This is a genomic window from Williamsia soli (assembly GCF_017377795.1).
Classification (GTDB): domain Bacteria; phylum Actinomycetota; class Actinomycetes; order Mycobacteriales; family Mycobacteriaceae; genus Williamsia; species Williamsia soli.
Window position 1 is genome coordinate 1 of sequence record NZ_JAFRDR010000010.1, and the last position, 230686, is coordinate 230686.

Annotated in this window: 210 protein-coding genes, 3 tRNA genes and 1 pseudogene (1 of these 214 cut by a window edge); 121 read left to right on the plus strand and 93 right to left on the minus strand. The window is 64.7% G+C overall.

Going from position 1 to position 230686, the window contains the following annotated elements:
* On the minus strand, nucleotides 1-189 hold a 189-nt coding region (locus J3S28_RS22470), incomplete at its 3' end, for a hypothetical protein (RefSeq protein ID WP_207843122.1).
* 172 nt (nucleotides 190-361) lie between these two features.
* On the opposite strand from J3S28_RS22470, the gene J3S28_RS22475 reads away from it, so the two are divergent.
* From J3S28_RS22475 to J3S28_RS22500, 6 genes are all read left to right on the plus strand, one after another.
* Complete coding sequence (locus J3S28_RS22475) at nucleotides 362-1231, plus strand: MetQ/NlpA family ABC transporter substrate-binding protein (RefSeq protein WP_207843123.1); 870 nt, start codon at nucleotides 362-364, stop codon at nucleotides 1229-1231.
* The gene (locus tag J3S28_RS22480) at nucleotides 1224-2315 is read left to right on the plus strand and encodes a methionine ABC transporter ATP-binding protein (protein WP_207843124.1); all 1092 of its coding nucleotides are present in this window, start codon (nucleotides 1224-1226) and stop codon (nucleotides 2313-2315) included. The genes J3S28_RS22475 and J3S28_RS22480 overlap by 8 nt, the downstream gene beginning before the upstream one ends.
* Before the next feature lie 2 nt (nucleotides 2316-2317).
* A complete protein-coding gene (locus J3S28_RS22485) occupies nucleotides 2318-2989 on the plus strand; it encodes a methionine ABC transporter permease (RefSeq protein ID WP_207843126.1) in 672 nt (223 codons plus the stop codon).
* 79 nt (nucleotides 2990-3068) lie between these two features.
* A complete protein-coding gene (locus J3S28_RS22490; RefSeq protein ID WP_207843128.1) occupies nucleotides 3069-3686 on the plus strand; it encodes a TetR/AcrR family transcriptional regulator in 618 nt (205 codons plus the stop codon).
* Between the two features lie 90 nt (nucleotides 3687-3776).
* Nucleotides 3777-4898, plus strand: coding sequence for an LLM class flavin-dependent oxidoreductase (locus J3S28_RS22495; RefSeq protein WP_207843130.1), 1122 nt, complete (start codon nucleotides 3777-3779; stop codon nucleotides 4896-4898).
* A gap of 3 nt (nucleotides 4899-4901) precedes the next feature.
* Nucleotides 4902-6284: an NtaA/DmoA family FMN-dependent monooxygenase gene (locus J3S28_RS22500; protein ID WP_207843133.1), complete on the plus strand. Its 1383-nt coding sequence runs from the start codon at nucleotides 4902-4904 to the stop codon at nucleotides 6282-6284.
* 15 nt (nucleotides 6285-6299) lie between these two features.
* On the opposite strand, the gene J3S28_RS22505 is transcribed toward J3S28_RS22500, so the two are convergent.
* On the minus strand, nucleotides 6300-9851 hold the full coding sequence (locus tag J3S28_RS22505) for an indolepyruvate ferredoxin oxidoreductase family protein (RefSeq protein ID WP_207843134.1): 3552 nt from the start codon (nucleotides 9849-9851) through the stop codon (nucleotides 6300-6302).
* Between the two features lie 455 nt (nucleotides 9852-10306).
* Here J3S28_RS22505 and J3S28_RS22510 point away from each other — a divergent pair, with 455 nt between their 5' ends.
* From J3S28_RS22510 to purH, 11 genes are all read left to right on the plus strand, one after another.
* On the plus strand, nucleotides 10307-11890 hold the full coding sequence (locus J3S28_RS22510) for a carboxyl transferase domain-containing protein (protein WP_372436063.1): 1584 nt from the start codon (nucleotides 10307-10309) through the stop codon (nucleotides 11888-11890).
* Between the two features lie 5 nt (nucleotides 11891-11895).
* The gene (locus tag J3S28_RS22515) at nucleotides 11896-13908 is read left to right on the plus strand and encodes an acetyl/propionyl/methylcrotonyl-CoA carboxylase subunit alpha (protein ID WP_207843136.1); all 2013 of its coding nucleotides are present in this window, start codon (nucleotides 11896-11898) and stop codon (nucleotides 13906-13908) included.
* Nucleotides 13905-15077, plus strand: coding sequence for an acyl-CoA dehydrogenase family protein (locus J3S28_RS22520; RefSeq protein WP_207843138.1), 1173 nt, complete (start codon nucleotides 13905-13907; stop codon nucleotides 15075-15077). The genes J3S28_RS22515 and J3S28_RS22520 overlap by 4 nt, the downstream gene beginning before the upstream one ends.
* Nucleotides 15074-15574 carry a MaoC family dehydratase gene (locus J3S28_RS22525; RefSeq protein WP_207843139.1) on the plus strand — a complete coding sequence of 167 codons (501 nt, stop codon included), beginning with the start codon at nucleotides 15074-15076 and terminating at the stop codon, nucleotides 15572-15574. The genes J3S28_RS22520 and J3S28_RS22525 overlap by 4 nt, the downstream gene beginning before the upstream one ends.
* Before the next feature lie 24 nt (nucleotides 15575-15598).
* Nucleotides 15599-16435 (plus strand): HpcH/HpaI aldolase/citrate lyase family protein, encoded by an 837-nt coding sequence (locus J3S28_RS22530; RefSeq protein ID WP_207843140.1) that lies wholly within the window; start codon nucleotides 15599-15601, stop codon nucleotides 16433-16435.
* A gap of 20 nt (nucleotides 16436-16455) precedes the next feature.
* Nucleotides 16456-18075, plus strand: a complete 1620-nt coding sequence (locus J3S28_RS22535; protein WP_207843141.1) for an AMP-binding protein — start codon at nucleotides 16456-16458, stop codon at nucleotides 18073-18075.
* Nucleotides 18072-20057, plus strand: a complete 1986-nt coding sequence (locus tag J3S28_RS22540) for an acetoacetate--CoA ligase (protein ID WP_207843142.1) — start codon at nucleotides 18072-18074, stop codon at nucleotides 20055-20057. Before J3S28_RS22535 ends, J3S28_RS22540 begins: the two co-directional genes overlap by 4 nt.
* A 271-nt stretch (nucleotides 20058-20328) precedes the next feature.
* Nucleotides 20329-21591: a DUF5336 domain-containing protein gene (locus J3S28_RS22545; RefSeq protein WP_207843143.1), complete on the plus strand. Its 1263-nt coding sequence runs from the start codon at nucleotides 20329-20331 to the stop codon at nucleotides 21589-21591.
* Nucleotides 21592-21758: 167 nt separating this feature from the next.
* Nucleotides 21759-23315: a cell division protein PerM gene (locus J3S28_RS22550; RefSeq protein ID WP_207843145.1), complete on the plus strand. Its 1557-nt coding sequence runs from the start codon at nucleotides 21759-21761 to the stop codon at nucleotides 23313-23315.
* A gap of 80 nt (nucleotides 23316-23395) precedes the next feature.
* Nucleotides 23396-24004 carry a phosphoribosylglycinamide formyltransferase gene (purN, locus tag J3S28_RS22555; RefSeq protein WP_207843390.1) on the plus strand — a complete coding sequence of 203 codons (609 nt, stop codon included), beginning with the start codon at nucleotides 23396-23398 and terminating at the stop codon, nucleotides 24002-24004.
* Nucleotides 24001-25578 carry a bifunctional phosphoribosylaminoimidazolecarboxamide formyltransferase/IMP cyclohydrolase gene (gene purH / locus J3S28_RS22560; protein WP_207843147.1) on the plus strand — a complete coding sequence of 526 codons (1578 nt, stop codon included), beginning with the start codon at nucleotides 24001-24003 and terminating at the stop codon, nucleotides 25576-25578. The genes purN and purH overlap by 4 nt, the downstream gene beginning before the upstream one ends.
* A gap of 74 nt (nucleotides 25579-25652) precedes the next feature.
* Here purH and J3S28_RS22565 read toward each other — a convergent pair whose 3' ends face one another.
* From J3S28_RS22565 to J3S28_RS22575, 3 genes are all read right to left on the minus strand, one after another.
* The gene (locus tag J3S28_RS22565) at nucleotides 25653-26558 is read right to left on the minus strand and encodes a MetQ/NlpA family ABC transporter substrate-binding protein (protein ID WP_207843149.1); all 906 of its coding nucleotides are present in this window, start codon (nucleotides 26556-26558) and stop codon (nucleotides 25653-25655) included.
* A 62-nt stretch (nucleotides 26559-26620) separates the two neighbouring features.
* Nucleotides 26621-27337 carry a methionine ABC transporter permease gene (locus J3S28_RS22570; RefSeq protein ID WP_207843151.1) on the minus strand — a complete coding sequence of 239 codons (717 nt, stop codon included), beginning with the start codon at nucleotides 27335-27337 and terminating at the stop codon, nucleotides 26621-26623.
* Complete coding sequence (locus tag J3S28_RS22575) at nucleotides 27334-28338, minus strand: methionine ABC transporter ATP-binding protein (RefSeq protein ID WP_207843155.1); 1005 nt, start codon at nucleotides 28336-28338, stop codon at nucleotides 27334-27336. Before J3S28_RS22575 ends, J3S28_RS22570 begins: the two co-directional genes overlap by 4 nt.
* A 209-nt stretch (nucleotides 28339-28547) precedes the next feature.
* Between J3S28_RS22575 and J3S28_RS22580 the strand changes: the two genes are divergently transcribed.
* The 3 genes from J3S28_RS22580 (at nucleotide 28548) to J3S28_RS22590 (ending at nucleotide 32003) form a co-directional block, all read left to right on the plus strand.
* Complete coding sequence (locus J3S28_RS22580; protein ID WP_207843157.1) at nucleotides 28548-29258, plus strand: GNAT family N-acetyltransferase; 711 nt, start codon at nucleotides 28548-28550, stop codon at nucleotides 29256-29258.
* A 153-nt stretch (nucleotides 29259-29411) separates the two neighbouring features.
* Nucleotides 29412-31178, plus strand: coding sequence for a long-chain-acyl-CoA synthetase (locus J3S28_RS22585; RefSeq protein ID WP_207843391.1), 1767 nt, complete (start codon nucleotides 29412-29414; stop codon nucleotides 31176-31178).
* 96 nt (nucleotides 31179-31274) lie between these two features.
* The gene (locus J3S28_RS22590) at nucleotides 31275-32003 is read left to right on the plus strand and encodes a sulfite exporter TauE/SafE family protein (RefSeq protein WP_207843158.1); all 729 of its coding nucleotides are present in this window, start codon (nucleotides 31275-31277) and stop codon (nucleotides 32001-32003) included.
* Between the two features lie 95 nt (nucleotides 32004-32098).
* Here J3S28_RS22590 and J3S28_RS22595 read toward each other — a convergent pair whose 3' ends face one another.
* A complete protein-coding gene (locus J3S28_RS22595; protein ID WP_207843159.1) occupies nucleotides 32099-33331 on the minus strand; it encodes a CaiB/BaiF CoA transferase family protein in 1233 nt (410 codons plus the stop codon).
* A 118-nt stretch (nucleotides 33332-33449) separates the two neighbouring features.
* Between J3S28_RS22595 and J3S28_RS22600 the strand changes: the two genes are divergently transcribed.
* The 3 genes from J3S28_RS22600 to J3S28_RS22610 all read left to right on the plus strand — a co-directional run bounded on the left by J3S28_RS22600 (nucleotide 33450) and on the right by J3S28_RS22610 (nucleotide 38109).
* A complete protein-coding gene (locus J3S28_RS22600) occupies nucleotides 33450-34865 on the plus strand; it encodes a sigma 54-interacting transcriptional regulator (RefSeq protein WP_372436064.1) in 1416 nt (471 codons plus the stop codon).
* Between the two features lie 30 nt (nucleotides 34866-34895).
* Nucleotides 34896-36899, plus strand: a complete 2004-nt coding sequence (locus tag J3S28_RS22605) for a VWA domain-containing protein (protein WP_207843161.1) — start codon at nucleotides 34896-34898, stop codon at nucleotides 36897-36899.
* 163 nt (nucleotides 36900-37062) lie between these two features.
* Entirely contained in the window at nucleotides 37063-38109 is a 1047-nt protein-coding gene (locus tag J3S28_RS22610; protein ID WP_207843162.1) for a fatty acid desaturase family protein, read from the plus strand.
* Nucleotides 38110-38145: 36 nt separating this feature from the next.
* On the opposite strand, the gene J3S28_RS22615 is transcribed toward J3S28_RS22610, so the two are convergent.
* Nucleotides 38146-38787, minus strand: a complete 642-nt coding sequence (locus J3S28_RS22615) for a DUF1707 SHOCT-like domain-containing protein (protein WP_207843392.1) — start codon at nucleotides 38785-38787, stop codon at nucleotides 38146-38148.
* A gap of 185 nt (nucleotides 38788-38972) precedes the next feature.
* On the opposite strand from J3S28_RS22615, the gene J3S28_RS22620 reads away from it, so the two are divergent.
* On the plus strand, nucleotides 38973-40112 hold the full coding sequence (locus J3S28_RS22620) for a serine hydrolase domain-containing protein (protein ID WP_207843163.1): 1140 nt from the start codon (nucleotides 38973-38975) through the stop codon (nucleotides 40110-40112).
* A gap of 4 nt (nucleotides 40113-40116) precedes the next feature.
* Here J3S28_RS22620 and J3S28_RS22625 read toward each other — a convergent pair whose 3' ends face one another.
* The 7 genes from J3S28_RS22625 to rpmB all read right to left on the minus strand — a co-directional run bounded on the left by J3S28_RS22625 (nucleotide 40117) and on the right by rpmB (nucleotide 42943).
* On the minus strand, nucleotides 40117-41067 hold the full coding sequence (locus tag J3S28_RS22625) for an AEC family transporter (protein ID WP_207843164.1): 951 nt from the start codon (nucleotides 41065-41067) through the stop codon (nucleotides 40117-40119).
* A gap of 77 nt (nucleotides 41068-41144) precedes the next feature.
* Nucleotides 41145-41393: a transcriptional regulator gene (locus tag J3S28_RS22630; RefSeq protein ID WP_237341969.1), complete on the minus strand. Its 249-nt coding sequence runs from the start codon at nucleotides 41391-41393 to the stop codon at nucleotides 41145-41147.
* Between the two features lie 47 nt (nucleotides 41394-41440).
* The gene (locus J3S28_RS22635; protein ID WP_207843167.1) at nucleotides 41441-41905 is read right to left on the minus strand and encodes a hypothetical protein; all 465 of its coding nucleotides are present in this window, start codon (nucleotides 41903-41905) and stop codon (nucleotides 41441-41443) included.
* Nucleotides 41906-41956: 51 nt separating this feature from the next.
* Nucleotides 41957-42202 (minus strand): 30S ribosomal protein S18, encoded by a 246-nt coding sequence (rpsR, locus tag J3S28_RS22640; RefSeq protein ID WP_207843168.1) that lies wholly within the window; start codon nucleotides 42200-42202, stop codon nucleotides 41957-41959.
* A 34-nt stretch (nucleotides 42203-42236) separates the two neighbouring features.
* Nucleotides 42237-42542 (minus strand): 30S ribosomal protein S14, encoded by a 306-nt coding sequence (rpsN, locus tag J3S28_RS22645; protein ID WP_207843171.1) that lies wholly within the window; start codon nucleotides 42540-42542, stop codon nucleotides 42237-42239.
* Nucleotides 42542-42706: a 50S ribosomal protein L33 gene (gene rpmG, locus J3S28_RS22650; protein ID WP_110468515.1), complete on the minus strand. Its 165-nt coding sequence runs from the start codon at nucleotides 42704-42706 to the stop codon at nucleotides 42542-42544. Before rpmG ends, rpsN begins: the two co-directional genes overlap by 1 nt.
* Nucleotides 42707-42943, minus strand: coding sequence for a 50S ribosomal protein L28 (gene rpmB, locus J3S28_RS22655; protein ID WP_084894120.1), 237 nt, complete (start codon nucleotides 42941-42943; stop codon nucleotides 42707-42709).
* A gap of 106 nt (nucleotides 42944-43049) precedes the next feature.
* On the opposite strand from rpmB, the gene mrf reads away from it, so the two are divergent.
* The 5 genes from mrf to bluB all read left to right on the plus strand — a co-directional run bounded on the left by mrf (nucleotide 43050) and on the right by bluB (nucleotide 46328).
* The gene (gene mrf, locus J3S28_RS22660) at nucleotides 43050-44414 is read left to right on the plus strand and encodes a ribosome hibernation factor-recruiting GTPase MRF (protein ID WP_307797344.1); all 1365 of its coding nucleotides are present in this window, start codon (nucleotides 43050-43052) and stop codon (nucleotides 44412-44414) included.
* On the plus strand, nucleotides 44411-44677 hold the full coding sequence (locus J3S28_RS22665; RefSeq protein ID WP_207843181.1) for a type B 50S ribosomal protein L31: 267 nt from the start codon (nucleotides 44411-44413) through the stop codon (nucleotides 44675-44677). The genes mrf and J3S28_RS22665 overlap by 4 nt, the downstream gene beginning before the upstream one ends.
* A gap of 24 nt (nucleotides 44678-44701) precedes the next feature.
* The gene (rpmF, locus tag J3S28_RS22670; protein WP_023962752.1) at nucleotides 44702-44875 is read left to right on the plus strand and encodes a 50S ribosomal protein L32; all 174 of its coding nucleotides are present in this window, start codon (nucleotides 44702-44704) and stop codon (nucleotides 44873-44875) included.
* Between the two features lie 185 nt (nucleotides 44876-45060).
* Entirely contained in the window at nucleotides 45061-45684 is a 624-nt protein-coding gene (locus J3S28_RS22675) for a trimeric intracellular cation channel family protein (protein WP_207843393.1), read from the plus strand.
* 20 nt (nucleotides 45685-45704) lie between these two features.
* Nucleotides 45705-46328 (plus strand): 5,6-dimethylbenzimidazole synthase, encoded by a 624-nt coding sequence (gene bluB, locus J3S28_RS22680; protein WP_207843394.1) that lies wholly within the window; start codon nucleotides 45705-45707, stop codon nucleotides 46326-46328.
* Between the two features lie 9 nt (nucleotides 46329-46337).
* Here bluB and J3S28_RS22685 read toward each other — a convergent pair whose 3' ends face one another.
* Entirely contained in the window at nucleotides 46338-47156 is an 819-nt protein-coding gene (locus J3S28_RS22685; RefSeq protein ID WP_207843182.1) for a mycofactocin-coupled SDR family oxidoreductase, read from the minus strand.
* Between the two features lie 151 nt (nucleotides 47157-47307).
* On the opposite strand from J3S28_RS22685, the gene J3S28_RS22690 reads away from it, so the two are divergent.
* The 8 genes from J3S28_RS22690 (at nucleotide 47308) to J3S28_RS28830 (ending at nucleotide 58062) form a co-directional block, all read left to right on the plus strand.
* The gene (locus J3S28_RS22690; RefSeq protein ID WP_207843183.1) at nucleotides 47308-47994 is read left to right on the plus strand and encodes a response regulator transcription factor; all 687 of its coding nucleotides are present in this window, start codon (nucleotides 47308-47310) and stop codon (nucleotides 47992-47994) included.
* Between the two features lie 114 nt (nucleotides 47995-48108).
* A complete protein-coding gene (locus tag J3S28_RS22695; protein ID WP_207843395.1) occupies nucleotides 48109-49512 on the plus strand; it encodes a sensor histidine kinase in 1404 nt (467 codons plus the stop codon).
* 204 nt (nucleotides 49513-49716) lie between these two features.
* Complete coding sequence (locus J3S28_RS22700; protein WP_207843184.1) at nucleotides 49717-51348, plus strand: trypsin-like peptidase domain-containing protein; 1632 nt, start codon at nucleotides 49717-49719, stop codon at nucleotides 51346-51348.
* Between the two features lie 60 nt (nucleotides 51349-51408).
* Nucleotides 51409-52056: a MogA/MoaB family molybdenum cofactor biosynthesis protein gene (locus J3S28_RS22705; RefSeq protein WP_240498368.1), complete on the plus strand. Its 648-nt coding sequence runs from the start codon at nucleotides 51409-51411 to the stop codon at nucleotides 52054-52056.
* A 591-nt stretch (nucleotides 52057-52647) separates the two neighbouring features.
* The gene (locus J3S28_RS22710; protein WP_237341970.1) at nucleotides 52648-53238 is read left to right on the plus strand and encodes an MspA family porin; all 591 of its coding nucleotides are present in this window, start codon (nucleotides 52648-52650) and stop codon (nucleotides 53236-53238) included.
* 76 nt (nucleotides 53239-53314) lie between these two features.
* Entirely contained in the window at nucleotides 53315-54070 is a 756-nt protein-coding gene (locus J3S28_RS22715) for an MspA family porin (RefSeq protein ID WP_207843186.1), read from the plus strand.
* A 286-nt stretch (nucleotides 54071-54356) separates the two neighbouring features.
* The gene (locus J3S28_RS22720; RefSeq protein WP_207843187.1) at nucleotides 54357-56165 is read left to right on the plus strand and encodes an HNH endonuclease signature motif containing protein; all 1809 of its coding nucleotides are present in this window, start codon (nucleotides 54357-54359) and stop codon (nucleotides 56163-56165) included.
* Nucleotides 56166-56202: 37 nt separating this feature from the next.
* Nucleotides 56203-58062 (plus strand): AAA-type ATPase lid domain-containing protein, encoded by a 1860-nt coding sequence (locus J3S28_RS28830; RefSeq protein WP_207843189.1) that lies wholly within the window; start codon nucleotides 56203-56205, stop codon nucleotides 58060-58062.
* Nucleotides 58063-58146: 84 nt separating this feature from the next.
* Here the strand turns inward: J3S28_RS28830 and J3S28_RS22730 are convergent, their stop codons facing one another.
* A complete protein-coding gene (locus J3S28_RS22730) occupies nucleotides 58147-59193 on the minus strand; it encodes a zinc-dependent alcohol dehydrogenase family protein (RefSeq protein WP_207843191.1) in 1047 nt (348 codons plus the stop codon).
* A 266-nt stretch (nucleotides 59194-59459) separates the two neighbouring features.
* Between J3S28_RS22730 and J3S28_RS22735 the strand changes: the two genes are divergently transcribed.
* Entirely contained in the window at nucleotides 59460-59702 is a 243-nt protein-coding gene (locus J3S28_RS22735; RefSeq protein ID WP_207843193.1) for a three-helix bundle dimerization domain-containing protein, read from the plus strand.
* On the opposite strand, the gene J3S28_RS22740 is transcribed toward J3S28_RS22735, so the two are convergent.
* From J3S28_RS22740 to J3S28_RS22760, 5 genes are all read right to left on the minus strand, one after another.
* Nucleotides 59699-60565, minus strand: coding sequence for an alpha/beta fold hydrolase (locus J3S28_RS22740; protein ID WP_207843195.1), 867 nt, complete (start codon nucleotides 60563-60565; stop codon nucleotides 59699-59701). The genes J3S28_RS22735 and J3S28_RS22740 overlap by 4 nt on opposite strands.
* A 51-nt stretch (nucleotides 60566-60616) precedes the next feature.
* A complete protein-coding gene (gene mscL / locus J3S28_RS22745; RefSeq protein WP_207843197.1) occupies nucleotides 60617-61546 on the minus strand; it encodes a large-conductance mechanosensitive channel protein MscL in 930 nt (309 codons plus the stop codon).
* Nucleotides 61547-61645: 99 nt separating this feature from the next.
* Complete coding sequence (locus tag J3S28_RS22750; protein ID WP_207843199.1) at nucleotides 61646-62317, minus strand: SAF domain-containing protein; 672 nt, start codon at nucleotides 62315-62317, stop codon at nucleotides 61646-61648.
* A gap of 93 nt (nucleotides 62318-62410) precedes the next feature.
* Nucleotides 62411-62773 carry an FmdB family zinc ribbon protein gene (locus J3S28_RS22755; protein WP_207843201.1) on the minus strand — a complete coding sequence of 121 codons (363 nt, stop codon included), beginning with the start codon at nucleotides 62771-62773 and terminating at the stop codon, nucleotides 62411-62413.
* A gap of 80 nt (nucleotides 62774-62853) precedes the next feature.
* The gene (locus tag J3S28_RS22760; RefSeq protein WP_307797346.1) at nucleotides 62854-63501 is read right to left on the minus strand and encodes a 5-formyltetrahydrofolate cyclo-ligase; all 648 of its coding nucleotides are present in this window, start codon (nucleotides 63499-63501) and stop codon (nucleotides 62854-62856) included.
* Nucleotides 63502-63530: 29 nt separating this feature from the next.
* On the opposite strand from J3S28_RS22760, the gene J3S28_RS22765 reads away from it, so the two are divergent.
* From J3S28_RS22765 to J3S28_RS22775, 3 genes are all read left to right on the plus strand, one after another.
* Complete coding sequence (locus tag J3S28_RS22765) at nucleotides 63531-64478, plus strand: UTP--glucose-1-phosphate uridylyltransferase (protein WP_084835563.1); 948 nt, start codon at nucleotides 63531-63533, stop codon at nucleotides 64476-64478.
* A gap of 182 nt (nucleotides 64479-64660) precedes the next feature.
* Nucleotides 64661-65926, plus strand: coding sequence for a molybdotransferase-like divisome protein Glp (gene glp, locus J3S28_RS22770; RefSeq protein ID WP_084835562.1), 1266 nt, complete (start codon nucleotides 64661-64663; stop codon nucleotides 65924-65926).
* A 9-nt stretch (nucleotides 65927-65935) separates the two neighbouring features.
* The gene (locus tag J3S28_RS22775) at nucleotides 65936-66589 is read left to right on the plus strand and encodes a GNAT family N-acetyltransferase (RefSeq protein ID WP_207843203.1); all 654 of its coding nucleotides are present in this window, start codon (nucleotides 65936-65938) and stop codon (nucleotides 66587-66589) included.
* A gap of 68 nt (nucleotides 66590-66657) precedes the next feature.
* Here the strand turns inward: J3S28_RS22775 and J3S28_RS22780 are convergent, their stop codons facing one another.
* The 3 genes from J3S28_RS22780 to J3S28_RS22790 are packed head-to-tail and all read right to left on the minus strand — an operon-like array spanning nucleotide 66658 to nucleotide 68940.
* The gene (locus J3S28_RS22780) at nucleotides 66658-67230 is read right to left on the minus strand and encodes a dihydrofolate reductase family protein (RefSeq protein ID WP_207843205.1); all 573 of its coding nucleotides are present in this window, start codon (nucleotides 67228-67230) and stop codon (nucleotides 66658-66660) included.
* Between the two features lie 43 nt (nucleotides 67231-67273).
* On the minus strand, nucleotides 67274-68344 hold the full coding sequence (locus J3S28_RS22785; RefSeq protein WP_207843206.1) for a serine hydrolase domain-containing protein: 1071 nt from the start codon (nucleotides 68342-68344) through the stop codon (nucleotides 67274-67276).
* 38 nt (nucleotides 68345-68382) lie between these two features.
* Nucleotides 68383-68940 carry an ArsR family transcriptional regulator gene (locus tag J3S28_RS22790; protein WP_207843208.1) on the minus strand — a complete coding sequence of 186 codons (558 nt, stop codon included), beginning with the start codon at nucleotides 68938-68940 and terminating at the stop codon, nucleotides 68383-68385.
* A 209-nt stretch (nucleotides 68941-69149) separates the two neighbouring features.
* Here J3S28_RS22790 and sepX point away from each other — a divergent pair, with 209 nt between their 5' ends.
* Nucleotides 69150-70295 (plus strand): divisome protein SepX/GlpR, encoded by a 1146-nt coding sequence (gene sepX / locus J3S28_RS22795; RefSeq protein WP_207843210.1) that lies wholly within the window; start codon nucleotides 69150-69152, stop codon nucleotides 70293-70295.
* A gap of 46 nt (nucleotides 70296-70341) precedes the next feature.
* Nucleotides 70342-70414 (plus strand) — tRNA-Ala (locus J3S28_RS22800).
* Nucleotides 70415-70553: 139 nt separating this feature from the next.
* On the opposite strand, the gene J3S28_RS22805 is transcribed toward J3S28_RS22800, so the two are convergent.
* A complete protein-coding gene (locus J3S28_RS22805) occupies nucleotides 70554-71858 on the minus strand; it encodes a DUF2254 domain-containing protein (RefSeq protein WP_207843212.1) in 1305 nt (434 codons plus the stop codon).
* A gap of 341 nt (nucleotides 71859-72199) precedes the next feature.
* Here J3S28_RS22805 and J3S28_RS22810 point away from each other — a divergent pair, with 341 nt between their 5' ends.
* Nucleotides 72200-73405, plus strand: a complete 1206-nt coding sequence (locus J3S28_RS22810; RefSeq protein ID WP_207843214.1) for a cation:proton antiporter — start codon at nucleotides 72200-72202, stop codon at nucleotides 73403-73405.
* A gap of 21 nt (nucleotides 73406-73426) precedes the next feature.
* Here J3S28_RS22810 and J3S28_RS22815 read toward each other — a convergent pair whose 3' ends face one another.
* From J3S28_RS22815 to J3S28_RS22825, 3 genes are all read right to left on the minus strand, one after another.
* On the minus strand, nucleotides 73427-74806 hold the full coding sequence (locus J3S28_RS22815; RefSeq protein WP_207843216.1) for an FAD-binding oxidoreductase: 1380 nt from the start codon (nucleotides 74804-74806) through the stop codon (nucleotides 73427-73429).
* Nucleotides 74803-76218, minus strand: a complete 1416-nt coding sequence (locus tag J3S28_RS22820; RefSeq protein ID WP_237341997.1) for an APC family permease — start codon at nucleotides 76216-76218, stop codon at nucleotides 74803-74805. The genes J3S28_RS22815 and J3S28_RS22820 overlap by 4 nt, the downstream gene beginning before the upstream one ends.
* 193 nt (nucleotides 76219-76411) lie before the next feature.
* The gene (locus tag J3S28_RS22825) at nucleotides 76412-77371 is read right to left on the minus strand and encodes a pseudouridine synthase (RefSeq protein ID WP_207843220.1); all 960 of its coding nucleotides are present in this window, start codon (nucleotides 77369-77371) and stop codon (nucleotides 76412-76414) included.
* Nucleotides 77372-77474: 103 nt separating this feature from the next.
* Here J3S28_RS22825 and J3S28_RS22830 point away from each other — a divergent pair, with 103 nt between their 5' ends.
* Together J3S28_RS22830 and crtI are read left to right on the plus strand one after the other, a co-directional pair.
* A complete protein-coding gene (locus J3S28_RS22830; RefSeq protein WP_207843222.1) occupies nucleotides 77475-78392 on the plus strand; it encodes a phytoene/squalene synthase family protein in 918 nt (305 codons plus the stop codon).
* Entirely contained in the window at nucleotides 78389-79972 is a 1584-nt protein-coding gene (gene crtI / locus J3S28_RS22835; RefSeq protein WP_207843223.1) for a phytoene desaturase family protein, read from the plus strand. The genes J3S28_RS22830 and crtI overlap by 4 nt, the downstream gene beginning before the upstream one ends.
* A gap of 54 nt (nucleotides 79973-80026) precedes the next feature.
* Here crtI and J3S28_RS22840 read toward each other — a convergent pair whose 3' ends face one another.
* The 4 genes from J3S28_RS22840 to J3S28_RS22855 form a co-directional block, all read right to left on the minus strand.
* Nucleotides 80027-81139, minus strand: coding sequence for a polyprenyl synthetase family protein (locus tag J3S28_RS22840; RefSeq protein WP_207843224.1), 1113 nt, complete (start codon nucleotides 81137-81139; stop codon nucleotides 80027-80029).
* A gap of 190 nt (nucleotides 81140-81329) precedes the next feature.
* Nucleotides 81330-82202 (minus strand): pyridoxamine 5'-phosphate oxidase family protein, encoded by an 873-nt coding sequence (locus J3S28_RS22845; protein WP_307797347.1) that lies wholly within the window; start codon nucleotides 82200-82202, stop codon nucleotides 81330-81332.
* Between the two features lie 91 nt (nucleotides 82203-82293).
* Nucleotides 82294-82485, minus strand: a complete 192-nt coding sequence (locus J3S28_RS22850) for a ferredoxin (protein WP_207843226.1) — start codon at nucleotides 82483-82485, stop codon at nucleotides 82294-82296.
* A 126-nt stretch (nucleotides 82486-82611) separates the two neighbouring features.
* A complete protein-coding gene (locus tag J3S28_RS22855; protein WP_207843227.1) occupies nucleotides 82612-84345 on the minus strand; it encodes a DUF3556 domain-containing protein in 1734 nt (577 codons plus the stop codon).
* Between the two features lie 408 nt (nucleotides 84346-84753).
* On the opposite strand from J3S28_RS22855, the gene J3S28_RS22860 reads away from it, so the two are divergent.
* The gene (locus J3S28_RS22860) at nucleotides 84754-86238 is read left to right on the plus strand and encodes an APC family permease (protein ID WP_207843228.1); all 1485 of its coding nucleotides are present in this window, start codon (nucleotides 84754-84756) and stop codon (nucleotides 86236-86238) included.
* A gap of 27 nt (nucleotides 86239-86265) precedes the next feature.
* On the opposite strand, the gene J3S28_RS22865 is transcribed toward J3S28_RS22860, so the two are convergent.
* From J3S28_RS22865 to J3S28_RS22880, 4 genes are all read right to left on the minus strand, one after another.
* Complete coding sequence (locus J3S28_RS22865) at nucleotides 86266-87495, minus strand: serine/threonine-protein kinase (protein WP_207843229.1); 1230 nt, start codon at nucleotides 87493-87495, stop codon at nucleotides 86266-86268.
* A 77-nt stretch (nucleotides 87496-87572) separates the two neighbouring features.
* Nucleotides 87573-89648, minus strand: a complete 2076-nt coding sequence (locus tag J3S28_RS22870; RefSeq protein ID WP_372436065.1) for a heavy metal translocating P-type ATPase — start codon at nucleotides 89646-89648, stop codon at nucleotides 87573-87575.
* Between the two features lie 105 nt (nucleotides 89649-89753).
* Nucleotides 89754-90410: a DUF305 domain-containing protein gene (locus J3S28_RS22875; protein ID WP_207843231.1), complete on the minus strand. Its 657-nt coding sequence runs from the start codon at nucleotides 90408-90410 to the stop codon at nucleotides 89754-89756.
* A gap of 105 nt (nucleotides 90411-90515) precedes the next feature.
* A complete protein-coding gene (locus tag J3S28_RS22880) occupies nucleotides 90516-90944 on the minus strand; it encodes a DUF6153 family protein (RefSeq protein WP_207843233.1) in 429 nt (142 codons plus the stop codon).
* 136 nt (nucleotides 90945-91080) lie between these two features.
* Here J3S28_RS22880 and J3S28_RS22885 point away from each other — a divergent pair, with 136 nt between their 5' ends.
* The gene (locus J3S28_RS22885; RefSeq protein ID WP_207843235.1) at nucleotides 91081-95493 is read left to right on the plus strand and encodes a non-ribosomal peptide synthetase; all 4413 of its coding nucleotides are present in this window, start codon (nucleotides 91081-91083) and stop codon (nucleotides 95491-95493) included.
* Nucleotides 95494-95656: 163 nt separating this feature from the next.
* On the opposite strand, the gene J3S28_RS22890 is transcribed toward J3S28_RS22885, so the two are convergent.
* The 5 genes from J3S28_RS22890 to J3S28_RS22910 all read right to left on the minus strand — a co-directional run bounded on the left by J3S28_RS22890 (nucleotide 95657) and on the right by J3S28_RS22910 (nucleotide 100476).
* Nucleotides 95657-96019, minus strand: coding sequence for a histone-like nucleoid-structuring protein Lsr2 (locus tag J3S28_RS22890; RefSeq protein WP_207843237.1), 363 nt, complete (start codon nucleotides 96017-96019; stop codon nucleotides 95657-95659).
* A gap of 644 nt (nucleotides 96020-96663) precedes the next feature.
* On the minus strand, nucleotides 96664-97683 hold the full coding sequence (locus tag J3S28_RS22895; protein WP_207843239.1) for an LLM class flavin-dependent oxidoreductase: 1020 nt from the start codon (nucleotides 97681-97683) through the stop codon (nucleotides 96664-96666).
* The gene (locus tag J3S28_RS22900; protein WP_207843241.1) at nucleotides 97680-98600 is read right to left on the minus strand and encodes a helix-turn-helix domain-containing protein; all 921 of its coding nucleotides are present in this window, start codon (nucleotides 98598-98600) and stop codon (nucleotides 97680-97682) included. The genes J3S28_RS22895 and J3S28_RS22900 overlap by 4 nt, the downstream gene beginning before the upstream one ends.
* A gap of 31 nt (nucleotides 98601-98631) precedes the next feature.
* Nucleotides 98632-99603: a helix-turn-helix domain-containing protein gene (locus J3S28_RS22905; RefSeq protein WP_207843243.1), complete on the minus strand. Its 972-nt coding sequence runs from the start codon at nucleotides 99601-99603 to the stop codon at nucleotides 98632-98634.
* A gap of 177 nt (nucleotides 99604-99780) precedes the next feature.
* Nucleotides 99781-100476 (minus strand): type 1 glutamine amidotransferase domain-containing protein, encoded by a 696-nt coding sequence (locus J3S28_RS22910; protein WP_207843245.1) that lies wholly within the window; start codon nucleotides 100474-100476, stop codon nucleotides 99781-99783.
* A 181-nt stretch (nucleotides 100477-100657) separates the two neighbouring features.
* Between J3S28_RS22910 and J3S28_RS22915 the strand changes: the two genes are divergently transcribed.
* Nucleotides 100658-102997 (plus strand): thiamine pyrophosphate-binding protein, encoded by a 2340-nt coding sequence (locus tag J3S28_RS22915; protein ID WP_207843247.1) that lies wholly within the window; start codon nucleotides 100658-100660, stop codon nucleotides 102995-102997.
* On the opposite strand, the gene J3S28_RS22920 is transcribed toward J3S28_RS22915, so the two are convergent.
* Nucleotides 102890-103975 (minus strand): EamA family transporter, encoded by a 1086-nt coding sequence (locus J3S28_RS22920; protein ID WP_207843248.1) that lies wholly within the window; start codon nucleotides 103973-103975, stop codon nucleotides 102890-102892. The genes J3S28_RS22915 and J3S28_RS22920 overlap by 108 nt on opposite strands.
* Nucleotides 103976-104063: 88 nt before the next feature.
* Between J3S28_RS22920 and J3S28_RS22925 the strand changes: the two genes are divergently transcribed.
* From J3S28_RS22925 to yidC, 3 genes are all read left to right on the plus strand, one after another.
* A complete protein-coding gene (locus tag J3S28_RS22925; RefSeq protein ID WP_207843250.1) occupies nucleotides 104064-104606 on the plus strand; it encodes a CGNR zinc finger domain-containing protein in 543 nt (180 codons plus the stop codon).
* A gap of 220 nt (nucleotides 104607-104826) precedes the next feature.
* Complete coding sequence (locus tag J3S28_RS22930) at nucleotides 104827-105141, plus strand: DUF6412 domain-containing protein (protein WP_207843408.1); 315 nt, start codon at nucleotides 104827-104829, stop codon at nucleotides 105139-105141.
* Nucleotides 105142-105261: 120 nt separating this feature from the next.
* Nucleotides 105262-106188, plus strand: a complete 927-nt coding sequence (gene yidC / locus J3S28_RS22935) for a membrane protein insertase YidC (RefSeq protein ID WP_207843252.1) — start codon at nucleotides 105262-105264, stop codon at nucleotides 106186-106188.
* Between the two features lie 55 nt (nucleotides 106189-106243).
* Here the strand turns inward: yidC and J3S28_RS22940 are convergent, their stop codons facing one another.
* Nucleotides 106244-107296 (minus strand): type III polyketide synthase, encoded by a 1053-nt coding sequence (locus J3S28_RS22940; protein WP_207843254.1) that lies wholly within the window; start codon nucleotides 107294-107296, stop codon nucleotides 106244-106246.
* 250 nt (nucleotides 107297-107546) lie between these two features.
* On the opposite strand from J3S28_RS22940, the gene J3S28_RS22945 reads away from it, so the two are divergent.
* From J3S28_RS22945 to J3S28_RS22965, 5 genes are read left to right on the plus strand one after another with little or no spacing between them, the layout of a single operon-like run.
* A complete protein-coding gene (locus J3S28_RS22945; RefSeq protein WP_207843256.1) occupies nucleotides 107547-108887 on the plus strand; it encodes a nucleotide disphospho-sugar-binding domain-containing protein in 1341 nt (446 codons plus the stop codon).
* Nucleotides 108872-110362: a bifunctional 3-(3-hydroxy-phenyl)propionate/3-hydroxycinnamic acid hydroxylase gene (locus J3S28_RS22950; RefSeq protein WP_207843259.1), complete on the plus strand. Its 1491-nt coding sequence runs from the start codon at nucleotides 108872-108874 to the stop codon at nucleotides 110360-110362. The genes J3S28_RS22945 and J3S28_RS22950 overlap by 16 nt, the downstream gene beginning before the upstream one ends.
* Before the next feature lie 12 nt (nucleotides 110363-110374).
* Nucleotides 110375-111583: a lipase family protein gene (locus J3S28_RS22955; RefSeq protein ID WP_207843261.1), complete on the plus strand. Its 1209-nt coding sequence runs from the start codon at nucleotides 110375-110377 to the stop codon at nucleotides 111581-111583.
* A 23-nt stretch (nucleotides 111584-111606) separates the two neighbouring features.
* On the plus strand, nucleotides 111607-111996 hold the full coding sequence (locus J3S28_RS22960; protein WP_207843398.1) for a DMT family transporter: 390 nt from the start codon (nucleotides 111607-111609) through the stop codon (nucleotides 111994-111996).
* A complete protein-coding gene (locus tag J3S28_RS22965; RefSeq protein ID WP_207843262.1) occupies nucleotides 111996-112322 on the plus strand; it encodes a DMT family transporter in 327 nt (108 codons plus the stop codon). The genes J3S28_RS22960 and J3S28_RS22965 overlap by 1 nt, the downstream gene beginning before the upstream one ends.
* 85 nt (nucleotides 112323-112407) lie before the next feature.
* On the opposite strand, the gene J3S28_RS22970 is transcribed toward J3S28_RS22965, so the two are convergent.
* A complete protein-coding gene (locus tag J3S28_RS22970) occupies nucleotides 112408-113376 on the minus strand; it encodes a 2OG-Fe(II) oxygenase family protein (protein WP_207843264.1) in 969 nt (322 codons plus the stop codon).
* Between the two features lie 33 nt (nucleotides 113377-113409).
* Entirely contained in the window at nucleotides 113410-114609 is a 1200-nt protein-coding gene (locus tag J3S28_RS22975; RefSeq protein WP_207843266.1) for a nitrate ABC transporter substrate-binding protein, read from the minus strand.
* Between the two features lie 215 nt (nucleotides 114610-114824).
* Here J3S28_RS22975 and J3S28_RS22980 point away from each other — a divergent pair, with 215 nt between their 5' ends.
* The 6 genes from J3S28_RS22980 to J3S28_RS23005 all read left to right on the plus strand — a co-directional run bounded on the left by J3S28_RS22980 (nucleotide 114825) and on the right by J3S28_RS23005 (nucleotide 120947).
* Nucleotides 114825-115631 carry an ABC transporter ATP-binding protein gene (locus J3S28_RS22980; protein WP_207843268.1) on the plus strand — a complete coding sequence of 269 codons (807 nt, stop codon included), beginning with the start codon at nucleotides 114825-114827 and terminating at the stop codon, nucleotides 115629-115631.
* Nucleotides 115628-116512 (plus strand): ABC transporter permease, encoded by an 885-nt coding sequence (locus tag J3S28_RS22985; RefSeq protein WP_207843270.1) that lies wholly within the window; start codon nucleotides 115628-115630, stop codon nucleotides 116510-116512. The genes J3S28_RS22980 and J3S28_RS22985 overlap by 4 nt, the downstream gene beginning before the upstream one ends.
* 43 nt (nucleotides 116513-116555) lie before the next feature.
* The gene (locus tag J3S28_RS22990; protein WP_207843272.1) at nucleotides 116556-117611 is read left to right on the plus strand and encodes an isopenicillin N synthase family dioxygenase; all 1056 of its coding nucleotides are present in this window, start codon (nucleotides 116556-116558) and stop codon (nucleotides 117609-117611) included.
* A 21-nt stretch (nucleotides 117612-117632) separates the two neighbouring features.
* The gene (locus tag J3S28_RS22995) at nucleotides 117633-118277 is read left to right on the plus strand and encodes a GntR family transcriptional regulator (RefSeq protein WP_207843275.1); all 645 of its coding nucleotides are present in this window, start codon (nucleotides 117633-117635) and stop codon (nucleotides 118275-118277) included.
* Between the two features lie 50 nt (nucleotides 118278-118327).
* Entirely contained in the window at nucleotides 118328-119572 is a 1245-nt protein-coding gene (locus tag J3S28_RS23000) for an amidohydrolase family protein (RefSeq protein ID WP_207843280.1), read from the plus strand.
* Nucleotides 119573-119720: 148 nt separating this feature from the next.
* Nucleotides 119721-120947: an MFS transporter gene (locus J3S28_RS23005; protein WP_207843281.1), complete on the plus strand. Its 1227-nt coding sequence runs from the start codon at nucleotides 119721-119723 to the stop codon at nucleotides 120945-120947.
* Here the strand turns inward: J3S28_RS23005 and J3S28_RS23010 are convergent, their stop codons facing one another.
* Entirely contained in the window at nucleotides 120948-122150 is a 1203-nt protein-coding gene (locus J3S28_RS23010) for a trans-sulfuration enzyme family protein (protein WP_207843282.1), read from the minus strand.
* A 177-nt stretch (nucleotides 122151-122327) separates the two neighbouring features.
* Between J3S28_RS23010 and J3S28_RS23015 the strand changes: the two genes are divergently transcribed.
* Complete coding sequence (locus tag J3S28_RS23015) at nucleotides 122328-124562, plus strand: SulP family inorganic anion transporter (protein ID WP_237342005.1); 2235 nt, start codon at nucleotides 122328-122330, stop codon at nucleotides 124560-124562.
* A gap of 19 nt (nucleotides 124563-124581) precedes the next feature.
* Here the strand turns inward: J3S28_RS23015 and J3S28_RS23020 are convergent, their stop codons facing one another.
* Nucleotides 124582-125148 (minus strand): TetR/AcrR family transcriptional regulator, encoded by a 567-nt coding sequence (locus J3S28_RS23020; protein ID WP_207843284.1) that lies wholly within the window; start codon nucleotides 125146-125148, stop codon nucleotides 124582-124584.
* 100 nt (nucleotides 125149-125248) lie between these two features.
* Between J3S28_RS23020 and J3S28_RS23025 the strand changes: the two genes are divergently transcribed.
* Both J3S28_RS23025 and J3S28_RS23030 read left to right on the plus strand, forming a co-directional pair.
* Nucleotides 125249-127057 (plus strand): ABC transporter ATP-binding protein, encoded by a 1809-nt coding sequence (locus J3S28_RS23025; RefSeq protein WP_307797350.1) that lies wholly within the window; start codon nucleotides 125249-125251, stop codon nucleotides 127055-127057.
* Nucleotides 127054-127977: an NAD-dependent epimerase/dehydratase family protein gene (locus J3S28_RS23030; protein WP_307797352.1), complete on the plus strand. Its 924-nt coding sequence runs from the start codon at nucleotides 127054-127056 to the stop codon at nucleotides 127975-127977. Before J3S28_RS23025 ends, J3S28_RS23030 begins: the two co-directional genes overlap by 4 nt.
* A gap of 32 nt (nucleotides 127978-128009) precedes the next feature.
* Here J3S28_RS23030 and J3S28_RS23035 read toward each other — a convergent pair whose 3' ends face one another.
* Nucleotides 128010-128870, minus strand: a complete 861-nt coding sequence (locus J3S28_RS23035; protein ID WP_207843288.1) for a helix-turn-helix transcriptional regulator — start codon at nucleotides 128868-128870, stop codon at nucleotides 128010-128012.
* An 88-nt stretch (nucleotides 128871-128958) separates the two neighbouring features.
* On the opposite strand from J3S28_RS23035, the gene J3S28_RS23040 reads away from it, so the two are divergent.
* Nucleotides 128959-130623, plus strand: coding sequence for an AMP-binding protein (locus J3S28_RS23040; protein ID WP_207843289.1), 1665 nt, complete (start codon nucleotides 128959-128961; stop codon nucleotides 130621-130623).
* Between the two features lie 174 nt (nucleotides 130624-130797).
* On the opposite strand, the gene J3S28_RS23045 is transcribed toward J3S28_RS23040, so the two are convergent.
* Nucleotides 130798-131253 (minus strand): DUF5994 family protein, encoded by a 456-nt coding sequence (locus J3S28_RS23045; RefSeq protein WP_207843290.1) that lies wholly within the window; start codon nucleotides 131251-131253, stop codon nucleotides 130798-130800.
* Nucleotides 131254-131911: 658 nt separating this feature from the next.
* Between J3S28_RS23045 and J3S28_RS23050 the strand changes: the two genes are divergently transcribed.
* A complete protein-coding gene (locus J3S28_RS23050; protein WP_207843291.1) occupies nucleotides 131912-132781 on the plus strand; it encodes a universal stress protein in 870 nt (289 codons plus the stop codon).
* 49 nt (nucleotides 132782-132830) lie between these two features.
* Here the strand turns inward: J3S28_RS23050 and J3S28_RS23055 are convergent, their stop codons facing one another.
* Nucleotides 132831-134324 carry a DHA2 family efflux MFS transporter permease subunit gene (locus tag J3S28_RS23055; protein WP_207843292.1) on the minus strand — a complete coding sequence of 498 codons (1494 nt, stop codon included), beginning with the start codon at nucleotides 134322-134324 and terminating at the stop codon, nucleotides 132831-132833.
* Between the two features lie 2 nt (nucleotides 134325-134326).
* Nucleotides 134327-134860, minus strand: a complete 534-nt coding sequence (locus tag J3S28_RS23060) for an NADPH-dependent FMN reductase (protein WP_207843294.1) — start codon at nucleotides 134858-134860, stop codon at nucleotides 134327-134329.
* A 52-nt stretch (nucleotides 134861-134912) separates the two neighbouring features.
* Between J3S28_RS23060 and soxR the strand changes: the two genes are divergently transcribed.
* Nucleotides 134913-135389: a redox-sensitive transcriptional activator SoxR gene (gene soxR / locus J3S28_RS23065; RefSeq protein ID WP_207843296.1), complete on the plus strand. Its 477-nt coding sequence runs from the start codon at nucleotides 134913-134915 to the stop codon at nucleotides 135387-135389.
* 28 nt (nucleotides 135390-135417) lie between these two features.
* Here soxR and J3S28_RS23070 read toward each other — a convergent pair whose 3' ends face one another.
* Entirely contained in the window at nucleotides 135418-135873 is a 456-nt protein-coding gene (locus J3S28_RS23070; protein WP_207843298.1) for a VOC family protein, read from the minus strand.
* A 175-nt stretch (nucleotides 135874-136048) separates the two neighbouring features.
* Here J3S28_RS23070 and J3S28_RS23075 point away from each other — a divergent pair, with 175 nt between their 5' ends.
* Entirely contained in the window at nucleotides 136049-137053 is a 1005-nt protein-coding gene (locus J3S28_RS23075) for a TauD/TfdA family dioxygenase (RefSeq protein ID WP_237341973.1), read from the plus strand.
* A gap of 34 nt (nucleotides 137054-137087) precedes the next feature.
* Here J3S28_RS23075 and J3S28_RS23080 read toward each other — a convergent pair whose 3' ends face one another.
* From J3S28_RS23080 to J3S28_RS23095, 4 genes are read right to left on the minus strand one after another with little or no spacing between them, the layout of a single operon-like run.
* Nucleotides 137088-138128: a TIGR03842 family LLM class F420-dependent oxidoreductase gene (locus J3S28_RS23080; protein ID WP_207843300.1), complete on the minus strand. Its 1041-nt coding sequence runs from the start codon at nucleotides 138126-138128 to the stop codon at nucleotides 137088-137090.
* A gap of 40 nt (nucleotides 138129-138168) precedes the next feature.
* Nucleotides 138169-139590 (minus strand): dihydropyrimidinase, encoded by a 1422-nt coding sequence (gene hydA, locus J3S28_RS23085; protein WP_207843302.1) that lies wholly within the window; start codon nucleotides 139588-139590, stop codon nucleotides 138169-138171.
* 25 nt (nucleotides 139591-139615) lie between these two features.
* Entirely contained in the window at nucleotides 139616-140464 is an 849-nt protein-coding gene (locus J3S28_RS23090) for a nitrilase-related carbon-nitrogen hydrolase (protein WP_207843303.1), read from the minus strand.
* Nucleotides 140465-140521: 57 nt separating this feature from the next.
* Nucleotides 140522-141097, minus strand: a complete 576-nt coding sequence (locus tag J3S28_RS23095; protein WP_207843304.1) for a TetR/AcrR family transcriptional regulator — start codon at nucleotides 141095-141097, stop codon at nucleotides 140522-140524.
* Between the two features lie 96 nt (nucleotides 141098-141193).
* On the opposite strand from J3S28_RS23095, the gene J3S28_RS23100 reads away from it, so the two are divergent.
* A complete protein-coding gene (locus tag J3S28_RS23100) occupies nucleotides 141194-142678 on the plus strand; it encodes an MFS transporter (protein WP_372436066.1) in 1485 nt (494 codons plus the stop codon).
* 4 nt (nucleotides 142679-142682) lie between these two features.
* On the opposite strand, the gene J3S28_RS23105 is transcribed toward J3S28_RS23100, so the two are convergent.
* A complete protein-coding gene (locus tag J3S28_RS23105; RefSeq protein WP_207843305.1) occupies nucleotides 142683-144845 on the minus strand; it encodes a molybdopterin-dependent oxidoreductase in 2163 nt (720 codons plus the stop codon).
* A 144-nt stretch (nucleotides 144846-144989) separates the two neighbouring features.
* Here J3S28_RS23105 and J3S28_RS23110 point away from each other — a divergent pair, with 144 nt between their 5' ends.
* From J3S28_RS23110 to J3S28_RS23125, 4 genes are all read left to right on the plus strand, one after another.
* Complete coding sequence (locus J3S28_RS23110) at nucleotides 144990-146192, plus strand: MFS transporter (RefSeq protein WP_207843306.1); 1203 nt, start codon at nucleotides 144990-144992, stop codon at nucleotides 146190-146192.
* A gap of 19 nt (nucleotides 146193-146211) precedes the next feature.
* The gene (locus tag J3S28_RS23115) at nucleotides 146212-147456 is read left to right on the plus strand and encodes an arginine deiminase (protein ID WP_207843307.1); all 1245 of its coding nucleotides are present in this window, start codon (nucleotides 146212-146214) and stop codon (nucleotides 147454-147456) included.
* A 2-nt stretch (nucleotides 147457-147458) separates the two neighbouring features.
* Entirely contained in the window at nucleotides 147459-147833 is a 375-nt protein-coding gene (locus tag J3S28_RS23120) for a GntR family transcriptional regulator (RefSeq protein ID WP_207843308.1), read from the plus strand.
* Nucleotides 147834-147940: 107 nt separating this feature from the next.
* Entirely contained in the window at nucleotides 147941-149659 is a 1719-nt protein-coding gene (locus tag J3S28_RS23125; RefSeq protein ID WP_207843309.1) for a BCCT family transporter, read from the plus strand.
* A gap of 89 nt (nucleotides 149660-149748) precedes the next feature.
* On the opposite strand, the gene J3S28_RS23130 is transcribed toward J3S28_RS23125, so the two are convergent.
* Nucleotides 149749-151299 (minus strand): dolichyl-phosphate-mannose--protein mannosyltransferase, encoded by a 1551-nt coding sequence (locus J3S28_RS23130; protein ID WP_237342008.1) that lies wholly within the window; start codon nucleotides 151297-151299, stop codon nucleotides 149749-149751.
* A 97-nt stretch (nucleotides 151300-151396) separates the two neighbouring features.
* Here J3S28_RS23130 and rsmI point away from each other — a divergent pair, with 97 nt between their 5' ends.
* On the plus strand, nucleotides 151397-152260 hold the full coding sequence (gene rsmI, locus J3S28_RS23135) for a 16S rRNA (cytidine(1402)-2'-O)-methyltransferase (protein ID WP_207843311.1): 864 nt from the start codon (nucleotides 151397-151399) through the stop codon (nucleotides 152258-152260).
* 5 nt (nucleotides 152261-152265) lie between these two features.
* On the opposite strand, the gene J3S28_RS23140 is transcribed toward rsmI, so the two are convergent.
* Together J3S28_RS23140 and metG are read right to left on the minus strand one after the other, a co-directional pair.
* Nucleotides 152266-153441, minus strand: a complete 1176-nt coding sequence (locus tag J3S28_RS23140) for an aminodeoxychorismate synthase component I (protein WP_307797355.1) — start codon at nucleotides 153439-153441, stop codon at nucleotides 152266-152268.
* 9 nt (nucleotides 153442-153450) lie between these two features.
* Nucleotides 153451-155004 (minus strand): methionine--tRNA ligase, encoded by a 1554-nt coding sequence (gene metG / locus J3S28_RS23145; protein WP_207843312.1) that lies wholly within the window; start codon nucleotides 155002-155004, stop codon nucleotides 153451-153453.
* A gap of 91 nt (nucleotides 155005-155095) precedes the next feature.
* Here metG and J3S28_RS23150 point away from each other — a divergent pair, with 91 nt between their 5' ends.
* On the plus strand, nucleotides 155096-155506 hold the full coding sequence (locus J3S28_RS23150; protein WP_207843313.1) for a TIGR03668 family PPOX class F420-dependent oxidoreductase: 411 nt from the start codon (nucleotides 155096-155098) through the stop codon (nucleotides 155504-155506).
* A gap of 179 nt (nucleotides 155507-155685) precedes the next feature.
* Here J3S28_RS23150 and J3S28_RS23155 read toward each other — a convergent pair whose 3' ends face one another.
* Nucleotides 155686-156633 (minus strand): alpha/beta fold hydrolase, encoded by a 948-nt coding sequence (locus J3S28_RS23155; protein WP_207843314.1) that lies wholly within the window; start codon nucleotides 156631-156633, stop codon nucleotides 155686-155688.
* Nucleotides 156634-156761: 128 nt separating this feature from the next.
* Here J3S28_RS23155 and J3S28_RS23160 point away from each other — a divergent pair, with 128 nt between their 5' ends.
* The 12 genes from J3S28_RS23160 to J3S28_RS23215 all read left to right on the plus strand — a co-directional run bounded on the left by J3S28_RS23160 (nucleotide 156762) and on the right by J3S28_RS23215 (nucleotide 171036).
* Nucleotides 156762-157610 carry a PhzF family phenazine biosynthesis protein gene (locus J3S28_RS23160; RefSeq protein WP_207843315.1) on the plus strand — a complete coding sequence of 283 codons (849 nt, stop codon included), beginning with the start codon at nucleotides 156762-156764 and terminating at the stop codon, nucleotides 157608-157610.
* A gap of 1 nt (nucleotide 157611) precedes the next feature.
* On the plus strand, nucleotides 157612-158511 hold the full coding sequence (locus tag J3S28_RS23165; protein ID WP_207843316.1) for a TatD family hydrolase: 900 nt from the start codon (nucleotides 157612-157614) through the stop codon (nucleotides 158509-158511).
* Between the two features lie 49 nt (nucleotides 158512-158560).
* Nucleotides 158561-159682 carry a resuscitation-promoting factor gene (locus J3S28_RS23170; RefSeq protein ID WP_207843317.1) on the plus strand — a complete coding sequence of 374 codons (1122 nt, stop codon included), beginning with the start codon at nucleotides 158561-158563 and terminating at the stop codon, nucleotides 159680-159682.
* Nucleotides 159683-159716: 34 nt separating this feature from the next.
* Nucleotides 159717-160580 (plus strand): 16S rRNA (adenine(1518)-N(6)/adenine(1519)-N(6))-dimethyltransferase RsmA, encoded by an 864-nt coding sequence (gene rsmA, locus J3S28_RS23175; protein ID WP_207843318.1) that lies wholly within the window; start codon nucleotides 159717-159719, stop codon nucleotides 160578-160580.
* Between the two features lie 24 nt (nucleotides 160581-160604).
* Nucleotides 160605-161543, plus strand: a complete 939-nt coding sequence (locus J3S28_RS23180; RefSeq protein ID WP_207843319.1) for a 4-(cytidine 5'-diphospho)-2-C-methyl-D-erythritol kinase — start codon at nucleotides 160605-160607, stop codon at nucleotides 161541-161543.
* Complete coding sequence (locus tag J3S28_RS23185; RefSeq protein ID WP_207843320.1) at nucleotides 161540-163348, plus strand: ABC-F family ATP-binding cassette domain-containing protein; 1809 nt, start codon at nucleotides 161540-161542, stop codon at nucleotides 163346-163348. The genes J3S28_RS23180 and J3S28_RS23185 overlap by 4 nt, the downstream gene beginning before the upstream one ends.
* A gap of 14 nt (nucleotides 163349-163362) precedes the next feature.
* Nucleotides 163363-164364: an enoyl-CoA hydratase/isomerase family protein gene (locus tag J3S28_RS23190; RefSeq protein WP_207843321.1), complete on the plus strand. Its 1002-nt coding sequence runs from the start codon at nucleotides 163363-163365 to the stop codon at nucleotides 164362-164364.
* A gap of 115 nt (nucleotides 164365-164479) precedes the next feature.
* Nucleotides 164480-165106, plus strand: a complete 627-nt coding sequence (locus tag J3S28_RS23195; protein ID WP_207843322.1) for a TetR/AcrR family transcriptional regulator — start codon at nucleotides 164480-164482, stop codon at nucleotides 165104-165106.
* Entirely contained in the window at nucleotides 165103-166356 is a 1254-nt protein-coding gene (locus tag J3S28_RS23200; RefSeq protein WP_207843323.1) for an MFS transporter, read from the plus strand. Before J3S28_RS23195 ends, J3S28_RS23200 begins: the two co-directional genes overlap by 4 nt.
* Nucleotides 166353-167612, plus strand: a complete 1260-nt coding sequence (locus tag J3S28_RS23205; protein WP_237341975.1) for an alanine racemase — start codon at nucleotides 166353-166355, stop codon at nucleotides 167610-167612. The genes J3S28_RS23200 and J3S28_RS23205 overlap by 4 nt, the downstream gene beginning before the upstream one ends.
* Nucleotides 167600-168931, plus strand: a complete 1332-nt coding sequence (locus tag J3S28_RS23210; protein WP_307797358.1) for a D-arabinono-1,4-lactone oxidase — start codon at nucleotides 167600-167602, stop codon at nucleotides 168929-168931. The genes J3S28_RS23205 and J3S28_RS23210 overlap by 13 nt, the downstream gene beginning before the upstream one ends.
* A gap of 38 nt (nucleotides 168932-168969) precedes the next feature.
* A complete protein-coding gene (locus J3S28_RS23215) occupies nucleotides 168970-171036 on the plus strand; it encodes a neutral/alkaline ceramidase (protein WP_207843324.1) in 2067 nt (688 codons plus the stop codon).
* A 6-nt stretch (nucleotides 171037-171042) separates the two neighbouring features.
* Here J3S28_RS23215 and J3S28_RS23220 read toward each other — a convergent pair whose 3' ends face one another.
* The 5 genes from J3S28_RS23220 to J3S28_RS23240 all read right to left on the minus strand — a co-directional run bounded on the left by J3S28_RS23220 (nucleotide 171043) and on the right by J3S28_RS23240 (nucleotide 175728).
* The gene (locus J3S28_RS23220; RefSeq protein ID WP_207843325.1) at nucleotides 171043-171687 is read right to left on the minus strand and encodes a hypothetical protein; all 645 of its coding nucleotides are present in this window, start codon (nucleotides 171685-171687) and stop codon (nucleotides 171043-171045) included.
* Entirely contained in the window at nucleotides 171687-173324 is a 1638-nt protein-coding gene (locus J3S28_RS23225; RefSeq protein WP_207843326.1) for a peptide chain release factor 3, read from the minus strand. The genes J3S28_RS23220 and J3S28_RS23225 overlap by 1 nt, the downstream gene beginning before the upstream one ends.
* Nucleotides 173325-173439: 115 nt before the next feature.
* Nucleotides 173440-174456, minus strand: coding sequence for a beta-ketoacyl-ACP synthase III (locus J3S28_RS23230; protein WP_207843327.1), 1017 nt, complete (start codon nucleotides 174454-174456; stop codon nucleotides 173440-173442).
* Between the two features lie 97 nt (nucleotides 174457-174553).
* Complete coding sequence (pth, locus tag J3S28_RS23235; RefSeq protein WP_207843328.1) at nucleotides 174554-175129, minus strand: aminoacyl-tRNA hydrolase; 576 nt, start codon at nucleotides 175127-175129, stop codon at nucleotides 174554-174556.
* Nucleotides 175126-175728 (minus strand): TetR/AcrR family transcriptional regulator, encoded by a 603-nt coding sequence (locus J3S28_RS23240; RefSeq protein WP_207843329.1) that lies wholly within the window; start codon nucleotides 175726-175728, stop codon nucleotides 175126-175128. The genes pth and J3S28_RS23240 overlap by 4 nt, the downstream gene beginning before the upstream one ends.
* A gap of 66 nt (nucleotides 175729-175794) precedes the next feature.
* Here J3S28_RS23240 and J3S28_RS23245 point away from each other — a divergent pair, with 66 nt between their 5' ends.
* A complete protein-coding gene (locus J3S28_RS23245) occupies nucleotides 175795-176727 on the plus strand; it encodes a DMT family transporter (RefSeq protein WP_207843330.1) in 933 nt (310 codons plus the stop codon).
* An 8-nt stretch (nucleotides 176728-176735) separates the two neighbouring features.
* On the opposite strand, the gene J3S28_RS23250 is transcribed toward J3S28_RS23245, so the two are convergent.
* A complete protein-coding gene (locus J3S28_RS23250) occupies nucleotides 176736-177368 on the minus strand; it encodes a 50S ribosomal protein L25/general stress protein Ctc (protein ID WP_207843331.1) in 633 nt (210 codons plus the stop codon).
* Nucleotides 177369-177601: 233 nt separating this feature from the next.
* On the opposite strand from J3S28_RS23250, the gene J3S28_RS23255 reads away from it, so the two are divergent.
* Nucleotides 177602-178060, plus strand: a complete 459-nt coding sequence (locus tag J3S28_RS23255) for a limonene-1,2-epoxide hydrolase family protein (protein ID WP_207843332.1) — start codon at nucleotides 177602-177604, stop codon at nucleotides 178058-178060.
* Between the two features lie 13 nt (nucleotides 178061-178073).
* On the opposite strand, the gene arsC is transcribed toward J3S28_RS23255, so the two are convergent.
* The 3 genes from arsC to glmU are packed head-to-tail and all read right to left on the minus strand — an operon-like array spanning nucleotide 178074 to nucleotide 180899.
* On the minus strand, nucleotides 178074-178415 hold the full coding sequence (gene arsC / locus J3S28_RS23260) for an arsenate reductase (glutaredoxin) (protein ID WP_207843333.1): 342 nt from the start codon (nucleotides 178413-178415) through the stop codon (nucleotides 178074-178076).
* A 13-nt stretch (nucleotides 178416-178428) separates the two neighbouring features.
* A complete protein-coding gene (locus J3S28_RS23265) occupies nucleotides 178429-179409 on the minus strand; it encodes a ribose-phosphate diphosphokinase (protein ID WP_207843334.1) in 981 nt (326 codons plus the stop codon).
* Entirely contained in the window at nucleotides 179406-180899 is a 1494-nt protein-coding gene (glmU, locus tag J3S28_RS23270) for a bifunctional UDP-N-acetylglucosamine diphosphorylase/glucosamine-1-phosphate N-acetyltransferase GlmU (RefSeq protein ID WP_207843335.1), read from the minus strand. Before glmU ends, J3S28_RS23265 begins: the two co-directional genes overlap by 4 nt.
* A 159-nt stretch (nucleotides 180900-181058) precedes the next feature.
* Between glmU and fabG the strand changes: the two genes are divergently transcribed.
* From fabG to J3S28_RS23290, 4 genes are all read left to right on the plus strand, one after another.
* On the plus strand, nucleotides 181059-181814 hold the full coding sequence (gene fabG, locus J3S28_RS23275) for a 3-oxoacyl-ACP reductase FabG (RefSeq protein ID WP_207843336.1): 756 nt from the start codon (nucleotides 181059-181061) through the stop codon (nucleotides 181812-181814).
* Nucleotides 181815-181881: 67 nt separating this feature from the next.
* A tRNA-Gln gene (locus J3S28_RS23280) sits at nucleotides 181882-181953 on the plus strand.
* A 45-nt stretch (nucleotides 181954-181998) separates the two neighbouring features.
* On the plus strand, nucleotides 181999-182391 hold the full coding sequence (locus J3S28_RS23285) for a hypothetical protein (protein WP_207843337.1): 393 nt from the start codon (nucleotides 181999-182001) through the stop codon (nucleotides 182389-182391).
* A gap of 384 nt (nucleotides 182392-182775) precedes the next feature.
* Nucleotides 182776-183462, plus strand: coding sequence for a TetR family transcriptional regulator (locus J3S28_RS23290; RefSeq protein ID WP_307797377.1), 687 nt, complete (start codon nucleotides 182776-182778; stop codon nucleotides 183460-183462).
* A gap of 6 nt (nucleotides 183463-183468) precedes the next feature.
* Here the strand turns inward: J3S28_RS23290 and J3S28_RS23295 are convergent, their stop codons facing one another.
* Genes J3S28_RS23295 through J3S28_RS23310 form a run of 4 tightly spaced genes read right to left on the minus strand, consistent with a single transcriptional unit; the run spans nucleotide 183469 to nucleotide 187311 of the window.
* On the minus strand, nucleotides 183469-184251 hold the full coding sequence (locus J3S28_RS23295) for a dioxygenase family protein (protein WP_207843338.1): 783 nt from the start codon (nucleotides 184249-184251) through the stop codon (nucleotides 183469-183471).
* A 56-nt stretch (nucleotides 184252-184307) separates the two neighbouring features.
* Nucleotides 184308-184832, minus strand: coding sequence for a GNAT family N-acetyltransferase (locus J3S28_RS23300; RefSeq protein ID WP_207843339.1), 525 nt, complete (start codon nucleotides 184830-184832; stop codon nucleotides 184308-184310).
* The gene (locus J3S28_RS23305) at nucleotides 184829-185722 is read right to left on the minus strand and encodes an SDR family NAD(P)-dependent oxidoreductase (RefSeq protein ID WP_207843340.1); all 894 of its coding nucleotides are present in this window, start codon (nucleotides 185720-185722) and stop codon (nucleotides 184829-184831) included. The genes J3S28_RS23300 and J3S28_RS23305 overlap by 4 nt, the downstream gene beginning before the upstream one ends.
* 50 nt (nucleotides 185723-185772) lie before the next feature.
* Nucleotides 185773-187311, minus strand: a complete 1539-nt coding sequence (locus tag J3S28_RS23310) for a phospholipase C (protein WP_207843341.1) — start codon at nucleotides 187309-187311, stop codon at nucleotides 185773-185775.
* 152 nt (nucleotides 187312-187463) lie between these two features.
* On the opposite strand from J3S28_RS23310, the gene mfd reads away from it, so the two are divergent.
* Nucleotides 187464-191126, plus strand: a complete 3663-nt coding sequence (gene mfd, locus J3S28_RS23315) for a transcription-repair coupling factor (RefSeq protein WP_307797366.1) — start codon at nucleotides 187464-187466, stop codon at nucleotides 191124-191126.
* Complete coding sequence (locus tag J3S28_RS23320) at nucleotides 191123-191788, plus strand: nucleoside triphosphate pyrophosphohydrolase (protein ID WP_207843342.1); 666 nt, start codon at nucleotides 191123-191125, stop codon at nucleotides 191786-191788. Before mfd ends, J3S28_RS23320 begins: the two co-directional genes overlap by 4 nt.
* Before the next feature lie 79 nt (nucleotides 191789-191867).
* Here J3S28_RS23320 and efeB read toward each other — a convergent pair whose 3' ends face one another.
* Genes efeB through efeU form a run of 3 tightly spaced genes read right to left on the minus strand, consistent with a single transcriptional unit; the run spans nucleotide 191868 to nucleotide 195359 of the window.
* A complete protein-coding gene (efeB, locus tag J3S28_RS23325) occupies nucleotides 191868-193202 on the minus strand; it encodes an iron uptake transporter deferrochelatase/peroxidase subunit (protein ID WP_207843343.1) in 1335 nt (444 codons plus the stop codon).
* A 16-nt stretch (nucleotides 193203-193218) separates the two neighbouring features.
* On the minus strand, nucleotides 193219-194439 hold the full coding sequence (gene efeO, locus J3S28_RS23330) for an iron uptake system protein EfeO (protein WP_207843344.1): 1221 nt from the start codon (nucleotides 194437-194439) through the stop codon (nucleotides 193219-193221).
* A gap of 32 nt (nucleotides 194440-194471) precedes the next feature.
* Nucleotides 194472-195359: an iron uptake transporter permease EfeU gene (gene efeU, locus J3S28_RS23335; RefSeq protein WP_207843406.1), complete on the minus strand. Its 888-nt coding sequence runs from the start codon at nucleotides 195357-195359 to the stop codon at nucleotides 194472-194474.
* Nucleotides 195360-195676: 317 nt separating this feature from the next.
* Between efeU and J3S28_RS23340 the strand changes: the two genes are divergently transcribed.
* The 5 genes from J3S28_RS23340 to J3S28_RS23360 all read left to right on the plus strand — a co-directional run bounded on the left by J3S28_RS23340 (nucleotide 195677) and on the right by J3S28_RS23360 (nucleotide 199929).
* Entirely contained in the window at nucleotides 195677-196453 is a 777-nt protein-coding gene (locus J3S28_RS23340; protein ID WP_207843345.1) for a lytic transglycosylase domain-containing protein, read from the plus strand.
* Between the two features lie 127 nt (nucleotides 196454-196580).
* Complete coding sequence (gene eno, locus J3S28_RS23345; RefSeq protein WP_207843346.1) at nucleotides 196581-197867, plus strand: phosphopyruvate hydratase; 1287 nt, start codon at nucleotides 196581-196583, stop codon at nucleotides 197865-197867.
* 33 nt (nucleotides 197868-197900) lie between these two features.
* A complete protein-coding gene (locus J3S28_RS23350) occupies nucleotides 197901-198446 on the plus strand; it encodes an FtsB family cell division protein (RefSeq protein WP_207843347.1) in 546 nt (181 codons plus the stop codon).
* Nucleotides 198446-198979 carry a DUF501 domain-containing protein gene (locus J3S28_RS23355; RefSeq protein WP_207843348.1) on the plus strand — a complete coding sequence of 178 codons (534 nt, stop codon included), beginning with the start codon at nucleotides 198446-198448 and terminating at the stop codon, nucleotides 198977-198979. Before J3S28_RS23350 ends, J3S28_RS23355 begins: the two co-directional genes overlap by 1 nt.
* Nucleotides 198976-199929 carry a Ppx/GppA phosphatase family protein gene (locus tag J3S28_RS23360; RefSeq protein ID WP_207843349.1) on the plus strand — a complete coding sequence of 318 codons (954 nt, stop codon included), beginning with the start codon at nucleotides 198976-198978 and terminating at the stop codon, nucleotides 199927-199929. The genes J3S28_RS23355 and J3S28_RS23360 overlap by 4 nt, the downstream gene beginning before the upstream one ends.
* Here the strand turns inward: J3S28_RS23360 and J3S28_RS23365 are convergent.
* From J3S28_RS23365 to J3S28_RS23385, 5 genes are all read right to left on the minus strand, one after another.
* On the minus strand, nucleotides 199919-200419 hold the full coding sequence (locus J3S28_RS23365; protein ID WP_207843350.1) for a DUF4395 domain-containing protein: 501 nt from the start codon (nucleotides 200417-200419) through the stop codon (nucleotides 199919-199921). The two genes, J3S28_RS23360 and J3S28_RS23365, sit on opposite strands and share 11 nt — an antisense overlap.
* Nucleotides 200420-200537: 118 nt before the next feature.
* Nucleotides 200538-202019, minus strand: coding sequence for an MFS transporter (locus tag J3S28_RS23370; protein WP_207843351.1), 1482 nt, complete (start codon nucleotides 202017-202019; stop codon nucleotides 200538-200540).
* The gene (locus J3S28_RS23375; protein ID WP_084834476.1) at nucleotides 202000-202197 is read right to left on the minus strand and encodes a hypothetical protein; all 198 of its coding nucleotides are present in this window, start codon (nucleotides 202195-202197) and stop codon (nucleotides 202000-202002) included. The genes J3S28_RS23370 and J3S28_RS23375 overlap by 20 nt, the downstream gene beginning before the upstream one ends.
* 53 nt (nucleotides 202198-202250) lie before the next feature.
* Nucleotides 202251-203366, minus strand: coding sequence for a fatty acid desaturase family protein (locus J3S28_RS23380; protein ID WP_207843352.1), 1116 nt, complete (start codon nucleotides 203364-203366; stop codon nucleotides 202251-202253).
* Between the two features lie 75 nt (nucleotides 203367-203441).
* On the minus strand, nucleotides 203442-204533 hold the full coding sequence (locus J3S28_RS23385) for a ferredoxin reductase (RefSeq protein ID WP_207843353.1): 1092 nt from the start codon (nucleotides 204531-204533) through the stop codon (nucleotides 203442-203444).
* A 126-nt stretch (nucleotides 204534-204659) separates the two neighbouring features.
* Between J3S28_RS23385 and J3S28_RS23390 the strand changes: the two genes are divergently transcribed.
* The 5 genes from J3S28_RS23390 (at nucleotide 204660) to J3S28_RS23410 (ending at nucleotide 209001) form a co-directional block, all read left to right on the plus strand.
* Nucleotides 204660-205397 carry a TetR family transcriptional regulator gene (locus J3S28_RS23390; RefSeq protein ID WP_307797368.1) on the plus strand — a complete coding sequence of 246 codons (738 nt, stop codon included), beginning with the start codon at nucleotides 204660-204662 and terminating at the stop codon, nucleotides 205395-205397.
* A gap of 142 nt (nucleotides 205398-205539) precedes the next feature.
* Nucleotides 205540-207045 (plus strand): serine/threonine-protein kinase, encoded by a 1506-nt coding sequence (locus tag J3S28_RS23395; protein ID WP_207843355.1) that lies wholly within the window; start codon nucleotides 205540-205542, stop codon nucleotides 207043-207045.
* Between the two features lies 1 nt (nucleotide 207046).
* Nucleotides 207047-207976: a serine hydrolase gene (locus J3S28_RS23400; protein ID WP_207843356.1), complete on the plus strand. Its 930-nt coding sequence runs from the start codon at nucleotides 207047-207049 to the stop codon at nucleotides 207974-207976.
* Nucleotides 207970-208695, plus strand: a complete 726-nt coding sequence (locus tag J3S28_RS23405; protein WP_207843357.1) for an SIMPL domain-containing protein — start codon at nucleotides 207970-207972, stop codon at nucleotides 208693-208695. Before J3S28_RS23400 ends, J3S28_RS23405 begins: the two co-directional genes overlap by 7 nt.
* Nucleotides 208696-208716: 21 nt before the next feature.
* On the plus strand, nucleotides 208717-209001 hold the full coding sequence (locus J3S28_RS23410) for a hypothetical protein (RefSeq protein ID WP_207843358.1): 285 nt from the start codon (nucleotides 208717-208719) through the stop codon (nucleotides 208999-209001).
* A gap of 54 nt (nucleotides 209002-209055) precedes the next feature.
* Here the strand turns inward: J3S28_RS23410 and J3S28_RS23415 are convergent, their stop codons facing one another.
* Genes J3S28_RS23415 through J3S28_RS23425 form a run of 3 tightly spaced genes read right to left on the minus strand, consistent with a single transcriptional unit; the run spans nucleotide 209056 to nucleotide 210511 of the window.
* Nucleotides 209056-209478 carry an organic hydroperoxide resistance protein gene (locus tag J3S28_RS23415; protein WP_207843359.1) on the minus strand — a complete coding sequence of 141 codons (423 nt, stop codon included), beginning with the start codon at nucleotides 209476-209478 and terminating at the stop codon, nucleotides 209056-209058.
* Nucleotides 209479-209504: 26 nt separating this feature from the next.
* On the minus strand, nucleotides 209505-209951 hold the full coding sequence (locus J3S28_RS23420) for a MarR family winged helix-turn-helix transcriptional regulator (RefSeq protein WP_207843360.1): 447 nt from the start codon (nucleotides 209949-209951) through the stop codon (nucleotides 209505-209507).
* Nucleotides 209952-209998: 47 nt separating this feature from the next.
* Nucleotides 209999-210511: a mycothiol transferase gene (locus J3S28_RS23425; RefSeq protein WP_207843361.1), complete on the minus strand. Its 513-nt coding sequence runs from the start codon at nucleotides 210509-210511 to the stop codon at nucleotides 209999-210001.
* Between the two features lie 105 nt (nucleotides 210512-210616).
* Between J3S28_RS23425 and J3S28_RS23430 the strand changes: the two genes are divergently transcribed.
* The 4 genes from J3S28_RS23430 to J3S28_RS23445 all read left to right on the plus strand — a co-directional run bounded on the left by J3S28_RS23430 (nucleotide 210617) and on the right by J3S28_RS23445 (nucleotide 215284).
* Complete coding sequence (locus J3S28_RS23430; protein ID WP_307797370.1) at nucleotides 210617-212296, plus strand: DUF7800 domain-containing protein; 1680 nt, start codon at nucleotides 210617-210619, stop codon at nucleotides 212294-212296.
* Between the two features lie 72 nt (nucleotides 212297-212368).
* A complete protein-coding gene (locus J3S28_RS23435; protein ID WP_307797372.1) occupies nucleotides 212369-213298 on the plus strand; it encodes a serine/threonine-protein kinase in 930 nt (309 codons plus the stop codon).
* A 207-nt stretch (nucleotides 213299-213505) separates the two neighbouring features.
* Complete coding sequence (locus tag J3S28_RS23440; RefSeq protein ID WP_207843363.1) at nucleotides 213506-215029, plus strand: amino acid permease; 1524 nt, start codon at nucleotides 213506-213508, stop codon at nucleotides 215027-215029.
* Between the two features lie 51 nt (nucleotides 215030-215080).
* Nucleotides 215081-215284 (plus strand): hypervirulence associated TUDOR domain-containing protein, encoded by a 204-nt coding sequence (locus J3S28_RS23445; RefSeq protein ID WP_207843364.1) that lies wholly within the window; start codon nucleotides 215081-215083, stop codon nucleotides 215282-215284.
* 143 nt (nucleotides 215285-215427) lie between these two features.
* On the opposite strand, the gene J3S28_RS23450 is transcribed toward J3S28_RS23445, so the two are convergent.
* Nucleotides 215428-215631: a cold-shock protein gene (locus J3S28_RS23450; protein WP_020108824.1), complete on the minus strand. Its 204-nt coding sequence runs from the start codon at nucleotides 215629-215631 to the stop codon at nucleotides 215428-215430.
* Nucleotides 215632-215950: 319 nt separating this feature from the next.
* On the opposite strand from J3S28_RS23450, the gene J3S28_RS23455 reads away from it, so the two are divergent.
* Nucleotides 215951-216334: an LpqN/LpqT family lipoprotein gene (locus J3S28_RS23455; RefSeq protein WP_207843365.1), complete on the plus strand. Its 384-nt coding sequence runs from the start codon at nucleotides 215951-215953 to the stop codon at nucleotides 216332-216334.
* Here the strand turns inward: J3S28_RS23455 and J3S28_RS23460 are convergent, their stop codons facing one another.
* The 3 genes and pseudogenes from J3S28_RS23460 to J3S28_RS28905 form a co-directional block, all read right to left on the minus strand.
* Complete coding sequence (locus tag J3S28_RS23460) at nucleotides 216335-216550, minus strand: hypothetical protein (protein WP_207843366.1); 216 nt, start codon at nucleotides 216548-216550, stop codon at nucleotides 216335-216337.
* Between the two features lie 189 nt (nucleotides 216551-216739).
* Nucleotides 216740-217012: a hypothetical protein gene (locus J3S28_RS28490; RefSeq protein WP_237341977.1), complete on the minus strand. Its 273-nt coding sequence runs from the start codon at nucleotides 217010-217012 to the stop codon at nucleotides 216740-216742.
* Between the two features lie 74 nt (nucleotides 217013-217086).
* A pseudogene (locus tag J3S28_RS28905) lies at nucleotides 217087-217260 on the minus strand (AfsR/SARP family transcriptional regulator); the annotation flags it as partial.
* 780 nt (nucleotides 217261-218040) lie between these two features.
* On the opposite strand from J3S28_RS28905, the gene J3S28_RS23470 reads away from it, so the two are divergent.
* From J3S28_RS23470 to J3S28_RS23490, 5 genes are read left to right on the plus strand one after another with little or no spacing between them, the layout of a single operon-like run.
* The gene (locus J3S28_RS23470) at nucleotides 218041-219030 is read left to right on the plus strand and encodes a glycoside hydrolase family 26 protein (RefSeq protein WP_207843367.1); all 990 of its coding nucleotides are present in this window, start codon (nucleotides 218041-218043) and stop codon (nucleotides 219028-219030) included.
* Nucleotides 219027-220271: a PP2C family protein-serine/threonine phosphatase gene (locus J3S28_RS23475; protein ID WP_207843368.1), complete on the plus strand. Its 1245-nt coding sequence runs from the start codon at nucleotides 219027-219029 to the stop codon at nucleotides 220269-220271. The genes J3S28_RS23470 and J3S28_RS23475 overlap by 4 nt, the downstream gene beginning before the upstream one ends.
* Nucleotides 220268-222247 (plus strand): glycosyltransferase, encoded by a 1980-nt coding sequence (locus tag J3S28_RS23480; RefSeq protein ID WP_207843369.1) that lies wholly within the window; start codon nucleotides 220268-220270, stop codon nucleotides 222245-222247. The genes J3S28_RS23475 and J3S28_RS23480 overlap by 4 nt, the downstream gene beginning before the upstream one ends.
* The gene (locus J3S28_RS23485) at nucleotides 222247-222585 is read left to right on the plus strand and encodes an STAS domain-containing protein (RefSeq protein WP_207843370.1); all 339 of its coding nucleotides are present in this window, start codon (nucleotides 222247-222249) and stop codon (nucleotides 222583-222585) included. The genes J3S28_RS23480 and J3S28_RS23485 overlap by 1 nt, the downstream gene beginning before the upstream one ends.
* A complete protein-coding gene (locus J3S28_RS23490; RefSeq protein ID WP_207843371.1) occupies nucleotides 222575-223000 on the plus strand; it encodes an ATP-binding protein in 426 nt (141 codons plus the stop codon). Before J3S28_RS23485 ends, J3S28_RS23490 begins: the two co-directional genes overlap by 11 nt.
* A 589-nt stretch (nucleotides 223001-223589) precedes the next feature.
* Here J3S28_RS23490 and J3S28_RS23495 read toward each other — a convergent pair.
* The 4 genes from J3S28_RS23495 to J3S28_RS23510 all read right to left on the minus strand — a co-directional run bounded on the left by J3S28_RS23495 (nucleotide 223590) and on the right by J3S28_RS23510 (nucleotide 226272).
* Nucleotides 223590-223832, minus strand: coding sequence for a hypothetical protein (locus J3S28_RS23495; protein WP_207843372.1), 243 nt, complete (start codon nucleotides 223830-223832; stop codon nucleotides 223590-223592).
* Between the two features lie 563 nt (nucleotides 223833-224395).
* Nucleotides 224396-224908, minus strand: a complete 513-nt coding sequence (locus tag J3S28_RS23500) for a DUF4145 domain-containing protein (protein WP_207843373.1) — start codon at nucleotides 224906-224908, stop codon at nucleotides 224396-224398.
* A 178-nt stretch (nucleotides 224909-225086) separates the two neighbouring features.
* Entirely contained in the window at nucleotides 225087-226013 is a 927-nt protein-coding gene (locus J3S28_RS23505; protein ID WP_207843374.1) for a hypothetical protein, read from the minus strand.
* Between the two features lie 182 nt (nucleotides 226014-226195).
* Nucleotides 226196-226272, minus strand: a tRNA-Leu gene (locus J3S28_RS23510).
* Nucleotides 226273-226422: 150 nt separating this feature from the next.
* Between J3S28_RS23510 and J3S28_RS23515 the strand changes: the two genes are divergently transcribed.
* The 4 genes from J3S28_RS23515 to J3S28_RS23530 all read left to right on the plus strand — a co-directional run.
* Nucleotides 226423-227097, plus strand: a complete 675-nt coding sequence (locus J3S28_RS23515; protein WP_207843375.1) for a TetR/AcrR family transcriptional regulator — start codon at nucleotides 226423-226425, stop codon at nucleotides 227095-227097.
* Between the two features lie 15 nt (nucleotides 227098-227112).
* Nucleotides 227113-228291, plus strand: a complete 1179-nt coding sequence (locus tag J3S28_RS23520; protein ID WP_207843376.1) for an oxygenase MpaB family protein — start codon at nucleotides 227113-227115, stop codon at nucleotides 228289-228291.
* On the plus strand, nucleotides 228292-229467 hold the full coding sequence (locus J3S28_RS23525; protein WP_207843377.1) for a DUF5995 family protein: 1176 nt from the start codon (nucleotides 228292-228294) through the stop codon (nucleotides 229465-229467).
* Between the two features lie 85 nt (nucleotides 229468-229552).
* A protein-coding gene (locus J3S28_RS23530) for an MMPL family transporter (protein ID WP_207843378.1) crosses the window boundary here: on the plus strand, nucleotides 229553-230686 show its 5' portion. The gene runs 1155 nt beyond the window's last position; 1134 of the gene's 2289 nt are visible here — the first part of the coding sequence; the start codon lies at nucleotides 229553-229555; its stop codon lies off the right edge, out of view.

Sequence of the window (230686 nt, forward strand, 5' to 3'; positions counted from 1 at the left end):
CTTCGTCGACACCCCGCCAGCCTTCAACTGCCAAAACATCCGAACCTTCATCACCGGAACAGGCGGTGTGCCCATCGAATCACCCTCTTTTCTCAGGGTGTTGCGACGTTCCCTTGAGCCCAAGACGGGTGGTAGGGCACGGTCGGCGGTAGCAAAGGCACGGTCGGCGCCTGAAAAGCGCGCGCCCACGGTATTCCCTAGAATCTGAGAGATTCTAATTCGACACGCGGATGTCGATCCAGGTCAACGTCTTTGACGTCGGTAGTGAGCGGCCCGCGTGGCAGGGATCGCTGAAGGGGGTCGTTACAGTTTTTAGGCGCCGGAGCCGATCCGGGGCGTGAAACGAAAGGTGACGGGTGTCATGCGACTGAAGAGACTTGCCCTCCTGCTGGTGGTGCCGCTGTTCGCACTGGGGGTGGCGGCCTGTGGCAGTGACGACTCGGACACCGTCAAGATCGGCGTCGCCGACGCGAGCGAGAGCTACTGGAACGTGTTCAAGGAGAAGGCCTCTGACGAGGGCATCGACGTCGAACTGGTGAACTTCACGGACTACAACCAGCCCAACCCGGCTCTGGCCGAAGGCGAGCTGCAGCTCAACGAGTTCCAGCACTTGCTCTACCTCGCGACCTACAACGCCAAGAACAACCAGAACCTGGTGCCCATCGGCGCCACGGCCGTCTACCCGCTGCCTCTCTACTCGACCAAGCACGCCTCGGTCGACGAGATCCCGCAGGGTGGCAGCGTTGTGATCCCGAACGACCCGACCAACCAGGCACGCGGACTTCTGGTCCTGCAGCAGGCCGGACTCATCTCGCTGAAGAACGGCGGCAACGCGTTCTCGACTCTCGCCGATATCGACGAGGGCGCGTCGAAGGTGAAGGTCACCGCGGTCGACGCCGGTCAGACCGCGCAGAGCCTCGACTCGGTGGACGCCGCGATCGTCAACAACAACTATGCGACCTCGGCCAACCTCGGTGCCGACAAGGTGATCGCGCAGGACGACCCCAACAGCGATATCGCGAAGCCATACATCAACGCCTTTGTGGCACAGGACAAAGACAAGAACAACGCCGACTACCTCAAGCTCACCGAGATCTACCACGATCCCGAGGTCGAGGCTGCTGCCAAGAAGGATCTCGGCGACAGTGGGGTGTTCAAGACGAACCCGCCGACCGAGCTCCAGGAGCTGACCAAGGAACTCGAAGCCCAGGTCAACACCAGCGGTGCCTGAGAAGACACTCGTCGATGCGCCGGCGATCGCTCTGCGCGGGGTCACCAAGAAGTTCCGTAGCCGAAAAGGCAAGGAACTCGTCGCGGTCGACAACGTCTCGCTCGAGGTCGGAGCGGGGACCATCGCCGGTGTCATCGGGTACTCGGGCGCAGGTAAGAGCACACTGGTCCGGCTGATCAACGGTCTCGAGACGGTCGACGAGGGGCAGGTGCTCATCGACGGCGAGGACATCAGCCGGGCCGGTGAGCGGCAGCTGCGACGGGTCCGCGGCGAGATCGGCATGATCTTCCAGCAGTTCAACCTGTTCGGCTCACGCACCGTCGCGGGCAATGTCGAATACCCGCTGAAGGTCGCGGGTGTCCCGCGGGCCGAGCGGACTCAGCGCGTAGCCGAACTGCTCGAATTCGTTGGTATCAGCGATAAATCGAAGCAATACCCGCAGCAACTGTCCGGCGGACAGAAGCAGCGGGTGGGTATCGCCCGCGCCCTGGCGACCAACCCGAAGATCTTGCTCGCCGACGAGGCGACCAGCGCGCTCGACCCGGACACCACCACGGAGATCCTCGGATTGCTCCGCCGGGTGAATCGTCAGTTCGGTACGACCATCGTGGTGATCACGCACGAGATGGACGTGGTGCGCGAAATCTGCGACCACGTGGCGGTTCTCGATTCCGGCACGCTGGCCGAGCACGGGGCGGTGTACGACGTCTTCTCCTCACCGTCGTCACCGATCACCAGGCGCCTCGTCCGTTCGGCGATCGGTGACGTCCCGACAGACGCCGTCCTCGAGCGCCTTCGAAGTCGCCACCACGGTCGGTTACTGACCGTTGCGATTCGCGAATTCGCCGACTCCGCAGGCGATGTGACCGCCTACTTCGCGGTGCCGGGCGTCAACGCCTCGGTGATCTTCGGTGGTATCACCGAACTGTCGAGACGGCCCATCGGGTCGCTGACGTTCGCAGTGCAGGGATCTGACGCCGACATCGATCGCGTCATCGAGCGGCTGCGCACCGTGACAACCGTGACCGAACACGAGCTGACCCAACACCAATCTGCCGAACACACTGTGACAGGGGAGGTGTGAGCATGTTCCTCGGAGACATCATCACCCCGGAGCTGCGCCCGATCCTGTGGGAAGCGGTGATCCAGACCTTCCAACTGGTCGGGTTCACCCTCGTGATCGGCGGCGTGATCGGTCTCGGTCTCGGTGGCTTGCTGTACGCCACCAGGCCGGGCAACCTGCTCGCGAACGCGGCGGTCTATCACACGCTGAACATCGCCGTGAACATCGTGCGGCCCATCCCGTTCATCATCTTCATCACGGCCATGGCACCGCTGACGAAGGAGGTGATGGGTACCCGGATCGGAACCGAGTCGGCGATTTTCCCGATGACGGTCATGGCGGTGTTCGTGATCGGTCGTGTCGTGGAGCAGAACCTGATTGCGGTGGACCCCGGTGTGGTCGAAGCCGCCCGGGCCATGGGCACCAGCCGTACCCGCACCCTGCTGACCGTGGTGATCCCGGAAGGACTGCCGCCGCTGATCCTGGGTTACGCCTTCGTCTTCGTGGCAATCGTCGACATGTCCGCGATGGCGGGGTACGTCGGCGGCGGCGGACTCGGCGATTTCGCCCAGCAGTACGGCTACCAGCAATTCAACTGGAAACTCACGGTCGTCGTCATCGCCATGCTGATCATCTTGGTGCAGCTCGGCCAGCTGTTGGGCAACTGGCTGGCCAAGCGGGCCCTGCATCGGTGATCTCCGTGCCGGCGACTCGGGCACCGATGGCGCCGTTGCCGTAGGTGGCGGCCCGGGGCGCCGGTACTCTGACTCGACGATGACCTCTGCAGCCGATACGCCGGAGCCGACGTCGATGGCGACGCCGGTCACCCGTCGCGGTCTGGCGAAAGCGGCTCGTCGTCGCGAACTCCTGGCTGCCGCCGCGCGGCTGATGGCCGAGCGGGGTTTCGCCGGCGTGCGGCTCGAAGACATCGGTGCGGCCGTCGGTGTGAGTGGGCCCGCCATGTACCGACACTTCTCGGGCAAGGACGCCGTCCTGGCCGAGATGCTCGTCGGCATCTCGCAACGTCTGTACGCCGGTGGACAGGGCGTGCTGGAACGCTCCTTCGGTGACGCCGATGCCCTGGACGGTCTCATCGCCTTCCACGTCAGGTTCGCCACCACCGAGCCCGAACTGATCCGGGTGCAGGATCGGGACATGTCCTCGCTCACCCCCGAAGCCAGACGTGAGGTTCGTCGGCTGCAACGCAAATACGTCGAGTTGTGGACCGACGTCCTTCTCCGATTGCGTGATCCGATGCCCCGTCAAGAGGCCCAGACGAGGGTCCAGGCGGTGTTCGGATTGATCAACTCCTCGCCGCGTCTGCCCGACCTCGAGACGTCGCGGCAGTCGAAATTGTTGACCCTGATGGCCCATTCGGCTTTGTTGAGCTGACGGCTGACCTCAGATATTCCCGGCGCGCCTGTTTCACCCAGTGCGCGCGCAAGGGTTTTGGTCGGCGCCCGGTGCCGACATGGTCGAGGCATGGTTCGAAGTCGCAGCACGCTGCATGTTGCCGTCGAGATCGACGGAGCGGGCGCCCACCCCGCCGCCTGGCGCTTCTGGGGGCGCCCGCCCGCGGAAGTGGTGTCTGCGCAGGCGCTCCGGGATTCGGTGGCGGTCGCCGAGACAGCGGGATTCGCGCTGGTGACCTTTGATGATCGGGTGGTGCCCGCGTCCTCTGTGGACGGCTCGTCCGCGGTCGCCGTGGGCCGCCTGGACAGCGGGACAAAAGCTGCGTTCGCGGCGACGACGACCACGACGGTCGGTCTCGGTCCCACCGTGCAGGCGCTGACCACCGAACCGTTCCACCTCGCCACGGCGCTCGCGAGCCTGGATCACGCCTCGCATGGCCGAGCGGCATGGGTCGTCGGTGTCGACAATTCGCCCGACGTCCACGCCGCCGTGGGCTCGGTGCCACGTGATCCGGCCGCGGCCGTGCGCGAGGCGCGCGACGTCGTCGAGGTCGCTCGCCGGCTGTGGGATTCCTGGGAGGACGACGCGGTGATCCGGGATACCGCCACCGGCCGGTTCCTCGACCCGAACAAGGTGCACCACACCCGATTCGACGGTGAGTTCTTCTCCGTCGTCGGTCCGCTGATCACTCAGCGGCCGCCACAGGGACAGGTCGTCGTCCTCGCCGATGCCTCCCTGGGCATCTCCGCTCAGCTCGATATCGCCTTGGTCGCGGAATCCGATGTCCCGTCGATCGCCGGCTCGGCCGTCGTCGCGGGGGATGCGGGAGCCGCCCTGGTCTTCGCAGAGGTCGAGGTCGTCCTCGACGCCGACGGGGTTTCGGCCGGCCGGCGGTCGGCGGAGCTCGGCGGACATGCGGACTGGCCGGACACCGGCCGGTTCCGTTTCGAGGGGTCGCCCACGGACCTCGTCGAGGCCCTGACCTCGCTGGCGGACGTGGTCGACGGGGTACGGCTGCACCCGGCGGTCACGACCACAGATCTCTATATCCTCGCCCGCGAGGTGATCCCCGCGCTCACCGCATCGGGGGTGCACTCACCCCCGACCCCCGGCGCGACCCTGCGGGAGACGCTGGGTCTGCCGTGGACCGCGAGCCGCTATGTCGGACACCGACGAACTGGAGGCGCATAAGCCATGGTCGACCGCCACGCAACGCCTGACACCGGCGCCCCGTACGACGCCGACGCGCAGATCCACCTCGGTGTCTTCTATCCCGGGGTCGGGCCACAGACGGTCTGGGAAGACCCGAACGCCGCCGATCACGCATCTGCCGACACGTTCGTCGAGGTCGCGACGACCCTGGAACGCGGACTGTTCGACGCGTTCTTCCTCGGCGATGGCCAGCGGGTCCGCGAGAATCGCGGCGACATTCTCTCGACCGACGTCGCCGGGCGACCCGACGCCATCACACAACTATCGGCGCTGATCGCGGCCACCGACAAGATCGGCCTCGTCGCGACGCAGAACACGACCTACTCGCTGCCCACCGATCTGGTCCGGCGGCTGGCAAGTCTGGACATCCTGTCCGACGGACGCGCCGGCTGGAACATCGTGACCACCGACAACGCCTGGACCGGGGAGAACTTCCGGCACGGCGGCTGGCTCGAGCACGAGCGTCGTTACGAGCGCGCCACTCAACTCGTCGACTTCGCGAAGGAATACTGGTCCGCCTGGGGCAACGCCGACGTCGCGAACGACGGCGAGGCCGAGAGTTGGCTGTCGGCAGCACGATCGAGGATCGTCGAGCGTGACACCGACCTCCTTCGGGCCCGGGCGCTACCGACGGTGCCGTCGAGCCGCCAGGGTCGTCCCGTGCTGTTCCAGGCCGGCGACTCCACCGGGGGCCGCGAACTGGCGGCTCGCCATGCCGATGTGGTGTTCTCTGCGAACGCGGAGTTCGATGCAGCAGTGACGTATGCCCGCGATCTGCGTACGCGGCTCGCCGCGTACGGCAGGACACCGGACTCGCTGCGCATCCTTCCCGGGGTCACCCTGGTTCTCGGCGACACCGAGGCGGAGGCGGAAGAAAAGGGGCGGTGGCTGCACGCGAACACCTACAACCCACAACGTTCCCTGGCGTTCCTCGAGCACTACTGGGGCAAGGACTTGTCCGCCTACGACCCGGATGGCCCGCTGCCCGACATCGAACCGGTCGAGGACGAACTCGATCCGAGTCGTGGAACCCTGGCCATCGCTTCTCGGACCGGCAAGCTCGAGCAGATCGAGCAGTGGCGGCTTCTCTCCCAGGACAAGGGCCTGTCGATCCGAGAACTCGTCCTCGAAGTCGCGCCGTCACCGAAATATCACACGGGCACGGCGAGTTCCATCGCTGATCGCTGGGCGGATCTGGTGCGCCATCGGGTTGTCGACGGCTTCAACATCAATCCCTACCACCTGCTCGATTCGGTCAACGACCTCGTCGACAAGCTGGTACCCGCCCTGCAAGACCGGGGCGTGTACCGGACGGAGTACACGACCACGACCCTGCGCGAGCACCTCGCGTTGCCGCCCCTCTGACCTCCGTTTGCGGGATCAGATGCCCAGGGCCGCCGACTGTTCAGCGACCGCGGCCCGATAGCGCTCGACGTTGCCCATCTTGATGTCCTCGTAGCCCCGGACCATGTCCGGCAGATCCGCGAGGGCGATGACGTTGCGGCGCTGGGGAGCACCGACTGTGCCGTCGGCCATGGCGGTGAGCACGCGGGTGATCATGTCCCGGTACTCACCGATGAGCGCACGTTCGGTCTGGCGCACCTCGGCGCGACCGAACGGATCGAGCTTGGTGCCGCGCAGGCGCTTTGCCTTGGCCAGCGCCGACATCGCGGGCACACCCCAGCGACCGATGGCGATCTTGTTCTTCATGCCCAGTGCCCGCAGCGTCGGTGGGTGCAGGCGTACCGCGACCTTGGCGTCGGGACCGAACTGCTCGGCGACCTCGGTGGCGAATGCGGTGTCCTGGGTGAGCCGGGCAACCTCGTACTCATCCTTGTATGCCATGAGCTTGAACAGGTTCCGGGCCACGGTGTCGGTGAGCCCAGACGCCGTGGGATCACCCTCGGCGCGGGCGACCCGTTCGACGAACCGCGCGTAATCGGTCGCGTAGTCGAGATCCTGGTATTCGGCGAGTTCGTCGATACGGCGTTGCACGGTGGCGATCACCTCAGGGCTCGCGGTCGAGATCGATGCTGTCAGAGCGACCGCCTGGGCACTGGGCCGCCAGGGCGGCGGTGCCGGGTGCGTTTCCGTGATGGCCGCGCTGACAGCGTCGCGGTCGGCGACGACCTGACGGCCACGACGGAATGCCTGCAGGTTGCGCTCGGTCGCGACACCGTTGAGGTCGATGGCCCGCTCGATCGAATCGGCTGAGATCGGCATCGCCCCGGACTGATAGGCCGCGCCGACCATCAGCATGTTCGCGAACTGCTCGTCACCGAACAGGTCGAGGGTGAGTGCTCCCGAGTCGATGTAGATGCCACGGCGAACGGATCGGTTGATCGACGACGAGATCTCCGAATCCGCCGGATACGAGACCGAGGTGTCGATGACCATGGCGCCGGTCGGGATCTTCGTGGTGGAGACGACCGCTGTCGTCTTGTCCGGTGAGGCGACCTTCAGGTTTGCCGGGTCGACCCCGACCAGACCGTCACACGAGAGGTAGAGGTCGCAATCGCCGGAGGCGACCTTGGCGGCCTGCTCGACGACGCGGGCGCTGACCTTCACATCGCTGACCACGGCACCGCCCTTCTGCGCGAGCCCGGTCATGTCGACGGTGCGGGAGACATGCCCGTCCAGGACTGCGGCGGTGGCGATGATCTGCGACACCGTCACCACGCCTGTCCCACCGATTCCGGTGACGCGCAACGTGAAACCGTCGTTGATGTCCTTCGTGACCGACGGGGCGGGCAGGACGCCGGCCGCTATGTCCGAGACGGTCTGGCGCACCCGTTCCTTCTCTGACGGGGTGACGGTGACAAATGACGGGCAGTCTCCCTTGAGGCACGAGAAGTCGAGATTGCACGAACTCTGGTCGATATGGGTCTTGCGTCCGAAGTCCGTCTCCACCGGATGCACCGACAGACAGTTGCTCTTCTCGCCGCAATCGCCACAGCCCTCACAGATGCGCTCGTTGATCATCACCCGCTGCTTCGGCGTCTCGGCTTTGCCGCGCTTGCGCTTACGGCGCTTCTCCGCCGCACAGGCCTGGTCATGGATGAGCACGGTGACACCGGGCGTGCTCGCGAGATCTTGCTGGATCCGCATCATCTCCTCCCGGGGCCGTACCTCGACGCCACCGGGCAGACCGAGAGAGCGTGTGCGGATGGGATCGTCGGAGGTGACGACCACCTTCTGGACCCGTTCGGCCAGCAGCAGATTGACGATCTGGGGCAGTGTCATCTGGCCGACGGGATCTTGCCCGCCCGTCATGGCCACGGTGCCGTTGAACAGCAGCTTGTAGGTGATGTTGGCGCCCGAGGCCACCGCGGACCGTACGGCCAGCGATCCCGAGTGCATGAAGGTGCCGTCACCGATGTTCTGGACGAAATGGTGTTCGTCCACGAACGGCGACATGCCGAGCCACTGTGCGCCCTCGCCGCCCATCTGGGTCACCCCGGCGATCTCACCCACCTGGGAGGGATCCATGAGCAGAACCATGGCGTGACAACCGATCCCGGCACCCACGAGCGTGCCATCGGCAACCTTGGTGGAGCTGTTGTGGGGACATCCCGAGCAGAAGTAGGGCGTTCGTACCGCCAGGGGCAGTTCGATGCGGCCACGGCCACGCCCCTTCGTCTCGAGCCAGTTCATGGCGGCCGGGACACGGTGCTGCTTGCCCAGCCGATTCGCGAGCCCGCGGGTGACCGAGTCGATGTCGAGTTCGCCGAACCGGGAGAACAGCGTCGAGCCGTCCTCGTTGGTCTTGCCCACGATGTTGGGTACGTCCGGGCGGCGGAAGAGGATGTCGCGCATCATCGTCTCGAGAAAGTCGCGCTTCTCCTCGACCACGATGACCTCGTCGAGACCGGAGATGAAGTCGTTCATGATCTCGCGCTCGAACGGGTAGACCATGCCCATCTTGAGGATGCGGATCCCGAGCCCGGCCAGTTCGTCATCGCTGATGCCGATGAGCCGCAGGGCTTCCCGGACATCCATGTAGGTCTTACCTGCCGCGACGATCCCGATGCGGTCGTCGGCGGTGCGAGCGGTGATCCGGTTGAGCCGGTTGACGCGGGCGTACTCCATGGCCCGCGGCAGGCGGGTGGTGAGCTGATTCTGCTCGAGTTCCATCAGGTTGGCGCCCAGCAATTTTCCGCTGGGAACGTGCGGGCTCGTGCCGAGATCTCCGTACACGGGGAGGATGCGATCGGGGTGCACGTCGGCGGTGGAGGCGCCGTCGGCGACATGGGCGGAGATCTTCAGCGACGTCCACAGGCCGGACACGCGGGACATAATGGCGGCGTGCACACCGAGATCGAGGATGTCCTGCGAATCGGCGGGGTACAAGATCGGCATGTACAGGTCGGCGAGAGCCATCTCGGACGCGCAGGGAACGGTCGAACTCTTCGCACCCGGGTCGTCGCCGACCAGCGCGACGGCACCACCCGTGGGGTGGGTGCCGATGATGTTGGCGTGCCGCAGGGCGTCGGTGGCGCGGTCGAGACCCGGCGCCTTCCCGTACCAGTAGCCGACGATGCCCTGGGTTGTTCCGGCAAGCGTGCCGACCTGGGCGGCCACCTGTGAGCCCATCACCGACGTGGCGGCGATCTCCTCGTTGAGGCCGGGGCGGTGCACGACGTCGAAGGGTGCGAGGTACTGCGCTCGGCGGGCGATCTCCAGGTCATAACCCGCCAACGGCGAGCCCTCGTAGCCCGAGATGAACGAGGCGGTGTCGAGATTCTGGCGTCGATCTAGTTTCGCGCGGTCACGGACCATCCGGACCAGGGCCTGGATACCGGTGAGATACACGGTTCCGGTCTCTCTGGTGTACCGGTCATCGAGCGAGAAGGATTCCACGGGCGAAGCGTTGCCGCCGAGTGGATCGCGATCGTGATCGCCTTCGTTGTGGTGCTGCGTTGCGAGGGTCATGGGTGTTTCCCGGCTCTCTATGTTGTTGTTCCGCCCCGGGGGTGGTGGGGCGAGGACGTGCTTTCGGTAGTGCCGATCGTACTGCACTGTGACCGTGGTCACGAGAGTGTGGGTTGGGTAGTGAGTGGGTCGGGTTTGTTTCTTCGTCTCACCAGCTGTGTTTTTTCGCTCCGCTTCGCTACGCGGGGCGTGCGGCCCTTTATCGCGTGCTCTTCCTCAGTCGACTCAGTCGCTGCGCTCCCTCGCTCCCTCGTCCAGAGCACGCGGGCCACACGCGGGCGGGGCGAGTTCGCCTTGCTCACCGCCCCGGTAAGCCGGCGTCCCGAGAACGCGCCTATCGAGTGTCAGGGCCGGGGCGTTCTGACCCCGGATTGTGACGAATCACGTGACAATGGACTTGCCAGCGCTTATGGTGATTTCAGTTAATCGCTCCTAACTGAAAGGAGTGGACATTGGTGTCCACGACGGCAGCCACAGCCCAGTGGCGGCAGGCGCACGAGAGCAATCTCGTCGAACTGCGGCGCCGACTCGATCGCGTCGCTCTGGGTGGGGGCGACAAGGCGCGTGAGCGCCACCTCAGCCGCGGCAAGCTGCTCCCGCGGGATCGCATCGACACGCTGCTCGACGCCGGTAGCCCATTCCTCGAGATAGCACCGCTCGCAGCCGAGGACATGTACGGCGGAAAGGTGCCTGCCGCCGGTGTGATCGCCGGCATCGGCCGCGTCGCCGGCCGCGAATGCCTGATCATCGCCAATGACGCCACCGTTTCCGGCGGCACCTACTACCCGGTGACGGTCAAAAAGCATCTCCGGGCGCAGGAGATCGCCGCCGCCAACAGGTTGCCCTGCATCTACCTGGTCGACTCCGGCGGTGCGATGCTGCTCCAGCAGGACGAGGTGTTCCCCGATCGCGACCATTTCGGTCGGATCTTCTTCAGTCAGGCCAACATGAGTGCCGCGGGCATTCCGCAGATCTCGGCTGTCCTGGGATCGTCTACCGCCGGCGGCGCCTACGTGCCTGCGATGAGCGACGAGACGGTGATCGTCCGCGATCAGGGCACGATCTTCCTGGCGGGTCCACCGCTGGTGAAAGCAGCCACCGGTGAAGATGTCACCGCCGAGGACCTCGGTGGGGGACTGATGCATTCGACCGTCTCCGGCGTCACCGATCACCTCGCCGACAACGACGAGGACGCCCTCGAGCGGGTCCGGGGTATTGTCGCCACGCTCGGTCCCGTGGAACCGGCGCAGTGGGAGGTCGAGCCGATCCGCGAGCCACGTGTGCCGCAAACCGACCTCTACGATGTGGTCCCCACGGACGCACGAACACCATACGACGTGCGCGCGGTCATCGAGATCATCTCCGACGGAGGCGAATACAACGAGTTCAAGGAGGGGTACGGCACCTCACTGGTGACCGCTTTCGCCCACATCCACGGTCATCCGGTCGGCATCATCGCCAACAACGGCGTCCTGTTCAGTGAGAGCGCACTCAAAGGAGCGCACTTCATCGAACTGTGTGACAAACGCAAGATCCCGCTCGTGTTCCTGCAGAACATCACCGGATTCATGGTGGGCAAAGAGTACGAGCAGGGTGGTATCGCGAAGAACGGCGCCAAGATGGTGACCGCGGTGGCCTGCGCGCGGGTGCCCAAGTTCACCGTGATGATCGGCGGATCTTTCGGGGCGGGTAACTATTCGATGTGTGGCAGGTCGTATTCGCCGCGTTTCCTGTGGATGTGGCCGAACGCCCGCATCTCGGTGATGGGTGGCCCACAGGCCGCCGACACCCTGGCCACCGTGCGTCGCAATCAGATCGAACGTGGCGGGGACGAATGGTCGAGCGAGGACGAAGAACAGTTCAAATCGCCGATTCGCGAACAGTTCGAACGCCAATCCGACGCCTACTACTCGACCGCGCGACTCTGGGATGACGGTGTGATCGACCCCGCCGATACCCGTACTGTTCTCGGACTGGCACTCGCTGCAGCGCGTCACGCGCCGCTCGCGCCGGTCTCCTATGGCGTCTTCCGGATGTGAGTGAGATGACAACGATCAACAAGGTCCTCATCGCCAACCGCGGCGAGATCGCGTGCCGGGTGATCCGAACGCTCAAGGCGTCCGGGATCCGAAGTGTGGCCGTCTATTCCGATGTCGATTCCGATGCGCTGCACGTGCGTCTCGCCGACGAAGCGGTGCGGATCGGTCCGGCTGCGGCGACCGAGAGCTATCTGAGCGTCGACGCGGTGATCGGTGCGGCCCAGCGGGTGGGTGCCGACGCGGTGCATCCCGGCTACGGCTTCCTCTCCGAGAACTCAGCTTTCGCCAAGGCACTGGCGGAGGCATCGATCATCTTCCTGGGGCCGCCTGCGACGGCCATCGAGGTGATGGGCGACAAGATCGCGGCGCGTGCCGCGGTGTCCGAGCGTGATGTCCCCGTGGTTCCCGGGATCTCGCGCCCGGGGCTCACCGATGACGAATTGATCGGTGCCGCATCCGATATCGGCTTCCCCGTGCTGATCAAGCCCAGTGCCGGTGGTGGCGGCAAAGGTATGCACCGGGTCGCCGATCCGGCTGAACTACCCGCCGCGTTGCGCACCGCACGACGGGAGGCCGCTGCCGCGTTCGGCGACGACACACTCTTCATGGAGCGGTTCGTCGACACACCGCGGCACATCGAGGTCCAGGTCCTCGCCGACAACCACGGCAACGTGGTTCACCTCGGTGAACGCGAGTGCTCTCTGCAACGCCGCCATCAAAAGGTCATCGAAGAGGCGCCGTCGGTATTGCTGGACGAGGTCACCCGGGCGCGAATAGGGGCCGCAGCGTGCGATGCCGCGCGATCGGTCGGCTACACCGGCGCCGGGACCGTGGAGTTCATCGTCTCCGCGCACAAGCCCGACGAGTTCTTCTTCATGGAGATGAACACTCGTCTGCAGGTGGAACATCCGGTCACCGAGCTGGTCACGGGCATCGATCTGGTCGATTGGCAGTTGCGCGTTGCGGCCGGTGAGAAGCTCGACTTCGGGCAGGACGACGTCACGATGACCGGGCACGCGATCGAAGCCCGGGTGTATGCGGAAGATCCGGCAGCAGGCTTTCTCCCCACGGGTGGACCTCTGCTGTTGGTCGACGAACCGTCGGGGCCCGGCATCCGTGTCGATTCGGGCATGATCACCGGTGGTGTGGTCGGTAGTGACTACGACCCCATGCTCGCCAAGGTGATCGTCCACGGGACGGATCGGGACGATGCCATCGATCGACTCCGGGCCGCGCTCGCCGACACGCACGTGCTGGGCCTGCAGACGAACATCGACTTCTGCGACTTCGTTCTCGATCAGCCGAAGGTGCGTTCCGGTGATCTCGACACCGAGCTCCTCGACCGGTTGATCGTGGACTACCAGCCGGCGCCGGTGCCTCCGGAAGCGTTGGCACTCATCGGACTACACCGCGTCCGGCAGGCCCGGCAGGGCGGTTCACCGTGGACCTCCCAGGTCGGCTGGCGGATCGGCGGCGCGGCACCGACTCGCACCCGACTGCAGGTGGGCGATGACGTGGTGACCGTGAACGTCACCGGACCTGAGACCGACGCGCACGTGAGCGTCGGGGACTGGACCGCCAACGCATCGCTGGTCGGTGAGCGACTCACGATCGACGGTGCGGGCGGGCGCTGGCTGATCGCCGAGACCAAGCCGACCTCGCAGCTCGAACACGTCACCGACACCGATCACACCTACTGGGTCAGCGGAACGGTCGCAGGCGCAACCGGCACGTGGCAAGTCGGCAAGGCGCGGATTCTCAAGGCGTCCGGCGCGACCGAAGCCCTCGGCGTGATCACCAGTCCGATGCCCGGAACCGTTGTCGCCGTCATCAATGCCGGCGGTGACGCGGTCGGGGCCGGTGAACCGGTGTTGGTGGTCGAGGCGATGAAGATGGAACACACCCTGACCGCCCCGCGCTCCGGTGATCTCACTGTGAACGTGGGGGTCGGCGACAAGGTCACCTCCGGACAAACTCTGGCAACGGTGACCGAGAACTCGGAAGGAACCCCCGCATGAGCGTGACCGATGACCTGACAACGGAATACGACGAACTCCGCAAGACCGTTGCTGATTTCGCGAAGTCCGTGGTGGCGCCGGTGTCGGCGAAGCACGATGCAGAACACAGTTTTCCGTACGACGTGGTGCGCCAGATGGGCGAGATGGGCTTGTTCGGGCTGCCTTTCCCGGAAGAGTACGGCGGCATGGGCGGCGACTATTTTGCGCTGTCCCTCGCTCTCGAGGAACTCGGGAAGGTCGATCAATCGGTGGCCATCACGCTGGAAGCCGGGGTAGGGCTGGGCGCGATGCCCATCTACCGATTCGGCAGTGAAGAGCAGAAGCAGACCTGGCTGCCTGATTTGACCGCTGGCCGTGCGCTGGCCGGCTTCGGACTGACAGAGCCCGGTGCGGGGTCGGATGCCGGAGCGACGGCCACGACCGCCAAAGAAGACGGTGATCACTGGATCATCAACGGCTCCAAACAGTTCATCACCAATTCCGGTACCGACATCACCTCGCTGGTGACGGTCACCGCAGTCACCGGCGACCGTGCACCCGGTCCGGACGGACGACCGCGCAAGGAGCTCTCCACCATCATCGTGCCCAGCGGCACAACCGGATTCGTGGCCGAACCTGCCTACAACAAAGTCGGTTGGAATGCCTCCGACACACACCCACTGAGCTTCTCCGACGCCAGGGTTCCCCTGGAAAACCTGCTGGGCGAGCGCGGCCGTGGGTACGCGAATTTCTTGTCGATCCTCGACGAGGGTCGGATCGCCATCGCGGCGTTGGCGACGGGCGTGGCACAGGGCTGCGTCGATGAAAGCGTGAAGTACGCCAAGGAGCGGCAATCGTTCGGTAAGGCGATCGGCGAATACCAGTCGGTGGCGTTCACCATCGCGCGGATGGAAGCGAGGGCTCACACCGCGCGGACCGCGTACTATCACGCTGCCTCGAAAATGCTTGCCGGCAAGCCCTTCAAGAAGGAAGCGGCCATCGCCAAGATGGTGTCCAGTGAGGCCGCGATGGACAATGCCCGTGCGGCCACCCAGATTCACGGTGGCTACGGATTCATGAACGAGTACCCGGTTGCGCGCCATTATCGGGATTCGAAGATCCTCGAGATCGGCGAAGGAACCACTGAGGTGCAACTCATGCTGATCGCGCGGGAACTGGGGTTCTCATGAGCGACACCCCTCAGGCATCCGGACAGCCCAGACGGGTGACTCAGCGCGGCTTGTGGTTCGACGAGTTCGAGGTCGACACGGTGTACGAGCACAGACCCGGGCGCACGGTGACCGAAGCCGACAACGTACTGTTCACCACACTGACCATGAACTCCCAAGCGCTGCACCTCGATGCTGCTTTCGCCGCAACCCAGCCGGGATTCGGCGGGGAGCGCCTTGTGAACTCGATGTTCACGCTCTCGACGATCGTCGGACTGTCGGTGAGCCAGTTGACGCAGGGAACGCTGGTTGCGAACCTGGGCTTTTCAGAGATCGCCTTCCCCAAACCGATGTTCCACGGCGACACCCTGTATGCCGAAACGGTCTGCACGGGAAAACGGGAAAGCAAATCGCGGCCGGGCGAAGGCGTGGTGTCATTGCGACATATCGGAAAGAACCAGCACGGCGATGTTGTGGCCATCGCACAGCGTTCGACTTTGATACGCAAGGAACCGTAACAACACCACACAGGAGGAACCACGGTGACGAACTGGAGCCCACCCGGTCCGGCGATTTTGTTCTGCCCGGCCGACCGACCGGAGCGATACGCCAAGGCGGCCGAGCGGGCCGACGCCGTCATCATCGATCTCGAGGATGCCGTTCGCGCCGAGGCGCGTGACGGGGCCCGCGAAGCACTGATCAGCACGCCGATCGATCCGAACGTCACCATCGTGCGGATCAACTCCGCGGGCACCGGCGATCACTTCAGGGACATCAAAGCGCTCGCACAGACCGACTACCGCGTGGTCATGCTGGCCAAGGCGGAGAGCGCCGAGGAAGTCGCCGGCGTCGGGTACCAGGTGATCGCGCTGATCGAGACACCGACGGGTGCCATGCACGCCGACGAGATCGCGGCGGCGCCCAATTGCATCGGACTCATGTGGGGCGCCGAGGACCTGGTCGCCTCGATGGGTGGTCGCTCGAGTCGTTTCACCGCCGCGGAGGACAACACCGGGCGTTATCGCGATGTGGTGCGTCAGGTCCGGGCGATGGTTCGGTTGGCGTGCGCGACCCATGGCCGCTTCGCCATCGACGCAGTGCACATCGAGATCGCCGACACCGACGGTCTGCACGCCGAGGCGCTGGACGCGGTGAACCTGGGTTACGAGGCCACCGCGTGCATCCATCCGTCACAGGTGGAGATCGTGCGCTCCGCGTATCGCCCGACCGAGGGCGAGGTTAGTTGGGCCAGGGAAGTTCTCGAAGCCGCGGAGAACAACCCCGGGGGTGTTTTCAGGGTGGGGAATCAGATGATCGATTCGCCGTTGCTCGGTCAGGCGGAGGCGATCATGCGCCGAGCCGAGTCCATCGGCACATAGAACAACCAGGAGCGTCGAAGATGAGCGAGTTGTCGTACACCCAGGGCGAGGCCACCCCGCCGCTGCTGACCGTGACCATCGGAGAATCGCTGCGGGCGACCGCAGAGAAGTTCGCCGACAACGACGCCGTCATCGACGCGGCGACGGGACAGCGCTGGACCTACCGAGAGTTCCGGGAGCGGGTACGGGCGCTCGCCGCAGGGTTCGCACGCAGTGGACTCGTCCCGGGAGATCGGGTGGGGTTGTGGGCTCCCAACTGCGTCGAATGGGTGCTGACCCAGTACGCCACCGCCGAACTCGGACTGATCCTGGTCAATCTGAACCCGGCCTACCGGCAGACCGAGATCGAGTTCGCCCTGAACCAGTCCGGCGCCCGCACCGTGATCGCTGCACGCGAGTTCCGGGGCGCCGACTACGCCGGTATGCTCGCCGCCGCGCTCGAGAAGTGCCCGCAGTTCTCCGCTGCGGTGCTCCTCGGTTCGCCGGAATGGACCGAACTCACCTCGACACCGGACGAATCGGAGCTCTCGGAGCTCGACGCCGCGGCGGCTGCACTGTCGCCGGAGGATCCGATCAACATCCAGTACACCTCTGGCACGACCGGAAACCCCAAGGGCGCCACGCTGTCCCACCGCAACATTCTGAACAACGGCTACCTTGTCGGTGAACTCTGTAATTACACCGACGCGGACCGCATCTGCATCCCGGTGCCGTTCTACCACTGCTTCGGGATGGTGATGGGCAACCTCGCGGCCACCACCCACGGTGCCGCAATCGTGATCCCGGCGCCGGGGTTTGACCCGGGACTCACTCTCAAAGCGGTTGCGACAGAGAAATGTACGAGTCTGTACGGCGTGCCGACGATGTTCATCGCCGAACTCGCGCTCAGTGATTTCGATGACTACGACCTGAGCAGTCTGCGTACCGGGATCATGGCGGGCTCACCGTGTCCGGCCGAGGTCATGCGGCAGGTCATCAACAAGATGCACATGTCCGAGGTGTCGATCTGTTACGGCATGACCGAGACGTCGCCGGTCTCGACGCAGACCCGAGCCGACGACACCTTCGAGCGACGGGTGGGGACGGTCGGCCGGGTGGGTCCGCACCTGGAGATCAAGGTCGTCGATCCGATCACCGGCGAGACCGCACCACGGGGCGAGACGGGCGAGTTCTGCACCCGGGGCTACAGCGTGATGGTCGGTTACTGGAACCAGCCGGACAAGACCGCGGAGGCACTCGACACCGACGGCTGGATGCACACCGGTGATCTCGCGGTGATGGACGCGGACGGGTACGTGCAGATCACCGGACGGATCAAGGACATGGTCATCCGGGGCGGGGAGAACATCTACCCTCGCGAGATCGAGGAGTTCCTCTACACCCATCCCGACATTCTCGACGCCCAGGTGATCGGCGTCCCGGATGAGAAGTACGGCGAAGAGTTGATGGCCTGGATCAGGCTGCGTGACGGCGTCACCGGCTTCACGGCCGAAGATCTTCGAGAGTTCGCCGACGGCAAGGTGGCCCGGCACAAGATCCCGAAATACGTGCACGTCGTCGACGAGTTCCCGATGACGGTCACCGGCAAGGTCCGGAAAGTGCAGATGCGAGAGCAGGCTGTCGGCATACTCGGGGGGTGACGACAAGCGCTATCGAAGATTTTGCCGCCCGCGTCGGCGCCGAGCGTGGCCTCGACCTCACCGGCTATGAGGCGTTGTGGCAGTGGTCGATCGAGCACCCAGAGCAGTTCTGGCGTGAGCTGTGGAACCGGTATGCGCTCACCCCGTCCGGTGGCACGGAGTTGGGGGAGTCCGACGAGGACGTCCTCGCAGACCCGACCATGCCGGGTGCTCGCTGGTTCCCGGGAGTGTCGCTGAACTATGTGGACCAGATCCTGAGGCACACCGGCCTCCCGCGCGCCGCCATCGTCGGGCTGACGGAGGACGGCGGGCGAACCGAAATTGCCTGGTCAGAGCTCGCTCCGCAGGTGGCGGGGGTCGCGGCGACGTTGCGGGAGTTCGGTGTCGGGCGCGGTGACCGGGTAGTCGCCTATCTGCCGCACGTGCCCGAAGCCGTGATCGCGTTCCTCGCGGCGGCGTCTCTCGGCGCTGTGTTCTCCGGCTGCGGCCAGGACTATGCGCCGGCGGGAGCCGCCGGCCGTCTCGCCCAGCTCGGGCCCAAGGTGCTGGTGTGGGCCGACGGCTATCGGTACGGCGGGAAATGGATCGACAAGCGCGGTGACAGCGCCGAGTTGGCAGCGTTGCTCCCCACGCTCGCGGGTCAGCTGGTGGTGAGGGTGGGCGACCAGCAGGCGCAGCGGAGCGCAGATCAACCCTCCGGCGGTGAACCGTTCACCACTGCAACCGAGTTCACCGCAGCGGCGAGCCGGCCGGCGGACTTGATCACCGAGCCGGTGCCCTTCGACCATCCGCTCTGGGTGCTGTTCAGCTCCGGCACGACCGGTAAACCCAAGGGCATCATGCACGGCCACGGTGGGGTGCTGCTCGAGCACCTCAAAGCCGTTGGCCTGCACGCCGACCTGGATTCCGACGACGTGTTCTTCTGGCAGACCGCGTTGAGCTGGATGATGTGGAACTATCAGATCGCGGGGCTTCTTGTCGGGGCCCGGATCGTCTGTTACAGCGGACATCCCCTGTACCCCGATGCCGATCGGCTCTGGCAGGTCGTCGAGTCGGAGAAGGTCAGCTACTTCGGGACGAGCCCAGGGCAACTGCAGGCGTCTCGCAAGGCAAACCTGAACCCGGGGTCCGATCATGAGCTCGCTGCGCTCCGCACGATCGGCAGCACCGGTTCGACCCTGGCTGCCGACCTGTTCGTGTGGATCGACGAGCATGTGCGGCAGGGAATCCCGGTGTCGTCGATCAGTGGTGGTACCGACGTGGTCACCGCGTTCGCGGGCGGATCACCGGGGATCGCGGTCGTCGCGGGAGAATTGTCGGTCCGCTACCTCGGGGTGGAGTTGGAGAGCTGGAGTCCGGACTGCACGCCTCTGGTGGGGGAGGTGGGCGAGATGGTGATCACCACTGCGATGCCGTCGATGCCGGTGGGATTCTGGGACGACCCCGACGGCGAGCGCTACCGCGCGGCCTACTTCGATCATCAGTGGTCCGCCGGACCGAGGCCGCATGTGTGGCGCCACGGGGATTGGGTGACGCTCACCGAGCGGGGCTCGATCGTCATCCATGGACGGAGCGACGCGACCCTGAATCGCAACGGCATCCGGATGGGGTCCGCGGACATCTACGAGGTCGTCGAGGCGATCGACCAGGTCTCAGAGGGATTCGTGCTCGGTGTCGACGGCCCCGGCGGTGCCTACTGGATGCCGCTGTTCGTCACGCTGACACCAGGGTCGAACCTGGACGACGCGCTGATCGCCGAGATCCGGTCCGAGATCCGGGCCCGGCTGTCACCGCGCCATGTGCCCGACGAGGTGATCGTCGCGCCCGGCATCCCGCACACCCGGACCGGGAAGAAGTTGGAGGTCCCGGTGACAGCCATCCTCGCCGGACGATCTGATGTCGCGGTCGATCCACGCTCGGTCGACGACCCTGATCTGCTGGGGTGGTTCCGCGAGCGCGGTGCCGAACACAGCTGGGCCTGAACCCTGCGGTTCGTTGCGTTCAGCGCGCGTCAAATCGTTCACATGGTGCCGGCACACATGATCCGATGACTCGGCGTGACGCAGGACCGTGCCCCCTGCATCGTCCACACCGCCAACCGTAGTTCCGACAGATGACACGAGGACCTCGGACGGACGACGTCGCAGCGAAATCGGACCTTGTCGCCACCGGAGCATGTACTAGCGTGGTGCCCGACGAACAACAGGTCCGTGAACATCGAATGGGACTACACCCTCGAACGCAGGAGTGAACATGAGCTATCAACCCGGCGGGTCCGGCTACGGTTCGCAGCAGCCTTACCAGGGCGGCCAGTACCCCGGCGCAGGACAACCCGAAGCAAGTGGTCAGACGTACAACCAGGGATACGGACAACAGGGCTACGGTCAGCAGCCGGCCGCGGGCCAGCAGGGCTACGGTCAGCAATCCGGTGCCGGTCAGCAGGGATACGGCGAGCAGCCGGCCCAGGGGTACGGGCAGCAGGGCTACGGCCAGCAGGGCTACGGTCAGCAGCCCGCCGCCGGACAGCAGGGATACGGCCAGCAGCCCGCCCAGGGCTACGGTCAGCAGGGATACGGCCAGCAGCCAGCTCAGGGGTACGGACAGCAGGGGTACGGCCAGCCCGCCGCCCGCGCTCCCCAGGGTCTGCCCGCAGCGTTCGGGACCTACCTCATCTACGCACTCGGTGGGCTCGGGCTCATCAACTTCTTCCTCGGCTTCGCACCCGCCCTCGACGGTGACGACGCGCCGAACAACTTCGGATGGTTCCCGGCCATCGGCCTGGTCGCCCTGGCCATCGCCGGTCTGACCGCCGCGACGACATTGCTGCCGAACCAGACGGCAAAGGTCAGCGGGGCTGTGGCGGTCACCTCCGTGGTGGCAGCGCTGTTCCTGCTGTTCCACCTGATCACCGGTGTGGACATCTTCGGCGACTCGGCCATCGGGTTCATCCTGTTGCTCGTCTTCGGCTTCATCCAGGCCGCAGTCGCCGTGGTGTGGCTGCTGGTCGATTCCGGGATCCTCAAGACCGGTCCGTCGGGCGCCGCGAATTCCGCGGTGAGCACCGACACGGGAGCACTCAACACCGGAGCTCAGCAGACCGGATCCACCCAGGGTGCGGAGCAGAGCACGAGCTATGGCCAGTCCGGCGGATACGGCGCCGCGTACGGCCAGCCTGCGACGGGTCAGTCCGCGCAGTCCGAACACAGCGGTGGCCACCAGGCCGCGGCACCCGGCCAGAGCAACCCGTACGCGCAGACGTCCTATGGCCAGAGCAACACCCCGGATTCACCCGCGGTGGGCCTGGGCAAGGCCTCGGATTCGAATGCATCCGATGCCACGACCGCGGTGCCCTCGAGCACCCCGAGCAGCCCCAGCACCCCGTCCGCATCGAGCGCCCCGGGCTATGGCGCACAGCCGAGCACGCCGAATCCTTACGAGACCCCTGCCGCGGGCAGCAGCGCCGAGCAGAACCCGTACGGAGACCAGACGACGCAGTTCAAGTCGCCTGAGCACTGAGGACACCTGATGCGGTTCTGATCCGCACGCACGATCCGGGCACTGTCACCGAGGAAACTCGGACGACGGTGCCCGGACTCGCGTGATTGCAGTTACGTTGCGGTGGATCGCGAATCGACCGGCGCGCCTGCACGGCCGTTCGCCGGGCGAATGACACCCTGACAAGGGTGGCCAGCTCTACAGCGGAAAATCCTTCTGGGGACAATCTCGCTGCGCGTCTGAGGGAGATGCGCCGATCGCGGCGCGCTGCCGAAGCCGGCGCGGCCGATTCGGCCCGCGCCCTGGTCCGGCTGGCATTCGGGACCACCGCCGCGACGCTACTGCTACTGGCGATCGTGGTTTCCATCATCTTGCTCGCCGTCGGAGACGGTCTCGGCAGCGTTCCCGCCACCGTCGCATCGATGTGGCTCGGCATCCATCAGGTCCCGCTGACCGTCGGCGACGTGACACTCGGTGTACTGCCTCTCGCCCCCACCTTCGTGATGGTCGGGATCACCGCCCGGGCCACGGCCCGCGCCACCGACATCGACCGCCCGCAATCCGAGGTCACGGCGGTGGTGTTGTCCGCTGTCGGTGGGCCACTGCTCGCGACGATTCTCTCGCTCGCCGTCCTGATGGACGCATCCACCGTGATGACCGTCCAGAGTCCTGACGCACTCCTGGCGTTCGCATGCACATTCGTCGTCCAATTGACCGGCGCGGTGATCGGTGTCGGATACAAGTGGTGGTCGACGATCGTGGTGCGGCTCGGGGTGCCGGCGTGGGTGCTCAAGGGTGTGCGTTGCGGCGTGATCGTCGTGGTCGCGCTGCTCAGCGTGGCAGCGATGCTCGTGGCCGTCCGCTTGGTGATCAACTGGTCGGTGGCCGGCGAACTGTTCGAGGCCGGTAACGGCTGGTTCGGCGCACTCGGTCTGACTTTGCTCTCGGTGCTCTACCTGCCCAACGTCCTGATCGGCACGGCGGCCGCGCTGATCGGGGCGCCGGTGCAGGTGGGCGGCGCCCTGGTGGATCTGTTCGGTTCGCACGGCGGACAGGTGCCACCGCTTCCCGTGTTGGCGGTACTGCCCGACGGCGGCGCCGGCCGGTGGAGCGCGCTGCTGCTGGTTTTCGTCGCGGTGGTGTCCTTCGGCGTCGCGCGGCTGTGTCTCGATCTCTCGCTGCTGCGCAACATCCGCACGGTCGCCGTTGCCGCCGCGACATCGTCGCTGCTGGTCGTCGCGCTGGCGACGCTCGCCGGTGGGGATCTCGGCGTGCTGGGCGCAGTGGGGGTGAACCTTCCCCTGGTCGGCGTGTTCACCTTCGGCTGGGTTGCGGTGGTAGGTGCCGTGACGGCGCTCGGGTACAGCGCATTGCCGGGGACCAGGCGTGCGAGGGCCGCCCTGGTCGGCAACCTCTATTTCGACGACGACCACGTCTCGGACGACGCATTCGAGGACGACTCCGATCACGACGAGGTGGATCTGCCGCCGGCGGAACCCGAGATCGAATACCGGCAGACCGCAGGCGACATCCGCGACGCTGTCGGCGACGTGGACTCTGCTCCCGTCATCGACGGCTGGGACACCGACGACTGGGTTGTCGACCTCGAGTGGGAGGGGACAGCGGAGGATTCGGTCGAGGGGTTCGCCGACTGGAGTACCACCGGCACCGCCCCGATCGCGCCTGCGGTCGAGGGGGAGGAACTGGTGTCCACCGACGACTTCGGTACCCGGCGAACCCGCTGAAGTCGGGGCCATTAGGCTCGAATCTGCCTCACCGGCACTTCATCTCCGACCCGAGTTCGAGGAGCCCAGTCCTGGACGCCATCCCGTCTGCCGAATCGCTGACCGTCGTGATCCTCGCGTCGGGCACCGGGTCGTTGGCCTCGGCGCTGCTCGACGCCGTCGAGGACGACGAATATCCGGCGACCGTGGCGGCCGTCGTCTCCGATCGTGAATGCGCAGCGCTGAAATCGGCGGAGCGCCGCGGAGTGCCCACGACCGTCGTGCCCATGACCGACGACCGGGCAGAATGGGACCGCGCCCTGGCCGACACCGTCGCCGCTCATCGGCCCGACCTGGTGGTGTCTGCAGGTTTCATGAGGATTCTGGGTGCCGATTTCCTGGCCCGATTCGGTGGCCGCATCATCAACGCGCACCCGGCGCTGCTGCCCTCGTTTCCCGGTGCTCACGCGGTGCCGGCCGCTTTGGCGCACGGCGTCAAGGTCACCGGCTCCACCATCCACCTGGTGGACGAGGGCGTCGACACCGGACCGATACTTGCACAGGCGCCCGTCGCGGTGAATCCCGCCGACGACGAGATCACGCTGCACGAGCGAATCAAGATGGTCGAACGGGTGCTGCTCGTCGCAGTGGTGCGTTCGATCGCCATCAAAGGTGTTGTCATCGAAGGACGAAAGGCCTACATCCCGTGAGTAATGACCTGCAGCGCAAGCCCTTTCGCCGTGCACTGGTGAGTGTGTACGACAAGACCGGGCTCGCCGAGCTGGCGAAGGGGCTGCACGCCGGTGGCGTCGAGATCGTGTCGACCGGGTCGACGGCGAAGAAGATCGCCGAAGCCGGGGTTCCGGTGATCGAGGTTTCCGACCTCACCGGATTCCCCGAGATCCTCGAGGGCCGGGTGAAGACACTGCACCCCACCGTCCACGCCGGAATCCTGGCCGACACCCGCAAGCCGGAGCATGTCGAGAAGCTCGCCGATCTCGGTGTCGCGGCGTTCGAACTGGTTATCGTCAACCTCTACCCGTTCTCCGACACCGTCGCATCAGGCGCGACCCCGGACGAGTGCGTCGAGCAGATAGACATCGGCGGTCCGTCGATGGTCCGCGGCGCGGCGAAGAACCACCCCTCGGTGGGTGTGGTCGTCGACTCGGGCGATTACCAGGCCGTGCTCGCTGCCGTCGAGTCCGGCGGGTTCACGTTGGACGAACGCAAAGCATTGGCAGCGAAGGCTTTCCGCCACACCGCCGACTACGACACCGCGGTGGCGACGTGGATGGGTTCGGTGGCTGCACCGGAGGCCGACGGCGACTCGGTCTCGGCCTTCCCGGTCTGGATGGGCAAGACGTGGGAGCGGTCGTCGGTACTGCGGTACGGCGAGAACCCACACCAGAGTGCGGCGTTGTACGTCAGCACCTCCGATGCACCGGGGCTCGCGCAGGCACAGCAGCTGCACGGCAAGGAGATGAGCTACAACAACTACACCGACGCCGACGCCGCCTGGCGCGCCGCCTACGACTTCACCGATCCGGCCGTTGCGATTATCAAGCACGCCAACCCGTGCGGCATCGCGGTGGCCGACGATGTCGCCGCCGCACACCGCAGCGCACACGCCTGCGACCCGGTCAGCGCCTACGGCGGAGTGATCGCTTCCAATCGTCCGGTCAGTACCGAGATGGCCGAGCAGGTGGCCGAGATCTTCACCGAGGTCATCGTTGCCCCGGGCTTCGAGGACGGCGCCCTGTCAGTGCTCACTCGCAAGAAGAACGTCCGGGTGCTGCTCGCGCAGCCACCGCAGCGAGCCGGGGTCGAGTTCAAGCCGGTGTCGGGTGGCCTGCTCGTGCAGCAGCGCGACATCCTCGACGCGTCCGGCGACGACCCGGCGAACTGGCAACTCGTCGCCGGTGATCCGGCAGACGACGCCACCCTGGCCGACCTCGTATTCGCTTGGCGGGCTTGCCGTTCTGTGAAGTCGAACGCAATTCTGCTGGCCTCCGATCGAGCGTCCGTCGGGGTGGGCATGGGCCAGGTCAATCGCGTCGACTCGGCGCATCTGGCCGTGACCCGGGCAGGGAAGCGGGCGATGAACAGTGTGGGCGCGTCCGATGCGTTCTTCCCGTTCCCCGACGGCCTGCAGGTTCTCATCGACGGCGGCGTGAAAGCAGTTGTGCAGCCCGGTGGTTCGATCCGCGACAACGAGGTCATCGGTGCCGCACACGACGCCGGCATCACCCTGTATCTCACCGGCGCGCGCCACTTCGCCCACTGACCGCCCGGAAGTGGTGGGTTCTGGCAAGTAAAAGCCCAGGTGGGCCTCACCACAAGCCACCACTTCCGGTCGGGTCAGATGGGTAGCAGGATGTTCTTCACCTGCGGATCGGTCGCGAGGTATTCCTGGACCGCGGGATCCCTGAAGACCTGGATGAGCTTCTTGATGTTCTCGGTGTCTTTCCATTTGCTGCCGATGGTGAGCTGGCCGGCGAACTCGTCCGGCGCCGGCGGGGCGAAGATCTGCTTGGTCACGTCGATTCCGGCGGCGAGGTAGTACTCGGTGTAACCCACGGCAGCATCGAGATCGGGCAGGGCTCGTGACTGTGCTGCGAAATCGAGCAATGTGAACTGCAGGTTCTTGGGATTTAAGACGATGTCCTTCTGCGTCGCCGCCCACTTGTCGGCGGTCGGGTTCAGTCCGATGAGGCCGGCACGTTCGAGCAACCACAAACCCTGGGCCTCGTTGGCGGGGTCGGAGTACAGAGACACGGTGGCGCCGTCGGGTAGCTGAGCGGGATCGGAATACTTGTCGGACCAGATGCCGAATCCCCAGCGGAAGACCGGTGTTGCCGCTTCTTCTTTGAAGTCCGGGTTGGCTTCGAGCACCTGGCCGAGCCAGAGTTTGTGCTGGTAGATGGTGCCTGCGATCTCACCGTCACTGACGGCCCTGTTGATGGTGGTGCTGTCGGCGAGGCCCTTGAACTTGATCTTCAGGTCGTAGTTCGGCGCGACCTTCTCGGCAATGAAGTTCACGAGCGCCTCTTCGGCCGCATTGCCCTCCGCGGTGGCGATCTCGAGGGTGGCGCCGGCGGTCTCGTTGGGAGACTTGGAGTCCGAGCCGCCCCAGAATCGCCACCCGGCGAACGCCAGCACGACGACCACGATCACGCCGATCGCGATGTACACGGGCAGACGTTTGCGTGCCTTTATGTCGAAGCCGCCGGGGTCTCCGGTAGGTCGTGGCGTGGTGGTGGTCATGTTTCTCCTCTGGTGGACGAAAGTGGCAGAGCTGTGGCGTATTCGGGAAAAGAGTGGCCTGATCAGACGGTGGTGCGGGCGCGCAGACTTTGTCCCGGCGTCAGATGGCGGACGAGCGCGTCGCCGATGATCTGAATCAGCGCGACGGTGACCACCAGGGTGACGATGGTCGCGATCATGACGCCGTGATCGAACCGCTGATAGCCGTAGGTGACGGCGATGTACCCGAGACCGCCCGCGCCGATCGTGCCGGCAATGGCGGAGTACTCGATCATCGCGATGGTGTTGATCGTCAGTCCACCAACGATGTTGGGTAGGGCCTCCGGGATCTGGGTCTTCCAGATCACCTGACTGTTCGAGGCGCCGGAAGCCCGGGCCACGTCGATCACCGAGGGAGGCACCGACCGCAGAGAGTTCTCCACGATCCGGGTGAAGAACGCCACACCCGCGAGCGACATCGGAACCACGGCGGCCGGGATGCCGATGTTCGTACCGGTGATCCACCGGGTCAGCGGGATGATCGACGTCATGAGGACCAGAAAGGGTAGGGAACGTCCGATACTGATCACCCAGGACAGAGGGGAATGCAGGGCCTTGTTCTCATACAGACCACCAGGGGCCAGGTTGTGGATGGTCGCACCCAGAGGTACTCCGACGAGCAGCACGATGACCATCACGATGGACACCATGGTCAAGGTGTCGACGAACGCCGGAATCAACAGATCGGGGATCTCGTTGGTGGGAACCGTGATCGCCGCCAGATGGGCGGTGGTACTCACGCGGCCACCTCGACTTCAGACGAGGTCGTGACCGTACCGGCCAGCCCGTGGCGGGCGGCACTGTCGATGAATGCCGTAGCGACCTCGTCGGGGATCGACACCGTGACCGAGCCGACCGACACCCCATCGACGACCTGTACGGCGGCTCCGAGCACGGCGACGGGGATGGCGAGTTCGGTGCCTATGCGGGTGATCCAGTCGGTGGGTACGTTCGCGGAGTTGTAGGTCAACTCGACCGACCGCTGCCCGGGTCCTGGCTCTGCGGATGTCCCACGAGGCCGCAGTGATCGACCCAGCACCGACGTCGAATCAGTGAGAAGGTCCACGAGTGACCCTTTTTCGACGATCCGCCCAGAATTGAGCCTGCCGACGCTGTCGGCGACCTTCACGATGGTGTCCATCTCGTGCGTGATGAACACCACGGCGAGATCGAGCTCTAGTCGAACCTCACGGAGGAGTTCCAGGAACGAATCGGTGGTCTGCGGATCCAACCCGGACGTCGCTTCGTCGGACAACAACACCGATGGACGTAGCGCGAGGGCGCGGGCGATGCCGACTCGCTGGCGCTGACCGCCGGAGAGTTGATGCGGGTACAGGTGCGCGCGATCGGTGAGACCGACACGGTCGAGGAGTTCGGCCACCCTGCTCCGGGTCTGGACCTTGGTGACGCCCAGGAACTCCAGCGGCAAAGCCACGTTCTCGGCTGCCGTGCGGCGTGACAACAGACTCGACGACTGGAACACGGTCCCGATACGTCGGCGGGCGTCGCGCAACGCGCTGCTCCCGAGTTCGGTGAGGTTCTGGTTGTTCACCACCACCTTTCCGGACGTCGGCCGTTCCAGCAGGTTCAAACAGTGCGCGAGCGTGCTCTTTCCGGCTCCGCTGGGGCCGACGATGGCGAAAATCTCTCCCGGGTCGACTGTGAAGCTCACGTCGTCGAGGACGGTGGTCGCGGCGGGTCCGGAGCCATAGATCTTCCCGAGCTTTTCTACTTCGATCACGGAGTGTGTCTTTCTCAGCAAAGTGGTCCGACGCCAGGCGCGCCGGTACGCGAGTCATCCTGGCCACCGGCTGCGGATCGGCACAGCTTTGCGATCAGCGTGACCCCAACTGGACAGACCCTTCTCCATGACAGAGGGTGTCCGGGCGGACTTTCGATCGCGACAGTTGTAAGCGGTGATCCATCTGGTTGTGGTGACATAGTCGACCGGTGATCGATCTCGAACATGCACATCCACTCGACGACCCCGTCGGGTCGTCGTTGCGCGGTGCCCATCGGCGCTTCGCCCAGCAACGTGGTCGGATCCTGCGTTACCGACCCGACGTTGCCCGGTTCATCGCGTATCCGGCCCACCCAGATGCTCGGGACTGGCACGATCTGGCTGAATTGGTCGGTCCGGGCGTCGAGTTCACGTTGCGCAACTACACCGATGATCCGCCGGATCCGGTCCACCTGCTGCGCAGGTTCGAGGTCGTGCAGATGACCGGCGAGGACATCAGGGACGCCGACGCCGACGCCGACGCCGCCGGTGTCGAGGTCCTGGACGACGCTGACGTGCCGCAGATGCTGGACCTCGTCGAGAGGACCCGGCCCGGACCGTTCTTTGCTTCCACCATCGACATGGGCACCTATCTCGGAATCCGGCACGACGGCAGACTCGTCGCGATGGCGGGCGAGCGGATGCATCCGGCGGGCTGGACGGAGATCAGCGCTGTGTGCGTCGAAGCGGGCTTTCGGAACCGCGGGCTCGCGACGACGCTTGTCGGTGCCGTGGCCGAAATCATCTGCACTCGTGGGGATGTGCCGTTCCTCCATGCGTCATCGATCAACCACAATGCGATCGCGTTGTACGAGTCGATCGGTTTTCGCCACCGCGCGCGGCCGGTGCTGTCGGTCATGCGGTTCGGCGATCCCACCTGACTGAAGTGGACCCGACGTCATTTGTTCTGCGTTAGGGTTGCTCCACGGTGCGGATGGGCTCGGTAGTCGCCGGATACAGGGGAGCGCAGAGTGGTCAGCAAGGCAACGGGTGGGGTCGGCGAACGCGGCGCCGGGAAGTCAGGCCGTGGGGATATAGGCCACACCATCGGACTGCGCGAACTGCTTGCCGGGATCGCGGAGATGCGACACGATCTTCCGTCCATCGCGCGAAGTCTGCCCGCTCTGGCCGATCACCGCCGATCGCGGAAGATGACCATCGGCAAGCGGTTTCAGCAAGTCGCGGCCGCACACTCCGAGCGACCGTTCCTACGTTTCGAAGGTGAATCCATCTCGTACACGGAGGCCAACCGCACGGTCAACCGGTACGCGGCGTTGCTCACCGCCCGCGGGGTCGGGGCCGGTGATGTGGTGGCCATCTGCTCACAGAACCAGCCGGCCATCGTGCTCACGATGCTTGCCACCGTCAAGTTGGGCGCGACGGCGGGCATGCTCAACCACAACCAGCGCGGCGAGGTGCTGACGCACAGTCTCGGCTTGCTGAAGGCGAAGATCTTGCTCGTGGATCCTGACGTCTGCGAGGTGTTCGATGCCGTGCCCGAGCATGCGATGCCGGCGACGACCCTGAGTTTTCTCGACCTGGCCGAGGAATCAATCGGCCTGTCCGACCGCGATCCTTCGATCACGGCGCAACTGCCCGCCTCGACCACAGCGTTCTACATCTTCACCTCAGGTACCACCGGGATGCCGAAAGCGAGCGTGATGTCCCATTCGCGGTGGCTGGCGGCGATGTCCGGAATCGGCGGTGTCGGAATACGTTTAAGGAAAGACGATACGATGTACGCATCGCTGCCGTTCTATCACAACAATGCGCTGACGGTGTCCCTTGCGGCGGTGCTGACCAGCGGTGCCTGCCTGGCCATCGGAAGAAGATTCTCCGCCTCCACCTTTTGGGACGACATCGCACTCAACAGGGCAACTGCCTTCTGCTACATCGGTGAGTTGTGCCGCTACCTGCTCGCCCAGCCGCCGGTGCCTGCGGATCGGGAACACACTGTTCGCCTGGTGGTGGGCAACGGTTTACGTCCGGGTATCTGGGATGAGTTCACTCAACGGTTCGGAATCTCGCGGGTGGTTGAATTCTACTCGGCCAGCGAAGCGAACATCGGGTTCATCAACTTGTTCAACGTGGCGAAGACGGTTGGGTTCTGTCCGCTGCCCTATGCGATCGTCGACTACGATCCGGATACCGGTGAGCCGCTGCGGGGCAGAGACCGCCGGTTGATCAAGCTCCCCAAAGGTTCTGCGGGACTGCTGGTGTCGCAGATCAGCAAGCGGGTTCCGTTCGACGGGTACACCGACCCCGCGGCATCGTCGAAGAAGATCGTCACCGACGCCTTCAAAGACGGGGACCGGTGGTTCAACACCGGTGACCTCGTTCGCGGGCAGGGGTTTTCACACATCGCCTTCGTCGACCGGCTCGGTGACACCTTTCGGTGGAAAGGCGAGAACGTCGCCACCACGGAGGTCGAGAACGTGCTTGACGGTTCTGGGCAGGTGGCACAGTCGGTGGTGTTCGGTGTCGAGGTCCCCGGGACCGATGGACGCGCGGGCATGGCGGCCATCATTCTCACCGGCGGAGAGTCGCTCGACACCCGAGTGTTGACCGACCACCTCGGCCGGCACCTGCCCGCCTACGCGATGCCCCTGTTTGTTCGTGTGGTGAGGGAACTGGCACACACCTCCACCTTCAAGAGCGTCAAGGTCGCGTTGCGGGACGAGGGTTACACCGACACCGGCGACGACGACGTCTACGTGTACGTCGGCGGTACCGACGGCTACGCGCCGTTCTATGACGGATACGCCACCGAGGTCGCGGCAGGCACCCTCCCGCGCAAGTAGCTCGGCGCTGGGCCCTTTCGCCGAGGCTGAAGCAATCGGTGCTCACCTCACCGCCGGTGAGCGACCCATCCCACGGGTGGGGTAGGTTTCGGCGTTGTGGCAGAAGTGGCGTTCCTCGTTGTCGCCGGCTTCTTCTCCGGCGTGGTCGGGTACGTGACCGGTATCGCCTCACTCGTGAGCTATCCGGCTCTGCTGCTGGTGGGTCTACCGCCCATCACGGCCAACGTCACCAACACGGTCGCGTTGATCCCGGTCGGCATCGGGAGTGCGACACAGGCTCGTGCGTCGATCACCTTGGACCGCAGACTCGGTCTCCTTCTGGGCGCTGCCGCAGCGGGCGGTCTCGTCGGCTCGGTGGTCCTGCTGCTCACCCCGGCGACCACGTTCGAGGCCCTCGTCCCGTATCTCGTTGCATTCGCCGCACTTGCGGTGCTGTGCCAACCGCTGATCAGGCGGCTCTCGGGCCACCGGGACGCGCCGACGGTGTTCGGGATCGGCGTCTTCGTCATCGGGATCTACGGCGGCTACTTCGGTGCCGGTGCCGGGATCATCTTCATGGCACTGGCGTTGTTGGCCACCGGTCAGACGATGTTCCAGGCGACGCTGCTCAAGTCGCTGCTGTTGTGCGCGTCGAATCTCGTTGCATCGGTGGCGTTCGCGTTCTTCTTCTCGATCGACTGGGTGGCGGCGGCGAGCATGGGAATCGGTTGCCTTGCGGGCGGGTGGATCGGACCACCTGTCGTAGCCCGGTTACCGGTCGCCGTGCTGCGCGTCGCCATCGCGTTCAGTGGCTTCGGGCTCGCGATCTGGCTGGCATTCCGTTAGAGGGTCGACTTTCCCCCTGAGATCGGTCGCGATTCGGACCTGGGATGGCAATACGCCATTCGCCCTCCCATACGGGGCTGATCCCAGGGCGCGGCTCAGATGATCCCGTCTTCTGCCAGCGCGCCGAGTTCGTCCTCACTCAGATTCAGCAGCGAGCCATAGACTTCCGAGTTGTGCTGGCCAGGGGTGGCCGACCCGGCGTTCCGGATCCGGCCAGGGGTGCCCGTCAATTGCGGCACGATGCCCGGTCCGCGGACGTTCTCGCCGATCCTTTCGTCGAAGTGGTCGGCGATCATGCCCCGGGCGATCAGCTGGGGATCGTTGATCACCTCGGCGACGGTATTGATCGGTCCTACAACGACTCCGGCATCGCTGAGCCGCTCGATCAAACCGTCGTGCGGCTGTTCGGCGGTCCAGGCGGCGATGAGCTCGTCGAGTTCGTCCTGGTTCTCGCCGCGTGCGCTGTGGGTGGCGAACCGGGGATCGCTGCTCAACTCCGGCTGCCCCATCACCGCACACAACCGCGTGAAGACGGTGTCCTGGTTGGCGCCGATCACGACCATCCGGCCCTCCGCGGTGGGGTAGATGTTCGAGGGGGCGATACCCGCGAGCCGGGTACCGGAAGGGCCACGGACGATGCCGCCCTGGTCGTAATCAGGGATGGTGGATTCCTGGATCGCCAGGCAGGATTCATTCAGTGCGGTGTCGACGATCTGACCTTCTCCGGTGATCGTGCGCCGGTAGAGGGCGGCCAGCGCTCCGTGCACAGCGAACATGCCCGCCAGCGTGTCCCCGAGCGACAGCGCGAGTCGAGGCGGAGGCTGATCGGGATAGCCGTTGAGATGGCGCAGGCCGCTGACGGCCTCGGCGACGGACGCGTAACCGGCTCGACCCGCGTCTGGTCCGGTCTGTCCATATCCTGACACCCGCACCAGAATGATGCCCCGATTGCGTTCGCGGAGCACGTCGTAACCGAGTTCGAGCTTTTCGAGCGTCCCTGGCCGGAAGTTCTCCACGATGATGTCCGCCGAGTCGACGAGTTGGAGGAAGATCTCGCGGCCACGGTCGCTGCGCAGGTCCAGCGTGACCGCTCGTTTGTTGCGGGCGTAGACGGTCCACAAAAAACGATGTCCGTCGCGCTCGGCCTGGCCCCAGCCCCGCAGTGGGTCGGGCTTGCCTGGTGCCTCGATCTTGATGACGTCCGCACCCAGGTCACCCATCAGGCGGGCGCCGAACGGGCCGGCGATCAGTGAGCCCAATTCCAGCACCCGAACTCCGTCGAGTGCGCCCGTCGGCAACTGTGTGTTCTGCACCGTGTTCTCCACCATCGATCCAGTCTCACCCATCGACTCGCCGGGTCGATCGACACCCCTGGAACGGCGCCGACGGTTCCTCTGCAGGCGTAAAGGAGTGCGTTTCTGCGGTAGTGCTCGTAGCGTGGAAGGGGTGAGCACACCCCACACCGCGAATATCACCACTGCCCACCCCTCGCCGCGCACCCTCGGGGAGCTGCGCGCGTCGGGTCATGTGCAGCGCAGCGTCAAAGACGAGATCCGCAACAACCTGCTGACGAAGCTCCGCGCGGGTGACGATCCATGGCCCGGGATCCTCGGGTTCGAGGCCACCGTCATCCCGCAGCTCGAACGCGCCTTGCTGGCCGGGCACGACGTCGTCATGCTCGGCGAGCGCGGCCAGGGCAAGACCCGGCTGCTGCGCACCATCTCCGGACTCCTCGACGAGTGGACGCCCGTCATCGATGGCTCAGAACTGGCCGAGCACCCCTTCGAGCCCATCACCCCGGCATCCATCCGCAAAGCCGCGAACCTGCAGGAAGACCTGCCCATCAGCTGGTTGCACCGGAGCGAGCGGTACAGCGAGAAACTCGCGACCCCGGATACCTCGGTGGGCGATCTCGTGGGCGACGTCGACCCGATGAAGGTGGCCGAGGGTCGCAGTCTCGGCGACCCCGAGACCATCCACTTCGGCCTGATCCCTAGGGCACATCGCGGCATCGTTGCCATCAACGAGCTGCCCGATCTCGCCGAGCGGATCCAGGTCGCGATGCTCAACGTGATGGAGGAACGCGACATCCAGGTCCGCGGCTACAGCCTGCGGCTGCCGCTCGACGTCGTCCTGATGGCCAGCGCGAACCCCGAGGACTACACGAACCGCGGTCGGATCATCACTCCGCTCAAGGACCGTTTCGGCGCCGAGATCCGCACTCACTACCCGATCGAACTGGACGACGAGATCGCGGTCATCGAGCAGGAAGCCGACCTGATGGCGACCGTGCCGACGTTCCTGATCGAGATCATCGCCCGGTTCACCCGGCACGTGCGTGATCATCCGGCGATCGATCAGCGCTCCGGTGTCTCGGCACGTTTCGCCATCGCCGGCGCCGAGACCGTCGCGGCCGCGGCGCTGCACCGGTCGGCGGTCCTCGGCGAGGAGTTCCCGGTGGCCCGCATCGTCGACCTCTCGTCGGTGATCGAGGTGCTGCGCGGCAAGGTGGAGTTCGAATCCGGGGAAGAGGGCCGCGAACTCGAGATCCTCGAGCACCTCCTTCGGAAGTCGACGGCAGACACGGTTCGAGCACACCTCGGTGGGGTCGACCTGGCCACGCTCGTCACCGCGCTCGAGGCCAGCGAACCGATCGTCACCGGTGATCGGGTCTCGGCGTCGCAGCTGCTCGGTTCGATGCCCGAGGGCACGGAGCCGGTCGTCAACAAGATCGCCGAACGCTTCGACATCACCGACGAAGGTGAGCGGGCCAGCGCATTGGAGCTCGCCCTCGAAGGGCTGTTCCTGGCGCGGCGGATCGGCAAAGAGGCCGACGAAGAAGGCCAGACCATTTATGGCTAGACACCACTAGATCTTTCGACGGGAAACAACATGGCCCGCAGTAATTTTCATCGCGCACGATATTTGCGCTACACCGGTGGACCCGATCCGCTCGCGCCGCCCGTCGACCTGCGTGACGCACTCGATGCCATCGGCGATGACGTGATGGCCGGTGGCTCACCGCAGGCCGCGATGAGGGAATACCTGCGCCGCGGCAGCGAGAACATGCGTGGACTCGACGAACTCCGCGAGATGGTGAACAAGCGGCGCGAAGAGATCCTGAAGTCGCGCAATCTGAACGGAACGTTCGAGGAGATTCGTCAGCTGCTCGACGACGCGGTACTCGATGAGCGCAAGCAACTCGCCCGCGACCTCGATGACGAGGCCCGGTTCGCCGAGATGCAGATACAGAACCTCCCGACGTCCACCGCGCAGGCGGTGCAGGACCTCGCCAACTACGACTGGCGCAGTCCCGAGGCCAAGGAGAAGTACGACAAGATCAAAGATCTGCTGGGCAGGGAGCTGCTCGACCAGCGTTTTGCCGGGATGAAGGAGGCCCTCGAAGGGGCAACCGAAGAAGACCGGCAACGTATCGCGGACATGCTCAAAGACCTCAACGAGCTGTTGGCCGCCCATAACCGCGGCGAGGACACCTCCGAGCAGTTCGGGGAGTTCATGGAGAAGCACGGTGACTTCTTTCCGGAGAACCCGAAGAACACCGATGAGCTCATCGATTCGCTCGCCGCCCGTGCCGCTGCCGCGCAGCAGTTCTACAACTCTCTGTCGGACGAGCAGCGCGCCGAGCTCGATCAGTTGTCCCAGCAGGCCTTCGGATCACCGGATCTGATGAACCAGCTCGCCCAGATGGATTCGCAACTGCAGCAGGCCCGTCCGGGTATGGGCTGGGGCGAAGGCCAGGACTTCGAGGGCGGCCAGGGGATGGGGATGGGCGAAGGTGCCGGTGCCCTGCAAGATCTCGCTGAGTTGGAATCTCTGTCAGAGCAACTTTCGCAACAGTATTCGGGCGCCCATCTCGATGACGTCGACCTCGACGCGCTGGCCCGCCAGCTCGGTGCCGACGCGGCTGTGGACGCCAGGACCTTGTCCGAGCTGGAGAAGGCTCTCAAAGAACAGGGCCTGCTCGAAAAGGGCAGCGACGGTCAATTGCGGCTGTCGCCCAAGGCGATGCGGCAACTGGGGCAGTCGATCTTCAAGGATGTGGCCGAGCAGCTCTCTGGCCGCGGCGGCGACCGTCAGACGCGACGGTCGGGACAGGCGGGGGAGCCCACGGGCTCTTCTCGTGAATGGGAGTTCGGCGACACCGAACCGTGGGATGTCACCCGAACGGTCTCGAATGCGGTGTTGCGCACCATATCCGAAGATCCGGACAAGTTGCACGCCGGCAACGGCATGCTCCGCGACGGCGTGCGGATCAACGTCCGCGACGTGGAGGTCGGGGAGACCGAGGCGCGGAGCCAGGCCGCGGTCGCGCTGCTGGTGGACACCTCGTTCTCGATGTGGCTCGAGAATCGCTGGACGCCGATGAAGCGTACGGCGATGGCGCTCAACCACCTGATCTCCACCCGGTTCCGCTCCGATGAGCTCGAACTGATCTCGTTCGGGCACTACGCCCGCACCCTGGAGATGAGTGAGCTGATCGGCCTCGACGGCATGCGGCAGCAGGGCACCAATCTGCATCACGCGCTGTTGCTGGCGCAGCGGCATTTTCGCAAGCATCCGAACGCCCAGCCGGTGGTGCTGATCGTCACCGACGGTGAGCCGACGGCTCATCTGCTCCCGGGTGGTGAGCCGTTCTTCTACTACCCGCCGCATCCTGCGACCCTCGGAGCGACCGTCCGGGAGTTGGACAACGTGGCCAGGATGGGCGCTCAGGTCAGTATTTTCCGGCTCGGCGACGACCCGGGCCTGGTGCAGTTCGTCGACCAGATGGCCCGCAGGGTGTCGGGGCGCGTGGTGGCCCCTGATCTCGACGGACTCGGTGCGGCCGTGGTGGGCGACTACCTGGGCGGCAAACGCCGTCGGGGCAGGCGCTGACCCGGCCACGCTCCGCCTGTGCGAGGACGCTCCACCGGTAAGTGGCGCGTCCTCGTATTTCTGGCGCTCGGTGGGTGAGGACCGGTACTAGTCCTGAAGTAGGGGGTCCACACTCCGTCCGGAGTTGGATGCACGATCGGGCGCCACACCATACTGTTCAGGCATGGATGCGACCCGGAACGATCAGGTTCGACTGTATGCCGACCTTCTTTCCGAGGTAAAAGCCCTTGGCCTGCTGGAACGCAGGATCGGCTGGTACGCGGGCAGGCTCGCGTTGCTGCTCGGCGCGTTTCTCGCCACGTTCGGTGTGGTCTTTGCGCTCGGTTCGAGTTGGTGGCAAATAGCCATTGCTCCAGTATTCGGAATCTTGTTCACCCAGACGGCATTTCTGTCGCACGACAGCGCCCACAAGCAGGTGTTCGCCTCGGGCAAGGCGAACGAGTGGGCTGCCCGACTCATCGGCAACCTGATCGTGGGTCTCGGATATGGCTGGTGGCAGGGCAAACACTCCAAGCATCACGCGAATCCGAACAAGATCGGCAAGGACGGCGACATCGCGACCGGTGCGCTGATGTTCGTGCCCGAAGATTTCGAGGACACCGGCGGCCTCAAGGGCTGGATTCGGGCCCACCAGGGCTGGCTGTTCTTCCCCATGCTCACCCTCGAAGGGGTGAACCTGCACTTCGAGTCGCTGAAAGTCCTTTTCGACGGCACCCGCCCGAGTCGGCGCCGCCTCGAGCTCGCGTTGCTCTCGATCCGGTTGATCGGTTTCCCGGTGCTCGTGTTCAGCGCGATGGGCTGGGGCGTCGGCGCGGTGTTCCTCATCGTGCAGTCGGTGGTCTTCGGGCTCTACATGGGCGCCAGTTTCGCACCCAATCACAAGGGGATGCCGATTGTGCCGAAAGACGTTCGGGTGAACTTTTTCGAGCGTCAGGTCCGTACCTCCCGCAACGTCCGCGGTGGTCGGGCGATGGACTGGGCGATGGGCGGATTGAATCTGCAGATCGAGCACCACCTGTTTCCCAGCATGCCGAGTGCGAGCCTGCGGCAGGCCCGGCCGCTCGTCCGCCGGTACTGCCTGGAGAACGATGTCCCTTACACCGAAGCAGGCCTGGTCGAGTCCTACGGCATCGTCATCACGTACCTCAACCGGGTGGGCATGGGATTTGCGGATCCGTTCGAGTGCCCGTTCGTCGCGGCGTATCGCTGACACGCGCTGACACCCCGGGCGGTGCCGAGGGCGTCGTCACTTGTCGAGCGAGGTCTTCCCTTCACCCTGCGGACTTCGGCGTACCACTTCGACGCCGCCCATGATGGCGAGGCCACTCACGGTGATCGTCGGGGCGCCGGGGACACCTTTGCCCTCGGCGTTACGGCTGCCGCTGAAGCCGCCCATGATGCCCATCCCGGTGATCCGCACCGTCGCATCGTGGGGCACGACGATCTCGATGCCGCCCATGATCGCGTTGGCGCGGATCGTCAGTTGATCGGACGTGAACTCGGCGTCGCGCAGATCGATCTCGACTCCGCCCATCAGAGCAAATGCGTTGAGATGCTCGCCGACGGCGACCCGACCCTTGAGTTCGGAACCACTCATCACGGCCACGCGACTGGTGATCACCTCGACACCGGCGGACGGTTGATTCACCCGGCGCGAGGTGGCGACCGCTGGTGTGGTCAGCTGGTTGACGGGCAGATCATCGGTGAGCGAATCGAGTTCGCCGAATGTCTTGGCCGCGACGGCTTTACCGGCCCGCTCCTCGTATTCGACCGGACTCAGATGACCTTGGCTCATCGCGGAGGACAGGATCTGGTGAACCAAGTCTCGGTCGCTGTCGCTCGCTCGCAGGCGGCTGCGGCCCTGGTCAGGGTCTTCTGAAGGAATCAGGTCACTCACCCTTGTGAGGTTAGCCGCTGACGGTCGGTCGCGACCACAGGCCAGGACTACCCCACAGACCAGGGGCCGTGTCTCGAGTGTGGCGGTCGTTCGCGGTGCCCGGGAGTCGGCGCCGGGATATCGTTTCTCATCCGAGACCGGAGGACCCGATGCCGTTGTTCCGCTTGCCCAGAGTCATGTCAGCCCTCGCCATCTCGGCCGCGATGGCGGTCGGTCTGTCGATCACCGCCGCCCCGGCGGCAGCCGAACTCGACTTGCCCGCCGCGGTCGACGAGTTGATTCTCGACACCGTCGGCGACGGCAATCTGCGTTCAGCGATCGTGCAGGTCCGGGTGAATGGCACGGTCGTCGCCGATCTCGCGTTCGGCGAGGCAGCGCCGGGTGTGCCTGCGACGACCCGGGACCACTTCCGCAACGGGGCCATCGCGATCACCTACACGAGCGCGCTGCTGGTCGAACTGGACAAGAGGGGCATCGTCGGCTTCGACGAGCCGATCTCGACATGGCGTCCCGATCTGCCGTACGCCGACAAGGTGACCCCACGCCAGCTCGCGTCGATGACCGCCGGCTACCCGGACTACGTCACCGATGAGTCGTTCACCGAGCAGAACCTGGCCGACGTCTACAAGAACTGGACCCCGGACGAGCTGCTGTCGTTCTCGTTCGCCCAGGAACGCATCTTCGAACCCGGAACGGAGTTCGGCTACTCGCACAGCAACTACGTGATCCTGGGTCTGGTACTCGAGAAGGCCACCGGCACGCCACTCGCCGACTTGTTGCGCACCTACATCTCGAATCCGCTCGGACTCAGCGAGACGGTGTCGAACCAGGGACCGGCGATCCCGGCGCCGGCGCTGCACGGGTTCAGCACCGATCGCGGTGCTTATGAGGACACCATCGACTGGAATCCTTCGTGGACCATCGCCAACGGGTCCGTACAGACGACCACCATCGACGACGCGGCTTCGAGTTTCGATGCGTTGCTGGGGTCCTCACGGTTCCTTGGCGAGGACGGCTACCGCGAGCTCACCGACCAGGGGTTGGCCGGTCTACCGTTCGGTGCCGGCACTCTGACCACCGCGCGTTCGTACGGGCTCGGCGTGTTCGTCAACAACGACTGGTTTTACGCGAATCCGTTCTTCAACGGATACACCTCGACGGTCCTGACGCTACCTGCCCACCGTTCGAAGATCGGCACCGTGACCATCGCCGTCGCCGCGACGCCCACCGAAAAGGGGACGCAGGAGGGCAACATCGCGTACCCGCTTGCCACTGACATCGCGGCACTGATCGCACCGGACCATCCGATCGCTTAGGGGCTCAGGCGAGTAGAAGGGCGATCAGGGCGATCGCCGGTATCGCGATCAGTGTCGTGACCAACGCCGAATCCCTCGCGAGCACCACGCCGCGCTGATATCGCGTGGCGTAGACCAGGACGTTCTGAGCGGTCGGCAGCGCGGCGATCACGACAAGGGCGAACAGTTCGTGGCCGGTGGCACCGAAGGCGAATCGGGCGAGGAAGTACACCAGCACGGGCTGGACCACCATTTTCAGAAAGGCGGCGAGCGCGACGTCGCGGCGGGGGCTCTGCCCCTTCTGCAACACGCTGACGCCGGTCAGCGACAACCCGAACACCAGGAGCGCCCCGGGAACCGACGCGTTGCCGAGCATGTCGAACGGCTCCATCACCGCCTCGGGCAGGGTGACCCCGATGATGGAGATCACCAGGCCGGCCGCTCCGCCCAGCACGATGGGGTTGGTGAACGGCGTCACGACGGTGTCGCGGAACGATATTCGACGGGTGACGCCGTCGGAATCGGTACGTCCCACCGCGGTGAGATCGAGGGCGGTCAGCGCCAGCGGCGAGTAGACCATGATCTGAAACAACAGCAGCGGGGCCACGAACGAGGCGTCGTCGAGAACGAAGATCGCGATCGGGATACCCAGGTTCGCACTGTTCACGTAGGACGCCGACAGCGCGCCGATGGTCGCCTCGGGGATCTGCCGTTTCAGCAGCCACCGGGCGATCACGAAATAGACCGCGCCGATCAGCAACGCGCTGCCCCCGGCGACCACCAGCGTCGTCGAGAAGACGTCGGCGAGGTCGGCTTTGGCGAGTGAGGAGAACAACAATGCGGGGGTGCAGACGAAAAACACCAAGCGTGACAACACTATTACTGCACCAGGGCCGAGAGCTTCGGTGCGGCCGAGGATGAATCCCACGAAGACGACGATGAAGATCACCGTGAAACCCTGGATTACGCCTGACACCTCAGCAGTCTAGGTACACCCGATGATGGGTTGTTCTGGCGGGTCCCACCTGGGGTTTCGTTCGCCAGAACAACCCATCATCGGAGGTCGGGGGCTCCGTCGAGGAGCGCGCGTAGGGCAGCGCGATGGGTCTCGTAGGCCTTTGTGCCCGCGGCGGTGGGTGTGTAGGTGGTCGACGCACCCCGCCCGTGACCATCTTTCGATGCGCGTACGTACCCCGCCGATTCCAGAGCCGACATCTGCTTCGACAGGTCGGAATCGGCCAGTCCCAGGTGTTCCTTGAGAAAACGGAAGGACGTCGACGAGCTGTTGACGAGAATCGCCATGGCTGCCAACCGCTTCGGGGCATGTATGACGGGATCGAGGCCGTCGATCATGTCAGGCGGGCGCGCGTCGCCGCGGCAGCGCGTTCGTAGCGCTTCTCGTAGATCACCAGTCCGCCGGTGACCAACACGAATGCAACAGCGGCCGCGATGACCACGCCGCCCACCCACCACGCCGCCGCAACCAGCAGCGCGACCACGGGGAGTGCCGTGAAGTAACCACGCCACACCACGCCGATTTCCGCAGGCGGCTTCCCGCGGCCCGGCTGCGGCAGTGAGCCATGGCGACGCTGCATCCAGGTGATGAAGGCGATCTCGGCGATGATCAGGACGACGAGCGTTCCGACGAACAGCGGGATGCTCTCACGCCACCAGGCGAACGCGCCGATCATGCCTGCTACCCAGGCGCCGATGACCGGGTAGTACCACCACGGGGTGGGCGGGTAGTCGAGGTAGGGGGCAGCCTCGGCGCGCTCGGCCACCGTGAGCAGTTCGCGTGCCTCATCACTTTCCATAGGGGAAAGTTTAGGGATCACTTTCCACTTGTGCAAGCAGAAAGTGATCGATCAGCGGGACGAGCCGGGGTAGGGAAGGAGTGCCATCTCGCGGGCGTTGCGGATCGCGGTCGCGACCTGACGTTGCTGCTGCGGGTCGAGTCCGGTGATCGATCGGCTGCGGATCTTGCCTCGATCGGACAGGAACTGGCGCAGTAGGGCAGTGTCCTTGTAGTCCACGGTGGTGACGCCGGCCGTGAGCAGCATGTTCCGTTTGCGCTTGGCCGGGAGGTCGGGTTTGGCGGGGCGTTTGGCCATGAGGGGGTCCTTTACTGGGGGTTGAATGCTGGTGTCACCAGCTGGATTTGGTGATTCCTGGGAGCTCGCCGTCGTGGGCCATCTGCCGCAGGCGGATGCGGGACAGTCCGACCTTGCCGACGTAGCCGCGCGGCCGCCCGTCGACGGCGTCGCGATTGCGGATGCGGGTGGCGCTCGAGTCGCGGGGGAGTCGCTGCAGGGCCAGTTGCGCCTCGCTGCGCTGCTCGTCGGACGAGTTGGGGCTGCGGATGGCCTCTTTGAGCGCCGCGCGGCGTTCGGCATACCGCGCGACGATCAGCTTGCGCTGCTCGTTCTTCTCGATCTTGGACTTCTTGGCCATCAGCGCTCCTCGCGGAAGTCGACGTGCCGGCGCGCGCGGGGGTCGAACTTGCGCAGCACCATCCGATCGGGATCGTTGCGACGGTTCTTGCGGGTGACGTAGGTGTATCCCGTCCCTGCGGTCGACTTGAGTTTGATGATCGGGCGAATCTCGTTGCGTGCCATTTAGATCTTGTCTCCTTGCGCGCGGATCTTGGCGACCGCGGCCTCGATGCCGATGCGGTCGATCGTCTTGATGCCCTTCGCCGAGACCGTCAGGGTGATGGTTCGGTGCTCGCTGGGCAGGTAGTACCGACGTCGCTGGATGTTGGGATTCCAGCGGCGACTGGTGCGCACATGTGAATGCGACACCTGTTTGCCGAAGCCGGGTTTGCGGCCGGTGACCTGGCAGTGCGCGGACATCGGGGCCCTCCTCGTTGTTAATGGGAATGGTTGTCGACAACCGACGATTCGGACTGTACCTTCAACACTCAGCAAATGAAAACGATTCCCGATAGGAGTGTGTTCAGTGACCCGCCTGGTCAACAAGACCCCGCTGGTGATCGTCGCCGGTTTCGATCGCGGGGCCACCATCCGCAGTGCCGAGGCCCTCGCGGTACCCGGCACCGCGGTGGTCCATCACGACCTGTCGCTCGTGGGGGTGGGAACGATCGTCCGAACCGTGTCGACCACCGACTTCAACGGTCAAGCGGATTCCCGCACAACACAAAGCGCACTGGACCACGGTTGCCTGTCCTGCGCCATGCGCGAAGACGTGCTGCCGTTGCTCCGCGCCTTGCACCGCCGCGGCAACGTCGACCGCATCGTGCTCGCCCTCGACCCGGCGCTCGAACCCGAGCCGCTGTCCTGGGCGATCACCAACGTGGTCGTCGCCGACGTCCCGGGACAGGTGGACGGACCGGCCGGCCTGGATGTCCAGATCGAGGCGGTGATCGGCTGCATTCACGAGGGCACCTGGCTTGAGGACGCCACCGGGGACAGGATCCTCGCTGAAGACGACCGAGGTTCTGCTGAAGACGAAAGGACGGTGGCTCAGCTCGCTGTGGGCCACGTCGACTTCGCAGACGCGTTGGTGGTCCACGGTCAAGCGGCAGATGGCTGGTCGGGGGCAAAGTTGTTCGCTGTTCTCAAACGCCTGAACCCCACCGCGCCGATCATCATGGAGCTCCCGCAACGCAAGCTCGGACCGACGATCATGCGGAATCTGATCGCCTCGATACCGGACGGGGCGCGCAGGGGGGTGATCACGGGCCCGCACGATCCGTTGTTGCGCGGGCAGCCACCGCTGACCCCTGACTGCGGGGTTCAGGTGGTCGAGTTCGAGACCGACCGGCCCTTCCATCCTGAGCGTCTCCACGACGCGATCGACGTCCTGCTCGACGGGGTGGTGGCGGCACGGGGTCGGCTCTGGTTGGCGACCCAGCCCGACGAGGCGCTCTGGCTCGAGAGCGCGGGCGGCGGTCTGCGCATTGCCACCGGCGGCACCTGGCTCTCCGCGATGACCGACGATCAGGTCGCCCAGGCCAACCCCGAGCGGCTCGCGATGGCGTCCTTGCGGTGGCATCCGCTCTATGGCGACCGCAGCAGTTCGATCGTCGCGGTCTCGGTCGACGCCGACCCGGGACACATCCGGCGAACCCTGGCCGCGGCCGTACTGACCGACGACGAGCTCGCTGCAGGCCAGGCGGGCTGGCATGGATTGTCGGACCCGTTCGGTGTCACCCACGCCGATCCGTGTGACGACATGCTCGACGAACGAGCGCTTCTGGAGGGAACAGAACCACCCGCTGAATGGTTCGTAGAAGTACAGGATTTGGCTGGTCCAAAGCCTGACAACCCCGGGCAGAACCCGGAAAGAGAGGACAAGTCATGAAGGCGAACATTCATCCCGACTACCAGCCGGTGATCTTCAAGGACGCGTCCACGGGCAAGGCATTCCTCACCCGGTCGACGCTCACTTCCGAGGTCTTTTTGGATTGGGAGGACGGTAACCGGTACCCTCTAGTGGTTGTCGATGTCACGTCCGACTCGCACCCCTTCTGGACCGGTGCGCAGCGGGTACTGGACACCGCAGGACGAGTGCAGAAGTTCGAGCGCCGCTACGGCAAACGGACACGCACAACCCCCGGAACGTAAACGAAAGAAATGAAGGGCTGAATCATGGCTGTACCGAAGCGCCGGATGTCGCGGTCGAACACTCGTAGCCGCCGTTCGCAGTGGAAAGCGGACAACCCGGCTTTGCAAGAGGTCAAGGTCGGCGGTGTTGCACATCGCGTGCCGCGTCGCCTGGTCAAGGCCGTGAAGCTCGGCATCGTCGATCTCGACAAGCGCTGAGGGCCTCTAGCCCTTCACCAAATCTCTAAACGACAGAGACTGACCGTCAGCTGACGGTCAGTCTTTTGTTGTGCCTGGACGATTGCCCTGACATCGTCCCCCTGAGAGGACCCAAAGGGCATATAGCCCTCGGAAGCCGCTCACGGGGACGATCTCAGGGTGAAATGTCAGATAGGAGGCCCGTGGTGCTGCAAGACGTCCTCAACTTCGCCGGCATCGCCGTCTTCGCCTGTTCAGGCGCCCTCGTCGGGGTTCGCAAGGACTTCGACCTCTGGGGCATCCTGTCGATGGGTGCCGCAACCGGAGTCGGTGGCGGCATCGTCCGCGACCTCCTGCTCGGCATCACCCCGCCGACGTCGGTGCAGCACTGGCCCAACCTGACCATCGCGGTCGTGGCCGGCCTGCTCACGTTCTTCCTCCACCCGGCGTTCAAGCGGCTCTACCCGGCGGTCCTCTTCCTCGATGCCATCGGCATGGGGGTCTTCGCGGTCTCCGGTGCGTTGCTCGCCCTCGAGCACGCGTCGAGTGCGATCGCTGCCGTGTTGATCGGGATCACCACCGCTGTCGGCGGTGGCGTGATCCGTGATGTCCTTGCCGGTGAGGTGCCGCTGTTGCTCCGGCCGGCCGATCTCTACGCGGTCCCGGCGATGTGCGGCGCGGTCGCCGTGGTGGTCGTCGACGGAATCGGCTGGCCGGACTGGACCGGACTCGTGGTCGGCGCAACGGTCGCGACAGGACTCCGGCTGGCGAGCCTGCAATGGAACTGGAAGCTGCCGACCGCCCCGCAGCGGGCGCTTGGTCGGCGATAGCCACGGGCGGGGGATTCGACATGGATGTCTACGAAGCGATCGCCGCGCGCCGCGACGTGCGTAACGAGTTCACGGGGAACGTCCTCACCGAGGAGCAGCTGCGTCGCGTTCTTTCTGCCGCCCATGCGGCGCCCAGCGTCGGCAACACCCAACCGTGGGACTTCGTCGTCATCCAGGATCGGGACCTCTTGCGGCGCTTTGCCGCCCACGTGGCGGAGCGACGAGAGGCATTCGCACAGTCGCTGCCCTCTGATCGGGCCGACATCTTCAGGCCGATCGTCGTCGACGGGGTCGAGAGTTCGGGCACCGGAGTGGTGGTGACCTACGACCGGGCACGTGGCGGACAACACATCCTCGGCCGTCACACGATCGACGAGACCGGACGATTGTCGGTCGGGCTCGCGATCCAGAACCTATGGCTGGCGGCCACCGCCGAGGGTCTCGGGGTGGGGTGGGTGTCGTTCTACACCGAGCCGTTTCTGCGGGAACTGATCGGCATCCCCGACGGCATCGAGGTGGTGGCCTGGCTGTGTCTGGGGCCGGTCACCGAACTGCAGGCGGTTCCCGATCTGGAACGGTTCGGTTGGCGGGATCGACGCTCCCTGGGTGACGTGGTGCACCGGGAGTCGTTCGGCGCTCCCTGACCAACCGCGTCAGTGCATCCCATTGTTGAGCGTGATGGATTCGCCTGACTGGCAACGCCCTTCATCGGAGACCAGGAACAGCACCGCATTGGCCACATCCTCTGGTTCCAGCAGCCCCGGCCGTGGACGACCCTGCCGAAACATCTCTTCGACATCATCTCGGGTCGGGTTGTCCAGATCTGACCGGATCATCCGATAGGTCGTCGGGTTGTGGATCATCTGCGTGTTCACACCGGCCGGTAGGACGGCGTTGACGGTGATCCCGTGCTCGGCCACCTCGAACGCCACCGACTTCACCAGCGCCAGAACCCCGGCTTTTGCCGCGGCATAGTGCCCGGAGTTCGTGCCGCCGGTCGGGGCGACCGACGACGAGGTGGCGACGATCCGTCCTGACTTGCGCTCGATGAGATGCGGCAGGACTGCCCGGAATGTGTTGAAGACCCCGGTGAGGTTCACGTCGATCATCGTCTGCCAGCGCTCGGCGGACATCGTGGCGATAGGGGCAGCGCTCGCGATGCCGGCATTGGCTACGACGATGTCGATCTGCCCGAACGCCGCCACCGCTTTCGCCACGACCTCGTGCATGGCCTCCAGGTCGCGGACGTCAGCTCTCAGCGCGAGGCATCGCCGGTCCAGCGTTTCGACCTCGCGCACGGTCTGTTCGAGGTCCGCCGGAGCCGGCAGGTCGTAGTCGACCTCTTCGATCTGGGTCACGGCGTCGCACACGATGATGTCGGCACCCGCGCGAGCGAGTGTCATCGCGTGTGCCCGGCCCTGTCCCCGCGCACCCCCGGTGATCAACGCAACCCTGCCTTCGAGTCCAGCCATCGAATCCTCCATTCGGTGCAGTTCTGCTCCCAGGGAGTAGGACTGGAACTCTGCTCAGAACTCATCGTCCTCACACGTGCCTGTGCATTCGGACACGCCGGGAACAGGGGTTCCTTAGCGCACTCTCAGTCGTGCACGTAAGACTGTTGGCATGCGCATTCTTGTTGTGGACGACGATCGTGCCGTTCGCGAGTCCCTGCGCCGGTCCCTGACATTCAACGGGTACACGGTGACCACCGCGGGTGACGGTGTCGAAGCACTCGAAAAGATCACGTCGGATCGGCCGGAGGCGGTGGTCCTCGACGTGATGATGCCGCGGCTGGACGGACTCGAAGTGTGCCGCCGGTTGCGCAGCACAGGCGACGACCTACCGATCCTCGTGCTCACCGCCCGGGACTCCGTGTCCGAGCGGGTGGCCGGGCTCGACGCCGGAGCCGACGACTACCTCCCCAAGCCTTTTGCGCTCGAGGAGTTGCTCGCCCGACTGCGGGCGCTGATGCGTCGCGCGACTGCCGAGCCGCTGCCGGACTCGGAGGCGATGACATTCGAGGATCTGACCATGGACCCGGTGACACGTGACGTCACCCGGGGCGAGCGGCCGATCAGCTTGACCCGCACCGAGTTCGCGCTGCTCGAGATGCTGATGGCCAACCCGCGCCGGGTGCTCACCCGCAGCCGCATCCTCGAGGAGGTGTGGGGTTACGACTTCCCGACGTCGGGCAATGCGCTCGAGGTGTACGTGGGATACCTGCGCCGCAAGACCGAGGCCGAAGGTGAGATTCGGTTGATCCACACCGTGCGGGGCGTGGGCTACGTCCTGCGGGAGACCCCGCCGTAAACTGTGAGTTTCTATCATCGTCACGCCTCCCCGCCGGCCGATCAGTCGGCCGCTCCGGGCACGTTGACGCCTCAACGCCCCACGCAACTCGACGCCGCTGCGGCGCCGCGGGAGATGCGCGCGCCCACACCGGTCACACGGGTGATCTCGCTGCGCTGGCGCATCACCATCCTCGCCGCGACTGTGGTCGGTATCGCCGTCGCCGTGATGGCCGCCGCGGCCTTCGCGGTCGTGTACCGCGCCATGTACGCCGACGTCGACTCGCAGCTCAACAACCGCGCCAACGGTCTGACCGCTGTGGCGCAGCTCGGCATCCTCGACGATTCACCCGAGTCACTCGTCGCCGGAACGGTCTACTCGACCGACATCTCGGTGGCCTTGGTGATGCCCGGGGGCCGCGGATTCCAGCTCGGCAGCGTCCCCTTCGGGGCATCCGAACAGGAAGTGGTCGACGGGAAGTCCGAGTACTCGCTGCGCACCGCCAAGAATCAGCGGGTGCTGGCACGCAAGCTCGCCGACGGCAACACCATCATCATCTCGCAGGGTCTGGGCGACACCGACGACGTGCTCCATCGATTGGCGTGGGTGCTCGGCGTGATCGGAGGTTGCGGCGTCATCCTGGCTGCGGTGGCCGGAACGACGGTCGCCAGAGCTGGTCTGCGGCCGGTGGCCCGGTTGACCCGAGCCGCCGAACGGGTGGCCAGAACTGACGACCTGACGCCGATCCCCGTCATCGGCAATGACGAACTGGCAAGGCTCACCGAGAGTTTCAACCTCATGCTGCGGGCGCTGGCCGAGTCGAGAGACCGGCAGAGCCGGCTCGTGGCCGACGCCGGGCACGAGCTGCGGACCCCGCTGACGTCGCTGCGTACCAACCTCGAGTTGCTGATCGCCTCCAGCGAACCCGGCGCGCGCCCGATCCCGGACTCCGACATGGCCGAGCTGCGCACCGACGTGATGGCGCAGATCGGGGAGTTGTCGACGCTGGTGGGCGACCTGGTCGACCTCGCCCGAGAGGATGCTCCCGAGGTCGTGCACGAAGAGATCGATCTGGCAGAAGTGGTCGATCGCAGCCTCGAGCGGGTTCGCCGGCGCCGCAGCGACGTCGATTTCTCCGTACAGGTCACTCCGTGGTTCGTGTTCGGTGAAAGCGCCGGACTCTCGCGGGCGGTCCTCAACGTCCTGGACAACGCCGCGAAGTGGAGTCCGCCGAATCAGCCCGTGGTGGTGCGGTTGACGCAGGTCGAACCCGACAGGGCGGAACTGGCCATCGCCGACGCCGGTCCGGGTATCCCACCCGAGGATCGCCAACTCGTCTTCGAGCGCTTCTACCGGTCCACCGCGTCGCGGTCGATGCCCGGGTCGGGTCTCGGTCTGGCAATCGTGCGGCAGGTGGTGATCCGCCACGGTGGGTCGGTGCGGGCCGAACAGTCCGAGTTCGGTGGCGCGCTGGTGACCATCAGCTTGCCCGGATCGCCGACGGCAGCGGAGATCGCACCGCGCGTCGTGCAGCAGTAGGCCTGCCGTGGACAGGTCCGCGGTCATTCGTTGAGCCGACCTCCCTTCCCCTCATAGTTACTGGTGGGAGAATTGAGGGGTAAACCAACAGCGCTATCTCAGCCCCATCTCAGGACGACACAGCAAGGTATTCATCAGTGCCGAGAATTGTTGCGGCAGCGGAGAGCGCGCAATGGTGCGCATGGCAGAAAGCAAGCGGAGGACATGGTCGGCAACAACGACAACGAGCGCGGAACCGGTGACGGCGAAGGGTTCGGTGCACAAGCGGGACAGTCGGGACAAGCGGGACAGCAGAATCCCGCAGAGCACTTCGGTAGGCACGATGATGCCGGCGAGTCTGTGCCCCAGAGCAACCCTTACGGCCGGACGTCGGCATTTGACCCTCGTTCGGCCGGCCAGCAACCCCAGGCCGGGGAGCCCACCACCAACCTGGGAACGCAGGGGTTCGGACAGTCGGCCCAGAACCCGTATGGGCGCCCGACCACCGGTCAGCAGCCCACCCCGGGCCAGGGTGGCGCAGGACAGCCCGCATCCGGCCAGCAGCCCGGTTACGCCTACGGCACGCAGGACCCGTACGCGGGCCGCTACGGCCAGTCCACTCCTTACTCCGGATACGCCCAGCCATCGTCTGGGCCGGGCACCAACTCGTTCCCCAGCCCCGGCGCCGGTGAGGGCAACCCCTACGGCGGCGGACCCCAGACCTACGCACCGGCCCAGCCGAAGACCAAGTCGGGACGTTCAGGCGGAGCGAAAGCCGGATTAGCTGCTGCCGCAGTGGCATTGGTCCTCGTGGCCGGCGGTGTCGGTGGTGTCGTCGGCGCCAATGTGAGTGACAACGCCTCCAACCCGAGCTCCAACAGCGACAGCGTGCTCGGTGGCGACCGCAACAACACCCAGCCGGTGCAGGCCCCCGCGGGTTCGACGCAGGCGGTGGCCCAGAAGGTCACGCCGTCGGTCGTGTCCATCGAGGTGCAGGGCAGTCAGGCTTCCGGCTCCGGTTCGGGCATCGTGCTCACCGAAGACGGCACCATTCTGACCAACAACCACGTGGTCTCGGGTGCGGGTGGTTCACCGAAGCTGACGGTCACCTTCAGTGACGGCAGCACTGCCGACGCCGAAGTTGTTGGTGCGGACCAGATCTCTGACATCGCCGTGATCAAGGTGGACAAGACCGGGCTCACCCCGATCGAGGTCGGCACGTCCGACAACCTGACCGTCGGACAGGAAGTCATCGCGATCGGTTCGCCGCTCGGACTCAACGGAACCGTCACCACCGGCATCATCAGTGCGCTCAACCGTCCGGTGTCGACGCGCGGTGAAGGCGACGGACAGGCGTCTGTCATCGATGCCATCCAGACCGACGCGGCCATCAACCCGGGTAACTCCGGCGGCGCGCTGGTCAACGCCAACGGCGCGCTGATCGGCGTGAACTCGGCCATCGCCAGCCTCTCCGAAGGACAGACCGGCGGCAGCATCGGCCTCGGCTTCGCGATCCCGATCGACCAGGCAATGCGTATTGCCAACGAGCTCGAGCAGACCGGCAAGGCCACCCAGGCAGGTCTCGGGGTCTCGGTGCGCTCGGGTGCACCGTCTGCCGACGATCCGGGTGCCCTCATCAGCGAGGTCACGGCTGGGGGCGCCGCATCCAAGGCCGGCATCCCGAACGGGGCGCTGGTCACCAAGCTCGACGATCGGGTCATCCCTTCCGGTGACGCTCTCATCGCTGCCGTGCGTTCACACGCGCCTGGTGACAGTGTGGAGATCACCTACGAGGTGAACGGCCAGGAGAAGACCGCTCAAGTCACGCTCGACACCTTGGACACCGGAGGACGTTAGCCCGTGAAATCGCCAGACTTTGAAAAAGCTCCTGACAGCCTCGGTGCCCGACTGAGGACCGTGACGATCACCCCGCCCGATACAGTTCCCTTCGGAGATGTAGACATCTCCGCGATGGTGATCGGGGAGGCGGATGTTGTGGCCGCAGATGCTGCGGCCGAGCAGCTCGCCGTCCGCGCCGAAGAGATCGAAGCGGAAGGACTGCGGATGAGGTCATTGAACCTGGCTGAAGAGGATCTGGGCCGGGCCCTGGTCGTGATCGTCGACGATCGTGCGGCACACGGCGAGGATCAGAGCCTGATCGGGCCGCTGGTGGGTGAGTTGCTCGAGGAAGCCGGCTTCCACGTCGATGCCGTCGTGGCGGTGGAGTCCGACGAGGTCGAGATCCGCAACGCTCTCAATACGGCGGTCATCGGTGGCGTTGATCTGGTGATCTCGGTCGGAGGTGTCGGCGTCGCCGGGCGTGACGTGACGCCGGAGGCAACTGCGGACCTCCTCGACCGCAAGTTGCCGGGCATCGAAGAAGCGTTGCGCAGTTCGGGGTTGGCAGCCGGCGCGATGGACGCGGGTCTTTCTCGCGGCCTCGCAGGTATTTCCGGGCAAACGATCGTGGTCAACTTGGCGAACTCCAGGGCTGCGGTCCGGGACGGGATGGCCACCATCACCCCGATGGCCAAGCACCTCATCACCTCGATCAGCAACTTCTGAGGCCACCATGCCGGACCCTTCCGTAGCCAAGCGAAGTAAAGAACGCGCGGAGTTAGAGAAGATTTTCGGCGACGATCTGCCCACGACCACCCGCGATGAACGAACGCTCGGCTCCTGTGATGAAGGTCACAGAGGCGAGGATATGCAAAGTGATGAATGGTTTCTGGAGAATCGCCCGCCCCATCACGACTGAATAGCATTTCGGTCACAGGCCGGTGCTGGGGTTTTCCTGATAATTCACTGAATTCGCTGCACTATCAAAGATCCGCTGTCCAGTACAGCGGATCTTTTGTTTCCGAACACGCTCTCCTCTAACTGTTGCTTGCGGTGGGCAAGCACACTAACGTTCCGCTCGATACTTCCAGTACCAGTGCGGGGGCTGGACGTATCCCGTGACCCGTCCCCAATGGCGATCGCGGTGTGGCCGAATGTTCGGCCGGAATTAACAAATGGGAAACCTCGGGCATACCCGCCCGTTAACTCTTCCCATAGAAGATTCCGACGAACCAGTTGGTCACTTCAAGCTCACGATTTGGTTGAGCTTGGATTACACAGCAATCCTGTGAGAGGGAACGAATGAGCAAGATGAGCATGTTCGGCCTGCGCCGAGTCGTCGGTGTTGGCGCCATTACCGCCGTTGCGGCCCTTGGCCTGGCTAGCATGGGCGCCGGCAATGCCGCCGCCGGACCGCTGCCCAGTGGCAGCAAGGTGACCGAAGGCGTCGATGGCACCGTCATCAAGCTCGAGCGCACCAACGAGAGTGCCTACCCGGTCCCGTCGGTCGCCAACAATGGCGCCGGCCGCGCGGCTGAGGTCAACGGCAAAGTGAAGGTGTACTCGGGCGGCGCGGCTGGCGATTTGGTCACCGGCTACATCGTGGGTTGCCAGATCGACATCACCGGACTCGAAGGTGGCCTCAGTGGCAGCCTCGACATCCTGAACGTTGCCGGCAGCCTCGCGGGATCCATTTCTGTGCCCCTGAACCCCGGTGAGGCAGTCTTCGTGTCGCTGGGAAGTAAGTCGTTCGATGGCAACGACGTCTCGATTCAGTACAAGAGCCAGGGCATCGACGTGCAGCAGTGCGGTGGTTACGCTTCGGCTCGTGCTTTCTCGACCGTGACAACCTCCGGCGATTACGTGATCAAGTCGACCCTGTACGGCGCTCCGTTCAGCTTGAACTGATTTCGGCAGATAACCCACCCTCAAATCTTTGAACTTTATCTGCCGCAAGCAGATTGATATTTCCGTAAGGGGAATCATGAAGAACACCACTTCGCGTCGTGTCGCCGCCGCCGCCGCCATCAGCGGCGTCACGGCTGTAGCGCTCGCAACCATGGGAACCGGCGCCGCTGCTGCCGGTCCGCTGCCTGGTGGCAAGACCACCCAGGTCCTCGATGACGGCACCTCGGTAACCGTTTCGCTTTTCGGTGAGTCGGTTGACATCACTCCGTCCGTCGCGAACATCCCGACCAGCCGCAACGTGTGGCTGAACGGCAAGATCAAGGTCGATGTCGCCGGTGGCGCCGAGGGTGGCAACATCGAAGCCGGTTACATCGTCGGCTGCCAGCTCAACTTTGGTGCCAACGCAGGTGGCGACACCGGCATTAGTGGCGGCTACAACCCAGGGTCCCCCGGTTCGCCCGCTGACGGTGGAGTCGCACCGGGTGGAACGCGCGATGGCGTCACGTACCCGGGTGGTCTGCCGGGCACCCCGCCGGTCGCCCCAGTTGAACCGGGCTTCGAGCTCGGTGCACCGGAAGTCGGTGTCGGAGGCGGATTCTCGCTTGCACCCGGTGAGGCCACCTACGTCGCGTTCTTCACCGACGAAAAGGGTAACAACACCGGTTTCGATTTTGAGGGCGCCACGGGCGGATTGGCTTACAGCCAGGAGACCTTCCAGATCGACAGCTGCGCAGGATTTGCAGAGGCCAAGGCCTTTGTGAAGGTGACCGTCGAGACCGAGTCGACCACCGGTATTGTGACTCTGTACGGTAAGCCCTTCAGCCTCGGCTGATAGCAGCATTGCTGTTGTAATCTCCGCATGATTGGCGAAAGCCGGAACACCGCAAGGTGTTCCGGCTTTCGTCGTTTTTGGGCTGCTTGGGCCGGCGGGGACATCCCCGACTCCTACGTTGCCGCCGACACCGAGCTGAACGCGGCCTGCCATCAAGAGGCAGGTTCGAACAAACATTCGACACATGCGGATTTTTGCGATACAGTCAGTGGTAGAGAAACTCTCTGACGACGAATCCTTTCTGGTTGTTGTTGTCCGCGTGTGTTTCTGGGGCTGGGGGGCCTGCATGTCTGATGGTGTCGTCATCGATTCGCCGGTGGTGGGTGCGGTGTCGGAGCTGGATGCTGCGATCGCACGCTTGTCGAAGGTGGATCTGACTGCTCTGTCTGACGTGGATTGTGTGCGTGTGGTGGAACGGTTGGAGGTTGCGTCGCGTCGGTTGTCGGCGGCGGGGTTGCCGGTGTTGCGGGAAGTGGCTGTGCGGCGGGCGTATTCGAAGGTGGGATGTTCCTCTCCGGCGGCGGTGTTGACGTCGGTGGCGCGGTTGCGTCCGGGGGCTGCGAAGGCGCGGGTGGAGGCGATGGATGCGTTGACGCCGTCGGTGACTCCGAGTGGTGTGGTGATCGAGCCTCGGTTCCCGGAGACCGCTGCCCTACTGGCCGAAGGTGTGATCGATCTGGATCATGTTGGTGCGGTGGTGAAGGTGATGGGGAAGATTCCACACAAGATCGATCCGGAGCAACGGGCGAATACTGAGGTGGCGCTGGCTGATCTGTGCCGCCGATACAACCCTGCTGCGGTCGAGACGATCGGTGAGCGGATCGTCGACTACTTGGATCCCGACGGCAGGCTGGCTGATGATGTCGATCGGGCGAAGAAGCGCGGTGTGAGCGTGGGCGATCAGGCGGTGGACATGATGGCGAAGGTGGCGGGCCATCTGGATCCGTCGACCACGGCGTTGATGAAAGTGATGCTGGGGGTGTGGGCGGCGCCGGGGATGAACAATCCCGATGATGAGCTGTCCCCGTCCGGGGCCGCGGATGATCCCGCGTTGGACCCGGCGATTTTGCAGGCGGCCGCGGACAGGGACCTGCGTACTCAGGCGCAGCGCAATCATGATGCGCTCAAGGCGATGCTGTTGTACCTGTTGGAGTCGGGGCAGTTGGGTAAGACCCATCGCGGGTTGCCGGTGCAGTTGATCATCTCCATGACCAAAGACCAACTCGATGAGGCCCTGCGCAAGCAAGAATCAGACGCCGCCGACTCCGACGTACACGAGCCCGAATCCCAGCCCCAACCCGAATCCCAGCCCCAACCCGAGCCGGAGCCAGAACCGGAGCCTAAACCTGAGCCTGAGCCGGAGCCTAAACCCGAGCCTGAACCGGAGCCTGAACCGGAGCCTGAGCCCGATCCCGAACCTGAGCCCGAGTCAGAACCGGCGCCTGAGCCGGAGTATGCCGATCCACAGACGCACTGGGAGGACCCGAACTGGTTGCCCACGTTGACCGGTGGCCCGATGCGTCCGTACGGGCGCGATCTGGTGTACACCGCGACCGGGACTGCTCTCCCGATCAGCGATGCGATCAAGCTGCTCGCGCGTAGTGATAAGACGTTGGCGGTGTTCGCCAACCACAGCAACGAACCGCTGTTCCTCGGCCGCGCGAAACGGTTGGCCAGCGAAGCCCAACGTCTGGCGATGTTCGCCGCGCACCGCGGGTGCTCAAGCCCGGGATGTTCGGCGCCGGCGATGTGGGCCGAAGCCCACCACACCGTGGAGTGGATGCTCGGTGGGCTCACCGACATCACGTACCTGGCCCCGGCGTGCCCGCAGCACCACAAGCTGATCGGACCGGGTGAGCATCAGTGGCAGACGATCATGATCACCGACGGCCCCGACGCCGGACGCTGCGCCTGGATACCGCCGGCATTCCTAGATCCCGAGCAGAGGCCGCGGGTCAACCGTGCCCACCATCCCGATGAGGCCCTCATCGAGGCTCGTCAGGCCATGCTCGCACGCCGCAACGCCCAACTCGAACAACGCACCCGAGAACTCAGCGGACAACCACCAGACCCACCGGACCTGCTCTCAGATTGAGACTCTCGGCACCTACGACCCGTGCCATGCTCGGGAGGTGCACTCCGACGCCGCGATCACCGCTGCGCGGCTCAGTGTTGTCGAAAACGGTGATCTCGGCCGATGGGTCGAGCAAGTCAGCCCAGAGGTCGCCAACTCTTGGCTACGGTGCGTCGACAACGGGCAACTCGGCAAACAGCTCAGCTTCATCGGAGACGTGCCAGGAGACCCGCTGACCCGTGTTGCGCGCGCCGTGGTGACACGGTGGTCCGACACTGCGGGCCCGGTGCCGGCGACGATTCTCGTCCTCGACGCACGGGCGGTGGTCCGCTACCGCCACGACGGAACATCGGCAGTTGCGGCGGTCCTCGACACCTGGCCTGTGGCCGAGGGCTTTTCGATCACCGAACGTGAGTTCGGGACGTCCGCAGGCACACTCGCTCTCGGCTTGGGCAGGCCGGCAATGGTCTCCGGCCCCGAACATTTTCATCCTGACCTCGTAGGCCTTCACGAGTGCGCCGCCCCGGTCAACGACGATTCGGGAGCCGTGATCGGAGTGGTCGTTCTCATCTCCGACCAACCGGTCGCCGAGTTTGCCGCCGCCCTCACAAGGACGCTGGCGGCGCAGATCGAGGTTGACATCATGGCCGGGCCTTCTACCGCGTTGAGCGCCACCTCGGCGCACTTGGCCGCCCGGGTCCACGGATGCGGCACCTTCGCTATCGGTGCTGCAGGCGATCACACGATCTTCGACCCGCGCGCGAGTGCTCTCGACGGCTCCGACAGTGCAGTACTGATCGAGTCCGTGCGCGCCGCACTGGTCGACTGCCGCTTCCAACCGGCCTCCCTCACATTGCCGTCGGGTTCACCGGTCGAGGTCGAGTTCGAGTCCGTCGAGGTCGCCGGCGACGTCGTCGGCTGCGTGCTGGTGGGAACCTGGACGAAAACGCCTGCCGCGCAGTATTCATCGGCCCTGGCCAGGCAGGGCGCACATGTGGCACCGGTCGGTCCGCGGGACTACACCGCCGGGATGCCCTTCGTAGGAGCCGCAGGCGGTGAACTCGGTCGCTCCCGCAACAAGGCACTCCTGACACCGATGACGTCCACGAGAAGCGAACTGTCCCTGGGTATCAGCGAGCGCTCCAACCGGCTGCTGACCGGGGAGAAGGGCGTCGGCAAGCGCACATTGGCGGTCGCGGAGTTCAGAGCGCAGCACCCGGACGGTGTCATTCACCCTGTCGACTGCTCTGTGCTCGACATCGGTCGCGGGGACTCTCGATGGGGAGACACACAGCCGCTGGCCTCAGTGGTGCGATCACCCTCCGCTGCACCACAGTTGCTGTTGCTCGGCTCGCTGAACTCGCTCGATGCCGTGGGTGCACGGCAGGTCGACGCTGTACTGCGCAAGCTGGCCACGCGTGAGTCGTCGCCATTGGTGATCGGATGTGTGGACGCGACGACGGTCGACCGAACCCGGCCTTACGCGATGCTCAGCAGACACTTCCACGGAGTGACCCGTATCCCGTCCTTGCGGTACCGCCCCGACGACATCGCCGACCTGTGCCGGTCCATCCTCAGGACCATCTCGCCGCGACATTCGCTACGCCTGAGCCTGTCCGTCATCAGGGTCTTGGAAGGGTACTCTTGGCCGGGAAACATCGATGAACTGGTCGATGTACTGGGCTACGTGGTGGCACACAAGCCGTTCGGGGAGATCACAGTTCGCGATCTGCCCGCCACCTACTTCCGCAGCGCGCCGCGCAAACTCACCCCTCTCGAGGTCGCGCAATGCGAGACCATCATCCACGCGCTCTACGAGGTCAACGGCAACCGTTACAAGGCTGCAGCGCTACTGGGCATCGGCCGGTCCTCGCTCTACCGCAAGATCGACTCGTTCGGTATCAGCTATATCGGCTGAACCGTCGGGTGACGCTCCCGAGCCCATACCGCAGATCGACCGGGAACAACATCGCTCCCGGTCAATCTGCCGAAGACCTCAGCGTCAGCTCGGGCTGATGACCACCTTCAACGCCTGGTTGTCGGCGGCATGGGAGAACACGTCATACGCTTCGTCGATCTGATCGAACGTGAAGTGATGGGTGCCCATCTTCTCGGCAGGTAGTCGGCCCGAAGCCACCATCTTCAGCAGCGTCGGGATGGAGACGGTGTCCACCAGACCCATGGTCATGGTGAGGTTCTGAATCCACATGTCCTGCATGGGTAATTCGACCGGGGTGCCATGCACGCCGACGTTGGCGATGGTGCCGCCCGGGCGAACCAACGACGCTGCCGTCAGCAGAGTCTCGGGGTAGCCGACCGCCTCGATCGCGACGTCGACGCCAAGTCCATCGGTCAGGGCCAAGACGTCGGCCACGGTGTTGGGGCCCACCTCGACAACGTCCGTGGCGCCGAACTCGTAGGCCTTTTCCAATCGGAACTTGTTCGAGTCGATCGCGATGGTGCGCGAGGCGCCCCACAGGCTCGTGGTCAAGATCGCCGACAGTCCGACCGCGCCCGATCCGACCACAGCCACCGTGCTCCCCGGACGGACGCCACCGGCCAGGACTCCGACCTCGTACCCGGTGGGGAGTGAATCGGCGAGGAAGATGGCCTGATCGTTGGTGACACCGTCCGGCACCAGATAGAGCGAGGTGTCGGCGAAGGGCACTCGGACGAACTCGGCCTGTGTGCCATCGATCAGATGGCCGAAGATCCAGCCGATCCCGCCGACGGTCTGGCAGTGCGACGGCATCTGGGCCTGGCAGTAGTCGCATCTGCCACACTTGGTCACCGCCGGCACCAACACTCGGTCGCCCGACTTGAAACCGGTGACCGCCGAACCGATTTCGGTGACGACACCGACGGCCTCATGACCCAGGATTCGTCCCTCGGTCACCGCCGGGACGTCGCCGGACAGGATGTGGAGGTCGGTTCCGCAGATGGTGGTGGTGTCGACTCGGACGATGACATCAGTGGGGTCTTGGATTTGAGGATCAGGAACCTCTTCCCATTCCTTCTTTCCGGGTCCGTGGTAGACAAGTGCTTTCATGAATGCCAACTCCTCGATCGGTACACGCGGCGGGTGATGCACCCTTGACGCTAGGTCGGTCGCGGTGTCATTCGTGCATATGTCCGGAATCGGGACAGACCTCTGGTGGTGCCCGGCGAGACCGTGAGGTTTGTGTCCCAGAAGTGGGAACGGCCAAGGCTCGGAGCAGGCCGGATCGTTCGCTATGTGAACGATCGACCAACAGGCGGCAAACAGCGTATGAACTAACTGGAGCCTGCCACTAGTTTCTGGCTACGTTGGTCTACATGACAACACAGATCGATAAGCAGCAGCAAGAAGAGCAGCAGCATATCGCGATGATCGCTGATGTCCTGCGGACGAAACACGACAGCATCCCTGCCGACACGGTCAACCGGGCTGTCGACGAGGCCTATCGGCGATTCGACGGCCAGCCGATTCGTGACTTCGTGCCCCTGCTGGTGGAGCGTCGAGCCCAGGAGCGACTCGGTGGCACCCCGACCGCCGCACCGGCGTCGCTGGACGACTAGCTCATTACCGTCCGAAGCTTTGCGGCGAACTCGGCAGGCTGGCCGGTCTGCCCGAACTCGCCGCCCATGAAACCGGCGTGATGACTCGGGAACACCACTGCCTCGGTACCCAGCGCTGCGGCGACTGCATACGCGGCGCGCCCGGCCATCTCTCCGTCTGTGGGGCCACCCGACTCTTCACCCACCGCGACAAACACTTTCGTTGACGCGGCGCGTAGTGCGTCCACGTCCGGCGTGAAAGCGGCGACTCCGCCCTGCATGTTCGTCATCATCGAGTCGGTGCGATCACCGTCGTCCTCGGTCGGCAAACCGAATGCAGCGGGGTCAGGTGCCGGCTGCGCCAGATAGTCGGCCGAGATCTCTCCTCGTTGCATCACGAAATTGATGAACTTCGCCGTCGCCGGACCCTGACCAGAGCTCTGATAGGTCGCCACCATGTCGTCGCACGCGGCGCGCACCGCATCTCGATCGGGAAGCACTCCGCCGGCGGGTGGTTCGTGCGCGACGAGGAGACGGATGTCGTCCGGGTAGCGCGCAACGAGCGCCAGCGAATTGATCGCACCGCCACTGGACGCGAACACGTCGACCGCCTCGGCGCCAACCGCGCCGATGACGGCATGCAGATCATCCGCGTGCTGCTCCGGGGTGACCGGTGATGTGGGATCGTCGCGGACGCTGCGGCCGCTGTTGCGCGGGTCGTAGGTCACGATCGTGCGGTCGGGGAAGTATGTCGACAACGTCGCAAACCCGGTTGCATCCATCGGTGACGCTACGAAGACGAGCGGAACGCCGCCCGGGGAGGAGCCGTCCCGGATGTCGTAGGTCAGGGTGGCGCCGGGAACGGAGACTGTGTGAGTTTTCATGATGTTCTGACTCGCGCCGGGCGGAAAAGTCGTCGGCGCGAGCCGGAAGATCTACGGGCTGCTGTGCCTGCCGCCACCGTTGGTGTCCTCGGGGCGGCCCGGTGGGGGACCGTAGCCAGGCGGCGGACCGGTCAACGGGTCGTAGGTCGGCGGCGGACCGGTGAGGGGGTCAGGACGGTAACCGGGACCCTGATCCGGCCCTCCGTATTGCGGCGCGTTCGGGCGCTGCGGCGGAGACGGGTTGTAGCCGGGAGGCGGGCCTGACGGTTGCTGGTAGCCGGAGGGTGGGCCGCCGAGCGGGGACTGGCCCTGCGGCGAACCACCTTGTGGCGGCTGTCCCTGCGGGGGCGCTCCGATCGGGCCCGATCCAGCTGTCGGAGGTCCCTGTTGCGGATAGGACTGGGGGCCATTGGCCGGTCCCGACGGCTGCGACGAGAACTGCTGGGTACCCGCGGAGGACCCACCGACGGCGCCACCTGCGGTCGGACCTGAGTAGAGAGGTCCGGACGGGGGACCCTCCTTCCGCCGACGGTCGATCTCAGCCTGGTCCTTCTCGCTCTTCGCTGCGGCGATCTTGGCTTTTTCCTCGACCGGATCCTTGCCCTGCAAGATGTCGCGAATCTCGGTGAGCAGCTCCGATTCCGACAAAGCGGTCGCATCGTCGCCGTCTTTCGCCGCCAACGCCTTCAGTTTCTCGTACGGCATGACGATGACGAAGTAGACGATGGCCGCGATGATCAGGAAGTTGATGATGGCGGTGATCAGCGCCCCGATGTTGACAAAGGTCTCGGGGTTGCCGGAGCGGATCGTGAAGCCGAGCCCCTCGGCCTGATCGGTGCCGCCGATGGAATTGATGAGCGGCTCAATGATGTTCGTGGTGAATGCGGTGACGATCGCGGTGAACGCCGCGCCGACCACAACCGCGGTCGCTAGATCGATGACGTTTCCTCGCATGAGGAAGTCCTTGAAACCCTTTAACATGAAGCGTCCCTTTCGACCTGGGAATACGTGCCTTTGCTCGACCACGGATTCGTCGATCCTAACCAGGCGAAGATCACATTGGTGGATTCAACATGCAACTCAGTGGAAAACAACGGTGATGGGTGAGGCCAGCGTGGCGCTCGCGACGGTGTGCGCATCGCGCTCAGGCATGGCGAGCAGCGCGAGCCGAGACCCGTCGGTCCGGCGGACCTGGGTTGGTGCCGACACCAGGGCAACCACCGCGTTCTTCACCAAAACGGTTGCTGCTCGGGCGCTCTGATCGCCGCCCGATTCGTCGATACTCAGCACGTCGACCACGTCGCCTTCCCGTAGCAACTCGACAATCGCGGTGTCCGACAGTTTGACCGGCACCAGGCGCGCATCCGGCCGGCCCAGCAGGTCCATCGGCAGGCGACTCGAGAGCACCCGACTGTTCGTGAAGATCTCGCCCGTTCGGACAGGTCCGGTGACCGTCGAATCGGTGAGGGCTGACGGTTCGGTGATCGCGCCGGCGGGGATCACGGCGGGATCGACCTGGCGGGTGGTGACGTCGGCGGAGGTCAATCGGCTACCGGGCGTCAGATCGTGGTTGGCGATGACCACCGTCGACAGGTCGTTCTGCTCACCGCCTGACGCGGCCGCCACCACCGCGACCACCAGCAACACGCCCGCGCACACTCTGCGCAGCAGCAGTGACCTGGTCCACCCCGGACGAAGAGCCTGGCGGATGCGGTCGAAAAAGGTCGGGGTCAGCGGGTTGCGGGCGGGCATGCGGAGAACGCTAAGAGCAGTGAGTGCCCGACCACCGGCTCAGAGCACAAAAACCGGGCGCCTGGGGATGGCGCCCGGAACTGTGGAGAACTTTCAGGAAGCTGCTTTGGCAGTCGAACTACTGCTTGACGACGAGCTACTGCTCGAGTCACTCGACTTCGAGGTGCTCGCGGCCTTGTCTTTGCTACCCGAGTCCTTGCTGCCGGAATCTTTGCTGCCCGAATCGGACTTCGACGACGAATCGCTGGAGCTGCTGCCGGCTTCGCTGCTCGAGGAGGCCGAGCGGCTGTCGTTGCGATAGAAGCCGCTGCCCTTGAAGACAATGCCGACGCTGTTGAAGAGTTTGCGCAGCTTACCGGCGCACTGCGGGCATTCCGTCAGCGAATCATCAGTGAACGACTGCACGATGTCGAAGCGGTTGTCGCACTGTGTGCAGGCATACGAATAAGTTGGCACCGAGGACCTCCGGGGGTGTTAGCCGAGAACGTTGTGGATTCTACCGTCGAACTGGCACTCTACGTAAACGAGTGCCAGGGTCACGTTGTTCCCAGCCGGGTGAAGCCCAGTTTCGGGGTCAGCGCCCACCCCATCGGGACATCGAATGGCCCCGCCGGCAGCTGGTCGACCAGCTCCTCGTCGTAGACGACCGCAACCAGCCGTTCCCGCGGAACGGCGGCGATGCTGCGGTCGTAATATCCGGCACCGCGCCCGAGTCGGACTCCGTGGCGGTCGACGGCGAGCGCCGGCACCAGGACGAGGTCACTGCGCTCGACAGCCGACGATGGCTGAGTCGTTCCGGCGGGTTCGAGAAGGCCGAACCGACCGGTGCGTAGCGATGCGGGCCCGGAGTACCGAGCCCACCGCAGTGGCGCAGGCGGACCGGGGTCGACGACCGGCAGCAGCACCTCCCGTCCGGCATCGTTCAATACGTCGAGGACCGCGATCGAACCTGGCTCCGTGCCCACCGGGACATATGCGGCGATGACCGAGCCCGGCGACGCGCTAAAGTGATCGTGAAGATCAGTATTGGCGAGCGAGATCACAAGCTGTTCGTCGGCATCGGCCTTCACCTGGGGAGACAGGACGTCTCTTCGGGCACGAAAACGTTGGCGCAACGTGTTCTTCGCGGTATCGATGGGTACATCTTCCTCGTAAGGGGCGTTGTGCCGATAGGTTATCCACACACGTCAAAATGCAACTGAGGGTGGGATAGATGACTGAAGCGCAGATCAGCCCGGCTGTTGAGGTCGAGTACGAATCGGTTCCGGGCACGCCTCCCATCCCGCGCACAGCGATCGTTCCCGCTGCCGGTTTGGGTACGCGATTTCTGCCGGCCACCAAGACGGTTCCGAAAGAATTGCTACCGGTCGTCGATACCCCCGGTATCGAGCTCGTGGCCGAGGAGGCCAAGTCCGCAGGCGCCGAACGGCTGTTGATCATCACCTCGCCGGGCAAGGACGGTGTGGTTGCCCACTTCGTCGAGGACCTGGTGCTCGAGCACACACTGGAGTCGCGTGGCAAGGACACCATGCTGGCGAAGGTTCGCAACGCGCCGTCGTTGCTCGAGGTTGCCTCGGTCATCCAGGAGAAGCCCCTGGGACTGGGTCACGCGGTGGGTTGCGTGGAAGCAAAACTCGACGACGACGAAGATGCCGTCGCCGTTCTGCTGCCCGACGACCTGGTGATGCCGTCGGGAGTGCTCGAGGTGATGGCCCGAACCCGTGCGAAGCGCGGTGGCACCGTCCTGTGCGCCATCGAGGTCCCGAAAGACAAGATCAGTGCTTACGGCGTGTTCGATGTCGAGGAGCTCCCCGACGCCAACAACCCGAATGTCATGAAGCTCAAAGGCATGGTCGAGAAGCCGAAGGCCGAAGATGCGCCGTCGAACTACGCCGCCGCCGGTCGCTACATTCTCGATCGAGCCATCTTCGATGCGCTGCGCCGGATCAAACCCGGTGCCGGTGGCGAACTACAGCTGACCGATGCGATCGCCCTGTTGATCGAGGAGGGCCATCCGGTGCACGTGGTGGTCCATCACGGAACCCGACATGACCTCGGTAACCCCGGCGGATACCTCAAGGCATCGGTCGACATCGCGCTGGACCGTGAGGACTACGGACCTGAACTGCGCGAGTGGCTCGTCGGGCGCCTGGGTCTGTAGCGCGCGCTCAGTGGTGAGCCGGGGTGCCTGTGTCGGCGTGTGAGGACCCCAATGCCGCGAACTGCCGACGAGGTGCCACCGATGCGCTCGACAAAACCGCTAACGTCAGTCATCGAGGAAGCGCGGGTCGCTGCAGGATGTGCTCCTGCGGCCCGGGCAATGGTGATTGAAGGAGGCGATCAGTGCGTTCGGTGGAAGATCAGCTGAGCCGGGTGACCGCCGCAGCGGTGGCGCCCCGGCCGGTACGGGTTGCGATCTCCGAATCGCAGGGTTTGCTGTGCGCTGAAGACGTGACGGCCGAGCGGCCGCTGCCCGGATTCGATCAATCGGCGATAGACGGATACGCGGTCCGCAGCGTGGACGTCGCAGAGGCGGGCACGATCGCCGACGAGGAGTCCGAGTCGCCCGGCGACCAGGTGATCGTGGTGCTTCCGGTGGTCGGCGAGTTGAAGGCAGGGTCGCGGACCCCGACCCGACTCCAGCCGCGCCAGGCGGTACGAGTGGAAACCGGCGCGCCTCTACCGACGTTGGCCGATGCAGTGGTGCCCAAACGGTGGACCGACGGCGGCCTGCCGAAGGTCCGGGTGGGACATGCGGTGCACAGTGGGCAATACGTCCGCCACGTCGGCGATGACGTCCAGCCCGGCGACGTGGCTGTACGCACCGGGACCATCATCGGGCCCGCCCAGGTGGGCTTGCTCGCCGCGGTCGGCAGAGAGCGGGTGCTGGTGCATCCGCGACCACGGTTGTCGGTCATCTCCATCGGCGGGGAGCTCGTCGACATCGACAGAACCGCCGGCGGCGGACAGGTCTACGACGTCAACAGCTACGCCCTGGCCGCTGCCGCACGCGACGCCGGCGCCGACGTCAACAGGGTCGGAATCGCCGACAGCGAACCCACCCAGCTACGCGAACTCGTTGAGGGCCAACTGATCCGGTCGGAGATCGTGGTCATCACCGGTCCGGTCGGCGGCGCGGCATCGGAGACGATTCGGGAAGCGCTCGCCGAATTGGGAGATCTCGAGATCACCCGCATCGCGATGTACCCCGCGTCGGTGCAAGGTTTCGGACAGTTGGGCCGCGACGAGGTACCGACGTTTCTACTCCCCGCCAACCCGGTCAGCGCCCTGGTGGCATTCGAGGTGATGGTGCGACCTCTGATCCGCATCGCGATGGGCAAGCGGCAGCCGATGCGCCGGATCGTGCGCGCCCGCACGGTCGGACCGATCACGTCGGTCGAAGGCCGGCGCGGATACCTGCGTGGTCAGCTGATGCGCGACGAGCAGACCGGCGAGTACCTGGCCCAGGTGATCGGGGCTGCCGACGGCGGCTCCCACCTGCTGGCCGGTCTGGCCGAGGCGAACTGTCTGGTGATCATCGAGCCCGAAGATGTCGAGCTGCGGGCCGGCGATGAGGTCGACGTGGCATTCCTGGCGCAACGGGGGTGATACTGCACTGTGCGTGCCTGGAGCAGGGGTGATGCGGGTCGGCGTGGCTGGCCCGCGAAACTGGGACCGATCACGGTCGCCGGCGGAACACTCACCGTCCGGCCGGTACGGCTGCGCGATGCGCGCGCGTGGAGCCGGCTGCGAATAGAGAATCAGAACAACCTGCTTCCGTGGGAACCCACCGGCGTCGGGATGTGGTCGGCGCGGCACAATCCGGCAGCCTGGCCGGGACTGCATTCAGTACTGCGCGCCGAGGCCAAAGCGGGCAACATGCTGCCGATGGTCATCGAGCTCGACGGCGAATACTGCGGACAGCTCACCGTCGGAAACATTCAGCGGGGCGCGCTGCGTAACGCCTGGATCGGGTACTGGGTGGACGGCGCGGTCACCGGACGCGGCGTCGCAACGGGTGCACTGGCGCTCGGCGTCGACCACTGTTTCGGCACCGTCGGCCTGCACCGGCTCGAAGCGACCGTGCAACCCGACAACGGCGCGTCGTTGTCTGTACTCCACAAAGTCGGATTCCGCGACGAGGGATTACTCAAGCGCTACATGGACGTCAACGGTGCCTGGCGCGACCACATTCTGCTGGCGCTGACCGTCGAAGAGATGACCGGCACCGCGGTCGACACCTTGGTGCGGGCCGGGCGCGCGTCGTATTAGTGCTGGCGGTAGAGGCTTCACTCGGCGCTGCTGCCGCTGAATCCCCGCTGAAGTCGGAGGAACTGCGGTCACTTTCGGCTGTACGTCGACACGACGTTCCCACCGCTGAAGGTCTTGACGTCGGCGAGGTCGAACTGGGTCGGGCTGAAACCGCTGACAAACGCCGGCCGACCTGCGCCTGCCACCACCGGGTAGGTCTTGATCACCAGCTCATCGATCAGCGGTAGCAGTTGTCCGGCCAGCGCGCCGCCACCGGCGAGATAGATGTCGAGGCCCGAGTTCTCGGCCTTCAGCTGCTCGACCGCGACGTCGGGTTCATCGCGAATGACGGTGATCGCCGGGTCGTCCGACCTGTGTTCGCGGGACACCACATACTGGGTGAGGTGCGGATACGGGCTGGTGATGCCTTCCGACAACGCGGGATCGTAGGTGCGACGGCCCATCACGATGGTGTCGAACTTGGTGAGTGGCGCATCCGCGACACCGAATTGGGTTCGCACATGTCCCGGCAACGCGTCGCCGTACTCCGACCCCATCCATTGCAGGTAATCATCGGACATGGGGAAGAAGTCGACTTCGTCGTTGGGGCCCGCGATGAACCCGTCGATCGAGATCCCGATGTAGTAGACGAGCTTTCGCATGTGTCACCCTTCCCCGCGGCCCGCTGCCGCAACTCCTCGATGGTTAGTGGTCGGCTACTGCTTGTGCAAGCAGTTTTTCGCCCAGCGGCACCACAGAATCACCGGTTGCGGTCAAAAGTATTGTGGCAACGCCATTGTGACGGTCGATGCCGATGTAGGACGCGAATCCGCTGGTCTGGCCGTCGTGCCAGGTGATCTCTCGGCCGTCATCGGTGGTCGTGGTGATCCAGGCCCAGCCGATGCGGGAGGTCCCGAGGTCGGCGCGGGGGACGAGGGCATTCATCCCCGGCGCGGTCCCGGCCAAGATCTTGCTCGCGTACGTGGCCATGTCAGTGATGTCGGCGCGCACTCCGGACGCCGGAGCCATCGATTCACCGATCCATGGTTCGACGGTGCGGCCGGTGGTGTCCTTGCCTCGCAGGTCTTTCGCTGTCAATTGGGTGGGATCGACCAGGACGTCCGCAGTCTGCAGTCCAAGCGGGGCCAGGATGCGTTCGCGGGCCAGGTCGTCGAACCCGGTGTGTGCGGCCCTGGCCAGAGCCGCTCCCAGTACCTCGTATCCGACATTGGAGTACGTCCCTGGAGGGGAGTCGAGCGGGTAGTCGCGCACCTGAGCCAACCGGTTCGCGGTGCTCTCGCGGTACGGGAACGAGCCGGTCAGCTGGGCCACCTGGTTTCTGACGTATTGATCGGCGGTGGGAGGTTGCACGGGAAGTCCTGAGCGGTGTGTCGCCAAGTCGGACAGCGTGATCCGTTCCGCGGGGGAGCCCCGGAGCACCGGCAGCAGACTGCCCGCGGTGGTATCGGGCTGCACCTCACCCTGAGAAATGGCTTCTGCGAACAGCATTCCGGTGATGGTCTTGCTGATCGATCCGACCTCGAACCGGTCGTCCAGTTCGGCGCCCACTGTCGCCACGCGCACGGTGTCGCCATCGACGACTGCGGCGGCTACGACCGGATGTTCTGGACCGGCAAGCTCAGTGACCTCCTGGGCGAGCGCGGTGTCGCCGTTCACGTGCGGTGAGGTGGGAGCCGCGATCGCAGGATGTTCACCGATGGCGAGCGCGCATGTGGTGGCGAGCGCGAGGGTGATCAGTCGAATGGACGGATGCATGGTTCTGATTCCCTTCGGGTTGGGGACTTCGTGCGATGTCAGAGCGCGGCGGCGAGGGCGAGCATCGCCGGGACCACGCGGTCGGGGGGAACCTGTACGGCCCCACGGCCTGCGGGCCGTAACCAGCCGGCAGCAGTGAGGATGCGTACATGGTGATAGACCTGCCCGGTGGTGCCCATGGATTCGAGGGTCGAGAGATCCGCAACGCTGGTCGTTCCGCCCAGCACTGCCAGCAGCAGCTGCAGCCGGATGGGCGAGCCGAGTGCGGCGAGACGGTCGGCGACGGTCGCGGCGTGATCGTCGTCCAGTTCCAGGATCTCCTCGGCGGTGTGGCCGTACTGCCACTCCACAGGTCCTGAGGCGGTGGGTGCCAGACCTGCGTAGATCAGGCCGCCGGACGCGTCGCCGAGGCGTTCGCGCAATCCGTCGAGAACCCAGAAGCGGTTGGGCTGAGAGTCTTTTCGGTCGTTCGACTCGATCTTGCCGGTGCCTGTCGAGGGCGTTCTCTCCTCTAGGGCGGTCAGCCGGGCTTCCACTTCGCGCAGGCGTTCTGCCAGCTCCGCAGGGGGCGGATCGAGTGGTCGTTTGTCGGGCATAGTTCGATAATTACGTAATTTCGAACATGTTGCAAGGGTTTTCCATGATCGACCCCTGAAAGCTTGCTGATATTTGCCTCCCCGTCGGCGCGTCTCCGCTGGTTGGACCAGCGCTGGCCATAGCCTGGGTTCACCGTCTGTTACGCGTGTGACGAACGGCTACTCGGCTGACCGGTCGAGCTGAGATTGCCGACAGAAAGGAGCTGCCCATGCCGAACTCGTTGCTGTGGGTGTGTCTGGTGGCGATCTGGCTCTTTGTCTTGGTGCCGATGGTTGTGAAATCGCGCCCGACCGTGCGCAAGACGTCTGACACCGCTTTGTCGACTCGCGTGCTGCACCGCGGCGGGCGGACGATGGCGAGGACCAAACGTCGGATCGCGTCCGGTCGTCATCCGCATGACGCCGACTGGGAACCGCCGGTACGCGAGTATCGCAAAGCTGCGACCGCGACGGCCGTTAAGGACGTCGACGAAACCGAAGATCTCGACGAGAGCGACTCTGAGAACATCGTCGAGAAGGCTCCCCGCGAGAAGGCTTCTCAAACCGAGTCGGCGCCGGTGCTCAAAAAAGTCGCAGTCGAGGCGGAGTCGCAGGACGACGAGGACAGCGGCGATGTCGAGTCAGTGGAAGCAGTCGAAACAGAAGCAGTCGACGCAGAAGCGGCCGAGGCCGAAGGCGTCGAGTCTGATGTAGTCGAGGGCGAGTCGGACGGTGATGACGCGGTTGCCGAGGTCGAAGAGGACCAAGACGTCATTGACGATGACGCTGTCGACGAAGTAGACGACGAGCACGACGCTGATGCCGAGTACGACGATGACTACGACGACGAAGCGGAATACGACGACGACCTCGACGATGAAGACACTGACGAGCCGGTAGCCGAAACCGAGTCCGAACGTCGCGCCCGGCGCGGTGGATTCGACCCCGAGGCTGACCGTGAGCGCAGCGACAAGCGGTACCGCTTCCGTCAGCGCGTGATGGCAGTGTTCGCCCTGCTGCTGGTGGCAGCGCTCGGTGCTGGTGTGCTCCTGGGAACGGCCGGCTGGGTCCTCGCAGGCCTGGTCGGGGTTGCCTTGCTCGGTTACATGACCTTCCTGCGGCGCGCGGTCCGGAACGAGCAGCGGATCCGGCAGCAGCGCATGCGGCGACTGGCCCGTGCAAAGCGGCTGGAAGAAGAGCGTCGCGAACACCCCGAAGAGGACCCGCGTGCGGAGATCCCTCGCAGGCTGCGTCGCCCCGGCGCGATCGTGCTGGAGATCGACGACGAGGACCCCGTCTTCGACCATTTGCCCAGGTACGAGCGGGTTGAACGCGTCGAGCGGGAGCCCTCGTACCGTCGGGTGGTGGGGCAGTAGCCCCGGGCTGTTAATCTGTTCGAGTTGCTTCTCACGGAGCAACGAAGGGGCTATAGCGCAGTTGGTAGCGCGTCTCGTTCGCATCGAGAAGGTCAGGGGTTCGATTCCCCTTAGCTCCACTCAAGACTCACTTGTCGCCGACTCTGCCCGACCGCGAGATAGCGATGTGCAGCAGCTTCTGATCAAACCTGAGGTCGTCAGATCGCGGCCGATTCGCCGAGACACGCGTGTGGTCGTTCTTTGATCATCCGGAACCAGCTACGACAGCAGCGACCAAAGGTGAGCGGCCTCCCACCGGACGGGCGTCAGATCTTCGGGTTGAGGTGTCCCGCGTTCGGCGTCGTCGACGATCAGGGTCAACTGGCGGTCAATTGCTGTCCGCCGGCCCGTCGCCTCACCGTGAAGACAGTGCGTGACGGCGGTGAGCGCCCGAATCAAGGCAACCGCGACAGCTGGTTCGCGGGCGCCGTAGCGCCGTATCTGACCGCACGCCACATCGAGATACTCCCCGAAGTCTCGTGCCGGCACCGTGACGTATCCATCGGCACCGAGACGGGCGACCACAGGGCCCAGACTACGGGTGGCGAGATTCGCCAAGACCGTAGCGAGTTGGTCTATGACTTGCACGGCGGTGTAGGGGTCATTGACCGCAGGTGACAGCGCCTTGGCGGCGATGTCGACCAGCTGCCTGATGCCGAACGCGACGTCTTGCTGCAGTGTTCGTTCGTGCCCGATCCGAACGCACCCGCTGACGACACCCGCGCTGTTGCCGATCGAGTATTCACGGTCGCCGTCGCGCCACACTCGGGCCAGCGGAGAACCGCGGACCACATGTGTTCCCACAGCGGCCAGGAATTGAATATGCGTGGCAGTGTGGCCGAGATTTCCGGCCGCATCTGGGTGGATCGTCTGTATGTATCCAGAATGCGGAGCAGTGATTGTGGCAGCCCATGGGGGCACGGCCGGCGCCGCACTGTCGATCTGCCCAACAGGCAGTTCGGAGTTGATGATGGTGGCGGTATTGAGGCTGATCCGGCGCATGATCTCGTCGATCTGCATCGAGTGCGAGATGTGATGGACCTCGTAGACGAGGGCGACAAGACTCAAGAAGAGCAGAGCGATGGCACCGGACACAGCCGCTCGCGGAAACGTGTCGCTTCGATCTCCCTCTGAGACGCCGACGGTGTACAACCCGGCCGCGGAGTAGGTGAATGTGGCGACAAAGACACTGAGCACGATCTGATTGGGTCTGTCTCGCAGAAAGTTTCGGACAATACGCGGCGAGTACTGAGTCGAGGAGAGTTGAAGGGCCACCACGGTCAACCCGAGGATGAGCGCGATGACCGTGATGATCGTGGCCGAGATTCCGATCAACAGTGCTCGGGCGTCATCGCTGGTTCCTTGAAAGACGACCCAGTGATAGCGCGATGACTCCGGAACATTGACCTGCGACAGGCCGGCGCCGGCCAGCAGGGCGAGCACCATGGCGGTGACGGGCAGCACCCACATCACGCCGCCGACCGACTCACGCCACGCTTCACCGCGCCGGCCGGTGCCTTTCACCGGTGAATGCCTCCGTGCGGATTCGCTCCTAACATTGCTGCCACTGACTCCCTGTCGTCGCTGTCGCTGTCATGTCACTGCCGACGTTAGGAAACCGAATGCGATCGGGCCTCATCCGTCCTGGATGAGGTGTCACCGGCTCAGTATCGAACCGCTACCCCCGGCCGGGTTCACAGTTAAACTTCGCCCACCAACGGGTGTCTGACCACACCTGAATGAGCCTCCGCGCAGAAGGATGTGCCGATGACGACTCTCTTGCGAACTCACTTCTATTCCTTGCGGTCGTTGCGTGGAGTCACCAATCGTCCGGTCACACTTCCGCGCACAGCGTGGGTACACGGATGAATGTTGATGTCGCGCAGTCTCTGTTCTGGATCGTGCTGGCGGCGGCAATCGCGCCGATACTCGCATCGACGGTACCGAGACGGCTGGTCCCCGAGGTCGTCGTTCTTCTCGTCGCGGGCATCGTCATCGGTCCGTTCGGGTTCGGAATCGCAGAATTTTCGCCGGGCATCGACATGCTGCAAGAACTCGGACTCGGCCTGCTCTTTCTGCTCGCCGGCTACGAATTGGATCAGCGCGAACTCGTCGGCAGCGGTGGTCGTCGAGCGTTCATCACCTGGCTGTGTTGTCTGGCACTTGCCTTTGCCGTCACTTTCGGAATGGCCCAGGTGATGACGATCAGGGCCGAGATAGCGACGGCCATCGCATTGACCTCCACGGCGATCGGGACGCTCTTGCCGATTCTCGACGAGCGTGGCTTGATCGAGACTCGTCTCGGCAAAACCATTCTCAATCATGGCGCGGTGGGTGAACTGTGCCCGGTGCTGGCGATGGCGATACTGCTGGGCGTACGAGACGCCGCGGGTTCGCTGCTCGTACTCGCTGTCTTCGGACTCGCCGCTGTCGTCGTCGCGATGCTGCCCCGACGTATCGGCAGACCCGACTCTCGTCTGGCCGGAACCATTCGACGCGGCGCAGATACGACGTCCCAGACCCAGGTGCGGCTCACGGTCCTACTGCTCGTCGGGTTGGTGACCCTCGCAGCAACATTTCAGATCGACGTCATCATCGGCGCGTTCGCCGCGGGATTCATCCTGCGCCGGACACTGCCTCGTGGTCATGAAGGTCTGGAGACGAAGTTGGCCGGGCTGGCGTTCGGTCTTCTCATCCCGGTCTTCTTCGTCTCCTCCGGTATGAACATCGATGTGGAGAGCGTACTGAACAGCCCGCAACTGCTCGTGCTGGCAATCGTCATGTTGTTGCTGGTCCGCGGACTCCCCGTGTTCGTTTCCACGCGTTTCGAAAAAGACAAGGGCGTCAGGGTATTCAGCGTCCGCCAGCGCACGCAGATCGCGCTCTACTCCACCACAGGTCTGCCGTTGATTGTCGCGGTGACCACTGTCGCTGTCGACGCTGGACCGATGACACCATCGAACGCGTCGATCCTGGTCGCCGCCGGGGCAATCACCGTGCTCATCCTGCCCCTCACTGCAACCCTCCTCGGCCGCGGTGAGGTCGAGGATTCCCTCCCGGCGAAGACATGACGCGTCGATCACTCTGAACTGTCAGTCGTCGGGTGTCGAGAGTCCTTGCTCGAAGCTGAACACGTGGTGCGGGTCGTAGTGGGCCTTGATGGCGTTCAAGCGGTCGACCCCGGTGCCCCAGTAGTCGATCCGGTAATCCACCGAGTCTGCGTTGGGGACGTTGCTATACGCCCCGGATACGTACGGCGCCAACGCTTCGTGGAAGTCGGCAACCCACTTCAAGCAGACGGTTGTCAGGGGGTCCGCGGTCGCGGGTGGTCCGCCCCTGAGCCCCCAGCCCGCCCCCGGCTCGGCGTAGAACAGTGCATTCCGATGTGCGAATGCCGAACCACCAACCGGCTCGGAATTCTCGACTTCGCCGCCGAATGCGTTGGCGAAGTAATTGCATTGCGGCGTAGGAGCATTCGACATGAAGGTGCAGATCAGATCGATTGCCTCTCGCGGGAATGGGGTCGACGCGAATTGGGACAGGAACTTCCAGTTGGCGGGTTCGTCGGCGGTCGGAATTTGAAACGCCGTGTAATTGTCCACCCAGCTCGCGTCCGTCATGGTGATCTCGGGTGCGCCAACGGCCAAGATCGGGGCGAGCAGCTCCCGGGCTTCCGCTTTCGAGCCCGACACCAGCACGCCCAGCACCTGCACTGCGTCGCGGCTGATCTCGATCTGGCTCGTCAGTCGGCTGTCCGTCGCCGGAGCCGATCGCTGCCAGACGTCGAAGACAGCGGGCAAGTAGTCGAGCCCCGGCCAGGTCGCCGTGACGTAGATGGTCTGCGTCAACGGATGCACCCGATAGGTCAGAGACGTGACGACCCCGAAGTTGCCGTTGCCTGCACCCCGCAGCGCCCAGAGCAGATCCGTATGGTGCGCTTCGTCGGCGACGATCACCTCGGCGCCACCATCATCGGCAGGGACGACGATCTCGGCGGCAAGTAGGTTGTCAGAAGCCATTCCGAAGATGCGGGTCAGCAACCCGAAGCCGCCACCCAGGGTTGCTCCGACCAGACCGACGGTTCCCTCGGTACCCGTCGGTGCCGCGAAACCTTCTCGCCCCAAGGCTGTCACGGCTTCGAGCTGGTTGAGACCGGCCCCCACCGTCGCCGTCTGCGCCTCGACGTCGAGCGATACCGACTTCATCTCGCTGACGTCGATCACGATGCCGTCGTCGACACTGGACCAGCCTTCGAGGCAGTGTCCGCCACTACGCACCCGGACGGGAACTTCGTGACGGCGAGCCCACGTGAGTGCGTTCACGACGTCGGCCGTCTCCTGCGTGTACACGACGACCTGCGGACTGTGGGCGAACAGCAGGTTCCATCCGGCGCTGGCTTCCGGGTAGTCGGTGTCGCCTCGTCGGATGACCCGGCCGGTCAACGCGTCGGAGGACGAACTCTGCGGCCTCATTCGGTCGACTCGACAACAGCATCGACGGCGTCGCCACCGGACGGCTCGGTCTCGAGAACTTCTCGATTGAAGATCATCATCTTGGCGAAGTAGAGCCCGCCCAGCAGGATGAGACCGGCGACGATGACATTGGACGCCGTGGAATCACCGGGGGTGACAAGAACGAACAAAGCAAACACCACCCAGATCAGGGCCGCCACGGCGATCGGCACTTCGAAGCGTCCCAGACTGAAGCCGCCCTCTTTGCGCTCCAAGTGTTTCCGGACCGCGAGATAAAGGATGACGGTCGCGCCGTAGATGATGGCGGGCAGCAACGTCGAGGCGGTGATCAGCTTGAGCAACGCATCGCCGGGCAACACGAGCAGCAAGACCACGCCGACGACCAAGATGAGCAGGGTTGCGAAAATCGGTGTCTGGGTGCGCGGGTTGACCTTGCGCATCAGGCGGTGGGCCGGGAAACGTTCGTCTCGTGCCATCGCGAACGCTTGACGTGAGCACGCGGCCATGACGACCATGCCGGCTCCGAAGATCGCGAAGACGATGGCGGCCAGCAGTATTCGTTCCCAGACGGGGCCGAGTTGATCGCGGATGATGGCCGCGACGGGCGATCCACTCTTGCTGATGGCGTCGACGTCGTCGATCGCGATGGTGAGCGCGATGAGGAACAGGAATCCCGCCACACCCGCAGCGACCACGGAGGCGACGATGGCACGTGGCACGCTCCGGAACGGGTCCTTGGCTTCCTCGGCGAGGTTGGCTGCCGAGTCGAATCCCACCAGAGTGGTCAGACCCATGAGCATTCCGGCCGTGAGGCCGCCGCCGATCGCGAAGTAGGAGGTGTTCCCTTCGGTGATTCCTCGAGAGGTGAGGTTGCTGACCTCACCGCTGTCGGTGAACACGACGACCGCGATCAGCGCCACCACCAGGACTGCGACGATGGCGAGTTCGACACCGACAGCGCCCGAGGTGATGAGGCCCAGCAAGCGCGTGGACGCGATGACCAGCACAGCCTGGATGATCAGGATGACCACGGTGATGATCCGGGCGGTGTCCTCGTTCTCGTCCATTCCGACCAGCGGCATGAAGGCCTGACTGGCCAGCGCGCTGTCGAGCGCCACCACGGCGATGGCCAGGAACCAGAACGTGAGCCAGCCGAAGAGCCAGCCGATCTTGGGGTTTGCCAGTCTCGAGGCCCACTGGTACGACGACCCGCTGAGCGCGATCCGCGCCGCGAACTGTGCGACCACGAGCGCGACCAGGGTTTGGCCGACCACAGCGATCAACCACAGCCAAATGCCGACAGGCCCCGCGGTCACCAGCAATTCGCCGTATGTCCCGAAGATGCCGACTGCGACTGAGATGAATGCGAAAGAGATGGCGAAGACTTGGAAACTCCCGAGCGTGCGCTGCAACTCGGGACCGGAGTCCGGCGTGGAAGGCGGGGGTTCGGCATGGGAGTCGTCTGTAAGGGGTTTGGACACGCGGAATACCTCGATCATCGGGTGAGGGGATTCCGGGCTGCTGACCGGAACGTCGAAAGAATGCTAACCCGACTTACGGTAGTCTGCTGCAATCTTCACCAATAAGATCGATCGTGCGCCGATGTCAGTGGATCGGTGCCTCACTCAGGGTCCGGCGGGTGACGAACCGCCGCGGCAATCCCGACAGCGGATCGGTGAAATCCAGTCCCCGAGCGAGCAATTGCATCGGTAGTGAATGGTCGTCAGGTGCCTCGGCCAGCAAGTCGGGATACCAGGTGTCGCCTAATATCCCGATGCCGAGTGCGGCCAGGTGCACCCTCAGTTGGTGCCGGCGGCCGGTATGCGGGAGAAGAACCGTGTGCAGCACCGTACGACCGGAGGCACTGACGCCGGACCCGCGCACCTCGATCACCGTCTCGGAATTGGGTTCGAGTGCGTCGTCGACGACGACCCGCAGTTCCCCGCTCCGCGACGCGATGTGGTTGCGGTAGGTGACGGGAACCGGGTGTCCGGCAAGTCTCGGTGCATCTGCGTCCCACCGGGGTGGAAGGGCGGAGACCGCTTCGTACACCTTGGTGACCTGACGCTGTTCGAACAGAGTCTGGTACGCACCGCGGGTGGCGGGTCGGGCCGAGAACATCAACACCCCGGCCGTCGCGCGGTCCAGGCGGTGCATCGGCACCAGGTGCGGATTGTCGAGGCGGGTCCGGAGCCGGACCAGCGCGGTCTCCCGCAGATATCGGCCGCCGGGGGTGGTCGAGAGGAAATGTGGCTTGTCGATCACGACCAGGTCGTCGTCGATGTGCAGGATCTCCTCCTGCGACGACACCGGGGCCTCCGCCGGGAGATCGCGGTAATACCAGACGAAGGGTTCCGCGCCCAGTGGTGTGCGGCGGTCGATCGGACGGCCGTCGGAGCCCACGATCTCGCCATCGTCGAACCGGCGGTGCAGGTCGCGGGCGTCCAGGTGGCTGAATGTCGCGACCATGTACTCGGCGACGGTCGTCCACGGCCCGTCGGTCGGGATGCGCAGTCTCGTAGCTCCGACCCCGTTCCTGACCGGCAGCGGCGAGGGCATCGGCATCTGGTCATTCTGTCACCGACCGCGGAGCCATCCGAACCGTCCGCGGTTCCGAATCCAGGTCAGGGGGTACTCAGCTGGAGACAGAAGGCGAGGACTGGTCGGGATGATACGAACACGAGCACGTGTAGACGCGCTGCAGCCGTATCGGCGCTACGACGCGGCCGCGGATGCGAGCGCCGCGTTGGTGATTCGGCACTACTCGACATCGTTTGGTCTGGCCACGCGCTTGTTACGCGGGCAGGTCTGCCAAGACGTATGCAACATCTATGCCCTGGTTCGGGTTGCCGACGAAGTGGTGGACGCGCCGAGGCCCGGCCAGGACGGCGTGGACCGCATGGTCGAACTCGACAAGCTCGAGCAGGAAACCTACTCGGCCATCGAGTCGGGTTCGAGCGCCAACCTGGTGGTCCATGCGTTCGCTCGCAGCGCGCGTCGTGTCGGCATCGACCAATCGCTGATCGCTCCGTTTTTCGACTCGATGCGCACCGACCTCCAGCGCACAAAACACGACTTCGCCAGTCTTGCCACGTACATCTACGGCTCAGCAGAGGTGGTCGGTCTGATGTGCCTGCGTGCTTTTGTCGCCGGTGAGTCGAACCCGTCGGCGCGCTACGAAGAACTCGCACCCGGTGCCCGACGACTCGGCGCGGCCTTCCAGAAGATCAACTTCCTGCGAGATTTCGGCGACGACAGCGACGGACTGGGGCGTCAGTACCTCGTCGGTCTCAGGCCAGATGACCTCGACGAACAGATCTGGAGCAGCTGGCTCGACGACATCGAGATGGACCTGACCGCGAGCGCCGCAGCCATAGCCCACCTGCCGCGCGGCAGTCGTGTGGCTGTGTGTACGGCCCACGATCTGTTCGCCGAACTGACCCGGCGGCTGCGGGCCACCTCAGCGGCTGACGCCCGGCGACGAAGGGTGCGGGTGCCCACACCGGAGAAGGCACGCATCGCCGCCGCGGCTGCACTGCGCCGCGGCCGACCACATGATTTCGCAAAGGAGAATGGCCAGTCGTGACGGCAACATCGAAAAAGGTCGTTGTCATCGGTGGTGGTGTCGCAGGCTTGGCGACGGCCGCCCTGCTCGCCCGTGACGGGCACGAGGTCGACCTGGTGGAGAAGAACGACGACCTCGGTGGACGGGCCGGCTCCTGGGAGCACGAGGGCTTCCGGTTCGACACGGGACCTTCCTGGTGGCTGATGCCCGATGTCTTCGACCACTTCTTCGAGCTGCTCGGCACGACGACCGCCGAACAGGTCAGCCTGGTGCGTCTGGACCCTGGCTATCGGGTGTTCTTCGAGGGCATGGACGAGAAGATCGACATCGAGGGTGACGAAGGAAGGAACCGCGCGCTTTTCGAGAGCATCGAACCCGGTGCCGGAGCGGGCCTGACCTCGTACCTGGACTCAGCGCGCGAGGCCTATGACATCGCCGTCAAGCGATTCCTTTACACCAGTTTCGATTCTCCCCGTGCCTTTCTCGGGCGGGACGTGCTGCGCAACGCCTCGAAGCTGGCGGTATTACTCACCACATCGCTCGAGGCTTTTGTTTCGAAACGGTTCTCCGACCGGAGGCTGCAGCAGGTTCTCGGGTATCCGGCCGTGTTCCTCGGCTCGTCCCCCGAGCGCACCCCGGCGATCTATCACCTGATGAGCTGGCTCGACTTGGCGGACGGGGTCCGTTATCCCCAAGGTGGTTTCACGACATTCGTCGATGCGTTGGCCAGGCTGGCCACAGAGAACGGCGTGAGAGTGCACACCGGGACCTCCGCAACCGCGATTCTCACGCGTGCCCGGCAGGGTCGCTCAGGAAAGGGGCGCAGGCGCAGTGAGGTGACCGGCGTCCGAGTGAGCGATCACGGTGGCGCAGAGCGCGAGCTCTCTGCCGACGTCGTCATCGGTGCAGCTGATCTGCACCATGTGGAAACCCGGCTGCTGCCGACGAACCTGCAGACCTTCCCGGAGAAGTGGTGGGACAAGGCAACATCCGGTCCGGGCGCGGTGCTGGCCTATCTGGGTGTCCGGGGCAGCGTTCCCGAACTGGCGCACCATTCGCTGTTCTTCACAGACGATTGGTCGACGAACTTCGACGCGATCTTCGAGTCGCCGACTCACATGCCCGATCCTGCATCGCTGTACGTGTGCCGGCCCTCCGCCACGGACGATTCGGTGGCTCCTGCGGACCACGAGAACATCTTCATTCTGGTGCCCTCACCCCCGGATCCCGGTCTCGGGCACGGGGGAGTGGATGGCACGGGTGCTCCCGACGTCGAGAAGGTCGTCGACCAAGCGATCACGACGGTCGCGGAGTGGGCGCGCATCCCGGATCTCGCGGAGCGGGTCGTGGTGCGGCGCTCGGTGGGTCCGGCCGACTTCGTCGACAACGTCAACTCCTGGTCAGGTGGTGCGCTTGGCCCGGCACACACGTTGCGCCAGAGCGCGTTCCTGCGGGCCACCAACCGATCACGCAAAGTCGAGGGTTTGTTCTACGCCGGATCGAGTACCCGGCCCGGTATCGGTTTGCCTATGTGCCTGATCAGTGCCGAATTGATCCGCAAACGGCTGAAAGGTGACCGTTCGGTCGGACCGTCGAGCTGAATGCCGGCCCAGCCGAATGACATTCGCGGCTATTCACATGTCTTCGACGAGGCATCAAGCTCGACGCCACACGCACCGTTCGACCAAAGCGGTCAGTGCGGCCCGGGTGAGGTCGTCGACGGGTAGGTACTCCAAGATCTCCATGGCGTTGCCCGTCAGCTCGCCGATCTTGTCCTCGACGGCGGCGTCGGCCCCCGTGTCGGTGAGCACCGACCGCACCGCCTCGAGATCAGCGTCCCCGACTGCAGGGTTACCGAGAGCGTGTCGGAGTATCTCCTTCTGGGACTTGCTTGCCCGGGACTCGGCAACGGCCATCAGCAGAGTTCTCTTGCCCTCCCGGATATCGTCGAGGGCGGGTTTGCCGGTGACCTGAGGGTCGCCGAAGACACCGAGAAGGTCGTCGCGAAGCTGGAAGGCTGCGCCGGCGGTCAGTCCGATCTGGTCGTAGAGGTGGAGCAGTTCGTCGTCACCTCCGGCAATGGCCGCGCCGAGACAGAGCGGATGGCTGATCGTGTACTTCGCGCTCTTCAGTTCGAGGATGAGGTCGGTGCGCCGGCGCGAGGTGGTGGCCTCGGTTTGGCTGAGCATGTCCAGGTACTGGCCGGCGTAGGCTTCGTCGCGCATCTGCGACCACATGGCCCGGACAGTGCGACGTGTCCGGGAGTCCAGCGAGTCGGTGGACATCGCCGCCAGGTCGTCGGACCACGACAGACACATGTCACCCACCAGAATGGCGGCGGCGGAACCGTGGTTGTCGGCGTCCCCGAGTCGCTGCTCGTGGGTGTGCTCGTCGGCGAACTGGCGGTGCACCGTGGGGAGTCCGCGACGGGTGTCACTTTTGTCCATCAGATCGTCGTGGATCAGCGCAGCGAGATGGAAGAGCTCGATCGCGGCGGCAATCTCGGGCACGCCCTCGACCAGATCGCCTCCGGTTGCGCCGTACGACCCCCACATGCAGAACTGAGCGCGGATCCGCTTCCCGCGATCGAGCATGTCCGCGATCGCTGTCGTCAACGAGGTGACCTCGGCACTCATCTCACCCATCGCCTCGGAGTGTCCGGCGACGTGCGACGTCAAGACGTCGCTCACGGAGTCCAAGAACGTACGGTTCCGTTCCTCGACCAGGCCGTTTGTGATCGGCGCCGCGTGCTGGTCAATCGACATCATCTGACGTCCTTCGTTCCGGCGTAAGTTCAGTTACCAAAGGGGTGCTCAACTCCTTCGGAGCCGCCTACCGGATCGGATGGGTCCGGTGATGGGAGAAACTTTCGCCGAACTCGGGTGGGCTCCGCCGAACACCGGCGCGGTAGGGGGCGGACTGGTTCCGCGCGGACGATCTGAGCCCACGTGTGTCGCGTCAGTCGGTGACCGGCGGGTTGCGTGGATAGGGATCAACCGAGCCGGAGCGCAGCGCCGTTGCACGGCTGACCACCTGTTCGATGGTGACCACCGTTCGCCGGCCGGTGTGCCCGTCGTCGCCGGGCATGGCCGGCTTCGCGGACCATTCGGTCTGTACGCTGCCGCTGACGTGTAGGTACCGGCCGGTGTCGAAGTCGATGAACAACAACGCTGCTTCCGGGTCGACTTCGAAGTTTCCCAGTGTGTTGAACATGTTGTTGCCGGGGTAGTCGGGCCACCACAGGTTGCGGGGACCTTCAACCCGGACGAACCCGGGTGGTCCGCCGCGGTGAGAGGTGTCGGTGCCCCGGATCGGATGGGTGCTGCCCACGAGAAAGGTGTCCGCGGTGCGGATCAGATCCAGGTCGGCGGCTGCCGCGCTCTGGCCGCGGCGTATATCGGAGCTACTGCCGGTGTTTACTGTCCCGTCGTTCTCTGTACCCACCTCCCGATGCTGGATGTATTGGGGGCAGTTGCCGTACGCCTGCTCGACGTCGATGGACAGCCTGCTGTCCGTCGCGGAGGTGAGCGTTCCGTTGATGCGCACTCGTCGTCGCGTGGCGAAGTCTATGACGAGAAGTCCGACGGGCTGGCCAGGTGCGAGTCGATGCAGCGGGTCGCCGAGGGCGGGGGAATCGTCGATGGTCAGGGTCGTCGACGTGGCGGCAGCAAGGAACCCGGGAGCGCCGGTCAGTGCTGTGGTCCAGAGCCTGCCGTCTGTGTCGCGAGCGGTGATGGCGGCGAAGGTTCGCGCGCTGAGGAACTGGGCGAGGCCGCCGCTGAGTTCACCAGGGTCGAGCATCCCCTCGAACCTGGCTGCCTGGGTGCTCACTCCGGCACGATGTTGCACCGCCAGTTCGCCTTCGTGGAACCCGGTGGGTGATGGTCGAAGGTGCTCATGGCGTCCGATCATAAAGACACGGTCAGTCCTCGATCGTCAGCGCCGATTTGGGACAGCTGGTGACCACGAGTCGCATTTCTTCGCGCCGATCGGCCGGAACGTCGGACTGTAGGACGACCAAATAGTCGTCATCGTCGAGATCGAACACATCTGGAGCCATGCCCACGCAGACACCATTGGACTCGCAGAGGTCAAAGTCGGCCTTGATCTTCATGGGTGTGTTTGTCCCTCCGTTGCTGGATCCTGGGGTTCACCAGAAGTGCTGTGCACTCGCACAGCTTAGCGGTGCTCGATACGTAGATGTCGAGAGTTCGGGCAGAACTGCCGGGGCAGCTCCGGGTCAACGCACAGATTGCCCGCTGTCGACTCGGATCGGCACCGTGTCGTCCCACGGCTGGCGCGTCACCATGTCGGCCACTCGCACCGAGCCACGTTCGAACTCGCCGGTCGCCGCATCGACCAAGCGGTAGGCCTGAGTTGATGTGTGGATGGGCTGGGCGTCCAGCAACACGATCCGGACCTCCCCGGGTTCGAAGTGACAGCGCTCGTGCAGCGCGCCGATGAGTTGTTCGTTGCTCAGGTGACCGTCGCCGAAGTTCCACCCCATGGCCATGCTGCAGATTCGTTCACCGTCGGTGAGCATGTAACTCTCTTCGGGATGGCCGGCCATGGCGCGATGAGCGAGGGTGAACAGGGCGCGGCCATGAGTGTTCATTGCGCGGAACGCGTACCCCAGATACAGCGGTATCTGCGCGCCTTCCTTGCCGTACACGCGCTCCAACTGTGCGGCGGGCATCGCGGCGATGGAGATGATTCCGTCTTCGATCTTCTGGGAGGCAGAAGGTTTGACGCACCAGAGGGTGGTGTCCCAGTTGCCCGCGTAGTACCGCATGCCGAAAAGAAACGAGATCTTGCTCGGGAACAGGTTTCCCAGGACGACGATACCGGCGACGACCACGAACAGGATTGCCACGGGGACAGGATTGTCGACATCGGACAAGCCGGTCTCGGCATGGCCGATGAACAGGGTGATCACGCCGAAGATCATGAAGACGTTCCACTCCAACGGAACTCCCATCGGTATGGCCGTGAGGATCCCCAGATGAAAACAGATCATGATGGTCGCGGCCACCGCCGTCAGCCATCCGCCGCCCGAGAAGAACAGAAGCAATGGAACGAGCATCTCGATCGCGGTGGATGTGTGGGCGAAAATGCGGGCGAGTTTGCCGGGTCTCAAGTCGTCGGGAAAGTGTTCGAAGAACTTTCGTTTGAGGTAGCGGGTTCTGACGACCGGACTGTTCGACATCATCGTCGCCATCACAAATGGGAAGTGCTTGTTGAGTTTTGACGTTGCCGCCCCGATCCAGATCACCAGGAAGACGAGCTTGGCCGCGACGACCATGTCGACGCCGCTGAACAAGAATGTGACGGTCAGTGTCGCGTACACCTCGCCGCGAGCGGCCAGGAAGATGGTCTTGTCGCGAAGGCCGACCAGCACCACGATGACGAGGATGACCGCGATCAGCCAGATGGGCAGCGTGCCGACTGCGCTGTCCAATGCTGGTATCGGGCCGGTGCCGTTGGAGAACAGCGCGATGGTGATCATCACCAGGAGCGCCGCGTAGAGCACCACGTCCACGGGGGTGCGGGTGTCGCCGGCCGTCAACGGAATTCTCGTGGGCCACGGCGGCTGGCGAATGGTGCTGGGACGCAACCAGTACAAGATGGATCCGAGTGGCGGGAAGAAGCGATTGTTGAGAGGCCCGAAGCCGCATCCGAGGCCGACGACCTCGAAGAGCATTGTGTACAGCACTATCTTCTGGAAGACGATCGGCTCGGTCCACCAGGCGCCGACGTTTGTGAAACCGTCTATCCCGTCGGTGGTGAGTACGAGGAGCCAGCCCACGAGGACGTATAGAACAATCTTGACCACGTAGAACAGGTGGAGCACCACCGGAGTGCCGAAACCTATCTCGGCCCAGTGTTGTGCCATGGGGCGAATCTTTTCCGCCCGGGTTCCTTTACTCCATTCGGCAAGGTCGACGACCGGTAAATCGGGTTTGAGGAAACCCATCAGAAGAACCCCTTTCGTGACACCGACGAAAAGTTGTGCCACAGTGCGCCCGCGCCGCGCACTCCATTCTCGAACAATGGGTAGTAGTCGTTCGCCGGCCGCGATGGCCCGGGCTGCCCGATTGACCAGAGCCTGTGTTTGCTCACCTTCGGTTGCGGAGCGAGTGTTGAATTGGGCGCGCCGCGAATACATCCAGACATGTGTCTGGATGCTATTCCATCTGGGATGCGCGACGAGGCCGAATCGGCGCGATTTCGATGATGTGCTGTCGGTCGAACCAAGGGCCGGATCGAGCATCGCCAAAACGTCGCTTCATCGGATCTGGGGGCGTAAGCCGGGTTAGCCTTTTGTCTACGTTCCGACCACCTGGCGCGGGATGCCCTCCACAACACAAGGTGAGGTCCCAAGGTGGCACAGTCCCCGGCCGACGACCCGACGTCGAACAATCCGCCGCACGTCGGCAACTCCGACACCGAGCTGAAGCGAACCCTCGGAGGTTTCCAGGTTTTCGCGATCTCGTTCGCGTTCATCTCGGTGGCGGTGGGCGTCTTCGCCACCTACGGGCAGGTGCTGACCACTGCAGGGCCTGTCGGAATCTGGCTGTGGGTGATCGCCGCGATCGGTCAGACGTTGGTCGCACTGGTGGTGGCCCAGTTCGCCGCCCGGATCGCTTTGAGCGGGTCCTCGTATCAGTGGGCCTCTCGGCTGGCCAATCCCAAGGTCGGATGGCTGTTCGGGTGGCTCACGTTCTGGTACCTGGCCACCGCAGTCGTGGCGATGGACAACGCGCTGGCGAGTCAGGCGTTCATGCCGCTGGTCGGGATGGATGAGAACGAAGACACCGCCCGGATCATCACGGTGGTGGTCATGATCATCCAGGTGGTGATGGTCATCGCCTCGACGCGGCTGCTCGGCCTGATCACATCGGGCGCGGTGGCGGCAGAGATCGGGATCGTCGTGATCTTGGTGCTCGCGTTGGCGGCAGTTGTGGTGTTCACCAGCAGCGGTGATGTCGGCAATCTGACCTCGCGTGGGGTCACCGAGGGCGAGGCCAACTACTTTGCGGTCGGTGGCGGTCTGATGGCCGGAATGTTGATGGGAATGACCACGCTCGTCGGATTCGACTCTGCAGCCAACCTCGCCGAGGAGGCCAAAGACCCGTTCCGTAGTGTGCCGCGCGCGATCGTCGGATCGGTCCTCGCAGCCGGGATCGCCGGACTGGTGTTCCTGATCGCACTCACCGTCGCGATCGAAGACGTGGAAGAGGCGAGCGCCGATGGCTCACCGGTTGCGGCCATCATCCGAGAACAGCTCGGACCGGTGGCGGAACGAATCCTGCTGGCGGTCATCGTCTTCGCCATCTTCGGCGGCGGGATGGTGGTAATGGCTGCCTGTTCGAGGCAGGCGTTTGCCATGGCTCGAGACGAACGTTTTCCTGCCCACAAGTTGCTGCGAAAGGTGAACCCTCGAACACAGACCCCGGTGTCCGCGACAATCCTCGTCCTGATGATCGGTGTGGCGCTGATGGTCTTGCTTCCTGGTGATGCCTTGATCGATCTGTTGGTCGGTGGCACCGTACTGCCGGCCATCATCTACGGCGGGATCGTGATCTTGTACCTGGTGGTACGAAAACGACTGGAGGTCAGGGAAGGTGGATTCAGCCTCGGCCGCTTCGAAGTCCCCGTCGCTGTCGTGGCGTTGATCTGGGTGGCAGTGGCGATCTTCGTTCTCGTGACACCTGAGGAAGCTCGTATCCCCGTTCTGATAGTGCTCGGCCTGGTCGCCGCGGGCGCGCTTTATTTCGTGAAATTGATGATCTTCAACCGAGGGGTCCTCGAAACGGAACCATCGGGCGGAGACGCAGTGCATCTCGACCCCGAGCCGGCCGGCTGATGTGCGGTGCCGCGTCGACTCGGCAGCTCAGTCTTTGTTGCCGTTGTTCTCTTTCGGCTTCTTCTCCTTGGTGTTCCCGTTCCCAGGGTTCGGCTCGGCCGGCGCCGGCGCCGGCGGTGGTGCGGTCTCGACGCTGGTGGGCGCTGCCGAAGGTTGGACACTCGCTGTCGAAGGTTGGACACTCGCTGACGACGGGTGAACGGTCGATGTCGACGGTTGAACACTGGAAGGAGCCGGGGTGGGGACTCCGTCATCGTCGCGGGTGAACAGCAGTACGGCCATCACTGCGACGAGGACAACGGTCAGGACGGCGACCAGGGCAGCGGCTTTCGGCAGGATGCGCGTGGCAGTTGCGGTGCCGGACGACGCGAGCGGCGCGGGACCGGAGCTGCGGGAGGCCGGCGTGTTGGTGAATGGTGTTGTCGCGGATAGTGGTTGCGCAACTGCCGGAGCGGAGGACATCAGCGCGCTGCGCATTGCATCGGCACCGGTGAATCGGGCGTCGGGTCGGTCGGCCATCGCTTGTTCGATCACACGGATGAGAGCAGGGTCCACGTCGGGCCGAATCGATGACAGCGGCTGAGGTTGTCGGTTCAGGATGTTCTGCGCCAACGACAGGATGTTGTCTCCGCCGAAAGGTCTACGCCCGGCGAGAGCCTCGTAACCGACGACGCCGACGGCGTACAGGTCGTCGCTCACGGTGGCAGGTCTGCCGGCGATTCGCTCGGGGCTCAGGTATGCGACGGTGCCGAGTACCTCTCCGGTCGCAGTGGGAGTTGTCTCGGCGGTCTTGGCGATGCCGAAGTCGGCGACCTTGACCGCCCCTGCTGCCGTGAACAGTACGTTGCCCGGTTTGATGTCACGGTGCAGGATGCCGGCGGCGTGGGCGGCCGAGACCGCTGCGAGCACATCGATCAGCACCGTCCGTACCCGCTGGGGTGACATGGTTCGTTCAGAGATCTCGTCCGAGAGGGTCGGCCCCGGTAAACGCTCCATCACGATGAAGGGGATCCCACGGTCTTCGCCACTGTCGTGCACGGCAACCACGTTGGGGTGATTGAGGGTGGCTGCGGTGCGCGCTTCGGTTTCGAAGCGCAGCCGGATGTCCGGATTACTCGCGAGCTCAGGACGAAGTACTTTCACCGCAACCGGACGCTGCAGGCGCTCATCCCAGCCGTCATACACCTCGCCCATTCCGCCCTGCCCGAGCAGGGCGCGGAGTCGGTAGCGCGCAGCGAGGATATCCGGGACGGGCATCTGGTTACGTTAGCGCGTGAGATGGTCATCGTCTGCCAGGCGCCGGCTGGGCCCGTGACGCACCGAGCGCCGTCCTGTCAGAACACTCGCAGATCGAGCCGCCGCAACAGTTGCGCATTCAGCGCGACGACAATGGTGGATGCCGACATCAGGATCGCGCCGACGGACATGGGCAGGACGAACCCGACGGGTGCCAGTACCCCCGCGGCCAGCGGTACCGATATCAGGTTGTAACCCGCTGCCCACCACAGGTTTTGCTTCATCTTTCGGTAGCTCGCCTTGGAAAGTGCGATAACCGAGAGTACGGACCGGGGATCGTCGCCGGCAAGGATGACACCGGCAGCGGCGACGGCGACATCGGTCCCCGCACCGATCGCGATACCGACGTCGGCCTGGGCGAGCGCGGGCGCGTCGTTGACGCCGTCACCGACCATGGCGACCTTTCGTCCTTCCCGTTGCAGCTCCTGGACTTTCGCGGCTTTGTCCTCGGGTCGTACCCCTGCGAACACCCGGTCGATTCCGAGGTCGGCGGCGACGGTCTGTGCCACGGCTTCGGCGTCACCGGTGATCATGACGACCTGAATTTGCAAGGCGTGCAGAGCAGCGACGGCTTCCCGTGACTCCGCTCGCACCTCGTCGGCCAGTCCGAGGGCTCCCACCACCTCACCATCGCGCAGGACGTGCAGGATGATCGCGCCCTCGTGGCGCCAGGTCTCGGCAACAGTGAGCTCGGCCTGGTGCGCTTCTTCGAGGAGTCTGGGGCCTCCGACCCTCACTTGGTGGCGCTCGACGGTCGCGCTGACCCCGACTGCAGGTGACGACGTGAATTCCGTTGCGACCGGCACCGTCAGTCCGCGCCGGTTGGCGGCGTTCACGATGGCCCTGGCGAGGGGGTGCTCGCTGTCGCTCTCGGCGGCCGCAGCAATCGCGAGCACGGTGTCGGTGCTGTATCCCGATGCGGCATCTATGGCGGTGACGGTCGGTTCGCCCTTGGTCAGGGTGCCGGTCTTGTCGAAGAGCACCGCGTCGACGGTGCGCATCGACTCCAGCGCCAGCCGGTCCTTGATCAGGACACCGCCCCGTGCAGCGCGTTCGGTGGCGATCGCGACGACGAGCGGAATGGCCAGACCCAGAGCGTGGGGGCAGGCGATGACGAGCACCGTGATCGTGCGGACCACCGCGTCGTCGGGCGATCCGAGCGTGGTCCAGACGACCGCGGTGATCACCGCAGCGGTCAAGGCGAACCAGAACAGCCAGGCAGCAGCGGTGTCGGCGAGTCGCTGTGCCCTCGACGACGAATTCTGGGCATCGGTGACCAGACGCCCAATGCCTGCCAACGTCGTGTCGTCCCCGATGGCAGTGACCCGGACTCGGAGTCCGGAGTCGGTGGCCACGGCCCCCGCGATCACCGTGTCGCCGACACCACGGCGTACGGTCCGCGATTCGCCGGTGACCATCGACTCGTCCATCTCTGCGGCACCATCGACGATGGTCGCGTCTGCGGGCACAGCGCCGCCGGGGCGAACGAGCACGATGTCGCCCACGAGCAGTTCCGCCGGCGCGACGACGGTGATCTGCTCACCGTCGACCCGTTCCGCCTGGTCGGGGAGCAGCGCGGCCAGCGAGTCCAATGCCGACGTGGTCTGGGCGAGCGAACGCATCTCGATCCAGTGCCCCAGCAGCATGATGACGATCAGCAAGGCCAGTTCCCACCAGAAGTCGAGTCCGTGATCGAGCAGATCCAGGCTCGCGCCCCACGACGCGACGAACGCCACGGTGATGGCCAAGGCGATGAGCAGCATCATGCCCGGTGCACGAGAACGTATTTCACCTACCACGCCGACCAAGAAGGGGCGACCGCCCCAGGCGTACATGACAGTGCCGAGCACGGGGGAGACCCAGACGAGGCCCGGGATATCGGGCAGGTCGTATCCGACGATCATCGCGAACATGTCCGAGAACGCCGTCACCGGTACGGCGAGCACCAGCATGATCCAGAACAGTCGCCGGAACTGGTTCACATGATCGGCGTGCCCCGCGTGCCCCCCGTGATCGCTCGGGCCTGGGTGATCGTCATGACCCAAGTGGTCGTGCCCGGAGGAACCTGGGGCGGTCGCATCGTTCATCATGTCGTGCTGGCTGTGCGTGCTCATGCCATGAACATATACCCCCTAGGGGTATCTGTCGAGAAGGTGTGGAGAACGAGGAGCGGCCAGGAACCGCGCGTCTGCGATTCCTGGCCGCTCAGTGTTGCCGCGTTACTTCTGCAGTGCTCTCATGGTCGCGATTTCGGCCTCCTGGCTGGTGATGATGTTCTGTGCCATAACCTTTGCCTCCGCGTTGGACCCTGTGGCCACTTCGGTCCTGGCCATCTCGACGGCACCCATGTGGTGGTCGATCATCATGGTCAGCCAGGCCTGATCGAACTCCGGGCCAGTTGTCGACTTCAGATCCGCCATGTCCTGGTCGGACATCATTCCGCTCATATCGCTGTGGTCCATACCGCCCATGTCGCCCATGTCGCCGGTCGCCGATGACGTGGGAGCGGGTTGGCCCCACGCCTGCAGCCATCGTGCCAATTGATCCATCTCCGGGCCCTGGGCGGTTTCGATCGCTCCGGCCAGGCTGATGATCTCGGGGTTGGTGCTGCGACCGCTGACCAGCCGTGCCATGTCCACAGCCTGGGCGTGATGCGGGTACATGTTGGTCGCGAACGTGACGTCGGCGGCGTTGAACTCCGTCGCAGCCTGTGCGGGCGTGGATGCTGCGGCCGAACTCGTCATCGAATGACCGGACGCGGACATCGAATCCATGTCGTGTCCGTCGTCGTCACTGCACCCTGTGATGGCAAGGACGGTAGCGACGGCGAGGGCGGACGCCGCCAACGTGAACTGGGTCGATCGTGAAGAACGCATGATCTATCTCCTCGAAAAGTGTTGTGAAACTACGACTGTTGCGCGGGGCAGACTGCCCGCGTGGCATGACTGAAGCGGCGATTCACCTGGTCGGGTGATCGCCTGTCAGATCCGCAGAATCGACAACTTCTCAAGTGTCGGCCCGGCCCACGGCGGTGCGCGGGACTGATGCCGCCGTACCACTGTGGGCCTGGACCGGGCGGCGTCGTTCTGATCGCTGTCCGGTGCGAGATGCCGGACCAGCAGCAGTGCCGCCACGACCGTCACCATGGCCATGCACATGCCCATGGCCATGCCGGAGGTGTGATCGGTTGCCGAAGACATCGTCGCCACGGCAGTCGCGGGAACGGCCGGGTGACTCATCGCGGTCAGTGATGCGTGTGAATGTTCAGCGACGGTCGGGGCGTCAAGCCCAGGGCCGGCGCCGTGGCGACCGGGAGGGTGGGTCATCGGCAGCGAATGCAGCAGCAGGACGCCGAACACAACGACAAGCGCTGCACTCGTTTGTGCGATCGGTGCCGATGCCATACTCATGCCTCCTTCCTCGGCGCAGTATACCCCCGGTGGGTATTGCGCCTGATGTTCTGGTTCAGATCGCAGTCGCACTGGCAGCATGGGCAACAGTGGAAGCTCATCATTCTCGCCGCTCGCGCGGCGTACGTTGACGACTGTGGCGATAGTGAGGGGGCACATGGTCGAGGCGGGCGGCCCGGTAGGCGAGGCCAACATTCGGTCGGTGCCGCTCGGCGCGGCCCAGACCGCCCTGTGGTACGCCCAGCAAGCACTCGGCGACACCCCGATCGCCATCGCCCAATACATCGACATCGCAGGCTCTCTCGACACTGACGCGCTGCGCGCGGCGACTGAATCGGCAGGTCGCGCGCTGGGCTCCACGATCAGCCGGATCGCCGTCCGCCATGCGCGGCCGGTATTGGTCCTGGATGCCGATGAGGGGCAGACTCCTTTCGAGGAAGTCGACCTGCGGAGCGCCGAAGATCCGGTTGCGGCGGCACACGCGACCATGGAGGAGTGGTGCCGCGCTCCTCTGCCACTCGATTCGGACCACCTGATCCGGTCGGCGCTGCTGCGGGTATCCGATCACCGCTGGTTCTTGTTCTCGCGTGCTCACCACATAGTGCTCGACGGATACGGCGCGTACGTCCTGCTCACCCGTATTGCCCGCAGTTATCAGGCACGCGTTGCGCAGGAGGCACCTCCGGATACAGAACCGCACCGTGGTCGTACTCCGATCGATTGCCAGCTGGCTCTTACCGAGTACGAGTCGACTTATCGTGCGTCACCGCGTTTCGGACGCGATCGCGAGTACTGGGCCGGGGTGCTCGATTCTCTGCCCGCGCCGGTGACGTTGGCCCGCCGATCGGGACCACCCTCGGTCGACCCCATCCGCGCAACCGGCCCCCTCTCGTCCGAGCTGGCGATTGCATTGTCCAGTGCCGCTGAGCGCCCGCTCCACAACAGGACCGCGATCGTCGTGGCCGCCTTGAGCCTGTACCTGGCCCGGGCATCAGGCCGGTCGGTGGTGGCGATGATGATGCCGGTCGCAGCGCGGGTGACCGGCACCCAACGGCGCAGCGCGGGTACGGTGTCGAATCTGGTTCCGCTGGTTGTCGATGTTCGGGACTCGATGACGCTGTCGGATCTGGTGGCTGCGGTCTCCAGCGCAGTCACAGGTGCGCTCCGGCATCAAACGTATCGCTACGAACAGATGCTGCGTGACCGCGGCGCTGTCAACACCGGAATGACGTATGTGGGCCCGGTTCTCAACATCTTTCCTGATCAAGACCTGGTAGATCTCGGTGAACAGGTCACCGCCGCGTACCACGTGCTGACCACCGGTCCGGTCTCGGACCTGAACGTGAACATCTACCCCAGCGGTGACGGGGGTTCGGAGACAATCGATATCGAGGCAAACCCGCTCTGCCACGATCCGTCGTCGGTGGTACAACACCGTGAAAACCTGATCGCGTTGCTCGGGCAGATGTGCGCCTCACCGGCAGACACACCGATCGGGAGAATCGGGGTCGCGGTGGACAATCATCGTGACGGAGCTGCGCCGCCTCCCTTCCGATCATTGTCCGAACTACTTGCCACGCATCGCCAGTCGACCCGGCCCGCGGTGGTCGATGCGGATACGGTCATGAGTCACTTCGATCTCGCGAACGCGGTCGATTCGTTGGCGAACACGCTGCGGGCGCGCGGCATCGGATGGGAGGACCGAGTCGCCGTCATGCTCCCTCGGAGCATCGCCGAAGTCATCGCCTTTCACGCGGTGGCCGCGGTCGGGGCCTGCTACGTGCCCATCGATCCCCGCTATCCGCGTGTGCGCCGGGAACTCGTGCTGATGGAGAGCGCAGCGGCCGTCATGCTCTGCAGCAGTACCACCCGTCTGGACAACCTTTCGGAGATCCGAACACTTCAGCTCGGACCAGGCGGAGAACACGATCTGCGCGTGGGTGGGCCGGCTCGCGCGGGCACACCGTCTCCGCATCGCGCGGCGTATCTCATCTTCACCTCCGGCTCCACCGGCACACCCAAAGGTGTTGTCGTCACCGACACCGGGCTCAGTGCGCTCGCGGCAGAAATCTGTCAAAGCTACGCCTTGTCACCGAATTCGGTGGTCGCACATATTGCTTCACCGGCGTTTGACACCGCTGTGGTCGAAGTGCTCTCTGCAGCGATCTCCGGGGCCGCCATGGTCATCGTTCCGGACACCATCGTCGGCGGCCCCGATCTGGCGAAGCATCTCACCGATCACGGGGTCTCCCATGTGCTGATCACCCCCGGGGTTCTCGCGACCCTCGATCCGGCCGAGATCCCCACGGTGACTCACATCGTCGTCGGCGGCGATGTCTGCCCTCCGGAGGTGATCGCGCGATTCGCCCAACGCGCCACTGTGCGTTGTGCCTACGGCCCCACCGAGACCACGTGCAGCGTGACAATGACCGATCCGTTGGTGCCTGAGGCGATGTCGGCTCTGCCGTTGCCGATCGGACATCCGATGGCCGGTGTACGGGTCCAGATCCTGGATCGAGATCTGCGTCCGGTACCACCGGCAATGGGAGGTGACCTCTACGTGAGCGGGCCCGCTGTGGCGCGTGGGTATCTCGACCGGCCCGGACTCACCGCCGCGAACTTTGTTGCCGACCCCACCGGTAGGGGCGGCGCACGTATGTACCGGACCGGTGATCGAGCCGCATGGCGGGCGGACGGGTCGTTGGACTTTCTCGGGCGAACCGACCACCAGGTCAAGATCAGAGGCAATCGCGTCGAACCTGCCGAGATCGATGCCGTTCTGCGTGCCCAGGCAGGGGTGAAGGCCGCGATCACGGTTGCCGTGCAGCATCGTCGGTCAACCGCGCTTGCCTCGTATGTCGTGGCGACGCTGCCGGCGCCAACCCGTAATGCCCTGCGCGAGAGCGTGGACGCCGAATTACCGGCGTACATGGTCCCCACGTCGATCACGTTCGTCGAGGAGATCCCATTGACGCCGGCGGGCAAGGTCGATCGGACGGCGCTTCCGGCCCCGTCGTACCTTGCATCCACTCCGTTCCGGCCTGCCGATGACGACGGAGAACGACGTGTTGTCGCCGCTTTCGAAGACGCCACCGGTGCAGCTGTCGTCGGCGCTGACGATGACTTCTTCGAACTCGGTGGGGATTCGTTGTCGGCGACCGGACTTGTCGCTCAACTGAACTCCGATACCGGGGCCTCACTGACCGTGCGGGACGTGTTCGAGTGCCGGACCCCGGCAGCGATGGCACTTCGGCTGGGTGCGCCCTCAGTAGAGGTGTCAACTCTGCGGAGCGAAGAACACCCCGGCCCGCACGTGCTCGCACCGCCACAGCGCAACGTCGACCTCAACGGTCCGGTCGCCGGCGCCCTGATCCCGTTCACCGTCCAGATTGCCGCGGAACTCGACCTTTGGGTGCTGAATCGGGCCGCGTTCACGGTCATCTGCCGTCACGCAATGTTGCGGAGTCGCTACGTCGACGGTGGGGTGGTCATCGACGGGGCCGACAGTACGGACATCGTTGTGCCCCTCACCGACCCGGATTCCGCAGTGGCCGAATTCCTCGATGTGGCAATCGATCCTGCGGTCGACCATCCGATACGACTCGGTATGTGTGTGTCGGCGGGAACGACCACGATCGCGGTGTCGGCACATCATCTTTTCGTCGACGGCTGGTCCCTTGGCATCATCGCCCGAGATCTGGCGGCTGCGTACTCCGAATCGATTGCGCATCCCGAACCGCCGCATCGTGACTCCGGCGCCGTCAACTATCTCGACTACACGAGTTGGGCCAACCGTCGCCTCGGCGACGTCGCCGACCCTGACTCGCTGCACCACAAACAGGTGGAGTTCTGGAGGTCGGAGTTGGCGTCGATATCGGGCCCCTTCCCGATGCCGAGTGACCGGCGCAGGCCTGCCACCTGGGACCCTGACGGCGCCCGCGTCCGCATCTGGTTCGACGACCTGTGGCCGTCCATTCGTTCGGTCGCCGCCGTTCACGCGGTATCGACCACGACGGTGCTCCGGGCGTCGCTGGCCCGAATGCTGTGTCGGCGTGCGGGGGCCGACGTCGTGGCCGTAGGTGCACTGACATCCGGGCGCATCGACAAGCGACTCGATGATGTTGTCGGCATGTTCGTCAACACCGTTCCGGTCGTGTGCCCGGCAGACCACGGTGATGTCAGCGCACACCTTGCGATGGTCGGATCGGCCGAGATGCGTGCGATGTCGAATGCCGATGTCCCGTTCGTCGACGTGGCCCGCGAGATGTGGCCGACGAACTCGGCGCATCCTCTGTTTCAGGTGATGCTGACTGTGGAGAGCGGTACACCGACAACCACATTGGTTGACAGGGCGATCCGCGGCGGACTGGTTGTCACCCCTCGGCCGCCGGCCATCGCGAAATGCGACATGCACGTAGCCGTCACCGAAGGTGAGGACGGCTACGTCGACGTCCTCTACCCGGTGACGATGTGGGAGGAGTCCACTCTGATCTCGATGGTGCACAGCTGGTTCGGCGATATGCATCGCTACCCGGGCGCAGTCGTGTGAGTCACCCGATCACGATCACCGGCTGCAGGTCGTGCTGAGACCAGGGCTGTGGCCGGGTCGGGCTGCGCTGCCCACACAAAAGCCGGCCGGTCCCACTCTCTGGTCAGAGAATCGAACCGGCCGGCTGATCCCGGCTTCGTCACCCTTGTTTCGGGCGGGTGAGTCAGTGCGCGCTGGTGAAGGCTTCGACGATTGCGGCGGGGATCCGACCGCGGTCGGACACCTCATATCCGTTCTGCTGGGCCCACTCGCGGATCGCTTTGGTATCGGTGGATCCGGCAGCGGCGGCCGGTTTCGATGCGGAACTGTGTGATGGGGACTTCTTGCGTCCACCAGTACGGCGCGACTTCGCGAGCAAGGTCGAGACGGGCAGGCGGCCGTTCTCGATACGATCGAGATTGGCTGTGCTGGTCTCGAATTCGTACTCGACGCCCAGCCAGGCCCACTGCACTACATTGACATCGTCTACGTCGAGGGGTTTGCCGTCGATGTCGTCGACGAATTCGAATCGAGTAACTGTTGCCACTTCGGCTGCACGTCCTTTGGGATTAGCGGGTGTCTGGTTCTTTGTCAACAATAGCGGGTCGGGGCGCTGATCTGTACTACGTTCGGTCGACTCTCCCGGTAACGGCAGAGTGAGTCGCTCGACTGGATATATGTTCGAGAGGGCAATCCACGACACCTCTAAAGCTTCTGAAACAACGCTGATTCTCAAAGAGGTTGTGCGGAATCAGTTTACGAGAACGCAGAGTGCACTCGACGTTTACTCATTCCGCAATCAAGATTGTTCCCGATCGTCAAATTGCGACATCGTGGGGACTCGGAAGTGACCACGATGCCGAGGTGAGTCGTTGCTCACGCCGTTCTTGCCGCATCGACATGATCGTTGCGCTCATGGTCAGTACCGGGGAGAGGCCAGGGAGACGCGGGGGAAGAAAGGTGACCGGAATAAGTCGATTACTCATCTTTCACCTTTCGAGATGTAGTTGCTCGAGAACCGGCAGCGACACCCCGCTGACGTCGAAGATTCTCACGCGAGGACATTTCTGAAAGAGCTGATGTCGGGGTAGAGCGCCACGGTGGAGACAATTGCTGCCGGATATACGGCTCACCGCAACGTCGCCAGACGAACTCCTGCGCTCCACGCCATAGGCGTGGAGCGCTATAGGGTCAGCGCCAGCCGAGCGCGGGCGCGACGTGCTTCAGAATCGACTCGATCACGTGGGCGTTGTAGTCGACACCGAGCTGATTGGGGACGGTCAGCAGCAGTGTGTCGGCGGCAGCGATGGCCTCGTCTTCTCGGAGTTGCTCGATGAGCCGGTCAGGCTCGTCGGCGTAGCTCCGACCGAATCTGGCGATGCCACCGTCGATGACGCCGACCTGATCGGCGTCGTCACCGCCCCGTCCGAAGTAGGCGCGGTCGCGGTCGTCGGTGAGTGCGAAGATGCTGCGGCTCACGGACACTCGTGGTTCACGATCGTGCCCCGCTGCTGTCCAGGCGTCGCGGAACAGCGAGATCTGCTCGGCCTGCAGCTGATGGAACGGGATGCCGGTGTCTTCTGTCAGCAAAGTCGAACTCATCAGGTTCATGCCTTGCTGCGCGGTCCACTCGGCGGTGGCGCGACTTCCTGCGCCCCACCAGATCCGATCGCGTAGGCCTGGGGCCTGCGGCTCGATGCCCAGTGCGCCCGGCGGATTCGGGAACATCGGTGACGGGTTGGGCTGGGCGAACTTGGCGTTCTCGATGACCTTCAAGAAGACGGCCGTGTGTTCGCGGGCCATGTCGGCGTCCGTCGTCTCGTCACCCGGTACATAGCCGAAGTAGTGGTATCCGTTGATCACCTGTTCGGGTGATCCCCTGCTGATACCCAATTGCAGTCGGCCTTCGGAGATGAGGTCGGCGGACCCGGCGTCCTCAGCCATGTACATCGGGTTCTCGTAGCGCATGTCGATCACGCCGGTGCCGATCTCGATGCGGTGGGTCTTTGCGCCCACAGCCGCGAGGAGCGGGAAGGGTGAGGCGAGCTGCCGGGCGAAATGGTGTACACGGAAGTACGCACCGTCGGCGCCGAGTTCCTCGGCTGCGACTGCCAGGTCTATCGACTGCAGCAGGGTGTCGCCCGCCGACCGCGTCTGCGAGCCGGGCGAGTCCGACCAGTGTCCGAACGAAAGAAATCCGATGTTCTTCATGACACTGTAAATGAAACCGCGGTCCGTTTAATTCCTGAACCTGCGTCGGCAGCGCCACGGCGCCAAGCGGAGGGTGTGACTCCGTGTGCGACGCGAAACCGGCGGGTGAAGTGAGTGGGATCCGAGAAGCCGTGGCGCCTCGCGACGGCGGCGACGGTGAGGTGGGGGTGGGTGCGCAGGGTCTTGCGGGCCCGAGCGAGCCGCTGTGCGGTGATGTAACCGGCCAACGAGCCGTTCGACTCCGGCCAGAGGTTGTAGAGCTGGCGGGTCGAGATGTTGTGTGCGGCGGCGATCGTGTCGGCCTTCAGGGTCAGGTCGTCGAGGTGCTCCTCGATGTGTCGTTCGATCGAGGTGACGATGCTCTGCATGGACGTGGCAGGACCTGCAGTTTCGGCGGCGCTCAGGAGCAGCGAGCGGACGAGCGCGATGGTGGTGGAGTTGAGCTCGGGAAGGATCTCGGGTGCGCTGGCCGCGATCTCGCCGAGTTGTTGCACGTGACCGCGCACGAGCCGGTACAGCGGCAGCTCAGGATGCACGTGGTCGATGGCGCTGTCGATGGTCTCGATCGACAAGCGGAGGCGAGCGTGTCGGGTGTGCACCGCGACCACGGATCCGTCGCCGTGACCGCGGAAGTCGAAGGGACTGAACTGGTCTATGACCACCAGGGTGGGGCGGTCGGGAAGGCTGTTGATGGGCCGGTGGTCGCGCGTCAGGCTCCAGTCGCCAGGGGTGAGGACGGCAACTGTGATGAGCCGAGTCGAAGGGTCGGCCGTGAGCCGTCGCCGGGTCGTGGCCGCGACGCCCCGGTACCGGAACCGCATGAGTTCGGTGTCGCGTCCCATTCGCCAATGACCGACCGACGTCCTGGTCGAGTTCGGACGGGTCACAGCGACGGCTACATGGTCGGCGACAGTCATGTCGGAACCACCTGTGCTCTCTCGGGTGTGATCATTGCTCGTCGGCCTCGACCGTGCGTTCATCGCTGAGTTCTCGCCACGCGCCGGGGGATAGCCCGTACATCATGCGGAACCGGCGGATGAAGTGCGACGTGTTGGTGAATCCCCAGCGCCGGGCGATGGTCGTCACGGACACCCCTCGCAGGGCCGCCCGGGACAGGTCCTCCCGGGCATGGGTCAGCCGCTCGCTGATCATCCACTGCTCGAGACTGAACCCGGCTGCCGCACAGAGCTTGAAAAGGTGTCGCTGGGAGATGTCGTGGGCAGCGGCGATGGACTCGATGGACAGGTTGGGGTCGCCCAAGTGCTGCTTCACGTAGGAGCGGATCCGGGGCAGCAACATTTCGGCAAGAGTGCTGCGGGCGTAGTCGAGACCGTATGCGGAGGCGATCAGCGCACGGGTGAGTTCAATGCTGGCCTCGCCGAGGGCGTCGGCACCGACGTCGGCCGACAGGGCGTCGGCGTTGTCTGTGAGTTCGGCGATGTGATGGACGGCCATGGAATACAGCGGACTCGCGGGGAGCCGGTCGGCGGCAGTTTCGATCACCTCGCGGGGCAATCCGAGAGCGTCGACCGGAACGTGGAGGCAGCGTGCTGCGCCGCCACCCTCCAGCACGTAGTCGTAGGGCGAATTGAGGTCCATCACCATCAGCTCATCGGCCGGCACTGTCCGTTGGACCCCGAATTGCTCCCGTTTACCCGTGCACTTCTCGTGGACGGCGATCGCGAACATCTCGGCCGGAGCGGTGGCGATCTGTTTGGCCGTTCGGACCAGTCGAAATCCATTCATCTCGGCACGAAAGATGTTCGCGTTGCCGTAGGGCCAGACATCCATTCGGGCCCGGACGTCCGAGGGGTTCTCCAGTTCGACGGTGCACGGCACCGATTGCTCGTGCATCGCGGCGCAGGTGGCCTCGACGCGCTGGGCAGGTCCGAGGTCGGAGGTGCTGAAGACTAGCGCCATGGTGATGTCCTGGCGCTGGTGCCTGCCCCCGATTGCACGGCGGCGGACAGGTTCATATGTGAGCGTGCGAACGTCGCCACCTGCGTCATCAGGGTGTCGGGTCGCACATCCTCATGATCCCACGAACGACTGTCGGTCGTCGGCCGACGACAGAAAATACCCCGGTACTGTCATCTCTCAGGCGAGGGCGGAGAGGATCTTCTCGGCGAGCGGGGCCGACGACGCCGGGTTTTGGCCCGTGAAGAGAGTGCGGTCGACGACGACCTTCGGCTCCCACGGCTCGCCCTCCTGGTAGTCGACGCCGAGTTCCACCAATCGGTCTTGCAGCAGCCATTTCGCCTTGTCGGCGAGGCCGGCCTGAGCTTCCTCGGCGTTGGAGAACCCGGTGACCTGGTACCCGGCGAAGGTGGCGGATCCATCGGTCCGCGTCGCAGCCAGGAGCGCGGCGGGTGCGTGGCACACCACCCCCAGGGGCTTTCCTGAATCGATGATGTCGTTCAGCAACGCGCCCGAGGTCGCGTCGACCGCCAGATCCTCCATGGGACCGTGGCCGCCGGGGTAGAACACCGCGATGTAGTCGTCGAGGCTCACCGAGTCCAGTGGAACTACTTGCTGCAAAGCGGGATTCGACCGAACCTTGTCCGCGATCGCGTCCGCGTTCTCCTGGCCGCCGTTCATATCGGGGCTCAAGCTGCCCTCATCCACCACCGGGACCACACCACCTGGCGTGGCGACCACCACCTCGTGGCCTGCCTGTGTGAACGCCTCGTAGGGCGCCACGAACTCTTCGGCCCAGAAGCCTGTCGGATGCTGCGAGCCGTCGGCCAGTGTCCAGTGTCGTGCCCCGGTCACCACAAACAAGATTTTCGCCATCAGGAACTCCTTCGGTTTCACGCGTGCGCGAACACAGCGGTCCTCCGCACCTGGAAAGACGATGACGGGTACCCGATGGCGCCATCGGCAAACCCGGACCGGATGCGACGAGGCCGCGGCGCGGGCGCGGACAATTGCCGACGTGCTTGTCGTGCTCGACTGCGCAGGGCAGGATCACCGTATGACAGACAGTGCCGAGGCCTCAGTGGACGCGACGTCGTCACACAATCCCGACCACGCGTCGGCGATGCGAGAGGTCGAACAGCGCGTGCTCTGGACTGCGACATCGATCATCCATCACGCCAACAGGATTCGCCCGAATCAGAGCGGGATGAAGGTGGGCGGGCACCAGGCGTCGTGCGCGTCGATCACCTCGATCATGACCGCATTGTGGTTCGAACATCTGCGGCCGGGGGACCGGGTATCGGTCAAACCGCACGCCTCTCCGGTCCTGCACGCGATCAATTACCTGCTGGGTGAACTCGACGAGAAGTACTTGACGACCCTGCGAGAGTTCGGGGGGCTGCAGAGCTATCCCAGTCGCGTCAAAGATCCGGATCCGGTGGACTATTCGACCGGATCTGTCGGAATCGGTGCCACCGCACCTATCTGGGGCGCGATGGCGCGTCGATACATCGAGACGACATTCGGTGGTGCGGGCACGGGCCGGCAGTATTCGCTCGTGGGTGACGCGGAACTCGACGAAGGTGCCGTCTGGGAGGCGATCGGTGATCCGTCGGTGGCGGAGATGGGCGAGATCGTCTGGATCGTCGACATGAACCGGCAGTCGCTGGACCGGGTGGTCCCGAACATTGCCGCCGGTCGCCTGGAGAAGATGTTCTCCGCGGCCGGCTGGCAAGTGATCACCGTGCAATTCGGCTCACTCCTGGAGTCGCTGTTCGCGCGGCCCGGTGGCGATGCCCTCAGAACCCGCATCGTGAAGATGTCGAATCCCGAGTACCAGCGGCTGTTGCGCTGTGACGCCGACGAGGTGCGTTCCCGGCTGCCGGGGGATGGTCCAGGCGCGGAAGCAGTCGCGTCCGTCATAGCCGATCTCGACGACTCCACAATGCTCAGTGCGATCCGGAACCTCGGTGGTCATGATCTCGATGCGCTGGGCGAGGCGTTCACGCAGATCGACGACACCAGGCCGACGATTGTCATCGCGTACACGATCAAAGGCCACGCCCTGCCCACCGAGGGCCACCCCCAAAACCATTCGTCACTGCTGACCGTCGAGCAATTCGCCGATTTCGCGAGACAACTGGGGATGGATCCGGACAAGCCGTGGCAGCGATTCGAATCGACAGGCAGTGCCGGTCGGCTCTGCCTGCACACCGCGGAGGCATTGCGCCGCGACCCTATCCCGGAGTCGGCACCTCCGACGGTACCCACCGACTTCGGCCGCACCCCGTCGGGAACATCGACAACCCAGGCCGCGCTCGGTCGGGCACTGCTCGATCTCACCCGCGAGTCACCGGACGTCGCCGAGCGGGTGGTGACAGTCAGTCCGGACGTCAGTTCCACCACCAATCTCGCCGGCTGGTTGAACAAGGTGGGTGTCTGGTCCACCAGTGAGCGACGGGACTGGTTCGCCGACGACGCGCAGACGATGATGCACTGGACCGAGAACCCGACCGGTCAGCACATGGAGCTCGGCATCGCCGAGACCAACCTGGTCGGGTTGATCGGCGAACTCGGCGCGACGTGGAGCCGATGGGGGCAGCCGCTGTTCCCCATCGGAGTCCTGTACGACCCGTTCGTGGGCCGTGCGCTGGAACCGTGGTCCTACGGCATCTACGCCGGCGGCCAGTCGATTCTCGTCGGCACACCCTCGGGTGTGACGCTCGCCGCCGAAGGTGGTGCTCATCAGTCGATCACCACGCCCTCGATCGGCCTGGAGCAACCCGATTGCGTCAGCTACGAGCCGGCGTTCGCGCTCGAACTGGAGTGGGTTCTCCTGTCGTGCATCGCACGGTTGGGCCGGCCGGGTGGCTTGTCGTCGTATCTGCGGCTGTCGACCCGCCCCGTGAGTCAGTCGCTCGCCGAGGTGCCGGTCGATCCGGCTGCTCGTGAGCGTCGGCGACGGCAGGTGGTCGCAGGGGCCTACACCCTGCGGCACGTGCGACAGCCCGCGGTGACGCTGGTCGGGATGGGGGCGGTGATCACCGAAACCCTTGCGGCAGCAGACCGCCTCGAGGAACAGGGAGTGTCCGCAGAGGTGATCTGCGTGACGAGCCCAGGGTTGCTGTTCGAGGCACTGCAGGCCCGTCGCGGTCACGGTGACGCACCGACCTGGATTCTCGACCAGATCTTCGCGACGCACCGCGCGGCACCGATGGTGACCGTGCTGGACGGGCATCCACACACTCTCGCGTTTCTCCCCACCGTCAACGGTGTGCCGGGAGTTGCCCTAGGGGTCAGTCGTTTTGGCCAGACCGGGTCGCTCGAAGACGTCTACGCCTATCACGGGATCGACGCAGACGGCATCGTCGCGGCTGCCCTCGATGTGGTCGACTGAGAGGTCCTGCGGTGACGACTCGTCGGACCCTGCGCGAGGTCTGCCGCCGAGGTTGACTGCGACGAGCCCTGCGAGCAACACTGCGGCGCCGACGAGTTGCGCCGCGGCCATCGTCTGACCCAGCAGCCACCAGGACGCCACTGCGGACGCGACCACTTCGATCAATGCGACAAACGACGCCGGGGTCGCGCCGAGCAGACGAACCGCCGTGACGCCGGTGACGTACGCGAGGCTCGTCGAGATCCCAGCGATGGCCAGCGTCACGAGCCACCAGGGCACCGTGGTGTCGGCGAGCACAGGGGAGTCGGTGCTCATCGACATCGGTAGCAGGCCGACCGCCCCCGCGACTGCGATCATGATGGTGCCGAGCAGCAAACCGCCGGCGGCGAGTGCGAGGGGATCAACACTCCCGCCGGTTCGGGAGAAGTCTTCGGTGGCGAGGATGAAATAGCTCGCCAATCCCACACCGGCCACAATGGCCCAGACCAAACCGACCGGATCGATGTCGCCGATCCCGCTGCCTCCGAGAATCACCACCACCAGACCGGTGAGTGCGATGACGCAACCGAATATGGTCAGGATCGTGGGCTTACGGCCGCGGATCAGCCAGTCGTAGGCCACGACGAGAATGAGTCCCGAGTACTCGATCAGCAGTGCGACGGGTACGTCGAGGTACCGGACGGCGTTGAAGAAGCTCAATTGCACCACCGCGACTCCGAGTACGCCGTACGCGATCACGAGGAGCGGAGACTTGGCGAGTTCCCGAAAGAGTCTGCGACGCAGAAGAATGAGGGGGATGACGAGCAGTAGAGAGCCCAGGCCGAGCCGGACCGCGGTGACTGCGGCGGACGACCACCCGCTGTCGATGAGACCTTTCGCGAGCGGGCCCGACGTGCCGAAACAGACCGCCGAGGTCACCGCGACCAGCACGCCGTACGCGGGCTTGCGGGCAGAACCCGATAGGGATGGATTGCTCACCGGGGTCTCCTCGGGATGGTCGCCTGCAAGTCAGTACCGTTATCGCTTACACTCCTTACAGTGAAGCCGATCAGACGTAAGGAGTCAAATGCTTTTTGCTCATGACACCGATCTGGCGCTGATCGCGACAGCCGCGCTGATCAACACCGGTCGCGACGAGGTCGACACCATGACCACCGCATCGCAATTGAGCGAATACCTTGACGAGCAGGGCTATTCGGGTCGCCGTGACGGAGACGAGGCCGAGCTCGCGGCCGTGCGGAAGTTGCGGGAGCGGCTCGACACCCTGTGGTCGATGGACGTCGACGACGTGGCGCAGGAGGTCAACGACATCCTTCGGGAAGCCGACGCGCGTCCCTACCTGAGTCGGCATGACCACTGGGACTGGCACATTCACGTGACCGACGCCGAGGCCCCGCTTGCCGACCGGATGGCCGCCGAGAACGCCATGGCCCTCATCGACCTGATCCGGACGGGCCAACTCGGACGGCTCAAGACCTGTGCCGGTGATGGCTGCCGATCAGTGTTCGTCGACTTCTCGCGTAACCGGTCGAGACGGTTTTGCAGTGATGGTGGTTGCGGCAACCGGGCACACGTGGCGGCGTATCGCCGTCGCCGGGCAGGAGCCTGACCGACCCCGCCGACCGTGCCTGATCCTGCAGCGAAATCTGCTCCACTTTCAGCAATCCGCTCCAGTTCCAGAGCCCTGGAACCGGAGCATCCTTCTGGAAGTGGAGCATCTGTTCGAGCCTCGACGAAGCGATCTACCACATCGAACATCTGCGGCTGGGCTGCACGCGGGGCCGACAACGCCTGATCGCCCACCGGGTTCGTACGGTATGTTCGGACCCATGAACGACGGGGCGAGCGCGCTGAGCAGGTGGATGCTCGCCTTCGTCATCGGCACGTTCTTTGCCATGGTCGCCCCGATCGCGCTGGACGGTCAAGCAGGTCTCGTTGCGGTCGGCGCCTCGGTTGCCCTCCTGCTGGTGTCGGCCATCGCACTACATCGCATGCGCGATGTTCTCGTCCTCATGGTCGTGGGACACACCGGCCCGGCGAGTGATGAGCGGTGCCTGCGAGGCTCATTCCGCAGGCAGACAAACCCCGACACCGATGGTCGTCCACGACCTCGAGCACCCGGAAGTTGCCTGCGACCAGCCTAGTTTCACGCGCGGGCTGGTCGACGCGAGATCTTTCTCCCTCGTAGGCCATCGCCGCGTCGTCGCAGTGCATCCGTGCTCACTCCGGAGCGCAGCACACGCGCCTCATAGTGAGGTTCTTCCATGCTCGACCTAATCTGCTATCCCGTGTCCGCCATCCTGTGGTTCTGGCACAAAGTATTCGCCTTCGTCCTGCAGAGTCCCGACAGCGGAATCGCCTGGTCGCTGGCCGTGATCTTTTTGGTGTTCACCTTGCGGGCGGTATTGATTCGACCCTTTGTCAAACAATTTCGCACCCAACGTCAGATGCAGAAACTCGGCCCGCAGATCAGCGAGTTGCGGCGCGAGCACAGAGGGGACCGGCAGAAGCTCGCGGCGCAGATGCAGGCACTGCAGCGAGCCAACGGTGTCAATCCGCTCCTCGGATGTCTGCCTGTGTTGATTCAGATCCCGGTCTTTTTCGGGCTCTATCACGTGTTGCGTTCCTTCAACCGGACCGGTGGCGGCGTCGACATGCCCTTCTTCGGATCGGATTCGATGACGATCGAGCAGAACGCCAACACGCCGAACTACATCTTCTCCGCGTCGGACGTGCAATCGTTCCTCGACGCAAAGCTGTTCGGAGCTCCTCTGTCGGCGATGATCACGATGCCCAGTGAACAACTCGAGGCGTTCGGTGACGTGAGTCGCCTGGCGATCGCGCTGGTGGCAATCCCCTTGATGCTGGTGGCGGCGGTCGCGACGCATTTCACCGCTCGCGCGAACCGAGCCCGTTCTGTGGGTGTCACCGACTCACCACAGTCCGCTTTGATGAACAACCTTGCCGTGTGGGTGTTTCCGGCGGGTGCCATTGTCGGGGGCCCGTTCCTGCCGATCGCCATCTTGCTCTACTGGCTGGCCAACAATGGCTGGACCCTGGCGCAACAGCACATCGTTCTACGCAGGCTCGATGCCGAAGAAACTGCTGCACAGGCGGTCGTCTTGAAGGCTGCTGGACCTGTTACTCGGACGCGGCCCGCGCCCGGTGAGGGGCGGCGTCGGAAAAGGTAGGTGCCGCGCGGGCGACCAGGGCAGTCGGATGGGCGCGGTCGGTGGGGCCCAGCCGTCACTCCAGTCGGAACAGCATCGTTTCCGCGGTGAGCCCGGGTCCGAATGCCATGGCGCTGCCCATGCCTGTGGGACCGCCCTGAGCGGCGCGCTTCATCATCTCGGCGAGAACGAAAAGTACTGTCGCCGAGGACATGTTGCCGTAGTTGTCGAGGACGTGGCGTGATACGGCGAGTGCGTCGGAGTCGAGTTCGAGCGCGTTCTCGACCGCATCGAGAATGGTTCTGCCGCCGGGGTGGATGGCCCAGAGGTCGATGTCGTCCGGGGTACGTCCACCCAGGATCAGCTTCACGTTCCCGGGATTCAGCGCTTTACCGAGCTGGCCGGGGACCTTGCCGGACAGCACCATGTCGTACCCCGCGTTGCCGATTCGCCAGGTGATGAGGTCCCGGGTGTCCGGCACCATGACCTGTTTGAAGGTGTCGAGTTCGATTCCGGAGGTCTCCGCCGAGATGACGGCGGCCGCGCAGCCGTCTCCGAAGATCAAGAAAGACAACATGGATTCGAGACTCTTGGGCTTCTGTAGATGAACGGAGCACAACTCGACGCTGACGAGGAGTACCTTCGCGCTCGGATCCGCCCGAACGATGTTGTTCGCGGTCTTCAGTCCGGTGATACCGGCGAAACAACCCATGAAGCCGATCTGCGTCCGGTCGACGTTGGGGCTGATGCCACAGTTCTTGATGATGTCGTAGTCGATGCCGGGAGAATAGAAGCCCGTGCAGGTCACGATCACCAGATGGGTGATGTCGTCGGCCGCTGGACCCAGGCCCAGGCCGTCCACGGCGCGTTGTGCGAGTTTGGGGGCCTTGTCCTCGTACTCGATCATGCGGGTTTCGGTGTCGACGTCGCTCGGATTGTCGCCGTAGAAGGCCACCGGGTCCTCGACTGCAGACCAGCGGTGAGAGATGTGGGCGCGATCGGCCATCCTCTTGAACAGCAGCATCTTCCCGCGGGCGTCGATCAGGGCTGGGGCGAACTCGACGAAGGTCTCGTGAACGTCGAGCTCGGGGACTGCGGTGCTGATCTGGTTTACGTAAGCGGTGACCATGGGATGATTTCCGAATCTCGTCTCAAACAGCCTGCGGGAACCGTAGTCTCGCCTCGATGCAAACTAGGTTGCAGCCAACGTAGGTCCGATTATGTGATTCGGCAACCCTTGGGTTGGCGAAACCAGGACGTTTGGGCGTGATGTCAGTCATTCGCTTGACCGTGCCGTCGGACAGAGGTCTCCGGCAATCCGAAAACGGTCGTTGTCATGTGACAATCGGAGCAACTCCCGAGGAGAACGACGAAGACAGATGCGAAATGTGTTGTTGTGCAGCGCTCCGCTGACCGGACATGTTCAACCGATGATCACCATCGGCAAACAACTCGTCAGTGACGGTTCGACTGTGGTGATGCTGACGGGCAGCCGTTTTCGGGAGAGAGTTCAGCAGGCCGGCCTGGAACACATTTCGCTACCCGTGTCTTCGGACTTCGACGATCGCGATCTCGACGGGCAGTTTCCCGGCCGATCCCGGTTACCGGGCATCCTTCGAGCTCGCTACGATCTCGAGAACTTCTTCGCGAGAAACATCGTCGCCCAGCATCAGGCTGTGACGAAGGTACTCGCCGAACGTGCTGTCGACGTGGTGCTCGCCGAGAACCTTTTCCTGGGATTGTTGCCGACCTTGACCGTCCGTGACGCCGGCTCGCCCCCAACGGGTTCTGCCCGGATGAGTTCTCCGCGAATAGGTTCGGTGTGCACATCACCCCTCATGGCGGCGAGCCGCGATACCGCGCCGTTCGGGCCGGGTCTTGCACCATCGACCACGCCGTGGGGAATGCGTCGGAACAGACTGCTGACCGCGGGTGCTCGCGGGGTGGTGTTACGTCGGGTTCAGCGGATTGCAGACGCCGCGGTGCAGGAAACCGTCGGTCGCGACGCGGGCTCGTTCGTCCTCGACTGGCCACTGCTCGCCGACGACATCTTCGTTCTCACCGCTCCCTCCTTCGAGTATCCGCGGCGCGATCTCGACGAGCGACTCGACTACGTCGGACCGGTGCTCGATACTGCGGGCGGTTCCCACCCCGCCCCGCCCTGGTGGCACCGGCTCGACGGACCTGACCCGGTGGTGGTCGTCACGCAGGGCACGCTCGACAACGGTGACATGGGCCGATTGGTCGAACCGACACTGTCCGCGTTGGCGCACACCCGTGCGTTGGTGATCGCGACGACGGGCGGGCCCTCGCCGGAGGCAGTTCGCGCACCCGGCGACAATGGCGTCGTGACCGAGTTCATCCCGTTCGACATGTTGTTGCCCCGAGCCGATGTCCTGGTCACCAACGGTGGCTGGGGCGGAGTGCACTTCGCCCTGCGGCATGGTGTTCCCATCGTGGTTGCGGGGACGACGGAGGACAAGAACGAGGTTGCCGCGCGGATCGTGCGATCCGGCACGGGAATTCGATTGCGCTCGACCCGGCCGGCCGTCATCCGGCGGGCGGTGCGCACGGTACTGGACGATCCCGGCTACCGGGACCGCGCGCGGGCGCTGGCGAAAGAACTGGCCGTCCTCGACGGAGCCCGTGGCATCAGTGCGGCGTTGAACAGGCCGCCGAAGCACACCTCCGGAATGCCTGCGCCGTGTCCTCCCAGGTAGTGATCGTCGGTGCCGGCCCGACCGGCCTGACGACAGCCGCTCTGCTGGCGCGATACGGCATCCCCAGCACGATTCTCGAACGACATCGCGGCGTGTATCCGCTGCCTCGCGCTGTGCACATCGACGACGAAGTGTATCGGATTCTCCAAGCGGCGGGCGCCGCAGACGACTTCGGTCCGCACGGCCGGCCTGCAGAAGGAATGCACCTGGTCGATGCACGAATGCGGGTGTTGATGAGGTTCGCACGAAGTTCGCCGAACGGACACCACGGCTGGCGCGAGAGCACGATGTTCGACCAACCCGATCTCGAGCGGGCCCTGCGCGGCGCCGTGTCGCGACAGCCGGCCGTCACCGTGCGAGAGGGTGTCGACGTCGAATCGGTCGGGGTCGCCGACGGTGTGGCAAGACTTCAGGTGCGCGGCGCGCGCGGTCCCGAGGTTCTCACCTCGCAGTTCGTCCTCGGGTGCGACGGCGCCTCGAGCGTCGTCGCGTCGGCCATCGGGCAGAAGGCATACGACCTCGCGTTCAGGCAACGTTGGTTGGTGGTCGATGTGCGTTGTGCCGCCGACCTGCAGCTGTGGCCCGGCGTGCACCAGGTGTGCGCGGGTGCGCAGGCGTCGACGTTCATGCGTATCGGAGAAGACAGGTACCGCTGGGAATTCCGGCTGTCGGACAGCGATACCGGTGCCGGCGACGACGTAGACGAGGAGTGGGCACTGCGCTCGGTGCGTGCTCAGCTGGGCGATGCCGACACCGACATCCAGATCCTGCGGACCGCGACGTACCGGCACGCCGCGCGCGTCGCCAGGCACTGGCGATCGGGTCCGCTGTTCGTTCTCGGGGACGCAGCGCATCGCACCCCGCCGTTCATCGGGCAGGGCCTCGGCGCGGGCCAGCGTGACGCGATGAACCTGGCGTGGAAACTGGCTGCCGTGCTCGACGGCTGTGCCGACGACCGACTACTTGGCACGTACGAATCCGAACGCAAGCCGCATGTGATGCGGTCGGTGGTCGCGGCGACGCTGGTGGGGACTCTGATGAGCGTTCGGGGCGCCGCCGTGCAGGCGGCGGTTCACACTGCAATGCGCGGCGTCGATTCCGTACCGGGAGCAGCATCGGCCGGCCCTGCCCTCATCTATCCGCGGGTTGGTCGCGGTGGCCTCCGGCTGCGAGAACGGTTGCGGCGGCAGAGCCGTATCGTCGGGCGGTCGATTCCCCAGTTCACCTCCACGGACGAACAGGACGTGCTTCGGCGATCTGACGAGATCCTCGGCCGCGGTTACGTTCTGATCACCGATGACCGCCCTGATAGCGGACTGGCGCGGCGGGCGCGGGCGGTGCGTGCGCGGCACGTGGACGTCGGCGACTTCGGATCGTCCGCACCTGCGATGCGCCGGTGGTTGCACACCAACGGGGCCCGCGCCGTGTTGATCCGACCTGATCGGGTGGTGTGTGCGGCGGCCCCGATCACCTGACCGGGGTGGGTGATGGCCGCTGGTAAGTTCATGCCCGTGACGTTCACCAGGCACGTATTCGTGGCGGTTGCCGCGATCGTGTCGCTGGTTCTCGTTTCGTGCGGCTCGGCCCAGCCGGCTACGCCAGCTGATGATCCGTTGCCGACGACGGCGCCTGTCGAATATCCCGAACCCGGTGACGTCGTCGATGCGCGCGACTGGGTTTCGACCACCGACCTCGCCCCCGACCTGCGCGGAGTCCGGATGCTCTATCGCTCCACCGACACGAGCGGGAAGCCGAACGTCGTGTCTGGGACGGTGTTCCAACCCGAGGGGTCACCCCCAGGCGGTGGTTGGCCCGTCGTGGCGCTCGGGCATGGGTCCACCGGGATCAACACCAATTGCGCACCGTCGCTGACGGGTAACCTCTATGGGCTTGCCCGACTGGTGACCACCTATCTGCGCGCGGGTATGGCTGTGACCCTCGCCGATTACGCAGGGTTGGGTTCGGAGAGCGGCCCGCACCCGTACCTCGATCCCTATTCCGCCGCGCGCACCATGATCGACTCGGTCCGTGCGATTCGGCAGGTGTACCCGCAGGTGTCGACGTCCTGGGTGACGTACGGGATATCGCAGGGCGCCGGGGCGAGCTGGGCCGCGAACGAGATGGCCGCGTCCTACGCTCCCGATCTGAGGTTGCGGGGTGCGGTCGCGCAGGTGCCTCCCACCAGCAAGGTCCCGGTGGTCGACCTGGCCGCGGCCGGGGCACTCACCAGTGAGCAGCAGGGGAGCCTGCAATGGATGGAGGAGTCCCTGGCCCGGCGCAATCCCGACATGAATCGGGACGACTACCGGCGCGGCGCACTCGCCCAGCAATGGGATGCACTCAGCGCGTGCGCGGAATCGTCCGACCGTGAGCAGGCAGCGAAGTTGATCTCGGCGCCGGACTTCATTCCCGCATCGCCTGCCGCCACGGCGCGACTACGCGAGTTGATGCAGCAGCTGGCGCTGCCGCGGGCACCGCTCAGCGCACCGCTGTTGGTCCTCTACGGCGGACAGGACAAGTTCAATGACCCCGCGTGGACGTCGGCGGCCATTCGAGACCAGTGTTTTCTGGGTGGGCCGGTGACCGTCGATCTGCAACCCACTGCCGGGCACGGGACCGTGAAGACCACGGGGATACTCCCGTATCTCGTCGACCGCCTCGTGGGGGCGCCCGTACGGGATGATTGTCGATCATGACCGCTCCGGCGCAGGCACGCTCGATGAAACCGTGGTTGTTGCTCTGCGGGGCAATCGTCATGGAGGTCACCGCAACCCTCGCACTGCGCGCGGCTGTCGATCACCCGGCGTGGGTGGCCCTGGTGATCCTCGGCTACGGCGGTGCGTTCGTCTGTCTGGCGCTGGTGTTGCGTGAGGGCATGCCGATCGGAGTGGCTTACGGGATCTGGGCCGCGTGTGGGGTCGCGCTCACCGCAGTGCTCGCAGCCCTCATCTTCGGTGACCCGTTCACCTGGATGATCGGTCTGGGAATCGGGGTCGTGATCGTCGGTGTCCTGTTGGTGGAACTGGGCTCTCACAAGGCGGAGACGTCGACCGCGTCGGGGGACCCAGACCCGACCGCGTCGAGGGACCCCGAATCGGAGCGGCCCTGATGCAGTGGGTCTATCTCGCCATCGCGATCGTCAGCGAAGTGGTCGGCACCATGTCATTGCGGGCGTCGGACGGATTTCGGAAAGCGTTGTGGCTCATCCCGACCGCGATCGGCTATCTGCTGGCCTTCCTGATGCTGGCGCTGACGTTGGCCGAGGGGATGCCGGTGGGCATCGCCTACGGGATCTGGGCGGCGTGTGGGGTCGCGATCACCGCCGTCGTGGCGAAAGTACTGTTCGACGATCCACTGACCTGGCTGATGGGCCTGGGCATCGTGACCATCGCCGGCGGGGTGTTGATCATCGAACTCGGCGCGGTGCACCACTGAGACCCGATCCTGGTGGGTTCTGGCGAGCGAAGGTCCAGTTCGCGGTCGCCACAACCCACCAAGTCGGGGCGTGGTCGGCAGCGAACTAGCGGGCGAAGTTCGCGCTGATGCGTTGCTGCAGGTAGTCCTCTGCGCTGATGGCCGGGTACTTGCCATTCGGGCCCTCGATCGACACCTCCCGGTTGGCCTGCGCGAAGAACGCGATGCTGTAGCGGGAACCGCGATGATCATCGGGCCCCGGACTGCGCACCCGGTGAAAGTTCGACGGCAAGGCGTCGTCGCTCCAGCGCATCAGCATGTCGCCGATGTTGCAGGTGATGGCATCGTCCGAGGGCTCCACCGACGTCCACACCTGATCGTCCATCTCCTTGCCGGGACAAACTTGTAGTCCGCCCTGCCCGTTGCGCTGGAAAAGCAGTGTCAGGCAATCGAAATCGGTGTGAGCGCCCGCCCGCCAGACGCCGGTGAGGTCGGCGTCGGCGGGCAACGCGTAGTAGTGCAACAGTCGTAGCGTGCTCTGGTAACTCTGCGACGCCGGATCATGTGCGCGGGTGAAGAACTCCCGATCAAATCCGAGTTTGTCGGCAAACAGGGAGAGCAGCTCCATCGCGAGGGTCCAGCAGCGGTGCTCGAAATCGAGGATGGTCTGCCGAAAACCCGCGAGTTCGGCGTCGGTGGGCCACAGACCGTCCATGTTCGACAACGTCACCTGGTAGGACTCCTTCTGATCAGGAGTCCCAACCGACGGCCGCACCTGCGTCAAGCTCTCCCACCCCGAGTTGTAACGCTTGGGACGAAGGGATTTGACGTCTTCGGGCAGCGCGAAGAACGCTTCGGCCATGGCGAACGCGTGGCGCACGTCGGCGAGATCGATCCCGTGGTCGACGACTTGGAAGAAGCCGATGTCGGTTGCTGCGGACCAGAGTTCGTCGGCGATCTCTGCGCGCCTGCTGCCCAGGCCTGCCAGTGAGATGCGCCGCACCTCGCGGTCGCTCTCGGTGCCCAATGCGCCCATACGGCGTTCACGCTGAAGTTCTGTCATGTCGTTTGTCATGCGGGGAGTGCCTTCCGGTGAAGAGATCGTCGCTCAGGGGATCGAGATGGCGGGGTCGGTGAACTGGTTGGTGAACAGTTGCTCGGCGGTCACGTTCTCAGGAACCCGGTTGCCGCCGGCTGCGAGTACCGGTCGCAGGTCGTCGACGTTGCTCTGCGTCCGCGCCTCGTCGTAGACACCGAACGACCCGTTATCTTCATTTGCGAGCAAACCCTTGTCTTTCAGCAGGTTCGCGCTGAAGGTGGCCTCACCTGCGCTGTATGGGGAGTACGTCTGGTCTTGCGACACCACATCTACGATCACCTCGTTGGTGGCTTCGGGTGAGGTGATGTAGTCGACGCCGGATTGCTGGATGAGCGGCACCAGTTTATCGAGGCACGGGGAGAACTCTGCCACCTTGTCCGCGCGTACCGAGACGTTCGAGGCATAGATGTCGTATCCCGCGTCCTTGACCAGGCCGTACGAGACGGGCTTGTCCCAGGCTGGGGTCTCTTCGGTGTAGGTGTACGGCTCGGAGTTGGCGAAACCCTGCTGCGCGATGGACGGGTCGCCGACGAACCGGGACGGCGCGCCGTCGTAGCTCGTGTCGATCTGCGACTGCTTGAGCAATCCCTTCGCGACCATCCACTGCGGGAAGATCTGATCCTTGGACACCACGACCGTGGCGTCAGTGGTCCCGACGTCGCCGACCGCCTTCCACTCAGGATGAGTCGCGGGATCCCACATCAGGATCGCCGGGCTGTATTTGAGCAGGGGGGTCACGCCGACCACCGGTTGGTCGGCCGCCGCAGACACCAGCTGATCTCCATGCACCACGCCCAGCATCGCCGAGTCGTCGACGTACAACTGCGAGGTCACGGACTGAAAACCGATTGCGGGGCCGCCGGATTTGAGGGTGATGTCGACTCCGGTGTCCTTGCCTCCCGCGACGAGTGGGCCGGTGACCGATTTGTCGTCGGTGTCGACGACGTATCCGGGTCCGAGCAGGCCGAACAGACCGCCCATGTCCGACTGGGGCTGCCACTGCAGCTGGACGCCGACGTTGGCGGGACAGACATCGGCGAGACTCTGCGCCGCGGCTGCCGGTTCGAGGGACACGGACTCGCTGGGCTCGTCCGAGCCGAAGGCGCAGGCCGACAAACCGAGCGTGGTGAGGGTGATGACGGTGACACCGATGCGCCGGGTGCGTTGTGCTTTCACGGTTCTCCTAAGGGTGAGTTCGAACAATTGCATGCAATCACTTTTCTGTTGCGCTGGTGTTAAGCAGCGAGGGATCCTTCGTTCGGATCGGGCGAATTGCAGATATAAACGGTGTTTTGCCAGGATCGTCGGCGCTGATGTCATCAAGTTGTAACGTGCTGCAACGAAATCGTCATGCATGTAATAAATGATTGAAAGCGTTCGAAGGCCAGTGTGTTGCATGTATAGCCGAGATCTTGGAGATGACGATGAAACTAGCCGACACGACGCGGGGAATCGACGCTCGACGGCTCACCAAGGATCTGCAGATGGTGTTCGCAGATGTGGTGAAGCAGTTCGACACCGGAACCGTTGCCATCGAGAAGGCGGACCTTGAAGTGCGGCGCGGCGATTTCGTCGCTGTCGTGGGGCCTTCTGGCTGCGGCAAATCGACCCTGCTGCGCATGGCCGCCGGCCTGGAGAGTCCCACCGAGGGCTCGGTGGCAGTGGCGGCGGATTCGGTGGGATTCATCTTCCAGGAACCGACTCTGCTCCCGTGGCGCAACGTCCGCGCCAACGTGGAGCTGTCGGCAGAACTGAGAGGGGGTGAATCCAAACGGGACCGACGAGGTAACCGGGCACACTACAAACGTCGTGCTGCGGAGGCCATCTCAGCCGTCGGCCTCGATCAGTTCGCCGATCAGTTGCCGAACGCGCTGTCCGGTGGCATGAAGATGCGGGTGTCGCTGGCGCGAGCGCTCACGTTGTCTCCGGACATCATGCTGCTCGACGAGCCGTTCGGTGCCCTGGACGAGATGACCCGCCTCGAGATGCAGGTGGAGTTGCAAAGGCTCTACACGACAAGGAAGTTCACCTCGATGTTCATCACCCATTCGGTCACCGAAGCGGTCTATCTCGCGAACAAGGTGGTCGTCATGACCCATCGGCCGGGAAGGATCGCAGCTGTGATCGACATCGACCTGCCCTACCCTCGCGTTCCGGAACTGCGCTTCGACCCGACGTTCACCGACTACGTGTCCGACATCTCGGCGACCCTGCACGGGAGTATCCGATGACTCTCAACGCCACCCTCGGCCTCCCTGCCCGGATCCGCCCACGCAGCAAGGCGACGGTCGGGCCCGGGGCCCGTAGCCGAAACAGCCGTCGACTCCGGGGATTCGGAGCCGCACTGCTCTATCCGCTGTTGTCGCTGATCGGCGCTCTCGCGGCGTGGTCTGCGGTCAGCTACTGGGTACTCGCGCCCGAGCGGAGGTTCCTGCTGCCACCGCCGTCGGAGGTGCTGAGCAACTCGCTGATGGACTGGACTCACCTGCAGCCCATGCTGGAGGCGCTCGCCGTCACGGCGCAGGTGGCGCTGGTGGGATTCCTGGTGGCGGTGGTGGTCGGGGTCGGGACGGGCGTCCTCATGAGTCAGGCCAAGTGGATCGAGCGCATCATCTACCCGTACGCCGTGGTGATCCAGGTGATCCCGATCCTGGCGATCGTGCCGCTGATCGGAGTGTGGTTCGGGTACGGGATGTCCTCGCGCACACTGGTGTGCGTTCTCATCGCAGCCTTCCCCATCATCACCAACACGCACTTCGGAATCCGGTCGGTGGACCGGAGTCTGCACGAACTGTTCGCCCTCTCGCATGCTTCGCGCTGGGACCGTCTGGTCAAGCTCGAATTGCGCGCGGCCCTTCCGACCATTCTGACCGGGATCCGCACCGCATCCGGACTGGTGGTGGTGGGTGCGATCATCGGCGACATGTTCTTCGCCAAGGGCAAGCCCGGCATCGGCACGCTTCTCGACGTGTACCGCGGTCGCCTCCAATCCGACGACCTGATCGCCGCCATCGTGCTCGCGTCGCTGTTCGGCGTCGCCGTGTTCGCGCTGATGGGCCTGGTGTCGAAGGCCGCGGTCGGCAGTTGGCACGAATCCTCCGGCAAATCCTGAACACCAGCGAATCCTGAACATCGAGAAGAAGAGACAATCCGCAATGACCGCGAATCACTTTCACGTACCCACCATCGACATCGGCCCGTATCTCACCGGACGGAGCGCAGACACCAGTCCGGAGTGTGCCGCCGTCGCCGCCGAACTCGATTCCGCCTGCCAGGACGTGGGTTTCGTGCAGATCGTCGGTCACGGAATCGACACCACACTCACCGATGGTCTGGCCGACGCGCTCGACGAGTTCTTCGCGCTGCCGCTGGAGGTGAAGAAGCAGTATCGGCGCGACCCTTCCACCAACCGCGGATACTCGCCGCCGAAGTCCGAATCGTTGAGCATGAGCCTCGGGATTCACACCGCGAACCAGATGAACGACTTCTACGAGGCGTACACCGTGGGGACCGCGGCCGCGGAATTCGTCGGCCTCGACCTCCCGGACGCGAGCTATGCCGCCAACAACTGGCCGGGGGCAGCTCCTGGTTTCGAGCCGCGAGTGCGGCGCTATTTTGCCGGCGCCCAGCAGCTGTCGCGGACGTTGATGACTGCGTTCACCGACGCGCTCGGTCTGGAGGCGCACTACTTCGACACCATGGTCGACCATTCGATCGAGGTGCTCAAGATGAACAACTATGCGCTGCCCGAGGGTGATACCCGGTTGACCGGTGACCTGCAGGGAATGGGCGCGCACTCGGATTTCGGGATTCTGACGATCCTTTGGGCCGATCAGGTGCCGGGTCTGCAGGTGCTCGACGCCGATGGCCGGTGGCATGACGTGCAGCCCGCCGACGGTGCTCTGCTCGTCAACCTCGGCGACGCCATGGCCCGGTGGACCAACGACCGTTGGATGTCGACGATTCACCGGGTAGACCCGCCGGTGGTGAACGGCCAGATACGCAGACGACGATCGGCGGCCTTCTTCTTCGATGGCAATCACGATGCCGTCATCGAGCCACTTCCCGGAACCCTCACCGGCGGTGAGACCGGCTACGCTCCGATTACGGTGGCAGAGAACATCGCCATGAAGGTGGCCGGTCTGCGGACCGGTGCGGCGCCGACGATCGACCTGCGCGAAACAGCGCGCGTCGCTGCCGCCGGGAACTAGACACGGGACAGGAGCGAGGACGTGGCGTCATCCGAGCGTGCACTGCTCACCGATTCCGTGCACGACGCACTTCAGGAGTTGATCTTCTCGGGCGAACTGGAGTCGGGCAGCCCGTTGAGTGTCCCGGCGCTGGCTGCGCGGCTCAACGTCAGTCGCACACCCGTGCGGGAAGCGGTGCAACAGCTGATCTACGAGGGGCTGGCATCGCACACCCGAAACGCGGGAGCCCGTGTCGCGTCGCTCGATGCCGAGACCCTGCGGTCGGTCTTCGAGGTCCGGGAAGTTCTCGACGGGCTGGCGGCCTACACCGCGACGCGTACGGCGTCGCACGACACCGTCGCCCAGTTGCGCAAGATGGTGCAGATACAAACCGAGTTGCTCGACGAGCCGGCAGATCAGCGGCGTGACTCGTCGCTGGACCTGCAATTCCACACGTTGATCCGGGAAACAGCCAACAATCGTCCGTTGGGCGAGGCGCTGTCGAGATTGGACGGACAGTCCCATCTGTTCCGGTCGGACGTGTGGACCGCCGATCTCAACCGGCGCCTGGCGGTGTCCGAACACGAGCGGATCGTCGCGGCGATCGAGGCAGGCGACGCAGAGGGTGCCCGGACAGCCGCGTGCGCCCACGTCGCAGGCATCTTCGTGCGTACCCAGCGGGTCTGAGGACCGCTCGAGTCCGGCCTTCGTGGCCGACCCAAGTCAGGAGTAGATCCATGAAATATGTTCTTCCTCATGCAGTTTCGCGACTTCGCAGCGCGACGCTGCCGGACGGGTCCGTCGTCGACGTCGATCTGGTCCGCCGCGGTGAGCACGTCGTCGTCTCCGCGGTGCGGGCGACCGATGAGCACACACCTGACGCCGAGGGCAGCGTCGACCTACGCGGCTACGTTTTGATGACTGCGCCCGCCGAGCCACACGCACACCTCGACAAGGCGCTGTCCTGGGATGCGCTGCAACCGCCGCTGGGTGATCTGCATGACGCCATCGCCAACTGGAAGCAAGGGAGTGCGTCCTTCGACGAAGAATCGTTCCGCTCGCGCGCCCGGGAGGCCGCACTTGCGCTGGTGCGCAACGGAACCACTGCTGTTCGGTCGCACGTCGACATCCTGGCCGGCGACAATCCGCTGCGGGGCATCCGCGCCGTCGTGCGGGTCCGCAACGAGTTGCGGGGTCTGATCGACATCGAGGTGGTCGCGCTGTGCAAGGTGTACTCGAGCGACGATCTCGTACACGCAGCCCTCGATGCCGGTGCGGACCTCGTCGGAGGGTCGCCGCACAGTGCACCGGATCCGATCGGTGACCTGAACCGGTTGCTGGACATCGCGGAGGCGAGGGGCGTCGGTGTGGACCTGCACACCGACGAGTTCCTCGAAGGTGACCACCACACGATCGCCGCCTTCGCCGACAGGGTGCACGAGTGGCCCGCCGACCGGATCCGCACTGCCGGTCATTGCACCCGGCTCGGGACGATGGAGGCGGGCGAGCTGAAGGAACTGATTCCCCGCATCGCCGCTAGCGGACTAGGGGTGGTGGCGAACCCGATCACCAACCTCTACCTGCAGGGTCGCGATCACCCGGTGTCGATGCCCCGCGGTATCACCGCCATCGAACCGTTGCGCGAGGGTGGAGTCTGCGTGGCCGCGGGCGCCGACAACGTGCGCGATCCCTTCAATCCGATCGGTCGCAGCGACGCCCTGGAGACGGCGGCCCTGACCATCACCGCTGCCCACGTCCGTCCCGAGGTGGCGCTGGCGATGGTGACCGACGATGCGAGGACGGTGATGGGCCTGCCGCAGGCGGGAGCCAGGGTGGGTGCTCGGGCAGAGTTTCTCGCGGTCCGCGGCACGAGCGTTCTCGACGTGATCGCAAACGCACCTGCCGACCGCATCGTCATCCACAACGGCGCCATCGTGTCGGTCAGTGAGACCCGGACCTGGACGGCGACGCCCGCTCTGTAATCGGCGACGTGGCGATGCAGCTCTACCGGCCAGCTGCAATCTCTGTACCGGCGAGCTGGCATTTCCATCGTCGAACGCGTTGGAACAACGACGCGCCTGGGAGGCTTGTGAGGTGAGTACCCGAGTACACCGAAGAACGAGGTAGGTCATGACCGACGATCGAACGCAGCTCACCGATGACACCGAGATCGCGCGACCGGGGCGTGTGAGAGTGCTGGCGTTCCCGGCGGTCGTGTACTCGTTCGCAGTGGTGATGATGGGCACCACATTGCCGACTCCGTTGTATCCGGAGTACGAGCGTGAGTTCGGTTTCGGCAGTCTCATGACCACCCTCATCTTCGCCACGTATGCAGTCGGTGTGATCGCGGCGCTGATAGGTGTCGGACAGTTCTCGGACACCATCGGCCGCCGCCCGATGCTCTATGCGGGCGTGGCCCTGTCGTTCGTGAGTGCTGTGCTCTTCCTGATCGGTGGCAGTGTCGAGATCTTGTTCGTGGGCCGACTCGTCTCGGGGTTCTCGGCGGGCATCTTCACCAGTACCGCAACGGTCGCCGTCATCGAGGCGGCACCTCGCGGCAGACGCGGGATGGCAACAGCAGTTGCCACTGCGGCCAACATCGGAGGTCTGGGCCTCGGACCCTTGGTTGCGGGCATGGTCACCGAGTTCGCGCCGTACCCGACCAGGACGATCTTCGTGGTCCACGCGGTGCTCCTGATCATTGCGGGCATCGGATTGACGCTGGTTCCCGAGACCGTCAAGGTTCTCAAGGGGGCCCGTCCGACGTTGCAGCGGGTGAGCGTCCCGCCGTCTGTCAGAGGGATATTCACCCAGGCGGCGGTCGGTGCGGTCGCGGGGTTTGCCGTCGCAGGTCTGTTCACTGCGGTGGCACCCAACTTCATGGCGAGCGTTCTGGACGTCTCTTCTCCGACGATCACGGGACTCGTGGTGTTCGTTCTCTTCGCGACGTCGGCGCTGACACAGATTCTGACGTCCAAGGCACCGGTTCGGGCGTCCCTGCTCTGGGGCTATATCGGGCTGGTCGCGGGGATGACGGTGCTCATCGTGAGCCTGGAGACGGCGTCGCTCGCGGGACTCGTCGTGGGTGCGATGATCGCCGGCGCCAGTCAGGGACTGCTGTTCAGCAAGGGCATCGCGGCGATCGCAGCGCGGGTGGAGCCCCACCGCAAAGCCGACGCGACGTCCGCGTACTTCGTCCTCGCCTACCTGGCGATCTCTGTGCCGATCATCGCGGTCGGGTTCGCCGCCGAGGCATGGACGCTGACCACAGCCGGTGTTGCGTTCTCGGGTGTCATCGCGGCGCTGGCGGTCGGCGCCCTCGTGGCACTGCTGACCCGATCGAAAGACGCGATCTGATCAGCTGATCGACTCGTCGAGCGCGCCGCGTAGATCGGCGATGATGTCGGACGGGTCCTCGAGGCCGATCGAGAACCGCAGGTGACCCCACGTCCGGAAGGTCTCCGGGTACGCCGCAACGCGGGGGCCGTCGGTACCCACGTGCACGATCAGCGACTCGTCGTGGCCGAGGGAGACCGCGGAGGTGATCATTCGTAGATTGGCGACGAAGCGGTTCTGGGTGTCGGGGTCACCGCGCACCGCAAAAGCCATCATCGCCCCGAAACCGCGGTCACCGAATTGCCGGACCGCGACGTCGTGCTGCGGATGTGACGGCAGCCCGGGGTAGGCCACATAGGCGACCCGCTCGTCGGCCTCGAGGAACTCGGCCACCTGCCGGGCCGACTCGAGGTGGCGGGCCAACCGCAGCGGCAGGGTGATGGCGCCGCGACTGATCAGCCACGCGTTGAACGGCGAGATCACCCCTCCCACATCGACCATCGCGTTCGACTTGATGGGCGAGATCAATTCTCGCCTGCCCACCACTGCACCGCCCATCGCGTCTCCGTGACCGTTGTAATACTTCGTCAACGAGTGGATCACGAGATCTGCCCCGTCGGCGATCGGCCGATAGAGCGGCGGCGGGGTGAACGTGGAGTCCACAGACAACAGGGCACCGCCGGCATGCGCGATGTCGGCGACGGCGGCGATGTCGGTCACCTTGGTCGTCGGGTTGGCGATGGCCTCGACGTGCACGAGTGTGGTGGTGGGGCGCATCGCCGCCCGTACCGCGCCCGGATCGGACGCGTCGACGAACGTGGCCTCGATGCCATACTTCTGCGGCAGCAATTCGGTGAACAACCGCCACGTCGCCTCGTAGGTGACGTCGGCCACGACGATGTGGTCGCCGGTGCTCAGGTACGTGAAGAACACCGCGTGGAGCGCAGCGACTCCGGACGCGAGCACCACCGCATCCTCTGCCTCCTCGAGGGCGGCGAGTTTGTCTTGCAGAGCAATCTGATTGGCGCCCGAGTTGCGGGTGTAGAGCGGAATGTCGGTGCCCGACCAGCTGACGTTCGACGGATCATCAGGCAACGCATAGGAATTGGCCATGACGATGGGCGTGCGAATTGCTCCGGAACCTCGGTCGACGCTGTTACCGGCATGCACGGCGCGACTGCCGAAGGCCAACGTGGACGGGATCTCGTTATCTGGGCGGGACATCGCATCAGGTTACAACCGGTTGAGAAGCGCCCGGATACCCAGAACCCACGCCACACAATCGAGAATGTAGTCGAAACAGACATAACGGGCAATCGTTGCAAGTGTCACAAAACGGGCTTCGTTACCGAAATCTAAGCTGTTGTTAACGTGCCGTCCCTAGCTTCGAAAAGCATGCAGATGTTCAGTGAAAACTCATCGCTAGGTCTTCGGGGGAAGCATTTCAGGGAGAACTTTCGGTATGACTTACCGGCTTCACTGGTGGTATTTCTTGTAGCGCTTCCACTTTCACTCGGAATTGCCATAGCTTCAGGGGCGCCGGTCATGGCGGGGCTCATCGCGGGTGTGGTCGGCGGAATCGTGGCCGGAATGATCGGCGGGTCCCCGCTGCAGGTCAGCGGACCGGCAGCAGGTTTGACCGTCGTCGTCGCCGAACTGGTCGCCAATTTCGGATGGAAGGTCACATGTGCGATAACGGTGGCTGCAGGTGTTCTGCAGATACTGTTCGGTCTGAGCCGGGTGGCGCAGTCTGCGCTGGCCATTGCGCCCGTCGTCGTCCACGCGATGCTCGCCGGTATCGGCATCACCATCGCTCTCCAGCAGATCCATGTCTTGCTCGGCGGGTCCTCACGGAGCGATGCCTGGGAAAATCTGACGGCTCTGCCCGGACAGATCGTCGACTTTCGAAGCGCTGACGTGCTCGTGGGCGGCCTCGTCGTCGTCATCATGCTCGCCTGGCCACTGCTGCCGGCGAACGTCCGTAAGGTGCCGGGTCCACTGGTCGCGATCGTCGCCGCGACCCTGGTGGCCATACTCGCCCCCATCGATGCCGAACGTATCGAGCTCGGTGGTAACTTCTTCGATTCGATTGCTCTGCCGGAACTTCCGACGGGCAACTGGGGTGCTGTCGTTCTCGGTGTGATCACCGTGGCGTTGATCGCCAGCGTCGAATCGTTGCTCTCGGCGGTGGCTGTCGACAAGATGCACACCGGGCCACGCACTGACTTCAACCGCGAACTGCTGGGTCAGGGGAGCGCCAACATCACTTCGGGCATGCTCGGCGGACTGCCGGTGACGGGCGTCATCGTCCGCAGTTCCACCAACGTGGCCACTGGCGCCCGCACCCGCGCCTCGACCGTCATGCACGGCTTCTGGCTGCTCGTGTTCTCGGTGCTGCTGACCGGGCTGGTGCAGCAGATTCCGAAGGCAGCGCTGGCCGGACTCCTCGTGGTCATCGGCATCCAGCTGGTCAAACTCGCGCACATGCGGCTGGCGCGGCGAACCGGTGATCTGTGGGTATACCTGATCACGATGATGTCGGTGATCTTCCTCAACCTGCTCGAGGGCGTCGGAATCGGGTTGGCCGTCGCGGTCCTGGTGCTGATCTGGCGGGTCGTCCGCGCGGAGATGACCGCAGAACCGTTCGGCACCAAGGGGTCTCGGCAGTGGCGGGTGAGTATCAGGGGGTCGCTGAGCTTCCTTGCATTGCCGCGCCTGACCAAGACGTTGGCCTCGGTCCCGTCAGACGCGCACGTCAGCATCGAACTCGATACCGACTACCTCGACCACGCCGCGGCGGACACGATCGAAGACTGGAAGCGGGCGCACGAAGCGAACGGCGGGACGGTGCTCATCCAACAGACCGGCGGTGCGACCATCGAGGACGCGCCCGTTGCGCCGCCGCGGCGTCGTACGCCCTTCGGCCGAGGACTGGGTCTTGTGCCATGGAAGTCCTGGCAGTCCGGGGTGGCCACCGATGCTCCCAGGGCGCTGCAGCCCATCACCGACGGCGTCGACGAGTACCACCGCATCGGCGCCGACGAACTGCTCGGCTACCTGACGGAACTGGCAGACGGGCAAGACCCGGACACACTGTTCATCACGTGCGCCGACTCCAGGGTGGTCCCCAACGTGATCACCTCCAGTGGTCCCGGTGACCTGTTCACGGTTCGCAACGTGGGCAATCTCGTTCCGGCCGCTCCGGCGACCGACACCTCGGTGGAGGCGGCAATCGAGTTCGCGATCGACGAACTCGATGTGAGTTCCGCTGTGGTGTGCGGACATTCGTCGTGCGGAGCTATGAAGGCCCTTATCGCCGGCGATGCTTCGGACGACGCCGGCCCGGTGGCCAGTTGGCTGCAGAATGCAGCGCCGTCACTGGCGGCGTTCCGGTCGGGCCATCCCGCAGGGCTCAGCGCCGCGCGGGCAGGGTTCGACGAGGTCGACCAGCTCGGCATCGTCAACGTCGCCCTGCAGCTGCAGACCCTGCAGCGCCACCCCGTGATCGGCAGGGCTGTCGCTGACGGGCGCATGCGGGTGGCCGGCCTGTTCTTTGACATCACCACCGCTCGCGTGGTGACCGTCACCACGAGCGGAGTCGAGGTGGGTGAGCCGGACGGCGTGCTCCCTCGCTGACGATGTGGTCGATTGATGACTACTGCTGAGCTGCAATAGCTTTCCGCAGACTCAGCAGTGTCATCGACTGCACCTTCAACCGGCCGGCGGCACCGGTGTTGACGTGATCGACCGAGGCATAGAGCAACGCCCACATCATGTTGATGATCCAGGCCGCATCGAGTTCAGGGTCGATGGATCCGTCGCGACGTCCGCGTTCGACGGCGTCGACGACGGTGCCGTCCGAGAAGCAGATGTCCTGATCGTTGATCCCGGCGGCGAAGAACAGCACCGTCAGCATGTCACTCAGTTCGAAGTACTCCTGACACAGTCGCAGCACGGCGTCGAGACCGTCTCCTGCGGCGAGATCAGCCCTGGCTCCCGCCTCGGCCATCGACTGCTCGCCGTAGCGCGCGACGGCGGTGAGCAGGTCACCGCGTTCTGGGAAGTAGCGGTGCAGCGTGGTGCGGCCCACGCGGGCGCGGTCGGCGATCTCGGACAGCGGCGCTGTCGGAGACTTCGCCAGAACGACGACCGCGGCATCGAGGATGGCCCGGCGGGTACGTTCGCGGGCGCCGGTTTCGGCGGCGGGGTGCGTCGCAGTCATGGTCGGAAGTGTAGTGCAGGTTCGATTCGAAACGGTGCACCACAATTCGGAAATAGAATAATACTTGCCCGTAGTGGAACAACTGTGTTCCACTACGGAGGTGGAAACTTCCATCAAAGCGAGCGCCGCGACACCCACGACCGACGCCGGCGGGCTGCGGAACGCGAAAGTCCTCATCGGTTTCGCGCGACCGCACAAGCGCTCGATCCTGCTGGGTCTGGCATTGGCACTCAGCGGGTCGGTCACCGTCCTCGCGACGCCGATGGTGACCAAGTGGATTCTCGATTCACTGGGCACCGGCGCGTCGATGCAAGGCCCGGTATTGGTGCTGATCGCACTGCTGGTGATCGGTGCGATACTCGGCTGGGCCCAGTGGGTGGTGCTCGGGACGACGGCAGAACACATCGTCTTCGACGCCCGCGCGTCGCTCGTCAAGCGCCTGCTCGGCTCGACCGTGCCCTCTGTGCAGTCGCGTCCGGTGGGCGAACTGGTCACGCGAGTCACCTCCGACACCGTGCTGCTGCGGGAAGCCGCATCCACTGCCGCGGTGGGGGTGGTGAACGCGACCTGCGTGACGATCGGGACCGTGGTCCTGATGGGTGTCCTCGACCTGATGCTGCTGGGCGTGACACTTGCCGCGATCATCATCGTCGGTGCGATCTTCACCGTTCTGATGCCACGAATCGCCAAGGCAGAAGCCCTGACCCAGGAATCGCTGGGTCACCTCGGCGGTGTGCTCGAGGGGAGTCTGCGGTCGGTACGCACGGTGAAGGCGGCGGGAGCCGAGGACCGGATCGGAGCCCTCATCGGCACGAACGCGAGGCAGGCGCGATTGCACGCCATTGCCGGCGTACGCATCTCGGCCGGCGCATGGACGGTGGCCTGGACCGGGGTGCAGGGCGCCATCATCGCGATCTTGGCTCTCGGTGCCTGGCGGGTGGATTCGGGAACCCTCGAGGTGTCGGCGCTCATCGCATTCCTGCTCTATGCCTTCACCCTGATGGGACCGGTGGGGGAATTGACCACCAACATCACCGCCGTGCAGTCCGGCATCGCCGCGGCCATGCGTATCCGTGAACTCGAGACGCTGGAGGCCGAAACCGCGACAGTCAACGTCGATGACTCACAGATGCCGACGACGACGAACGACATGGCTTCGATCGATTTCGATGAGGTGACAGTCCGCTACGGCGCCGAGTCCGACGCTGCCCTTGATCGGGTGACGCTGCGGGTTCCGGCCGTCGGGCACACAGCGATCGTCGGACCGTCCGGAGCGGGAAAGACGTCGCTGTTCTCTGCGGTTCTGCGCTTCGTAGAGCCCGAGGCCGGAGTTGTTCGTCTGAACGACGTCCCATACCCGGATCTCGGTGTCGACGAGGTCCGGGCCAGGATCGCCTACGTCGAGCAGGAGTCCCCGCTGGTGCCCGGGACGGTGGGCGAGAACCTCCGATTCATTTATCCTGACGCCACCGATGCCGAACTCGCAGAGGTGCTCTCACTGCTGCAACTCGACGAGGTGGTCGCGGCGCAGGCGAAGGGGCTCGATACCCCGATTCGTGACACCGATCTGTCCGGGGGTCAACGGCAACGTATCGCCATGGCACGAGCCATGATCCGTCCATCGCCGATCCTGCTACTCGACGAGGCGACGTCACAGGTGGACACGCTGACCGAGGCGGCGATCGTGGCATCGATCAAACATCGGGCCACATCCGGTGCCGTCCTCACCATCGCTCACCGGCTCTCGACCGTCCGGCACGCCGATACCATCGTGGTGATGGAGTCCGGTCGGGTACGCGCAACGGGAGATCACGAGCACCTGATGAAGAACGACGAACTGTATCGCCGGATGGTGCACGCCGGTGGGTTCGATGTCCCCGCTGCACAACTGGATGAGGTCGCGCGGTGAGAGTCGCGGTACTCGGTGCCAACGGGGCCGTGGGGAGGAGGGTCGTGACCAAGCTCGACGAGCGCGGTCACGACGTTCTTCGGGTCGGTCGCAATGGAGCAACGAACGATCGGGTGGTCGACCTCGGCGCGACCGACACGTCGGCCTACGCGACGGCTGTCTCGGATGCCGACATGGTGGTCAATGCTTCTGGTCTCGAGAACCCGGCGTTGGCTCAGCAGGCCGGGAACGCCAGGTTTGTCGACATCAGCGCCACGGCCGGTTATCTGGAGAAGATCGCCGCGGCACCCGCGACGGGCGGCGTGTTGGCCTTCGTAGGTCTGGCACCCGGACTCAGCACCCTGATGGCCTCCGAGTTGGCTGCCGAGGCCGGCGATCACGTGGACGTGGCGTTGACCCTCGGTGAGGGCGAGCAGCATGGCCGGGCCGCGATCCAGTGGACTGTCGGCTTGCTCGGGTCCACCTTTGTCGACGCCTCTGGCCAGTCGGTCCGCAATCTGACCAGGCCCAGAACCCTCGAGGGCCCGGTCGGCAGCCGGAAGCGTTTCGTACGGGCAGACTTTCCGGACCACGTCGTGGCGGGTGATGACGGTAGGCTCGTGGAGAACTATCTGGCGCTGGGTTCCGCCGCCGCCACGTTGTCGCTGCGCATCGCCAATCTTGTTCCTGCGGTGGGCGGTTCGTTGCTGCGACGCGTACATCTTCCGGGTAGCGATGAGTGGTCTGTGCTCGCACGCAACCGAACCACCGGTCGGTGGTTGCACACCTCGGGACACAACCAGTCCGAGGCAACGGCGACGATGACCGTGGCGGCCATCGAAGCGGCCGAGAATCGGATCGATCCGGTGTTGTTCACCACCGACGTTCTCGAGATACACGGACTGACCCACTGGGACATCCACATTCGCAGTGGCCGCTGACCCCGAACACACGGTGTGCTCGTGTCGCCAGGCTAAGGGAGCAGGTTCCTACGGCGGGCGCCTGCAACTGCTTCGGCCCGGGAATGTGCACCCAGTTTGCGCATGGCACTGCGGAGATAGCTCTTCACCGTCTCGGTGCCGAGGGAGAGCCTGGTGGACGCTTCGATATTGGAGCAGCCGGCGGCGACCAGGGTGAGGACATCGATCTCCCTGCGAGACAGCGAGACCGAGTCCTCGATCTCGATGTCTCCTCCGACGACTCGGGCGAGACGATCAGACAGTGCCTGAGCCTGCCGGCTCGTGACGGACTCGAGCGAGCCTGCGAGTTCGCGAAGGCCCGTATGGATGCTCCGAAGTTCTTCGAGCGTCGCCGGGTCGAGTGCGTCGCGGGTACCGGGCCGAGCAATGGAGAGCATCTCGGTGCGGCGGTCGACTTCGTCTCTGATGGCGATTTCGGTGGCCAATCGCCGACACGCCGCGACCACCGCGTCGGCGGTCATCCCGCCCATCGGTGCCCGGTCCCGACGTGCGGCGTACAGCACCGCGCGCGGAACGGAATCGACGACGACAGGCACCGCGAGCACCGACCGCAGACCTTCACCGAGGACCGGCCGGTCGTAGTGGTGGGTGATCGCGTCGGCGTTGCGGTAGTCCGAGACCGACGCGGGCCTGAGTCTGTCGATGACGCGTCCGCCGAGCCCCGACTGCGCACTGACGGCGAGTCCTCGCAGGCCGTTGGTCCGCGTTCCGGCGAATTCGGTCAGGAGCAGGGATCCGGCGTGGACCTCGCCCCCGAACAGGACCGGGACCTCCAGCACCTTCGACAAGCGGCGCATCTCGTTCCGAAGCGCGTCGGTGTCGCGCGGTCGGAGCAACGCATCCCGGCCTGTCATGTTCTCACCCCTTTTCGGGGGTAGCGGTTGGGCAACTGTGACATGGATCCTACCTAGGAGACCGATCGCCGAGAGAACCGAGGACCGCATGCCCACCACCACCGACCGTGTCAAGGAACTGCTCGCGCAGTACGACCGCCCGGATGCTTCGGCAGCTGACCTGCTGTGTGACCGGCACCCGGCCGACGCGGTGGCATTCACCGTCATCGAGACCGATGCCGACGGTGACCTGGTGTCGCTCGACCTGACCTATGGGCATCTGCGTGAGCAGTCCTGCAGATTCGCCGCGGCGCTCGCCGGACTCGGCGTCGAACCGGGGGACCGGGTCGCGACCCTGATGGGCAAGTCCGCGGACCTCATCGTCGCCGCTCTGGGGATCTGGCGGCGGGGCGCGGTGTACGTTCCGTTGTTCACGGCGTTCGCACCACCGGCCATCGCGTTTCGCCTGCAGGCCAGTGGTGCCAAAGTGGTCATCTCTGACCTCGATCAACTGCCCAAGCTCGCGGCAGGCGAGGACATACCTGCGGACGCACCGTGGCGCGTCGTCTCGGCCGGAGACGGAGCGGAGCGGAGCTCGACCGGATCCATCGGGCCGTCGACCGGCGACGATCTCGAGCTGTGGGCGCTGATCGACGCCCACGAGGCCGACGATCCCGCCGGTGTCGCGGTCACCGTCGGTGGAGACGGCCTGCTCGTCGAGCTGTTCACCAGCGGGACCACCGGAACCCCCAAGGGTGTGCCGGTGCCGGTCCGCGCTCTCGCGTCGTTCCACGCTTATCAAGAGTTCGGCCTCGACGTTCGTGCCGATGACGTCTTTTGGAATGCCGCCGATCCCGGGTGGGCCTACGGCCTCTATTACGCACTGCTCGGACCGATGGCCGCCGGAACACGGTCGCTGTTCCTGCACGCGGGATTCTCACCCGCCCTGACCTGGCGCGTTCTCGACGAGTTCGGTGTCACCAACTTCGCCGCTGCGCCGACGGTGTATCGCGCTCTGCGCGCGGGCGACGGCCCTGTCCCGGAGATCAACCTCCGGCGGGCGTCTTCCGCGGGGGAACCGCTGACGCCCGATGTCGTCGGCTGGTCTGCGGACACCCTCGGCGTGGCTGTTCGCGACCACTATGGTCAGACCGAGCACGGCATGTTCATCGTCAACGCCTGGCACGACGAGTTGCGTGCCGACGTGCCGGCCGGATCGATGGGGCGGGCTCTGCCGGGGTGGTCGGCCGCGGTACTCCAGGAGGAGTCGGACGATCTCGCTCCGGTGGGTGCGGTCGGACGGGTGGCCATCGACACCTCGGCCAGTGAGCTGCTCTGGTTCTCGGGATACGTGGACGCTCCGGAGAAGACAGCTGAGCGATACACCGAGGATGGTCGCTGGTACCTCACCGGCGATTCCGGTGCCACCGATGCGGACGGGTTCTTCTACTTCTCGTCGCGCGACGATGACGTGATCATCATGGCGGGATACCGGATCGGACCGTTCGACGTCGAAAGCGTCCTCGTCATGCATGACGACGTGGTCGAGGCAGCCGTCGTGGGCAAGGTCGACGAACTGCGCGGCGAGGTGCTCGAAGCCTATGTCGTGCTCCGTGACTCGGGTAGCGGATCACCTGAACTCGAGGCGGAATTGCAACAACTTGTCAAGAAGAAGTTCGCTGCCCACGCGTACCCACGCACGGTTCATTTCATCGATGCGTTGCCCAAGACACCGAGCGGAAAGGTGCAGCGCTTCTTGCTCAGGAAACGGTGATACCGGCAAGGTCTAGGAGATGCGGGACTTTGTACCCCAGCGGAATTCGCGCCACGTGCCGATGTTCGTGCTAGATGCACCTGGCGCGTCTGCGCGTTGGTGGCGCGGACTTGTGTAAGGCGGCGCGTGTTCGCTGAGCGCACGATTGTGACGACATCGGCGGAGCGAAAGGCATCAGGATGGCGTTGTGGCAGCGACCACCGTGCCGCATAGTTGCTTCGTCGCCTCACGCACAATTCGACGTGCTGACACGCGGGCCTTGGCCGAGGAGCTTCCGGCGGAGGCAATTCCGGCGGTTTCTCCCAGGATTGCCACGGCGAGAGCCGACGATGTGCGATAAGGGATGACGAGCAGAGTGGCGGTTCTCTTCAATCCGGTCAACGAGATGATTCGCTGCGTCACCGGAATCAGGGAATTCCTGATGCCGTCGTAATCCACGGCGTCGAGATCGGGAAACGAGTCGGAGCGCGACCAGTTGACGGAGACGTCCCGAACGACCCCCAGCAGCGGGTTGAGAGCGCTGACCAGCAGAGGCAGTTCGTTGCCCACCCGACCTGTCTCCGGCCACCAGGCTCCGTCGATGTTGGCGCCCCGTTCGGTTGCGAGGGTGAAGCGTATGGGCGCCGACATCGGTCTGCTCATCGTCAGACCCGGTCCGAAACCGATACCGACGGAGCTTCTTGCCGTTTCGCGGCCGGATCGGTCACCAGGTCAGAGAACACAGGTTGCGGTATCCGGCCGGAATCGGCGGCTTTCTGAGGGTCTTCGGAGTGACTTCGTTCCGGGTGAGAGAAAAGATCTCGATCTTGCATGTTGTTGTCTTCTTCCTGCAGTGAACGCCGCGTGGCGTTCGAAGTATGTGTCGGGCGGTCAGGGAGTCGTGGCTCGCTCTGACGGCCGGGTAAGCGATATCTGTGTCGCCGGGTGAAACCAGTTGCTGCCTCGGACCCGCAACCGGGTCTGGTCAGCGCCGCAGCGGTGAGGATCGGCCTTTCGTTGCCGCTCGCGTGGTTGCATCGATCATCCGAACCCGGCCTTTTCGAAGCTCACCGCGTGAGTCTCCGTGGGAAAGTTGCCGGCCGGTGAATGTGTCCGACCCCTCAAGTGTACGGGTAGCTGCTTGTCCTTGGTGGGAACGGGCTCACCTGCCACGCCGACCGGTTGTCGCGAGTTCCTCTCGCCACAGCAACGTTCACCCAGATGTGTCGCAGTAGACGCGCCTGTCGCATTGACGTGTTCACGCAACAGGGAAAGCATTGATGGGGAACGTGGACAAGGAGGTTCAAAGGTGAGCTCAACAATTGTGGTCGGGTTCGACGGTTCGGAATCTGCTCTCGAGGCAGTGATCTGGGCAGCGAAAACTGCCAAACGACAAGGTAAATCGCTGTCTGTCCTCGGTGCGTACGAGACGCAGACCGCTGCATATGCCCCCGCGCTGGTGATCCCGCAGGACGTCATCGACGTCATCCGCGCCGAAGCCGAAGCAAACGTGCAGAAGGCGGCCACCGCTGTCGCCGAGGTCGCACCAGATGTGAAGGTGAAGGTCAAGGCAGAGGAGGGCCGGCCGGGTTCACTGCTGATCGCGGAGTCTGAAGAGGCGGACCTGGTCGTGATCGGTAGCCGCGGGCTGGGCGGTGTGCGCGGCCTGTTCCTCGGCTCCGTTGGGGTTGATCTGGCCGCCCACGCCAAGAGCCCGGTGCTGGTCCATGCAGGAACCGGTGGTCAGGGACCGGTCGTGGTGGGCGTCGATGGCTCGCCGCTGAGTGAAGGGGCGCTCAAAGCCGCTTTTGCCTACGCGGCGGAGCTGGGCACGGGCGTGCGGGTGGTCCACACCTGGACCGATCTGTCGTCGGACGCGCTCTACGGATACGGACTCGAACCGCAGCAGCTCCAGCGGCTCGCAGACGAGGCCCAGGAAGTGGTGGCCGAACGCGTCGCCGGATTCGGCTCCGATTACCCGGACGTCGAGGTCGAGCGGATCATCGTGCCGGACGGCCCGGCCGCGCAACTGGTGGAACACGCCAAGGACGCGCAGCTGCTGGTTGTCGGCAGCCGTGGGCGCGGTGGGTTCAAGGGTTTGCTCCTCGGATCCACAAGCCAGGCGGTACTGCACAAGGCGACCTGCCCGGTGCTGGTCGTCAAGACCCCTCACGAATGAGAACCCCGCTCGCCGCCTGTCGACCATCGGCAGGCGGCGAGCGGTGTGTCTACCCGGCGGCGTCCGAGGCCATCGCCTCTGTCGACTTCTGTGGCGTGTCCGGTCTGGCGGCTGCGCCCGACTTCGGTAGGAGCAGTGAGACACCGAATCCGGCAATCAGCATTCCCAGCGTGAGGACGTAGGTGTCGGCGACCGCGCCGGCCAGTCCGGGCGCGGCCACCAACCGTTCCACAGCCGGGAGTCCGAGTGCAGCGGCCATGCCGCCGTCGTCGAGCACGGGTACCCGGCTGTTGAAGTAGGCAGTCAACAGGGTCGCGCTCGCGGCTGCGCCGATCGCTGCGGCGAACTGATTGCCGGTGGTGAGGATGGTGGTGCCCGACGCGAGGTCGGGGCCGGTGATTCCGCGCAGGGCCGCGGTCATGACCGGCATGAACGTCGAACCGATGCCGACACCCATGAGGATGCCGATACCCGCAATCGCGACGTATGACGTATCGGCAGCGAGCACCGACGTCATCAGCGACATGGCAACCACAGTGGCGCCGATGCCGAACCAGACTATTTTTCGTGGGTCGATCCGGTCGACCAATCGCGTGGCGATCTGCACCACGACGCCTGTGGTCAGGGCTTGACCGATCATCAGCAGACCTGCGGCGGTGGCACTGTCACCCCGGACCGCCTGCACGTAGATCGGCAGGATCATCATCGAGCCGAAGTACGCCCCACCGACGAGGAGCATGCTCGTCGCACCGACGGCCAGCGAACGTCGCTGGAGCAGGCGAAGATCGAGCAGAGGTCGTGCCGACCTGGTGGTGCGGAGGGCGAACAGTGCGAGTAGTCCGACACCGAGCGCCCCCGGCACCAGCACCTGCGGGGTCAGTGGGTCGCCGTGGTCGCCGGCCCGGGAGAGACCGAAGACGAGCAGTGCGGCTCCCGGGGCGAGCAGCAGGAGCCCCACCCAATCGAGGGGCCTGCGCTCATTGCCAGATGTTCGGGGAAACAGTTTGATCGCCAACACTATTGCGACGATTCCGAGTGGCACGTTGATGAGGAACAGCGAGCGCCACCCGACACTGTCGATCAGTAGACCGCCGAGGGTCGGCCCGAGTACCGGACCGATCATCAGGGGCAGACCGAGCCATCCCATCATCTTTCCGCGATGGCGTTCATCGACGAGCTGCAGGGCGATGGTCATTCCCACGGGTTGCAAGAACCCGCCGCCCAGGCCCTGGATCGCGCGAAATGCAATGAGACTTTCCACATTCCACGCGAGGCCGGCGAGGGTGGAGCCCACGACGAAGAAGGTCAGAGCGGTGATGTAGACGCGGCCTGCGCCGAAGCGGGCGATGGCCCAGGCTGCGGTCGGCATGACGGCGACCAGGGCGAGCGCATAGGCAGTGGTCACCCACTGCATGGTCGACAGGTTGGTGTCGAAGGATTCGGTGAGCCGGGGGATCGCCACCACGGTGACCGTGATGTCGAGCATGACCATGAGAGTGCCGAGAGCGAGTATTGCAGCGACCTGCTTGGCGAGTCGGTTCATCCTCACGCCACCCCACGCGTGACGACGGGGCGCTGGGGCTTCAACAACTCTGCCCACCAGATCAATTCATCCATGGCCTGTCGCGCCGAGTCGCCGGCGGTGTCGTCGAGGGTGAGTGTCCCGTCGTCGAGGTGCTCCCATGGCATGTGGATCACCACACCGTTGCGGGTCCCCACCATGTAGACCTCCGCGACCACCGTGCGGAGATGTTCGACCGCTCGTAGACCACCGGACATGCCGCCGTAGGACACGAAGGTGACCGGCTTGTGCTTCCACTCGGTGCGATGGGCGTCGATCAGAACTTTGAGTTCACCGGGGTAGGAGTGGTTGTACTCCGGGGTGACGACCACGAATCCATCAGCGTGATCGAGCAGTCGGGTGGTGGCCGCTCCGGTGGGTTCGGCGAGGTCGATGACGTCGAACTCCGCGCCCTCTGGAGGTAACTGGTCGAGGAACCACCGCGCGACGCTCGGCCCGATCCTGCCGGCGCGCACACTCGCGATGATCAGAACGAAGTTCAGATGTGTCGGTGTCATGGTTCCTGAGTATTCAAGTTGAAGTGAACTTGAAGTCAAGTACCCTGTGCGCATGGCGTTGAAGAAGTTGGAGATGACAGTGGGGGAATTGGCGATCCGGGCCGGGGTGGCGCCGTCCGCAGTGCGGTACTACGAAGACCGTGGCCTGATCTTCAGTCGGCGCACCACCGGGAACCAGCGGCGATATCACCGGGCGATGCTCCGGCGCGTGGCTTTCATCAGGGCATCCCAGGCTGCGGGAATCCCGTTGGCCACCATCGGGTCGGTGCTGGAGGCACTCGGCGAGCACGAGTCACCAACCAAGTCGATGTGGCACAAGGCATCGCAGCGTTGGGTCGACGACCTCGACGAACGGATCGCACTGTTGCAGCGGATGCGCGACCTCATGGACTCCTGCGTCGGTTGTGGCTGCCTGTCGATGAAGGCGTGCCATCTGTTGAACCCCGAAGACGCCTACGCACAACAGGGGCTGGGCTCGAACCGGCTGCTCACCGAGACATGTGAACGTAAGCTCGAGCAGGCGGATTAGCGCCCGATCACCTGCTGTGCAACAGATCTCAGCCGGCGGCGTCGGCACCGGCCTCGAGGTCGGCGATGATCAGCTTGTCCATGGTCATCATGGCATCCAGAGCGCCCTTGGCCCGAGCGGGATCGGGGTCGGACATCAGCTCGTAGAGCCGGGTGGGGACGATCTGCCAGCTCAGTCCGAAGCGGTCTTTGAGCCAGCCGCACCGGGACTCTTCGCCGCCCGCAGTGAGGGTGTTCCAGTAGTAGTCGACCTCATCCTGGGACGAGCAGGTGACGGTGAACGAGACCGCCTCGGTGAACGTGAACTCCGGTCCAGCGTTGATGCCGATGAACTTCTGGCCGGACACCGTGAACTCTGCCGAGAACACGTTGCCGTCGTTGCGGGTGACGTTGTCGATCGATGAATCGGGAAACGTCTCGGTGTACAGCTTCATCGCGTCTTCGATGTTCTGGTTGAACCAGAGTGACGGGATGATCTCGGTCATGGCGGGCTCCTCAGCTCGAATCGGGTCGGTGCAGCGTTGCTGGTAGGTAGACCGTGCCCGCCTTGGAAACTCATCGCAGTGACCAAATCGCCGCTTTTGTTGCGATGTGCGACACCGTGTTGCGCATTACGCTGTTGGTAGTGCGTCGACCTACGGATCGGAGGGCAATCTCATGATGAGTGCACAATCGAATCCAGGATGGAACCCAGGAACGTCCTGGCCAACCGTCAAGCACGTCTCGGTGGACGAATACCAGCAGGTCATCGGCATGATCGCGCAGAATGTCCACGCCGACTCCCTGGCCGATCCGCAGGCCTTCGCCAGGCAGTCGCGACTCGCGGCGGCGCTGCTGCCGGCCGCCGTTCGTGAACTGCTGCTCGACTTCCTGGTCGATGGCGACGGTGGTCTGTTGCTCAGCGGACTCGAGGTCGGCGACATCTCATCGACGCCGGACTCCCCGGTCGACGCCCTCACCCGCCGGACCGAGATGGCCAAGCAGTCGGCGGTGTTGCTCTCGAGCATCGTGCACCTGGTCGGCTACCGGCCGGAGTGTCGTGGAGAACTCGTCCAAACCCTGATCCCGATCCGTAGCCACCTGCGTCGGCAGACCTCCACCGGAAGCGCGGTGGACCTCGAAAGTCACACGGAGCAGTGTCACAACATGGCGTCGCGGCCGGACTTCATCGCGCTCGGGTGTCTACGAGGCGACCCGCACGCCGCGACCTACCTGCTCTCCGCCCGCGAACTCCAACGACAGTTGCCCGCCGAGACGGCCCGGTTGTTACGCGATCCGGTCTTCTACACGCGCGTCGACGGCTCCTTCGTCGACGGCGGTGTGCCCGACGAGGTGCGCGGACCCATCCCGGTGCTCAGCGGTTCATGGAATGATCCGGTCATCACGTACGACGAAGACCTCATGTCGACCGACAGTCCCCAGCACGCAGCCGCGCTGGCCGCAGTCAAAGGCGTGTGGGCGACGCATCGCAGTGAGGTCGTGCTCGGCCCCGGGGACCTGTTCATCATCGACAACAGCCGAGCCATCCACGGCCGCAGTTCTTTTGCCGCGAGATGGGATGGCACCGACCGCTGGCTGTGTCGGCTGCAGGGCCTGTGCAACCTCGCGGTCTCGCGCTTCGCGCGGCTCGAGGGATCTCCGATCATCGAGAGTGAGGGCTGCTGACCGGGCCCTCTCCAGTGCGGATTCCCCACACGGTTCAGGCGATGTCCTCGATCGCCTGGACAGGCGTGTGCAGCGCCGGGATGATGTTCTCCCCATAGGATTCCAGCGTGGCCCGCTTGTCGTTGTGCTGGAGGTACACGGCGAACTGATCGACCCCGATCTCGCGGAGCACGGCGAGTTTGGCGAGGTGGTCGGCCGGGGTTCCGAGAATGCAGAACCTGTCCACGATCTCGTCCGGCACGTACTCGGTGTGCGATGTGCCGACCTTGCCGTGGTCGTTGTAGTCGTACCCGGCCCTGCCGACGACGTAGTCGGTGAGCGCGGCGGGGACTTCACCCTCGGTGCCGTAGCGCTTCACCAGATCGGCGACGTGGTTACCCACCATCCCGCCGAACCAGCGGCACTGGTCGCGGGCCAGCGCCATCGACTCGGGGCTGTTGTCCGTGGTCACGTACGCGGGTGCGGCAACGCAGAACTTGATCGCCATCGGATCGCGGCCGGCCGCCTCGGCCGCGGCCCGGACCCGGCCGATGGTCCAGGCCGCGATGTCGGGGTCGCCCAGTTGCAGGATGTACCCATCGGCGACCCGGCCGGTCAGTTCGAGGGCCTTGGGTCCGTACGCGGCCACCCAGAGTTCGAGTTCAGAACCGTGGCTCCAGGGGAAGCGGAGCCGGCGACCGCCGTAGTCCGCGGAACGTGAATTGGCCAGTTCCCGAATGACGTGAATGGCCTCGCGCAAGGTCGCGAGGGTCGCCGGTTTGCCGTTGAGGGTCCGCACGGCGGAGTCGCCGCGCCCGATACCGCAGATGCTGCGGTTTCCGTACAGATCGTTCAGGGTCGCGAAAGTGCTTGCGATGACGGTCCAGTCGCGATTGGCCGGGTTGGTGACCATGGGCCCGACCGTGACCTTCCTGGTTGCTCCGAGGATGGCGGAGTGGATCACGAACGGTTCCTGCCAGAGCAGGTGTGAGTCGAAGGTCCACACGTGAGAGAACCCGAGGGCCTCGGCACGGACGGCGAGGTCGACAAGCCGGAGGGCAGGTGGATCGCATTGCAGTACAACTCCGATGTCCATTGTTCTCCCGGTGCAGGTCTGTGTTTCGCGTGCGGTCTCGTCAGATCAGGTTCTGGGACAGGCCGCGTTTGATGAAGCTGCCGTGTCCTTTGGTTCCCAGGTATTCACCTTGATCGATGATCACCGAGCCCTTCGAGAGGACGGTGTCGATCTGTCCGTCGATCTCGTAACCCTCGTAGGCCGAGTAGTCCACGTTCATGTGGTGAGCCTTCTCGAGTCCGATACTGGTGTGTCCGTGGGGGTCGTAGATCACGATGTCGGCATCGGCGCCGGGGGAGATGATGCCCTTGCGGGGGTACATCCCGAACATTTTCGCCGGTGTCGTCGCGCAGACGTCGACCCAGCGTTCGAGTGAGATCCGGCCGTCCTTGACGCCTTGGAACATCAAGTCCATGCGGTGTTCCACCGATCCGATCCCGTTCGGGATGTTGGCGAAATTCCCGATGCCCATGTCTTTTTGGCCTTTCATACAGAACGGGCAGTGATCGGTGGCGACGGTCGCGACATCGCCGGTTCGGATGTAACGCCACAGCTCGTCCTGATGTCCCTCCTCCCGGGAGCGCAGCGGGGTGGAACACACCCATTTCGCACCCTCGAAACCTGGTGCGCCCAGCTGCTCTTCGAGTGAGAGGTAGAGGTATTGGGGACATGTTTCGCCGAAGACGTTCTGTCCTCTACCGCGGGCATCGGCGATCTGGGCCAGGGCCTGTTTGGCCGACACGTGGACGATGTAGAGAGGAGCCCCGGTCAGCTGGGCGAGCATGATCGCCCGATGCGTTGCCTCTTCCTCGAGCTGCCAGGCCCGTGATGTTCCGTGGAAGTAGGGGGCGGTGTCGCCGCGCGCGAGCGCCTGCTCGACAAGCACATCGATGGCGATGCCGTTCTCGGCGTGCATCATCAGCAGTGCCCCGAGGTCGGCGGCCTCCTGCATGGCCCGCAAGATCTGGCCGTCGGTGGAGTAGAAAACGCCCGGGTAGGCCATGAAGAGCTTGAAGCTCGTGATCCCTTCGTTCACCAGCTCGGCCATGCCCTTGAGGGATTCGGCATCGACACCGCCCATGATCTGATGGAAGCCGTAGTCGATCGCGCAGTTACCTGCTGCCTTCTCGTACCAGGCTGCGACGGTGTCCTGCACCCGCATTCCGGGGTTCTGGACTGCGAAGTCGACGATGGTGGTGGTGCCGCCCCAGGCCGCCGCCCGCGTGCCCGTCTCGAAGGTGTCAGAGGCGAAGGTGCCTCCGAACGGCATCTCCATGTGGGTGTGCCCATCCACTCCGCCGGGTATCACGTATTTTCCGGTGGCGTCGAGTGCGATGTCGGCGGAGGTGGTCAGGTCGGCGGCCAGTGCTGTCGAACCCGGCTGCAGCACAGCCACGATGGTGCCGTCGTCGACAAGCACATCGAGGAGTTGGCTACCGGTCGGTGACACGACGATGCCACCGTGGATGAATGTTGTCGGCACAGCTACTCCTCTTCGCTTGTCCTGCTCAGGGTTCGACCAGGCTCCCGTACGCGTCGGGTCGCCGATCTCGATAGAACGACCACCGGTCGCGGACTGTTCGGATCAGACTCAGATCGAGGTCGCGCACCACCAGTTCCGGGTCTTGGGCCGAGGCCACATCACCGACGAACTTGCCTTCTGGGTCGACGAAATAGCTTGTGCCGTAGAAATCGTCGTCCCCGTACTCGGACTCGATCCCGACGCGGTTGATGGCTGCGATGAAGTACTCGTTGGCCACGGCCGCCGCGGGTTGCTCCAGCTTCCACAGGTAGCTGGACAATCCGCGGCTGGTGGCCGAGGGATTGAAGACGATCTGTGCGCCGGCCAGCCCCAGTGCGCGCCACCCTTCGGGGAAGTGGCGGTCGTAGCAGATGTACACCCCGACCTTGCCGACGGCGGTGTCGAAGACCGGCCAGCCCAGGTTGCCGGGTCTGAAGTAGAACTTCTCCCAGAAGCCCTGCACCTGAGGGATGTGATGCTTGCGGTACTTCCCGAGCAGGGTGCCGTCGGCGTCGATGACCGCGGCGGTGTTGTACAAGAACCCGTCCTGTTCACGCTCGTAGACGGGAACGATCATCACCATCGCCAATTCCTTTGCGAGGCCGCAGAAGAGGTCGATGGTGGGACCGGGAATCGACTCTGCGAACTCGTAATACTTCGAGTCCTGCACCTGACAGAAATACGGGGCGTCGAACACTTCCTGGAATCCGATGATCTTCGCACCCTGGGCCGCGGCGTCTCGGGCGTAGGCGATGTGCGCGGCGATCATCGACTCCCGATCGCCGGTCCAGTTCGTCTGGACGATGGCGGCCCGAACGGTCTCGTGTGCGCTCATCCGTTGATGATGCTCGCGGCAGCGTTTCGGTGCGGTTGCTTCGGCGAAAACTCGCGATTACCCGGTCAGGATCCGGCGCACGGATTCGTGGACGATCTGTCGCCGATCGGAGAGAACGTCCGCGTCGAGGTCGACGTTGCCGTCGGAGCCCGGTGTGATGACCCAACTCGAGACAATGCCGAAGATCACGGCGAGGACGTCGGCCGGATCCCACTGCGGCGCAATAGCCCCGGATGACTGTGCACGGCCGATCCCGTCGAGTCGGGCATCCCAGAGTGGATTGTCGTCGGCCTGCCGCCGGATGCGGGAGGCCTGACCCTGTAGCTGGCCCCACAGCATGAGTCGCTGCACGTGCGGTGTGTTGCGGAGGTCGTCGAAGATCGCCACCGCGTAGGTGGGCAGGTCGTCCGGATCGAAGGGGACAGCATCGAGGAAACGCCCGAAATCGTCGTCGAGTATCGCGTGGAACAGCGATTCCTTGTCGCCGTAGTACGCGTAGAGGCGCTCCTTGCTGGCCTTTGCCGTGGTCGCAATGCGATCGATCCGCGCCCCGGCCAGGCCGTGTTCGGCGAACTCGGCTCGTGCCGCATCGATGATTCGCTGCTTCGTTGCGGACACATCTCTCGTGCTCATGGCACTCAGCCTAACCAAACGAACTAGTTCGTTTGACTATTGGGGTCGCCTGGCATAGCTTTTCTCCTCGTGACTTCTTCTCCTTCTGACGCACCGGTGACCACCGGACCGGCGCAGCCAGACTCGACTGACCATGACAATCCGAACCATCGACGCCGGTGGCTTGTGCTGACGATCGTTGCGCTCGCGCAGTTGATGGTGGTGCTCGATGCCACCATCGTGTCGATCGCGCTACCCGATGCCCAGGCGGAACTGAGCATCGGCGACGGAGACCGCGCGTGGGTGGTGACGTCGTACGCCCTCGCATTCGGTGCGCTGCTGTTGCTCGGTGGACGAATCGCCGACTACTGGGGGCGTAAGCGCTCGTTTGTCGTCGGCATGGTCGGCTTCGCGGTCATGTCGGGCATCGGCGGTATCGCGCAGAACGGCATCGAGCTGTTCATCGCGCGGGCAGGCCAGGGTGTGTTCGCGGCGCTGGTGGCACCGGCTGCGCTGGCGATCCTCACCACCACGTTCACCCGAAGTGCCGAGCGCGCAAAGGCCTTTGCCGTCTACGGCGCGATCTCCGGTGGTGGCGCCGCAATCGGGCTGCTGCTCGGTGGTGCGTTGACCCAGTACGTCGACTGGCGCTGGTGCCTGCTCGTCAACATCCCCATCGCCGCCATCGCGATCGCGGCTGCGGTCCCGGTCATCGCCGAGACGAAGGCGCACGGCGACACCACCTATGATCTCCCGGGCGCGTTGCTCGTCGCCGTCGGGCTGGGGTCGCTCGTGTACGGCTTCACGCGCGCCGAGCACGGCTGGCTCGAACCCGACACGCTCGGCTTCATCATCGGTGGTCTCGTTGTGCTCACCGTGTTCGTGATCGTCGAGCGTCGGTCCGCGAACCCCCTGCTGCCGTTGTCTGTTCCGTGGGATCGCAACCGCGGCGCCGCGCTGATCGGCATCACGCTCGCCGGGGTCGCGATCATCGGCAGCACCTTGTACCTTGCGATCTACCTACAGGCGATCCTGGAGTTCAGCCCGATGATGGCCGGTGTCGCATGTCTGCCGATCACCGTCTTCATCGTCCTCGCCTCAGGACTGGCGGCGCGGCTGACGGTTACCGTCGGCGCGCGGATGCCGCTGGCCATCGGCCCCGTGGTCGCGGCTGCCGGCCTGTTGCTGCTCGCCCAGATCGACGTCGACAGCTCGTACTGGACCGGGGTGTTCCCGGGCCTGGCCGTGTTCGGCTTCGGCATGGGCCTGCTGATGGTCCCGATGCAGAATGTGGCTCTGATCGGGGTGCCGAACCACGACGCCGGCGCAGCGAGTGCGCTCTCGAGTGCCACGCTGCAGGTCGGCGGCGCGCTGGGTACGGCACTGCTGACCACCGTCTATACCTCGGCCAAGAGCGATTCGCTCTCCACGAATCCGATCACAGAGGGTCCGACGGCGTTCATCGCCGCCGAGGTCGCCGGCTACACGACAGCCTTCGCCTGGGCAGCCGGACTGCTGATTCTTGCGACACCGGTGGTGCTGATTCTCGTTCGCGTGAAAAAGGATGAGCTGCAGTCGATGACGGCTGCTCACATCGGCTGACGACTCACACCGCGGTCACGGTCACCGGCACGCCGTTGAGGACGGCGTTGCCGGAGACAGTGTCGAGGTGCATGGGGTCGGTGACATCGTTGGCCGACGGTGCATCGACCTGACCGGCGACGGCGAGGCGGACGCCGGACCGTCGCTGCCCGAAGCCGTGGGGGAGGCTGACCACACCGGGCATGATGTCGTCCGTCTCGGCGACCGTGACCGTGACACTGCCTGCGCGCGAACGCAGCACCGCCCGATCGCCCGTGGTGAGACCGCATCCTGCGAGGTCCTTGGGATGCATCAACAGGTGGTGTCGAGCCTGGCCCTTCGACAGTCTGGGCGAGTTGTTCATCCACGAGTTGTTCGATCGCAGGTGCCTGCGTCCGATCAACAGGAGCTGCCCCTCGGCGACGCTGACGAGGTCGGTGTGCAGACGATTGAGATCCGCGATTATCAGTGGCGGGGCCAGTTGCACGACACCGGATTTGGCGACCAGCTTGCGCCGCAGCCCTGGCCGAAGGGGGCCCAGATCCACCCCGGACGGTGACCGGAGCAGTGCCCGCAACGTGAGGTCGCCGGGTCCGGTGCGCAGGAGCAGGGCGAGCAGTGTGCGGGGCGTCGCTCGCAAGCGGGCCGTCGACTTGACCTGGGCCGGCAGTGCTGCAGCCCGGCTCCGTAGGCCGCTGATGCCGGAACCGTGCGAGGTCGCCCGACGTCGTGCGATCGCCAGGGTCAGGTCCCGGAAGATCTCCCAATCGTGTTTGGCGCCGGCCGACTTCTCGAGGACGGCAGGGGAGAAACGGGCCGAATTGTGCACTGCGAGTTGATGGAAGATCAGATCGTAGTGGTCGCGTTCGAAGATCATCGTCGGCGGCAGGATGAGGTCGGCATGCCGAGTGGTCTCGTTGACATAGAAGTCGATGGACACCATGAAGTCCAGGTCGGCGAGAGCCTTGTCGAGGCCATCGCCGCCGGGTGATGATGACACGGGGTTTCCGGCCACGGTGATCAACGTCTTGATCTGGCCCTTGCCCGGCGTGGCGATCTCGTCGGCCAGCGTCGAGACGGGAAGCTCGCCGCCGAACTCAGCGAGACCGCGAACTCGACTGCGCCACTTGTCGAAGTGTCCGCGACCGCTGAGTTTGCGTGCCACGAGGTCGATCTCGGGGTCGGTCAACAGGGCGCCGCCGACCCGGTCGAGGTTGCCGGTCACCGCATTGATGGTCTGGATCGCCCACTGGCACACGGTTCCGAACTGCTGGGTGGAGACCCCCATCCGACCATAGGCGACCGCGCGCTCGGCTGCCGCGAACTCCGTCGCGATCGAACGGATGGCGTCGGCATCGACGCCGGTGATGGGTGCCGCCCACTCGGGCGTCGTACTGCGGCACGCGGTCGCGACCTCATCGAGTCCGGCGAGCGGCAGATGCCCGATGCGCCTGTCGTCGAGGCCCACCTCATGGACCAGCACATGAAGCACTGAGAGCAGAAGGGCAGCGTCGGTCCCAGGGCGTACGTAGAGGTGCTTGTCGGCGATGGCGGCGGTTTCGGTGCGGCGCGGGTCGATCACCACCACTGTGCCGCCGCGGCGCCGCAGTTCACGCATCCTGTTGCGGAAGTCCGGTGCCGTCATCATCGACCCGTTCGACACGACGGGGTTGGCGCCGATGATGAGCAGGTGCTCGGTGTGATCGAGGTCGGGAATCGGTATCTGCAACTGATGTCCGTACATCAGATGTGCGGTCAGCTGGATCGGTAGCTGATCGGCCGAAGTGGCCGAGAACATGTTTCGGGTTCCCACCGCGCCCAGGAACGGTAGGCCGTGGGTGACGAACCCCAGGCTGTGCACATTGGGGTTGCCGGTGTAGACGGCCACACCGCCTCGCCCATACCGTTCCTGGGTCGAGACGATCTTGTCGGCGACCAGAGCAGCGGCTGCTTTCCAGCTGATGTCCTCCCACCCACCGTCCGCGGTCTTGCGCAGCGGGGTACGCAGCCGATCCGGGTCGAGGTGCAGGTCGGTCAGCGCGGTTGCCTTGGGGCAGATGTGCCCACGGGACAGTGGATCGTCCTTGTCTCCACGGATGTCGGTGACCTTGCCCGCGTCGACGGTGACCTGCAGGCCGCAGATCGCCTCACAGAGGTTGCAGACGCTGCGGGTGGTGATGGGGGTCATATCAGGTCACGCTAGCCCTTCGTGGGTGCCCCAGGATCGATATCGAGGTCATCTCAAGGCCCCGATGTCGAGTCGGCACCGGATCCGCAGGCTCCTCGCCTGGGCGATTCTGGATTCGGCTCACCCCGGCGGTAGCTTTGCCATGTGAAGCAGATACCCCGCGAGATATGGGTTCTGCTCAGCGCCAACGTCGTCATCGCCCTCGGATTCGGTCTGATCGCGCCGGCCCTGCCGGCATTCGCTCGCAGCTTCAACGTCGGATACACGGCGGCGTCGGTCATCATCTCCGCGTTCGCCGTGATGCGACTGCTGTTCGCACCCGCCAGTGGACGGCTGGTCCGCATTCTCGGCGAGCGCCGGATCTACCTCAGCGGGTTGCTGATCGTCGCGGCATCGACCCTCGCGTGCGCCTTCGCTCAGACGTATTGGCAACTGCTGATCTTCCGAGGACTCGGCGGTATCGGTTCGACCATGTTCACCGTCTCGGCCACGGCGTTGATGATCCGCCTGGCGCCACCGGACATCAGGGGGCGGGTCTCGGGATACTTCAGTGCAGGCTTCCTGATGGGCAACATCATGGGCCCCCTGGTCGGCAGCGCGCTGGTCAGTTTCGGTCTACGGATGCCGTTTGTCGTCTACGCGATCGCGTTGCTGATCGCCTCGGCGGTGGTCGCCACCCAGCTGCGCAGCGTCGGCGGGCGCCCGCTGCCCGGTGGTGACGGCCAGGTGGCGATGCCGTTTGCGGAGGCGCTGCGCGATAGCGCCTATCGGGCGATCCTGTCGTCGGCCTTCACCCAGGGGTGGGCCTCGATGGGCGTGCGGGTGGCGTTGGTGCCGCTGTTCATCGTCGACGGTCTCGGAGAATCGGCCGCCATCTCAGGGGTGGTGCTGGCCGTGTACTCGGCGGGCAACGTCATCGCGATCATCGCGGCGGGCCGACTGTCCGATTCGCTGGGGCGAAGGCCGATCATGTTGCCCGGACTGCTGCTGATGGGGGCTTCCACCGCCGTGCTCGGGTACAGCGGAAACATCTGGGTCGCGAGTGCGCTGACGTTCGTCGCGGGCATCGGTTCGGGGCTGTTCGCGCCGACCCATCAGGCCGCGCTCGCCGATGTCTTGTCCGGACGTGGACAGGGCGGGCCGGCGTTGGCGTCCTATCAGATGGTTGCCGACCTGGGTGCCATCAGCGGGCCCGTGATCGCGGGATTCATTGCGCAGCAGTGGGGTTTCGGCCCGGCGTTCGCGGTCACCGGTGCCGTCGCATTCGTGGCCACCATCTTCTGGATCCTCGCCCGCGAGACGCTGCCACCGCGCGGGACGGACAACTTGCGGGCGAACGAGGGCTGACCGCACTACCGTTGACCTCATGTCTGAAGTTTCGGGTTCTGGGGTGTCGAGTCCTGAGCAGCCGCTGTTGGGAGCCAACTCCGAGGTCGGCCGGTTGCGCACGGTGATGCTGCACCGTCCGGGTGACGAATTGCGGCGGCTGACGCCTCGCAACAGCGATCAACTGCTGTTCGACGGACTGCCCTGGGTCGATCGCGCCCAGGAAGAACACGACGCATTCGCCGACGTGCTGACCGGTCGCGGCGTCGAGGTCCTGCTCCTCGGCGATCTGTTGACGGAGACGTTCGAGACCAGCGGCGCGGCCCGGATGCAGGGCATCGCAGCGGCGGTCAGCCCGCGTCGACTGGGACACCACCTCGCGCAGGATCTCTCCACCGAACTCAGGGGGCTGTCGGCCGACGACCTGGCCCGGGTGCTGATGGCGGGCATGACCTTCGACGAGATGCCCGAATCAGCTGCCACCGTCCGGTCCTCCCTGGTGTGGCGCATGCATCACGGTGCCGAGTTCGCCATCGACCCGCTGCCGAACCTGCTGTTCACGCGGGACAGTTCGTTCTGGATCGGAGACCGTTTCGCGATCACCTCCCTGGCGTTGCCCGCACGCGTCCGGGAGACCTCGCTGACCGATCTCATCTATGCCCACAACCCCAGGTTCCTCGGGGTGCGTCGCGCCTACGAGTCCCACACCGCGCCGGTCGAAGGTGGCGACGTGCTGCTGCTCGCGCCGGGTGTGGTGGCCGTCGGAGTCGGCGAACGCACCACCCCTGCCGGCGCGGAGGCGCTGGCACGCAGCCTGTTCGACGACAAATTGGCCCACACTGTGCTGGCGGTGCCCATCGAACAGCGCCGCGCCTCGATGCATCTCGACACCGTGTGCACGATGGTCGACACCGACGCCGTCGTCATGTACCCGGTCATCCAGGACTCGTTGTCGGCTTTCACCATCCACAGCGGCGACTCGGTCTCCGTGACCGGACCACAACCCTTCGTCGAGGCGGCGGCCGAAGCGATGGGCATCGAGAAGCTCCGCGTGATCGACACCGGGCTGGATGCGGTGACCGCCGAACGCGAGCAATGGGATGACGGCAACAACACGCTGGCATTGGCGCCGGGCGTCGTCGTCGCCTACGACCGCAACGTCGAAACCAATCGCCGACTTGAGGATTCGGGCATCGAGGTGTTGACCATCGCCGGAAGCGAGCTGGGGTCGGGGCGAGGTGGACCCCGCTGCATGTCATGCCCGGTGTCGCGTGACCGGTTGTGACCATGAGGAAAGAAGACGGTATCGGCCTCCAGCTCGACCCGGATTCGGACGTCGCACCCTATGAGCAGGTCCGCCGCGGCGTCATCGAACTGGTCAACTCCGGACGGCTTCTCGCCGGAAGCCGGATACCCACGGTCAGGGCGCTGGCACAAGAACTCTCACTCGCGCCGAACACGGTCGCGCGGTCCTATCGCGAACTCGAGGCCGAGGATGTCATCGAGACCCGGGGACGGCAGGGATCATTCATCAAAGCCCACGCCGACTCGGCCCTTCAGCGCGCGGCACTCCTGACCGTCGAGCATGTTGCCGCCTTGCGACAATTGCGTGTCGACGACGGTCACATCAAATCCCTGCTGGACCAGGCTTTGCGCAGGTGAGCGGCATGCTCGCCGTATTGAAGATGGGCGGCGAATTGGTTACGAGCAGGTAGTTAAACTTCAGCAAAAGTTGAACAAACGGTGCCAACACTGATGTTATTGAGTTCATGGCATTGAAGACCGAAACATCCGACGCAGTTCGGCCACCCGGGGAACCCGGTTCGAAACCGAGGATCGACCTGGTGGTCTTCGGCGTAACTGCCGCTGCGGTGATCGCCTTCGTGATCTGGGGCATCGTCGACAAAGAGAGCCTCAACGCCAGGACCCAGGACATCCTGGCGTGGATCACCGACAACCTCGGCTGGGTGTTCATTCTCTCGGCGACGTTCTTCGTCTTGTTCGCGATCTTCCTCGCGGTGAGCAAGTACGGCAAGATCCCTCTTGGCCGAGACGGCGAGAAGCCGCAGTACAACACGGTCAGCTGGATCGCGATGATGTTCAGCGCCGGTATGGGCATCGGCCTGATGTTCTACGGCGCCAACGAACCACTCACGCACTACGTCAACGCCCCTCCCGGCCAGAACGCGGACGATGTCGGAGTTGCGATGGCAACGACGATGTTCCACTGGGGCTTTCACCCCTGGGCGATGTACGCGGTCGTCGGTCTCGCGATCGCCTACAGCACGTACCGCTGTGGTCGCGGCCAACTGGTCAGCGCGGTGTTCGCGCCGATTCTCGGCCATCGCGCCAACGGCTGGGGCGGCAAGGTCATCGACATCCTCGCGATCTTTGCGACGCTGTTCGGCACCGTCGCCTCTCTGGGACTCGGTGCAGCACAGATCGGTTCGGGGTTCGTCGAGATAGGCTGGCTCAACGAGCCCTCGAAACTGTTGTTGGTCGCGATCATCGCCGTCCTGACCGCAGCCTTCGTCGCATCAGCGGTCTCGGGTGTCGCCAAAGGTATTCAGTGGCTGTCCAACACGAACATGGTGCTGGCCATCGTGCTGGCGCTCTTCATCTTCGTCGTCGGACCCACGGTCTTCATCCTCAACGTGCTGCCGACCACGATCGGCACCTACCTCAACGACATCACCTCCTTCTCCGCTCGTTCGGGCGCGACGGTCGACGCCGAAGGCGAAACCTGGCTCGCCGGCTGGACCATCTTCTACTGGGCGTGGTGGGTGTCCTGGACCCCGTTCGTCGGCATGTTCCTGGCGAAGATCAGCCGCGGTCGCACCATCCGTCAGTTTGTGGTCGGAGTGCTGTTCGTGCCGACGATCGTCTCGCTGGTGTGGTTCGCGATCTTCGGCGGCACCGCGATCAAACAGCAGATGGACGGAAAGAACCTCGCCGACGCGAGCTCACCCGAGAGTCAGCTCTTCGACCTACTCGGGAACCTGCCACTCACCGGGATCGCCTCGGTCCTCGTGATGATCCTCGTCGCCATCTTCTTCGTGTCGGGAGCTGATGCCGCCTCCTTGGTGATGGGCACCCTGTCCGAACGCGGGGCGGAAGAACCAAGCAAGCTCATCACGATCTTCTGGGGAACGCTCACGGGTGCGGTGGCAGCGTTGCTGTTGTGGGTGAGCGGCGACGACGCGCTGGAAGGCATCAAGACCATGGCCATCATTGCAGCGCTGCCATTCGTGATCGTGATGATCTTGATGTGTGTCTCGCTGTACATGGATCTGCGGAAGGATCCGCTGATCGTCGCGCAGACCCACTACGAGGGCAACCTCGATCGCGATCTGCGGACTCACGCGAACATCTTGGCCGCGGACGACTCGAACGACGTGTTGCCTTCGGGTGAGTTCTCTGCGATCACCCCGGAACAACTGGCGCAGGCCGACTCGATCGATCCACCCCGGAAACCCAAAGACAAATAGTTTCGCTTGACCTGGCAAATCCACTCGTTTCAGTCACACCCAGGGGTCCACGACCCCTGGGTGTGACCGGAACGGGTGGATTTGCTTGTTCAACTCCAGCTTGGAAGCCAGATCTGCATGTTCCACATCTCCCGCGAGATCGGTTCGCCCGTCAGGATCGGCCACATCCACATGAAGTTGAGCACCACCAGTCCCAGGTAGATGCTCACGCCTACGACGCTGATGATCTTCCACTCGTAACCGTTGCGTCTGGCTCGCCGTCCCGCCGCGAGGATATCGCCCGCGCACAACGCCAGGCCCATGATCAAGAACGGGGCCATGGCTGCGGCGTAGAAGAAATACATCTGTCGATCGAGGTTGGTGAACCACGGCAGGAATGCGGCGCCGTAGCCGACGAGGACCACGGAGTAGCGCCAGTCGCGGCGGATCACCATCCGCCACAGCGCCCAAGTCAGCATCGGCAGGGCCAGCCACCACAGGATGGGTGTGCCGATGAACATCATCGCCCGGACGCACTCGGACTCACCGCACTTGTCGGGGCCGTATTCGATGTAGTAGAGCATCGGCCGCAAGCTCATCGGCCAGGTCCAGGGTTTCGATTCCCACGGGTGATGATTGCCCGCGCTGTTGGTCAGATTCGAGTGGAACTCGAGAACACCTGATTCGTAGTACCAGAGCGACCGCCACGCGTCGGGCACCCACGAGAAGGGCCCGCCGGTGCCGATCTGTCTGCCGACCTCGTATCGATAGACCGCGGTCTCGGAACTGAACCAGGGCGCGAAGGTGGCCAGATAGACCAAGACCGGGGTGACTCCCAACGAGAAGCCGGTGGGGATCAGATCTCGGACTCCGGCGCCGCGCCATGGTCGCTGCACCAGGTACGCCCGCCGCGTCGCGACGTCGAAGCCCAGGGACAACAACGCGAAGGCGATGACGAAGTAGATCCCAGACCACTTCGTGCCACAGGCCAGCCCGAGGAGGATCGCGGCGGCGAATCGCCACCACCGAAATCCCAATCGCGGCCCGTAAGGTGAATCGTCGATCCGGCCCTCCATGAAGGCCTTGTGCATTCGGGCACGCATCTGATCTCGGTCACACACGATCGCAGCGAGCGCGCCCAGGACGAAGAAGATCTGGAAGATGTCGAGCAGGCCGGTCCGCGAGCTGACGAACGAGACGCCGTCGCAGATCATCAAGATGCCTGCTATGCCGCCGATGAGGGTCGATCTGGTCAGCCGCCGGACCAACCGGATGACGATCAAGATCATCAGCGTGCCGCAGACCGCCGACATGAATCGCCAGCCCCACGCGTCGTAACCGAAGATCCACTCGCCCGCCGCGATCATCCACTTGCCAACAGGTGGATGGACGACGAGACCGTACGCGGGGTTGTCCTCGAGCCAGTTGTCACCGGTGAGCACCTGATACGCCTGCGGTACGTAGTGCTTCTCGTCGAAAACGGGGGTGCCCTTGTCGGTGGGCGAGCCGAGGTTGATGAACCGGGTCGCGGCACCGATCGCCGTCAGGATCAGCGCGACGATCCAGCCGCGACGCCGGTCGGTGGCACCGAACACCGGCGCGGGGATCGTGCGGGTGCCGCCGGGGCTCGTACCGAGGTCCTCGGCGTAGACGCCGGGCAGCTCATCGGCTGCGCGGCGAGCTGAGATCGAGTTCTCCGGTGCAGAGATCACGAGCGGCGGGGCAAACGTCACGGGGCCAATCGTAGGCTGTGCAGTGATGAACTCTCCGCAACCGCAGGGCCTACTGGTTCTTGCCGCGACCCCGATGGGCCGCCTCGACGACGCTTCACCCCGTTTACGTGAGGCGTTGGCGACCGCCGATGTGGTCGCGGCCGAGGACACACGGCGTACTCGAGCCCTGGCCTCCGGGCTCGACGTGAGCATCGGTGGCCGAGTCGTGAGCTACTACGACCAGGTCGAGGCCCAGCGCACACCTGCACTCGTCGACGAGGTGCGGTCCGGTGCGACCGTCCTGGTCGTCACCGACGCCGGGATGCCATCGGTGTCCGATCCCGGCTATCGGCTCGTGGTGGCGTGTGTGGAGGCCGGTCTTGCGGTGACGTGCCTGCCCGGACCCTCCGCTGTGACGACCGCGTTGGCGGTGTCCGGTTTACCGGTCGAGCGGTTCTGCTTCGACGGTTTCGCTCCGCGGAAGTCCGGACAGCGAAAAACCTGGCTGGCGGCGTACGTAGAGGAAGCGCGGACAGCGGTGTTCTTCGAGGCGCCACATCGGCTTGCCGAGTGCCTGGCTGATGCAGTGGAGGTCCTCGGGCCGGACCGGCGAGCCGCCGTCTGTCGCGAGCTGACCAAGACCTACGAGGAGGTGCGCCGCGGGACACTGGCCGAACTCGTCACCTGGGCCGGGGACGGGGTGCGTGGTGAGATCACCGTCGTCCTCGAAGGAGCGGTGGCCACCGAACCCGAGATCGACGACCTCATCGCGCGGGTCGAGCGACTGGTCGCCGACGGCATCCGGCTCAAAGACGCGTGTTCGAAGGTCGCCTCATCCACCGGCGCATCGAAACGAGACCTGTACGAAGCAGTGTTGGCGGCGAGGCAGGACCAACACGCGGCACAATGAGGCCGTCAGGTCGGTTGCAGACCTATGATGGCGGCCGCCTTGTCGAGGCACTCCTGCCATTCGGCGAGGGGGTCGGAATCGATCGTGATACCACCGCCGACGCCGAGATATGCCGAACCGTTCGGGGTGATCTGCACCGTTCGGATCGCGACGTTGAGGTCGAGGCCTGCGGTGGGGGAGACGACGCCGACTGCGCCGCAGTACATTCCGCGGGGGAACGGTTCCCAGGTCGAAAGCAGTTCCTGAGCGCGCACCTTGGGTGTTCCGGTGACCGATGCGGGCGGAAACGTGGCCTCGATGAGTTCGGTGTTGGTCACGGCTGAGGTGGTGGTGGCCTGGACGGTGGAAACCAGGTGCCAGACGCCCGGCGCGGGATGGACGTCCAGCAACTCGGTGACGATCACCGTGCCCGGGACGGCGACCCGGCCCAGGTCATTGCGGACCAGGTCGACGATCATGATGTTCTCGGCAACGTCTTTGGCGGAGTCGCGGAGCATCTGCGGGTCGAGATCGATGGGGAGGGTTCCCTTGATAGGGCTCGACGACACCACATTGCCCCGTCGCCGCAGATATGACTCGGGTGAGAAGGATGCAACCGATCCCCAGTTACCCTGGAGCAGAGCCGATTTGCGGGGGCGGGTGACCGCGACACCATCGGCGAAATAGTTTGCGACCGAACCGGCGAGCCGGCCGGAGAAACGGGTGCAGATGCAGGCCTGGTAGACCTCGCCTGCGCGTATCGCGTCCAGACACAGCGCGACTGCTTCGACGTGTGGACGCTGAGGCGGCGGCTGCCAGTTCACCGACCACACGTGGCTGTGGTGTTCGACGAGGCAGGCACGCACCCAGTCGGGGCAGGCCTGGCCGGTCAGCGACGTCCACCACCAGCTGCCGGTGCGATCGAGGTGCAGCACGCTGTCCGTCGTCCCGCCCGCGGAAGGCGGTAGCGGGCCCCGGTCTGCTCGATCGGGAAAGCTGCGGTAGCCGAACCAGAATTCCTGAGGGTCGTCCGGGATGTCGACGCCGGTACGCAAGGAGATGGACGGGGCGATCACTGCGTCGGTGTCGAGCCAATCGCCGACCAACGCAGCGGGGCCGGGTATCCCGAGGCGGCGAGTGTGAAAGTCCAGCGCGCGCACCACATCCGCGGCCGGCGCCGGACCGAGCTCAACGCTGCGCACGCCGACCGCTCAGTCCTTCGGGACTTCGAACCGGGGGAAGATAGGGGTGGGCTTAGGTAGGGTCGTCCCGGCCGTGAGGCGCTTGCCGATGGAGTCGAACGTCCGGGAATCTTGATCGACCACAAGCTGATCCAGCAACCGGCCGGTGGATTCCGGCATGGCCGGCTGCGCCAGCAAGGTGGTGATCCGGACGACCTCGGCGCAGATGTAGAGCACGGTTCCGGTGCGTTCGAGATCGGTCTTCGCCAGCTTCCACGGCTGCTCAACGGAGATGTATTTGTTGGTGTCGCCGAGGACTTCCCAGATCGCCTCGAGAGCAGAGTGGATCGCCTGCTGATCGAATTCGAGGCGGACCCGGTCCAGCAATCCGTCTGCCTTGGCGAGCAAGTCGTTGTCGGCATCGGTGAGATTCACCGCATCGGGGAGGACACCCTCGAAGTACTTACCCACCATCGACAGGGTGCGCTGCGCCAGGTTGCCGAGCTCGTTCGACAGGTCCGCATTGACTCGCGCGACGATGGCCTCGTGGCTGTAGGAGCCGTCCTGACCGAAGGGCACCTCACGCAGGCAGAAGAACCGGATGGGGTCGAGGCCGAACTCCTCGACGAGCGCGTAGGGGTCTACGACGTTGCCCACCGACTTGCTCATCTTCTCGCCGCTGTTGAGCAGGAAGCCGTGGGCGAACACGCGTTTCGGCAATTCGATCCCGGCACTCATCAGGAACGCCGGCCAGTAGACGCAGTGGAACCGAATGATGTCCTTGCCGATGATGTGCAGATCGGCGGGCCAGAACTTCTTCCATTTCTCGGACTCGGTGTCCGGGTATCCGACCGCGGTGATGTAGTTCGTCAGCGCGTCGACCCACACGTACATCACGTGGTCGTCGTGTCCGGGAACCTTGACGCCCCAGTCGAAGGTCGTGCGGGACACCGACAGATCGCGCAGACCACCGCGAACGAAGCTCGCGACCTCGTTGCGCCTGGTCACCGGGCCGATGAACTCGGGATGCTCCTCATAGAGCGCGAGCAGTTTGTCCTGGTAGGCCGAGAGCCGGAAGAAGTAGGCTTCCTCCTCGGTCCACTCGACTTCGGTGCCAGTATCGGAGGTGACGCGGGTACCGTTCTCGAGGACCTTGGTGTCGGCTTCGGCGTAGAACGCCTCGTCGCGGATCGAGTACCAGCCCGAGTACTTGTCCAGGTAGATGTCGCCGTTGGCGCTCATCTTCTCCCAGATCGCCTTCGACGCGACGTGGTGATCGGCGTCGGTGGTCCGGATGAAGCGATCGAAACTGCTGCCGAGGGTCTCCTGCAGCTTCTGGAAGGCCGCAGAGTTGCGGTCGGCGAGCGCGCGGGTCTCGATGCCCTCTTTCTCTGCGGTCTGCTGCATCTTCTGACCGTGTTCATCGGTGCCGGTGACGAACAGCACCTCGTGGCCATCGAGCCGTTTGAAACGGGCGATGGTGTCGGCGGAGATGTATTCGTAGGCGTGCCCGATGTGTGGGGCGCCGTTGGGGTACGCGATGGCCGTCGTGATGTAGAACGGCGGTTTCGATGCAGAAGCCATGGTGCGTGACAGCTTATCGGCCCTCGCAACGCGGGTGGACCCGGCTGTCGCAGTCACCATTCATGTCGAGCCTGGCCACTACTGTTCCGGTATGGACGCCACAGCCCGGTTCCGGTTCACTGAAGCCCGCACGGCCGTGCTCGCGACCGTCGCACCTGACCATGGCCCGCATCTGGTGCCGATCGTCTTCGCCTGCGAGGGTGACGTCATCTACACCGCGGTCGACGGCAAGCCCAAGTCGACCAACAGACTGCGTCGCCTGGCAAACATAGAGGCGCAGCCGAAGGTCGGCGTCCTCGTGGACCACTACGACGAGGACTGGCACCAGCTCTGGTGGGTCCGGGCCGACGGCGTGGCGACCGTGCACACCAGTGGTGACCGAGCCGACCGGGCACGGGAACTCCTGAGGGCAAAGTACGACCAGTACGAGTCGGTGTCGCTCGACGGCCCGGCCATCGCCATTGCCGTGACCCGGTGGTCCTCCTGGAGCTACTCCGGCTGACCGAGCGCGCCCCTACGTTCGCTCGCCCACCCGAATTCGCGCCGCCCATCGGTTGTGGCCGGTGGGTGGCGCAAAAACGGGTGGGGGGTTGCGTTCGTCCGCCCACCCGAATTCGCGCCGTCCATCTGTTGTGGCTGGTGGGTGGCGCAAAAACGGGTGGGGGGAGCGCCACTGATTGCTCAGCGGGCGCGGGCGAAGTTCTCCGTGAGTTCGGCGATGATCTGCGGCCAGAGCGGTTCGGGGATGTCATGACCCATGTCGTCGATGAGGACGAGCTTGGAGCCCTCGACCGCGCGGGCGATCGCCTTCCCGCCCGACGGTCGCATCAACCCGTCGACCTTGCCGTGGATGACGACGGTCGGCGCCGTGATCGCCGTCGTGTACTTCTTGAGGCTTCCCGTCCCCATCACCGCCGCGGTCTGCCGGACGATCCCGGCGGGGTCATGTGCGCGGTCGTAGGCGAGCCCTGCCCGGCGCAACGATTCCTCCCACGGCAGGGCGTACTTGGGGCTGCCGATGGTGCGCATCGCCTTCGCGGCGTTCTCGACGTACTGCTCGCGGGTCGCACCTTTTCCGGGCCCGGTCAGCAGTGCCTTCAGCTTTCGGGGATCCGGCGGCGGCAGAAACGCCTCATTGGTACTCGAGAACAGGATCGCGACCGACAGCACCCGGTCGGGATGCTTGCCCGCGAGGACCTGCGTGATCATGCCGCCCATCGAGCCGCCGACGATGTGAGCCTGCTCGATACCGAGCGCGTCGAGTAGTCCGACGGCGTCGCCAGCCATGTCGACCAACGTGTACGGCACGTCGCTGGGGAGCCCGAGTTCGTGTTTGGCGAGCCGGGCCAAGCCGGTCAATGCGTTGCCGCCGACACGGGTGCCGTCCAGGTGGGTCGAAAGCCCTATGTCGCGATTGTCGAAGCGGATCACGCGGTACCCCTGCTCGACGATCGACATGCAGAACTCGGTCTGCCAGAACGTCAGCTGGGCGCTCAGCCCCATGATCAGCAGGACTGCGGGATCATCCGGATTGCCCATGTCTTCATAGGCAATCGTGATCTCCCCGACCTGCGCGGTACCGATGTGATGCCTGGTCGAACCCTCGGGATGCTGCTGGGTCTCACTCATCCGCCCGACAGTAATGCAGACGCACCCTCGAGCGTGTGGTTGACGCGAAGTCCACTCGACCGATACCGCAACAACGACACGCTCGAGGCCGGATCACCTCGAGCAATGCCGGCAGGCACAATCTGGATATGTCCTCGCGCCCTTTCCAGCAAGTCGATGTGTTCGTCTCCGGCTCCCTCACCGGCAACCCCGTCGCTGTCGTATTCGGTGCCGACGACCTGACCGACGCTCAGATGGCGGCGTTCGCCAACTGGACGAACCTGTCCGAGACGACGTTCATCACCACCCCGCGTGATCCGGCGGCCGACTACGGGTTACGCATCTTCACCCCGGTCGAAGAGCTTCCGTTCGCGGGACATCCCACGCTTGGTTCGGCGCATGCCTGGCTGCGGTCGGGCGGGGAACCCAAAGGCGAGACCGTTGTACAGGAGTGTGGAGTCGGGCTGGTGAAGATTCGTCGTGACGGCGACACCCTGGCGTTCGCGGCGCCGCCGCTGATCAGATCGGGACCGGTCGACGACGCCGATCTCGAGGTGATCCACCGCGCACTCGATCTGCGTCCCTCTGACGTGGTGGCCTCGAACTGGGTCGCCAACGGTCCGCGATGGATCGGCCTGCTGCTCACCTCCGCGCAGCGGGTACTGGATGTGCAGCCCGACTTCGCGGCGTTGGGTGCCCTGCACGTCGGTCTGATCGGGCCCTACCGGGAGGATGCGCCGACGCCGCTCGACCAACCCGACTACGAGGTGCGTGCGTTCGTCCCCGAGACCGGCGTGGCGGAGGACCCGGTGACAGGCAGTCTGAATGCCGGCTTGGCGATGTGGCTGCGGGCCGAGAAGATCGCGCCCCAGAGCTATGTGGCATCGCAGGGGACAGTGCTCGGGCGGGCAGGGCGGCTGTACCTCGACGACGACGGTACGAACATCTGGGTGGGCGGCCGCAGCTCGACGTTCATCACGGGCGAGGTCGATCTCTGACATGAGCGAGCACGCTCCCGCGCAGCCGGCCGACGCTGAAGAGAAGAGCAACAAACAGCTCAAGAAGGAGCGGCGCCGCACACCTCCGCCTGATCCCGAGCCGGTCGGTGCGCTGATCGACGCCCACACCCATCTCGCGGCCTGCGGAGGCCGCGATCCCGAGTCGGTGAAACAGATCCTCGATCACGCCGAGTCCGTCGGGGTGCGGGCCGTGGTCACCGTCGCCGACGACATCGTCGACGCCCGCTGGGCCGTGGACGCGGCGCGGTGGGACCATCGCGCCTACGCCGCCGTTGCCTTGCATCCGACCCACGCACATCAACTCGATGACGCCGCCAAGGCCGAGCTCGAGCAGATGCTCACCGACCCCAAGGTGGTGTCGGTCGGCGAGACCGGCCTGGATTACTACTGGCCTGGCAAATCGGAGGACTGCGCCTCAATTCCTCAGCAGCACGAAGCGTTCGCCTGGCACATCGACCTCGCCAAGCGGGTCGACAAACCGCTGATGATCCACAACCGTGAAGCCGACCGCGACCTGCTCGATGTGCTGGAACGCGAAGGGGCGCCGGAGACGGTGATCATGCACTGCTTCTCCGGTGACGAGAACATCGCTGCCGAATGTGTCGAGCGTGGGTACCTGCTGAGCTTCGCGGGGACGGTGAGCTTCAAGAACTCCAGCACGCTGCAGGCTGCGGCACGGCTGGTACCGGATCACCTGTTGCTGATAGAGACCGACGCGCCATTCCTGACGCCCCATCCGTATCGCGGACAGCCGAATCAGTCGTACGTCCTCCCATACACCGCGAGGGCGTTGGCGGAGGTCCGGGGGTGCCCGCCAGAGCACGTTGCCCGGTCTGTTACCGAAAACGCGATCCGCGCATATCGCCTGGACCTGCAATAACACAGGTTGCTTTGCACGAACAACACCATCTCGTTATCTTGTTGTGATCATGTCTGTGTTTTCTCGTATCAACGAATCAACCTCGCGCACCCCGCGCATCGCCATCGCTATGATCCTCATCGTGCTGATCGCCGGCGGCGTCATGGGGACCGCGATGTACAAAAACGTCAAGATCGACGTCGACGGCAAGGTCGTCGAGGTCGCCACGATGCGTGGCTCGGTCGACGGGATTCTCGAGGAGCAGGGTCTGAACCCGGCCGACGGCGACCTGGTCGCGCCCGCCCCCGACTCCGGCGTGGGTGACGGTGAGACCATCACTCTTCACAGGCTCAAGACGCTGACGGTGAACGTCGACGGGCAGCCGAAAGAGATCAAGACGACCGCGACGACCGTCGAGGCCGCGCTCGCGGAGGTCAACCTCGATTCGGCCGCCAACGACATCGAGGGCCCGGCCACCGACCAGCTTCCGGTCTCCGGCGGCACGGTGAACGTGGTGCTCCCGAAGAAGGTCACGCTCACCGACGGCAAAGACAAGACCGTCAAGGACATCGCCGCGAAGACCGTCGCCGAGTTGCTCGAGGACACCGGCAATCCGCTGGCGCCGACCGACGTGGTCACCCCGGCCGCAACTGCCCCGGTGACCGACAACATGGACATCACCGTGACCCGGATCCGCACCGAAGAGGTGACGGTGACCGAACCGGTGGCACCTCCTGAGAACAAGACCGATGACCCCGAGCTGATCTCCGGCCGCAAGATCGTCAAGAAGCCGGGCACACCTGGTGAGCAGCAGGTCACGTACTCCGTGACCACCGTCAACGGTGAAGAGACCGAAAAGAAGAAGCTCTCCGCCGAGGTCCAGGTGGAGCCGATTGCCGCGGAGGTCGCTGTCGGCACCAAGCCGGGCGCCCCGTACGTCCCGCCGGGCTCGGTCTGGGACAGGCTTGCCGAGTGCGAGGCGACGGGAAACTGGGCCATCAACACGGGCAACGGTTTCTACGGTGGCGTGCAGTTCGATCAGAACACCTGGGACCGCTGGGGCGGGCAGGAGTACGCGCCGCGCGCCGACCTCGCGACCCGCGAGGAGCAGATCGCAATTGCCACCAAGACCCAGGCCGCGCAAGGATGGGGCGCATGGCCTTCCTGCTCGTCAAAACTCGGTTTGGGCTGACGACCATTCCCCACGCCGCACCTGAAGTCGCGCGGTGAGCGCGACGCCGTTGTTCCTGGGCCCCGCAGAGATCCGTGAACTCGCGGCCGACCTCGACATCCGGCCCACGAAAACGCTGGGTCAGAACTTCGTGCACGACGCAAACACCGTGCGCCGCATCGTCACCGCTTCCGGTGTCGGCGGTGACGACGTCGTGCTCGAGGTCGGTCCGGGGCTGGGTTCGCTGACCCTGGGGTTGCTGGCGACCGCTCGTCAGGTGCTCGCCGTCGAGATCGATCCGGTCCTCGCCGGACGGCTACCTGAGACGGTGGCCAATCGTGCGCCGGATCAGGCGGCCGCGCTCACCGTCGTACCCGGAGATGCGCTCAAGGTCACAGCAGCCGACCTGCCTGCCATGCCGACCGCACTGGTCGCGAACCTGCCCTACAACGTCGCGGTGCCCGTGCTGATCCATCTCATGTCCGAACTGCCCAGCATCCAGACCGCTTTGGTGATGGTGCAATTGGAAGTCGCGCAACGTCTCGCGGCAGGCCCCGGTGGTCGCATCTACGGCGTCCCGAGCGTGAAAGCGCGATTTTTCGGAGAGGTGTCGCAGGCCGGCTCGGTCGGTCGCAGCGTTTTCTGGCCGGAACCCAAGGTCGAGTCCGGTTTGGTGCGTATCCGCCGCTACCCGGAAGCGCGGTGGCCCGTCGACGAGACGCATCGCAAGCGGGTGTTCTCGGTAGTGGACGCGGCATTTGCTCAGCGTCGCAAGACTTTACGCGGTGCCCTGTCTGGCTTGGCGGGGTCGCCGGTCAAGGCCGAGGAGTGGCTTCGTGGTGCCGGAATCGACCCGGGACTGCGTGGCGAACGCCTGGCGATCGAAGACTATGTGGCGCTTGCCGCGCAGCTCGATTAGGCGGGCCGCATAGACTTGGACACCGTGTTGTCTGTCGTCCCCCGCCCCGTCACAGTCCGGGTACCCGCCAAGGTGAATCTGCACCTCGGCGTGGGTTTGCCACGCCGTGACGGCTATCACGAATTGACGACGGTGTTCCAGGCCCTCTCGCTCTCCGACACCATCTCGGTGGTTCCGGCCGACGAGTTGTCGATCTCCGTCACCGGTGACAGCGCTCGCGAGGTCCCCGTCGATGGGACGAACCTGGCGTGGCGGGCAGCCGAACTCATGGCCAGGGTCGCAGGCCGCGAGCCCGCGGCCGCGATCTCGATCGCCAAGGGCATCCCGGTGGCCGGCGGTATGGCCGGCGGCAGCGCCGATGCCGCAGGCACGCTGGTCGCGCTCGCGCGGATGTGGCACCTTGACATCAGCCGCGACAAGATGCGCGATCTGGCAGCTGAATTGGGCAGCGACGTCCCGTTCTCGCTCCGCGGCGGGACGGCGCTCGGCACCGGCCGTGGTGAAAAACTCACCACCGTGCTCTCGCGCGGCGAGTACCACTGGGTGCTGGCGGTGGCGAAAGAAGGGCTCAGTACTCCTGGCGTTTTTCGCGAGCTCGATCATCTGCGAGAGAACTATTCGTCCGCCGACGACACCGGCACCTACACAGAATCACCCGATGAGTTGCTGCAGGCACTCGCTTCCGGGGACCCGAGGAGAGTTGCGGATTTGCTGCACAACGACATGCAACCGGCGGCGCTGTCCATGCGCCCGGCGCTGCGCCGAACCCTGCGTGCCGGGGTGGATGCCGGCGCCCTCGCGGGCATCATCTCCGGCTCCGGACCGACGTGTGCGTTCCTGTGCACCGATTCCGATGCTGCGGTCGCGACGGCCGCCGAGCTGTCCGGCGCCGGCGTGTGCCGCGCAGTCCGTACCGCGACCGGCCCGGTGGCCGGCGCCCGACTGATCGACGGTTCGCTATGACATCGGCACGTAAGCAAGGCGCCAACCTGATCTCTGTTGAGAACGTCAGCAAGTCGTTCGGGATCAAACCCCTGCTGGAATCGGTGAGTCTGGGCGTTCAAGAAGGAGACCGCATCGGTGTCGTCGGTCTCAACGGCGGCGGCAAGACCACCATGTTGGAGATCCTGGCCGGGCTCGAGCCGCCCGACAGCGGCCGGGTTGCCCGCGGCAGCGGCTTGCGCATGGCGGTCGTCACACAGCGTGGGCATCTGCCGCCCGAATCCACCATCGGGCAGATCGTGCTGGGTCCGCTCGACGTCGCCGAGCACGAATGGGCAGGCGACGCTCGCATCCGTTCGGTCCTGGCCGGAATCGGTATCGGCGCGCTGGGTTTGGATACCCCGGTCACCTCACTCTCGGGGGGCCAGCGCCGCCGCGTCGCGTTGGCGGCAGCGCTGGTGCAAGACCTCGACCTGCTGATCCTCGACGAGCCGACCAACCACCTCGACCTCGAGGGCATCGCCTGGCTGGCAGACCATCTCGTCAACCGTCGCAGCGCACTCGTGGTCGTGACACACGACCGCTGGTTCCTCGACACCGTCGCCACCACCACGTGGGAAGTGCAGAACGGCACCGTCGAGAGCTACGAGGGTGGCTACAACGACTGGGTCTACGCCCGCGCCGAGCGGACGCGGCTGTCCGACGCGGCCGAGGAACGTCGCCAGAACCTGGCCCGCAAAGAACTCGCCTGGCTGCGTCGTGGCCCGCCCGCCCGTACCTCGAAGCCGAAGTACCGCATCCAGGCCGCCGAGAAGCTGATCGCAGACGTGCCACCGCCTCGAGATTCGGTAGCACTGGCCAGTTTTGCCAAGCGCCGACTCGGCAAAGTCGTGATCGAACTCGAAGACGCGACCCTCACGACCCCGGACGGCCGGGTATTGGTCAGCGACCTGATCTGGCGGCTCGCACCCGGCGAGCGGATCGGTCTGGTGGGCATCAACGGTTCTGGCAAGACGACGCTGCTGCGTGCTCTCGCCGGTGAGGTCCCCCCGGCGGCCGGCAAACGCATCGAAGGTCAGACCGTCGAAATCGGCTGGCTCCGTCAGGAACTCGACGACCTTCCCACCAATATGCGCGTGATCGAGGCCGTGGAGGATGTCGCGGGTCGCATCGAGCTGGGCGGCAAGGACGTGTCTGCAGGCCAGTTGGCCGAACGTCTCGGCTTCACCCCGGCGCGCCAGCGCACCCCGGTCGGCGATCTGTCCGGAGGCGAACGTCGCCGGTTGCAGCTGACCCGGGTTCTGATGGCCCAACCCAACGTGCTGCTTCTCGACGAGCCGACGAACGACCTCGACATCGACACGCTGCAACAACTCGAGGACCTGCTCGACAATTGGGCCGGAACCCTGGTGGTCATCAGCCATGACCGGTTCCTGATCGAGCGCATCTGCGAGAGCACCTGGGCGTTGTTCGGTGACAAGAAGTTGACGAACCTACCCGGCGGCATCGAGCAGTACCTCAAGAAACTGGCCTCCGGACCTGCTGCGGTGTCGGCTGCGCCGTCCACTCGGTCCGAGGGCTCGGCCGCCAAGAGTTCCGGGGGCAAAGGTTCTGGCGCACAGCGGGATATGGAAAAGGCGCTCAAGAAGGTCGAGCGCCAGGTGCAGCGTCTTGTGGTGAAAGAAAAAGAACTGCACGAGAAGCTGGCCGCGGCGGGCACGGATGCCGATCGGTTGATCGAGCTGGGTGTCGAGCTCAAGTCCGTTGTGGCAGAGCGTGAAGCTGCCGAAGAGTCGTGGCTCGAACTTGCCGAAGAAGTCGGCTGAGAAGGAGAAGGTCGGTGTCATTCATCCGCACGTCGGTGGGCAACGGTGTCGGCGAGATCATCCTCGACCGGCCGAAGGCGCTCAATGCGCTCGACCAGACGATGGTCGATGACATGTTCCCCATCCTCACCGACTGGGCCGACGACCCGTCGGTGGAACTGGTACTGGTGACCTCGGCAAGCGATCGTGCGTTCTGCGCAGGTGGCGACATCCGGGCGATTCGCGACGCTGCCGTCGCCGGCGACCACGCTGCCGTGACCCGCTACTTCAGTGCAGAATACGAACTCGATCAACTGGTCGCGGAGTACCCCAAGCCGTACGTGTCCTTGATCGACGGCGCGGCCATGGGCGGCGGCCTCGGTATCAGCGTGCACGGCGAGGTGCGCGTGGTGAGCGAGAAGGCCGTGATCGCGATGCCGGAGACGGCCATCGGATTCATGCCCGACGTCGGCTCGACCTACTTCCTCCCTCGACTGCCCGCCGGTGTCGGGCTCTGGCTCGGCCTCACCGGCGCCCGCGTGCGCGGCGCCGACGCCGTCGCAGTGGGTCTGGCCACGCATTACGTGCCCAGTGCCAAGATCGGTGAGTTGGCCGACGCCATCCGCTCCGGGACCCCGCTGGCCCAGGCGCTGAACGGGCGTGCCGAAGATGCGTCCCGCACCGACCTCCCGCTGGCAAAGATCGCGGAGTATTTCAGCGACGATCCGGTGAACGCGATCGTCGGCGGTCTGCGAGGGGCGGTAGGGGACGACTGGGCGGCCGAGATGGTCACCCTGCTCGAACAGGCCTCACCGACCAGCCTCGTGGTCACCGCGGCGATGATCGAGCTCGGCGCACGTTCCACCCTCGATGAGTGTCTCGAGCGGGAGCTGCACGCCGCCGAACAGATCACCAGGACCCCGGACTTCGCCGAAGGCGTACGTGCGGTCCTGGTCGACAAGGATCGCAACCCGGCGTTCAGTCCTGCGGACCTGCTTGATGTCGACCCCGAATTGGTCACCCGGATGATCGGCTGACGCCTACTTCTCGGGCCGGTACCGCGGTTCGGGCGGCACCAGCCGCGTTCGTCGCCTACTCTCGTTGAACAACTGGGTCGTTTGACCCAGTTTGGATGGGGCGGAAGGCGCGAGCGTGGCGAGGATCTCGGTGGAACGGCGCAGAGACCTGCTGGTCGCGGCCGCATTCCGGGTGATAGCCGATCACGGGGTCGAAGCTGCGACCACCAGGCGTATCAGCGCCGAGGCGGATATGTCGCTGGCGAGCTTCCACTACGCGTTCGAATCCAGGAACGAACTGCTCGCCGAACTGGTCGCGCGTGGGACCTCCGATGAGTTCGCGGCCATCACCGCCCCGTTGACCCCGCCGGCCCGATCGGTCGACCCGTGGACTCTGCCGGACGATATCGGTGAGCTTCTCAAGGCGGGTCTGACGTCGTACCTCGACAGCGTCGTCGCAGACCCGGGTCGCGAAGCCGCGATGATCACCCTGGCCCAGTACGCACGTCGCACCGCGGGGCTCGAGCACTTCGCCCGGCGCCTGTACGAGCGCTATTACGAGATCGCCCAGGCCTCGCTCGAAGCGGCCGCCGAGGCGATGGACGTCTGCTGGGCAACGGACCCGCAGGAGTTGGCACCGCTGGTGGTGGCGGCAACGGACGGCCTCACCCTGGCCTATCTCAACACCGGTGACCGGGACGTCGCCGAGCGGATCATCGACTCGACGGTCGCCATGCTCCGCGGGCATGTGACGCCGCGATGACGGTGCTCACTCCGACCCGGGTCTCGAACCGGTGGATCAGTCTCTTCGCGCTGGCGTGGGTCGGGATCTGGATGGCGCAACTGGCGCCGTTCCAGCTGTCGTTGCCTGAGCAGATCAACGACTGGCTCGGATTCGGAGACCAACTGCGCCAGGACAACTGGCAGGAGAGCGTCACCACGTTCGGCACCATCTCGGGGATGTCGGCGCTGTGCGCACTGATCACCTTTCCCTTGGCGGGTGCACTCAGTGACCGCACCACCAGTCGATTCGGCCGGCGTCGGCCATGGATACTCGGTGGCGTCCTGCTCTTTGCGGTCGGGCTCATCCTGCTCGGGATGCAAGACACCTACTGGGGTCTGGCGATCTGCTGGTGCCTGGCGCTGACCGGTTTCAGTGCCGCGTCGGCCGCATTGACCGCGATGATCAGCGACCAGGTCCAGGTGGATCAACGCGGAGTCGTCTCGAGTTGGGTGTCCGCGCCCCAGGCGATCGGCACCATCGTCGGCATCGCGATCCTGTCGGTACTCGCGCTCGGGTTCCTCGCCGGGTACGCGGTGCTCTCGGTGCTGCTGATCGTCCTGGTGGCACCGTTTCTGTGGTTCGTCGAGGATGTGGCTGTGTCGCACCATGATCGCGCCCGGGTCACCATCCGGCACCTGCTGTCCGAACTCTGGATCTCACCACGCGAGCAACCCGACTTCGGGTGGACACTGCTCGGCCGGATTCTCGTCAACATCGGCAACGCACTGGGTACCTCACTGCTGTTCTTCTACCTGCAGTTCGGCCTCGAGGTCTCCGATCCCGAGATGTCGTTGCTGCTGCTGACCGCCGTCTACATGGTGTTCGTCATCGGGGCGTCGGTGACATCGGGTGTACTCAGTGACCGAATCGGCAGACGCAAACCATTTGTCCTGGTTGCCGGCGTACTGCAGGGGGTTGCGGCTGTGGTCATCGCGGTGGTCCCGAGTCTGCCTTCGACGATGCTCGCCGCGGCGCTCCTCGGCTCAGGGTTCGGATGTTTCCTCGCGGTCGACCAGGCACTGGCCACTCAAGTATTACCCGACGCCGATCACTACGGAAAAGATCTGGGAATCATGAACATAGCGATGGCCGTACCGCAGGCGCTGGGACCACTCCTGGGCGCCTGGATCGTGCACGCGACGTCGGGATTCGCCGGACTCTTCGTTGCCTCCGCGATCTTCGGAGTGCTCGGCGGGATCTCGGTGCTGCAGGTCAGGAGTGTGCGATGACCGATCTCGATCTCGGCAGCGCGGTCATGCGGCCGCAATGGCCCTGGGACGCCGACCCCGAGAGCTATTGGGGTGCAATCGATCATGCCGTCGAAACGTACGGTGCTGTGGACAGCCCGGTGGCCGTCCTCGAGTTGACCGCCCTGCGACACAACCTTGCGGATCTTCGCGCGCGAGCCGGGGGCGTGCCGATCCGGGTGGCGTCGAAATCGTTGCGGGTGCGCTCGGTCATCGAGCAGATCGTGGCGGTCGAAGGGTTTGCCGGAGTGCTCGCCTACGACGTGGCCGAAGCGCACTGGCTGGCGACGACGGGTGGCATCAGCGATGTCTTGGTCGGATACCCGTCACCGAACCCGCGCGCCATCGCGGCGTTGGTGTCCGATCCCGTTGCCGCGGCGCGGGTCACCCTACTGGTGGACTCGGTGGAACAACTCGGGCTGATCGGGAGGGCGATCGCCGGCACGTCCGGCGACGTACGGATTGCGATCGACCTCGACGCCTCGTACAAGACGCCGCTGCTCGGTCACATCGGGGTGCGGCGATCTCCGGTGCGCACCGAGGCCCAGGCAGTGGAACTCGCGCACAACATCGTCGGCCGTGAGCGGATGACGTTGGTGGGCGTGATGTCGTACGAGGCACAGGTCGCCGGCGTCGGGAACGAGGTGCCGGGCAAGCGTCTGCGCAACAGCATAATCGGTGACATGCAGCGACGTTCGATGATCGAGCTCATCGAGCGCCGCACTGCAGTCGTGGCTGCGATCCGAGAGATCGCCGACCTGGAGTTCGTCAACGCAGGGGGCACCGGGTCGATCGAGGCGACCGCGCTCGATCCGTCGATCACCGACATCGCCGCGGGCAGCGGCTTCTTCGGTGGTCACCTGTTCGACAACTACGCGCACTTCAAGCCTGCACCCGCGATGTCTTTTGCGCTGTCTGTGGCGCGGGTCCCCGCGCGGGGGATGGTGACCTGCCTGGGTGGGGGCTGGATCGCCTCCGGCCCGCCCGGGCCCGACCGGCTCCCGTTGCCGGTCTGGCCACCGGGCTTGGAGTACGTGACCCGCGAGGCGGCCGGAGAGGTACAGACTCCGCTGCAGGGCAAACAGGCGCGGCGGCTGACCGTCGGCGATCGGGTGTGGTTGCGCCACACCAAATCCGGCGAGCTCAGCGAGCACGTGAACGCGGTGTTGATCGTCGACGGTGACGCGGTGGTCGGCGAGTTGCCCACGTACCGAGGTGAGGGGAAGTGTTTTCTGTGAGCTCGCGTGCGCCGTCGTCTCCGGGAACATGGCGAAACTGGGGCCGTACCGAGTCGGTCGTCCCGGCGCAGGTGCGCACGCCCAGCGCGGTCGAGGACGTCGTCGCGGCGATCGCGGACGCCCGCGCCGGTGGACTGACGGTCAAGCCGGTCGGTTCGGGTCATAGTTTCAGTGCGATTGCCCTGGCGCCCGGAATCCAATTGGACATGTCGGCGTTGCGCGGACTGGTGTCGGTGGATGCGCACACCGCGCAGGCCACCTTCCGGGCGGGCACCACGTTGCGCGAGATACCGGATCTGCTGGCACCTCACGGATTGGCGATGCCCAATCTGGGCGACATCGACGCCCAGACGCTCTCCGGTGCGACGTCGACGGGCACGCACGGCACGGGCGCGACGTTCGGTGGAATCAGCACGCAGATCGTCGGTCTCGAGATCGTCAGCGGGACGGGGGATGTGCGAAGAATCGACAGCGGACGGCCGGAGTTGCTCTCTGCTGCCGCGCTCGGTCTCGGCGCTCTCGGGGTGGTCACGGAGATCACCCTGCAGTGCGTTCCGAGCTTCGGTTTGCACGCCCAGGAGGGGCCGGAACCGGTCGACGGCGTGATCGATTCGTTCCTGGACTCCGTTGCCGCCCATGACCACTATGAGTTCTACTGGTTTCCGCACACCGGGTTCGCGTTGACCAAGAAGAATGTCCGGGTCGGCGCTGACGTGCCTCCACAGGGGCCGGGCAGAGTTCGGCGCTACATCGACGACGAACTCCTGAGCAACGGGTTGTTCGGTGTGCTGTGCGCGGTGGGGGCCCGGGCGCCGAAGGTGGTCCCGAAGCTGAATTCGCTGGCTGCCAATGCGTTGTCGGCACGTACCTACATCGATTCGTCCACCCGGGTGTTCGTGTCGTCGCGTACTGTGCGATTCCGGGAGATGGAATATGCACTTCCGATCGAGCGGATACCTGAGGCGCTGAACCAGATTCGCGAGTTGATCGCGCGGCGCCGGTACAAGATCAGCTTCCCGCTGGAGGTGCGGGCCGCCGCAGCGGACGACCTGATGTTGTCGACCGCCAGTGGCCGCGCGTCGGGATATATCGCCATCCACCGATACCACGGCGATCGGACCGACGGTTACTTCGACGACGTCGAGGAGATCATGGTGTCCCACGGTGGTAGACCGCATTGGGGGAAGATGCACACGCGAGACGCGGGGTACCTGCGGACCGTGTACCCCCGGTTCGACGAGTTCCTCACCGTACGCGCGGACTTCGATCCGGACCGCGTCTTCGCCAATCCGTATCTGCGCTCGGTACTCGGGACCTGAGAACGCAGGCTCGAGAAAACACAAGGGGGAGAACGACCATGGACGGTGTCGGATCGACAGCGACGCTCGGCCCGGAGATCTCGCGGCGGAAACTACTCGGTGCGGCGGCGGCCGGTACCGTGGTCGCGGGGACGGCGAGCGTGATGGGTATGGGTGCGCCCGGTCTCGCGGGCGCGGCATCGTCCGGTTACCTGGTGGGCGCGGGGCGGGCCGACATGACCGGAGCTGTCGCCGGACAGGGGATGATGGGGTACTCGCAGCCCCAGCAGATCGCTGAAGGTCTGCACATGCGGTACTGGGCGCGGGCCTTCATCATCGTCGACAGTGCCACGGGTAACCGGGTCGTCTTCGTCACCGCCGATTCGGCGTGCCTGTTCGAGTCGATCCATCTCGGAGTGCTGCGCGCGCTGCGGAGGAAATACGGTGCTCTTTACACGGAGGCCAATGTGAACCTCAATGCGACGCACAATCACAACTCGTGTGGCGGAACGGCGTGGGACTACGCGTACTCGCTGGCGGCCTTCGGATTCAAGAAGAACTCGTACGACGCAGAGGTGAGCGGCATCGTCGATGCCATCGACCGGGCTCACGACTCGCTCGCGCCGGGCACGATCAGTTTGGGTCGCAGCGAGTTACACAATGCCAGCGCCCAGCGATCGAGAGCCGCCTTCGATCTCAATCCCCCCGAGGACAAGAAGGTGTTCCCGGGCGCGGTGGACCCGGCCGTGACCGTCCTGCGACTGGCCCAGGGTGGCAACGACATCGGGGTGATCACCTGGTTCTCGACCCATGGCACCTCCATCGCCGATCACAACCGGTTGATCACGGTCGACAACAAGGGTTATGCGAGTCACCGGTGGGAATCCGATGAACCCGGTGTGGTCGCGGCATTTCCGCAGACCAATGCCGGTGACATGTCGCCGAATCTGAACCTGGTGCCGTTCGATCCCTCCGGCCCCACCAAGGACAACAGGGCGAACTGCGCGATCATCGGCGAGCGTCAATACCAGGCCGGACGCGCGGCGCTGGCGGACAGCTCGGCGATGACCCGCGCCGGCGTCGACTCCGTGATCCACTACGTGGACTTCTCCGACGTCGCGATCGATGGTTCGTACACGCCCGACGGCAAGGCGGCCAGGACCAGCCCCGCGATGATGGGTGCCGGTGCGGTCGCCACCAGCACCGAAGACAACTTCGAGCAGCCGTTGCCGTTCGTCTACGAAGGTCAGGTCAACCCCCTGGTTGCGGTGCTGGGTGGGCTCGATGCACCGGTCTCGCCATGGATACGGGACGTGCAGGCCCCCAAGCTGGTCGCCTTCCCGCTGGGTCTGCTCCCGCCCTGGCCGTGGATCCCACAGGTCATGCCCGTCCAGATCATGCGGATCGGCGATCTGGTGCTCGCGGCGGCGCCGGCGGAGTTCACCATCGTGTCCGGGCTGCGGGTGCGACGGGTGGTCGCGAACGCGCTGCGGGTGCCCTTGGACAACGTATTGCTGCAGGGCTTCGCGAACGGGTACAGCCAGTACGTCACCACTCCCGAAGAGTATGTGTCGCAGCAGTACGAGGGCGGGGAGACCCAGTTCGGGCGGTGGACGCTACCGGCGTACATGCAGAGTTTCGACAAGCTCGCAGGTGCGCTGGCGCGCGGAACCGATCTCGGCCACGGGCCTGCGCCACTGGACAAGTCGAGCATTCAACCGGATCTGGTGCCGCCGCCTCCACCCGATGTGCCGGTGGCCGGTCGCCGATTCGGTGACGTGATCACCGCCCCGAAACCTGCGTATCGCGCGGGGGAGAGCGCGGTCGCCGAGTTCGTCGGAGCCCACCCGAACAACAACCTGCGCCGGTCGGACACCTACCTCGAGGTCGAGCAACGTTCGGCTGATGGGTGGACCCGGGTGTGCGACGACAATTCGTGGTCGACCGAGTTGCACTGGTCACGCCCGGAGGGCAGCGTCGACGCGTCGATCATCAAGGTGCTCTGGGCGATTCCGGTGGGTACCTCGGGAACCTTCCGGATCCGATACTTCGGTGATCGGAAGAACCCGGCCGGAAAGGTCACCGGCTTCACCGGCACCTCACGAGCGTTCGAGGTCACCGCCTGAGCGCGCTCAGCGACTGACGGTGAACCAGCCGGACAACGCGACGGTCGGCAGCGGCGCGGACTGGCTCGGCTCGGGTTCGGCGTCGTCCAGTGGCGCAAACGGATTGCCGAAGACCCGGGTGGCGGTAGGACAGATGAACTTGCCCGCCACGCCCTCGGCCGAGAGCGCGGTGATCGTCATCGAGCAGCTGTCGCCCTGGAAGGTGTTGTCGTCCAAGGCGACCGCCACCCGAGCGTTGACCCGCGTGGCCACGGTGAGGTCGCCGACGAGCATGTCGATCGTGACGCCGTCCGCAGCCGGTCCCTTGAAGAGGAACAACAGACTGTCGAGCGGGACTGCCGGATCTGCATTGCCCCAACGCCCGAAGCTGTAGCAGTCGGCATGACCGGCCGCTCCGCTGACGAGTACCGTCGCAGACCCCTTGCCGAACGCGAAGTCCTGCAAACCGTGATCGATGGCGGCACTCGGGGGTTCGCGTCCGCATTCACTGCTTGCGACCTTCGCGTTCGGGGCGGCTGATGGTGTCGGGGCCAGATCCGAGGACGAGGCCCCCGCCGACTCTGGCGGCTCTGACCGATCGCCACACGCGCCGAGGACCAACGCGCCGACGACGGCTGCGGTTGCCACCCGCATGACGCCGAACCGCTTCATCAATCCGCCGTCGCCACCAACGGTTCGAGGGTGAGGTCGCTGTGTTCCTTCTCGATGTACTGCAAGCGCCACTTGTCGCTGACGAGGGCCAGCAACGCGCCGTCGGTGCGCGTGAACACCTCGACACCGCGCTGGCGGCCCAATTCGTCCGCGCTGGCGGCATCCGTGCGCCGAGCCAGCGTGTAAGGCAGCGGCTGGAAACTGGTGTCGACGCCGAACTCGGTCTTCATCCGGGCGGTCACGACCTCGAATTGCATCGGTCCCACCGCGGCCAGGACCGGTGAGGCATCGCCGCGGATGTCGTTGCGCAGCACCTGCACAACGCCTTCCGAGTCGAGTTGGTCGATGGCCTTGCGGAACTGCTTGTACTTGCCCGCCGACTCCGCGCGCAGCATCGAGAAGTGCTCGGGCGCGAAAGACGGGATCGGCGGGTACTGCACCTTGGTGTCGACGTAGAGGGTGTCGCCGGGCGCGAGGGCCATGGCGTTCACCAAACCCACGACGTCCCCCGGGTAAGCGGTGTCGACAGTTGCGCGGGTCTGGCCGAACATCGCCTGGGCGTACTTGGTGGCAAAGGGTTTACCGGTCTGGGCGTGCGTGACGACCATGCCGCGTTCGAACTCGCCGGACACGATGCGCATGTAGGCCAGTCGATCTCGGTGCGAGGAATCCATCCCGGCCTGGACCTTGAACACCACAGCGCTGAACGGGTCGGTGACCTCACGGACGGTCTCGTCGATCGCCTCCCGGCCCTGCGGGGGCGGCGCGAGTTCGACCAGGGTCTGGAGCAGTTGACGCACACCGAAATTGAGCATCGCCGAGGAGAAGATCATCGGCGAGGTCTGGCCGGCCAGGAACATCTCCTGGTCGTGATCCTGCCCCATCTCCGAGAGCAGTTCACTCTCCTCGACCGCGTTGATCCAGTCGTCGCCCTCCTTCTCCAGCGCGGCGTCGGCGTCGAGGAGTTCCTCGGGGGCGATGGTCGCTCCGCCTGCGGTGCGGGTGAAGCGGATGTAGTTGCCGGTGGTGCGATCGAGCAGGCCCTTGAAGTCGCCGGCGATACCGACCGGAACATACAGCGGAGTCGGGGTGAGGCCGATACGCTCGGAGATCTCGTCGATGAGTTCGAGCGGAGTGCGTCCCGGTCGGTCCCACTTGTTCACGATGGTGATGATGGGGATCCCGCGGTGCCGGCAGACCTGGAACAGCTTGAGGGTCTGAGGCTCGAGACCCTTGGCTGCGTCGATCAACATCACCGCGGCATCGACCGCGGTCAAGACCCGGTAGGTGTCCTCGGAGAAGTCGGCGTGGCCAGGTGTGTCGACGAGATTGATGACGGTGACGTCGTCGGAGTCGGGACCATCGAGTCGATAGTTCAACTGCAGAGCCGTCGAACTGACCGAGATACCGCGCGCCTTCTCCATCTCCATCCAGTCCGACACCGTGGAGCGCCGTCCGGCCTTGCCATGGATGGCGCCCGCTTCGCTGATCATGCGGGCGTGCAGCGCCAGCGCCTCGGTCATCGTCGACTTACCGGCGTCGGGGTGGGAGATGATGGCGAAGGTGCGCCGGCGAGCGACCTCGCGGGCCACGACCGAACGAACGGCTGTAGATCCGGTAGCAGCAGCATCAGTCACTCGGACAAGGTTACAGACCTACCCCGAGCAGGCACTAATCCGTCGAGCGTGCCGAAACCACCGCCGACCGTGCCCAAACGGCCACCGAGCGTGCCGAACCGGCGGCCCGGAGTGGCTACTCGAAGGGAACCGGCGGGAGTTTGACGACCTGGGCGGCGTAGCTCAGTCCGGCGCCGTAGCCGAGGAGCAGCGCGGTGTCGCCGGGCTTTGCCTTGCCGCGGGAGAGCAGGTCTTCCATGGCCAGCGGGATGGAGGCCGCGGAGGTGTTGCCGGTGTACTCGATGTCATTGGCGACCACGGCATCCTCGCGCAGCTTCAGGCCGCGGGCGAGGAGTTCGTTGATCCGCGAGTTCGCCTGATGGGGGACGAAGACGTCGAGATCCTTGGCGTCGATCTTGGCGGCGTCGAGTGCGCGCTGCGCAGCCTTGCCCATCTCGAAGGCTGCCCAGCGGAAGACGCTGGTCCCCTCCATGCGGAGGTAGGGGCGTTGTTTACGGTCACCGTTGAGGAAGGTCATCCAGTCGATGTCCTGGCGGATCGCGTCGTACTGCGAGCCGTCGCTGCCCCAGATGACCGGGCCGACGCTCTGCTCTTCGGCTGCACCGAGGACCACTGCGCCTGCGCCGTCGCCGAAGATGAAGCAGTTGCTGCGGTCGGTGGGATCGAGGGTGACCGATAGTTGCTCGGAGCCGATGACCAGCACATTGGTGGCGCTGCCCGCACGGATCATGTCGGCGCCGAGGCCCATCGCGTAGCCGAAGCCGGCGCAGCCGACGGTGACGTCGAATGCCGGTACACCGTTGGCGCCGAGTGCGGTGGCGACAGCGGTCGCCGCAGCCGGGGTCAGCAGTAGGTGGGTGTTGGTCGCGACAATGACGGCGTCGATGTCCGAGCCGCTGATCAGCGCGTTGGCGATGGCTTTGCGGCCGCAGTCGACGGCCATCGTGGTGGCCGATTCATCGGGCGCGCAGAACCGGCGGGTCTTGATACCTGTGCGGGTGTAGATCCATTCATCGCTGGAGTCGATCTGCTGGCAGATCTCTTCGTTGGTGACAACGCGGTCCGGTCGATAGGCGCCGATTCCGAGAATCCCGACGTTGTTGATTCCGGTCTTGTCAGCGATGACAGGCATAGCGTTCCTCTTTTCATTACGGCTTGCACGATGTATCGGTCGGCCGGCACAGCTTGTAACAGGTTAGTTCAGAGCGGCGGCGAAATCTGCGAGCAGGTCACCACGCGTGGACTTGATTCTGGGCATCGTCGAGACTGCGGCCGATCAACAATTCGATCGCATCGGCGGCGTTCTCCAGCAGTAGCGGTACGTCCGGCCGCTCGGTGGTGGAGAAGGGCTTGAGGACGAAGTCGGCGGGATCCTGGCGACCCGGCGGCCGTCCGACACCGAGCCTGACCCGCAGGTAGTCCTTGCTGCCGAGAGCCTGCGAGATCGACCGCAGGCCGTTGTGGCCGCCCTCGCCGCCGCCGCGCTTGAGCCGGACTGCACCGAAATCGATGTCGAGTTCGTCGTGCACGGCGATCAGCGACTCCGGTCCCGTCGAATAGAACGCGGCCAGCGGGCCCACCTGGCGACCGGATTCGTTCATGAAACACGTCGGCTTCGCCAGGACCACCGAAGTGCCACCGAGCCGTCCGACAGCGACCTGCGCGCCGGACTTCTTGTGGGTTTTGAACTTCTCTCCGAGCTTGGCCGCGAGATGATCGACTGCCATCGCCCCCACATTGTGGCGGGTCTTCTCATATCGGCTGCCGGGATTTCCCAGGCCGACAATCACGATCGCATCGGTCACGCGGCCATTCTGTCATCCAGGCCCAGCAGCACCTGCGCGGTGCGTCGGGCGATGTCCGCGGCGTCGACCTGTGCACCCGCCGTTCTCGCGACGATACTGCCTTCGTGAAGCAGCATGAGCTGGCCGGCGAGATAGGCGGGATCCGGATAATCGGCTGCGGCGCAGGTATATTCGAAGAGGTCACGTACCCAGGTCTTCTCTTCGACGATAATCGCGACACCAGGGTGCTCGGTGCCGCCGAGTTCCGCGTACGCGTTGACGAAACCGCAACCGCGACCCCACGACGCCATCCAATGATCGGTGGCGTCGAACACTGCGAGGCACTGCTGGCCTCCGACCGCCTTGTCGGCGATGAACTCGAGGACCAGCGTCCGCCAACGCAGGCTGCGCCGGTGCAGATACGCAACGATGAGGCCGTCTTTGGAGCCGAAGCGGTCGTAGATGGTCTTCTTGGTGGTGCCGGCCGCCTCCGCGATCGATTCGACCCCGACCGCGCGAATTCCGTGCCGATAGAACAGGGTGCCTGCCGCGGAGAGGATGCGTTCGGCCGCGGGTGTCAACGGGGCCTCGACGGGCAATGACAGAGTCGCTGAATCCATGGTGGTCGCTCCTTGAAGGCCGAAGATATACTGCAAGTATACCGACCGGTGTGTTTACCTGTCCGCATGTTCAAAGCTTCGGTGATCTTGGTCTTGATGTGGAGCTCGGGATACCTGGGCGCCGAGATGGCTGCCAGGTATTCGTCGTGGCACATGCTGCTCAGTTGCCGGTTCGCCGTTGCGGCCGTTCTCCTGATCGGCTTCTGTATGGTAAGGCGGCTGCGCATCACGCGTGCCGGGATCGCGCGCCAGGTGGGTCTCGGCGTCGTGATGCAGGGGCTCTACCTCGGCGCCATCAGCGCCGCGGTGGGTGCGGGTCTGAGTCCAGGGATCACCGCCCTCATCTGCTCGCTCCAACCACTTGTCGTCGCGGCTGTTGCAGTGCCGATCCTCGGTGAGCGGATCGGCCCACGGGAATGGCTCGGACTTGCCGTCGGAATCGTCGGCGTCGGTCTCGTCGTCGGTGGGAAGATGAACTCGGGCGGGGCCCCGTGGTGGGCCTACCTGATGTGCGTGGGCGGCATGCTCGCCCTGGTCAGCGGAACACTGACGCAACGACGAATCCATGCTCCCGAATCGATGGCCGCTGCACTGGCTGTGCAGTGTGTGGTGGGCGCCGTCATCTTCTGGGGCGTCAATGTCATTGTGGGCGACATGGTTCCACCGATGACCTTCGATTTCGCTTGGTCGTTGGCTTGGGCGGTCGGTTTTGCGACCTTCGGTGGTTGGGGCGCCTACATGTGGGTCAACAGGGAGGCGGGGCCCATGCATGCGAGCACCCTGTTGCTACTCGTCCCGCCGGCCACGATCCTCATCTCCTGGCCGATGTTCGGTGACGCGATCGGGCCATGGGAAATCGTCGGTGTGGCGGTGAGCGCTGTCGGTGTGGCCATCAAACTGATCGGCGGGCGGGCGCATCCGGGAGTCCTACAGACTGACCCACGACGAACTCCGGCCCGCGACACCGAAGTGCGCGGACCGGAGTTGGTGCGTGAGTGACGCGGTGACTACTCGCTGTCGGTCGAGGTCTCTTCGCCCTCTTCGGCAGGCTCCTCGGCGTCGGTATCGGACTCGGTCTCGGCCTTCTGCGCCTCGTTGACCGCGAGGATGAGCGACTCGGGATCGGAGACCAGGGTGACGCCTTCCGGCAACGTGAGTTCTGCGGCGGTCACGGTGAAGCCGGCAACGGCATCTTCCACGTTCACGACGATCTGCTCGGGGATCGAGAGCACGTCGGCCTCGATCTCGACGACGCTGGCGTCCTGGGTGACCAGGTTGCCCGGAGCGGCGTCACCCTCGACGACGATGGTGACCTCGACGGTCACCTTCTCGCCACGGGTGATGACCACGAAGTCGGCGTGTTCGATGTAGTTGCGGATCGGGTGCACGTCGACCTGCTTGGTCAGCGCGAGCTGCTCACCTTCGCCCTCGATCTTCAGGTCTACGACGGCGTTGAGGCCGTTGTTACGCAGGACGGCTGCGAAGTCGCGGGCCGGAACCAGCAGGTGGCGCGGGGTCGAGCCGTGGCCGTAGAGCACGGCGGGCACGTTGCCTTCGCGGCGGGCGCGGCGCGAGGCGCCCTTGCCGCTCTCGGTGCGGAGCGAAACGTTGATAACGCTGGCCTGATTGGCATTTGCCATGGTGGTGTCTCCTCGGGTGATGCGGGTCTGGGTTCTGCGGGTCACGGCATACGTCGGTAACAGCCACAGCCCACCCTGAGGAAGACCACGCCGCGCCGATCACGGTGACCCAGGGTCACCCTCGCCGAGACAACGGGCCAAACTATACCGCGCCGGCAGAAATATCCTCAATCGCCCATCGCGACCAGCAGATATCTGCCTGCTCGGCACGCCATCAAGGTAGCGTCGCGCCCATGGCAGAAAAGTCCCCCGCAGAGATCTCGCAACTGTTCCTCGAGGCACTGGCCCTCGACGACCCGACGACCGCGCTGACCTTCGTCGACCCAGACATCGCGTACACAAACGTCGGGTTCGCGCCCATCCACGGCAAACGGCGCGTCGCGAAATTCTTCAAGGTGATGGAGAATCCGCGGGTCGGCTTCGGAGTCCAGTTCATCAACGTCACGGCTGATGGTTCGGTAGTGCTGACGGAACGGATCGACGAACTCAGTGTCGGCAGGTTCCGACTGCAGTTCTGGGTCTGCGGCCGGTTCGAGGTGCACGACGGACTCATCACCGTCTGGCGCGACTACTTCGACTTCTTCCAGTTCTTCGTGAAAGCGCCCCTTCGAGGCCTGGTCGCCCTCGCGCTGCCGGGGACGCAGAAACCACTTCCCAAGCCCACCGTGACCGGCGTCGCGTCGATCGGCTGAACCACGGTCTGCGCTAAAGGATCTCGTCGACCGATTCGACCGGCCGCGTGAGCCGGGTGCCCTTGTCGGTGACGACGAAAGGCCGCTCGATCAGGATCGGGTTGGTCGCCATTGCGTCGAGCAGCTGGTCGTCGGTGGCGTCGGCGAGATCGAGTTCCTTGTACAGCGTCTCCCGTTTGCGCACCGCTTGCCGCACCTCGAGGCCGGCGTCGGAGATCATTTGCTCCAGCGCGACGCGACTCGGCGGGGTTTCCAGGTACTTCACGATCGTCGGCTCCACACCTGCGTCCCGCATGCGCTGCAGGGTCTTACGCGAGGTCGAGCACTTGGGGTTGTGATAGATCGTCGCGGCCATGAGGCTGTGGCTCCTACGCGTTTCCATTGAAAAGGCTTGTCACCGAACCGTTTTCGAAAACCTCGCGAATGGTGCGGCCGAGCAGGGGGGCAATCGAGAGGACGGTCAAGTTCTCGAACTGCTTGTCCGGGCCGATCGGCAGGGTGTCGGTCGCGATGACCTCGCGGGCTCCACAGCTCGCCAGACGCTCGGCTGCCGGGTGGGAGAACACACCGTGGGTGGTGGCGATGACGACGTCGCCGGCGCCGGCGTCCTTGAGGACCCGGACCGCTCCGGCGATGGTGCCGCCGGTGTCGATCATGTCGTCGATGAGGACGCAGGTGCGACCTTCGACATCACCGACCACACGGTTGGACTTCACCTGGTTGGGCACCAGGGGATCACGGGTCTTGTGGATGAAGGCCAGCGGCGCGCCGTCCAGTGCATCGGCCCACTTCTCCGCCACGCGCACACGGCCGGAGTCGGGCGAGACGACGGTGATGTCTTTGGTGCCGTACTTGTCTTTGACGTATTCGGCCAGCTGCCCCTGGGCATGCATGTGATCGACGGGGCCGTCGAAGAAGCCCTGGATCTGATCGGTGTGCAGGTCGACCGTGATGATGCGGTCGGCGCCTGCGGTCTTGAGGAGATCAGCGACCAGACGTGCCGAGATCGGTTCGCGGCCACGGTGTTTCTTGTCCTGGCGGGCGTAGGGGTAGAACGGCAGGATTGCGGTGATGCGCTTGGCTGATCCGCGCTTGAGCGCATCGATCATGATCAGCTGTTCCATCAGGTGCTTGTTCAGCGGCGCCGGGCAGCTCTGCAGCACGAAGGCGTCGGAACCACGGACCGACTCCTCGAAGCGCACGAAGATCTCGCCGTTGGCGAAGTCACGCGCTGTCTGGGGGGTCACCTTGATGTCGAGCTCGCGCGCGACGGCGTCGGCCAGTTCGGGATGTGCGCGACCAGAGAACAGCATCAGGCTCTTCTGGTTGTCAGTCGTGGTCCAGGTCACTGGGTGTCTCTTTCTTGTTGCGTGTTCTCGGCGACTGGGGCGCCCCGTGCTTCGGCAGCGGCCCGGGCTGAGGGCGTACCGGGTCGCTTGGATTGCACCCAGCCGTCGATGTTTCGTTGTTTGCCGCCGGAGATCGCCAAGGCGCCTGCGGGCACATCCTGCGTCAAAACCGTACCTGCTCCGGTGTAGACGCCATCACCGACATTGAGTGGTGCGACGAACATGGTGTCCGAACCGGTGCGACAGTGCTTTCCGATCACGGTTCGGGTCTTCTTGACGCCGTCGTAGTTCACGAAGACGCTGGACGCCCCGATGTTGGTGCCCTCGCCGATGGTCGCGTCGCCGACATAGGTCAGATGGGGCACTTTCGCACCCCGGCCGATGTCGGAGTTCTTGGTCTCGACGAAGGTGCCGATCTTGCCCTCGTCCCCGAGTACGCTTCCCGGCCGCAGAAACGCGAACGGTCCGACCTGGGTGCCGGATCCGATCACCGATTCGCTGGCCTGCGTGCGGATGATCGTTGCGCCCGTGCCCACCGTGACGTCGGTGAGGGTGCTGTCCGGACCGATGCGGGCGTCCGTCTCGATGCTCGTCCGACCGTGCAGTTGTGTCCCGGGCAGGATCGTGACGTCCGACGCGATCGTGACGTCGACGTCGATCCAGGTGCTGGTGGGGTCGATGATCGTGACCCCGGCCAGCATGTGGCGGGCCAGTGTGCGCCGGTTGAGTTCAGCGCCGAGGTCGGAGAGCTGCAGACGGTCGTTGCAACCGGCCACCAGTGCCGCGTCGACGATGTGCTTGGCGCGCACCACTTTCGAGTGGCGGTTCGCGATCTCGATCACGTCGGTGAGGTAGAGCTCGTGCTGTGCGTTGTCAGGGGACAACTCTGCGAGCGCACCGCGCAGGGTGCGGCCATCGAACGCGTAGACCCCGGAGTTGACCTCGGTGATCTGTCTTTGCTGTTCGGTCGCATCCTTCTGTTCGACGATCGCGGTCACGGCTCCGTCCTGGGTGCGCAGCACGCGGCCGTACCCGGTCGGGTCTGCGACTGTCGAGGTCAGCAGCGTGACGGACGCCGGGGGCGAGGAGGTGTGCGCGGCGATCAGGTCACGCAACGTCGGACCATCGAGCAGCGGGACGTCGGCGGCCGTGACGAGGACGGTGCCGTCGAAGTCGTCGGGTAGTGCGGAAAGGCCGGTCCGCACGGCGTCGCCGGTGCCGTTCTGTTGCTCCTGGACCGCGGTCAGGACCTCACGGTCGAGGGTGGCAGCCACATCTGCGCAGGCCGCGCCCACTTTCTCGCGGTCGTGGCCGACGACCACCACCAGGTGATCGGGCTCGATGTCGGCGGCCGCATGCAGAGCATGGGAGAGCAGCGACCTCCCACCGATGCCGTGCAGAACTTTCGGGGTCGCCGATTTCATGCGGGTGCCGGCGCCTGCAGCGAGCACGAGGACGGCCGTCGGCCCTGACTTGGACGCCACGGACATAGGACTCCCTTGCCGGGTTGGAAGCGGGGGAACGGCCCGATCCTACGCACCTTCAGAGGGCACTTGATACAACTGGTGGGGTTCGCCAGCGGCATCGGCCCGAGTTGTCCACGGTGTCTTCCGGCGATTGATCCGGGTTTCTTCGACAAGGGAGTTGATGTGAGCGAGCAGAGAACAGCGATTGTCACCGGCGCGGCGCGTGGGATCGGAGCCGCAGTGGCCAAGAAACTGGCTGCAGACGGGTTGGCGATCGCGGTCCTGGACCTCGACGAGGCCAGCACCGCCGATACCGTCAAGGCGATCACCGACGCCGGCGGCCGTGCGTTGGGAGTCGGCGCCGATGTCTCCGAGGAAGATTCCGTTGCCGCTGCAGTCGAGAAGATCGCCAAGGAACTCGGCGATCCGACGGTGCTGATCAACAACGCCGGTATCACCCGGGACAACCTGCTCTTCAAGATGCCGGTGTCCGATTGGGATGCGGTGATGAACGTGCACCTGCGCGGTGCCTTCCTGATGACGCGTGCTGTGCAGCAGTACATGGTGGCCGCGAAGTTCGGGCGCGTCGTCAACCTGTCGAGCACCTCGGCCCAGGGCAATCGAGGCCAGGTCAACTACTCCGCCGCCAAGGCCGGTATGCAGGGCTTCACCAAGACCCTTTCCATCGAACTGGGCAAGTTCGGCGTCACCGCGAACGCCATCGCGCCCGGCTTCATCGAGACGGAGATGACCGCCGCCACCGCAGAACGCGTCGGTGTCTCGTTCGAGGACTTCAAAGCGGCAGCCGCATCTCAGATCCCGGTGGCCCGCGTCGGTCAGCCCGACGACATCGCGAACACCGCTGCCTTCTTCGTCAGCGAGGGCGCGGGCTTCGTGTCCGGCCAGGTCATCTACGTCGCGGGTGGCCCCAAGGACTGATGTGCAGGCGGGTGGTGGGTGCGTGTTCTCTCGCACCCACCACTCGTGGCACAATCGTTTTGCACAATCCGCCATGGTGTAATCGGCAACACTCCTGATTTTGGTTCAGGTATTCTAGGTTCGAGTCCTGGTGGCGGAGCAAACACGCTGGTGAGGCCAACAAAATGTCCTTGAGAAGGGGCCCATGGACGGCGTGAGCGACTACAGCGGCGGACCTGGAAACACTGCGCGTTCAAGAACATTGATCTGGTTGCTCGCCGCAATTCTCGGCACCGTCCTGGTGGCCACCGCGGTTGTTCTCGCGTTCGTGTTCGTCGATTCGTCGGATGCCGAGCCTTCGGCGGCATCCACCACCACAATCACCCTGCCTCCGCCGGTGACCGAGACAGTGACTCAACAAGCACCGGTGCCGCAACCGATCGTTCCTACTGTCGCAGAGCCGACTGTCGAGGAACCCGCGGCGCCGCAAGCCGCTGTCGGTACGACGTGCGATACCCCGGGTTATGTGGGTTTCGATGCCTCCGGGCCGAACTGGTCTGCCAGTACATGGGGGCCGGCGGTGGGTACAGATGGGTGAACATCGTGGCGTCGTCTGGACCCGGCGAACTCGGAGGCCCCTGCGATCCGGCAACGCAGGCGACTGCTCGTACATCTGATGGCCAAGCGCTGCTGTGCTCGCCTGGCCCGAACGGGGAGCCTGGTATCTGGATGGACGGTCCGTAGCGTGCCGGTCGAGCCCTCAAGGCCGTTGACCGGAATCCCTTTTCGCCTGACCGTTGCGCGTAGCGCGCCGCGACAAATACACATCGTTCAGTCAAAAGCAAATGTTGCAGCAGGTGCTTTTGACTGAACTGTGTGCATTTGTTGTCAGCACCAGCCCAGCCGCCGGAGCGGTTCCGGCATCGGCGACCGGCCTATAGTGAGCCGCACAAGGTCAGGGTTCGTAACAGGAGGGACAGTGGTGGCAGTCGACCGTCCCACGGCGCAGGAAGAAAAGGTCCAACGGGCGCCGCGGGCGCGAATGACCGGCACCCAGCGGCGGCACCAGCTCATCGAGGTCGCCCGGGGACTGTTCGCCGAGCGCGGCTTCGAGGGCACGTCGATCGAGGAGATCGCCCAGCGGGCCGGGGTCTCGAAACCTGTTGTCTACGAACACTTCGGTGGCAAAGAAGGCCTCTACGCGGTGGTTGTCGACCGCGAGATGGAAACCCTGTTGGAGATGGTCACGTCGTCTCTGACCAAAAACCGATCTCGCTACCGCGTTCAGCAGGTGGCACTTGCGTTGCTGACGTATATGGAAGACCGCACCGAGGGCTTCCAGATCCTGGTGCGAGGTACGCCGACCTCAGGGGATTCAGGTCGCTATTCCAGTCTGTTGACCGATGCGATCAGTCAGGTGGAGCATCTGCTCGCCAGTGACTTCCAACGCCGTGACCGCGACCCCGCGCTGGCCCCGCTCTACGCGCAGGCGCTCGTCGGAATGGTCACGGCAACCGCGCAGTGGTGGCTCGACGTCCGCGAACCGTCCAAGGAGGTGGTTGCGGCGCACCTGGTCAACCTCTGCTGGAACGGGCTGATGCACCTCGAGCAGGATCCACATCTGGTGGGACCCAACGAGCGGCAGGATGACGAGGGCACGGAGTCCTGACAGTGGTCAGGTCAGCTGCAGACTGCGTTTGCTCAGACCCATCCAGAATCCGTCGATGACCTGCTTGCCGACCTGTTCGGCGTCGTCGCTGGCACCCAACGCCACGAACAGAGGCGACCAGTGCTCGGCGGTGGGGTGGGCGTACGGCATTCCGGGCGCTTCGGTCTGGAACCGGATCAGCGATTCCACGTCGCCGGCCGCGAAGCGTTCTCCGGCCCAGACGTCGAACTCCTTCGACCAGGCAGGTGCGGCGGCATCGGGACGCCAGTCGCGCAGAAATGGCAGGCCATGGGTGGTGAAGCCCGACCCGACGATCAGCACGCCCTCGTCGCGCAACGGCCGCAGTCGTCGGCCGAGATCGAGCAACTTCTCCGGGTCGAGCGTCGGCAGCGAGATCTGCAGCACCGGGATCTGTGCCTCCGGGTACATGACGGTCAGCGGTACGTAAGCACCATGGTCGAGTCGACGGTGCGAATCGTGATGCACCGCTTGTTGATCGGGCATCAGCGCGGCAACCTTGGCGGCCAGGTCGACGGCACCGGGCGCGTCATACCGGACGCGGTAGTAGTGCTCGGCGAATCCGCCGAAGTCGTACGTGAGAGGCACCGAGGGGTCGGTTGCGCCGATGGTCAGCGGCGCGGACTCCCAGTGGGCCGACACCATCAGGATCGCCGTGGGTGTGGGTAGGTCCGTGGACCACTGATTCAATTCGGACACCCACCGGGCATCATCGACCAACGGGGGAGCGCCGTGGCTCAAATACAAGGCCGGCATACGCGTCATGGACATGATCATACAAACACGGACCGCGGTCCGCTTGATTCCCGAGGGTGTGAAGGCGCAGCTCAGATGGGTGGTGTGTCCGAATCATCGACGTCGAACTGCATCAGGATGCAATCGACCCAGATCCCGTGCTTGAAGCCCACCCGTGTGAGTCGGCCCACGTCCTCGAAGCCCGCCTTGGTGTGTAAAGCGATCGATCCGGTGTCGGCGACGTCCGCGATCACCGCGACGATCCTGCGGACCGGGGTGTCGGCAACAGCGTCGAGCAGGCTCCGCAGCAGCGCCTTGCCGTACCCCTTGCCGGTGTGGTCCGGACTGAGGTAAATGGTGTTCTCCACGGTCCAGTCGAAGGCCCGCTTCACCCGGTATTGGCCGACGTAGGCGAAGCCCACGACCGCACCGCTGTCGTCCTCGGCGACCAGGAACGGCAGTCGAGCGGCATGTAGGTCGGCGCGCTTGACCTTCCACTCGGCGGCAGTCGGGGCGTCGTAGTCGAAGGTGATCACGGTGTTGTCGACGTAGTACTTGTAGATCTCGGCCACCGCGACGCAATCGGGCGCAGTACCGGGACGAATGGTGACGGTCACAGGGCGAACCTGGTGCCTGTCGCACTCTCGGCGAGCTCCCACAGCAGACCCGCCGTGCGGAAGTCGCAGGCAGCTGGGGTGCGCCCGACGAATGTCGGTCCACCGCGCAGGCCGAATCTACCGTCGGGTCCCACATACGCACCCGAGGGCACGTCGGGTGTGAGGGCGTAGAGCGTCAATGCCGCGCCTTCGGCAGGGCTGTTCGCCAGGACGTTCCCGGCCCCCTCGATGATCTTGTCGACCGGACCGATCCCCGTGAGCCCTAGGATGCCGGTGGTTGCCCAACCGGGGTGCGCGATCGCCGTCGACACCCCAGAGCCCGCCGCCCGCAGACGGCGGTCGAGCTCGAGCGCCCACAACATGTCTGCGAGTTTCGACTGTGAATAGGCCTTCGGTCTGCTCCACGCTCGTCGTTCGAAGTGCGGGTCATCGAGTCTGACCGTGCCGGTCTTGTGTGAGGTCGACCCGACGATCACCACACGATCGGCAATGTGCGGCAACAGGAGATTGGTGAACGCGAACGGGCCCAGAAAGTTTGTGCCCAAGCACATCTCGAAGCCGTCGACGGTCCGGGTGTGTTCGCGGGCCATCACCCCCGCGTTGTTGATGAGGCTGTCGATCTGCCCCAGTCCCTCGGCGCACCGTCTGACCGATGCCAGATCGGCGACATCGAGCTCGACCACTTCGGTACGGGCCCCTGCGGTTTCGGACGCAAGCTGAGCTGCGCGCTCCTTGCCCCGCTCGAGATCCCGGACGGCCAGCACCACCTGGGCGCCCACTCGTGCGAGACCACGAGCGGTTTCCCAGCCGATCCCGTTGGTCGCGCCGGTGACGACGATGCGCTTGCCGTCCATTCGTGGCAGGTTCGCCGCCGACCAGCGTGATGTCATGCGGTCAGCTTAGTGGAGGTCGCCCTGCCGTCATCGCCGCGGCGATCGACTCAGACGATTCCGCTGGGTGCTCGCCGGCTGCCGGGCTCCTGCGTCGGCATGCTGTTGGCGGGCACGGGATACGGAGAGCCGAGGCCCACAAAGCCTGCGCCGACGTTCGGCCCGCATTGCGCCGCCGCCAGCTCGACTTTGGGCGCGGGATCGCTGAACCGTGGCCGTCTCGCGTCTGGGGACGCCGCGAAGTCGAACGCCGACGTCATGTCCCCGGTGACGCTGCGTCGCCACGGGGTCAGATTGGGGACGTCGACGCCGAATCTGGTTTCTATCAGGCGCAGCTGGGACGTGTGGTCGAAGGTCTCGGAAGCAATCAGTCCGCCGCGGCTGTACGGGGAGATGACGAACCCCGGCACTCGATAGCCCAGACCGATCGGCCCGCGTACACCCTTCGACGACGCCACCGAGTTCAGATTCGGGACCCTCACGTATTCGCCCGGGGTGCCTTCGGGCGCGGTCGGCGGGGTGACGTGATCGAAGAATCCGCCGTTCTCGTCGTAACTGATGATCAACGCCGTCTTCTCCCACACCTTCGGGTTGGACGTCAGGATGTCGAGAAGTTGCACGATCCCGACGGCGCCGAGCGCGGCAGGAAGTGCCGGGTGCTCGCATTCGAGGAGGTTCGGGACCACCCACGACACCGAGGGCAGTTTGTCCGCGGCGACGTCTGCTGCGAAATCGTTCGGATAGGTGGGCACGATGCCGCGCTGATTGAGTTCGGAGTTCACGTCGGCCGCCTGCGTGAAACAGGCCATCATGCCGTCGAGGATCACCGACGACAGTGGCCCGAAATCCTTGTTGTTGTAGATCTTCCAGCTCACCCCGGCGTCGCGCAGGTTATCGGGCATGGTGCGCCACGAGTACGTGAACTTCGGGAGCTGGGTGGGCGTCTCGAGGAGCGGTCCACCGGCGACGCCGTCGGGGTCGATCGAGGCGCTCATCCAATACAGGCGGTTCGGGTCCGTGGGCCCGATCACGGACGCGTGATAATTGTCGCACAGCGTGAACGCGTCGGCGAGTTCGTAGTGGACAGGTATGTCCTCGCGTTGGTAGTAGCCCATCAGCGCGGGCCCGTTCGCGGGCCCCACCGACTTGATCGACATCGGCAGCCAGCCGTCGTTGCGACCACCGTTCCATGCGGCGTGCAGGCCCGCCCACGAGTGATCGGGGTCGTTGATGCACTCGCCGTCCAGGCTCGGTCCGCGGGTGGTGTCGAGGCGGAACGGCATCGTGTAGCCGGTTGTGGTCGGCCCTACGTTCGGCGCCCAGCCATGTTGCTTCCAGGCGTCGGACGGGTCATCGAAGCCGCGCACGCCCTGGAGGGTCCCGAAGTAATGATCGAACGACCGGTTCTCCTGCATGAAGAACACGAAGTGCTCGATGTCGTCGAGCGAACCGGAGCCGCCTGGGTCGGCGGCGTACGCCCGGTCGATGATCGGGTTCGCCCACGACGCGAGGAATGCAGTGCCGCCGACTGCTGCGACCTTGGCGAAGAACTCGCGCCGGTTCATTCCGGCAAAGGGGCTGGTGGACACGGTAGCGCCTCCTCGGTTGGGGCAACTCGACAACTGTAGGTCCGGTCATGGTCGGGTGACCGGCGTTTGGAGAGCTCGGGTGATCGCGTATCGGTCCGGACCGGAGCCAGCTGCGTGAACGATTGTCACCGGGCACCCGTAAACTGATTGATGTGACTGGGCCCTCTGCTGCATTTTTCACGGGACAGCTGTCGGGACTGGCACAGATCGCGGCGTCCGACGCCGCGCTGACCGGTCTCGTGGCCAAGCTCGGAACACCGGAACAAGAGTTCGTGGGGCCGCCCGCGGCGCGGCCGTTCGTGATCGCCGCGATGGCCGCCGCTGCGCCCGGTCCGATCCTCGTGGTCACGGCCACCGGGCGTGAGGCCGACGAACTCACCGCGCAGCTGCGCGACATGGTCGGTAAGACGGTCAGTCAGTTCCCGTCGTGGGAGACGCTGCCACACGAGCGGCTGTCCCCGTCTGCGGACACCGTCGGTCAGCGCCTGCGCGTGCTGCATCGCCTCCGGCACCCCGAAGAAGAGAGCTACGGCCCACCGCTCAAGGTCGTGGTGACCACCGTCCGCTCGCTGGTCCAGCCGATGGCGCCCGGTCTGGGCGATTTCGATGCGATCACCCTGCAAGAGGGCGCCGACGTCGATTTCGACGACCTCATCGCAAAACTGGTGGAGCTCGCGTACACCCGGGTCGACATGGTCGGCAAACGCGGCGAGTTCGCGGTGCGCGGCGGCATCCTCGACGTGTTCCCGACGACGACCGACTACCCCGTACGCGTCGAGTTCTGGGGCGACGAGATCACCGAACAGCGGGCGTTCTCGGTCGCCGATCAGCGCAGCCAACCCGAAGTGGACATGAAGCTGGTCCACATTCATCCATGCCGCGAACTGTTGCTCACCGAAGGGGTCCGGATGCGGGCCGCCGACCTCGCCGAGCGGGTCTCTGCGTCAGGTACCGACGCCGAGAAGAGTTCGACCGGACCGCTGGTGGAAATGCTCACCAAGCTGTCCGACGGAATCGCGACCGAGGGCATGGAGGCGCTCATCCCAGCGCTCGTCCCCGGACAGATGCAACTGCTGACCGAGGTGATGGCCGCGGGCACCCACGTCCTGGTTCTCGACCCGGAGAAGGTCCGGACCCGCGCTTCGGATCTGGCCCGGACGGGCGCAGAGTTCCTCGAGGCGTCCTGGACGGCCGCCGGTGGCGGCGCGGAGGCACCCATCGATCTCGGTGAGGTCCTGCACCTCGAGGACAGCGCGTACCGGTCACTCACCGACGTCCACGCGCAGACCGTCGCAGCGGACCGGCTCTGGTGGACCCTGAGCCCGATCGGTATCGGCACAGAGCTGACTCTCGCCGCCGGACCCGCTCCGCGTGGCGACGAGAGTGAAGTGGCCAAAACCTTTGCCGCCCTACGCGTGCACGTCAATGCCGGGAACCGTGCGGCCATCGTCGCCGCCGGAGCGGGTACGGCAGAACGCATCGTCGAACGTCTCGGCGAAGCCGATGTGGCGGCGAAGCTGGCCGAGGCCGGCGAGTTGCCCGAGCCGGGTATCGTCAGCGTCCTGCGTGGCGCGCTGACCTCGGGTCTGGTGCTGCCGGACGCCGGACTGGTCATCGCCACCGAGCCCGACCTCACCGGCGCCCGGATCACGGGTGCCAAAGACGGTCGCAGGCTGCCGGCCAAGCGCCGCAACCAGGTCGACCCGCTGGCGCTGACGGCCGGCGACATGGTGGTGCACGACCAGCATGGAATCGGCAAGTTCGTCGAGATGATCGAACGCACGATCGGCGGCGCGAGGCGCGAGTACCTGGTGATCGAATACGCGCCCAGCAAACGCGGCCACCCCGGCGACCGGTTGTTCGTGCCCATGGACTCGCTCGACCAGCTCTCGCGATACGTCGGCGGCGAGACCCCGTCGCTGTCGAAACTCGGCGGGTCGGATTGGCAGAACACCAAACGCAAAGCGCGCAAGGCGGTTCGGGAGATAGCGGGCGAGCTGGTGCAACTGTATGCCGCCAGGCACGCCGCCCCCGGTTACGCCTTCGAACCCGACACCCCGTGGCAGCGCGAGATGGAAGATGCCTTCGGGTTCACCGAGACGATGGACCAGGTCACGGTCATCGGCGAGGTGAAGGCCGACATGGAGCGCCCTGTGCCGATGGACCGCGTGGTTGTCGGCGACGTCGGATACGGCAAGACCGAGATTGCCGTGCGCGCCGCCTTCAAAGCGGTCCAGAGTGGTAAGCAGGTCGCGGTTCTCGTGCCGACAACCATTCTCGCGCAACAACATCTGGCCACGTTCACCGAACGTATGCAGGGCTTTCCGGTCACGGTCGCGGGATTGTCGCGGTTCACCGACACCAAGGAGTCGCGCAAGGTCATCGACGGCCTCGCCGACGGCAGCGTCGACATCGTCATCGGAACCCACCGATTGCTCGCCTCGGGCGTGCGCTGGAAGGATCTCGGACTGGTGGTGGTCGACGAGGAACAGCGTTTCGGTGTCGAGCACAAGGAACACATCAAGGCGCTGCGTACCCACGTCGACGTGCTGACCATGTCGGCGACGCCCATCCCGCGAACCCTGGAGATGTCGATGGCCGGCATCCGCGAGATGTCGACGATCTTGACGCCCCCGGAGGAGCGGCATCCGGTGCTGACCTACGTCGGGGCCTATCAGCAGAAGCAGGTCGCGGCCGCCATCCGTCGCGAGTTGCTCCGCGACGGTCAGGTCTTCTACGTACACAACCGGGTGAGCACCATCGACAAGACCGCGGCGCAGATCAAGGAGATGCTCCCCGAGGCCCGCGTCGTGGTTGCGCACGGGCAGATGGGCGAGGATCTGCTCGAACGTACGGTCACCGGCTTCTGGGATCGCGAATACGACGTCCTGGTGTGTACCACCATCATCGAGACCGGTCTGGACATCTCCAACGCCAACACCCTGATCGTCGACCGTGCCGAGGTCCTCGGACTCTCGCAGCTCCATCAGCTGCGTGGACGTGTGGGCCGCAGCCGGGAACGCGGGTACGCGTACTTCCTCTACAACGGTGACAAGCCGTTGACCGAAACCGCATACGACCGCCTCGCGACCATCGCGCAGAACAACGAACTCGGTGCCGGCATGGCGGTGGCCCTCAAGGATCTCGAGCTGCGCGGCGCCGGAAACGTGCTGGGGGCAGAGCAATCGGGTCACGTCGCCGGCGTCGGATTCGATCTTTATGTCCGGCTGGTGGGCGAGGCCGTGGAAGCCTACCGAGCCGCTGCCGACGGCAGGCCGATTGCCGCCGAGGAAGACCGCGAGGTCCGCATCGACCTGCCCGTCGATGCCCACATCCCGCCCGACTACGTCGACTCGGACCGGTTGCGACTCGAGGCGTACCGAAAATTCGCCTCCGCCGACACTGCCGAGGAGATCGCCGGAGTCGTCGACGAGCTCGTCGACCGCTACGGCCCGTTGCCGCCCGAGGTCTCGCGGCTGGTCTCCGTCGCGAAACTACGGCAGCTCGCGCGTGAACTCGGTGTCACCGAGGTCGGAGTCGCGGGCAGTCAGATCAAGGTGTCGCCGCTCAAACTCCTCGATTCGCAACAGGTCCGGCTCAAGCGGTTGTATCCGAGCGTCGTCTATCGGGCCACCACAGGCGTCGTCGGACTACCGATACCGCGCACCGGTGGCATCGGCAGCGACCGGGTACGCGACGTCGATCTGGTGCAGGTGGTGGCCGATCTCATGCTCGTCGTGGACGGTCGAACGCCCGGATCTGTCAACATGCGCCTGCCCGGAGAGGCGACCGCAGAGGCCGCCGGCAAGAAATGACCGACGAGTCCGGCGGCGACGGGAACGCCAGCGGTCACGAGTTGCTCGCGGCCGTCGAGTTGATGGACCGGTTGCGGCGGGACGGACCCTGGGAGCGGGAGCAAACCCACGAATCACTGCGGCGTTATCTTGTCGAAGAGACCTACGAGTTGCTCGACGCCATCGACTCGGGGGATCGCGATCACCTGCTCGAAGAGCTGGGCGACATCCTGCTGCAGGTGCTCTTCCACGCCCGGATCGCGGCCGACCGCGCCGATGAACCGTTCGACATCGATGATGTGGCACGGGCTTTCACCACCAAGATCTCTGCACGCACCCAGGGGGTACTCAGCGGTGGCGACATCGATCTGCGGACCCAGCTCGAGGAATGGGAGTCGCGCAAGGCTGCGGAGAAGGCGCGGGGATCGGTGCTCGACGGCATCGCGACCGGCCAGCCGTCGCTCGCACTGGCCCAGAAGGTTCTCGAACGTCTGGCCGCAGCCGGATTCCCGGACGATCTGCTACCGCCGGAGGTCACGGAGATCCGGGTCACCGCGGACGGGCCCAGTGTCGAGGATCGTGTGCGTGGCGCAGTCCTCGCGTTCATGGCAAAGATCCGCGTCGCCGAAGCCGTCGCGGGGACGAAGGACGAAGCCCACTGGCGGGCCCACTACCCCCACTAGCCCGATGTTGGTGGGTTCTGGCGACCGAACCCGCAGGTCGACGTCGCCAAAACCCACCAAGATCGGGATCGGCGGGGGGTCAGGTGAAGAGGTGCTGACCCCAGTATTCGCCTTCTTGCAGGCCCGGGGGACAGGCGAACAACGCGGTGCCGGTATGCATGAGGTACTCCATCATGGCGTCCTTGCTCGCGAGCGCCCGCTGCATCGGGACGAACTGGGTGTGTGCGTCGCGGCAATAGGCGATGAAGAAAAGGCCGGCATCGAGGTGGCCGAAACCATCTGACCCGTCAGTGAAGTTGTAGCCGCGCCGCAGGATCCGGACGCCGCCCAGATTGTCCGGATGAGCCAGGCGCACATGGGCATTGCGCGCGATCAATGGCCCGGTGCCGTCGCCGATGTTGAAATCCGGGTCGTCGAACTCGTCGACCTTGCCCAGTGGGGCGCCGTTGCCCTTGAACCGCCCGACGATCTGCTCTTGCTCCAGCAGCATCGCCCGGTCCCACGGCTCGACGTCCATCCGGATGCGACGGGCCACGAGATAGGTGCCACCGGTCATCCATTGTGCGCCCGGCGGATTGTCGGAGCCTGCGACCCAGACGTGCTGATCGAGTGCTGCCGTGTCATCGGCCTTGATGTTCGAGGTTCCGTCCTTGAACCCGAACATGTTTCGCGGCGTCGTCTGCGTCGTGGTTGTCGACGACGTGCGCCCGAAGCCGAGCTGGGACCATCGGACGCTGACCACGCCGAAACCCATGCGTGCAAGATTGCGGATCGCATGTACCGCGACCTGGGGGTCGTCGGAGCAGGCCTGGACGCCGATGTCGCCGAAACTGCGTGGACGTTCGATCGCGTCGGCGACGAAGGCCGGCAGATCCTGCAGGGCAGCAGGCTTCCGATCGGCGAGACCAAAGCGGTCGACGCCGGTCGGGTTGGCCGCACTCGGGCCGAACAATCCCGGCCCGAAGCCGATGGTCAAGGTCAACGAAGCCGCCGAAAGGCCCAGCGCCTCACCGGTATCGGCCGGGGGAGTGTAATCACCCAGGCCGAGTGCGCCGCCTTCGACGGTGTCCAGACCCCGGGTCATCCGCTCGGCCGCTGCAGTCCACCGCTTGAGCATGTCGATCAGCTCGTCGCGGTCGTCGGTGATCACATCGAACGACGCGAAATGCAGGCGGTCCTGCGCCTCGGTGATGATGCCTGCCTGTCGCCGGCCGTAGAAGGGGACGATGTGGGCACGCACGTCGGCCGCCGATTCGGCTGCGGTCGAGCGACCCACCGCCACACCACCTGCCGCGGCGGCAGCGACCACCCCGACACCGGCGGCGCCGAGCACCACACGGCGGGTCACGCCTGTGCGGTGCTCGGTGCCTGGTGACGGCGTCTGGTCGGTCGCGCCGCCCTCTGGTTCGATCATGATTGCGCTGCCTGGGTCACGACTGGCCCATCACCAATCCGGGGACGAGGCTCAGACTCTGCGAGAGCGCGTCGATCTGATCGGAGAAGGTCTTGCGGGCTTCTTCCGGTACCTGGTCGTACGACTGGAAGCCGTCGGCGGTGCGATATTGCTCGATCGAGGTGCGGACCGCTGCGAACTGAGCCGTGATCTTGTCCATGAGCTCGGGATTCTTGGCCGAGATGATCGGCTGCATCGCCGCGATCAGGGTTTCGGAGCCGTCGACGTTGGCTGCGAAGTCCCACAGATCGGTGTGGCTGTAGCGGTCTTCCTCGCCGCCGACCTTGGTCGCCGCGACCTCGTCGATGAGAGCCTGTGGTCCCTTGACGAACGAACCCGTCTCGAAGGTGAAGTCGGTCTTGTCGACTTCCTCCTTCAGGGTGTTCACGTTGGCCAGCAATGCATCCGCAGCCTTGTCGGCTTCCGCCTTGTTGTCGGTCGCGATGGCGTTGTCGAAGTCGGCCTGGGTCACATCGCCCGGGTTGTCTCCGATGTCGGCCTGCTGCGGAGCCCAGAGGAATCGCTCGAGGCGATGAAAGCCGGTGAACGGCTGCGCACCGTCTTCCGTGTCGTCCCAGCGCATGTCGATCGCGGGGTCGAGATCCGGGAACGACTCCGCCACCGGCTCGATGCGTTCGTAGAACGTACGGGTCAGACCGAATTGGTTCTTGGCGGCCTCCAGGTCGCCTGCCTTCACCGCGGCGGTGAATGTCGCGGTCTGTGCCGCCAACCCGTTGACCTGGCCTCGGACGTAGTCGAGGTACGAGGCCTTGGCCTGCTCGACGTCAGCGGGAGCCTTCGCCTTCTCCTTGGTCTCGCCCGTGACGTTGAGTTCGGTGCGGATCCCGGTACCGACCATGCCCGGCTTGCACGCCGTTTCGTACTTTCCGGGCTCGACGATCTCGACGGTGAGCTTGCCGGTCAGGCCTGGACCGATGTTCTCGACCTCACCGAGCACGCGGTTGTTGTTGCCGTACACGTAGAACTCGGTGACCTTGTCGCCATTGTTGGTGACATTGAACGAGACGTTTCCGGTCTCAGCGTCAGTACTCGCGAGATCGCAGCTGTCGTCGGTGGTGCTCACCGCGATGTCGCCTTCGGAGGCCTCGGTCTTGTCTGTGCAGGCCGCCAGGACGAGCGGACCGGCGACCGCCGCGCACATCAGCGCCACGACCTTCGTGGATCGGGTTCGTTTCATGTGGGAGTACTGCCTTTCTTAGAGGACCGGAGCTAGGCGACGGCCGACGTGGGGGTTGGTTGAGCTGGTGCGGGCTTCGTATGCCGCGGCCACAGGAACGCGGTCATGACGACGACGAGATAGGTCGCCCAGCCGACCACCTGCACTACGGTGGGATCAGGACGGAAGTTGAAAATTCCGGCGAAAATGGTTCCGTACCAGGAGGATTGGTCGTACCAGGAAGTGAGGTTGAACGCTGTGTTCGACAGGCCAGGCAACCAACCGACGGTCTGCAGGGCGCGGATGGCATAGGCCAGCATGCCTGCGGCGACGAACACCAGGAAAACTCCCGTGTAGGTGAAGAACTTCTGGAAGTTGATCCGGACGGTTCCCTGGTAGAGCAGCACCGTCAGGACGACGGCGATCAGCACACCGAGTATCAAGCCGACCAGTGGCCAGTTGCTGCCCGAGGTGTTCTCGGCGTAACCGACCATCAGCAGTGCGGTTTCGACCCCTTCGCGGCCGACCGCCAGAAACGAGAGCAGCACCACTGCGCCGGAGCCGACCTCCAAGGCCCGGGCCATCGACTCCTTCAGTTCGCCGGAGATCGAGGCGGCCGCGCGCTTCATCCACAACACCATGAAGGTCACGATCACCACGGCGGCGAGCGAGGAGACCCCGGCGATCGCTTCCGCGGTCAGACCGGTGACGGTCGAGGTTCCGTAATGGATCACCGCGAAGATGATCAACACCATCGCGATGGCGGCGCCGACCCCGACCCATACCCACTTCAGGGCGTCACGACGATCGGACTTCACGAGAAACGCGACCAAGATCATCACCACGATGCCGGCCTCGAGACCCTCGCGGACGCCGATGAGGCCACTCCCGAAGAGTTGGGTGGCGACCGAAGGTCCAGAGCTGTCCGCAGCCGTGTTCAACAAAGTCAGCTCCTCTAGGGATCGTTAGGGTCGCATTGCCTAACCGAGCGATCGTAGCGCGCAAACCAGGGAACCAATACCGCCGCCCGAGAGTTGGTCCCAACAGGTAGCGATGTCCAAATTTCGCGCTGACCTGCGAATTCGTACATAACGGACATTTCGTTCACGTTCGCGTCCAACCGACGCCCGCGATTTGATACCCGTGATGGACGTGTCGATCAGGCACAGTGGAACCGGACCACATCAGGTGGCCGAACGCATGACGGAAATACCGAGGCCCCCGGAAGTATCGAGGCTCGGAGACGGTGAGGATCAGGGTGGCGACAGGAGTACGGCGTGGAGCGGCCGGCCGGAGGACTTCTGTCCTCGGCCGGGTCGCGGCTGCGATCACAGTGGCGTCGGCGGTGCTGGTGACCACGAGTTGCCTCGACCTGCCGTCGAAGCCGGAGGTCGCCATCCCCGATGGTATTCCGCCCAACCCCGGCGCACCGGTTCCGTATTTCGACGTCAACACCCCCGGCCGGACTGCAGAGCTCCTGCGGGACTGGGCGACCCCGATCGCCGAGCAGACGAAGATCCCGTTGGTCTCGCTCCAGGCCTACGGCAACGCGGCGGAGATACAGCGGCAGCAGCACCCCGAATGTGGCATCTCGTGGACCACCTTGGCCGGCATCGCAGGCGTCGAAAGCAAGCACGGGACATATCGCGGGTCGCAGATCGCGGCGAACGGTGACGTCTCGCCCGAGATCCGCGGAGTACCCCTGGACGGCACGTCTGGGAACGCGCACATCGCCGACACCGACTCCGGGACCCTCGACGGCGACGATCAGCTCGACCGCGCCATGGGTCCGTTCCAGTTCATCCCCACCACCTGGGAGCGGTATGGGGTCGACGCCAACGGCGATGGCCGCGCCGACATGGACAACATCGACGACGCCGCGCTGTCGGCTGCCCGGTACCTGTGTGTGTCCGGCGGTGACCTGACCACGCCGCAGGGTTGGGAGAAGGCCGTGAAGGTCTACAACAACTCCATGCAGTACGTCCTGGACGTGCGAGATCACGCCAATGCGTACTCGGTCAACGTGGCCTACTGATCGTTAACTGACGGCTCTACCGGTGCGTCAGTCACTGTCCGAGAGTGTTGGGCATTAGGCTCTGTAGCGATAAGCCGAGACCACTCGCGTTGTCGGCGGTGAGTTCGAGACCCGAAGGAGTTATGCCGTGGCCAGCATCGATCAGGTCGGAGCGCGCGAGATCCTCGATTCGCGGGGCAACCCAACAGTCGAGGTGGAGGTGGTGCTCGACGACGGCACGTTCACCCGTGCTGCAGTGCCGTCAGGCGCGTCGACCGGTGAACACGAGGCGGTCGAACTTCGTGACGGTGGCGAACGCTACGGCGGCAAGGGAGTGACCAAGGCGGTCGAGGCCGTGCTCGGCGAGATCGCGCCGGCCGTGATCGGTATCGAGGCGGACGATCAGCGTCTGGTCGACCAGGCTCTCCTCGACCTGGACGGCACGCCTGACAAGTCGCGCCTCGGCGCCAACGCGCTCCTCGGTGTTTCCCTCGCGGTTGCCAAGGGTGCTGCCGAGTCGGCGGGTCTGCCGCTCTTCCGTTACATCGGTGGACCCAACGCCCACATCCTGCCCGTACCGATGATGAACATCGTCAACGGCGGCGCCCACGCCGACACCGGGGTCGACGTCCAAGAATTCATGGTCGCGCCGATCGGGGCATCGACGTTCAAGGAATCGCTGCGCTGGGGTGCCGAGGTCTACCACTCACTCAAGTCCGTGCTCAAGGCCAAGGGACTGTCGACGGGTCTGGGTGATGAGGGTGGTTTCGCCCCGGACATCGCAGGTACCAAGGCGGCACTCGAACTCATCAGTGAGGCCATCGGTAAGACAGGCCTCAAGCTGGGCACCGACATCGCGCTCGCACTCGATGTCGCGGCCACCGAATTCCACACCGAGGGAACCGGATACGCGTTCGAGGGCACCAACCGCACCGCCGCGGAGATGACGGCGTTCTACGAGGAACTGATCAACGACTTCCCGCTGGTGTCGATCGAGGATCCGCTCTCGGAAGACGACTGGGACGGCTGGGTCGCGCTGACCGAGGCCATCGGTGACAAGGTGCAGCTCGTCGGTGATGACCTCTTCGTCACCAATCCGGAGCGTCTGGAAGACGGCATCAATCGTGGCGCCGCGAACGCGCTGCTGGTGAAGGTCAACCAGATCGGCACCCTCACCGAGACGCTGGACGCCGTGGCGCTGGCGCACAACAACGGCTACAAGACGATGATGAGCCACCGTTCGGGAGAAACCGAGGACACCACCATCGCCGACCTCGCCGTGGCGTGCGGTTGCGGACAGATCAAGACCGGTGCCCCCGCCCGCAGCGAACGTGTCGCCAAGTACAACCAGCTCCTGCGCATCGAAGAAGGTCTCGGAGACGCCGCGCGTTACGCGGGCGACCTCGCCTTCCCCCGGTTCTCGTTCGAGGGCTGATCCGGCGACAACGGACTGGTGGACAGATGAGTGATGGCTGAGAGGTCGAATCGGAGGCGGGGTCCCGCCGACGTCGGCAAGGGTCCGACCCGGACCACGTCGCGCAGGGCTGCGCGGGGTGGTCCGGCTCGCTCACGTGCCACGGTGCGCGAGCGGGTCACGCCATCGCTCACCCTTCCCCGTGGGGCGGCGTCGCTGTCGTCGCGGTGGGAGAGCATCAACCCCAAACGAGCGGTCGTACTGGCGGCGGTGCTCAGCCTGCTGGCGCTGACTCTCGCCGTGCCGATGCGAACCTACTTCTCGCAGCAGACAGAGTTCGACGAGCTCCGCTCGAGTAATGCGCAACTCCAGGCGGAGGTGCGTGACTACGAGGAAAAGGTCGCCGAGCAAAACGATCCGGCATACATCGAGGCGCAGGCCCGCGAGCGCCTGCAGTTCGTGATGCCAGGGGAGAAGCCGTTGTTGATGCAGTACCCCGTTCCGCCGCCCAAGTCGGACGAAGAGCGCAAAGCAGAGAAACAGGCCGCCAACCCCTGGTACACGAACCTGTGGGATTCGGTATCGGCACCCCAGAAATGATGACTGCTCCCGAACCGAACCCCGCTGTCTCGCAGGATGATCTGGACGTAGTGGCTCGACAGCTTGGTCGCGCCCCGCGTGGTGTGCTCGAGATCGCGTTCCGCACACCGGACGGGCAGCCCGCGGTCGTCAAGACCGCTCCACGGCTACCAGACGGTACGCCGTTCCCGACGCTGTTCTACTTGACCGACCCACGGCTCACCGCGGAGGCCAGTCGTCAAGAATCGGGTGGGGTCATGCGGCAGATGAGTGCCCGACTCCTCGAGGATCCCGACCTGGCGGCGCACTACCGGCGGGCGCATGAGTCGTACCTGGCCGAACGCGACGCCATCGAAGAACTCGGCACCGACTTCACCGGCGGCGGTATGCCGGATCGGGTCAAGTGCCTGCATGTTCTGATCGCGCACTCGCTGGCAAAAGGCCCAGGAGTGAATCCTCTCGGCGACGAAGCGGTCTCGCTGGCCGCGGATGCCGGACTCCGTGGGACGGCCATCCCCGCAGACTGGCCGCCGGCGCGGACTCCGGACGAATGACGGAGATCGTCGCTGCCGTGGACTGCGGTACCAACTCGATCAGGCTTCTCGTCGCGCGTGCAGGTGAGGGCGGGCTGGTCGATCTGCACCGGGAGATGCGGGTCGTACGACTCGGTCAAGGTGTCGATGCCACCGGCTCCTTCGCCGACGAGGCGATCGAGCGCACCCGCGTGGCCCTTGCCGACTATGTGGAAACGATGAAGCAACACGGCGTCACCGCCGTACGGATGGTGGCGACGTCGGCGTCTCGCGATGCCTCCAATCGGGACGAGTTCTTCACGATGACCCGCGATCTGCTCGGACAGGTGGTGCCGGGAAGCGTCGCCGAAGTCATCACCGGTGATGAGGAAGCACGGTTGTCTTTCGCCGGCGCCGTCGGCGATCTGGACCCGGCGCAGGGACCGTTCGTGGTGGTCGATCTCGGTGGGGGATCCACCGAGGTGGTCGTCGGGGACTCCGACGGTGTGCGCGCCGCGTACTCGGCGAACATCGGCTGTGTCCGCCTCACCGAACGGTGCCTGCACAGCGATCCGCCGACCGACGAGGAGATTTCCGCAGCGCGTTCGGTCATCGAAGAGCTTCTGGGCGACGCGTTCTCTCGCGTCGCGGTCGACGGTGCGCGTACTTTTGTCGGGGTCGCAGGCACCATGACCACTCTGGCGGCACTGGCTGCGGACCTACCCGTGTACGACCCCGAGCTGATCCATCTCTCGCGCGTCGACTTCGGGGCTCTGTCGGACGTCTGCTGGCGTCTGGTCCGGATGCCGCGTAGCGAGCGGGCGACACTCGGGCCCATGCACGAAGGTCGCGTCGACGTCATCGGCGGCGGCTCGCTGGTCACCTTGGAACTGGCTCGGATCATCGCGGAGAAGACGTCGATCACCGAGTTGGTTGTCTCGGAGCACGACATCCTCGACGGGATAGCGCTGTCGCTACTGGTCAGCCAGTGACCTTCTCGCCACTGGTCACCGGACTTCTCGAGGAGATGTTGTTACATGCCTCGCACACACTGTCCGGGATGATTCCCCAACGCTGCAGGTAGCCGAAGATGGTGCAGCCCAAACAGAATCCGAGCACGGACTCGAGTAGGGCAGCTACGATCAGGACGCCGGTCGCGATCTGGGCGCCCAGGCCGAAGCCGAGCAGCGAGAGCACCAGTGCGGTCCCGCTGACGACCAGCCCGATTGTCTGGGCGAATCGCTTCGGCGGTCCCGGGACGAGCTTGGTCTTCTTGATGAGGTGCGGCACGATCACTCGCACCGACAGCTGCCCGAACGGCGACAGCGTCGGTCCCGACGCCACGCGCAGCGCGAATCCGATGGCCAGCAACGCATAGGCGATCGGGTGGTTCACGACGATCGCGACGACTGCCAAAAGGACCACGAGGCCTGCGGTGGATCGGGCGGCGTAGTCGTTGACCGGGTTTGGAAAAGTCAGCACAGTGTCACGCTACTCACCGCGGCCCTCATGCCCAACCTTTAGACCCACCGCGCCCCGAACCCCATGATGGGCCCTTCTGGCGACGCCCACCTGGGGAGATCCTCGCCAGAACGACCCATCATCGGGGAGCGGGGGCTTGGGCAGCGAGCCTTGCCTCTTCTATTTCGGCGACGCGTTCCTGCTCTTCGGCGTGCTTGCGGACGGCACCAAGGCCAGGGAGCAGGAAGCTCGCCAGAGCGCATAGTGCGTAGCCGGTGATCGGCACCCAGGCCGCGACGGACAACGCGTGCAGGAGTTCGGGCTGTGTGTACCGGCCGGCCTCACCGAAGAACAGCACACCGGTGACCGCGACCCCGACAGCTCCGCCGACCTGGGCGAACGTGTTCAGTGTGCCCGACGCAGCACCGGAATCGTTGACGTCGACGGTCGAGAGCGCGATGTCGAGAAGAGGTACGAGCATGATGGTCAAACCGAGGCCGGCCAGTCCCATGGGGATCACCGTGTCCCAACTGGAGAACGCCGCGTCCGACGACCGGATGACCTGAATCGTCCAGGCCGTGCCCGCACTCATCATCACTCCACCGACCAGTGGCAGGGTGCGCCCCAGTTTTGTCGTCAGCGCTGCTGCAACGCCCGCGGCGAGGACGGCGCCGACGCTGAACGGCAACGTCATCGCGCCGGCGGTGATGGCCTCGAAGTTCAGGCCCACCTGCACATAGAGCGCGAGGATCAGGAAGAAGGAGGTGATCGAGCCCTGGAAGAGGAACTGGATCGCTGATCCGCCGACGAATCCGCGGTTACCGAACAGCCGCAAGGGGATGAGCGCGCTGCCCTCTGCGGTGCGTCGCTTCTGTTGGAGGACGAACGCCGTCAACACGACCGGGGACAGTGCCATCATGGCGAACGACCACGCGGGCCAGCCGAGCTGACGACCCTCCACCAGCGGGTAGACCAGGAGCAACACGCCACCGACGGCGAGCACCACTCCGACGATGTCGAGATCGGTGACCTTCTCGGACTTGGTGTTGGGGACCAGGAAGTAGCCCGCGACCGCGATGACGATGCCGATCGGAACGTTGATGAAGAAGATGGACCGCCACTCGCCCCCGATGGGGTTGTTGGTGACCAGCCAGCCGCCGAGGACCGGACCGATCACCGCGGCCATCGCCGTGATGACACCGAGTATCGCGAACACTGGTGCGCGTTGCTTCGGGCGATACAGAACCTGCACGTTGGCGAGCACCTGCGGCACCATCAGTCCCGCGAAGAATCCCTGTAGCACGCGGGATGCCACGAGGATGCTGCCGGTTTGCGCGGTCGAGGCCAGCACCGACGCCAACGTGAAGCCGATGATGCCGATGAGGAAGATCCGTTGTCTGCCGTACCGGTCGCCGAGACGTCCCGCGGTGATCAAGACACCGGCGAAGGCCAGCACATAACCTCCGACGAGCCACTCGATCTGGGCCGGGCTGGCGCCGAGATCGTCGCGGATGGACGGGATCGCGACGTTGACGATCGTCACGTCCATCAGATCCATGAACATGGCGAAGGCGAGAATCGCCATCGCCAGGTTGCGGCGCTTAAACGTCGTGGTTGTCATCGCGAGCCCTGCGTGCAGCGTCGCGCATCTCGATTCCGTCGCTGATGAGATCACCGATCTCGTGGGTGACGTCGATGACGGCCCCGGTGATGATCGAGGCGATCCGGCCCACTCGGTGGGCGGTCGACTCGATCAACTCCTGGGCGATGTCCTTGTTCCGCTCGAACTGCGAGACCATGTGAGCCTTCCGTTCCGATGCCGATACCCGACTCGGACCCCCCGAGTGGCCCGCTAGGCGGCAACTTTCGACTCGACCTTAACACTGAACTGTGCGTCATCGGCCACCCAGGAATTGGGCAGTGACAGGCGCGCGATCTTGCGCCAGGTCGAACCGATCTGGTGGCTGAAACTACCCGTGTTGTAAGGCAATCCGTACCGTTCGCACAGCGCTTTCACCTCACCCGAGATTTCCGGGTACCGGTTGGCCGGGATGTCAGGGAACAGGTGGTGTTCGATCTGGTGCGACAGGTTTCCGCTCATGATGTGGAACAGCGGCGTGCCGGTGATGTTCGCGGAGCCGAGCATCTGGCGCAGGTACCACTGACCACGGGTCTCGTTCGCTGTTTCTTCCTGGGTGAAAGTCTGTACCCCGGAAGGGAAGTGGCCGCAGAAGATGATCGAGAACGTCCACAGGTTGCGGACGAGGTTCGCACTGGCATTGCCGACGAGGGTGGTGACGAAGAACGGTCCGGTGAGCGCCGGGTACACGACGTAGTCCTTGAGTACCTGCCGGCTGGCCTTGCGCCACATCCCCTTGACCAGGCCTTTGATGTCGGTCCATTTGCGCTTGCCCTGGACGATGTTCTCGGCCTCGAGGTCGTGGAGCATCACGCCCCACTCGAACAGGATCATCAGCGCGCTGGCGTAGACGAGGTTGCCGAGGTAGTAGGGATTCCAGTTCTGGTCACGGTCCATACGCAGGATGCCGTACCCGATGTCGCGATCCTGTCCGACGATGTTGGTGAAGGTGTGGTGCATGTAGTTGTGGCTGTGACGCCACTGATCGGCAGGACAGACTGTGTCCCATTCGAACTCGCGAGAGTTGAGGCTCGGCTCACGCATCCAGTCGTACTGACCGTGCATGACGTTGTGCCCGATTTCCATGTTGTCGAGGATCTTCGACACGCTCAATGCGCCCACGCCGGCCAGCCAGGCGGGCGGGATGAACGGGAAGTACATGAGGGCGCGGCCTGCGATTTCGAGGGTGCGCTGTGCCTTGATGATCGAGTAGATGTAGTCGCGGTCCTTGTCGCCGAGGTCGGCGACCACGCGGGCCTTGAGGGCATCGAGCTCTCGGCCGAGCTCGTCGACCTGGTCTTCGGTGAGGACTAGTTCCGTGGTTGTCATGATGACTCCTTGGCTAGCTGTCGGATGGTGCGGGGCTGAACCCAGCTATCGATGTCCCGGGGATATCGATGACCCTCAGATGTCGATGACGCAGTCACCGACGGGTTTGCTGATGCACAGCTGGATGTGTTTGTCGGACTCGGTGTCGGTCTCACCGGTCAGGATGTTCTTCGTCAGACCGGACTTCTTGACTGCGCTGCACGAGAAGCAGATGCCCATGCGGCAGCCGAACTCTGGTGTCAGACCAGCATTCTCGGCCTGCTCCAGAATCGAATCACCATTGTTCTGCGCTTCGGTGCCGCTCGCGGCGAAGCTGAGCCGACCGTGGGCCGGGGCGTCGTCGTCGACGTCTGCCGGCGTGACGAGTACGAATTGCTCGGTGTGCAGGTTGGCCTCCACGCCGAGGCCGGCGAGGTGATCGGAGACCGATTGATGGAGGGCAGGTGGTCCGCACAGGAACACCTGCGATGTGCCGAGGTCCATACCGGCCAGGTGATCGGGCCGGAAGTGGCCGCCGGTGTCGGTGTCCGTCTCGGACGTCGGCCTGGTGAAGTGGGTGGTGATGGTCCAGTCCGGACGCGCCGCGGCGACCTCCGCCAGTTCGGTCGCGTACGGGTGGTCCTCGGCGCTGCGCGTGTAGTGAACGAATGTGACGTCGCCGCGATGGTTCTCGTCTACAAGTGTTCTCAACATTGAGAGTACGGGTGTAATGCCACTACCGCCGCTGATGAAGAGGAGGGAATCGGGGCGCTCGGCGGGAAGGGTGAAGGTGCCGGTCGCGGGCTGCAGGCCCAGCACCTGTCCGCTCCGCACGTTCTCGCGCAGGTGCTTGGAGACGAACCCGTCGTCATGGCTGGTGAGGGTCAACTCGATGGTGTCGGGGCGGTGCGCGCTACTGGCCGGCGAATAGCAGCGGCTGTGGCGCACCCCCTTGATGACGGTGCTGAGCTGCACAAACTGGCCGGCGTCAAAGCCGGTCCACTGCCGGGTGGGGCGCAGGGTCATCGTGACCGAGCGGGGTGACCGGCGATCGACGGCGATCACTTCGGCTCGCAGGTCGGTCCAGGTGATGCGTGGATCGACGAGTTCGAGGTAGCGATCGACGGGGTGGGGTGTCAGGGCTGCTTCGAGCACCGAACCGAAGAATCCGGAAAGTGACTTGGTCATCCGTGTGTCCTTTCATTTCAGTGCACATCTGTACACAGACAGTGTGGCATCACCTGACCCCATCAAGTCAAGGAAACAATGTGTAACCGCCATCACGTCCGGCTCGGTGCCTTCCGAGCTCAGCGGGTGCACAGACGTACACTGACCTGCGTGTCGCGGACGTCGAAACATCACAGCTCGGGTACTCGCAGTACCCGGCGTGTTTCACCGTCGGTCGAACGCCTCGACGATTCGACCCGCACCCGCGCCGAACAGAAGAGCCGGACCCGGCAGGCGTTGCTCGATCAGACCCTCGAGCTGGTGGGTGAGCGTAGTTTCTCCTCGATCAGCCTTCGGGAGGTGACCAAGCGCGCCGGTATCGTTCCCACTGCGTTCTATCGGCATTTCGCGTCGATGGAGGAAGTCGGGGTCACGCTGGTCGAGGACTCCATGCGGACGTTGCGTCGCATGCTGCGTGACGGCAGGCGGGATCTCGCGGCCAGGGCGGCCGTGCCCACCGCGAAGGAGTCGCTGGCGGTGCTGGTGCGGCAGGCCCGCGCCAACGAGGCACAGTTCCGTTTCCTGGTGCGCGAACAGTACGGCGGGATCAGTGAGGTGCGCCGAGCGATCGACACGGAGCTCAAGCTGTTCTCTCGCGAACTGGCCATCGACCTGTCCAGGATCCCTGACCTGGCCGAGTGGCCCGCCGACGATCTGGAGGTGGCCGGAGATCTCATCGTCACGGTGATGCTCCACGCCGTCGCCGAGTTGGTCGAACTCGACCGGCGCAACACCCGAGAAGAAGACGAGCTCATCCGGCGAACCGAAAAGCAGCTGGTCATCGCGTTTCTCGGAATGGGTCGCTGGCAACCGCCCCAGGACTGAGCGGACCACGCGCCCGATGTAGTTGCCGCCAGATGAGTTACATCTGTTCAGACCACACGGGTGCGTGGCAGTGTCCTACCCCATTAATATTGTTTCCCTTGAGTGGCCAGAGTCGGCCGCGCCGGTGCTGGGAGGCAAACCGATGGTCGAAGGTTCGCGGACGGGCACTCAATTCGGGGTGTACCGCCTCGACGCCCTGATCGGTCGCGGCGGGATGGGCGAGGTGTACCGCGCCTACGACACGGCGAAGGACCGTACCGTCGCTCTCAAGCTGTTGAACGTCGAGTTGGCGCAGGACCCGACCTACCAGGAGCGCTTTCGCCGGGAGTCGCATGCGGCGGCACGGCTGCAGGAACCACATGTCATACCGATCCACGACTGGGGCGAGATCGACGGCGTCCTGTACATCGACATGCGACTCGTGACGGGCCAGGACCTGCGGGCAGCACTGCGCGAGGGTGGGGCCATGGATCCCGCCCGAGCCGTCAAGATCATCGAACAGGTGGCCGGGGCCCTCGACGCCGCCCATTCGGACGGCCTCATTCACCGAGACATCAAGCCGGAGAACATCATCCTGGCCGAAGGTGACTTCGCATACCTCGTCGACTTCGGGATTGCCCACTCCGGCGACGACTCGCAACTGACCGTCGCGGGTCTGGCAATCGGGTCGTACCGGTATATGGCGCCGGAGAGATTCGACAACGATCGGGTCACCCCGATGGCGGACGTGTACTCGCTGACCTGCGTTCTGCACGAATGTCTCACCGGTTCGACGCCGCATCAGGCCGACACGATCAGTTCTGCGGTCAAGGCGCACGTGCTGAACCCGGCGCCGCAGCCCTCTCGCGTCCGACCGGGGGTCCCTGTCGGGTTCGATCAGGTCATCGCGCAGGGGCTGGAGAAGCGGCCCGAACATCGCTACCAGACCGCGGGTCATCTCGCCGCTGCTGCTCGGGCTGCGCTTGCGGGGACGAATATCCCTGCCCCGCAAACGATTGCGACCGGGTTTCCGGGCGGGGGGTTCGCCTATGCGCCGCCGACGACTCCTGGTATGGCGCCACCGGGAACGGGCCCGCAGTACAACCCGACGATGTACAGCGGCCCGGTGGCCCCTCCGCCGAACTTCGGGACAGGTCAGCAACCGGCGTACTTCACGGGCCCACAGCCGAACGGGCCCGGCGACGGGTCGCAGTCCAAGGTCATCATCGCCGCCCTGGTGGGACTCATCGTGCTGGCCCTCGGAGGGCTGGCCGCGTTGTTGCTCTGGTATGTCGGCTCCAAGGACGACGCCGGTGACGACCCGGCGGTTGCGGTCAGCACGGTGACCGAGACCGCGGGCGGTCAGGTGCAGAACACCCAGGTTCCGGCGCCGGTACCCGCTGGTCCACCACCAAGTTCCACACCGTGCCCGACGGTGTACGGTCCCGTCGGCTCTCTCACCGGTTCAGCGATCGGGTCCGCGGTGACGAGTTGTGCTTTCGCAGAGGAAGTCCGGATGAGTTACGCGGCCAGCGGGGCCCCGGGCCAGCCGCGGCAGATCTTGGCGACCAGCCCGGTCACGGGTGTCACGTATGTGATGATGTGCACGCCGGCCGGATCTGCGGTCACCTGCACGGGCGGAGAAAACGCTGTTGTTCACCTTTTCTGACGTGACAGGTTTCCGGGCGTCACGACCGTCCGCGCTCGCCACTGCCATCGTCTGTGTGGCCCTGTTGTCGGCAGCGTGTACCGATTCCGGTGATCCGCCCGCATCCATTTCTACGTCGACGTCGACCACCACCGTCACGGTGCCCAGCCCGAATCCGTCGGCTGATCCGGCGACGAGGACGTCGGCGATCGCCTCTGAGGTACCCGGGTTCTCCCGCCGGCTGACGCAGAGTCTGCAAACGATGCTGAACGAGCAACCCGGTTCGGTCGGGATCGCCATCGGACCTGTCAACGGGACCACGCCCGCCCAGCTGTTCGGTGACCTGCCCACCGAGGTGTCGTGGTCGACCATCAAGGTGCCGCTCGCATTGGCCGCACTGCGGGAGGTCGGAGCGGTCGCGCAATCCGACATTAACCTGGCGATCATGAACTCCGACAACGCTGCGGCGGAACGGCTCTGGGGGATGTTGGGCACACCCACCGAGGCCGCGGCCGCGGTCACCGACGTCCTCCGAAGCGGAGGTGACACGACCACCGTGGTGCAGTCACAAAAGGTTCGAGCCGGATTCACGGCCTTCGGGCAGACCGAATGGAGTCTGATGGAACAGGCGCGATTCGCGTCGCAGCTCCCGTGTATGCCCGACAGCGCGGGCGTCCTGGCGTTGATGCGTGAGGTCGGAGGAACCCAGCAGTGGGGCGTCCAATCGATCGAGGGGACAGCGGTCAAAGGTGGATGGGGCCCGCAACCCGATGCCGAAGGGAACTACCTGGTGCGCCAGATGGCCGTGATACCCACTGAATCCGGGGACGTGGCGGTGACCATGGCCGCGACGCCCGACAAAGGGACCTTCGAGGACGGGACCGCCGTTCTCGACGATGTCGGTGCCTGGATAACGGAGCATCTCGACGAGCTACCTGCGGGGCAATGTTGAGTCGGGCGCGCAGGGCCACCGTTGTATTCGCCGGGTCCGTCGTTCTGGTCACGGGGCTCGTGGCCTGCGGCGACGACGAGCCGTCCGACCCGGGTAATCAGCGGTCCGTGACGGTCGTCGGCAACGGGCAGGTCGAGGGGGCGCCGGATACCCTGCGGGCCGACCTCGGCGTCGAGACCGCCGGTGACGACGTCTCCACGGCGGTGAACGCTGCCAACCAGGAGATCGCAGCCATCACTGAGGCAGTGGTGAACGCCGGGGTCCCCCGCGAGAACATCCAGACGCAGCAGGTCACGCTGAGCCCGGATTACTCCAACCCGGTGCCGGGCGGGTCCAGCCAGATCTCGGGATACCGGGCGACGAACTCACTACGGGTCGACATCACCGACCTGACCAAAGCATCGAACGTACTTGAGGTCGCTGTTGAGGCCGGAGGGAACTCGACCCGGATCAGCAACGTCTCGTTCGTGATCGATGACGACTCCGATCTGGTGGTCAACGCCCGCGAGAAGGCCTTCAGCGACGCCCGCGATCGCGCCGATCAGTACGCCCGGCTCTCGGGCGACGAGTTGGGCAAGGTGCTGACCATTGACGAGACATCGTCGGGTCAGCAGGTGCAGGCCGGCGAACGGACCGCGATGGAGAGCAGCGCCGTCCCGCTGGAACCGGGCCAGCAGACGGTCAGCTTCTCGGTGACGGTGAAATGGCAACTGAAGTAACGATTCACGAGGGTGAGATTGATGAGTGAAGTTGTGGGGATGAACGGCGAGTCCATTGTCTTCGACGGCGCGACCGTTGCGAAGTTCCGCCATCACGGGAAGGACGAGGCTGCGCGCAACCCGGTGTCGACGTTCCGTGAGTACACCATCAAGGAGAAGACATCATTGCTGGGCAAGCCCAAGAAGCCGCCTCAGTTCGATGTGCTGTTGGCGATGTCGTCGTTCATGAGCCTCACTGTGGACGAGGCCGGCAAGTCCGCTGTCGAGGCGTTGATCGCCGAGGTGCGTGCGGCCGCCGGACGATGAGAATCGGCCCGCCCCACCAAATGTAGTGGAAGCGGGCCGATGCTCGGAGGCGGATCAGTCGTCGGTGACGACCACGTTGACGTCGATGTTGCCGCGCGTTGCGTTGGAGTACGGGCACACCTCGTGGGCCTTGTCGGCCAGCTTCTGCGCGGTCTCGTGATCGAGGTTCGGCAGGGCGACCTCGAGTTCGACGGCAAGGCCGAAGCCGCCGTTGTCCAGGCTGCCGATCGACACCCGTGCGCCCACGGTCGAGTCGGTGACGTCTGCCTTCTCTTGTCCTGCGACCATACGCAGGGCCGAATGGAAGCACGCCGCATAACCGGCTGCGAAGAGCTGCTCGGGGTTGGTGCCGACCCCGCTGCCGCCCATCTCCTTGGGGATCGACAGATCGAGGTCGACCTTGCCGTCGGAGGTGCGTGCGTGGCCGTCGCGGCCTTCGCCGGAGGCCAGTGCTTCAGCGGTGTAAATGGCTTTCATCGGGGGTACCTTTCGTTGTGAATCGTTCACGAGTCGACGGATGTGCCGACGTCGCGTAGGGCTTGGGTCAGACCCTGGACCGCATCGCGGAGGTTCTCGATCTCCGACACGCTCAATCCGCTTGCGCCGAAAAGATTTTCGGGGATGCACTGTGCCTGGACTTCGAGTTCGCGACCGGACTCGGTGAGTGTTATCTCGACGGACCGCTCGTCGGCGGCGGATCGTCTGCGCTGGACGAACCCGATGGCCTCGAGGCGCTTGAGAAGCGGCGACAGCGTGCCTGAATCGAGGTGCAGCCGCTCGCCCAGTCTGCGAACGGTGACCTGCTTCTCTTCCCACAACACGAGCAGCACGAGGTATTGCGGATAAGTGAGCCCGATCTTGTCGAGTAGCGGCCGGTAAGCGGCGGTGGTGGCCCGCGACGCCGAGTACAGCGCGAAGCACAGCTGGCGATCGAGGTGGAGTGCAGTCACCTCTGAAAGGTAGCCCACAATTCAGTTGTGCACAACCATAGGCGGGTTCAACCCTGTGAACGCCCGTAGACGCCGGCGACGTAGGCGGCCTGACCAGCATGTTGAAGGTCATCGGAGATGACACTGATCAGCCGCACCCCGAGCGTCACCGCCGGCGTCCAGTTCTTGTCGACGACGACATCGAGATCCGACCCGGACAGCGACCGCAGGTATTCAAGGGTTCGCTCGTGGGTTGCATCGTGATAGCCGAGGAGCAGTTCGCGATCGGCGGCCACGGCGGCGACGTCGGCCGACGAGTGGCCATATCCGATGTCAGAGGCGTCGAAAGGCAGCCCGAAGCGCTCTGCCCACCCGGCGGCCGTCCACACCTGTTCGGAGCCGGCGACGCCCGCTACATGGTCATCCTGCACCCGGGTGAGGTGCCAGACGAGCCACCCGACCGTGTTGGCGTCGGAATCGATACGGTACGTCAGAGCTGCCGGAGGCAGGTCCTCGATGGTGGCATGGACAACGTCGTGTACGCGGGCGAAAGCATCGACCAAGACTTCGGACTCGTTCACCGGTTTCCTTCCGTCGGGTTCGCCGAGTACCCGTTTCTCGTCTCGCTACGCGCGCCTGACCGGGAAACAGTGCGCAGGTGGGCTGAGCGTGCCACCGTGGTAGCCGTGAGTATCGAAAGCCCTGCGCTTGTCCTCGGCCCCATCCTGCGTTTCGTCGACTCCACGCGTGCCACCGTGTGGGTCGAGACCGACCGCGAATGCGCAGTCGAGGTCAGCACGTCGACAGGTCAGTCCGGAATGGAGCAGACCTGGGACGTCCACGACCACCACTACGCGGTGATCCAACTGCGCGGACTACCCGCCGGAACTCTCGTCGACTACACGGTGACGCTCACCGCAGCCGCTGACGTGGGAGAGTCTGGCGTCACCGTCCGGTCTGGTGGACGACTTCATACCGCCTCGGACGACGCACCCTTGACCGTCGCATTCGGATCGTGCCGGCGTGGGGATACCTACGACGACGAATCCCTCAAGGCGATCGGCGCAGACGGGCTGGCCGGGCTGGCACGCCGTGTAGCAGATCAGGGCCCCGACGAGTGGCCACAGTTGCTGCTCCTGCTCGGTGACCAGGTGTACGCCGATGATCCGTCGCCGGAGATCAAGGCGCTGCTGCGGGAAAGGCGAGCGGCTCACGACGATCCCGAACTCGGAGAGGAAGTACTCGAGGAGATCTGCGACTTCGAGGAATACACGTGGCTCTATCGCGAGTCGTGGGGGGTGGATGAGGTCAGCGGTCTGATGGCGTCGATTCCCAGCTGCATGATTCTCGACGACCACGATCTACGCGACGACTGGAACTCGTCCCTGGACTGGCGCAAGACCATGGAGCAGAAGTCTTGGTGGCGCCGCCGCGTCATCGGGGCGTTCTCGTCGTATTACATCTATCAGCACCTCGGTAACCTGTCTCCCGACGAACTCGGGAAAGATGCTCTCTACGCGGCGATTCGGGCTGCGGCCACGAGCGACGAGAGGGAGAAGTTGCTGTCCGACTTCGCACTCCGGGCCGACAGTGAGCCAGAATCGGCGCGTTGGAGTTACGTACGCGACCTGGGGAACACCCGGATCATCATGATCGATTCGCGCTGCTCTCGCGACCTCGATCCGGAGCGGCGCGCGATGCTCGACGACGTCGAGTGGAAGTGGCTCAGCGAGCGCGCAACCGAAACGTCCGCCCGGCACATTGTGTTCGGTACGTCGCTGCCGTATCTGATGCTGCCCGCCCTGCACCACCTCGAGCAATGGAATGAAGCGGTGGCCCAGGGTGCGTGGGGCAGGCGATTCGCCAAGATCGGCGAGAAGCTGAGACTGGAGCTCGATCTCGAGCACTGGGCGGCATTCGGTAATTCTTTCCGGGACATGCTCGGTCTGGTCGATGAGCTCGTGGACCACGCACGCCCTCCCGCCAGCATCCTGTGGCTCTCGGGTGACGTGCACTGCTCCTATGTCGCGCAAGCCGATCTGACCGACCGGGGCACCGACCGGACGGCGTTGTATCAGTTGACGATGTCGCCGTTCCGGAACCCGCTCGAACGTCCGATCCGCGTGGTGAACCGTGTGGCCATCCGCAAACCCATGGTGAAGTTCATGCGATTCCTTTCCCGGCGCGCCGGGGTCGACGACGTGCCCATCACCTGGCAGGCGCAGGCCGGCCCATGGTTCGACAATGGTGTGATGTCCTTGCGGCTCAACGGTGATCGAGCATCTGTACAGATCGACCATGCCTCCACCGGCGCAGACGGCACGCAACGGCTCACCCGTACCCACGAGATGGAGCTGACGCCCTGACGACCTCACCGCAGTGTCGACCCACGGCACTGTCGACGCGCCAGGGGCGGCATTTCGCTCTACGCTGTGCGCGTGATCCTCGTTCCGGGTACCCGAGTTGCCGGTCTCACCGTGCGAGCCCATCTGGGCAGCGGGGGGACCAGCGAGGTCTACAAGGTTCACAACCCGGTTGACGATCGGATCGAGGCACTCAAAGTCCTCGACACCGAGTTCACCGCCGTGGACGTCGCACGCATGCGATTCGAGCGGGAGTTCGAGATCGCTCGCACCCTCGAACACCCGCACATCGTGGCCATGTATCGCTCCGGGGAGCTGGCAGGCGCGGCGCTCGGGCCACAGCAGGTGCGCAGTGCGCTGTGGATGACGATGCAATACGTGGAGGGGACCACCGCGGCGGTGCTGATCCCCGGACCGCACGGACAGCCACGTCTGCCGCTGGTGTTGGAGGTGCTCGCCCAGATCGCGGAGGCACTCGACTTCGCGCATCGCATGGACGTGCTCCATCGCGATGTCAAACCGTCGAACATACTCATCGGACACCAGACCCAAATATCGGCCGTGCTCACCGATTTCGGTATCGCACGCTTCTTGGACGACACGCGTCCCGTCGCACAGAACGGACGGATCGTCGGATCGATTCCCTACGCTGCGCCCGAAATGCTTCAGGGTCAACAACTGTCGACTGCGACCGACGTGTATTCGCTGGCGTGTGCCGTAGTCGAGCTGCTCACGGGCAGGCCGCCGTTCCCGTATCCCACTACCTTCGGGATCGTGCACGCGCACATCGCCGGAGTTCCACCCAAGGTCAGTGACCGACGCAGGTGGCTGCCGTCTGCGATCGACTCGATCCTTGGAAAGGCGCTCGCCAAGGATCCGGCGGCGCGGTACCAAAGTTGTTCGGAGTTCATCGATCTGATCAAGAACGTCGTGCGTGACGTGCCGGTGCCACCGGACTCACCGCGCCCGTTCGGATGGTCGCGATTGCGGACCAGGGGTCGCTGACCGAGCGTCGAGACGACGCGATGTCTGATCTTACGCAGTGTTTACCTTCCCCGAGTGTCGTGAACTGCTGACCGAGGTTAACGTTGCACACGTCTTATCTGAACAGTTGGATAGACGCCTGTGACTCCACTTCGGGCACGGTACGCGGCGGACCGGAGCTGCCCGGGACCGCACCGTGCGGCAGACCAATCGTGAGGATTTACGACGATGAGTACAACTCCGGTAGAGAGTTCGGGATACGACAACTCTGCGCTCGCCCACGAGGACGAGGGCTATCACAAGGGACTGAAGCCCCGACAGATCCAGATGATCGCCATCGGCGGTGCCATCGGTACCGGCCTCTTCCTGGGAGCCGGTAGCCGACTCCGAGACGCCGGGCCGGGGCTGTTCATCGTCTACGCCATCTGCGGCGTCTTCGTCTTCTTCATCTTGCGTGCCCTCGGTGAGCTGGTACTTCATCGCCCGTCTTCAGGATCCTTCGTGTCGTACGCGCGCGAGTTCTACGGCGAGAAAACAGCATTCGTCACCGGCTGGCTGTACTTCTTCAACTGGGCCATGACCGCGATCGTCGACGTCACGGCCATCGCGCTCTACGTCCACTACTGGAGCATGTTCGAAGACATTCCCCAATGGTCGATCGCCTTGGTCGCTCTCGTCTTCGTGCTCCTCCTGAACATGATCTCGGTGAAGTGGTTCGGGGAGATGGAGTTCTGGGCTTCGATCATCAAGGTGTTCGCACTGGTGGCATTCCTGGTCGTGGGCACCATTTTCCTGGCGGGACGTTTTGAGATCAACGACCAGGCAACGGGTTTCAGTGTTCTCAGTGACAATGGTGGGTTGTTCCCCACGGGACTGTGGTCGTTGGTGCTGGTGACCTCGGGGGTGATTTTCGCCTACGCCGCAGTGGAATTGGTGGGTACAGCAGCCGGCGAGACCGAGAATCCGGAGAAGATCATGCCCCGGGCCATCAATTCGGTGATCTTCCGCATCGCGATCTTCTATGTCGGTTCGCTGGTCCTGCTCGCATTGCTGTTGCCGTACACCGATTACGCGGCCGGGGAGAGTCCATTCGTGACCTTCTTCGCCGCGATCGGTATGCCCGCCGCCGGCGGCATCATGAACATGGTGGTGTTGACCGCCGCCTTGTCCAGTCTGAACGCCGGTTTGTACTCGACCGGCCGCACCCTGCGCTCGATGGCGATGAACGGCAGCGCACCGCAGTTCACCGGAAAGATGAACAAGAACGGCGTACCGTTCGGTGGCATCGCGCTCACCGGTGTGCTGACACTACTCGGGATTCTGCTGAATCTTGTTGTACCCGAGGAGGCTTTCAACATCGCCCTCGATCTCTCGGCGCTCGGGATCATCTCCACCTGGGGCATGATCGTGCTGTGTCAGATCCAGCTCTATCGTTGGGAGAAGAAGGGCATCCTGAAACGGCCCGCGTTCCGGCTGCCATGGACCCCGTGGACCAGCTACGCGACGCTGGCCTTCCTCGCTGCCGTGACCGTCCTGATGTGCTACGACAACTACTGGAATCTCGTCGCCATCGTCGTGATCACCCCGATGCTCATCGCAGGCTGGTACGCGGTGCGCGGAAGGGTCTTGACCATGGCGGAAGCGCGGGTGGGGTACACGGGTGAGTACCCGGTGGTGCCGGGAATCATTCCGCCGGTGCCGCACCCAGAGCACGATCGCAAACATCGCGACGGCGACGGTGACAAGCACTGACCCGTCGCTGAAACCTGGCCCGAGGGTGGCGGCACCGCTACCCTCGGGTTCATGGCGATCAACAAGAACGACACCGTGTCATGGAATACCCCACAGGGTCCCACCGAGGGCAAGGCCATCGAGAAGCGAACCAAAGAGTTCACGTTCGATGGGCAGAAGTTCAAAGCCGGCGACGACGAACCGTACTGGATCGTGGAGTCCTCCAAGTCCGGCAAGCAGGCCGCTCACAAGGAGTCCTCGCTGAAGGCGAAGTAGGCGCGATCGGAGGAGGAAAAGGGCAGGTCACCGGGGCCAACGCGCGGTTGATGTGACCGGTGGACTCTGCCCGTACACGCAAAAAAGTGAGCTGGCGGCGATTGCTTCGCTCAGCCAGCTCACTTTTTTTGAAGTTTGGCGACTTAGATCGCGGTTACTCCGGTAGCCTGAGGGCCTTTTGCGCCCTGTCCGATTTCGAACTCGACTCGCTGATTCTCTTCGAGGGTGCGGAAGCCGCCACCCTGGATCTCAGAGTAATGAACGAAGACGTCATCCGAACCGCCATCGGGGGCGATGAAGCCGAAGCCCTTTTCGCCGTTGAACCATTTCACAGTTCCCTGTGCCATATTAAAGTACTTCTCTCTTTTTTCCTGCAGAACGCATGAACACGCCCCTGCACATAGTGTTGCACGGATCGCGGCAAACCGATAGCGGTGAACGAGATTATTTCTTCATCGCAGGTGAGAGGGCCTCAGCCGGGCGTGCCGCGCCGATATGGGCCGGGGTCGGGCGAGCGACCGAGGGTGGGTACAGCGCCACCGAGAGGGCACCTGACGACCGGCCCTCGCGGTGAGTTCCGTTACGCCGGAAGTGTTGCGATGCACCAGAATTGCTGCCTCGTGACGGGCATCGGTAACGGTCCCGAGCGCTGCAGTGCACGATCCGATGGAGTTTCAATCCACGATCGCAGACCACATCAGGGACAACAACGTCAAGGAGACGCCCATCAAGATGGGGGATCCGGACGCGCCGACCATCGACCTGCCGATCCCGGAGGGGTGGTCGCCGGCCGGTGAGCTCAAGAACCTGCCGAGCGCACAGATCGTCGACGAGCGCGAAGCGACGCTGTCGGGCTTTCCCGCAAACGAAATCGCGGCCACCTACGATCTCGAGGGCACAGAGGCTCTCAGCGCGCAGCAGACCGTGATCATCACCACATGCAGCGGCGAAACGTGCATCTTGCAGCTCAACGGAACGAGCGATCAGGCGCAGGTCGAGATCCTCGGCGACGCGGCGAACGCCATAGACACTGTGACGATCGAACCCTGATCATCCCGTCGATTCGGTGAGGCGGTTGCTCGCGGGCCGGAGTTCACGGCGTGCGGGCAACCGCTGTTCCCACACCCGCTCGCCCGATGCCCGGGCCGTCAGTGTCGCGCGGTGCAATGTCGTCCGGGCTCGGTCGAGGGGACCGTGCTCGGCCTCGGCGAGCAGCATGAGGTACAGCGGCGCGAAGATCCTGGTACCGCGGGCGTGCTCGGCCACTTCGCGTACGACGTCGTGACTGAATCAGTACCGCTGCGGCCAGTCGGTGCTGACCGAGAAGTTGCGATTCGACACCGACACCGATCATCCCGGCGATCCCGAGGGCCTCGCGTGTCCGCTCGGGCAAGTCGAACATGCGTCGACGCACGACCCCCGCGACCGCGTCCGGCATCCCGGCCGGCTCGACCGTCATGGTCTCGGAGTGCAGGTGCCCGTGGGGTGTGCAGCAACCGGGCCAGCTCGCGGACAAGGGTTGCCGATCAGCAGGGCGATGACCAGGGCTATCTCGGGCGGTGCTTCGAACCGGGATTCCAGGGCCTCGGCGGTGAGGTGGCTGGTGTGCGCAGCGTCGTGCGACCCGAAGGCCTGAAAGATGACGGGAGCCACGATGTGCGCCTGCTCGAGCGCAGCCGGGTCGGCGCGTTCGGAGAGTCGGCGGATGATGTGGACCCACGCCCACATCGGTGGTTCGCAGACGCCAGCTCGGTGTCGAGTTGGGTGCGTGCCCGGTGGTAGGCGCGGAGGGCCTCGGCTCGCCGACCTGACCGGTACAGCGCGAGCATCAGCTGTTCCCAGACCCGTTCGTGGAGTGGGTCGATGGCCAGTTGGTATTCGAGGCCCGCGATCAGTTCGGTGTCGCGGCCGAGCAGCAGTCCTGCTTCGAAGTAACCCTCGGTGGCGACCGAACGCATCGCGCCGAGGCGGTGGATCTCGTTGTCGGCGAAGCGTTGATGGCGGAAGTCGGCAAGGGCTGGGCCACGGGTCGATGGCGGCTTTCAGATCTCGTTCAGCCGCTACCGGGTCGGCCACCGTGAGTGCCCTTCTTCCCGACGCGGTGAGTCTTTCGAAGGTCACGATGTCGACGGTGTCCGCGCGGGTGTCGAGGCGGTATCCGGTGGCGTCGGTGATCAGTCGCCCGGCGCCGCCGACGTCGTCCAGGCTACGACGCAAGTTTCCGACGTAGGCGCGCAAGACGTGATCGGTTTGGCCGGTGGGTTGTCATCCCACACGAGGTCGGTCAACCGGTCGACGTCCACGCAGGTGCCGGCGTTGAGGAGGAGGGTGGCCAGAATCGCTCGCTGCGCGATCCCGCCGAGGGAAGGGGGCGTCCGGCGGCGCCGACTTCCAGGGGCCCGAGCAGCAGGTATTTCACGCGCGGATTGTATGCGCGTGGTGGGTCGGGGGTGATGGTTTGCAACCCGATCGTATCGATGGCCGGACAAACTGGACACTTCTGCGCGGACACGAGTGGAGCTCGCGATCATACCGCTGTGATCTGGCGTCGCCCACTGCTCGAGTTTCGCGGCTGTTGTGCGTTTTTGAATACGTCGGTCGTCAGAACATTCACGACGTCGACTCAGTTGGTTGCGGTTTAGAGTGGAGTCGATCGGGAACAATGGCATATGCGTCTTGCGGGGGGACAACAATGTCATCTGCCAAATGCATGATTGAGCAAGGTGGGTGGTGCTGGTAACCGGCAGGGGGAGTGCATGAGTTCATCGTCGGTATTCCGGGTCACCGCGGTGATCTGCAGTGTGTTGGTTGCATCCACCGGTGTTTTCGCGTGTTCGACGCGAACACCCTGCTCGGTGGAGACGGCGTCGTTCGACAATGCGGCCGTCACGTGTCTGCGGTTCGGCGTCGGTACGCCCGGAGGGCTGTCGGCGCCCGACGAGTGGACAGCAGTGTCCGAGCTGGTCGGTGAACGTCCGAGCATCGTCCTGGCCTTCTCGGACTTCACGGCGGCTCCTCCGATCAGCGGTCTTGACCTGGTCCGCAGCACGGGCGCTGACCCGATCGTGACCTGGGAGCCCTGGAAACACCTCGGCGGCGACGACTATGACCGGTCGGCTTTCTCGATCGAGTCCATCATTTCCGGGGCGCACGACGACTACCTCTATCGCTGGGCCGACGAACTCGCGGCCTGGGGGCAGACGGTGTATTTGCGTTTCGCTCACGAACCGAACGGCACCTGGTATCCATGGAGCCAGGCGGGCGGCACCTCACCCCAGTCGTACGTGCGGGCTTGGCGGCACGTGAGAGCCATCTTCGCCACCAAGAACGTGCAGAACGTCCGATGGATTTGGGCACCGAATGTGGTTCTCGACGGCGAGCAATTGGTGGATTGGTATCCCGGCGACGATGTCGTCGACGTCATCGGAATCGATGGATACAACTGGGGTACTTTCATCCCCGGGGGCGAGTGGACCTCACCGAAAAGACTGTTCGGTGAGTCCTTTGCTCAGCTCGAAGACTTTGCGTCCGACAAACCCATTCTCGTCACCGAAGTGGGCAGTGTCGAGCAAGGTGGATCCAAACCAGAATGGATCGATGATCTCGTCGACTATTTGGCGGGCATGGCAAGTGTTTCAGGGTTTGTGTGGTTCGACTTCAACAAAGAGGCCGATTGGAGTATCAATAGTTCTCCCGGAGCAGCAGCGGCGATGACCGAGGCGTTGAAGAAAGCGTTGAATCGATGAGTGTCGACACCGAGATCGCAGAAATTCAGCTCGTCCTTCCACCCGAAGCCGAGGAGAAGCGGCTGCGCTCGCTCGATCAGTTACAGATCCTCGACTCTCCGCCGGAGGATCGATTCGAACGGGTCACCCGGATGGCCCGGCTGATCTTCGGAGTGCCGATGGCGTCGGTCGCGCTGCTCGACAGGGATCGTTTGTGGTTCAAGATGGTGGAGGGGCTGCCGTTGTCAGAGGTGCCGCGCGCTGAGACCGTATGTCAAACAACCGTGGCGCGCACCTACACCCAGCCTGTCGATCCGGCCCTGATCGTCGATGACCTCGAGCGGATACCCGAGTTCGCCCGGCTACCGGGTGTGGGCGGTGAGGGCGGCGTGAGGTTCTACGCCGGCTACCCCTTGTATGGACCCGGTCATCAGCCGGTTGGAACGTTCTGCGTCTATGACACCTCGCCTCGGACGTTCGACGAGTCCCAGCAGGCGACGTTCCGCGAACTGGCAGCGTGGGCTCAACGTGAACTCGAACGTGCTGACGACCTCGAGCGCGCGGCTGCCGTCCAACGCCAGTTGCTACCCGCCCCGCTGTGTGGACTGACAGGGTATTCGGTGCGGTCGACGTGCGTGCCTGCCTACGCGGTCGGCGGAGACTTCTACGACCACTACCTCACCGAGGACGGCGCGGTGTTCTCTGTCGCAGACGTCATGGGCAAAGGGCTGGGTGCGGCAATCTTGACCGCCAGCGTGCGGTCGGCACTGCGCGGGGCGTCCAGGGCACTGGAACACGCGAGGCCGGGGACGAGTCTCGGTGAAGCGGTCTCTCTGGTGGCCGGGCATGTTGCGGACGACCTGACCAGCACCGAGAGTTTCGTGACGATGTTCCATGCCCGACTCGAGCGCTCGACCGGACAGATCGAGTACATCGATGCCGGGCACGGGCTCGGGATGGTGTCCCGGAAGACGGGGGGCGTCGAACCGTTGCCGGGTTGTGGTCTGCCGCTGGGTGTTTCCGTCGACGACGTGTGGACCTCCGAGACCGTCACCCTTCACCCCGGCGACATGTTGATCGTGGTATCCGATGGTCTGCTGGACCTGCTCTCCGAAGACAGCGATGCCCGCACCGTCCAGGACTTCGTTCGGGGACACTCCGACCCAGAGACGCTGTGTTCCGCGGTTGCCGCGCTCGCGACAAGCAGTGCACCGCTCGACGACGTCACGGTGGTGGCGGTACGCCGAGAGGATGTGGGGTGACCGATCGCCGCGTCGAGGCCCAACAGGACCTCGGGACGACGCCTTCGCCGTGGCTGCGACTGTTGATCGTGATCACGGCGATCCTCGGTATCAACTACGTGGTCTGGCGCTGGTTGGTGTCGGTGAACTGGGAGGCCTGGTGGATCGCGGTTCCCCTCGTGGTCGCCGAGACGTACAGCCTCATCGACTCATTGCTGTTCGGTCTGACCATGTGGCGGCTGCGGCGCCGCGGAGAACCCGGCGAGCCGCCCCAGGGCGCCACGGTCGACATCTTCATCACCACCTACAACGAGCCGATCGAGATGGTGATGAATACAGCTGAGGCCGCTGCGCGTGTGCGCTACCCGCACACCACCTGGATACTCGACGACGGTGACCGGCAAGAGCTGGCGCAGCTGGCCGAAGAACATGGCATCGGTTATCTGACCCGTACAGAGAGTTGGGTCGACAAACCACGACATGCCAAGGCCGGCAATCTGAACAACGCGTTGCTGCAGACAGACGGTGAGTTCATCCTCATCCTCGACGCGGACCAGGTTCCGGAGCCGCAGATCCTCGAGCGCACCCTCGGATACTTCAAGGACGAGAAGATGGCGTTGGTTCAGACGCCGCAGTACTTCGTCAATGTGCCGCCCAACGATCCACTGGGTAGTCAAGCGCCGCTGTTCTACGGGCCGATCCAGCAAGGCAAAGACGGCTGGAATGCCGCGTTCTTTTGTGGCTCCAATGCGGTTCTGCGGCGTGAAGCCCTGATGCAACTCGGCATCACAGGGTATGTGCGCGCTATCGAAGAAGGCATCGAGGAATCGCTGCGGGCGGCCAAGGCGGTGATCAGGAAGACCCGCAAACAGGTCCGGAAAGACAATCCTGAGGCGATCACGGCGCTGGACTCGGTCGACGACGCCGTGCGGGTCGCTCGGGCCGAACTGAAAGCGCAGAAGCCACTCGCCGACATCACCTACGACTTCCAGCAGCGTGTGGACGCGGCGGCGAGGTCACTGGTCGAGTCCGACATGCACATGATCCGAGCCGACCTGGAAGCTATCGCGGCCCTCAACGAACTGGCCGAGCAGGAGTCGGGTGCCGCGCCACTCGACGAGGATGCCTTTGCGGCCCTGGCCGGTCGTGATTGGTCACCGCTCGGTGCCCTGGAGTCCATTCGGGCGATGGTGCGCGCCGTGGACGTCGGGCGCGACGACGAAGCGCAACCGATGTTGCCTCTGGCGACCATCTCGGTCACCGAGGACATGGCCACCTGTATGCGCTTACACGGGATGGGCTGGCGGTCGGCTTACCACGATGAGGTGTTGGCGTTGGGGCTTGCGCCCGAAGACGCCAAGACGATGATCACGCAGCGGCTGCGGTGGGCGCAGGGCACGATTCAGGTGATGTTGCGAGAGAACCCGTTACTGCAAAAAGGTCTCACGATTCCGCAGAGACTCATGTACTGGGCCACCATGTGGAGTTATCTCGCCGGTTTTGCCGCCGTGGCATACATTGCTGCACCGGCGGTCTACCTCATCCTGGGCATACTCCCGGTCCAAGCCCTGAGCTTTGACTTCTTCGTCCGACTGATCCCGTTCCTCGTGCTCAATCAGTTCTTGTTCTTCATCATCGGGCGGGGAAAGTCGACCTGGCGAGGTCAGCAATACAGCCTGGCGTTGTTTCCGGTGTGGATCAAGTCGTGTACCACGGCTTTTCGCAACGTCTACTTCAACCGGCCGCTTGGGTTCGCGGTGACACCGAAGACTCGCCAGGAGCAGAACGCAGTGCCCTGGCACCTGATTCGGCCCCAACTCGTCGCCATGGCCGTGTTGGTGGTGGCGTCGTTCATCGGGATGGTCCAGCTCTACCGTGGCGCGGTCTCTGTGCTCGGTGTCGGCGTGAATCTGTTCTGGGTGCTGTTCGACCTCGTCGTCCTCAGTGTCGTGATCCAAGCGGTCCGCTATCGCGGATCGCCAACCGAAGGGAAATGATGAGCAGCTTCGAAACGCGTACCACCGGTAGGGGTGCGGTGGTGCTGCGGCCAGAGGGAAGACTCAACATGGTCGCGGCCCCCGCAATGCGCGAACAACTGCACAAGCTGGTGGAGTCGGGGTCGACCAAGATCGTCGTCGACCTCTCTGCGACGGATTTCATCGACTCGTCGGGCCTCGGAGCGCTCATCTCCGGATTGAAGGTGGCCCGGCAGGCCGGCGGTGACCTTCGTATCGCGGCCCCGTCCGCCCAGGTCGAGTCGGTGTTGTCCCTCACCAACCTCAATCGCGTGTTGCGCTCGCACCCGTCGGCGGACGGCGCATTCGATGCCGACTGACAACCGGCCGGCCGTAAGAGTTCTCGAGGAGATAGCGCAGCCGGAGACGGTTGAGCGGGTGCATCTGCTCTTGGCTGAGCTGTTCGCAGCCGCGCCGGTCAACGACATGGATGCGATGCAATTCGAACTGGCCCTGGCCGAGATCGCTGCGAACATCATCGAGCATGCGAAGAATGCCGACCGCGGGCAGGTGTTGATCCGGGTCGAACTCGAGGTGCGTCCGGACAGCATCCTCGCGACGTTGTCCGACGACGGAGAGCAAGCCCGCGTGGACCTGAAATCCGTCGAGTTGCCGGACGACCTGTCCGAGCGTGGCCGCGGCCTCGCAATCGCACTCACGGTGCTCGATGAACTGTCCTATCGCCGAATGGGCCGCCGAAATCAGTGGACCCTGGTTCGAAACCGCACCCACTGACGATCCGTCGACACGGAGCACCGCCCCCTCCGGCAGTGCCGGCACGACGCACGTGAGTCATCGCTGTGCCCCCAGTCGGACTCGAACCGACACTTGGCGGATTTTAAGAACTCCCGACCGGCGTATCTCGATACCGCGCGGACCAGCGAAAACAGCGCGCTTGAGCCGTCAAAACACCAGGCCAGGAAGCATTTTGCGGTGAACTTCCGGGGGATAGCGGAGCCTTCCGGTGAACCGTGGGAGCCCCCCGAAAGGCCGCTGGGGGTGGTTTTCGGCGAGGTACGACGATGCCCCGCGCCTGAGCGAAAGGATGAAACTCTCAGGGCGGGGCATCGGATCGAGGCGCGGTTGCAGAGGTGGGCAACCCGCCGATCGCCGTCGCGGAGCCTATGGGCGAGACCCCGCGACGACCGGACTCGGGAAGGGCCGCTAGCGTCGGACCTTCTTGCCGGTCGAGCTGCCGGAGGCAGGCTTGCGACCGCCTGAGCGGGTATTCGCGCCGACCTTCTTCCCGGCAGCCTTACGTGCGGTTTGCGCCGTCGCCCGATTCGGGTTGGGTCGAGCGGTCACCGTGAGCGCGCGGGCCTGTTTATCGAACGCCGGGATCACGTCCACCCGCCGTTCTGGCCGGCCACGTCGACGGGTTGCCCGCGTACCCGGTGTACGGGCTGATGGTGGAGTTCTTGGCGTGCTCGGGGCTGAGAGCCAGCGAGAACACGGGCCTAGAGGTCGGGGACCTCGCGTTCACGACCGGCCCGGTAGCCGACGCGAGCGGGACCGGGACTCGTTGCGCGGTGAACGTACGGCGGTCGAAGGTACGGAAGAACGGCACCTGGGTAGCGACGACGCCGAAGTCGAAGCGGAGCCGTCGAACGGTGCCGTTGCCGTCTTGGCTCTCGGAGAAGCTGCGGGTGTACCTCGCGGAGACCCATCCCCGCGCTGATCATCCGACCGCGCCTCTGTGGCCATCGCGGAAGAACGGCGGCGGATACCGCGTCGAAGGCAAGCGGTACGCGGTGCCGCTGGATTGGTCGGAGCCGCTGGCTATGGGGAGCTTCTACGACACGATTATGAAGCCAGCGCTTGAGGCGATCGGTCTGCCCGCGAGTCGACCGGCAACCCCCGCGACCGACACTGAACCGGCGCCGTCAGAGGCGTACGGCTTCACGACCTTCGGCACACTATGGCGACGATGCAGCTCATGGCCGGTACACACTTCATGCAGGTCTCCAAGTGGCTCGGGCACGGGTCGTTCACGCTAACCCTGGAGACGTACGGCGACTGGATCCACGAAGAGGACGGCGGGGCTGTGAACAGCTTGCCTGAACCGCCCGCGAGCACCGCGCAGTCCGGACCCGTCGCGGAGGCGTCGAACGTGGTGCAGTTATTCGGACGTCAGGGCGCTTGCGAATCGGTCGCAGGAACCATCGCCGGAAGTTCGAAAGCGAGATACATCAGCTGGCGCGTGAACTTCGCGATGTCGTTGGCTTGATCGCTGTCGACGCCGTTGAGTTCGTGGTTTGCCTCATTCCCAACGCTTTTAATCCGGTTGACCCATGTCAGCATGTGCTTTGTGATGATTCCCTCGTCCTGTAGATGGTCCAGGGCTTCTGCGAACGACGGCGCCCGACCTTTGGCGTTGGTCTCTTCGAGACCGTGTGAGACTGCGATATGGAACAACAGCTTCCGGCACATCATTACCGCTGCCGTGTTTGCGCCGACTGATAGGCAGTTCCGGACTTCCTGCCACGCTGCGAGGTCCTTCTCAGGCGTCGATGCAGGATCGTCGAACGGTAGTGTGCCGGGCGATTGCGTGCCCCGATTGATAACGACACCTTGCCGGCACGACACACATCGCAGCCAGGCGATCGAATCGACGGTACCGCCGATTCTGGCGATGATGATCATCTGTGAACCAGAGCAGAATGGGCATGGCACCTCACGCCAACTGTCTGAATCTCTGGAGTCCAAACTTCCAGCCGTGCGGTTAACGACCCATAGGTCGTTCGTGATGTCGGTCATCATTAAAGTCTTGCACCAGTCCCGACATTCGCTCCTCAACGCGCCGCAAGGGTATTGCGACTATCTAGACCTCGGCGGCGTAGAGAGCGCGCCAAGTGTCGATCGTCGGTTGTAGCTCCTCAGGATAGTAGTTGGTCCGTGTACTGTCAGGGTCCGTCGACTGGGCCTCGTAAAGGCAGACTGCCGATTCGGTGTAGATAAGGGCTGTATTGATCGCGTCGGCCATCATCGAGAACATCCCCGATGGGCCACCCCCGATCAGGTCGGTCGGCCAACTATGCCCGTGGATAAAACTGGAGCACAGGCGATATTGCTGCTTGCTAAGGGTAGGAATGTGAACGTTCTGGGTTTCAGTCGCGTGTGCGGGCGGATTCTCCTCGATCCAGTTTGCGGCTTTACGCACAAGGTCTGTGTACTTTCGACCATTCTCCTGGTCGAGCGCATCAAGAGTGGCGATTTCCTCTTTATGGAACTTGAGACGGTGCTGTGACTGCTTATAGTTCACATCGGGCAGCACACGGAGTTTTTGGTCGTGAGCCTGTATCGCGTTGTCGTGGTAATCGCGCGCATGCTCGGTACCTACCTTCGCGAGCCCGGCTGCTCTCGCTCTACGAACATCGCGTTCGACAGGACTCATCACCCAAATAGCCTGCGCGGAACACTCGACCGCAGTTCGACAAAGCGCGAGGAAGGATGCGGTGTGGTGGTTGAAGGGCCGCTTCTTCGCGGCGGCAGTGATGAGAATATCCGCTGAGGCCAATGCATCGGTCGCGTTCATGATGGGGAACATGACGGTGCCTGATAGTCCTTCTGGGATCTTTCGGTCGTAGCCGTCCCCATCGTCCAGAGCCATCGAGGTGCGCGGGTCAGGCCGGTGCGGCTTGAGCCCCCACTTCTCTAGCGTGCGACCCCGTTCACATCGTTCGCCGACGCGTTGCAGAGCTGGGGCCAGCATCGCGCCGAGCGCATACAGAGCGTCTTCTTCTTTCATGTTCTGCATTGTGTACGTCTTCACCGACAGGGCTGAAGGACGCGCCGCCCTGTATCGCCGGAGCACCACAGAATGAGCCGTTCGGATGACGCCGTCGTCGCCTGCGGGGTGGGTCGGGGGTGGGTTGAAGCTGGTTCAGAGGCCAATGCGCGTGACGCAGAAGCCGTCTACCAGGCCTCACATGGTGCCCCCAGTCGGACTCGAACCGACACTTGGCGGATTTTAAGTCCGCTGCCTCTGCCGATTGGGCTATGGGGGCGAGCCGTTCGGCGAACCCCAACAGAATCTCACGGTCGTTTCGGGCAGTCGGGACGGGGGAGGCCACGGCGCACGAAACCTTTACATCGACCATGGTCAAGGTAGGTGCCGAGTGCCATAGTCCAACTTATGGAATGGCAGACTTGTCTCCATGTCTGACGTTTCTTCTCGTCGTAGCCGAGGTCGACCACCGGGACCGGGGGTCGACCCGGGCGCTCGCCGTGAGCAACTGCTCGACGCGGCCGAAGCCGAGATCGCAACTCATGGAACCGATTTCGGTCTGGCCGGGGTCGCGAGCCGAGCCGGGCTGACCCGGTCGGCGGTCTACGCGGCCTTCGCTGATCGCGATGATCTCCTGACCGAGCTGACCCGTCGTCACACAGATCGCATCATCGTGGGGATCGCGTCGGCGCTCAACGATGTCGACGAGCCACGGGCGCAGACGCGAGCAACGGTCGACGTGCTGGCCCGCTGGATGGAAGAGAACAGCAGGCTAGCGGCCGTGCTGGCACCCAGGATGCAGTCGGGCGTGGGGGACTCCCATGTCACCGGCTTCCTGGAGCAGGTGCTTCAGGTCGGTTTCGAGCAGGTCGGCGGCAATCCGCGGGCGGCGGCGCCGTGGGCTCGCGCGCTCGTGGGAGCGATCTGGACGACGGTCGCCTGGTGGGGGAAGGCGCGAACAATGGATCGCGTCGAACTCGTTGATCACGTGACGGATCTTGTCTGGGAGGGCTTCGCGGGAGCGGGCGGTGCCGGTATCCGCTTGCCGGAGATGCAATTACCCGTCACCGATAACGCGAGGGTGCTTGACGTGCTGGAACAATAAAGACACGATGTCTTTATGACTGCTTCCGATATCACCGGTGCGATGAACTGGGACCGCGTCCGGTCACGTCATCCGGAGCTGGTCGATCGGCTCGATGCAGGTCTCCACATCGGCGACGACCTGGCGCAGGCGACCATCTCGGAAATGGTCGAGCTGCCCGATTTCGGCTGGCGAGAGATGACTCGAATCCTCGACGATCCTCTCCGGCGTCTCGACGAGGCTCCGCCCGCCCTCCGGGCGCTGCTCGACGCTGCTGCGACGCCGCCGCCCTGGTTCGACGAAGCTGTCGCAGAGGCAGGGGGACGTGCTTGGTGGAAGTTCGGGACCCTGCAGTCGAGCACCCTCTACCAATCGCTGATCTACGGCTACCAGGCACGCGGATTCGTACGCCCGCTCGTCGCCACTGGTCAGCTCGCCGACCACACCTATGACCGCGTGCTCAGTACCGGACGCTGGGTTGCGCTCGCAACCGCACCCGGTCAGATGGCGCCCGGGAGCCCGGGGTGGTCGCAAACACTGAAGATCCGGCTCATACATGCGACGGTGCGGCACAGCCTGCTCACCGACGAAGACTGGAACGTCGCTGATTGGGGCGTCCCGATCAATCAGACCTACAGCGCCCTGACCATAGGTGGAGGATTCCTCGCCTTGCCGATGACGGTTGTCGGTGACCTGGGGATTCAATACTCATCGGCCGAACGTGAGGCGATCGCGCATCTGTGGCGTTGGATTGGATGGGTGATAGGTGTCGACGACGCGCTGCTCCCCAAGAACTTCGCCGCGGCACAACAACTGTTCGACATCGGTGCGCAGTTCGAACTCGAGCCCGATGAGTCGTCGAGAACTTTGACGCGCGCCCTTTTACGTGAGGGCTATCGGATCGAACTACCACTCGTTCCCGATCCGGTGACGGCGATCGTGAACGTGATGTTGCGGCCTATGTTGTCGATGTCCTTCTCTGCGATATCGACCCGGTGGGTGGAGAAACCGGCCGCAGGCAAGATGGGCTTGCGACGCTCCCCCTTGCACCATCTGGTCGATGTGGCGCGCCCTGCCGTGCGGCTGCGGGAGGTGGTCCGTGCGATCGGTCTGCTCGGCAACGAGAGTCAGGTCGTCAACCGGGAGATGCGCACCGTCATGCGAGGTCTCGGGATGAACGCCGCGGAGATCGACAAGATCAAAACGGTGGCGTGAGTGGTGCGAGTACTCGAGTTGAATCAGGATCTGCCCTGCACAGTAGAGCAGGCGTGGCGGTTGTTGACCGATCCGGATCAGATGAATCGCTGGTCGAACGCGAAGATCGTCGGAAACAATCCGGGGGTCGATGGCCGATTCGACCGTGCGGGCGCCCTGCGCACGGTGATCACGCCGGCCCCGATCCGCTCGGTGCTGCGGGAGGTCGTGGTCGCGGCGCAGCAGCCGAACGTTTTCTCGTATCGGGTCTACTCGGGTCCGGCGACCGTGCGACACCACAACGGGCGCATCGAGATCGCAGAGACCGCCGCGGGTAGCACGGTTCGGTGGACTGTCGAGATGGCGTTCGTCGTGCCGGGCCTCGGTCCGCTCGTGGAGCGGGGACTGCGCAAAGAACTCGGCGCGTCCTTGCGGAAACTTGCCGACGAGTCGCTGACCCCGCCGGTGGCGGCACCGAATCCGGTCGCGGGTCACCGCCCTCGCGATCTCGTGGATCTGCACTCGTTGCGAGCGACGGCGATCTCGACGCAGGCCGAGCAGCAGTCGATAGCAGACGACTTGCGCGGCGATGAAGATCCGAAGCAGTGGTTCGCTCGCGTGTACGCCATCGTGACAGAGGAGATGATCGGCCTCGTCGATCGCGGCGGCCTGCAGTACCCGGACTGGGCTCTACGACTCATTCCGGACTTCCACGTGCACTACCTCCGAAACCTGCAGGGTTACATGCGGGGCGAGGAGATCGAACAGCCCTGGCAGGTGGCGTGGTCGCGGTGTGAACAGACAGATCCGAAGCGTCCCATCCTGCCGATCATCAGCGGGATGCTTGCGGGGGTGCGTGCACACATCGAGAGCGATCTGCCACGCTCGCTCGCAGGTGTGTATCTGGAGAACTATCGAGATGCGAACCATTACATGGACTTCCGCGCCGACTACTTGGCCATGGCGGAGGTGTTCGCAGTTGCGTCTGATCGACTTCTCGAGCGGATGCCGCAGTCCTTCAAACCGCTGTGGGTGCGGGCATCCGTTCGGCTGCCCGCCGAGGTCCGCTCGGCACTGCTCAACAAGCGCACGTTCGACATCCCGAAGCATCGGCTCGCGGCGTTCGGGTACGGCTACGAGATCGTTCTCGACAGCGACGAGGCCGCCGACGAGGACGGCGTGCCCGCGCAGGGGTGAACACTTAGGCGATCGATTGACGAGTCTAAGATAGTGCTGATAACTTAACGGCGATCACTCAAGGAACCGCCGAAGGGACATCCCAGTGCTGTCGTCACTAGCTCGTGGTGTGATCTCCGCGCCCAAACGTGTCCTTGGTGGCGCCCTGCTCGTGCTCGTGATCTGCGGCGTACTGGGTTCGTCTGTGGCGGGCAATCTTTCGGGTGGCGGTTTCTCTGATCCGGATTCGGAGTCCGCCCAGGCGAGTCGGGTGTTGAGCGATACCTTCGCGCGGGGCGGCCTGCAAGTGGTGGTTCGCCTGCACCAGCCGGACACCACGGACATCGTCGACAGCAACACCGCGCGCGCTGCGGGAGAGACGATCGTCCGGGATCTGGATGAGATGGGTTTCGTGGAGAATCCGATCATCTCTGCCTGGACGAATCCGGAAGCGGCGGGCGCACTGGTCTCCCGTGACCGCACATCGGGATTGATCGTCACCACGGTCTCCGGTGGCGACAAAGAGGCAGAAGAAAACGGAAAGAAGATAGACGACCGTTTCACCGATCCTTCCTTCACCGCGCAATATCCCGGCGTCGATGTGCTCGTGGGCGGACAGGCGCTGGTCTACTCGCAGGTGAACGAGCAGACCAGCCACGACCTGTTCATCGCCGAAGCGATCGCGATCCCGATCAGCTTCCTGCTGCTCATCTGGGTGTTCGGCGGGCTTGTCGCAGCTGTGTTGCCCCTGGCGATCGGCATCTTCGCGATCATCGGAACCACTGCCGTGCTGCGCGGATTCACGCTGTTCGCAGATGTCTCGGTATTCGCGCTCAACCTCACCACCGCGCTCGGACTGGCGCTGGCGATTGATTACACCCTGCTGATCATCAACCGATATCGCGAAGAGGTGCAGGGCGGTCGAGACCGCAACGATGCGCTGACCGTGACGGTGATGACCGCAGGCCGTACCGTGCTCTTCTCGGCAGTGACGGTGGCGCTCTCGCTGGCAGCGATGGCGATCTTCCCCATGTACTTCCTACGTTCATTCGCCTACGCCGGTCTGGCGGTGGTGGCTCTGGCCGCAGCCGCCGCCCTGATCATCGCGCCGGCGATCATCGCTGTGCTGGGCGCACGTATCGATGCGCTCGATGTACGCAAACCGATCCGGAAGCTGTTGGGACGCAGCGAACCACACGTCCCTGAGCCGGAAGAATCCATGTGGTACCTCTCGACCCGG

Bases quoted from the DNA above. Each gene is read 5' to 3' on its own strand.
- J3S28_RS22485 (WP_207843126.1), top strand. From the start codon at position 2,318: ATGTTCCTCGGAGACATCATCACCCCGGAGCTGCGCCCGATCCTGTGG.
- J3S28_RS23125 (WP_207843309.1), top strand. From the start codon at position 147,941: ATGGCATTGAAGACCGAAACATCCGACGCAGTTCGGCCACCCGGGGAA.
- J3S28_RS23240 (WP_207843329.1), bottom strand. From the start codon at position 175,728: ATGGATTCAGCGACTCTGTCATTGCCCGTCGAGGCCCCGTTGACACCC.
- J3S28_RS22825 (WP_207843220.1), bottom strand. From the start codon at position 77,371: ATGCCGATGCCCTCGCCGCTGCCGGTCAGGAACGGGGTCGGAGCTACG.
- J3S28_RS22740 (WP_207843195.1), bottom strand. From the start codon at position 60,565: ATGAAAACTCACACAGTCTCCGTTCCCGGCGCCACCCTGACCTACGAC.
- J3S28_RS22500 (WP_207843133.1), top strand. From the start codon at position 4,902: ATGGTCGACCGCCACGCAACGCCTGACACCGGCGCCCCGTACGACGCC.
- J3S28_RS23500 (WP_207843373.1), bottom strand. From the start codon at position 224,908: ATGATCATCATCGCCAGAATCGGCGGTACCGTCGATTCGATCGCCTGG.
- J3S28_RS23405 (WP_207843357.1), top strand. From the start codon at position 207,970: ATGTTGAGTCGGGCGCGCAGGGCCACCGTTGTATTCGCCGGGTCCGTC.
- rpmF (WP_023962752.1), top strand. From the start codon at position 44,702: ATGGCTGTACCGAAGCGCCGGATGTCGCGGTCGAACACTCGTAGCCGC.
- J3S28_RS22765 (WP_084835563.1), top strand. From the start codon at position 63,531: ATGACTGAAGCGCAGATCAGCCCGGCTGTTGAGGTCGAGTACGAATCG.
- J3S28_RS22780 (WP_207843205.1), bottom strand. From the start codon at position 67,230: ATGCGAAAGCTCGTCTACTACATCGGGATCTCGATCGACGGGTTCATC.
- J3S28_RS23285 (WP_207843337.1), top strand. From the start codon at position 181,999: ATGGACGGCGTGAGCGACTACAGCGGCGGACCTGGAAACACTGCGCGT.
- J3S28_RS23215 (WP_207843324.1), top strand. From the start codon at position 168,970: ATGGACGGTGTCGGATCGACAGCGACGCTCGGCCCGGAGATCTCGCGG.
- J3S28_RS28490 (WP_237341977.1), bottom strand. From the start codon at position 217,012: ATGTGGGCGTGGGTCCACATCATCCGCCGACTCTCCGAACGCGCCGAC.
- J3S28_RS23255 (WP_207843332.1), top strand. From the start codon at position 177,602: ATGGCAGAAAAGTCCCCCGCAGAGATCTCGCAACTGTTCCTCGAGGCA.
- J3S28_RS23230 (WP_207843327.1), bottom strand. From the start codon at position 174,456: ATGCCTGTCATCGCTGACAAGACCGGAATCAACAACGTCGGGATTCTC.
- J3S28_RS23010 (WP_207843282.1), bottom strand. From the start codon at position 122,150: ATGTCCCGCCCAGATAACGAGATCCCGTCCACGTTGGCCTTCGGCAGT.
- J3S28_RS22910 (WP_207843245.1), bottom strand. From the start codon at position 100,476: ATGGCGAAAATCTTGTTTGTGGTGACCGGGGCACGACACTGGACACTG.
- rpsR (WP_207843168.1), bottom strand. From the start codon at position 42,202: ATGGCCAAACGCCCCGCCAAACCCGACCTCCCGGCCAAGCGCAAACGG.
- J3S28_RS23105 (WP_207843305.1), bottom strand. From the start codon at position 144,845: ATGACCCCCATCACCACCCGCAGCGTCTGCAACCTCTGTGAGGCGATC.
- J3S28_RS23120 (WP_207843308.1), top strand. From the start codon at position 147,459: ATGAGGAAAGAAGACGGTATCGGCCTCCAGCTCGACCCGGATTCGGAC.
- J3S28_RS23380 (WP_207843352.1), bottom strand. From the start codon at position 203,366: ATGACAACCACGGAACTAGTCCTCACCGAAGACCAGGTCGACGAGCTC.
- J3S28_RS23150 (WP_207843313.1), top strand. From the start codon at position 155,096: ATGGACGCCACAGCCCGGTTCCGGTTCACTGAAGCCCGCACGGCCGTG.
- J3S28_RS22505 (WP_207843134.1), bottom strand. From the start codon at position 9,851: ATGACCCTCGCAACGCAGCACCACAACGAAGGCGATCACGATCGCGAT.
- J3S28_RS22840 (WP_207843224.1), bottom strand. From the start codon at position 81,139: ATGATGTCGATTGACCAGCACGCGGCGCCGATCACAAACGGCCTGGTC.
- J3S28_RS23395 (WP_207843355.1), top strand. From the start codon at position 205,540: ATGGTCGAAGGTTCGCGGACGGGCACTCAATTCGGGGTGTACCGCCTC.
- J3S28_RS22475 (WP_207843123.1), top strand. From the start codon at position 362: ATGCGACTGAAGAGACTTGCCCTCCTGCTGGTGGTGCCGCTGTTCGCA.
- J3S28_RS22785 (WP_207843206.1), bottom strand. From the start codon at position 68,344: ATGCATCCGTCCATTCGACTGATCACCCTCGCGCTCGCCACCACATGC.
- J3S28_RS23075 (WP_237341973.1), top strand. From the start codon at position 136,049: ATGAGTGCACAATCGAATCCAGGATGGAACCCAGGAACGTCCTGGCCA.
- J3S28_RS22620 (WP_207843163.1), top strand. From the start codon at position 38,973: ATGTCAGCCCTCGCCATCTCGGCCGCGATGGCGGTCGGTCTGTCGATC.
- glmU (WP_207843335.1), bottom strand. From the start codon at position 180,899: ATGTCCGTGGCGTCCAAGTCAGGGCCGACGGCCGTCCTCGTGCTCGCT.
- J3S28_RS23035 (WP_207843288.1), bottom strand. From the start codon at position 128,870: ATGACAGGCCGGGATGCGTTGCTCCGACCGCGCGACACCGACGCGCTT.
- J3S28_RS23490 (WP_207843371.1), top strand. From the start codon at position 222,575: ATGCCGACTGACAACCGGCCGGCCGTAAGAGTTCTCGAGGAGATAGCG.
- J3S28_RS22960 (WP_207843398.1), top strand. From the start codon at position 111,607: ATGAAACCGTGGTTGTTGCTCTGCGGGGCAATCGTCATGGAGGTCACC.
- J3S28_RS22520 (WP_207843138.1), top strand. From the start codon at position 13,905: ATGAGCGTGACCGATGACCTGACAACGGAATACGACGAACTCCGCAAG.
- J3S28_RS22940 (WP_207843254.1), bottom strand. From the start codon at position 107,296: ATGGTCACCGCTTACGTAAACCAGATCAGCACCGCAGTCCCCGAGCTC.
- J3S28_RS22955 (WP_207843261.1), top strand. From the start codon at position 110,375: ATGGCCGCTGGTAAGTTCATGCCCGTGACGTTCACCAGGCACGTATTC.
- J3S28_RS22895 (WP_207843239.1), bottom strand. From the start codon at position 97,683: ATGAAGAACATCGGATTTCTTTCGTTCGGACACTGGTCGGACTCGCCC.
- J3S28_RS22735 (WP_207843193.1), top strand. From the start codon at position 59,460: ATGACAACACAGATCGATAAGCAGCAGCAAGAAGAGCAGCAGCATATC.
- J3S28_RS23455 (WP_207843365.1), top strand. From the start codon at position 215,951: ATGGAGTTTCAATCCACGATCGCAGACCACATCAGGGACAACAACGTC.
- J3S28_RS22915 (WP_207843247.1), top strand. From the start codon at position 100,658: ATGACAGACAGTGCCGAGGCCTCAGTGGACGCGACGTCGTCACACAAT.
- J3S28_RS22710 (WP_237341970.1), top strand. From the start codon at position 52,648: ATGTTCGGCCTGCGCCGAGTCGTCGGTGTTGGCGCCATTACCGCCGTT.
- J3S28_RS23520 (WP_207843376.1), top strand. From the start codon at position 227,113: ATGACTGCTTCCGATATCACCGGTGCGATGAACTGGGACCGCGTCCGG.
- J3S28_RS23185 (WP_207843320.1), top strand. From the start codon at position 161,540: ATGACATCGGCACGTAAGCAAGGCGCCAACCTGATCTCTGTTGAGAAC.
- rpmG (WP_110468515.1), bottom strand. From the start codon at position 42,706: ATGGCACGCAACGAGATTCGCCCGATCATCAAACTCAAGTCGACCGCA.
- J3S28_RS22870 (WP_372436065.1), bottom strand. From the start codon at position 89,648: ATGAGCACGCACAGCCAGCACGACATGATGAACGATGCGACCGCCCCA.
- J3S28_RS23410 (WP_207843358.1), top strand. From the start codon at position 208,717: ATGAGTGAAGTTGTGGGGATGAACGGCGAGTCCATTGTCTTCGACGGC.
- J3S28_RS23045 (WP_207843290.1), bottom strand. From the start codon at position 131,253: ATGTCGGCGCCCATACGCTTCACCCTCGCAACCGAACGGGGCGCCAAC.
- J3S28_RS22750 (WP_207843199.1), bottom strand. From the start codon at position 62,317: ATGCCCGCCCGCAACCCGCTGACCCCGACCTTTTTCGACCGCATCCGC.
- J3S28_RS22700 (WP_207843184.1), top strand. From the start codon at position 49,717: ATGGTCGGCAACAACGACAACGAGCGCGGAACCGGTGACGGCGAAGGG.
- J3S28_RS22990 (WP_207843272.1), top strand. From the start codon at position 116,556: ATGACCGCGAATCACTTTCACGTACCCACCATCGACATCGGCCCGTAT.
- efeB (WP_207843343.1), bottom strand. From the start codon at position 193,202: ATGATCGAACCAGAGGGCGGCGCGACCGACCAGACGCCGTCACCAGGC.
- J3S28_RS23040 (WP_207843289.1), top strand. From the start codon at position 128,959: ATGCCCACCACCACCGACCGTGTCAAGGAACTGCTCGCGCAGTACGAC.
- J3S28_RS22610 (WP_207843162.1), top strand. From the start codon at position 37,063: ATGGATGCGACCCGGAACGATCAGGTTCGACTGTATGCCGACCTTCTT.
- J3S28_RS22855 (WP_207843227.1), bottom strand. From the start codon at position 84,345: ATGGGTTTCCTCAAACCCGATTTACCGGTCGTCGACCTTGCCGAATGG.
- J3S28_RS23475 (WP_207843368.1), top strand. From the start codon at position 219,027: ATGAGTGTCGACACCGAGATCGCAGAAATTCAGCTCGTCCTTCCACCC.
- J3S28_RS22880 (WP_207843233.1), bottom strand. From the start codon at position 90,944: ATGAGTATGGCATCGGCACCGATCGCACAAACGAGTGCAGCGCTTGTC.
- J3S28_RS23070 (WP_207843298.1), bottom strand. From the start codon at position 135,873: ATGACCGAGATCATCCCGTCACTCTGGTTCAACCAGAACATCGAAGAC.
- J3S28_RS22925 (WP_207843250.1), top strand. From the start codon at position 104,064: ATGCTTTTTGCTCATGACACCGATCTGGCGCTGATCGCGACAGCCGCG.
- J3S28_RS22515 (WP_207843136.1), top strand. From the start codon at position 11,896: ATGACAACGATCAACAAGGTCCTCATCGCCAACCGCGGCGAGATCGCG.
- J3S28_RS22905 (WP_207843243.1), bottom strand. From the start codon at position 99,603: ATGGCGCTAGTCTTCAGCACCTCCGACCTCGGACCTGCCCAGCGCGTC.
- J3S28_RS23305 (WP_207843340.1), bottom strand. From the start codon at position 185,722: ATGACATCACGCTGGTCGGCGGCGAACCTGCCACGAATGGACGGCAAG.
- J3S28_RS22490 (WP_207843128.1), top strand. From the start codon at position 3,069: ATGACCTCTGCAGCCGATACGCCGGAGCCGACGTCGATGGCGACGCCG.
- rsmI (WP_207843311.1), top strand. From the start codon at position 151,397: ATGAACTCTCCGCAACCGCAGGGCCTACTGGTTCTTGCCGCGACCCCG.
- J3S28_RS22635 (WP_207843167.1), bottom strand. From the start codon at position 41,905: ATGGAAAGTGATGAGGCACGCGAACTGCTCACGGTGGCCGAGCGCGCC.
- J3S28_RS23515 (WP_207843375.1), top strand. From the start codon at position 226,423: ATGTCTGACGTTTCTTCTCGTCGTAGCCGAGGTCGACCACCGGGACCG.
- J3S28_RS23005 (WP_207843281.1), top strand. From the start codon at position 119,721: ATGACCGACGATCGAACGCAGCTCACCGATGACACCGAGATCGCGCGA.
- J3S28_RS23370 (WP_207843351.1), bottom strand. From the start codon at position 202,019: ATGACAACCACGACGTTTAAGCGCCGCAACCTGGCGATGGCGATTCTC.
- J3S28_RS22900 (WP_207843241.1), bottom strand. From the start codon at position 98,600: ATGACTGTCGCCGACCATGTAGCCGTCGCTGTGACCCGTCCGAACTCG.
- J3S28_RS22850 (WP_207843226.1), bottom strand. From the start codon at position 82,485: ATGAAGATCAAGGCCGACTTTGACCTCTGCGAGTCCAATGGTGTCTGC.
- J3S28_RS23015 (WP_237342005.1), top strand. From the start codon at position 122,328: ATGTTCAGTGAAAACTCATCGCTAGGTCTTCGGGGGAAGCATTTCAGG.
- arsC (WP_207843333.1), bottom strand. From the start codon at position 178,415: ATGGCCGCGACGATCTATCACAACCCCAAGTGCTCGACCTCGCGTAAG.
- J3S28_RS22945 (WP_207843256.1), top strand. From the start codon at position 107,547: ATGCGAAATGTGTTGTTGTGCAGCGCTCCGCTGACCGGACATGTTCAA.
- J3S28_RS23445 (WP_207843364.1), top strand. From the start codon at position 215,081: ATGGCGATCAACAAGAACGACACCGTGTCATGGAATACCCCACAGGGT.
- J3S28_RS23055 (WP_207843292.1), bottom strand. From the start codon at position 134,324: ATGAACCGACTCGCCAAGCAGGTCGCTGCAATACTCGCTCTCGGCACT.
- J3S28_RS22975 (WP_207843266.1), bottom strand. From the start codon at position 114,609: ATGCAATTGTTCGAACTCACCCTTAGGAGAACCGTGAAAGCACAACGC.
- efeO (WP_207843344.1), bottom strand. From the start codon at position 194,439: ATGAAACGAACCCGATCCACGAAGGTCGTGGCGCTGATGTGCGCGGCG.
- J3S28_RS23470 (WP_207843367.1), top strand. From the start codon at position 218,041: ATGAGTTCATCGTCGGTATTCCGGGTCACCGCGGTGATCTGCAGTGTG.
- J3S28_RS22970 (WP_207843264.1), bottom strand. From the start codon at position 113,376: ATGACAAACGACATGACAGAACTTCAGCGTGAACGCCGTATGGGCGCA.
- J3S28_RS23415 (WP_207843359.1), bottom strand. From the start codon at position 209,478: ATGAAAGCCATTTACACCGCTGAAGCACTGGCCTCCGGCGAAGGCCGC.
- J3S28_RS22730 (WP_207843191.1), bottom strand. From the start codon at position 59,193: ATGAAAGCACTTGTCTACCACGGACCCGGAAAGAAGGAATGGGAAGAG.
- J3S28_RS22720 (WP_207843187.1), top strand. From the start codon at position 54,357: ATGTCTGATGGTGTCGTCATCGATTCGCCGGTGGTGGGTGCGGTGTCG.
- J3S28_RS22565 (WP_207843149.1), bottom strand. From the start codon at position 26,558: ATGACCACCACCACGCCACGACCTACCGGAGACCCCGGCGGCTTCGAC.
- J3S28_RS22630 (WP_237341969.1), bottom strand. From the start codon at position 41,393: ATGGCGATTCTCGTCAACAGCTCGTCGACGTCCTTCCGTTTTCTCAAG.
- J3S28_RS22595 (WP_207843159.1), bottom strand. From the start codon at position 33,331: ATGGTGGAGAACACGGTGCAGAACACACAGTTGCCGACGGGCGCACTC.
- sepX (WP_207843210.1), top strand. From the start codon at position 69,150: ATGCCGAACTCGTTGCTGTGGGTGTGTCTGGTGGCGATCTGGCTCTTT.
- J3S28_RS22985 (WP_207843270.1), top strand. From the start codon at position 115,628: ATGACTCTCAACGCCACCCTCGGCCTCCCTGCCCGGATCCGCCCACGC.
- J3S28_RS23350 (WP_207843347.1), top strand. From the start codon at position 197,901: ATGGCTGAGAGGTCGAATCGGAGGCGGGGTCCCGCCGACGTCGGCAAG.
- J3S28_RS22695 (WP_207843395.1), top strand. From the start codon at position 48,109: ATGCGCGCGCCCACACCGGTCACACGGGTGATCTCGCTGCGCTGGCGC.
- J3S28_RS22690 (WP_207843183.1), top strand. From the start codon at position 47,308: ATGCGCATTCTTGTTGTGGACGACGATCGTGCCGTTCGCGAGTCCCTG.
- soxR (WP_207843296.1), top strand. From the start codon at position 134,913: ATGGCGTTGAAGAAGTTGGAGATGACAGTGGGGGAATTGGCGATCCGG.
- J3S28_RS22685 (WP_207843182.1), bottom strand. From the start codon at position 47,156: ATGGCTGGACTCGAAGGCAGGGTTGCGTTGATCACCGGGGGTGCGCGG.
- J3S28_RS23360 (WP_207843349.1), top strand. From the start codon at position 198,976: ATGACGGAGATCGTCGCTGCCGTGGACTGCGGTACCAACTCGATCAGG.
- J3S28_RS22605 (WP_207843161.1), top strand. From the start codon at position 34,896: ATGGCCCGCAGTAATTTTCATCGCGCACGATATTTGCGCTACACCGGT.
- J3S28_RS23450 (WP_020108824.1), bottom strand. From the start codon at position 215,631: ATGGCACAGGGAACTGTGAAATGGTTCAACGGCGAAAAGGGCTTCGGC.
- J3S28_RS23155 (WP_207843314.1), bottom strand. From the start codon at position 156,633: ATGAGTGAGACCCAGCAGCATCCCGAGGGTTCGACCAGGCATCACATC.
- J3S28_RS22830 (WP_207843222.1), top strand. From the start codon at position 77,475: ATGATACGAACACGAGCACGTGTAGACGCGCTGCAGCCGTATCGGCGC.
- J3S28_RS22875 (WP_207843231.1), bottom strand. From the start codon at position 90,410: ATGCGTTCTTCACGATCGACCCAGTTCACGTTGGCGGCGTCCGCCCTC.
- J3S28_RS22790 (WP_207843208.1), bottom strand. From the start codon at position 68,940: ATGCCCGACAAACGACCACTCGATCCGCCCCCTGCGGAGCTGGCAGAA.
- J3S28_RS23060 (WP_207843294.1), bottom strand. From the start codon at position 134,860: ATGACACCGACACATCTGAACTTCGTTCTGATCATCGCGAGTGTGCGC.
- J3S28_RS22810 (WP_207843214.1), top strand. From the start codon at position 72,200: ATGAATGTTGATGTCGCGCAGTCTCTGTTCTGGATCGTGCTGGCGGCG.
- J3S28_RS23375 (WP_084834476.1), bottom strand. From the start codon at position 202,197: ATGGTCTCGCAGTTCGAGCGGAACAAGGACATCGCCCAGGAGTTGATC.
- J3S28_RS23250 (WP_207843331.1), bottom strand. From the start codon at position 177,368: ATGGCAAATGCCAATCAGGCCAGCGTTATCAACGTTTCGCTCCGCACC.
- J3S28_RS23295 (WP_207843338.1), bottom strand. From the start codon at position 184,251: ATGTCCATGACGCGTATGCCGGCCTTGTATTTGAGCCACGGCGCTCCC.
- J3S28_RS22525 (WP_207843139.1), top strand. From the start codon at position 15,074: ATGAGCGACACCCCTCAGGCATCCGGACAGCCCAGACGGGTGACTCAG.
- mscL (WP_207843197.1), bottom strand. From the start codon at position 61,546: ATGTTAAAGGGTTTCAAGGACTTCCTCATGCGAGGAAACGTCATCGAT.
- J3S28_RS22930 (WP_207843408.1), top strand. From the start codon at position 104,827: ATGAACGACGGGGCGAGCGCGCTGAGCAGGTGGATGCTCGCCTTCGTC.
- J3S28_RS23385 (WP_207843353.1), bottom strand. From the start codon at position 204,533: ATGACCAAGTCACTTTCCGGATTCTTCGGTTCGGTGCTCGAAGCAGCC.
- J3S28_RS22865 (WP_207843229.1), bottom strand. From the start codon at position 87,495: ATGCCCGTCCCGGATATCCTCGCTGCGCGCTACCGACTCCGCGCCCTG.
- J3S28_RS23095 (WP_207843304.1), bottom strand. From the start codon at position 141,097: ATGAGCACGAGAGATGTGTCCGCAACGAAGCAGCGAATCATCGATGCG.
- J3S28_RS22665 (WP_207843181.1), top strand. From the start codon at position 44,411: ATGAAGGCGAACATTCATCCCGACTACCAGCCGGTGATCTTCAAGGAC.
- rpsN (WP_207843171.1), bottom strand. From the start codon at position 42,542: ATGGCCAAGAAGTCCAAGATCGAGAAGAACGAGCAGCGCAAGCTGATC.
- J3S28_RS23160 (WP_207843315.1), top strand. From the start codon at position 156,762: ATGTCCTCGCGCCCTTTCCAGCAAGTCGATGTGTTCGTCTCCGGCTCC.
- bluB (WP_207843394.1), top strand. From the start codon at position 45,705: ATGGATGTCTACGAAGCGATCGCCGCGCGCCGCGACGTGCGTAACGAG.
- J3S28_RS23090 (WP_207843303.1), bottom strand. From the start codon at position 140,464: ATGAGCGCACACGAGACCGTTCGGGCCGCCATCGTCCAGACGAACTGG.
- J3S28_RS23320 (WP_207843342.1), top strand. From the start codon at position 191,123: ATGACCGACGAGTCCGGCGGCGACGGGAACGCCAGCGGTCACGAGTTG.
- J3S28_RS22815 (WP_207843216.1), bottom strand. From the start codon at position 74,806: ATGAGGCCGCAGAGTTCGTCCTCCGACGCGTTGACCGGCCGGGTCATC.
- J3S28_RS23355 (WP_207843348.1), top strand. From the start codon at position 198,446: ATGACTGCTCCCGAACCGAACCCCGCTGTCTCGCAGGATGATCTGGAC.
- J3S28_RS23170 (WP_207843317.1), top strand. From the start codon at position 158,561: ATGTCTGTGTTTTCTCGTATCAACGAATCAACCTCGCGCACCCCGCGC.
- J3S28_RS23205 (WP_237341975.1), top strand. From the start codon at position 166,353: ATGACCGATCTCGATCTCGGCAGCGCGGTCATGCGGCCGCAATGGCCC.
- J3S28_RS23000 (WP_207843280.1), top strand. From the start codon at position 118,328: ATGAAATATGTTCTTCCTCATGCAGTTTCGCGACTTCGCAGCGCGACG.
- rpmB (WP_084894120.1), bottom strand. From the start codon at position 42,943: ATGTCCGCGCACTGCCAGGTCACCGGCCGCAAACCCGGCTTCGGCAAA.
- yidC (WP_207843252.1), top strand. From the start codon at position 105,262: ATGCTCGACCTAATCTGCTATCCCGTGTCCGCCATCCTGTGGTTCTGG.
- J3S28_RS23505 (WP_207843374.1), bottom strand. From the start codon at position 226,013: ATGAAAGAAGAAGACGCTCTGTATGCGCTCGGCGCGATGCTGGCCCCA.
- J3S28_RS22535 (WP_207843141.1), top strand. From the start codon at position 16,456: ATGAGCGAGTTGTCGTACACCCAGGGCGAGGCCACCCCGCCGCTGCTG.
- J3S28_RS23115 (WP_207843307.1), top strand. From the start codon at position 146,212: ATGTCTGAAGTTTCGGGTTCTGGGGTGTCGAGTCCTGAGCAGCCGCTG.
- J3S28_RS22715 (WP_207843186.1), top strand. From the start codon at position 53,315: ATGAAGAACACCACTTCGCGTCGTGTCGCCGCCGCCGCCGCCATCAGC.
- J3S28_RS23080 (WP_207843300.1), bottom strand. From the start codon at position 138,128: ATGGACATCGGAGTTGTACTGCAATGCGATCCACCTGCCCTCCGGCTT.
- metG (WP_207843312.1), bottom strand. From the start codon at position 155,004: ATGGCTTCTGCATCGAAACCGCCGTTCTACATCACGACGGCCATCGCG.
- J3S28_RS23245 (WP_207843330.1), top strand. From the start codon at position 175,795: ATGTTCAAAGCTTCGGTGATCTTGGTCTTGATGTGGAGCTCGGGATAC.
- J3S28_RS22980 (WP_207843268.1), top strand. From the start codon at position 114,825: ATGAAACTAGCCGACACGACGCGGGGAATCGACGCTCGACGGCTCACC.
- J3S28_RS22965 (WP_207843262.1), top strand. From the start codon at position 111,996: ATGCAGTGGGTCTATCTCGCCATCGCGATCGTCAGCGAAGTGGTCGGC.
- J3S28_RS23440 (WP_207843363.1), top strand. From the start codon at position 213,506: ATGAGTACAACTCCGGTAGAGAGTTCGGGATACGACAACTCTGCGCTC.
- J3S28_RS23020 (WP_207843284.1), bottom strand. From the start codon at position 125,148: ATGACTGCGACGCACCCCGCCGCCGAAACCGGCGCCCGCGAACGTACC.
- J3S28_RS22545 (WP_207843143.1), top strand. From the start codon at position 20,329: ATGAGCTATCAACCCGGCGGGTCCGGCTACGGTTCGCAGCAGCCTTAC.
- J3S28_RS23220 (WP_207843325.1), bottom strand. From the start codon at position 171,687: ATGAAGCGGTTCGGCGTCATGCGGGTGGCAACCGCAGCCGTCGTCGGC.
- J3S28_RS23485 (WP_207843370.1), top strand. From the start codon at position 222,247: ATGAGCAGCTTCGAAACGCGTACCACCGGTAGGGGTGCGGTGGTGCTG.
- J3S28_RS22495 (WP_207843130.1), top strand. From the start codon at position 3,777: ATGGTTCGAAGTCGCAGCACGCTGCATGTTGCCGTCGAGATCGACGGA.
- J3S28_RS23165 (WP_207843316.1), top strand. From the start codon at position 157,612: ATGAGCGAGCACGCTCCCGCGCAGCCGGCCGACGCTGAAGAGAAGAGC.
- J3S28_RS23200 (WP_207843323.1), top strand. From the start codon at position 165,103: ATGACGGTGCTCACTCCGACCCGGGTCTCGAACCGGTGGATCAGTCTC.